The following is a 230,686-nucleotide window of genomic DNA, read 5'->3' on the forward strand; positions in this document are numbered from 1 at the left end:
TGCAGTTGCTCGAATACTTGGCCTTTCTTCGCTCGAAGAAGAAATAGCCATGCCAAGGCCGGACGACTCGACACTCACGCCTAGTGAACTGGCCAAGGTTCGCAAGGAAGCGGAGCGAGCACTGCAGCAAGCCGGAGCCTTGGGCGTGCTACCCACGCCGATTGACGAGATCATGCGGGTGGCCCAGATCAGGGAGATCGAGGAAGACGTTCTCAATCCCTCCTTTGTGGCTAAGATCGTCGCCAAGGCCGAAAAAGCAGGGCAGGCGATCCGGCACGCGCTCTCCAAGGTGATGGGGCTGTTTCACGCCTCTGAAGGACTGATCTTCATCGATCGCACCTTGATGAAGGTGAAGCAGCGTTTCGTGCGATTGCACGAGTCCGCACACGGTTTCCTGCCGTGGCAGCGCCCGATGTACTCATTGGTTCAGGACGGCGAGAGCGCGCTTGATCCAGATACCGCTGACTTGTTTGATCGTGAGGCCAACACCTTCGCGTCCGAGGTGCTTTTTCAGCTCGACACCTTCCGCGATGAAGCCGAAGCGATGTCGTTTGACATCTGGACCCCAGTACGGCTGGCCAAGAAGTTTAATGCATCGAACTATGCGGCGATTCGGCAGTACGTCTCGAAGAATCACCGCACTTGCGCCGTTGTCGTGCTCAACATGCCTGAGCTTGATCCCATCGTTGGGTTCCGCGCCACATTGCGGCGCGTAGTGGGCTCGGAAAGTTTCCTGCAGTTGTTTGCCGGGCAGATATGGCCAGAGGTCTATACGCCAGACGATGATATCGGCCGGTTTGTACCCTTACACGGTCGACGTGCGTCCGGCAAACGTCAACTGGGGCTGACCGACGTCAACGGCCAACTGCACGATTGCATCGCCGAGTCGTTCAGTACCGGGCATCAGGTATTCGTACTCATCCATGTCACCAAGGCGCTTACGGCGAAGCGGATTATTCTCGGATCGAGCGCGGCTCAGGGCAGTCGCCAGGCGGACTGACGGTGTAGAACAACGCGGAGGTTGGCGGGTGGCAACGATTCTGGCGTCGTACGATGTTCCGAGTCCCGAACTGGGGCGATCCGTGAAGATCGACATCATCGAGGGGCTCGACGCCGTCCACCTCGATCATATCGAGCAAGTCTGGGCTCCCTTGATGAAGCGGCAGCGCAACAAGGCCATGCTTGAGTTCTTCACGCAGCTTACGGTAGAGGAGCAAACCGCGGAGGCCTTCGCCGCAATGCTGTGCCGCCTGGGTGTCCCTGACTTCCATTGGGATTGGCGGCGCAAGTGCACCATCGCCCCGGGCACGCAGCGCCAAGCGTATGGGCTTGTGAATTGTGACCAAGTGGAGGCGGCCATGATGCTCGCTGATGGGCATCAGACGCGACTGCGTACACCAAGCGAACCGCTGGTCTACGTCGATTTCCTGGCAACGGCCCCTTGGAATCGCAATGTCATTCAGCGACCCGCGCGCTTTCATGGCTTGGGCACGATGCTTCTGGGTGCCGCGGTCGAAGTTAGTCGCTTGCAAGGCATGGATGGACGATGCGGCCTCCACGCGCTGCCATCGGCCGAAGGGTTCTATCAGCGGGCCGGCATGCAAGATCTGGGCGCCGATCCGACATACATGAACCTACATTATTTTGAAATGGACGCAGCCATAGCTCACGCGTTCCTTGCTTGAGGAGGGCACCATGACGGCATTTACCTTAAGTCAACAATGGGTCTCGAAAGTCACGATGTCCGAGGAACCGGACATCCCGGTAGTCGGTGCGGCGCCTGTTACGCCCCCCACCCGAGATGAACTCCAGGTCATGCTGGACGAGCTGTCGCGCACAGAAACCGTGCGCGAAATGTCACGCCGAAAATGGATCCATCCGGCCGCCACACCACTGAAGAATCACGTGGCCGAACGCAGTCACGCCCTGATGAGCTTCCTGATGGGCCAGCACGAGGCGGCGCCAGCCTACGCGATGTTCAAGGGGAGACGTCCCAGTGCGGAGCAAACGCTGCTGGATGACTTTGCGACACGCGTATGGGTAGGGCATCTCACCCAGAAGGCACGCGATTGCCCGATGACAAAAGCGTTTCATCCGTCGAGCATTGATCGTCGCTTCCTTGCCTCGCTCGTCCAGCTAAGTTCCCGCGTCGATGGGCCGGCGCGCGCACTCGATGCCGTGCGGGAGCTGGGGATTTGCGTGATCCTGGAAAGCGGTCTTCCAGGTATGTCGGTCGATGGGGCGTCGTTTCACGTCGCGGGTGCGCCTCCCGTCGTGGCGCTGACAGTTCGGCATGATCGACTGGACAATTTCTGGTTCACCCTGTTTCACGAACTCGGGCACATCGCGCTCCATCTCGGCGACCCCAGCGACGACATCTTCGTCGATGCTGAAGAAGATAATGAGAGCGACGCGGTCGAGGCAGAAGCGGAAGCCAACGCATTTGCCAAAGATTCTTTGATACCGCGAAACATCTGGTTGCGTAGTGAAGCCTATCGGCTAGGTAGCGAGGCAAGCGTGGTGGCGCTCGCCCGGCAATTGGGCATACATCCGGCGATTGTGGCGGGGCGCATCCGCTACGAACGGCGGGATTTTCGAATCTTCAACGACCTCATTGGTCGCGCGCTGGTTCGCGAAGTCATCTTTGGAGTTTGAGCCTACATGTACACGCCGATCCTACGAAATCGACTTAGTGAGATGCTGGCTTTTCGCGGACTAGCACCCGATGTGCGCGAGCAAATGGTGCCGCTCTTTGATGTCGCAGCACCGACGAAGAGTGCCGATCAAGCCGCTGCGGAAAAATATGTAGCCACCAACATGATCCGAACCGAGAAAGCCGCCAATGGCCTACAGTGGGCCTTCGTCGATTCCAGTGAGCTGAACCCCGATTTCCGCTTAAACGGCGGAGTGCATCCCCTGATGGCTATTGCTGCGGCCACGACGAGAGGCGGCGCCATAGCGGTGCCCGTGACGGGGCTGCATCGCGATCAAGCGCATCACGACGCCGCCAAAGCCATCTTGTCACCAGACGCTCCCTGGCTCTGCGTACGATTGGACGCAACAGACGTAAGCACGGCGACCATGTCTTTACGCACTATCAAGGAACTTCTGGCCGAGTTTGGGCTGGTCACGAACCGAACATTGTTGCTTCTGGATCTGCAGGGCTTGCATGGCCTCGACGTTCACGCGGCCGCCGCGCCCGTCATCCGCTTATTAACGTTGCTTCGCGCCGATGTCTGGGCCGCCGTTATCGTCGGCGGCTACGGTGTGCCGGAACAGCTGTCGACGGCGGTCACCCCCAACAGTCAAGGCTATCTGCCGCGTATCGAGCAGGATGTCTACTTACAAATCCGGGCGCAGGCGGCAGGGCTGACGTTCTGGTTTGCCGACTACACCATGTTGCCGCCGTCCGTCGTCGAGCTGGATTGGCGCTTGGTTAGTCGCGTGATGGCGCCCAAGGCGCTGTATGCGCTAGACAATGCGTGGCTGGTAGTGCGTGGAGGTGCCTTCGCCAGTCACCCATTAGGCTACGATCAATACCACACCATCGCTTCCGAAATCGTCGCGCTGGACGAATTCTCGGGCCCCGATTTCAGTCCCGGGGACCAATACATCGCCGACCGTGTAGCTAGCACGAGTAAACCCGGCAGTCCCTCAACTTGGATCACGGCGTGCGTTAGCCACCACTTGTCACTCACCGCGCGCGCTCATGCGACCGCGCGTTCGGTGTGAATGGGCACAGTGCGCCAGTCGCTGCGATCACGAAGCTTGTTCAAGCTAGCGTGTCGCAGTGCCTCGACGTCGATTTGCTTGCACAGTTCCGTCCGAATGGCGCGTTTTGTGGCACGCGGTTTGGTGGTCGTTCCCAATAGCTCCTGTGTCAGTGCGTCGATTTCTTCACGCCATAGCAGTGACAAGAGCGCCTCGATATCAAGGTCAGGGTTTGGGCGAGGTCGTCGTTCGAAGCGATATTCGAATCCCCCGTCACCATGCATCGCCACTACGAGGCCCCACCAGGTTGGGATCAGAGGGCGTGCTTTGTCTACCAATGACTCGTCCACCAGCAGGATTACACGGTCAAAGCATTTAGAATAGGCGAGGGCCTGATGGGGCAAGCGGGACACATCGTCCTTGGGGCCTTTGATTTCGATCCCGATCAGCCGATCGGCGATGACGGCCAGATCGACCCGTGCCTTACCTAGGCAAACCCCCATTTCTTCCACCAACATCGCAGGATTGCGACTCCGCACGAGGCGGTGAACTTCAGTCTTCGCGAAGTCGCGAAGAAACTGCTCAGTGATTTCCTCATGTTGCCCCTTCTGCTGAGGAGCATTGTGGCTAGCGGGATAGCAGGAATGAGAGGTCATCATCGCGTCGGAAGCAATCGATTTTGGCGAAGTCATGTATTACACCCTACGTGTTGGAACCGTGCGACATGGCCACAGTGCAAACTGCCAAGACTAGTCCTTCAGCAAGCGCGCGGCCGGGTTGTCTTCAGCTTGCCCAGATTGGAAGTACCCGATCACGCTCGCCACGGAGCGGTGTTCAGTCATCGCCATCACCGCCGGCAACGGCACGCCTTGCTTGCCCGCCTCGGTGACGAAGCCGGAGCGCAGGCTGTGCGCCCCAAAATCCCCCTCCAGCCCGGCCAGGACGGCCCGTCGCTTGACGATGGTCGCCACTGAGCCCGGGAGCAGGGCAGGGCCCACCCGATTCTTCCATATCCGCCGGAAGATTGCCCCCTCGCGGATTCCGGCCGCCTCCAGCCAGGCGGAGAGTGCCTCCGCACTGCGCCCCAGGATCGGCTTGTCCGGAGTGGAATCGGCCTTCACTCCCGCTTGCTGCGTCTTCGAATACTCCAGTCGATAGATGTAGCCGTCCTCTCCGCTCTTCCTCAGGTCGCGCATGTCCGCGGCTGCGATCTCACTGCGTCGGCGCCCGCCGCTGGCGAAGCCAAAGCAGAGCAGGGCGCGGTCGCGCAGACCTTCCAAGGAGTCGTCGCAGGTCTTAAGCATGGCCTCGAGTTCGCAGCGCGTGATGGCGGTCTTCTTGGCCGGACGTTCGCCACGTTTCACCGCCGATCGTCGCGCTCGGCTCAGCAGCGTGCGCACACTGGGCAATTCGCAAGGATTGTCGAGCCGCTTCAGCTTATGTGCCGTCGACAGCACGGCCACGCGCTGAGTCACCGTCGAGAGCTTGAACGCTCCGAGCTTGGCCTTGAGGCCCGAAGCGACGAGAGCCTGGTCGACGGCCGGCGGCAACTCGCTGACCAGACCTGCCTTGTTCTTGCGTTGAATGTGATCGACCAGGAACTGGATCACCACGGCCTCGCTGACCGGAAGTGTCATCTCGATGCCGAAGCGGGCTTGGTGCCAGCCGGCCCAGTAGCGCAGGGCAGCGGCGTAGCTGCGCGTGGTGTTGGCCGCAGCCGCCTCGGCCAGTAGTTCGCGCACCGCGTCGGCGGCCTGTTGCGCCAAGTGCTCCGGCAGCTCAAGCCCGGAGGCCGGCGTGGCGGAGACGGGGAGGGCTTTCATCTGCTTCATAATATGTAATGTATACTACGAAATAGGACGTTTACTAGCGATAATCATCACTTATCGCGAGTAGATATTGACCTAGGGCAGGGCGCCAATCAAGGAGACCAGATACATGCCTCGAGGCATCACACAAGACCAGGTCAACGATGCCGCGGACTCGATCCTAAGCAAAGGAGAGAATCCGACCGTAGAAAAGGTTCGTGCCGAACTCGGCACCGGCTCGCCGAATACGATCACACGCATGCTCAATACATGGCGACGCGTGCTGGGTGAGCGGTTGCAGCAGTTGACCACCCTGCCTGAATTGCCTGCGCCTGTGGGGCAGGCGATGATCGAACTTTGGCGGTTGGCCACCGAACATGCAGAACAAGCGATCGCGGAGCGCTTTGCGAACGAACGAACTCAACTTGAGAGCACCCAAGCGGAGCTGGCTCTGGAACGTGAGTCATGGCAAGAGCGATTGAAGACTGCAGAAGCAGATGTTGAGAAAGCTAAGACCGCCCAGTCCTCGGCTGAGCAAGCTCGCGCATCCCTCGAGAAGCAACTATCGGACAGCCATGCCGTACGAGCTGACCTGGTTCAGCAAAGGGACCGGCTTCAAGATCTTTGTGATCAGCAGGCGCAACAAATCAAGGAATTGCAGAAGCAACTCGATGAGCAGCAAAAGGAGCTTCGGGAAGACAGAGCGCAACAGGAGATACACCTCCGCAACATAGAGGATCGTGCGCACCAAGAGACAGATCGTGCTCGACAAGAAAGCAAACAGTGGCAGCGGCGCTTCGAGCTAGCAGAGCGCGCTCATCGTGATGCCATTGCGGATCTTCAAGAACAGCGTGATCAACTGCATGAACGGCTTCAGTCAGCCGAACATGAGCTAGCACGTTGTACGGGCCAAATCGCAGGACTGGAGAAAGCTCTCTCGAAGCGCCGGACTGCAGCAACGCGACGACCGAAAAGTAAGGCAGCGAGCAAGAAAGCTCCTGTGAAGGCGACTCGAAGCGATCAGAGGCCGCGTAGAAAGCCCGCGAAATGATTCCCAGGAGCTACCCGACGAGCTGCTTCTCCCAGTTCCCTTGATGTTGCTGTCATAACGGCGTCTGCCGCGCAGGTACTTGCGCCAGGAGCGGTGATCTTGGCCAATATTGCCGCAAGCTGTTTATGGAGCTGTTCTGGCTTCAGGTCGGGTAGATGTGGTCGGTGATCTGCCATATGCGCGCCTCAGCCGGTATGCTTGTCCTGATCGTATCAAGAGTCGCTACCACACCTGTGATGAAGAACTCCCGTCGCAGGCTGTTGTGTACATGAATGTACATTTGCGTGATGAAGAACTCCCGAACTCGCTCTCAAGCCGTTTTTGGGGCATTGCGACGGTGATGCAGAACTCCCGCTCATACCGCCTTGGCATGTCATTGCCCAACTTTGATGGGTGACACGATTAGTTGGGTGACACGTTTAACTGGCCGCTATCAAGCAAGAGTTTGTCGCGATTGTTGCTTTAAGAGACACGATCGCCCCGGGTAGCCCTCTATTGATCATGAGAAAGAGCTATTGCTGTCGATGAGTGACGCGATAAGGCGGAGTGACATCATTTAACGGGGTAGTGACACGATAAAGCGGGATGCGACATCATTGGCGCATATGTAACTTTCTACACGTCTCTACAGAATTTTACATAATATACATTATGCGCAATTAAATCCCAGGCTTCTGTGCCTGGTGGCGCGCAGTATGTTTTCCTTCGGTAGCCCAGCCACGGAGCTCGTTCGTCAGTCTTTCGATGAGAAGATCTCCATAGATAATTGATATGTCTAAATTAAGTGGAATTGAATGCATTCGCATGTGAAACGTACGACCACGTCCTTTTAAAACAGCCCTTGACATAGATGCGTCAAGAAGAGCAAGTTAATCCGCTGCTGCGACGGGCTCTTTTTAGTACAACCGGCCCGCATTCTGATACATGGTCGTCGTTTTCTTCATCGCTTGGACGACGCTGCGTATCGATCACTTGCATTGCTCATTCAGATGAGGCAGCGTAATTGGATGACATGACAGAAAGCTTCTGTTGCATGACTTTAAATTAAAAAAAAATCCGGAAAGGATTTGACTCGGAATCCAGAAAACACCATCACAAGCCGTATTTGAAGCGGCAGAAGGTGGGGATGGATAGAGTCCCGCTCGGGGGGAGCGAAGTTGGCACGACCGCTGAAACTTTTTTGTTTTCCGTTCGCTGGTGGCAGTGTGTGGACCTTTCGCGAACTCGCAGAGAAACTTGCGGGTCGTGTTGAAGTCCATCCCGTCGAGCTGCCCGGCCGCGGCCGCCGCCGCACCGAGCCCTGCATTAGCGCATGGCCGAGCTTGATCCAGAAACTTTCGGACGAACTCCGACCGCACACCACAGCCCCTTACGCCCTTTTGGGTTATAGCTTGGGTGCACTGATTGCGCTCGAGATTGCTCGTGAGCTCGTTGCGCGCCCTGAAGCTTCCCTACATGATCCGATCGCTTTTTTTGCTTGCGCCTCAAGGGGGCCGAGCATGCTTGAACACGCTGAACTCATGCATCGCATGGAAGACAAGGCGATGTTCGATGCCCTTCGAAAACTTGGGGGTATCCCGGACCAGGTTCTTGCGTCGCCGGAATTGATTGCACTATCGGCGCCCGCGATGCGCGCGGATTTGACGCTTTACGAAACCTACGTTCCGCGAAGTAAGCCATTGAACGGCATACCCTTGTATGCGTATTACGGCTGCAATGATACCAGTGTCGGGAACTCCTATCAGGCCTGGGCACATGAGACTGACGCCACCTTCGAATGTCGAGCATTCGAAGGTGGTCACATGTTCCTCGATAGCGAAGTAACCGAGTTGGCCAATGCGCTAGCCAGCGATCTGGCATGTCATATGAATCGACCCCTTATCGCGTAAGCGAAACAAGGTGCATGGATGAACGAAGGAATACAGATGACGGCTTCAAGAAACTCCGAAAGGGTGGCTTCCAGCAACTTTTCAAGCGTAGCCCGCAACGCCCTTTCCCCCTTCCCTGCGGCCACATCGATACCGCAAGCATTCAACAGTATTGTCGATCTTTTTCCAGACCGATGCGCATTGATCGACGGCGAACAATGCTGGACCTATGCGGAACTCGATGGTCTTGCCGATAGGGCTGCGGAAACACTTCAAGAAAGAGGTGTCTCACGTGGGCAAGGAGTCGGCCTTTACATGAACCGTTCCGTCGAAGCTGTGGTCGCGATGCTCGCGATTCTGAAGCTCGGCGCTGTTTATGTTCCCTTCGATCCCGCCGCACCGGATGAGCGCCTAGCAAGTCAGGCACGTAATGCGGGGATCGAAATCCTGACGTTTGCCCGTGAATGTGACTGTCCTTCATGGTTCGTAGGTGCGATGGTGCCGATCAGCGCCCGGTCAGATACCACTCCGGCACGCCTGCCTCGACTCGATATCCATCCGTCTGAATTGGCTTATGTCATTCATACGTCAGGTTCGACAAACGAGGCCAAGGGGGTATGTGTGACGCATCGCGCCATCATGGAACTAGTGACTGGCGCCGCGTACTGCAATTTCGTTTGCGACGATGTCGTCTATCACGGTATGTCCATCGCTTTTGACGGCTCAACGTTTGAGATATGGGGCGCCTTACTCAGCGGAGCCTGTCTCGTTGTCGCGCCGCATGGTATTTCGATTCAGGGCATCGTGGACCTCGTGGACAGACATGCCATCAGCGTCCTCTTGTTGAGTACTGGAATATTCAATGCATTGAGTCGGAATACTCTGCAGCGCCTGACTCGCGTGCGCGTGCTTCTGGCTGGCGGCGATGTGATGTCGCCCTACTCGGCCACTCAATTTCTGTCTGCCGGAGGGCGTGTGCTGGTGAACGGCTATGGCCCGACCGAAGTCACGACTTTCTCTCACTGCAAGACCATGATCCATGCACCTGATTCCGCGACGGCCATATCTATCGGCTCGCCCATTCATGGCACGGCTGCGTATGTACTCGATGAAAACGGCGAACCAGTTCCGGTGGGCGAAGAAGGCGAGCTCTTCATCGCCGGATCGGGGCTGGCGCGAGGATATCTTCGCGGTCCTTCGTTGACGGCGGAGCGGTTCCTTCCAGATCCCTTCGCCAAGGACGGTTCACGCATGTACCGCACAGGCGACCTTGTTCGACAGGCTGCGGATGGCTCGCTGGACTACATCGGTCGTATCGATACACAGGTAAAGATTCGCGGCTTCAGAGTGGAGTTGGGTGAAATCGAGGCATGCCTGTACAGCTTGGTCGAGCTTGAGGATGTCTGCGTCGTGCATCTCAGGAACGACGCCGGCACTTCCTCTCTCTATGCCTATGCGGTTCTCGAGCAAGGGCGCGAGCCGCTCGATGAGGAAGCGGTGCTTTCGCAATTGCGCAAGCAGCTTCCAGACTACATGCACCCCCGGCGGATTATCTTTGTCGACGAGCTTCCATTGACCATCAACGGCAAGGTCGACCGCCGTACATTGATCGAACGGGCCGTCGATCTTCGGGATTCCCCGCACTCGGAAGCCTGTTCAGCGGATGCGCTCGATGATCCGTTGGAGCATGCCCTCATGTGTGCGCTCGGCCAGCTTCTGGATCAGCCCTCGCTTGCTCGCACCGATAATTTCTTTGAAGCCGGCGGCGACTCGCTGTCGGCCATGCGCTTTTGTGCACAGGTCGCTGAAGAATATGGCGTCGACCTGCCTCTGGTGGTCCTTTTCGAGGCGGAATCGATTGAAGAGATTTTCGCACGCGTTCGGACTTTGAAAGACGAAAATCTCGTCGGCTCGAATGCCGAAAGAATCACAGCTTGACCTCAACAAAGCGGGACAACCCGGACTCGAATCGGCTTTCTGCTTGCGTCGGGTAACTACACGACTGCTTAAGCGCGTGGCGGAGGTACGGCTCATCCGCATGCGCAGGTCTGTCGCCCGAAAACGATCGGAGAGCGAATGCAATGGTTGAAGGAGTGATCCATGAAGGCTGTAACCAATGAACACTACCTCGTCGTTGTGAACGACGAACAGCAGTACTCGATATGGCGCAGTAACCGAGACGTTCCCCGTGGCTGGAAAAACGAGGGTTTCGAGGGCACGCGTGAAGCATGCCTGGCCCATATCGCTGAAGTGTGGACAGACATGCGTCCACTCAGTGTCCGTCGCCATATGGAGACCTGCCAATGAATGCTCTTCCCCAGCAATACCCGTGGTTCGAAAACATGTTCGATACGATCGACTCCGGTTCGTGGAAGGATCTGCCCCGCTTCTTCCATCCAAATGTGGTGTACGAACGCCCCGGATATCCGCCGATTGAAGGTCTAGATGCCCTGCTCGATTTCTATGGCCGCATTCGCATCATCGGCGAGGGCAAGCACACACTTGATGCCGCATTGCGAGAAACGGACCGTGCGATTTGCTGGGGCCACTTCAATGGTCGATCAAAAGACGGAAAGATCCTCGCCGAACGTTTTGCCGATGCCTATGAATTGAAGGACGGTCTGATCCGGAAGCGGACAACGTTTTTCTTCCGTGCGGCGATCTGAATGATGAACTGCTGCATTCACCGACGTGCGGTAAGACATACGCGTGATTGGGTTCGTCGTTAAACACATAATAAGGACAGGGGGCAATATGGATTCGGTATACGCAGACTCAATGTATTGGCACGACGGGGAGTGGTCAGCGGAACCTCGGGCCATACTGGGTTTGAGCAACAACAGTTTCTGGATGGGCAACAGCGTTTTTGATGGCGCGAGAGCTTATGAAGGTGTCATGCCGGATCTGGACAGGCACTGCGAAAGACTGTTGCGCTCGGCCAAGCACATGCTGATGCGTCCCACGATGGGCGCAAAGCATCTCAGCGCGATCTGCCGCGAAGGTGTCGCAAAGTTCGACCCGGAGGCAGAGCTCTACATCCGACCGATGTTTTATGCTCGAGGAGGCTTTCTCCTACCCGACCCCGACACCACCGAGTGCGCCGTGGTAATCCATCGCGTCGCGCTCCCGCGTGCCAGCTTCAGTGCGTGTTCCGCCCCATTTCGTCGCCCCTGTCCAGATATGGCACCTACGCAGGCCAAGGCCAGCTGTCTCTATCCGTTGAGTCAGCACGCTCTGCACTACGCGCATCAGAAAGGATTCGACAACGCTCTGTTGTGCAACGCCAACGGTGATGTTGTCGAATTCGCGACGTGCAACATCATGATCGTGAAAGGTTCGACGGTCTACACGCCTGAACCGGATGGCAGCTTTCTCGCAGGTATCACTCGGGCCCGCGTAATGGGCTTGCTCCGCGATGCCGGTATCGAGGTCATCGAATGTCGCATGCAGTGGCAGGACGTGCTGGATGCCGACGAGATCTTTAGCACCGGCAATTTTGGAAAGGTCCTGCCCGCGCATCGCGTCAATGATCGGCACTATGAGCACGGTCCAATAGCAAAACTCGCACATGAGTTGTACCGGACTTTTGCTCATGACATGTCACCTGCGGCCGCAACGGCCTGAGAATCGCTGAGCAGGCGTCATGTCTGCGATGCGATGGTCAACGAGAACCAAGGAGCAGTACGTTGATGGCTGAAAACGAAGCCCGTCTCGCCGATCGAAAAGACACGGCGGTCTCGACGGATCGACTCTCGTATGCACAAGAACGTCTGTGGATCATCGACAAGTTGGTTGATGACAAGACTTTGTACAACGCATCGATGCGCTTCTCGCTCGAGGGGCCACTCGATGTATCGGTCTTCGAAGAAGCTTTTCGGGAAATTGTGCGCCGGCACGAAATACTGCGCACGGGCTTTTCCACTAATGACGGTAGTCTTCGTAAAGTCACAGGGCCCACATTCGAGTGGTCGTTCCACGACATGAGGTCGCAGCCGAATGCGGTCGAGAACATGCGATGCGAACAACGAGCGGTGGCTGCGCGTCCTTTCGATCTAGAGCGCCCGCCCCTGCTCCGAGCCGCTCTGTACCGCCTTGCCGAGAACCATCACGAATTCCTGCTGACTGTTCACCATATTATTTTCGATGGCGCCTCCATCGATATCCTGCTTCAGGAACTGGAACGGCTATACCCGGCATTCCTCGCAAACTGCCCGTCCCCTCTTCCGAGCCTGACTCGACAATTCGCGGACGTTGCGCAAGCTGAACGAATGCGTATATCGGCCGACCGCAAGGAGCAGATGGCCACATATTGGCGCACAGCGCTCGGACACGAACTCCCTGTTCTGACGCTGCCGGCAGATCGACCGCGCCCGCCTGTGCAGAGCTTCCGCGGCAATACGCTCGAGCGTTCCCTAGACGGCAAGCTTGTCGCTGCACTCGAGGCCACTTGCAAGCGCGAGCGCGTGACTCCTTTCATGGTGATGCTAACGGCCTATTCGATCTGGTTGTGCCGATACGCAAATCAACATGAAGTCGTCATCGGCAGCCCATTCGCACTACGCGGTGATCAGGACACTCAAGGTCTCATTGGGTTCTTCGTCAATACGCTTGCTTTTCGCATGGAAGTGGATGGTCGCGCCACGTTCAAGGAGTTGTTGCATCAGGCCCGGGCATTGTGTTTGCGTGCATATCCACATGCTGAATTTCCATTCGGTGAGGTGGCCGGTGAACTTGATGCCGGCAAAGAGCTCTCTCATTCCCCGGTGTTTCAGGCCATGCTCGCGGTGCAGAACGCACGACCGAAAGTGGCGCTGTCCCCATCGCTGCGGATGAGCTACTGCGGTGAGTTGGCCCTGGACAAAGCACGCTTCGATGTCTCGATGGTGCTCGATTTTCTGCAGGATGAAACCGTTCTTTCGCTCGTATACAGCTGCGATCTTTTCGACCCGAAAACAGCCCAGCAAATGTTCGATCACTTCCTAGTGATGTTGGCTGGAGCACTCCAAGACCCGGATATCGCTGCGGATCGGTTGCCATTGATGAGCATGAGCGAGCGTCAAGAATGGCTCTCCTGGTCGATGCCACAGAATGCTCCGGATATTCCCGATGAATGCCTACATCGTCTGTTTGAGCAAACAGCTTTGGCGCAGCCAGATGCTGTCGCGCTGCGCCATCACCAGTGTTCTCTCACCTACAGCGATCTGAATGAGCGTGCAAATCGACTTGCTGGATTCTTGCAGTCAGAGGGGGTGCTGGCGGGTGAGATCATCGGCCTCTGTCTGCCGCGAACACCGGATTTCGTGGTATCCGTGCTCGCAGCATGGAAGGCGGGTGTTGCATATGTTCCGCTAGATCCGGAACAACCGGAAACACGGCACGGCTATATCGTCAACGATGCCAACATTCGTCATGTACTGACCGAATCATCGCGTGCTGCTCATTTCGCTGACATCGGTGCATGTGTGCTGTGCCTGGATGAACCGGACACAAGAGAACGCATCGCCTCCGCAGCGACACTCTCGGCAACGGCGTTCGATCCTCATGCTTTGGCCTACGCCATCTACACCTCGGGCTCAACGGGCGAGCCCAAGGGAGTGCTGGTAGAGCATCGCGCGGTGAGCCGCCTTCTCGGTTCCCCCGAGGCCATGGGGTATGACCATGAAACCGTCATGTTGCAAAGCATTAATGTCGCTTTCGACGCCTCGGTACTGGAGACATGGGGGCCATTGTGCTGTGGCGGCCAGCTGGTACTTCACCCCAGCCAGGCGCTTGATCTATCCACCTTGGGCGAACTCATCGTTGAGAAGGGCATCAACACGCTTTCGATGCCCGCTTCGCTGCTTGACCTCTGGAGCGAACAACTGCGGAGCAATACAGGCCTGAGGCGCATCGTGGTCGGTGGAGAAGCTCTCTCCGAAGCCACTGTCGAGCGTCTATATGCACTCGATGAGAAGGTCATCATCATCAACCATTATGGCCCGACCGAGAACGGCGTCCTGAGCAGCTATTATCCGATTCCCCGCTCTGTGCCCGCTCCCGTACCGATCGGACTCCCGGTTCCCGGAACTCAGCTTCTGGTACTGAATGATTCGGGCCAGCCCCAACCTCCTGGCGTCGTGGGCGAACTCTATGCCGCCGGCCAGGGGGTGGCTCGTGGCTATCTCGGACGTCCCGAGTTGACCGCCGAGAAATTCCCTGCGGCCGATCCGGAGCTTGCGATCTCGGCACACTGGTACCGAACCGGTGACCTCGCATGCTGGAAAGTTTCCGCGTCCAGTGGAACCGCTCTTCTGCATTTCATGGGACGCCGTGACCAGCAGGTGAAAATACGTGGCTTCCGCATCGAGTTGGGAGAAATCGAAAGCCAGCTTCGTGCTTGCCCGAACGTTCAAGACGCTCGTGTGCTTGTGCAGAAGGCCTCCAATAGAGACAAGCAGATTGTCGCTTATGTCATGGCAACGGAGGATTCACGAGGGGCGTGGCGAGATCGCCTGCAGGAGAACCTTCCCGCCTACATGGTGCCGGCAGCTTTCGTCATCGTGTCGCAGTGGCCATTGACGCAGAACGGCAAGCTCGACCTGAAAGCATTGCCGGTTCCTGATCGAAACGCATACACCGCGAGACCCTTCGCGGAAGCGACTTCCACCACCGAATTCTCCGTTCTGGCTGTTTGGCGAGACCTGCTTAGGCTTGACCGCATCAGTATCGACGATAACTTTTTCGATATCGGTGGAAACTCACTACTTGCCACCCGCCTTCAAAACCGGCTACGCGCTGAACTAGGCGGAAACCTATCACTGCGTGAGGTCTTCGAGGCTCCGACAGTGCGTCAGCTTGCGCAACGACTGAACGTCTCACCGACACATGATGACGATGCGGCAGCTCCCCCCGCACCGCATTCCGTTTTGCCGCCCATCGCGACATACGGGAAATGCGATCACGCGCCCCTGTCGCACGCGCAGCAGCGACTGTGGTTCATCCATCGTCTGGACAGCCAGAGCGCGCAGTATCACATCCCGCATCGATTCAGCATTGATGGAAAGCTGGATATCGACGTGTTGCACGCGGCGCTATCCAGACTCGTCGCTCGCCATGCAATATTGCGCACGGTATTCGATGAGATGGACGGCGAAGCACGGCAGATCATTCTGGAACCGTCGAGATTTGAGCTGCCAGTGCACGATCTTCGCGAACTCGACACGGTTGAGCGCAAGAGTGAAGCGGAGCGCCGCCTTCATGCTGAGGCCCTGCGTCCATTCGATCTGACCCGCGACGTTCCCTTCCGCGTCCAGCTTTTGTGCCTGGATACCCACCGACACTGGCTAGTCATGACGTTGCACCATATCGCAGCGGACGCATGGTCGATGGGCATTCTGCAACGTGAGCTGGCGTCTCTGTACAAGTCATTCGCGCGAGGAACGCCGGCGTCGCTGCCCACGCTGGCATTGCAATACACCGACTATGCCCAATGGCAGCGTAAATGGTTGGACGAGAATGCGCTGGAGGCACAGCTCGCATTCTGGCGGGAGCGGCTGCATGACCTTCCCCTGTTGCACGCTTTGCCTCTGGATCGACCCCGCCCGCTCATCCAGACTTATGAAGGCGCCGTATATGAACAGGTTCTTCCTGTCGATCTGATTTCACGTCTGAGGCAGTTCGCTCAGACGCATGACGCCACTTTGTTCATGGTGCTGAACAGCGCGTTCGCCCTGCTTCTGTCTCGCTACAGCGGGGAGAGCGATATCGTCATGGGGACCCCCGTCGCCAATCGCAGAGATGAAGCCCTGGTTCCGTTGGTGGGTCTATTCATCAACACCTTGGTCTTCCGGAGCGATCTGTCTGGAAATCCCACATTTCTGCAGCTTCTCGAGCGCACACGGGCTTTTGCGTTGGATGCGTACGAGCATCAGGATCTACCGTTTGAGTTGCTCGTAGAACGATTGAATCCCGCGCGTAACGCTTCTTATACCCCACTATTCCAGGTTCTATTCGCGCTGCAGAACACCGATGCTGGAGAAATGATCCTGCCGGGCCTGGATGTGAATCCTATTCCGTTCAGAGAGCGCTTTGCCAAGTTCGACCTCGCGCTCAATCTGCAGCCGAATGGCGAGAACATGCTGGCCGAGTGGGAATACAACGTCGACCTGTTTGATGCCGAAACCATAGATCAGATGGCCTCGTCGTATCGCGTACTTCTCGAAGCCATCCTCGACACGCCGGACAGACATGTGCAACAGCTGCCGTTGCTCGACGCGGCGGGTCGCGATCGTGTACTAGCTCTAGGCAACGAAACCGATCGACCCTATCCGACCGAAGATTGTCTGCATTCGCTGATCGAACGTCATGTCGAGCGGACTCCTGACGTAACGGCCGTCATTCATGGCGACACTACGCTTAGCTACGCTCAACTCAATCGCGAGGCCAATCGTCTTGCACATTACCTGCGCGGTCTGGGAGTCGGCCCGGACACGCCCGTGGCCATTGCCATGGAACGTGGCCCGGCTCTGGTCATTGGCCTGTTCGCCATCCTCAAGTCGGGTGGTGCCTATGTCCCGTTGGATGCCGAATATCCGGAAGTCCGTCTGGCAACCATGCTGGCCGACAGTGATCCCGTAGCTGTGCTGGTCGATCGAGCCACGCGACGACAAATTGAGGCCGCGCTTTCCGAGAGCGCCCATTTGTCTCATACACATGTGGTCGACCTGGACTCGGATCACGATGCATGGTCGGGTGAAAACGAGACGAATCTTCCATTGCGGGATATCGGCCTAGTCTCGTCACACATCGCCTACATCATCTATACCTCCGGATCTACAGGGAAGCCGAAGGGGGTGATGAACGAGCATCGCGCCATCGTCAATCGCCTCCTATGGTTGCAGGAGGCGCATGAACTGAATGCGCAGGATAAGTTTCTACAAACAGCCGCCATCGGATTCGGCGCATCGGTGTTCGAAATATTCTGGCCTCTTCTTGCTGGCTCGCAGCTTGTGCTCAGCGAGGGACAGGGGCACAGAGACCCGGGTTATCTGTGCGACTTGATCGCACGTGAAGGCGTAACCACCCTATTTTTCGTCCCCTCGATGCTCCAGGCATATCTGGATCACCCGAGTGCGCGGAATTGCACGTCTGTTCGTCATATTCTCTCCGGCGGCGAACCACTCCCAGGGGCGCTCGCACGCCGCTGTCGCGAACAACTTCCCAATGCAGATCTCACGCATCTGTATGGTTCCAGTGAGACGGCCGTACTCTCCACGAGCTGGGACTGCACCAACAATGTGATACCGGACAGGGTGCCGATCGGCACCCCGGGCGCCAACACACGTATTTACATCCTCGATGAACTCGGGCGTCCGGTTCCTCGCGGTGTGCGTGGCGAGATTCATGTCGGTGGATGTCAGGTTGCCAGGGGATATTGGCGTCGTCCCAACCTGGATGCAGAGCGCTTCGTTGAGGACCCTTTTCACCCGGAAACCGGTGCACGCATGTGCCGAACGGGCGATCTCGGACGACAGCTTCCGGATGGAAGCATCGAGCATCTCGGACGCAACGATTTCCAGATAAAGATCCGCGGGCAACGCGTGGAACTCGGAGATATCGAAGCACAGCTCCGGAAATTCAAAGGTGTCCGACAAGCGGTGGTGCTGGCACGGGGCAATGGAGATGATCTGCGCCTGGTGGCCTATCTCGTGCCCGAACAGTCTCCCGCATCGAGAGAGACGCTGCTCTCCTCGTTGCGGATGCACCTGACCTCCCAATTGCCTTCCCACATGCTTCCTTCTGCGTACGTGCTCTTGGACGAATTGCCGCAAAACGCCAACGGAAAGCTCGATCGAAGCGCCCTGCCGGCCCCCGGGGACGAGGAGGCCGAAAGCGTTGTGCAGGAAGCTGAGAATGATTTGCAGCGGCAACTGGTCGAACTCTGGGAGGAACTGCTCAAACAGCCGCATATCGGCATTACCTGCGACTTCTTCGCGAAAGGGGGGCACTCGCTGCTGGCATTGCGCTTGGCCAACAGTTTGCGAGAGAGATTCGATTACGAGCTTGAGCTCAAAGCGTTCTTCGCTGCTCCGACCATCCAAGCGCTTGCCGAGGCGATCCATCGACACGAAAAGGCGAAGCTTGCCGCGCAGCGTTTCACCGAATCGGATCTTTCTGACGTCATCGAATTTTGAATTCGGACAGGTGCACGAAGGTCATGGGGCACAAATGCAACGGCACGATGCTCCTTTGAGACAACAGACAGTCTGTGTCAGAGGAAGAAAGGTGTCGCGCATGATTTCGAATAGGACATGAGGTTTCTTCTGGATCAACCGTTACCAGCAAACATGAGGGGGAAATACGATGGCTGGCTTGCGTGATGTTGAATACGTTGAACTGTGGGTCGAGGATGCTTTCTCGGTTGCCAATCTTTATCAGGAAGCGTTCGGTTTCAGGCGAGCGGCGGAAGCCGGACCTGAGACCGGGCTCGATGGTCATCATTCCGTCGTTCTGACCCAGGGCGATGCGCACATGGTGGTAACTTCGGCGACGGGTTCAGAAGGCGCCGTCGCCGATTTTGTCGCGTTACATGGAGACGGTGTTCGCGACATCGCCTTTACCGTGGACGATGCACAGGCAATCCACGATCGTGCAGTGGCGCGTGGCGCTGCGTCAATCATGGAACCGTCGCGTCCGGCATCCAGCAGTGCGTCAGTGGTGCGCGCCACGATCAGCGGTTTCGACGACGTCGTTCATACATTGTTCCAATCGGATGCGGGTTTTCTGGATTCACTGCCGGACTGTTACCGCGCGGTGACGTCTTCCGGTGAGTCCGGACCGTTGATGTTCGATGCACTCGACCATGTCGCCATGTGCCTTCGTACGGGCACTCTCGACGAAGTCGCGGAATACTACAAACGTGTACTTGATTTCGAGGATGGACACCGTGAAGTCGTGTACAGCGAGCGCAGCGGCATGAATGCTCGAGTCGTTCAATGTGGCCCGATCAAATTCCCTCTTCAGGAACCGCTTGCGACAAATCAGACGGGGCCGATCGCAGAATTCCTTGAGCTCTACCGTGGTGCGGGTGTCTATCACCTCGCTTTCCTTACCGACGACATCGTGCATACCTTGCGCGAACTTCAACAGAATCGGGTCGAAGTGATGCCTACTCCGGGCAAGTACTACGACATGTTGCCCGATCGAGTAGGAGCGATCGACGAAAACGTCGACGATCTGCGCGACCTGAGCGTGCTGGTGGACCGCGACCAATGGGGATACCTATTACAGGTTTTCACTCGCTCGATGCACGAGCGACAGACGCTTTTCTTCGAGGTCATTCAGAGGAAGAACGCACGGGGCTTCGGTAGTGGAAATATCCGGGCACTGTTCGACGCGGTGGAAAACGACCGCCTTGCGATGGCCGGATCCGATTGAGCGCCTAGAGCACTTGCAGCGTCTACGCGAAAACATCGACCGCTTGATTCGTGCGCGAAGGTGTTGCGGATAGGCGCTTGATGTCCGAAGCCTGACCGTTCCCGATCCAACCGTTCGCCTCCTGATCCCGCCATGCCACATGGCGGGAGCCGGAACGTTTCGGCCGATGACCGGGCGCGACGCTAGGACGGGGTTATGTCGATGTTTCTCGCATAGCACAGACACCAAGGGGCGAGCCGGCGATTACTTGAAAAGCTGTATGCCGACGAAATCGCGATCTTGCCCTTCAACAAGGACTTCTCATGGGCTATGAACTTGTAGGCAGGAAGTTCGACGAGCAGATGCCGAAGATGTGGCCAATAGCGCCCGAGGCGCTCGTCGAAGCGAACCATCCCGCGCTGAATCAGATTAACGCTTGGGCAACGAGCTACCTTTGTTGCCCTCATGCTGAACTGGGACGCAGTGGACCGATGTGCCCGTTCGTTCCAGGTTCGCTTCAGAAGCAGCTTCTGTTCGGCGCGGTCCATGAACAGAGCGGGCTCGATATCGACGCGGTCAAAGCGATCATGTTGAGGGAAATGGAGCGATTTATCGCATTGCGACCGACTGCGGGAAACGAGGCGCAATTCAAGTCACTCCTGGTTCTCTTTCCCAATCTTTCAGAGAACCTGATCGAAAGAGCGCAGGCAGAACTCGCGCCGCACTTTGTGCCAAACGGCCTGATGGTGGGTGAGTTTCACGCAGGCCCACCCGACAAACGAGGCTTGTGGAACGAGGAGTTCCGCCCCTTGTACAGCCCGGTTCCATTGCTTGGTATCCGTCACATGGTGCCCACGGACATCCTGTTCCTGAAAGGCAACGCCGAATTGTTCGGTGAGTACGTGAAGATCTACGGCAACGCGGTACCGGAAAGATTTCGCGCGCAATTTGAAGAGGCCGCGCAGCAGTTCGGGCTGTCCAGTACGTCGGGAGCCGCATGTAAACAGGCTGCTCCGAGGGTCATGGAGACGTTGGACGCAGTCTCCATGACGTATCGAGTTCATCGCCATGATGATTGTCCTCACCGTATCCGCAAGCCTCGAGACTTTGCACGCTGGCTCGACTACGACATTGAACGCATCACAAAGACCTTGTTTGTGAAGTGCCGCGATGGCGAGCACTTTTATCTGCTGGTCTGCAGCATCAATAAACGTGTCGATTTGCAGGACCTGGCAAGACGCTTGGACACCAAACGATTAGAACTCGCTTCGCTTTCGGAGCTGAAGCGGCATGTCGGCTATCCACCGACTTCGGTCACCCCGATAGCCGTGAACGACATTCCAGTGCTCATGGATGAATCATTGATGAATCTTCCGACTGTGCTGACCGGAAGCGGTGTTCCACGCATCGAAATCGAAATAGCGCCGACCGAACTGCGATCGCTGTGCAACGCGCAACTCTTCGCCATGACGTGAACCCACGGACACTTTCAGTCTCATGCACATTGAACAGCTCACCGAAGAACTTGCCGCCGAAGGCATCTATCTCGCCGTACGTAATGGAAAGCTCGTATGTAAGACCAGTGAAGGTGCACTGACACCCGAACGACGCCGGCTCATATCCGAGCGCAAAGCGGACTTCATCGCATTTCTGAATCAAGGTGCCGGCGCCGCAAACAGCCCAGCGCCTGCGCTGAAGAAACGGGTATCAGGATCCTCGCGGCTATCACCGACTCAACAGCGTCTATGGTTCGTCGATCAGTTGACTGAATCGAGTGGCAACTACGCCATTCCCGTCATTCATCGACTAAACGGTGTGCTCGACGAAGGCGCGCTGGAACGCGCATTGCTTCGGGTCGTCATGCGTCACGATAGTCTGCGCACAGTGATTGCCATGCAAGAAGGCGAGCCCATCGCGCGGGTTGATGCCGCGGACAATCTGTCGTTGGTTGCGCAAAGTCTCGAAGCACTGAATGCCGATGAACAGGAGCGGGCTGTACTGTCTCGGTTGCGTCAGAGTCTGGTAAAGCCGTTTGATCTATCGAGCGAGATACCATTGCGCGCGGAACTTTTCAGGCTCGCTCCTGACGCGCACGTGTTGATGCTCGTCTTGCACCATATCGCCAGTGACGGTTGGTCAGTAGAGAACCTTCTGCAAGAACTTTCAACCTTGTATGCCGCGTTCCACGAAGGGCATGCCGATCCGCTCCCGCCTCTCCCGCTCCAATACGCGGATTATGCGGTATGGCAGCGAGAGTGGTTGCATGGCGAACGTCTGCAAAAGATGTTGGCCTACTGGCGCGAGCAATTGGCCGCAGCTCCCGCATCGCACAGTCTCCCGCTTGACCGGCCTCGACCGGCGCGCCCTCTGCGAGAGGGCCATTCATGGCGGCACCGCCTTTCCGCAACACTGCATAACGCATTGCGCGCAGTGAGCCGCGACTGTGGCACTACGCTGTTCATGACGATGCAAGCCGCTTTTGCTGTCTTGATTGCTCGCTGGAGCGCTTGCGATGACGTACTCATCGGGACTCCCGTTGCCAATCGGCCTCGTCCCGAATTGACCCCGCTGATCGGCTTTTTCGCCAATACGCTTGTGCTTCGTCTCAGGCTGGCGAATGACATGTCTTTCACAGATGTCTTGAAACAGGCAAAAGCCACGGCACTCGACGCATACGACCATCAGCATCTTCCGTTCGACATGCTGGTGGAGGAACTGAATCCGCCACGCAGCCTGAGTCTGCCTCCAGTGTTCCAGATCATGTTCTCTCTCCAGGATATCGACGAGAACCATGCACTGGATCTTCCAGGAATCCGTACTGAGGCAATCGTTCCGGATGCAATCAATGCCAAATTCGACATCAGTCTCAGCCTGCAAGAAGCTGCAGATGGCTTGGTTGTCTGCTGGGACCACAGCCGCGAACTCTTCGATGTCGAAACCATTGCGAGTCTCGGCAAATCGTTCGAGATTCTACTGGAGGCCGTGGCACAGGATCCCTCACAGCTCATCCAAGAGCTTCCATTGCTCGACCAGGTCGCAGAAGCTCAGGTTCTGGCCCTGACTGAGTCTGAAACCAGGCCGCTGGAGGAAACGTGTCTCCACACGCTCTTTGAGCGTCAGGTTGCACGACAACCGGATGCACCAGCTTTGATTCAGGCTGGCGAAGTCTGGAGTTATGCAGAACTCAATCGACGCGCCAACCGTCTGGCACACCACCTGAATCGATTAGGCGCCGGCCCCGAGATGCCCATTGCTGTGGTACTTGAGCGCAGCCCTGCTCTCCTGGTCGGTCTGTTGGCCATACTCAAGTCCGGCGGTACCTACGTACCACTGGAACCCGATCAGCCTCGCGAACGTTTACGTTTTTTGCTTGCGGACAGCGAGCCGAGGATCGTTCTGTGCTGCAACTCGACACGCGTGGCAATTCAGGAAGCCTGGCCCAATCCGGGGACGGGCCGTCCGGCAGCCACACTGCTGAACGTCGATACCGATGCATCGAACTGGGCGAACGAAAATGAGGATGCCCCCACTCTCGCGGAAAGTGGTACGACTCCGGATCATCTGGCATACGTCATCTATACGTCGGGTTCGACGGGGCATCCGAAAGGAGTGATGAACACGCACCGTGCGGTAGTCAATCGTCTTTTCAGACTCCAAGAAGACTATCCATATTCGTCCTCCGACCGCGTATTGCAGAAAACGCCTATCGGTTTCGACGTCTCCGTACGCGAAATTTTCTCGACCTTGCTGGCCGGAGCCTGCTTGGTGCAGGCGCGACCCGACGGGCATAAGGATCCGACCTATCTAATCGAAGTTATTGCCCGCGAGAAGATCACTGCAATCAGTTTCGTGCCGTCGATGTTGCAGGTCTTTCTCGATCATCCGGATTTATCTAAATGCCAAAGTCTTAGGCATATCTTCAGTGGCGGGGAAGCACTGTCTGGGAGTCTTGCGAAACGCTGCCGCGAGATGCTCCCCGATGCCTCGCTGTACAACTTCTACGGCCCTACCGAAGCGGCCATCAACGTGACAGCGTGGAGTTGTCCGGGAGTACCTTCACCCTCTTCGATCTCCCCGATCGGTTACCCCGGCGGGAATGTATGCATCTACATTCTCGACCCGATGGACCGCCCGGTCCCACGCGGCATGGGTGGAGAAATTCACATTGGAGGCGTTCAAGTTGCACGAGGATATCTCGGTCGTCCCGAGCTTACTGCCGAACGGTTTGTGCCCGATCCGTTCAGCAAACTGCCCGGTGCGCGCATGTATCGGACCGGCGACTTGGGCCGGTTACGTAGCGATGACACGATCGAATACCTTGGACGCAATGATTTTCAGGTCAAGATTCGTGGCCAGCGGATCGAACTGGGGGAAATCGAGGCTCAACTTCGCCAGACTCCCGGTGTGGAGAACGCAGTGGTTCGTTTGCATGTCGACGACCGTAGTTCGTCCCGGCTCGTGGCCTATCTTGTCCCGGATCGTTCGCGCACGAACGGTGATGCATGGATAGAAGAAGTACGTCGCCGACTTCAGAGTCAACTGCCATCGCACATGCTGCCCACGGCATATATGGAACTGGCGCAATTACCGGTGACCGCAAATGGCAAGCTGGATATCACCGCCCTGCCCCATCCTGACGATGCAATCCATCCCGCAACAGCCTATGAAGCGCCTGAAACACCGTTGGAACAAGAGCTGGCCGTTCAGTGGGAAGATTTACTGGGACACGGACCAGTCGGAGTTACAGCCAATTTCTTCGATTTGGGGGGACACTCACTGCTGCTGACCCGTCTGCACAACAGAGTGACCGCCGAATACGGCATCGACTTGGCGCTCAGACAGCTTTTCGAGGCACAAACCGTGCGCGACCAGGCTGCCATCATCGCCTCGCTGAGGAAGGGGAGCTCGTCGACAGTTGATGCCTTCCTGCAACCGCGCCCAACCGGCGTTCCCACTGTACTCTCGTTCGCCCAGCAGCGGCTGTGGTTCATCGACCAGATGGAGGAGGTCCGAGCGGTATACAACATCCCTTGCGCTTTGCGTCTGAAAGGTACTTTGCATGCCAATGCATTACATCGTGCATTGGAGGCCATCGTCCAACGTCACGAAGTGCTGCGCACCACATTCGTATCTGAGAAAGGTGAAGCGAGGCCGAAACTGATCGATGATTTCGACTTGTGTATGCCTGTGCATGACCTCCGAGAGCTGGACATCGCCGCACGCGAGGAAGCTATTCGTCGATGCTTGCGTACCGAGACGGAACAACCGTTCGACCTCCGCTCGGACCGGCCTTTCCGCGTCCAACTCCTGCATCTGGCCAACGAGGAGCATGTGCTACTGCTTACGTTGCATCATATCGCTGCAGACGGATGGTCCATGTCGGTGTTGCTGCGCGAGTTGGCCGAATTGTACGAGGCTGAAGTCGGCATGAAGACGAGCGCGCTTCCCGACTTGTCGCTGCAATATGCCGACTATGCATATTGGCAACGGCAGTGGCTGCGCGGAGAGCGTTTAGAAGCGCAACTGTCGTACTGGGAGCGGCAACTGGCCGAATTGCCGGCCGTTCACAACCTGCCGCTGGACTTCCCCAGGCCGGAGCTCCAGAGGCATCGGGGCGCCATTCACAAACAACGGATGCCTAGAGCGATCCAAGACGGCCTCAAGCAATTGGCCCGGTCGCATGGCGCGACGCTGTTCATGACGTTCCAGGCGGTCTTCGCCGTTTTGCTGGCACGTTGGAGTGGCGATACGGATATCGTGATGGGAACGCCAATCGCGAACCGGCGACATGAAGGACTGGCGCCCCTGATCGGTTTTTTCGTCAATTCGCTTGTGTTGCGCAACGATTTATCGGGCAATCCCCGTTTCACCGATGTGTTGAGTGCGGCCAAGGTGATGGCGCTTGATGCGTATCAGCATCAGGACCTGCCCTTTGAAATGCTGGTGGACCGTCTGCGGCCACAACGTTCACTCAGCCACAGCCCCCTCTTCCAGGTCATGTTGGCGCTTGAGAACAATGCCGACGCCATCGTTCCGTTTGGTGATCTCGAGGTCACGGACATGGCGGATGGCAGCGGTACGCATTACGCAAAGTTCGATCTCACGCTCAATTTGCGAGAGACGCCGAAAGGGCTGGAAGCGATCTGGGACTACAACTGTGACCTTTTCCGTTCCGAGACGATGGTACGCATCGCCGACTCATTCGTGGTGCTTCTGCAGAACATACTTGCCGCGCCGGAACAGCGTATCCAGGAACTGCCGCTGATTGAAAAAGGTACATGTTCTCAGCAACGAGTAAAGGGCCCGGTACGGCCTTTGCCCGAAGTCGTCGGTGTACATCAGCTCATTGCCTCCATGGCTCGCTCTGCCCCGAATGCATCGGCTGTATGCAGAGAGGGGCGATGTATCGATTACGACACGTTGAACCGTCGTGCGAATCAGATTGCACATGCGCTACGCGATCTTGGCGTGAGGCCGGATCGACGCGTCGCGATTCATACTGATCGCAGTATCGAGACCGTAGTCGGCATCCTTGCGGTGCTCAAGGCGGGAGGAGCATATGTCCCGCTGGATCCGGCACATCCGCCCGACCGACTCATGGGCATGCTTCGTGACTGCGATGCAGATGTGATTCTGACCCAGAGTCATCTGCAAGAACATCTGACCCACTGCGAAACGCCTCGACTGATGCTCGACAACGAGGCATGTTTTGCATCGTTCAGCGATGCCGATCCCGAAGTGGGCGAACTAGAGCGCGGTCACCTGGCCTACGTTATTTATACCTCTGGATCGACCGGAGTTCCCAAGGGGGTGATGATCGAGCACGGCTCACTGCTCAACATGGTGGAGTCCTGCCGGCCTCTCCTCGAAGACGATCAACCGATTGCCTCAGCCTGGTGGGCAAGCTTCGGTTTCGATGTTTCGGTATTCGAGATTCTTACGGCTCTTGCGATGGGGGGCGCAGTTCATGTGGTGCCGGAAGAGATCCGGATCGACGTCAAGGCCTACATTCAGTGGCTCTGTCATCACCAGATCACACAAGCGTTCCTCGCTCCCTTTATTGTTCGCCGTTTACGGGACTTCCCGGATCAGTGCATCGCAGATCTCTCTTTGCGTCGATTGTGGACAGGAGTGGAACCTTTGCAGGAAAGCGAGCTGCATCGCATCCAACGACTTCTCCCGGAAGCGCTCTTTGTCAATAGCTATGGTCCGACAGAGATCACGTTCTATTGCACGCACTACGACCAGATCAGAGATCTGAGGCGTACTGCGCCGATCGGTCGCCCGATGGCCAATACATCGATCGAGGTGCTGGACGAAGCCATGCAACCGGTGCCCGACGGGGTGGTCGGTGAGGTCTATGTCATTGGTGCATGTGTTGGTCGAGGTTATCTGAACCAGCCCGAACGAACCGCCGAGAGATTCCTCCGGACACCCTGTGGCACGCGCATGTACAAGACCGGAGATCGTGCTCGCTGGACAGCGGAAGGTCAACTGGAGTTCCGTGGGCGACAAGACTTTCAGATCAAGCTCAATGGCGTTCGCATCGAACTCGGCGAGATCGAAACCACTTTGGCGGAGCATCCTGGCGTGCGCGAAGTCGCCGTCTTGGTGCGCACCGATCAGGGGGAGGAGAATCGCAAGCTCGTGGCCTATGTCGTTCCGCGAGCAAACAATGATCTTTCCATCGATCAGTTACGGGAGTACATGGGTGAACACCTGCCTCCCTACATGCTGCCGTCAGCCTATGTCGTGATGGAAGCATTGCCATTGACGGTGAGCGGAAAGCTGGATGCCCGGGCTTTGCCTGCGCCGACTCTCGGCGCCTTTGCGAACTCAGCCTACATGCCCCCTGCGAACGATCTCGAACAACGTCTCGTGGATCTATGGAAAGAGGTGCTGCAACTGGAGCAAGTCAGCGTTACGGCCAATTTTTTCGATCTTGGGGGACACTCCCTGAAGGCCGTGCTGCTGATGTCTCGGCTGCGTGAAGAAATCGGAAAAGCTATTCCGATTGCCACGCTGTTCAAAGCACCAAGCATCCGCGCTCTCGCCGCGCATATCGAGGAAAACCGCCCTGAATCAGACGATACGCTCGTGCGACTTCGTCAAGGCGGAAGCCTGAAGCCCTTGTTCGTCTTTCACGCAGCGGGAGGCGATGTCCTTTGCTACCACCCGATGCTCCGTCATCTGGATCCGGACATCCCGATCTATGGTTTTCATCGGAAGGAGTTGGCTCAACAGCGTGTCCCGGCTATCCATTCGATCGAGCGATTGGCTGACGAATATGTCTCGCGCTTGCTCGAGGAGCAGTCGGAAGGTCCCTACTACCTTGCCGGATGGTCCAGCGGCGGGCTCCTCGCGCTCGAGGTCGCTGCCCGGTTGGAAGCTAGAGGGCTTGATGTCGCCGCGATCATGCTGATCGACAGCATGCTCGCAAAGGGAACCGAAGTCCCGGTGCATCTGAAAGTCCGCGGCCTCGAGGCATTTGCGCAGGCATCTCCACAGGCTGCGTGTGCATTGATGCGCGAATTCGATCCGAGCCTTCCCGATGTGACACCACGGGAGGATCTTCTGCCCATCTCTACCAGCGACTATTTCAACTACATGGTGGCAGCGAACCAGATCGGCATCGACTTCCATAGGCCGAATTTCCGACTCAAGGCATGCGTGCACTATTTCGGTTGCAGCGTGAATCTCGGCTCGACATCCCAGGAGCAGCGTGCCGATGAAATTCAGGTATTGGTACAAAAACCGATCATCAGGCAGTCGTTCGATGCCAATCATTTTTCGATCATGGAAGAACCGTGCGCCTTCGAACTGGGTCTCGCCATGACGGCAACCCTCCTGCGATACCACAAACGCACACAACAACCGTTCACCGACACGAAGGCGCCCGCGGACCGTTCACAAGGAACTCTCGCATGACCACCTCCGATACCACGCCAACCGTCGAAACATCTGAAGCCAAATCCAGTTCGAGACTGTTCCAGAACCGGAACTACCTCTGGCTATGGGCGAGCGCAGGCATTTCCTGCCTTGGTGACTATTTCACACTGGTCGCAATGCCTTGGCTGGTGCTGACCCTGACTCACGATTCGTTCGCATTGGGCACTGTCATGGCTCTCGAGAGTTTGCCTCGTGCGGCATTCATGCTGGTCAGCGGCGGTGTGACGGATCGTTATTCAGCACGCACGGTATTATTTGCAAGCCGGACCGGCTTCATGCTGACGCTCATCGCACTGGTCATTGTCATTCACACAGGACACTTGCAACTGCACCACTTGTACGGTTTTGCCATCGTGTTCGGACTGCTTACCGCTTTTGCGTTGCCAGCCAATCGAACGTTGTTGCCCCAGGTCGTCAACCGGTCACAGATACAGCAAGCCAATAGTGCGCTCATGGGGTCCCAACAACTTATCCAGCTCTTCGCACCGGTGCTGGCGGGACTTATGATCTGGGGCATGCCGACATTCGGAGCTCATGTTGGATCGGGTGATCTGGCAAGCATCGCGAATGCATTTGCCTTCAATGCTTGCGCCATCTTTTTTGCCCTATTCCTGTTGACCCGTATCAAAATAGAGTCGCCGTCCTCGGAAAGCGGAATACCGCAAGTCAGATTGACCGATGGGTTTCGATATCTCGGGCGTGATCGCGGCCTTCGAATCGCGACAATGTACATGGCATGCGTCGGATTTTTTGCGATCGGCCCATTGCTTACGGTGATTCCTCTGCTTGCCGAGCAGCGCTTGCATGATGGTGCGCTTTCCTACGGCATGCTCTATGCAGTCAACGGTCTCGGTTCCCTGCTCGGATTTGCCTGCGGCGGCATGTTGCCGAAGCCAGGCAAGCACTATCTGGGATTGACCATGTTCTCGGCCGACCTTCTGGCAGGTGTGGGTATATTTCTCCTCGGACACAGTACAAGTTTTTTGAGCGCTGCTCCCGCACTGGCATTGATCGGCCTTTGCGCCAGTTACGGTGGCGTACTGGGGTTGAGTTGGATTCAGGGACGCGTTCCGCAAAATCTTTGCGGTCGCGTCCTCGGTATCGTTACGTTCGCCGTTCTAGGAATGACTCCAGTGTCGATGGCTCTGGGAGGACTACTGATCTCCCAGTATTCGTTGACGGTGCTGCTGGATATTTCGGGATGCGTGATCGCGGGAATAGCAGTGATCGGACTGCTTACACCGGGCATCCACCGATTTGCTACCTATCCGAGTCCGGAGAGCGAGACAGAGAATCTCTCATCTGAAGGCATACGAGCGGAAGCCATGCCTTGATCAAAATTACCGGATTTGATGGAGCATCAGTGATGTCATGTCCATGGCGGTAAACGTAGCTCACTTCCAGGCAACGTCCGATCATCCAGCCCGCGCCCTACCATTCTTCCAGGCGCAAGACAAGTTGACTGTGATCTCCCAAGATCAGTCGAGTGGAAGAAAATCACGAAGTTCGATGTTCAATCGCTCCGTGAGTAACGTTCCCACCTACACCCTCTCATCTTCGACAGTATTCCGACCTAGCATCATTGATGCATCGGCCCTGTCATACGGCCTCTCAGGACAAACAAGCCACTGGACGGCACCGGTTTCGCCCGGCTCACTTGATCGACAAAAGCGTGATCGTTTCAACTGGACGAAATACTGTCCTCCATGGCTACAATTCTACCCGCCCGCGCAATCTCGGATGGAATGTGCGGCATAAATCATCCTGATTGGACTGCACGAAAGGGTGCATCGCGTGAATGAAAAGCTTTTCGAACGTTGTTTCGCGTCCAATCCGGCTGCGTTGATGCTCATTGACCTGACGACGCCTGGATATCCGATCGCTAGCATGAATGCATCGGCCGAACATCTTTATGGGCGAACGCGCGAAGCACTTGAAGGCATCGCCTGGGAGCAGGCCTTCAGCAAGGAATCACCCTTTGCTGAAATCCTTGAGGGACTTGAGTCAAAGCATGCCGTATCCGAAGTCGTCGGTCGATATGAGCGCCATCCAGACGAAATCATCTGGTGTCGAATGCATCTACGCATCGTCACCGATGCCGCGGGCAACGCGACGCATGCTGTATGTACCGCTTCGGATGTGAGTCGACAGATTGAAAGCGAGCATGCGAGTGAGTACCTAGCCACGCATGACACCGTATCAGGACTGCCTCGCATCTATGTTCTCGAAGAAAACCTATCTGCGGAACTGGCGCAGGCTATCCACTATTGCTACCGCATTCTGGTGTGCTACATCGATGTCGATCGCTTCGGCGTCATCAACGAGACCTATGGATTCGACTTTGGAGATCGATTGATAAAGAAGGTCGGAGAGCGTCTGGTGGCATGTACGGGTCGCAACGACCTGATCTGTCGCTTTGCCGGAGATGAATTCATTCTTGCGGTGATCGATCGCGAATCGGACACCGACCAGTGGGAACTGGCGCAGCGCCTTCTCGATTCACTCAGCGAACCCGTGCATATTGATGAGCTGAGCATGCGCTTGACCGCCAGCGTCGGCGTGGCGGGCTTTCCCGATACGGCAACTAGCGTGCAGGAATTGTTGCAGCAAGCATCGGTTGCGGCACGTGAAGCCAAAATGGAAACCGGTGGCGACAGCATTCGCGTGTTTAGCCCGGAGCAACGCGACATGCTGGATGAACGCCTGCGCATCGGCGCCCATTTGCGCGACGCCGTTCAGCGTGGAGAGTTGGAGTTGCACTATCAGCCCGTCATCGAAGCGGGCAAGCGTGAAATTGTGGGTATGGAAGCGCTGGTTCGATGGCAGAGTCCCGAGTTGGGTCTGGTCATGCCGGAACGTTTCATTTCCCTTGCCGAGGATTTCGGCATGATCACTGAAATAGGCAAGTGGGTCCTCAACCATGCCTGTATGCAGGCACGTGCCTGGCTGGACCAAGGCGTGGCCGACTTCACGCTTTCTGTCAATGTTTCGGGTTTGCAGATGCGAGGGCAACAGTTGATCGAGGATGTTAATCGAGCCTTGAATCGGTCACGCCTGCCCCCTCGATTGCTCGAACTCGAATTCACCGAAGACGTCATCATGACCAACGTCGAGCACGTCACGTCCGTGATGCGCGAGTTGCGCAAGATCGGCGTGAAGCTGGCCATGGACGATTTCGGCATCGGTCAGTCCAGCCTTGGTCACCTTCAGCGTCTGCCGGTGAATCGGCTGAAGATCGACCGCTCGTTCGTCGCGGCCGTGCCGGACGACGTCAGCGCCGCGCGCATCTCTCGTGCGGTGATCGGCCTGGCTCACGAATTCGGTTTCACGGTGGTCGCCGAGGGCGTGGAAAAGCCGGTGCAACTGGCTTTCCTGGAGCGCAACGGCTGCGAATTCGTGCAGGGCAATTTCTTCAGCAAGCCGGTAAAGGCGGAAGCCATGCTGGCCATGCTGCGTCGTCCGGAACTGGCGCCGCGCGAGGAAATGGGCGACGACCAGGGCGGCACGATCCTGCTGGTCGACGACGAACAGAACGTGCTGCGCGCCCTCGCCCGCCTGCTGCGCCGCGATGGCTACCGCATATTCACGGCGTCCACGTTCAAGGAAGCCTTCGAAATCCTCGGCACGCACCCCGTCCACGTCGTGGTCTCCGACCACCGCATGCCCGACGGCAAGGGCACGGAATTCCTCGGGCGCGTGAAGGAGACTCACCCGCACACTGTTCGCATGATCCTGAGTGGGTACGCGGACCTGGGCGTCGTCACCGAAGCAATCAACGGCGGCGCAGTCTATCGCTTCCTCACCAAGCCCTGGGACGACGACGAACTGCGCAAGACGCTTCATGAGGCGATGCGCATGGCGAGACAGGGAGCCGCCACGGAGACCGACTCCTAGCCCTGCTCACCGCTCGACGCACTCAATCGCTGTCGAATTCGTTCTCGTCGATGAAGATGGCGCCGGTTTCGTCGCGCTCGACATGCGTGATCCCCGGGCTGTCAGCCTCCAGATCGCGCAATGCCTCTTCCTGTCGCGAAATCGTGCTGCGCTGAACACGCACCACGTCGGCAAGGCGCTGATTCTCACGTAGCAGCATGCAGTTGCGCAGGGCTTGCGCCACACCCATCTGCAGCTCGGTATCGTTCCACGGCTTGTCGATGAAGCGGAACACCTGGGTATCGTTGACCGCCGACATCACGGTCGGCAGGTCGGCATGTCCGCTGATGACGATGCGCATGGCATCCGGCTGCAGTTCCCGTGCCTGCCGCAGGAAATCGAGGCCATTCATGATCGGCATGCGCAGGTCGGAAATGACCAGGTCATAGTTGCGCTCGCCAAGACTCGCCAGCGCCTCGTGCGGATCCGTGAAACCCTTCACAGCACACGGCGCATCGAGCCATTCCGAAGGCATCCGCGCCAGCACGCGGGTCATGGCCTTGACGATCTGCGGCTCGTCATCGAGCACCAGCAGGGAATACGCGGAGATTCGTTCGTTCATGAGGTCGCTTCCGTACCGTGGTTCGCCTGACGCAAAGGAAGGGTGATGACGAAAGTCGTGCCCTTCCCGATTTCCGACTCGACCGTGATGCGGCCGCCATGCTTCTGGATGATGCCGTAGCTGATGGAGAGGCCGAGGCCGGTCCCCTTCCCCACTTCCTTGGTCGTGAAGAAGGGTTCGAAAATATGCAACCGGGTCGCCTCGTCCATGCCGCAACCGTTGTCGCTGATGCGGATGCCAATGTGATCCCCGGAAAGTTCGGTATGAATCTCGATGGCTCCGTCGTCGTCGATCGCTTGCGTGGCGTTGACCAGAATGTTCATCAGGACCTGGTTCAGTTCGGTCGGATTGCATTCGATCAGCGGCAACTGCTGGAAGTAGGTTGCGAAACGGATGCGCCCACCTCCAAGGCTGCGCACGATGTCGAGCGTGGTCTCGATCGCGCGATGTACATCGAACAGACGGAAGGACTCGGTAGGATCCAGACGCGAGAAATCGCGGAGGTTCTGCACGATCTGGCGAATGCGCTCGACGCCTTCGCGTGACTCCTCCAGCAGCGCCGGAAGATCCTCGGCGATCATCTGGTAATCGGCCGCCTGCTTGCGCATGTCCAGCGCATCCAGACGCTGCTCGGGCGTCATCTCGCGATCGCGCACCAACTGATCGCTGAGTTCGAGAATGCCAAAGAGTTTGTTGAGGTAATCGCGCAGGGTGCCCAAGTTCGACTGCACGTAGCAGATGGGATTATTGATTTCGTGCGCCATGCCGGCAGCGAGCTGACCAACGGTGGCCAGCTTCTCGGCGTGAATCAGGCTTTGCTGCTCATTGGCGGACTTGCCGTCCAGCGTCGATGTAGGTGTCGACGCCTGCATGGCATCAGGCGCGGCTTCGTTGCGTGCGGGACGCACGGTCACGCTGACTTTTCCGTCGTCGCCCGACACACGCCATTGCCGAATCACCCCGAGTGCTCGCCCGCCCTCGGTGGCACAGTCGAAACGATCCTCGCAATCGCGCGGCGCATGCTCGGCATCGGCCACATCCGACTGCGGCGGATGGTCGACAAGTCGCTGCAGCCCCTGCCGGATATCACTGTGTATTACTCCGGCCAGACGCTGCGCGGATGCATTGGCGAAACACAACGCACCTCGATGATCGAGAACGATCACGGCAACCGGCAACGCCCCAAGCACCGCCGTTGCAGCGGCCAGGTCGAAATCATCGCCCTGCGCTGCATCACGGCATGCGTCCAGCCCCTTGCTGACGTTCATAGTCATCGGACCTTCCCGGTACTCAAGCGCGCGCTGAACCGAGGATCAGCGCATCCACATGCGCTGCGCCATGAACTTCGTACAACTTCAAGGCTATCAGAGACTTGCCGAATGTACAGCCCGGGATGGAAATCGTTGCGCGAACTTTCCGTGGGGCGCAGATAAACGACAGCGGCCATGATGCCGCTTGACTCCAGAACATGCGATCTTTCCCGTTCGAGGGTTTACCCGAGCGGACGCACGCCGCCGGCAAGCACAGACATCATCATTCCGACTCCAGGTCGCCCGCGACGCCGGAATTCAGTCGCATAATGCGCAGCGAAATCGTTTTCATGTGTGATGCTTGTCACGTATCCGCCGGATGCCTTGCACGACCACGGCACGCCCCTGAGGCGTCCTTCAGTGCGAAGAGGTGTCGGCGTCGTTCCAGCACTGCAACACTGCCGGCCAGGGACGGTACGATGTCTTTCCGGATGCGTCTTTCGTGACGTAATAGAGCCGCTGGCCGTAGCAGCGAATGCGATGCTGGCGGCGAGCGACACCCACTTCGCAACGCCAGCGGGCCTTGTCCGGGGAAACATTCACGCAGCTCGGAAAGGAACTGCTCGCGGGGGCGGGAGCATGTACGGGAGGAATTGCTTCGGCCGAATCGACACGGCTCGACTCGCGGGATCGGTAGACCACCATCCCCGCCAACACCAGCGCGACGACACCGGCCGCGGCAATCCATCCATCCACTGTCTTCATGTTCGCGCCGATACTCGCCACTGACTCGCTGAGTCGCGCATCATAAGGCGATGCAGCCTCAGACGATACGAGATGGATGCTGCAAGCCCGCCGGACAGGCAAAAAAAACCGCCCCACAAGGCAGGCGCTACAGCTACGAATCGGGGGGAGGAGGAGGACCGAAGCTGTGTTGGTTGCGCCGCTTGTGAGGCGGATACTCGCCGTCCAGGGGGGGAGGGGAACGGCGAGATGGGTGCATCTTAGGCTTGCACTTACCTGTTATCAAATATATTTTTCAGCTGTAACAAATATGGAAAACCTATATGTTTAACCTGCGCCAGTTGCGCTACTTCGTGGCCGTGGCCGAGACCCTGAGTTTCACACGCGCCGCGCAGAGCCTGCATATCTCGCAACCGCCGCTTTCGCAGCAGATACGCGCGCTGGAGGATGATCTGGGCGTGCGTCTGCTGGATCGGACCAAGCGCCGCGTGCGTCTGACTGAACCCGGTCGTCTGTTCCTGGAAGAAGCGCGCAAGCTGCTGGCACAAGCCGAAAGCGCTCGCGTCACGGTCATGCACGCGGCGGCAGGCTACGGCGGGCGTCTTCGGCTGGGCTACCCGGTCTCGGTCGCCTTTCACCCGGCCCTGCCCCGTACATTGCTCGAATACGCACAAGTGGCGCCGACCGTTCAGGTCGAACTGCGTGAGATGTACACCGGCGCGCAATACGAATCCCTGCTCGCCAACCAGATCGATGTCGGCTTCGTGCGCGCACACCCGGCGCAGAGCCTGCGGGGACGCGACCGCCTGCACATCCGGGTACTGGATCGCGAGCGCATGCTCCTGGCGATGCCGTCCGCGCATCCGCTGGCCAAACGGTCCCGAATCGCCCTGCGCGAACTGGCCGACACGCCGTTCGTGGCCCAACCCGGACGTTACGGAACCACGCTCTACGATGCGCTGATGACCCTTACGACCCGTGCTGGCTTCCATCCCGCCATTGTCCAGGAAGCACAGCAAGTGACAGGATTGCTGGCGTTGGTCTCGGCCGGCATCGGTGTGACCCTGGTGCCAGCGTCGCTGCGCGCGGTGAAACTGACGCATGTGCGCCTGCTGGAGCTGGAAGACCCGGATGCGTTTCTCATGCTGGGCCTGGCCACACGCAAGGAAGACAATGGCCCGGTCCTGCAGCGTTTCCTCGGCGTGGTCGACCGTCTGCAGGAACAGGCAGCCGAGAACGATGACGGATGATCTTCGCGTGCGAACAAGAACTTGCCATCACCAAGGCGCATCGCTACAATTGCGGGCTTGTCATCCGCGTTAAGCACATTTTCGGGAGTTTGCCGTGAAGGTTCTGTCCTCGCTCAAGTCTGCCAAGCAGCGCCACCGCGACTGCAAGGTCGTGCGTCGTCGCGGCAAGGTGTTCGTGATCTGCAAGAGCAATCCGCGTTTCAAGGCGCGTCAGCGCTGATCGCGGCACTGCTGCACAGGCACAGATGAAGGGTCGCCGTTGGCGGCCCTTTTTCGTATCCGCCACCCGCTGTGTGCGCCGTCATGAAAACCGCGTCGCACCATGGATAAGGCGAAGTACATCTGCTACAACATGAACGTTGGCGCCGTGGCGCATTCGTGCGGAGTTTCATCCATGTCCAAACATCTTGTTTCCCTGCCCGCTCTGGCCCTGGCGCTGGTGATCGGCGCGGCCGTCGGCGCCCCTGCGCATGCCGACAATCTGTTGGTCCATCGCGTGCAGAAAGAAAGCACCATGAACATGCCCACGCGCGGCATGACGATGGCGCAGGTCGAGCACAAGTTCGGCGCGCCGCAGCGCAAGCTGGATTCGCGGGGCGGCGACACCCCCAAGCACCCGGTCATTCATCGCTGGGAATATCCGGGCTACATCGTCTATTTCGAGCGCAGCCACGTGATCCACAGCGTGCTGAACACGCCGGCGGGCAACAACAAGCACCCGCAGAACACGCACTGACCGAAACATGACCCCGACTCGAACCGTACTGCCTGCGGAATGGGAACCGCAGGCAGCGATCCTGATCGCCTGGCCACATGCCGGCACCGACTGGGCGTCTCGTCTCAGCCAGGTGGAACGGACTTATGTCGCGCTGGTCGCGGCTATCGTCCGTTTCCAGCACGCCGTGATCTGCGTGCCCGATGCCGAGCTCGAGCATGAGGTGCGTCGCCACCTGGAAACTGCCGAGGTCGACCTGCAGCGCGTACGCTTCGTGCAGCGTTCGTACGACGACACCTGGCTGCGCGATTCCGGCCCCATCACGCTGCGCACGCCCGAGGGTTTCCGTCTACTGGACTTCCGTTTCACCGGCTGGGGCGGCAAGTTCGAGGCCAGCCGCGACGACGAGCTGGTGAGCGGCCTGGTCGAAGCCGGCGTCTTCGTGGAAGCCGAACACCGCCGCATCGACTGGGCACTGGAAGGCGGTGCCATCGAGAGCGACGGCGCGGGCAGCATCCTGACCACCTGGCGCTGCCTGCATCAGCGTCATCCGCAGCAAACGCGCGAAGCCATCACGGCCATGCTGACCGAGTCGCTCGCCGCCGACAGGGTCTTGTGGCTGGAGCACGGCTATCTGCAGGGCGACGACACCGATGCCCACATCGATACGCTGGCGCGGTTCGCACCCGGCGACGCCATTGTCTATCAGCACTGCGACGATGTCTCCGATCCGCATCATGCGGAACTGGAGCTCATGCGCCGCGAACTGGAGGCGCTACGCACTCGCGATGGCGCGCCCTATCGTCTGCATGCCCTGCCCTGGGCCGCGCCGGTGGTCGACGACGGGCGGCGCCTGGCGGCGTCGTACGCCAACTATCTGGTTCTGAACGATGCCGTGCTGGCCCCGGCCTACGACGACCCCTCCGATGAGGTTGCCGCGGCGGTGCTGGCCGCGGCTCATCCGGGGCGGCGCGTGGTGCAGATTCCCTGTCGACCCTTGATCTGGCAAAACGGCAGTCTGCACTGCGTGACCATGCAACTGCCCGCCGGCCTGCTGGCATCCGCCTGACGCACGGAACGAGGAAAACCCGAATGGAGGCGCGCATCATGATCCGGCTCGTTCTCGTTGTTCTCCTCCTGACTGTCGCCATCTCGGCGCAGGCCGGTTCCAGCTTTACCGTGACTGTCGACGCCGGCGACGGTCACGGTCATGTGCGACGGCATTTCGTGTATCCGGCCTGCGGGGGCGACAACGTCTCACCGCGCGTACATTGGACGCACGCCCCACACGGCGCCCGGGGATTCGCCCTGACCGTGTTCGATCCGGACGCCAATCACGGCAAGGGCTGGTGGCACTGGTTCGTGATCGACCTGCCTGCGACGGCGACCGCACTGCAGGAAGGCGCCTCGCCCCGGGCGCCCGCGCACAGTCTACGCAACGATTTCGGCACACGCGGCTGGGGCGGTCCATGCCCGCCGGTCGGCGACGGCCCGCATCACTATGTGTTCACGCTGTACGCGCTGGACACAGCCACGCTCGGACTGCCCGCCAACGTTACGCCGGCCGCCGCACTCGAGGCCGTTCACGCACACACGCTGCGTCGCGCCAGCACGACCTTCGTCTACGCACGCTGAACAATCGGCCTTCGGGGCATGCCTCGATGCCCCATCGCCGCTAGACTTGGCGACTGCCCTTCACCGTTCCAGGACATCGCATGGCCCGCATGCTGAAAACCGCACTGCTGCAGGAAACCGACCGAGGTAGCCGCGACGCCAACCTCGACGCCATTGAATCGGGGCTTCGCGAAGCCGCGGCGCAGGGCGTCCAGCTGGTGCTGCTGCAGGAACTGCACAACGGCCCGTATTTCTGCCAGAGCGAGAATGTCGACATCTTCGACCTGGCCGAATCCATTCCCGGTCCGAGCACGGAACGGCTGGCAGCGCTGGCCGCGGAACTCGGGCTCGTCGTGGTCGCCTCGCTGTTCGAGCGACGGGCGGCCGGTCTCTACCACAACACTGCCGTGGTGTTCGATCGCGACCGAGGGATGATCGGACGCTACCGCAAGATGCATATCCCCGACGATCCCGGATTCTATGAGAAGTTCTACTTCACACCGGGCGACCTGGGCTTCGACCCCATCGATACGTCGGTCGGTCGGCTCGGTGTGCTGGTGTGCTGGGATCAGTGGTATCCGGAAGCGGCGCGGCTGATGGCACTGGCCGGTGCGGAGCTGCTGCTCTACCCCACCGCGATCGGCTGGGATCCGGCCGACGACGCCGCCGAGAAGGAGCGCCAGCGCGAAGCCTGGATCACCGTGCAGCGCGGCCACGCCGTCGCCAACGGTCTGCCGCTGCTCGCCTGCAACCGTACCGGCTTCGAGGCGGACCCGAGCGGCCAGGGCCGTGGCATCCAGTTCTGGGGATCGAGTTTCGTTGCGGGTCCGCAGGGCGAGTTCCTGACCCAGGCCGGCCGTGATGCACGCGAGTTGCTGATCGCCGAGATCGACATGACCCGCAGCGAGGACGTCCGCCGCATCTGGCCGTTCCTGCGCGACCGTCGCATCGACGCCTACGCTGACCTGCTGAAGCGTTTCCGCGACTGATTCCACGCTCGCTGGAGCCGGCGTGGGTTGTCCTGCGCGCCGGACGCCCCCATGCTCGAACCGTTGCCCGCCCGATCCGAATTCATGAACGATACCGTCGCATCCCTTCCCTCTAGCGAAACGCCCGACGCCCTCGACGGCCAGCCGATCGAACGCGTCACGCGTGACGGCGTCGAATACGTGATCCTGGGTACCGCTCACGTTTCCCGCGCCAGCGTAGCGGCGGTCGAGGCGCTGTGCGAACGCGAAACCTTCGACGCCATTGCCGTGGAACTGTGCGACAGCCGCGCCCGCAGCATGCTCGACCCGGATGCATTCAAGCGCATGGACCTGTTCCAGGTCATCCGTCAGGGCAAGACCGGCATGGTCGCCGCCAGCCTGGTGCTGGGTTCGTTCCAGAAGCGACTGGCCGAACAGTACGGGATCGAGCCGGGCGCGGAGATGAAAGCCGCGATGCAGTGCGCTGACCGCGACGGACAACCGCTGTGGACTGTCGACCGCGACGTCGGCCTGACCCTGAAGCGCGCCTGGCGCTCGCTGGGCTTCCGCGAAAAGTTCGGTGTGCTGATGAGTCTGGTCGGCAGCCTGTTCGAACGCGAGGACATCGCCGAGCACGAGATCGAGAAGCTCAAGTCCGGTGACATGCTGGAAGGCGCGTTCAGCGAATTCGCAAAATCCTCGGAAGGGCTCTACAACGGATTGATTGCCGAGCGCGACGCGTTCATGGCGGCGCGTCTTCGCGAGCAGGCTGCGCAGGCGCCCGATGCACGCAAGGTATTGGTCGTCATCGGCGCGGGGCATCTGAAGGGTTTGTGCACGCACCTCGCCGAACAGAACGATGATCCAGGCACGCGCATCGCCGAACTCGAGCGCATGCCGCCGGCCGCGCGCTGGCCGCGCTATCTCGGTTTCGGCCTGGTGCTGGCCATCTTCATCGCCATCGGCTTCGCCTTCCACCGCAGCACGGCGCTGGGCACCGATGCCCTGCTGACCTGGGTGCTGTGCACCGGTCTGCTCGGCGCAACCGGCGCCATTATCGCCAGAGGCCATCCATTGTCCGTGCTCACTTCGTTCATCGCCGCACCGCTGAAGCCGATCCGCATGGCCATTCCGGCCGGGGCTATCGGCGCACTGACCGAGGTCTGGTTGCGCAAGCCGCAGGTCAGCGACTTCGAGGGCATGCGCGACGACATCGGCCACTGGCGCGGCTGGTGGCGCAACCGCGTGGTGCGGGTGTTCCTGCTATTCACGCTGGTCAATATCGGCACCGTGATCGGCGAATACATCGCGGGCGTGCACATCATCCACAGCCTGCTCTGAACCCGGAGCAATCTGGCGCAACCAGCCGCATTGAACAAAAAAAACCAGCACTGACATGGACATGGCGCGCTTGTCATCAGGCGTTCAGGACACGCTATACTTAACGCTTCGCCTATCTATCAACCGGCCCGCTGGGCCGCAGACAGCTGGATGACCTTGATGACGCGACTGCCTCTGCTCGCCCTCGTCGCCGCAGCGTCGGTGCTGGGCCTGAACACCGCTCACGCGGCCAATGCCACCCAGGGCGACGCAGCCCACGGCAAGACCTTGGTCTACACCTGCGCCGGCTGCCACGGCATCCCCGGTTACGAGAACGCGTACCCGAACTACCGCGTGCCGAAGATCGCCGGTCAGCATCAGCAATACATCATCGATGCCCTGCATGCCTATCGCGACGGTGACCGCAGTCACCCGACCATGCACGCCCAGGCCAGCAGCCTGAGCGAGCAGGACATCCACGACATTGCCGCCTACCTGTCGAGTCTGGCCAAGTAAGCCGCAACGGAGCGAGAACACAGCATGAAGAGCGTGATCACCCTATCCCTCCTCGTCGCCGTCCTGGCGCTGAGTGCTCCCGCCGCCCATGCCGACGGCAACGCCGCTGCAGGCATGAAGAAAGCCACCAGCTGCTTCGCGTGCCACGGCAAGGATGGCCAGTCCATCGCGCCGAACTATCCGCGCCTGGCCGGCCAGTACCAGAACTACATGGAACAGGCGTTGCACGAGTACAAGAGCGGTCAGCGCAAGAACGCCATCATGAAGGGCATGGCCGCGCAGCTGTCCGAGCAGGACATCAAGGATGTGACGGCCTACTTCTCATCGCTGCCGAGCAAACTCAGCACGCTGAAGTACCACATCCAGGGCGCCAAGGAGATGGGCGCGAGCAACTGACGCGTATCCCCTTTCACACATGAAAAAACCCGGCCTGCGCCGGGTTTTTTCATGTCTCCTGTGCGGGAGTCGCGCGACCCAGCATCAGGACACGGCCGACGCGCCCTTGCGACCCTCGTAATACGGATTCTCGCCGCTGCTGTGATCGGTTGCATCGCGCACGGCGGTGATCTCGGGCACCTGCTCACGCAGGGTCTTCTCGATACCGTTCTTCAGCGTCACGTCGACCATGCCGCATCCGTGGCAGCCACCGCCGAACTGCAGCACCACCACGCCGTCGGCGGTGACTTCGAGCAGTGAGACACGACCTCCATGCGAAGCGATCTGCGGATTGATCGTAGCCTCGATCACGTAACGCACACGCTCGACGATGCCGGCTTCCTCACTGGGTACCTCGCCCTTGATCCTGGGCGCACGGATGTTCAGCAGGCCGCCCGTGGCGTCGGGCTCGAAATCGATCGATGCACCCTCCAGCCAGGACACGCTGTCGCCGTCCACATGCACTTCGAAACCGTGGCACTCGACCGTCCACTCATCGCCGCGCAACTCGCTCGGCTCGCAGAATTCCAGTTCGCAGCTGGCTGCGGGCGTACCGCCCTTTTCCACGCGAAGACGGATGCCCAACCCCTCGATCTGCTGCTGGGCAATCAACTTGCGGAAGTGGTCCTGGGCGCGTTCGGAGATCTCGATCATCTTGCATCCACGCGGCGCGACGCCGCTCGTTCGAATCAGAACCATTTTAGTACGATTTGATGGATGCGTCTGCGCCTTTGACAATCACAAGCGCAGCCCCGACGCTTCACGCCTTTACCCTGTCCGAAGGAGAACCGGCATGAACTTCAACGAACTGGCCCTCGCGCACTGCGAACCGCAGAAAGGCCGACAAGCGCTGGACCACGACACCGTCGCGGCAATGCTCGCTGAAGTGCCTGGCTGGACGCGCACCGAGGATGGCAAGGCCATCGTCAAGGATTTCCCGTTTCCGGATTTCCGTCACACGCTGGGCTTCATCAACGCGGTCGGCTTCATGGCCAACCAGGAAGACCACCATCCCGACCTCGAAGCCGGTTATGGCCACTGCCAGATCCTGTGGTCCACGCACGACGTCGACGGCCTGTCCCTGAACGACTTCATCTGCGCAGCGCGCGTCGAAGCGCTGCTGCGTTGATTCAGCTTTTTCCGCGCTGGCGCTTGACGCCGACGCGTGCCGGCAAGGCATCCAGCACGGCGCGCAGATCGTCCGGCAACGGCGCGGAAAAACTGTAGGCGCGCTCATTCAGCTCGAACTCGAAGTGTGCGGCGTGCAGGAACAGGCGGTTCAGTCCCTTCGCCTTCAGGCGCTGGTTGGCTTCCCGATCACCGTATTTCGGATCGCCCGCGACCGGATGCCCGGCATGCGCGGCGTGCACGCGAATCTGGTGCGTCCGACCGGTATCGATCGTGACCTGCATCAGACTGGCGTCGGCATAGCGCTCGACCTCGCGGAAGAACGTCAGCGCCGGCTTGCCGTCGTCGGCCACGCGCACCATCCGCTCGCCCCCCTGCAGCGCGAACTTGCGAAGTGGCGCATTGACGTCGAATTTCGCCCGTCCCGGCCGGCCGGTGAGCAGCGCCAGGTACTGCTTGGTGGTCTGCCCCTCACGGATCAACGCCTGCAGCCCGGTCAGGCCGGCACGGCTTCGTGCCAGCACGAGAACACCACTGGTATCCCGGTCGAGCCGGTGAACGAGTTCGATCGACTCCTGTGGCCGCGCAGCACGCAGCAGTTCGATCACACCGAAATCGACGCCGCTTCCGCCATGGCTGGCCACTCCCGAAGGCTTGTCGATGACGAGGAAGTGCTTGTCCTCGAAGATCACCCGCTCGTTCAGTTCGCGCGCCCGCCCCTCCGGCGGCGCCCCCGCGCCGCGCTCGGCCGTGCGCACAGGGGGAACCCGGAGCGTATCACCTGCATTGAGACGCGTGTCCGGCTTGACCCGTTTGCCATTCACGCGCACCTGCCCTTTGCGAACCAGTCGATAGATCAGGCTCCGCGGCACCCCCTTGAGCAGGGCCGCCAGGGCGTTGTCGACGCGCTGACCGTCACGATCGGCGCCAATTTCAAGATTTTGCACGCCGTTGGAGCGCTCGGACGGGCTTGCCGTATGCATTGCTAAGTTCCAGATTCAAAAGCTATACTGCCGATGCGTTGGACCGGTCCGGAAGCCTTCATCTCCGGTTCCGGCGACCGTCCGTCACGGCGGTGAAATCTGCCCCGGTCGCGTCCATATCGGCGATCGAAGGCCTGTTCCCGTCATCGTAACGGTTCGGCTCGTGGTTTGTCCGCTGCTTTGACGGCGCTGGCAGCCCCTTCGCAAGGCCCCATGTATCACTTCGGAGCACCGGACACGCTTCGAACCCATCACGCACCTCGCAGAGGCGCGATCCCCGGCAGGCCGCCCCATGGCGCCGCCGCGGCGCGCGGCCCCGCGGGATGCCAAGGAACTACTACAAATGAAACGCATGTTGATCAACGCAACTCAGCGTGAAGAGTTGCGCGTGGCCATCGTCGATGGTCAGAACCTGTACGACCTCGACATCGAGATTCCCTCCCGCGAGCAGAAGAAGGCCAACATCTACAAGGGCCGCATCACTCGCGTCGAACCCTCCCTCGAAGCCTGCTTCATCGACTACGGCGCCGAACGCCACGGCTTCCTGCCGCTGAAGGAAGTATCCCGCGAGTACTTCCCCGACGGGGCCGACCCGCACAAGAGCGGCATCCGCAACCTGCTCAAGGAAGGCCAGGAACTGATCGTCCAGGTCGAGAAGGAAGAGCGCGGCAACAAGGGCGCGGCCCTGACCACCTACATCAGCCTGGCCGGCCGCTACATGGTGCTGATGCCGAACAATCCGAAGGCCGGCGGCGTCTCCCGACGCATCGAGGGCGAGGATCGCGCCGCGCTGAAGGAAGCTCTGGAACATCTGGAAGTGCCCGACTCCATGGGCCTGATCGTGCGCACGGCCGGCATGGGCCGCAGCGCCGAGGAACTGCAGTGGGATCTCGACTACCTGCTGCAGCTGTGGAAGTCCGTGTCCACCGCTGGCGCGTCGAAAAAGGCTCCGTTCCTGATCTATCAGGAATCGCGTCTGTTCATCCGCGCCCTGCGCGACTATCTGCGCGGCGACATCGGCGAGATCCTCATCGACGAACCGGCGATGTACGACGAAGCGCATGAGTTCATGCAGCAAGTCATGCCCAATTCGTTGCGCAAGCTGAAGCTGTACCAGGACACGACCCCGCTGTTCTCGCGCTTCCAGATCGAGACGCAGATCGAGAGCGCGTTCGATCGCACCGTACGCCTGCCGGCTGGCGGCTCCATCGTCATCGACCCGACCGAGGCGCTGACCTCGATCGACATCAACTCGGCGCGCGCCACCAAGGGCAGCGACATCGAGGAAACCGCGTTCAACACAAACTGCGAGGCGGCGGTCGAGATTGCCCGTCAGCTGCGCATCCGTGACGCCGGCGGCCTGATCGTGATCGATTTCATCGACATGGACAGCCCCAAGCATCAACGCGAGGTCGAGGAAACACTGAAGGATGCGCTGAAGCAGGACCGCGCCCGCGTGCAGGTCGGCCGCATCTCGCGCTTCGGCTTGCTGGAGATGTCGCGCCAGCGCCTGCGTCCGAGCCTGGGCGAATCGACCAAGATCGTCTGCCCGCGCTGCGACGGCCACGGCCATATCCGCAGCGTCGAATCGCTGTCGCTGTCGGCCCTGCGTCTGGTCGAAGAGCACGCCATGAAGGAGAACACCGGACAGGTGCTGATTCAGGCACCGACGCCGGTGGCCAACTTCCTGCTCAACGAGAAGCGCGCCAGCGTGGTCGAGATCGAGATGCGCCACAAGGTGCACGTGGTCATCGTCGCCGACGACAAGCTGCGCACCCCGCACCTGGAAATCACCCGCATCCGCGAAGTGGACATGGGCGAGCACACCAAGCCCAGCTACGCGCGCCTGACCGAGGTCGAGGCCGAGCCGCTGCGCAAGATGGGCCAGGCGCTGGGCAGCACCGAGGAACCTTTGGTCAGCCGCATCGCCCACGCAACGCCTGCACCGACCCCGGTCCAGGTCGAAGCCACCCGCGCCGAGGCTCCCGTCGCCGCACGCCCTGGACTGCTCAAGCGCCTGTTCGGTTTCCTCTCCGCAGGCGAGGCCGTCGAGGACAAGGCTGACGAGACGAGCAAGAAGAAGCCGCGTTCGAGCGAATCGCGCGACGAGCGTGGCCGCAATCGCGGCGAGCGCAAGAGCGGCTCCGATGCACGCCGCCAGAGCAACGACCGCCGAAGCGGTTCGTCTTCCCGCAACAACCGCTCGCAGCGTGGAGAAAGCGCTACACGTGGCGAAGGCACGCGCAGCGAGAAGAGTTCGCGTTCGAGCCGCGGTGGCAAGTCCGGTTCCGGGCGCGGCAATCGCAACAACGAACGCGGCAGCGATGCGAAGTCACCCGCGCGCACCAACGCCGAGCCGTCTTCGCGCATCAAGCGTGGCGGCGAAAAGCCGACGGATGGCGCACAATCGTCCGATGACGTCACCAAGCGTACGCAGCAAACGGCACCGCAAACGACCACGGTCGCTTCGGCCGCCGCGCCTGCCGCCGCACCGAAGCAGGACGGCTCCACCGGCACCACAGCTCCGGAGACGAATGCACCCGCCGATAGCGATGCCAAGAGCAGCAACCAGCGTCGTCGCCGCGGTCGTCGTGGCGGTCGTCGCCGCCGCCGCAATACCGGTGGTGAGGCTTCGGCGAACGCGCCGACGAACGCCACCGAGAAATCCGGCAACGATTCGGCACCGAACGCCGGTTCCGACTCGACGGCGAACAGCGGCCGTGATTCCCGCGCCGAATCCGCGGGCAAGAGTCGCGAAAAGGAGCCTTCACAGGCTACGTCGGGCAACGAAAAGCGGTCCACGAGCCCCGCTGCGCCAGCACCTTCCGTCTCGGACACGCCGCAGCGCAAGGAAGCCGCATCCAATCCGGCCTCCGAACCGAAGAAGCGGGTGGAATCTTCGGAATCCACTACTACAGCTGCGCAGCCGAACACCGAGAAGCGTGCCCCGGCGCCCTCGCCTTCGGCTCCGCGTAATCCGCCGGCTTCGGCTTCAACCGGGCAGTCACCGGTAAGCAACGCTTCGCCGTCGACCACACCGTCTTCGACCGAACACAAAGCGACGGCTCCGGCCAAACCGGAAACGCCGCCTTCTGCTCCGGCCAAGGCGATCGACAAGGGTACGCCAGCGCCGGCTCCTGCTGCAGCGGCCCCGAAGCCGGCACCGGCACCGGAACCCGCTTCCAGCGCGGCAGCTCCGGCATTGCACTCGTCGGCCCCGAACAAGCCGCAATCGCCTCGCCCGCCCGCTTCGACGCCTGCGTCGGCCGCTCCGGCACCGGCACCGGCAGCAGCATCCCAGATGCCGTCCGGCAAGGAAGAACGTGCGAGTGCACCGCGTCCGGCACAAAACCCGGCCCCGGTCTCGACGGCCTCTGCACCCGTTGCTCCATCGTCCCGCCCGACTGCCCAGGCACCGAAGCCGAGCCCGTCCGAGCCAGTCCGCAGCACGGCCTCGCCCAAGGAGTCGGTCGCCAAGCCTGCCGAGCCGAGCACCCCGGCGAAGGTTCCCGCACAGGAGCGCATGCCGTTCCCGCCTCCTGCACGGGAAAAGCCGACCTCGAGCGAGCCGAAGCAGGCACCCGCACCCGCTCCGAAACCCACGAGCGACGCTGCCGGCAAACCGGGTTCCGACGACACGCCCTGAGCGATCGTCACCGGCCCCGGCGAGACCGGTTCGAAAACCCGGCGCGCATTGGCGTGCCGGGTTTTTTCATGCCCGCATAACACTGCATGCCTCGACGAACGGCTGTTCGCAACGACCAAGCACTGACAAGAACGGAATCAGCCGCCGCAGCCATGCCGCGACAGCGCACCTGCGGATACGGCACAATCGATATCCCTACCCATTCTCGAGCCATGGCCACTCATCGCCCCATCCCCTCCCTGCACAGACCGGTTCGCGACTGGGTGCTGAAGGCCTTTCCCCGCAACCCGGAAAGCGGGATCGATTACAGCAACCCGCAAGGTGATCCCGGGCTGTTCGGCCCCGATTCGGTGACATGGCGCATCCACGCGGATTTCCCCGGCATGCTCTCCGGCGGCTTGTGTGCATTGATGCTGCAGACGTTGCACCCACGCGCGCTGGCCGCCATCTGGGACCATTCGAACTTCCGCCAGGATCTTGTCGGACGCCTTCGTCGCACCACGACCTTCGTCGGCGGCACCACGTACGCGCCGCGCGACCTCGCACAAGGCATGATCGACCGGGTACGCCACATTCATGACGCCATCGCGGGATACACCGCAGACGGAAAACCCTACGCGGCTTCCGAGCCCCACCTGCTGACCTGGGTGCATGTCACCGAGGCCTACGCCTTCCTGCAGGGATTTCGGCGTTACAGCCGACTGTCCGTGCCAACGCCGATCGCGGACAGGTACTACGACGAAGTGCGCCGCATCGCCGAGGCACTGGGCGCTTCGCAGGTACCCGCCAGCGAGCGGGACGTCCTTAACTACATGCAGGAGATCCAGCCGGAGCTGCGGTTCGATGAACGGTCGCGTGAAGTGCTGCGCGTACTCGCGAGCATCCGCCTTCCCGTACCCGCAGCCGGACTTTCGCGGGAACTGTTTCTGCATGCAGGCGCCGCGCTGCTGCCCGGCTGGGCCGTTTCGCTCATGCAGCGCACTCCGGTTCAACGCATGAAGGCACGTGTTGCGTCGCGCACGCTGTACGCGATGGCCCCGGTGTTCCGCAGCGCTCTGCGCGATGGCGTGGCCTCGCAATCATGCCTGCGCATGAACCGTACACCGGACATCCTGCGCGAATTCCCCCCTGGGAACGATGCTGTACGTCAGGAATCTTCCAGCGAGAACGTGCGCACGACGCGATAACCTGCAGCGTTCCCGAGCACGCCATGCATCAAGGAAAACCGATCCACGCGCCAGTGCACTGGTGACGTCAGCGTGCCTGTTCGCGGCGGGGCAGGACGACGGAGAATCGTCACATGCGGAACAAATGAAGTTGAGTCCGTCTTGAGTTTGAAACTATGGGTTTGAAGCCGTTCGCAAAGATGCGCATGCAGTTGTTGCAAGGGCTGCGGGCACGTCGTGCATCCGAGCCACAGGACTTCATCGCCGAAATGACCGACCCGGTCCAGATCCAGCACGAAGCCCGGCATACGGACCTGCTCGGCGGCAAGCACGGCCTGCCCGATCTCGTGCTCCGGCCTGTCGGCATATCGACCTAGATAGGCCAGCGTGAGGTGATAGCGAGTCGAAGCTATGCGCCGCTCGCCCTTCCGCTCGCGACCGCCCAGTACCCTCGAAGCGGCTCCGAACAGATCTGCGCGGATGTCCGGCTGCGGCCAGAGCGCGAAGAAGAGACTATGCGCCATACCGGTCATGGTCTCATAGGGCACCTGCAGCATGATTCATCGCACATACGAAAACGCCCCGGCCGCCATGCGGTCCGGGGCGTTCTCCAGACATTCAACGCGTCTTACGACGTCTGACTACCGGCGAAGTCGATCACCAGCGAGACACGACGGTTGTTGGAACCCGCGTCGTGCGTCTTGCCCGGCTCGACCTGACGGTTGGTCGCTTCGCCGTAGCTGACCGCACGCACCTGATCGGCGTTCATGCCTGCGTCGTTAACGAGGTAATTACGCACGGCTTCGGCGCGCTTCATGCCGAGCTTCTTGTTGTACGCGGCCGAACCGGCCGGATCGGTGAAGCCTTCGACCGTGACCACAGCATCGGAGTGATGCGCGTTCATGACCTTGGCGAACTGATCCAGCATCGCCTTGTCGCTGTCCTTGAGATCGGACTTGTTGAAGTCGAAGTGCGCGACGGTATCGACGCTGATGCGGCCTTCCATCGCGGTGATGCGGGTGTCGTACTGCGCAAGCTTCTGCTGCATATCCTGCGACAGCGAGGTGATCTGCTGCTGCAGGTCCTGATCCTTCGCCTGCAAGCGCTGGATCGCGGCGTCGAAGTCGGTCTTCTTCACGTAGTTCGTGCATCCGCCCAACGCGAGCGTAGCCACTGCGACAGCCATACACAGGCTCTTGTAGTTCTTGAACATCATGGAATCCTCGTTGGCCTCAAGAAAAGCACCAGCGCGCAACGGGCGCGACCGATGACGGGTTAACAAACTACTGCATATTCAGGTTCAGGGCCAAAGATTTCATGACATGAGATTTCAGCACCGTTCAGACAGCTTTTCACTGCCGCAGACCTTGTGTGACCTGGTCCGCGAAGACGCAACGTGAACACTTGCGGCGAAGCCAACTGGATGCTTGGGAGCGCACCTCGCTACACTGGAAAGATTGCGGGACGCATCCATCCGAATACGACGACGGGAGTCGCATCATGCTGCGCATCACCTTCTATGTTCTCTCGCTGCTGTCGCTGGCAGCGATCGGCCTGCTCGGCCCTTCCCATCCCGGCGCCTACTATTTCCTGATTCCGATCGTCCCCCTGATCGGAGTCGGCCTGCATGACATCTTCATCGCGCACCAGAACGTGCTCAGCAACTATCCGGTAATCGGGCACCTGCGCTACATCATGGAATTCATCAGTCCGGAAATCCGGCAGTATTTCCTGGAAAGCGACAAGAGCGGCCGCCCGTATACCCGCCAGCAGCGTGGACTCATCAAGGCGCGCGCGTACGGCGGCGAAGCCGTCCATCCTTTCGGCAGCGAATACGACGTGGACGAGAGCGGCTACAACCTGGCGCTGCATTCGCTGGCCGTGAAAACTGTCCCCGAGGCCGAGGCGCGCGTAACTATCGGCGGCCCGCAGTGCAGCAAGCCCTATCACAGCTCACGGCTGAACATTTCGGCGATGAGCTTCGGGGCCTTGAGCAGCCACGCTGTGCTGGCCATGAACAAAGGAGCCAAGCTCGGCGGCTTCGCCCAGGACACCGGCGAAGGCGGTCTGACGCCGTATCACCTGAAGCACGGTGCGGACGTGATCTGGGAAATCGGTTCCGGCTACTTCGGCTGCCGCACCCGGGACGGCCGCTTCGACGACGAGCAGTTCCGCAAGAAAGCCTGCCAGGATCCGATCAAGATGATCGAGATCAAGCTCTCGCAGGGCGCCAAGCCCAGCCATGGCGGCGTGTTGCCGGGACCGAAGGTGAATGCCGAGATCGCGGCAATCCGCGGCGTGCCGGAAGGCAAGGATTGCGTATCGCCCGCAGCGCATCCGGAGTTCGACTCGCCGCGTGGCCTGCTGGAGTTCGTCAAGCGTCTGCGTGAACTGAGCGACGGACGTCCCGTCGGATTCAAGCTCTGCCTGGGGCGGCGAAGCGAGTTCCTGAGCATCTGCAAGGCCATGGTGGAAACCGGCATCCTGCCGGACTTCATCACTGTCGATGGCGCCGAGGGCGGCACGGGTGCCGCGCCGGTCGAATACTCGGATCGTCTTGGGCTGGTGATCGACGAAGCACTCCCCTATGTACACAACGCCCTGGTCGGATGCGGCCTGCGCGACAAGATCCGCCTGATTGCCAGCGGCAAGATCGTGGACGGCTTCGACATGGCACAGAAGATCGCGATCGGTGCCGACCTGTGCAACGTGGCGCGCCCGATGATGTTCGCGGTCGGCTGCATCCAGGCACAGCGCTGCCATACCAACACCTGCCCGACCGGCGTCGCCACGCAGGACATGCGCCGCGCGCGCGCCATCAAGATCGATGCGCGAGCGGTGAACGTGCAGCGCTATCACGCCGCCACCATCCGCAGCTTCCTCGACATCACCGGCTCGCTGGGCGCCGCCACTCCCTCCGAACTCGGACCCGAGTATTTCATGCAGCGGCTGCCGAATCAGGAGCCCTACAGCTATGCCGAGATGTATCCTGCACTGGAAGAAAAGTCGCTGCTCGGCGACAACGTACCGGAGCGTTTTGCCCGCGACTGGGCCCTGGCCAGCGCCGACCGTTTCTGAGTCAGGAACTGCACGACAGCATCGAGCAGCCCGCGCGCTGCGCCGCCCAGTCGGGGCGACGCGCGGCATATTCGTCACGACCAGGCTGCTCGACATACGGCTGCCGCAGCACATCCAGCAGGTTCTCCAGCGTCTGAAGATCCCCCTGTTCGGCTCGCTCGATGGCCTGATGCGCAAGATAGTTGCGCGGGACGTAGCAGGGGTTGGCGGCCTGCATCCGCTGTCGCCTCGTGTCTGCGTCCAGCGCATCCGCATCGATGCGTTTGGCGTACCGGACCAGCCAATTGCGTAACGGCTCCTCGTATTCCGCACGCAGCGCGCTGTCGTAGAAGGCGCCCTCCAGCGATTCCATGGACGGCCTGCGCACATCGATGTCGATCAGGCTACGGAACGTCCGCGTCATGTCCATCTGCGCCTGCTGCATCAACGCATGAAGTTCCTGTAGCAGCGGCAGATCGTCGTCGCGGAACTGATCCAGTCCCAGTTTCCGGGCATGACTCGAACGGCTTTCACGCTCCAGCGTGTCGGCGTAATGCTGCAGTCCCTTCTGCAAGGCTTCGTCGTCACCGACCACTGGAGACAACGCTGCGGCCAGACAGCCAAGGTTCCAGTAGGCCACGTTCGGCTGCTGGCCGAACCGGTAGCGACGGCGCTGCGCATCCGTGGTGTTCGGTGTCCAGTCCGGGTCGTAGGGTTCGATCCAGCCGTAGGGGCCGTAGTCGATGGTCAGGCCGAGCACGGACATGTTGTCGGTGTTCATCACGCCATGGACGAAACCGACGCGCATCCATGCCGCGATCATGCGGGCGGTACGCGCACAGATCTCCGTGAACCACTCGGCCCGACGCGCCCGGCCGTGACCGGACAATTCCGGGAAGTCGCGATCAATGGTGAATTCGACCAGTTGTTCGAGCAAGCGCGTATCGCCACGCGAGGCCGGCAATTCGAAATGGCCGAAACGAAGCAGCGACGGCGCCATGCGGCAGACGATCGCGCCCGGTTCCGCCTGCGGATGACCGTCGTAGAACATGTCGCGCACGACCTGCTCGCCGGTGCCGACCAGGCACAGCGCCCGCGTGGTCGGTACACCCAGGTGATGCATCGCCTCGCTGCACAGATACTCGCGCAAGGACGAACGCAGCACCGCGCGCCCATCCGCGCCGCGCGAATACGGCGTGCGACCGGAGCCTTTCAGCTGCAGCTCCCAGCGCGCTCCCTGCGCATTCACGACCTCGCCCAGGGTGATGGCGCGACCGTCGCCCAGTTGTCCCGCCCAATGACCGAATTGATGGCCGCCGTAGTTGCCGGCGAACGGTTGTGCGCCCTCGACTGGCTCGCGGCCCGAGAACAAGTCGAGAAATGCCGCATCGATGTCACCGGCATCGAGATCGATCAGAGCGGCAGCTTCCGGCGACCAACTCAGCAACGTCGGTGCAGGCATGGGCACCGGATCGACCAGCGAGTAGACCGCATGCTCGACCGCACGCGGCACATCCCCGCCACCGGATTCCCCCGGCAGCTCACGAACGAAGCGATTGTCGAAATGCAGTTTGCGCATGCGGCTCTGGCGTTTCCGTATCGACCCCCTGCACCCGTTCAGGACGCGAGGCATCACGTCTTGAAGATGGTGTCGATCTCGGTGCGCTGCAAGACGCGCCAATCCCCCGGTGCCAGATCCTGCAGCCCGAGCCCGCCAATGCGCTCGCGATGCAGCGATTCCACATGATGGCCGCATGCGGCGAACATGCGCCGCACCTGGTGGTATCGACCCTCGGTCAGCACCACACGCGCCTGCCGCGCACCGAGCGCTTCGCAGACAGCGGGCGCCAAGGCCGTCGTCTCCCCCTTCAGCACCAGATCGCCGGCGGCGAAGCGCTCCGCCTCGTCGCCGCGCAAGGGGTCTGTGACCGTCGCCACATAGGTTTTCGGCACATGATGCTTCGGCGAGATGATCCGGTGCAGCAATGCGCCATCGTCGGTCAGCAACAGCAGACCACTGGTGTCGCGATCGAGACGGCCGACGCTGGAAAGCACCGGACGGCGCTGTAGGAAACGCGGCGGCAGCAGATCGTAGACCAACGGCCCGGCATCGTTGTGCGAGCAGGTCACGCCGACGGGCTTGTGCAAGGCGATCACCATGCCTTGCGGCGGATCCAGCGCCTCGCCGTCCACGCGCACCCGATTGTGTTCGACGACATCATCGGCGTACAGGACTTCGCCGTCGACATCGGTGATGCGGCCCGCGCGGAACATCGCCTTGACCTCCTTGCGGCTTCCGTACCCGAGATTGGCAATCATGCGCAGCAGCTTCATCCGCGTGCCCCGCGACGGCCGCGCACGGCCTCGATGACCTTGAAGCCGCCCTGCTCGGCGTGCGTGCGCACAGTCTCGAACTCATGCGCCAGCGTGGCTTCGTAGGGAAGGTGCCGATTGGCCACCAACCACAACGCGCCGCGCGGACGCAGCGCGGAAGCCGCGGTACGGATGAACGCCTGCCCCAGCTCGGGGCGATCTGCGCGTCCCTGATGAAACGGCGGGTTGCTGACGATGAAGTCGTACTCGGCAGGCAGGCCTTGCGTGACGTCGCGCCAATGCACATCCACCTGCGCGGCATGCGCGCTGTCACGGACGGCCCGCTCGATATTGCGACGCGCGGGCTCCAACGCCCGCGCATCGGCCTCGTAGAGGTCCAGCGCCTCGATTTCCTTGGCGCGCTCCAGCAGCATGACCGACAGAAAACCGTAGCCCGCACCGAGATCGGCCACGCGACCATGAATCGAGGCTGGCAGATGCGCAGCCAAAAGCGCCGAGGCCGCATCGATGCGATCCCAGGCGAACAGCCCGGGACGACTGAGAAAGCGTCCATCCAGAATCGGTCGCAACGCATCCAGCGCGCACCATTCCGAAAGCCGTTCCGGGTCGATGTGCGCCTGTGTCAGGTCGCTCCAGAACACGCGGCATTTGCGCCGCGACACGTGATGCACCGTACCGGTCAACTGCTGAAGATCGCGTTCGCCGCTGCGTGCACCACCGGTATTGGGCATGGCCGCCACCACGACACCATCCGGATGGGTGCATTGCACCGCCCGCGCCAGCCACGCGCGCGCCTCGTCGCGCTGCCGCGGCGGCAACAGTACCGTCAATGCGAAACGTTCGCCGTCCAACGTCTCGATGTCACTCGACACGGCGTGACCCTGCTGCTCCAGCTCGCGCGCCAGCGGTTTCAGGTTCTGCACACACTGCCAGTCGTGCGCATCCGGCAAGGTCTCCAGCATTTCCGCGCGCGCGCACAGAAACAGGGCTCGACCGCTCGCCGGCGCGCCGCTGACGCCTTCGCGCAGCGTTTCGGCCAGCGCCAGGGGCGCCGCGTTCTCATTCCGGGGCATGGCGGTCATAGGATGTCCGGGGTTCTGACGTTCCGATATTGAGGTGTGCATTCTAACGGTCCTTATGCACTATCCGATGTGGAATGTGGCAACGATGGCAAAAGCGTCTACCATGGTCACGAGCTTCACGGAGAGGCCCGCCGAATGAAGTACACGCTCTGTCTGATCGCCCTGGTGCTGACCGCGTGCATGACCGGGATCGGCATGCTGGGATCAGCACATGCCGAGAACACGCCGCCCTCCGGCTTCGTGGCGCAAATCGATCTGGATGGGCCGATTGGCCCGGCCGCGGCCGAATACGTCCACGACCGCTTTGCGGAAGCGCGCCGAGACGGTGCTCGGGCGATCATCCTGCGTCTGGATACGCCCGGCGGACTGTCGGCCTCCATGCGCAAGATCATCGCCGACATGCTGGCTTCGGACATTCCCGTGATCGGCTACGTCGCACCGGGTGGCGCGCGTGCCGCATCGGCCGGCACCTACATCCTCTACGCCAGTCATCTCGCCGCGATGGCGCCTGCCACCCATCTGGGCGCGGCCACTCCCGTTTCGCTGGGCGGAAAGACGCCCATGCCCAAACCGCTGCAACCCGGCAAGAAACCGGCTTCTTCCGGCAGTAGCTCCCCCCCGCCCGCCTCCGCCGGCGAGGACGCCGAGAACAACAAGGTGCTCAACGATGCCATCGCCTACATCCGTTCGCTGGCGCAATTGCGCGGCCGCAACGCCGCCTGGGCGGAAAAAGCCGTGCGCGGCGCCGCCACGTTGACCGCCGACGAAGCCGCCAAGCAGAACGTGATCGACTTCGTCGCGCCCGATGTCGCCTCGGTACTGCAGCAGGCCGACGGCCGTCGCGTGCGACTCGGCGAAAAGCAGGTGGTGCTGCATCTGGCCGGCCTGTCTGTGCGCAGCTACGAACCGGGCTGGCGCACCCGTTTTCTGGGCATCATCACCAATCCGACCATTGCCTATCTGCTGCTGATCGCCGGTCTGTACGGACTACTGCTGGAAGCATTCCATCCCGGCGCGCTGTTTCCGGGCATCGCCGGCGCCATCTGCCTGCTCATCGGCCTGTATGCGCTGCAATTGCTACCGGTAAACTATGCCGGACTGGCGCTGATGGCCCTGGGTGTCGGCCTGGTGATTGCCGAGGTGATCACGCCGACCATCGGCGCGTTGGGAGTCGGCGGAGTGATTGCGTTCACGGTGGGGTCGATCATGCTGTTCCACAACGACGTACCCGGTTTCGGCGTCAACATCGGCGTCATCGCCGGTCTGGCCATCTGCGCCATTGTCACGCTGGGCGGCGTGATGTGGCTGCTGCTGCGCTCGCGGAGCGCACGCTCGTTCAGCGGCGACGCGCAACTGGTCGATCACCAGGGCGAGCTGCTCGAACCGCTTCCCGCCGGCGGCGAAGCCTGGGCGCGCATCAACGGCGAACGCTGGCGCGTGCGCAGCGAAAGCGGCACCGAGCTTCCCGACGGCGCCCGTATTCGCGCACGGCGCCGCGACGGACTGATACTGTGGGTCGAGGCCGATTGACGGCACGACCGAGGCCAACCCGGCCAGGACAATCCTCATAAGGAGAATCACATGTTCGGACTAGGTGGAATCATCCTTCTCTTCGTGGTGGTGCTGCTGATCTCGGCGATCAAGGTGCTGCCCGAATACCAGCGCGGCGTGGTGCTGACGCTGGGCCGCTACACCGGCACCAAGGGCCCCGGTCTGGTGATCCTGATCCCGATCATCCAGAGCATGACCCGCGTCGATCTGCGTGTGGGCGTAATGGACGTGCCGCCGCAGGACGTCATTTCGCGCGACAACGTCTCGGTGCGCGTCAACGCGGTGGTCTACTACCGCATCATCGAATCGGACAAGGCCGTGCTGCAGGTGGCTGACTTCTATCAGGCCACCAGCCAGCTTGCGCAGACGCGCCTGCGTTCGGTGCTCGGCCAGCATGAGCTCGACGAAATCCTGTCCGAGCGCGAGTCGATCAACAAGACGCTGCAGAAGATTCTCGACGAGGCCACCGATCCCTGGGGCATCAAGATCACCGACGTCGAGATCAAGGACGTCGACCTCAACGAAACCATGGTCCGCGCCATCGCTCGCCAGGCCGAGGCCGAGCGTGAACGCCGCGCCAAGGTCATCCACGCCGAGGGCGAAATGCAGGCCGCCGAAAAACTGCGCGATGCCGCCACCATGCTGTCCCAGCAACCGCAGGCGCTGCAGCTTCGCTACCTGCAGACCCTGGCCGACATGGCCAGCAGCGGCAAGTCCACCACCATCGCCTTCCCGCTACCGCTGGACCTGATCAAACCGCTGATGTCGGCGCTGGAAAAGAGCCAGTGACAGTCAGAACTCAGGACGCCGCGGCGGGCATGCCTGCCGCGGCGTCGGCGATCCAGGGCAGGTCCGGCTGCCGTTCGGCGATCGAGGCGATGATGTCTTCGTAGTCGTGCAGGTCACGCGCGAGATGCGCCCGCCCACCCGGACCGAACATGTTTTCGAACTTCCTCTCCGGCGGACGCAGCACGCCATCCGTGGAACCGTCCTTCCACGGCTCGTCGTCCAAGTCGGCGATCGGCTTCAACCCTGTTCTCGGATCAGAGGACTTCTGCTCAGGAGGTCCGGGCAAGGCCTGCAAAAACTCACGCACGCGCTGCGTCGACGTGAACAGGCATTCATAGGGCAAAACGGTGTGTCGCGGCCGGCCGGCGAACCGGACATGCTCCTGCGAAGCGCGGTTCCAGCGCCGCACCCAGTACGGCAGACTTCCGGCGAACACATTGTGTCGGCTATAGCGCAGCTGTCCGTCGAGAACTGAAGCCATCACGTCCTCGCCCTTGCGCAGCACGTGCAGGAAATGCGCCTCGGGCACTTCTTTCTCCAGTACGTCCAGATACGCCAGATGATCGGGCGTCTTCTCCACCCAGCATGAGCATCCACGCTCCAAGGCCATCGCGTCGAGAATGCGGCAGAATTCGCGAATGTAGCCTCGGCCGCTGAGTTTTCTGCGGAGACCCGGCACGTCGTCGTAGGCCTTGAAGGCATTGTCCAGACAGCGGCGCATGTCGCCATGCGTCTTGCCCCGCGCAAGACGCAGGCGACGTCGCCACTTCTTCGCTGCACTCCGGTCGTCCTGCAGCCAACGATCGAAATGACCGAGCAGGCGCAGCATGTAGTTGGTCTCGCCGAACGAGAGTACGTCCGGGCGTTCCGCCAGCAACGCCTGAATCACGGTCGTTCCCGATCGAGGGCAGCCGACGACGAAGATCTTCCGGACGGGCGATGAAGCAGTCATGGTCATGAATATCCCGGTAAGACGATGGATTTCAAGGAAATACGTGGCGTTCCCGTTGCTTCCTGCGTCTTTTCCGCAACCATGCGGAAGGACTTCCGACATATGCCGATCGTTCAGGCTTAGGGTACCTTAATCAGTTGGTCCACCGAGAGAACCCACCATGCGTACACGTAGCTTCGCCTTTGCGTTGCTGACGGCATTGCTGTTCGCCCTGCTGTCGACACCGTCCCTGGCAGCCGATGCCGCCAAGAAGAAAGACGGCGACATGCAATTGCCGCCTTTCCCGGCCGATGCCCACACCACCCAGGTCACCCATGTGGCCGGCAAGACGGTCAAGTACACCGTAACGGTCGGCAGCCTTCCGATTCGCAACGACAAGGGCAAGAAGATCGCCGAGGTCATGTACACGGCGTACGTCGTGCCCGGCAAGAACCGACCGGTCACGTTCGCCTTCAACGGCGGTCCGGGCGCCTCTTCGGTGTACCTGAATTTCGGCGCCATCGGCCCGAAGAAGATCCGCTTCGGCGACGAAGGCGACAATCCCTCCGATGCGCCGACCCTGCACGACAATCCGGGCACCTGGCTGGATTTCACCGACCTGGTGTTCATCGACCCGGTCGGTACCGGCTTCAGCCGCTCGCTGGAGTCGCAGAAGCAGACGGTGAAGGATTTCTACAGCACCGATGCGGACATCCACTATCTTTCGCGCATCGTCTACGACTGGCTGATCAAGAACGGCCGCATGACCTCGCGCAAGTACCTGGTCGGCGAGAGCTACGGCGGCTTCCGTGGACCGCGCATCACCGAGTACCTGCAGACGCAGCTCGGCGTGGCGATGAACGGCGTGGTGCTGGTGTCGCCCTACCTCGATCCGAACAGCTACAAGAACGGCGAAGTCTCGCCGCTGCCGTGGATGCTGACCCTGCCCTCGATCACTGCGGCGCACCTCGAGCGCGAAGGCAAGCTGACGCCGCAGGCGATGCAGAAAGTCATCGCCTACACGCGTGGCGAATACGCGCATACGTTGATGCTCGGCCACACCGATCCGGCCGCTCGTGAACGCATGATCCAGCGCGTGACCCAGATGACCGGCCTGGACCCGACCTTCGTCAAGCGTTCCGGCGGCCGCCTGGACACCGGCGCCTATCTGCGCGAAGTGCATCGTAGCCAGGGCAAGCTGGGCAGCGTCTACGATTCCAACCTGACCGGCTGGGACCCGTTCCCGTATGCGCCGGAACAGGAAAGCAACGACCCGATGCTGAACGCGATCATCGCGCCAACCACCGAGGCTATGGTCAACTTCATCACGCGCACGGTCGGCTGGAAGTACGATGGCCGCTACTACGCGCTCAGCTACAAGGTGAACCGCCTGTGGCACAAGGACGACGACGCCGACAGCGGATCGGTCAAGCAATTGCGCGAAGCCGTCGCCAATGACGGCAAGCTGCGCGTGCTGATCGCGCATGGCTGGAACGACCTGTCCTGCCCGTTCATGGGCTCGATCCTGGTCGTCGACCAGATGCCGAAGATGGGCAGCGCCAAGCGCGTGCAAGTACGCGAATACCCGGGCGGACACATGTTCTACACCCGGCCGGACAGCCAGAAAGCGTTCCGCAAGGACGTCAAGGCCCTGTTCGAGGCGCGCTGAGCGCCCTTCCCTCGCGCCGGCCGCTTCAGGCCGGCGCGTTCTCTTCCAGCCAGACCTTCGGCGATTGCACGGCGAACAGGTCGAGCCGTCGCAGACGGCGCGCGAGTTTCAGCAACGCCTTGTCCTTGCTCAGCAGGACATCGGCTTTGGATTGCAGAGCCAGCTCCAGAAACTTCTGGTCGTCCGGGTCCCTGCAGCGCGGAAGCGCCTCCGTTCCCTCGTCCACCGGCACTTCCAGGCATCGATGCAAGGCATCGAATGCTTCGATGGCATGTACCCGTTGTGCGGGCGACAACTTGAACAGCGGATATTGCAGCACGTGCAGGAATTCGTCGCGGCAGGCCGGACTGGTCACCGCATCGCATGCGCCACTTTGCAGCAACTCCAGCAGGGGCCGCCAGTTCGGATCGCGGAACACGTAGAGATCGAGCAGCACGTTGGTGTCCAGCACCAGGCGTGGCCGCGGTGTCGTGCCCGCGCCGGACATCGGAGGATGCCGAAGCAACCAGGCTTCCAGTGCCAGATGGTAGTGCTCCAGCTCATCCTCGTAGGCATCGAGAATGCACGGATCACAACCGCTTCCGCAGCAATCGGACGGCAATGGTTTTTCGGGCGCCTGCGGACGCGGATCGTCATCAATCGACATACCGGACATTGTACGCAGGCGTGCGCGAACCGTCGTCCGGATCAGAGCTCGAATCGATAGGCCAGCTTGATCAGGAACTGCTCGCTGTCACGCAGGTTGAAGCTCTGTCGAAACTGGGTCCCGGTCGAAGTCAGCAACGGTTCCAGCGCGTAGCCGCCACGGCCATAGACGATGTACAGATTCGACAGAGGCGCGAGCTGATAGCGGTAGCGGATCTGGAAACCAAGATTGCGCAGGCTGAAATCCTCGACCGGCTGAGTAGTCGCATGCGCACGCATGTCAGCACCGACTTGGTAGGCCTGCCGCATGCGCGCATCCAGACCCAGCGCCTGCAGACGCACGCGCAATTCCTGGCGCTCGCTCACATTCCAGTTCAACGCCGCGTCCAGCTCCAGGGTGCGGCCATCGAAGCTGCCGACCAGGTTGTCGCGCTGCCAGATCAGCCAGTTCGGCTGGTAGGTGTACGACACGCCCGGCGTGATGCTGAGGCTGTCGGTGAAGAAATACGTCGGCAGAACTTCGACCTCGTAGCCGATCCGTCCCAGCCCAGTCAGGTCGTTGCCGCTCACGCTGGCGGACAGATCCCAGGCCCAGGCACCATGACGGGGCAGGCTTCTTTCCGCATAGAGATTCGCGTTGGCTCGTGTGCGCAAGACATGGTGTCCGCGCGTCAGCAGATCGTCGTGACCGGGCGCATCCAGATTCAGCTGCAGGAAATCGCTGCCTCCATCGCGCCGTTCGTTGTTGCTGATGATGCGGAACTGCCGCTGCAGGGTCAGCCCCTGGTCGTTGGTCATGTTGATGATGCGCCAGCGCCATTCGTGCGAGGCGTAGACCGACGAGGCGGGCAAGTCGGTGAAACGACGACGCACTTCCCAATGCACGTAGTTGAGATTGTTTCTTGGAAGGTATCCAAAATCATTGATATCCAATGATTTCCCAAAATGCATGACCAGCCACTGCTGCGTCCAACGAGGATTCATCTCGTACTGGATCACCGAGGTCGCACCGCTGCCGTGGGTCGTCGCGCCACGCTGGCGGATGGTGTCGCCCACCACGTTGCTGGTGACGGTCCAGGCCGCGTTCGGCTGCCAGACATGATCGACGCCAAGCACCGTGGCATCGCGATCCAGAAATGGATGGTCGACGCGTGTGAGCAACGCGCCCACGGTCTGGGTCTGGAAGTGATGACTGACACGCAGGGCGTCGAATGTGCGGCCGGCCGCTCCGCTCTCCTGTGCCGACAGCACACCGTAGTGCGTATCGCCGATGCTGCCGTTGAGCTTCAGGGCACCGGCGATATCGGCCGGTCCGCTGCCGTCGTCGGCCGGACCGCCGACGCGTCGCGTGTAGATCAGCTGGCTGTTGTCGATCAGCAGGCCGAAATCGAAGAGGCCCTGGTTCTCGGTGAAGAAGGGACGCTTATCGCTGAAGAAAGTCTCCTCGGCGCCGAAGTTGACCACCAGATCGTCGCTCTCGACCTGCCCGAAATCCGGATTGACCGTCGCCGTCAGCTGGGTCTGACCGTTGGGTTTCCAGAAGATATCAGCACCGGTCTTGAACTGGTTGCCGCCATGCACCTGGTCGTGCACAGCGGAAACGTAGGGCGTAACGGCCAGCAACGACTGCCTGTAGGACGGCAGCGTCACCTTGTGGAAGTCGGACAAAAACCGCGCGCGCGTGAAGCTGGCGGTCGGCCAGGCCATGCGCTCGCCGGTGGAACCGATCACGCGATCGAGATACAGCCCGATGGTGCGCTGCCCGTTCGTGGCCCGACGCATGGGAGCGATGTACCAGGGAATGAGCATCTCCACGGTCCAGCCTTGTGCATCCTCGCTGACCGCATGCTTCCAGTCGCCGTCCCAATCCTTGTTGAAGCTGGATTCGTTGGTGATGACTTCGTCGATGACGCTGCCCGACAACGCCACCGTGAAGTCATAGCCGGTGCGCCCGTCCCCGTCGAAGTCGATCATCACGTTGACACGATCCACCTGCGCCTCCTCGTCGCGACGCGTGCGCTGATGCGTACGCGTCACACCGGGCGGCTGCGTGACGCGAAAGGCCACTGCCAGCCCTTTCGGCGTGGACAGCACCCAGGCTTCGGTGGGCAGCGAACCGGGCTTGCCAGTGAGCGGCTGCACATCGCGGAACTGCGTGATATGACGCGCGCCAGCCCACTCGCCCGGCGCCATCCGGCCATCGATCTTCACTTTCGCCATCGCGGGCAGTGCCACCAGACACAGACACAACAGCGCATGACGCGTACACGTGCGCAGAACGGAATGTCGACTCGAAGGCATACCGGACACAATCGAAAAGGAAGTGCACGCAGTCTAGGCAGGCTACATGCCGGTGCCGACTGGCAGAGGTCATGCCAACCTTTTCCGTCTCACCGGCATCACCGTCTAGTTGGAAACTTTCTCGATGAACACGACCACTACCGCAGATTCAAACCTTCGGCTCCGCCTCGATGCGCTGCACGGCGCGCCGATAGGCCGGGCGCGCGTGGATCTGCTGCAGGAATCGCTCGATGCAAGGGATCGGTACCCCCACGTCATCCCGCACGGAAAGCGCTTCGAGGGGTGTGCTCATCTGGATATCCGCCGCCGTGAAGTCCTCGCCGGCGAACCAGGCGCGTTCGGCCAGGGAGCGCTCGACCCATTCCGCATTGCGCTCCAACCCGGGTTGGAGATAGCCACGGCGCACACGCCCGGAAATCGCCCGCGCCAGCGGACGCACCGGCCACGGCGCACGGTCGATGCGATCGAACACCAGCCCCATGACCAGAAAGGGCATCAGCGAACCTTCCGCATAGTGCATCCAGTACGTGTACTCGCGCCGCTCCTCCGTGCCCGGAGAGGGCTGCAGGCGTCCGTTCCCGTAGGTGTCCAGCACGTATTCGATGATCGCACCGGACTCGGCCAGCACGAGATCGCCATCGGAAAAAATCGGTGCTTTGCCCAGCGGATGCACCGCCCGCAGCGAAGCCGGCGCCAGACCCGCCGCATTGCGCGCATATCGCCGCAGCGTGTACTCGATACCCAGCTCTTCCAGCAACCAGACAATGCGCAGCGAGCGCGAGGTTTCCAGGTGATGCACCGTAATCATGAAAAGCGTCCTTCGAGACATGCGCAGACCCTGCGCCGTGCAGGGTTCGCGCCACGTTAGCAGGCTGAAGCATTCGCGCACATGCGCTACCGTATGCCTCCAACGACGAACCGGAACCCGCACCTCATGCAGTCCGAAAACGGCATTCACACCATCGACACGGGCTTTCATCGTCCACGATTCGATGCAGCCTACCTGCTGGTGGAAAACGACCGAGGCGCATTCATCGATTGCGGAACCAACCATTCCGTGCCGCGCATGCTCGATGCGCTCGACCGGGCCGGCCTGCAACCGGAACAGGTCGACTGGCTGATTCTCACCCACGTGCATCTCGATCACGCCGGCGGCGCGGGTGAACTGATGGCGAAGCTGCCGAATGCGAAGCTGGTCGTGCATCCTCGCGGCGCACGGCACATGATCGACCCGAGCAAACTCTGGGCCGGTGCCAGCGCTGTCTATGGTGAGGCCGTCATGGAGCGCGACTACGGGCGCCTGAGGCCGGTGCCCGCCGAACGCGTGGTCGAGGCCGAAGACGGATACGTGGTGGAATTCACTGGCCGTCCGTTGATGTGCCTGGATACGCCCGGTCATGCGCGTCACCACAACGCGGTCTGGGACCCGCACAGTCGCTGCTGTTTCACCGGCGATACGTTCGGCCTTTCCTACCGCGACCTGGATACCGAGGCCGGTCCTTTCATCCTGCCGACCACTTCGCCGGTGCAGTTCGACCCGGATGCACTGCACGCATCGATCGAACGCCTTCGCGCCCTGCAGCCGCAGGCGATGTATCCGACTCATTTCGGGCGCATCGAGGACGTCGAAAGGCTGGCACGCGACCTGCACGAACAGATCGATGCCATGGTCGTCATCGCGCTGGCTTGCGACGAACATCCGGACCGTCATCGGGCGCTGGTCGATGCCTTCGGTGAACTGTACGCACGCCGCGCAGCGCGGCATGGCTGGACCGGCGGCCGCGACCTGCTGCTGGAACTGCTCGACGTCGACATCGAGCTCAACGCCCAGGGACTGGAAGTCTGGCTGGACCGCCTCAAGCGCGATCGATAATGCGGTTCAGGACATCCGCGTACCGTTGGGTACCGGACGTTCCAGCGTGGTGATCACGACGCCAGCCTCGGTCTCGAAGCCGGTGAGCAGGAACTGCGAGCGGACCGGACCGATCTGCTTTTCGGGGAAATTGATAACCCCGACGATCTGCCGCCCGACCAGATCTTCGGGTGCGTACAGTGCCGTGACCTGGGCGCTGGTCTTCTTCTCGCCATACGGTCCAAAATCCACCCACAGACGGTATGCCGGCTTGCGTGCCTCGGGAAACGCCTCCACGCGCGTGACCGTGCCTGCGACCAGCAGCACACGCTGGAAATCCGACCATTCGATCGTCTCGACCTGCATCGTGCTCATCGTCGTTCCCGTGCATCCTTCCACGCATCGCGCAGCTGCAGCCACAAGTAGCTGGCCTGCGCAGCAAGATAGCCCAGCGGGCGCCAGGCCGACACCAGGCCATAACGGTGAAAAGTCTCCCAGTCCCGGTCATCCCCGGCAATGGCCGCGGCCAGCAATTCGCCGGCCACGCACGTCGGGGCAAGGCCATGGCCGCCGAAAGCCTGCGCCCACCACAATCCCTCTCCGTCACCGCCGACCTGCGGCATCTCGTGCCGCGCATAACTCATCAAGCCGGACCAGGCGTAGTCGATGCGTGCATGGGCGAGCTGCGGATAGACACGGGCCAGATCGCGACGGAGAAGTCTCTTGACGTCTTCCGGAGAGCGGTTGCGAATGGAGATGCGACCGCCCCAGAGCAGCCGATCGTCCCTCAGCTTGCGGTAGTAGTCGAAGGCGAAACGCGTGTCGTATACAGCGCTTTCCGTGGCGATGGTGTCGTGCAGTGCCGCGCCGAGCGGTTCGGTCACCATCACGTAGGTGGCGATAGGCAGCACGGCACGATCCACTTGCGGTTGCAGACCGGACAGATAGCCGCCGCAGGCCAGCACGACCTGGGGCGCACGGAGCTCACCTTCGTCGGTGCGCACGACCCAGGCCTCGCCCTCGCGCGTCAGCGAAACTGCCCGACTGTGTTCGTGGATGGTCACGCCCTGTTTTACCGCGGCGCGCGCGAGTCCCCGCGCGTATTTCAACGGGTGCAGATGCAATGCATTGCGCTCGAACAATGCGTCGGTATAGCGGCGCGTGCGCAACTGCTCACGCAACACGGCCTGAGGCACCCATGTCCACTCGGTATCGAAATGGCGAGCCAGCAGCCGCTGCCGGTCCAGCAGTCGCCGTGGATCGCTGAACCAGTTGGCCCAGAGCACGCCGGCATCGACCGTGTCGCAATCGATGTCGTATTCGGCTATCCGTCCTCGGATCCTTCGAACGGCCTCGACCGTGCGCAGAAAAAGTGCCTTTGCGGCTTGTGCACCGAGCTGATTCAGCAGGGCCTGCTCGCCAAGGGAGTAGCCGGCGAACACGAATCCGCCATTGCGCCCGGAGGCGCCGAAACCGATCCGCTCGCTTTCCAGCAGACAGACATCGCGGACGCCTCGCTCGGCCAGACCGAGCGCCGTATTGAGGCCGGCAAATCCGCCGCCGACCACGATCACACTGGCATCGCGGCACCCCTGCAGCGGTTCGTACACGGGAACGTCTGCCGCCGTGGCTTGATAATACGAAAGCGTGGCGTCTTCGTTCATGCGGACACCTCTGGCCTGATCCGCTCCGCGGCATAGCGGTTCACGGGAAAGATGCGCGGTGACGAACGCGCTCAGTGATCGGCGAGCACTTCGTGCACGGCCGACGCCAGCTCCGGATCGCGCAGCGCAAGATGCAGCGTCGCGCGCACCAGGCCGCGCTTGTTGCCACAATCGAAACGTTGTCCCTGGAAACGGTAGGCCAGCACGCTCTGCTGATGCAGCAGGCCCTCGATCGCATCGGTCAGCTGGATCTCGCCGCCGCTGCCGGGACGTGTCTGCTCGAGCAAATCGAAAATACGACTCGGCAGGACATAGCGTCCGACCACGCCGAGATTGCTCGGTGCATCCTCGGGATTCGGTTTCTCGACCATGTGGCGAATCTTGGCCGCACGTTCATCGACCTCGTCACCGGTCGCGACGATGCCGTACTTGTGGGTCTGGTCGTTCGGCACTTCCTCGACCGCGATCACGCCAGCGTCATGCGTCAGCGCGGCCTCGGCCATCTGGCCCAGCGCGCCCACGCCGTCATGCAGAATCAAATCGTCGGGCAGCATCACGCCGAACGGCTCGTCGCCCACTACCGGCTTGGCGCAGAGTACGGCATGCCCCAGCCCCAGGGCCTCCGGCTGCGTGACGAAGATCGCGCGGACATGCGAGGGAAGCGTGCTGCGCACCAGTGCCAAAAGCGCATCCTTGCCCTTTTCCTCGAGCTTGGCCTCCAGCTCGTAGGCCTTGTCGAAGTAGTCGGCGATGGCGTGCTTGTAGCGATTGGTGACGAAGATCAGCGTATCGGCACCGGCATCGACGGCTTCGTCCACGGCGTACTGGATCAGCGGACGGTCCAGTACCGGCAGCATTTCCTTGGCCACGACCTTGGTCGCGGGAAGGAAACGGGTGCCTAGACCGGCCACGGGAAAGACGACTTTGCGCAAACGCTTGCTCATGCGGCTCCTTCATTTTCTGCAGGGTGCAACGGCACGACGTTGTCGGATGCCGGTGTTTCATTCCAGCGGAACTCCGGAAGCAGATGCGAGATGAGATCCTGCATGGTGTCCTCGTCGCAGTCGCGCACGGACTTCTCGAGTTGGTCCAGCTGCGCACAGAGAAGCTCCCAGGCCATCTCGCGCGAGCGAGCCAGGAAGATCTTCGCATGCGTGGTCGCGCAATATTCCTCGCGCGCGTGGAACAACTCCTCGAACAGCTTTTCACCGGGGCGCAGGCCGGTGAACACGATCGGCACATCCTCTCCGGGTTCCTTGCCCGCCAACCGGATCATCTGCTCGGCCAGATCGCGAATGCGGATCGGTTCGCCCATGTCCAGCGCGAAGATCTCGCCCCCCTGCCCCAGCGCCGAGGCCTGCAGAATCAGCTGGCAAGCTTCGGGAATGGTCATGAAGTAACGCGAGATCTCCGGATGCGTCACCGTGACCGGTCCGCCCTTGCGGATCTGCTCGCGGAACAGCGGTACGACCGATCCGGCGGAATCCAGTACGTTGCCGAAACGTACCGTGACGAAATGCGTGCGCCGCGACTGCCGCGAGAAGTTCTGGCAGAAAATCTCGGCCACACGCTTGCAGGCGCCCATGACACTGGTCGGATTGACCGCCTTGTCAGTGGAGATCAGGACGAAATGATCGACACCGCAACGATCCGCCGCGCGGGCAACCACTCGTGTGGTCAGGACGTTGTTGCGCACAGCCTCGCGCATCTGCCTTTGCAGCATAGGCACGTGCTTGTAGGCAGCGGCATGGAACACGATCTTCGGACGATACTTGTCGAACAGGGCATCGACGGCCGGCTGATCGCCGGCGTCGACCAGCAGCGCATGCAGCACCAGCTCCGGATACTGCGCACCGAGTTCACGCTCGATTCGATAGAGGTTGTATTCGCAGCTTTCCACGATGACCAGTTCGCTGGCTCCGAGCCGAGCGACCTGGCGACACAGTTCCGAACCGATCGAACCGCCGCCGCCCGTCACCAGTACCGTGTGCCCACTGATACTGGTGCGGATCGCAGTCCAGTCCAGCTGCACGCTGTCGCGACCAAGCAGATCCTCGATGGCGACATCCTTGATCTGGTTGAACTGCGCGCGCCCCGCCACGACATCGTCCAGACGTGGAACCGTGCGGAACGGCACACCGGTCGCCTGACACAACTCGACCACCCGGCGCATCTGCGCCGTACTTGCTCCGGGCTGCGCGATGAGCAGCATCTCCGCGGCCACTTCGCCGGCCAGCGCCGGAAGCTGATCCAGTCGACCCAGTACGGGGATGCCGTGCACACGCGCACCGCGCAGCGCGGCGTCGTCGTCGACGAAGCCGACCAGCCGATAGCGGCTGTCGCGACGAAGGTCACGCGCCAGTGTCTCGCCGGCGCGACCGGCGCCGATCACCAGGACTCGACGGCTCTTCTGGCTGGCGAAGAGATCCAGGCGGCTGTCCTTCCAGAAACGGTAGGCCAGACGCGGCCCCCCCAGCAGAACCGAGAGCGTGACCGGGTAAAGGAACAACACCGACCGCGGCACACCGGCCAGACGACTGTAGAGAAACAGTGTCAGTCCGATGCCGAGCGTGCCCACGACGGCCGCGCGGGCGATGTTCCAGAGATCGGGCAGACTCGCAAAGCGCCAGAGTCCCTTGTATAGACCGGTCCAGGCGAACACGGCGCCCTGCACGGCCAGCACGATGGGGAATTCGAGAGGCAGGAAGTCCGCCTGCCCCGTGGTGTGCACCAGAACATAACGCAATGCCTTGGCGAGCCACCAGGCCAGCGCGACCATGGCCAGGTCGTGCAGCACGACAGCCAGTCTCGGATGGATCACGCCGATCAATCTACGCGTGCGCATGCCCGCCCCTCCTCGACACGCGCTGCAGACAATGTCGACGCACCAGCCACCAGATCAGCATGGTCACCGCATACGCGATCACGCAGATCCAGAATGCAAATCGCGGATCGCGCGCGGACAGCCACGCCAAGGGAGCGACAACCGCCAGGTTGTAGATCAGATAGAGCCATCCGGTTCGTCCGTGGGAAAAGCCGCTGCGTACCAACCATTGGTACAGATGCTCGCGGTGTGCAGTGTACCAACGACGGCCTCGCAGTATGCGACCGACCAGCGTCATGCCCGCATCGACCATGAAGACCGCATGCAAGATGAGAACCGTCCACAACGCCGCAATATCTTCCCGGCACCATAACGCGGCCAGCATGAACACCAACAAGCCGGCGCCGCCGCTGCCCACGTCGCCCATGAAAATGCGTGCCGGCGGCAGGTTATAGACCAGGAACCCCGTTGCCGCGGCGGAGAGCGCGAGATTCAGCATGGCCAGATGCGGCAGCCCCTGCCATGCGCACAACACCGCCGAGAACCACCCGACGAACACCAGTTGCATGCCGAGCATGCCGTCGCTGCCGTCCATGAAGTTGTGCAGATTCACGCTCCATGCGGCAACCAGCACCATCGGGGGCAACCACCAGAACGACCACCCGGCCGACACGACCAGACATGCGCAGAACAAGGCAGCCGCCAGCAGATGCACAACCAGTCGCGGCAAAGCCGGAAGGTTTCGGTGATCGTCCAGCCAGCCGACGCAAGCGACCAGCAGCGCAGCCAACAGAAAAGCCGCGCCAAGCATGGAGGGCAAGGTGAACCAAAGCACCGGCGCCATCCCGAGCAAAGCGCCGAGAATCAGTCCCAACCCCCCGCCACGCGGCGTCGGCAGCGTATGTGAACGGCGCTGTCCCGGGTGATCGAGCATGCCGCGCCGGCGTGCGTAATCGACCATGAATCCGGTGACCAGCACGGCGACGAGCATGGACACCAGAACGGACACGGTCGCCAGGACGAGCAGATGCAGGTTCATGGGCGACTCACTCGTTGGCCACGCCGAGAATCGGCAGCACCGTCGACCAGTTCTTGCAACTCGGACACTGCCAGTGGTGCGCCTTGGCACCGAACCCGCACTGGCTGCAGCGATACATCGCCTGCCCGGCCAACAGCTTGCGCGTCAGGTCGCGCAGGATGAGGAAGTTGGCATGCGCCTCGCCGGATACCTTGTCCATGGTCGCGTCGATGAGCGCCATAAGGCCGCGCACCGAAGGCCGCATGCGCAGTTGCGCAGTGAGGAACTCGACAGCGGCGCGCTCGCCATCGCGTTCGCGGTAGATCTGCGTCAACGCGAGCACGGGCGAGATGCCGTGATACTGCTCGATGACATCCTGCAGAAAATTTTCGGCACGCGTCATGTGCCCGGCTCGGGCATAGCTTTGCAGCAGAGGCGGGAGGATCTCGGGAACGAAGGCCAGATTGGAGCGTGCGGCACATTCATAGCTCTCAATAGCCGCCTCGTCGTCGCCAGCATGCGCATGCATGGCGCCATCGATCATGTGCGCACGCACGCATCCCGCCTCGTGCTCGAACGCCTGCTTCAAATAATTGGCGGCATCTTCCACGGCGCCGTGATGACGCGCCTGTTCGGCCAGTTCGCAATAGAACTGGGCGATGTCGTGCGATTGCGACTGACCTGTCATCTTCTCCAGGCGGCGGGCGTGCTCGATCGCCTGATGCCAGTCGCGTTCGTGCTGGTAGATGGCGATCAAATGACGCAGGGCCGAGGGGGCATGCGCGTTCATCGCGGCCAGATCGGCGAACAGCGTCTCGGCGCGATCGAGCAGACCGGCACGCATGTAGTCTTCGCCCAATTCGAGCAGCGCGACCGTCTTCATGTCGTCGCTGAGATTGGGGCGCGAGACCAGATGCTGATGGATGCGAATGGCGCGATCGACCTCGCCTCGGCGACGGAACAGATTGCCCAGCGCCAGATGCGTCTCGACGGTGTCGCGATTGTATTCGGCCAGACGCAGGAAGACCTCGATGGCCTTGTCCTGCTCCTCGTTGAGCAGATAATTCAGGCCCCGGAAGTAATCCGAGGACAGTGCGTTCACGCGTGCGCCGGAATGACGCGCACCGGCACGCCGCGCAATCCACCAGCCGCTCAGAAAGGCCAGCGGCAGTAGTGCGCTCAACAGATAGATCGGATTCATGCGTCGGCCACGTCCTTGCGAGCCTTGCGGGTTCGACGCCGGTCGCGCAGATGCCTCGCGCTGACGCCCCACCAGGCAGTGAATCCGCCCAGCAGCCAGCCCAGCACGAGCGCCGCGAGCAATGCGCCGCCCTTGGGAAGTTCCGCTTGCGCGAAACCGAAGTCATAGCCGACCAGGTCGGCATTCAGTGCGCCGAACACGACGCCGGCGGCAATACAGACGAGCAGCAGAATGAGAATCAGGATGCGCATGCGCAAAGACTACCCGATTGCCCCTTCGACGCACAGACACGCCGTGCGTGCTGCGACGATCAGTCGTCGCCGCCGTTGTTGACGCGTTCGCGCAGTTCTTTGCCCGGCTTGAAATGCGGCACGTGCTTGCCCGGAAGGGCCACGGCCTCGCCGGTCTTCGGGTTGCGACCCATGCGCGGCGGCCGATAGTGCAGCGAGAAGCTGCCGAAGCCACGCACCTCGATTCGGTCGCCTTCGGACAGTGCGCGACTCATCTGCTCGAGCAGACCCTTCACGGCCATCTCGACATCGCTGTAGGCCAGATGCGTCTGTCCGCGCGCCAGCGCTTCAATCAGTTCGGATTTGGTCATGGTACCCGCAGTTTCCCTGGTGCACAGACCGTACAGCTCCCCTGTCAAGCCGTGCCTTGTTTGCAATCTGCTCCCCCTGTGCATGACGCATGCGGATGCGCCACGCGAGCAGGAATACCCCATCTTTCACAACAAGACCGTGCGGGGCGGCACAAACCGCCCCGCACTCGTCCCTTCCTTACTCGGAGTCGGGCTTGTTCATCTGCTCCTGCAGCAACGCACCCAGCTTGGTGGTGCCGCCGGCAGTACCCTGGTACTCGGCCAGCGTTTCCTTCAGCTCGGCCTCGTCCTTGGCGCGGATCGAGATCTGCAGCATGCGACCACGACGATCCATGCCGGTGAAGCGGGCTTCGACTTCGTCACCGACCTTGAGATGATCGGTGGCGTCCTCGATGCGCTCCTTGGCAATGTCGTTGGCACGCAGGTAGGCCTCGACACCATCGCCCAGGTCGACCACGGCGCCCTTGGCGTCGACTTCCTTGACCGTGCCCTTGACGATCGTGCCGCGCGGATTCGCCGCCATGAACTGGCCGAACGGATCCTGCTCCATCTGCTTGATGCCCAGGCTGATGCGCTCGCGCTCGGGATCGACCGCCAGCACCACCGCCTCGACTTCCTCGCCCTTCTTGAAGTCGCGGATCAGGTCTTCACCACCCTGCCACGAGATGTCGGACAGATGCACCAGACCGTCGATGCCGCCTTCCAGACCCACGAAGATGCCGAAGTCGGTGATCGACTTGATCTGACCGGAGACCTTGTCGCCCTTGTTGTGCATGGCGGCGAAGGCTTCCCACGGGTTGGACTGGGTCTGCTTGATGCCCAGCGAGATGCGGCGACGCTCCTCGTCGACGTCCAGCACCATGATCTCGATCTCGTCGCTGACCTGGACGACCTTGGCCGGATTGACGTTCTTGTTGGTCCAGTCCATCTCGGACACGTGGACCAGACCCTCGACGCCCGGCTCGATCTCGACGAAGCAGCCGTAATCGGTGACGTTGGAGACCTTGCCGAACAGGCGGCTGCCGACCGGGTAGCGGCGGGAGATGTTGACCCACGGGTCGTCGCCCAGCTGCTTCAGACCCAGCGAAACGCGGTTGCGCTCGCGGTCGAACTTCAGCACGCGCACGTCCAGCTCGTCGCCGACGTTGACGACTTCGGACGGATGGCGCACGCGCTTCCAGGCCATGTCGGTGATGTGCAGCAGGCCGTCGATGCCGCCCAGGTCCACGAACGCGCCGTAGTCGGTGAGGTTCTTGACCACACCGTGCACGATCGCGCCTTCGGTCAGGCGCTCCAGCAGCTTCTCGCGCTCCTCGGAGTACTCGCTCTCGACCACCGCGCGGCGGCTGACGACGAGGTTGTTACGGCGGCGGTCCAGCTTGATGATCTTGAACTCGAGGTCCTTGCCCTCGAGGTAGCTCGGATCGCGCACGGGACGCACGTCGACCAGCGAACCGGGCAGGAAGGCGCGAACGTCGCGAATGTCGACGGTGAAGCCGCCCTTGACCTTGCCGGAGATCTTGCCGGTGACGATCTCGTCCTTGTCGAAGGTTTCTTCCAGGTCGTCCCACACCATGGAACGCTTGGCCTTCTCACGCGAGAGCTTGGTCTCGCCGAAGCCGTCTTCGAGGGCTTCCAGCGCAACCTTGACCTCGTCGCCGACCTCGACTTCGAGGTCGCCGTTCTCGTTCTTGAACTGCTCGATCGGAACGATGCCTTCGCTCTTCAGGCCGGCGTTGATGACGACAACGTCGGGGCGGACCTCGACCACGATGCCGGACACAATGGCGCCGGGCTTGAGTCGGGCGAGGGTCTGTTCACTCTGTTCGAACAGTTCAGCGAAACTTTCAGTCATGTGATTTCCGTAGGATGGTAAAGGCCGAGGCCCGCATGTCCCGTAGGTTGTTCGCAGCCGGACTTGCGCTGCGTTGGATGCGGAGAAAACGGCCCGCCTGTTGTGGGTGCATCGGCACCGTTGATGTCAGTCCGTGCCGCGGCTCGGACTCCGTAAATGAGGCATCGGAAGCAGGTCTGGGAAACTTGCAAACCAAGTCCACGACCGCCCTTTTGCCCCCTTCTCCCCTGGGACGCGGACCTTCAGTCCGGCTGTACCAGGGCAATGACCTTTGCAACCACCGCGTCGATGGGCATGCCGGTCGAATCGACGAGCAATGCGCCCTCGGCGGGTTTGAGTGGAGCCACGGGGCGACTGGCGTCGCGTTCATCCCGTGCCTCGATCTCACGTTGCAGACCAGAAATTGTAACGCTGAGACCCTTTTCCTTCAACTGCTTATAGCGTCTTTTTGCACGCTCGGCAGCACTGGCCGTCAAAAAGACCTTGAACGGCGCATCCGGAAAGATCACGGTGCCCATGTCGCGACCGTCGGCGACCAGTCCCGGACGCTTGCGAAACGCCAATTGCTTGTCCCGCAAGGCTTCTCGCACGGCAGGAATGGCCGCGACCGCGGACGCGGCCGCGCCGCAGGTCTCGGTGCGGATCTCGTCCGTGGCGTCATGCCCGTTCACGACCACCCGGGTGTCGCTGCCGTCCTCGCTCGGCCGAAAGCGGATTTTTGCCGCCAGCGCGCAGCGCGTGACCGCATCGGCATCCGTCAGGTCGATATCCGCCATTGAGGCAGCGTACCCGACCGCGCGGTACAACGCGCCGGAATCCAGCATGTGCCACCCCAGACGTTCGGCCACCAGTCGACTGACCGTCCCCTTTCCGGAACCGGATGGGCCGTCGATGGTCAGCACAGGGGCAAGGGGCTTGGAAGGCATGGCGACTCCGAATCAGGGCAATCCGGACCATTCTAGCCCGCGTTGACCCGTTTTCGGACGCATGCTACAAGCCGAGGGCATTCAGGGGGAATGCGGAAACGTGCCTGATTCATGACCGACCTACCGTCCCTGTTCGAACGCGCCGTGACTGCGGCCCGCCGTCTGCCGGAGCGACCCGGCAACGACACCCTGCTACGCCTCTACGCGCTCTACAAGCAAGCCACTGAAGGCGATGCAGACGGCCCGCAGCCGGGTTTCTTCGACTTCGTCGGCTGCGCCAAGCGAGAAGCGTGGGAGCAACTCGCCGGCATGACCGACGACGAGGCCATGCGCAACTACATCACGTTGGTGCGCGCACTCGGCGCCAAGGTCTGAGCCATCCCCGGACTGCACGCCGGACACGCATCCCGATCAGGGACCGAAACCGATCTCGTCGCCCTGATGTTTGCGATCCCAGGCCCGTAATTCATCGCGGATGTGCGCAATGCGCTGTCGTCCCAGCGCATTGTGCTCGTCGTCGAGCACCTGCCCGCCCAACAGCTCGGCCATGCGCTGAGCCGTCGGCAGCATTGCGTCCCAGGCGTCCAGCGCCGAGACCGGGCCCGGAAGCGTCATGAAGAAGCTCAGGCCGGTAGTCGTCAGATCGACAACTCGGCTCAGATCGAAACTGCCCGGCTGCAGCATGTTGGCCACGCTGAAGATCGGCCCCAGCTCTGGCTTGCCTTCGAGCAGTCGATGGAAAATGCCCTTGTGGCCGAAATCCAGCCCGGCCTTGTCGGCGGCCACCACGAGATCGGCCCCCTGAAACACCGCGTTGCCCGGTGCCACTACATTGACCGCAACGATGCGCTCCACCGGCAGATCGGCAGGCCGCTGTCCCAGAGTCGAACGATGCGGATCGTGCGCCGGAGCAGGTGGTGCGGGCGCGGTGCGCTGCGCGGGCTCGATCGGAGGCAGCTCGATTTCCTCGACGTCGGCTTCCGGCTCGCTCTTCTGGGTCTCCAGCAGCGAAGCCTGGAACGGTTCGACCTGCGTGGTGCGCAAGTCCTCGTCGGGCATCGCATCGTCCGCGTCGAGTCCGTCTTCCTCTTGCGCATCGACACCGAATGTCGGTTCGCGACGCTCACCGCGAGAACCGGAGGGCGGCACCGGTTGACGGCGCCCCTGTCCGGGCTTGCGTGGCTGACCAAACAGCCAGATCAGGCCCAACACGATGAGGCCGATGATCAACAACGGAATGCCGACGGCGGGGTTCCAGTGCATGCCCTACTCCAGAGTTCTTTCGCGAACGGTCTTGTGCGCGCCGACGCCGTTCACGTCGACCGATGCCGCCTATTCTTGCGCCTGTCGCAGCGCAAGCCAACCTTCCGAATGGCTACGGTTCAGGCCGCACCCGCCAGACGCGCGGCCTCGGCCAGGTCGACCTGCACCAGACGCGACACGCCCGGTTCGCGCATGGTCACGCCGCACATCTGCTCGGCGGCCTCCATGGTCGACTTGTTGTGGGTCACGAACAGGAACTGCACGCGGTCGCTCATTTCCTTGACGACGTTGGAAAAACGTCCGACGTTGGCCTCGTCCAGCGGCGCGTCGACCTCGTCGAGCAGACAGAACGGCGCGGGATTGAGCGCGAAGATCGAGAACACCAATGACACCGCGGTCATGGCCTTCTCGCCGCCGGACAGCAGCGTGATGTTGCTGACGCGCTTGCCCGGCGGGCGCGCCATGATGGTCACGCCGGTATTGAGCAAATCATCGCCGGTCAGCTCGAGGTAGCCGTGACCGCCGCCGAACAAACGCGGGAACAGTTCCTGCATGCCGGCGTTGACCTTGTCGAAGGTTTCCTTGAAACGCTGACGGGTCTCGCGATCGATCTTCTTGATCGCGTTCTCGAGCGTCTCGAGCGCGCTGCCGAGATCCTCCAGCTGCGCATCCAGGTATTTCTTTCGCTCAGCCTGTTCTTCGTATTCCTGAATCGCCGCGAGATTGACCGGCTCCAGTCGCTGGATGCGCTGCGCCAGGGTCTCCAGATCCTTCTTCCAGACCGAGGCGTCGGCGTCCTCGGCCAGCTCCTGCAGCAGCGCTTCCGGTTCCAGGCCGAGTTCGCCGATGGATTCTTCCAACTGCCGCGCGCGAAGTTCCAGCGCCTGCGCGGACATGCGCTTCTCGGACAGGGATTCGCGTTTGGCCTGCAGCGTCTGCTCGAGTTGCTGGCGATCCTGCTCCAGACGCCGCACCTGGGCGTCGCTCTCTTCGACGGCGCGACGCGCCTCGACCAGTTTCTTGTCGACCAGCAGCCGCTGATCCAGGCACGCCTGACGTTCGGCCTCCAGTTCGGCGATCGGACTGGAGCCTTCTTCCAGCTGCTGTTCGATAGCTTCACGGCGCGCCTGCAATTGCTGCAGCTGGGCCTCCATGCGTGACACGGACTGCTTCAGCGACTGCTGCGCGGAACGGCGCGATTCCAGACTGAGCGCCAGCTCATGCGCCTGATCGGAGGCGTCGCGTGCGTTCATGCGCGCTTCCTCGCGCGCTTCGAGCAGAGTGCGACGCTCGTTGTCCAGTTCGCGGCGACGGTCTTCCAGGTCGCCCATGCCGGAAACGGTCTGATCCAGACGCGAACGCGCCTCGCGGGTCTGCTCCTGCAACGCCGCGTGGTGTTCGTTCAGTTCCTTGAGCTCGCCCTCGATCTTCTCGGCACGCGCACGCGCCGTTTCGACCTTGCCGCGATGACTCTGCAATTGCCCGGCCAGTTCCGAAAGACGCCGGTGCGCGGTGTACAGCTCACGCTGGGCATCGTCACGCACACGCTCGGCTTCAGCCTTCTCGCTGCGCAGCGTCTCGAGTTGTTCCGTCAACATCTCCACGCGCGTTTCCAGTTGCTGCACCTGTTCGCGCAGCTGCTGGATCTCGCGCTCACGTGCCAGCACGCCCACCTGATTGTCACCGGCGCGGCGCACACGCGCCCACTGCGGCGAAAGCCACAGACCGTCGCGGGTGATGACGGATTGCTGCGGCGACAGATCCGCGACCCGCTGCTGCGCGGCCGAGGCGCTGTCGGCGGTATGCACTTGCGCCAGAAGAGCCATGGCCGCAGCCGGGCCCTGCACATGTCCGGCCAACGTTCCCGCCGTCGAAGCAGCGGATTCCTGTGCGACCACGGTGATACTGGCGTCGTCGAGTTGCTCGAGTTCGTCGATCAGCTTGTGCGGATCGTCGACCAGCACGCCATCGAGCATACCGGCAAGCACCGTTTCGACGGCGGTCTCCCAACCGGGCTCGACCTTCAGCGCTTCACCAAGACGACGCGCCTTGTCCAGGCCGAGCCGCGAAAGCCATTCACTCGCTGCGCCCTCGTCCTGGCCGAGCGCCGCATGCTGCAGCGCCTCGAGTGAGGACAGACGCCCGGAGGCAGTCTGCAACGCGTGGCGGGTCTGATTGAGCTCGGCCTGCGTCTCGCGTTCACGCTCGATCACGCCTTCGTGGGCCTGCTTGCGTTCTTCCAGTGCGGCACTGAGCGATTCGACCTGAACGCCCTGCCGCTCATGATCGCTGGCCAGCGTCTCGGCCGCGGCGGCCAACGCCTCGACGTCGCTGGCGCGTTGTTCGGTCTGCAGCGCTTCACGGCGGCGCGACAGATCCAATGCCTGCCGGTCCAAATAATCCAGGCGGGTACGCTCGACCTCCGCGGCACGCGACGCCTCGGAAGCCGTGCCCGTGTGCTTGTCCCAGCGCTCCTGCCAGTCGGACAACTTCGCCTCGGCGTCGCGCTGGGCTTCGGCGGTGGCCTGCTTGGCCTCGCGCAACGTCTCCAGCTTGGGCGTGCCCTCTTCCAGCGCGGTGTTCAACGTGGCCAGCTGTTCGCGATCGGCATCCAGATGGCTGACCAGTTCGCCATGCTCGCGCTCGGCGTCGGCCTTGGCGCGCTCGAGACGCTCGGCGGTCTCCTGGTTGTGCCGAACCTGCTGCTCGACACGGGCGATCTCCGCGCCGATGCGGTAGACCTCGCCCTGCACCTCGTTCATGTGCTCGTTGGCGGCGTGATGGTGCTCGCGCGTGGACTCGATGCGCGCCTGCAGTTCACTCTGCTCGGCGACGAACTTCTCGATCTCCAGCTCGGACTTGCGCAGTCCTTCGCCCTGACTCTCGTGCTTGCGGCGCACGCCCCGGTATTCCAGCGCCTGCAGCTCGGCCTGCTTGCGTTTTTGCTCTTCCTTGTAGCCCTTCCAGCGTTCGGCCGCGCGCGCCTGGCGATTGAGGTGCTCGAGCTGTTTCTCGACTTCCTCGCGCACGTCGGAAATGCGTTCGAGGTTCTCACGCGTATGACGGATACGGGTCTCGGTCTCCTTGCGCCGCTCCTTGTACTTGGAGATGCCCGCGGCCTCCTCCAGATGCCCACGCAACTCGTCCGGATGCGAGTCGATGATCTGGCTGATCATGCCCTGCTCGATGATCGAGTAGCTGCGCGGCCCCAGGCCGGTTCCGAGAAAGATGTCCGTGATGTCGCGACGACGGCAGCGGCTGCCGTTGAGGAAGTACTGCGACTGGCCGTCGCGGCTGACGGTGCGCTTGACCGAGATTTCCGCGTACTGCGCGAACTCGCCCTGCACCGTGCCGTCGCTGTTGTCGAAGATCAGTTCGACCATCGCCTGCCCGACCGGCTTGCGCGCGCTGGAACCGGAGAAGATCACATCGGTCAGCGAATCGCCGCGCAGGCGGCTGGCCGCACTTTCGCCCATCACCCAGCGAATGGCATCGATGATGTTGGACTTGCCGCAGCCATTGGGACCGACAACGCCGGTCATGTTGGTGGGCAGATGCAGGGTGGTCGGATCGACGAAGGACTTGAATCCGGCCAATTTGATGGTGGTCAGGCGCATGCGTGTCCGTATTCGCTGGAGTTCGCCCGGTCGTCAACGCCGGACTTCATCGGTTCGTGGAGCCATGTCAAGCCGCCACTGTGCCAAGGGTGTCATGCAGGCGCAATCTGCGAATTGAGCAGCCATTTAAATCAATGGCTTGCACAACACTCCTCAGGTTAAATCACCCGTCGGATCCGGCGTTACCGAGCCATTCTTGCGGGCGGACGCCCTACGGGGCCTCTCCCGGCGCGTGGGCCTCGATGGCCAACGCGTGAATACCGTCGCCCATCAACGCCCCCACGGCATCGTAGACCAAACGGTGCCGCTTCAGGGGGAGCAGACCCGCGAAGGCCTCGCTGGTGACGCGCACCCGGTAATGCCCCTGCCCCTCGCCGGCATGCCCGACATGCAGATGACCTTCATCGAGCACTTCCAGCGACACGGGCCGCAGCGCCTCGGCGACCCGCGTGCGAATCTGCTCGACCATCTCTGCGCTCATGGCATCACCTGGATGAACGGCTGCACGTCGACGCGCGCATAGACGCCGGTCTCGACATACGGGTCGGCATCGGCCCAGGCGCGAGCCGCGTCCAGGGATTCGAATTCCGCCACGATCAAGCTGCCGCGGAACCCGGCAGGTCCCGGCTCCGTCGAATCGATGGCCGGGAACGGTCCGGCCAGACGGATGCGGCCTTCGGACTGCAGCGCCTGCAGACGGGCCAGGTGTGCCGGACGCGCGGCTTTGCGCTTGTCCAGCGACTCGGGATGATCGAATCCCATGATGACGTACCACATGGCGGAACTCCGCAAGAACTCGGGCCGCAGAGTCTAGTGCATGCCTGCCCGCGATGGGTCGACACATCATCACGCCGCGCCGCGTCAGCCTCGCGCAACGGCGGCACGATTATCCCTTGAAGGTTTTGGCGCCATTGCGTTTGGCGAAGGGCGCGTACTTGTCGGCCTTGTCCACGAAGACCTTGCTGAAACTCTTCCCCGCATGATCCTTGCTGCCGACCACATGACCGAGAGCCGTATGTACACGACTGCCATCACCACCGCCGTGGAAGTCACGCCCCGCCTCGGCGAGCATCAGGTTGCTCATCTTGTGGGCCCATTTCTGACCGCGTGAAGTCAGGCCCGCCTGGCCGAAGGACGTCGCCGCCGCATCTCGGTCACCTGCAATCATGTGCTGCATCCCGGTGGCGACGTGCGACCGCCGCTCCTCGAGCGAGGCATCCGAGCGCCAGTAGACCTTGTCCCCGCTTCCGGCATTCGCCAGCCTCTTGTCGAGACGAACGGCAAGATCGGGGTAATCGTAGATCTTGCTCTTGTCCTTCACCCGGCTGTTCCAGACGGCGGCGATGTCGTTGCCGACGTGCAGCGAATGCACGCCCATCTGGCCCGGGGCGAACTCGACCTTGCGATTGACCGTCTTGACCTGCTTGCGAACCGACTTGATGTCCCCGTGCCCGCGCACGGCTTCCGACATGGACAGGATTGCCCCCGTCTGCTCGGGAATCTTCGCGAAATCGAGCGCCGCGTACTTTTGCACGTCCGCAAGCTTGCGCTTGCCGGGGATGCCCACTCCGCCGGCCATGTTCATGGTCGGCTGCTTGTTTCCCAGATCAAGCAGCGCCCGGTACTCCTCCTGGCTGATCGATTTTCGGCTCTGGCGCTTCGGCAACGACGATTTCGACACCGGAGAAGAACGCTTTTTGTTGATCGGGGAATTCCGTTTGTCGACGCCCAGATCGACCACTTTCTTGGGCGGTCCCTTTCCGCCTCGACCCCGACCAGACATGGCTCCGCTCCTTCGACGCATCGTCCTGATGATGCGTCGAAACTAGATCCGCAGCAGCGGCTCGGTCAAGCCAGGAATGCGCTCAGGCTTCGGGCCGCATGTACGGGAACAGCAGCACATCGCGGATCGATGCCGAATCGGTCAGCAGCATGACCAGACGGTCGATGCCGACGCCCAGCCCACCGGTCGGGGGCAGGCCGACTTCCAACGCGCGGATGTAGTCGGCGTCGAAGTGCATGGCTTCGTCGTCACCCGCATCCTTGGCCTCGACCTGGGCACGGAAGCGCGCGGCCTGATCCTCGGGATCGTTGAGCTCGGAGAAGCCGTTGGCGATTTCCTTGCCGCCGATGAACAGCTCGAAGCGGTCGGTCATGCCCTTGTCGGTGTCGTTCTCGCGCGCCAGCGGCGAGACCTCGACCGGGTGGTCGGTGATGAAGGTCGGCTGGATCAGGTCGCCCTCGACTGTCTTCTCGAAAATCTCCAGCAGAATCTTGCCCCAGCCATAGGACGGCTTGACCGGCACGCCCAGACGCTCGGCATGCGCGGCCATGGCTTCGCGGTCGCGGATGTCTTCCGGCTTGATCTCCGGGTTGGCCTCGAGCACGGCCTGGTCCATGCGCCAGCGGCGGAACGCCGGCCCCAGGTCAATGTCCTGACCGTCCCAGGTCACCTGTGTGGTGCCGAGCACATGTTGCGCGGCATCGCGGATCATGGCCTCGGTCAGGTCCATCACCTCGTGGTAGCTGGCGTAGGCCTGGTACAGCTCCAGCATGGTGAACTCGGGATTGTGCCGCGTGGACACGCCCTCGTTGCGGAAGTTGCGGTTGATCTCGTAGACGCGGTCGAAGCCGCCGACGACCAGACGCTTCAGATACAGCTCCGGCGCCACGCGCAGGTACAGCTGCATGTCCAGCGCGTTGTGGTGGGTGACGAACGGACGCGCCGTGGCGCCGCCGGGGATGACGTGCATCATCGGCGTCTCCACTTCCATGAAGCGGCGCGGCTCGTCCTCCAGCCACTGGCGGAGACGGCCGATGATGCGCGAGCGCTTGCGGAAGGTCTCGCGCGCCTCGGCGGTGACGATCAGGTCGGTGTAGCGCTGACGGTAGCGGCGCTCGACGTCGGCCAGACCGTGGAACTTGTCCGGCAGCGGACGCAGGTTCTTGGTCAGCAGCTTCAGCGCATCGACCCTGATCGACAGCTCGCCGGTCCGGGTGCGCATCAGCACACCCTCGGCGCCGATGATGTCGCCGGTGTCCCAGCCCTTGAAGGCGTCGTAGGTGTCGTCACCCAGCGTGCCCTTGTGGATGAACAGCTGAATGCGCGCGGTGAAGTCCTGCAACTGGACGAAGCTGACCTTGCCCTGCACGCGCTTGAGCATGATGCGGCCGGCCACCTTCACGCGGCGCGCCTGCGCCTCGATGGTCTCGGCGGGCCAGGCTTCGGCGTCGGCGTACTCGGCCTGCAGGTCGCCGGCAAAGGCATCCGGACGGAAATCATTGGGAAACGCCACGCCCTGCTCGCGCAAGGCACGCAGTTTCTCGCGACGCTCGGCGATCAACTTGTTGTCGCCGGCCTCGGCCTGCGCCGCTGCCAAGGATTCTGCCGGTGCTTCGCCGGAACCGTGTGTTGCCGTCATCGGGGGAGCCTGTACCAAGTGGAACTGCGCAGTGTATGCGAGCGGCCGCGCATCACAAAGCCTTGCGAGGTCATGATCACCCCTGAAAACGACCTATCGGTTGGATATAGACCGTTTACCGCATTGCGGCACGAGATACGTCGAGCAAGCCTAGAGCGATGGGGCCGCAGAACATCGACGCGACACCCGGTATCCCCTACCGAGGAGAAAGCACGATGAAATTCCGTTACCACACCACCCTGCTGACCGCGCTGCTGGCTCTTGTCGCCGCCTTCGCGTCAGCCTCCGCCTTCGCCGCCGACGAGAAGAAGGACGACGCGAGCCACCGCAACATCACCTCCGAATGGATTCTGTGGGTCAAGCGTGGCGATGAACAAGCGTTCGAAGCCGCCATCAAGAAATACGCCGCCTGGCGCAAGGATCAGGGCGAAAACACGCGTTGGGACATCTACCAGCCTGTCGTCGGTTCCGACCTGGATCACTATGTGATCCGTTCCGAGAACCACACCTGGGCCGACTTCGACGCCAACAGCAAGTGGGCCATGGAGCACAAGGCCGGACCGCAGTACATGGAAGACGTGGCGCCATACGTCAAACACGAGGAGCACTACTTTTCCGCCTATGACACCAAGCGCAGCCACTGGATGTCGGACGAGGGATACCGCTATTTCGCGGTCTACAGCTATCACTTCAAGCCCGGCAGCCGGGATACCGTCAAGAACGTGCTGAGCAAGATCCACAAGGCGGTGACCGACGAGAAGTGGCCGCACAGCTACGGTATCGAATACACCATCGGCGGCAAGGAGGGCATGAGCGTGGTCATGCCGATGAAAAACTATGCCGACATGGAAGAGCCGAACCCGAACCTGATGAAGGTCGTGGCCAAGTCGCTGGGATCGGAGACGGCCGCGAAAGCACTGTGGCACGATTTCGCCATGGCGATCCATAAACGCAGCATGGCGATCTATATGCACCGGCCCGATCTGTCGACGCCGAAGTAGGACTTCCGCGCGATACACGCGAACAGACAGCCGCTCCGGAAACGGAGCGGCTGTTTCATTTGGATCAGGCGTTGGCGTCGGCGCGTTTGGCGCCAGCTTCGAGACCGGACTTCAGCGCACCCTCGACGAATTCATCCAGATCGCCGTCCAGCACCTTCTGCGTGTCGCTGCGCTCGATACCGGTGCGCAGATCCTTGATACGCGACTGGTCCAGCACGTAGTTGCGGATCTGGCTGCCCCATCCGATGTCGGACTTGGTCGCTTCCAGCGCATCCTTCTCGGCATTGCGCTTCTGGATCTCCAGTTCGTACAGCTTCGCGGCCAGCATCTTCATCGCACGATCACGGTTGGCGTGCTGGCTGCGTTCGGTCTGACAGGCCACGACCACGCCGCTGGGTATGTGCGTGATACGCACGGCGGACTCGGTCTTGTTGACGTGCTGACCACCGGCACCGGAAGAACGGTACACGTCGGTCTTCAGGTCGGCCGGATTGATGTCGATGTCGATGCTGTCGTCGACCTCGGGCGAAACGAACACCGAGGTGAAGCTGGTGTGGCGACGATTGTCCGAGTCGAACGGACTCTTGCGCACCAGGCGATGCACGCCGATCTCGGTCTTCAGCCAACCGTAGGCGTAGTCGCCTTCGACCCGCAGCGTGGCCGATTTGATGCCCGCCACTTCGCCGCCGGAGACTTCCAGCAGCTCGGTCTTCCAGCCGCGGTGCTCGCACCAGCGCAGGTACATGCGCAGCAGCATCTCGGCCCAGTCCTGCGCCTCGGTGCCGCCGGCGCCGGCCTGGATATCGACGAACGCATTATTGGCGTCCATCTCGCCGGAGAACATGCGCTGGAACTCCAGTTTATCGACACGGCGCGCCAGCCCGTCGACATCCTTCTGCACGGAATTCACCGTGTCCTCGTCGCCATCGTCGGCGGCCAGTTCCAGCAATTCGCCGGCATCGGAAAGCCCGGCGGTCAGACTGTCGATACCGGTGACGATTTGTTCCAGGCGGGCGCGTTCGCGGCCCAGATCCTGCGCACGCGACGGATCGTCCCACACCGTGGGATCTTCCAGTTCGCGGGTGACTTCCTCTAGACGTTCACGCTTGCCCGGGTAGTCAAAGAAACCCCCTGAGCGCGTCGACGCGGCTCTTGAGGTCCGCGATCTGCGCAAGGATCGGATTGATCTCGATCATGATGATGTTCCGTACGAATGCATCGCCCGACGCCATGCCGGGCAAAGGCGCCGAGGATAGCAAATGCCGCTGCGGCTTTCAGTCGCCGGCGACGCCTTCGAGCAGCCATGCGCGCGCGGCCGGAAGCTCACTGCCCGGAAAACTGCGGAACTCGCCGGGAAACAGGGCGCTGATCGCCGGTACCGTCTGCGCGATCCAGCCAATATCGCCCACGATCGCAACCCGCTCGAAACCGCTGAAATGACGCAGCCCGAGCTTGGCGTCGTCCCACATCGCACGCGTTTCAAAGCCGGTGAAGTCGTCGGCGAAGTGGTAGAGCAGGCGCACCTTGTCGCGCAGTGCGAACATCGCCTCGAGGTCGGGCACAATGACGTTCTCGTAATCGTCCGCCGTCACTTCCCCGTGCGCGCTGAAGCCCACCACACCCGCGGGAAGACCAGTCATCTGCTTGATCATGCACACACACCTCCGTTTCTTCTATATGTCTACGTGGCTCAGGCCTTCAAGTAGCCACGCTCGATGGCCAGACGATACAGGTCCAGCTCTGAACCGGCGCCAAGCTTGCTCATCAGACTGGCCCGATGAATGTAGACGGTCTTCTGACCGATGCCCAATGCGGCAGCCGCCTGTTTCGGCGTCTTGCCTTCGGCCAGCAATAGAAACACCTCGCGTTCGCGCGCGGTCAGACGCACCAGCGGATCGGCCTCTTCTCGGGATTGCGTGGAACGACGCCGCGCCACGTCGGAACTGATGTACTGCTTGCCCTGCATCACCGCACGCAGGCCGGCGACCAGCTCTTCCGGCGCCGCCCCCTTGGTGACATATCCGCTGGCACCGCGGCGAAGCGCTTCGGACACATAGGGCTCACTGTCGTGCATGCTCAGAATCACCACACGCGTCTTCGGCGCGATGCTGAGCAGATGCTCGACCAGTGGTAGACCGCTCGCGTCGGGCAGCGACAGGTCCAGTGCGATAAGATCCGGCGCCGCGCGCGAGACGGCTTCGACCGCCTCGTCGGCATTGCAGCACTCGGCCGTGACTTCGAGATCCGGCTCGATTTCGATCAGGCTCTTGAAGCCTTCGCGAACAATGGCGTGGTCGTCGACCAGAACAATGCGATACATGCCGTGACTCTACCCTCTAATCCATGAGAGCGGGGAGCGTGGCGTAACACCTGCCCGCATGTAAACTGTTCGATTGATGCGTCTCTCCTCGCCAATCTGGAGCCGCGGACCACTGGTCGGCTTATTGTACTTCGCCGCCTGGCTCGTGCTGCTCAACTATGTCGCGCCGCAGTGGATGATTTCACCCGGCCTGCGTTTCGGTGCGCTGTTGCTGGCACGCCCGCGCTACTGGCCGTGGCTGATTGCCGGAGAATGGGCTGCCCACCTTCTTTTCCGCGTCGGGTCCGCTGAAGACGCGGCCTGGCTGCACGCATTCATCACCAACGATGCAGCCGCCGTGCTGGTTGTCGGCGTCTGCATCGCCATCCTGCGACGTTTCGGCCTGAAGGCCACCCTGCGCACCCCCGAGGATGTGGCCCGCATGCTGGCCGCGGCGCTGATCACCGCGTTCGTCAATACCCTGCTCTGCTGCACGCTCAGCAATGTCATCCATGCACAGATGGCCTTGCAGAGCCTGGGCAGCGTGATCGGCAGCGAATTGCTGCGCGAGTACCTGGGCAGCCTGCTCGTCGTGCCGATCATGATCATGGCGGTGCGAGAACCGCCCGAACGCCAGGAGATCGCCCGCACGTTGCTCGAAGCGCTGTTCGTGCTGCTGCCCACCATGATCCTGCTGCTGGTGATGCTGAAGAGCTCGCAACCCCTGCCCAGCTTCGCCCGCATTCTCGCGCTGGTCCCGGTACTGCTGTTCGCCTTCCGCAATGGCTGGCGCGGAGCCATCTTTGCCATGGTGCTCATCAATGGCGGCATGATGGCGTTCACCCGCGTCGACTTGAACCAGTTTCCGTCCACCGAGTCGTTGCTGTTCCTGGCCGTGGCCGGAACCGGCGCACTGGTGCTGGGTGCCGCCTCGGACGCCCTGCGCCGAAGCAGTCGCCGCCTGTCGATCCAGAATGCCCGCCTGGAGGGCGCCAATCGCCGGCTGGATCAACTGGCCCGGCAGCTCAGCGAGGTCGCGCGTCGCAATCTGCGCACCGAGGAACAGCAACGGCGTTATGTCGCCGCCGAGCTGCATGACGAACTCGGCCAGAACCTGACCGCGATCCAGACCCGCGTGAAACTGGCTCAGACCCGACTGCGCGAGGCCGGACTGTCGGACGTCGCCACCTCGATCAATGACATCCTCGCACACATGCGCGCCGCGGTGCGACGACTGCTGAACAGCCTGCGCCCGACGGTACTGGACGAATTCGGCCTGGCCCGCGCGCTGGAGGAAGGTCCCGTGCGCGACCTGCTGAAAACCGCCGGCGTGGACTACCAGCTGCACCTGCGCGGCAACCTGCAGGACCTGGACGAAGACACCCGCATCACGGTCTATCGCGTGGTCCAGGAAGCGGCCACCAACACCGTACGTCACGCCATGGCCAGCCGATTCGTCCTGCGCGTGCTGAGCGGCCGACGCAATGGACGCCGCATGGTCGCGCTGGATATGCGCGACGACGGCGTCGGACTCGGCGGCGACCACACCGGCAGCGGTCGCCGCAGCGGTCATGGATTGCAGAGCATGCGCGATCGTGTCGCGGCGCTGGGCGGAATCCTGCGCATCCACATCAGTGAAAACGGAACCCGCTTGCGCATCCTGCTTCCTGCGAGTGGCCGCGAGCATTGAAAGCCTGCGAAATCGCAAGGCAAGCATTTGCTTTTATTGGATTTTCCTCACCCTCTTAACGTGTAGGAAATTTTCCAATATTCATCCGTCGTTAACGTGGCTAAGCTTCATCCCAACGTTGTGGGGGAGTCGCCGCCTAGCGGCGATCCGAGCCAATCGTGGGGACGGTTGGTTCAACGGCCCGAAGGGAATCGGGTCTTCCGGAGATGGATCATCCGGAATGCGCAGTGACGCGCCGCCGGGTCGCTCCCGGCTCGAGCCGCGCGAAGAACAAGGAGTTCTTCCGCGGCCTTTTATTTTCCGGCATATCGAACCGCGCGAGCTCGCCTGCTCCGCGGCGCAACGCTGTCTCGATCTCGAGAACGGCAGGTTATTTCTTCTGGTCGGACTTCGGTCGCACGTAGAGCACCAGGCTGTGGTCCTGGATCTCGTAACCGTGACGCTCGGCAATCTCGTGCTGCAGCTTCTCGATCTCGTCACTGACGAACTCAATGACCTTGCCGCTGTCTACATCGATCATGTGGTCGTGATGCTGGCCGCGATCGAGCTCGAAGACGGCCTGCCCGCCCTCGAAGTTGTGCTTGATCAGAATACCGGCAGCCTCGAACTGCGTGAGTACGCGATACACCGTAGCCAGACCGATGTCTTCCTGGCTGTCGAGCAGGCGGCGATAGATGTCTTCGGCGGTCAGGTGGCGCTGCGGGGATTCCTCGAAAAGATGCAGGATGCGCATGCGCGGGTGAGTGACCTTCAGGCCGGCCTTGCGAAGTTCTTGCGTTTCCTGATCCATGCGGGGTTCCCGGGGCGCATTTGAACGCCTTGTCTATCTACGCGTAGTGTATCATCGACCCTTTGGACCAAACCGGATTTTCGCGACATGCGCAAGCTCTTTCTGCCACTGCTTCTCGCAGGCTTGGCCGTCCTCATGGCGGGCTGCGGCCTGGTCTACAAACCGACCATTCAGCAGGGGAACCTGATCGAGAAGAAGGTCATGGACCAGCTGAAACCCGGCATGACCAAGCGACAGGTCATGGTGCTGCTGGGCACCCCCGCGATCAGCTCGCCTTTCGACCATGATCGCTGGGATTACATCCAGACCACCAAGATGCGCGGCAAGAAGACCGTGGAGCACAAGCTCTCGCTCTACTTCGAATACGGCGTGCTCGCACGTACCGAAGGCACCTACTATGGCCAGAACGCCAGCAAGGAGCAGGAGCTGCTCGATCAGGCCAAGAAATACCACGTCGAAGTCTCGGGCAAGAGCGCCAAGGGCGACAAGAATCACGGCGACGATTCCGGCGAGTGACGCCCTAGCCTCCTCGATCGGCCCGGCGCCGCCGGGCCTGCATCGGATCCATCTGCAACGGACGATAGATTTCCACACGATCACCATCGCGCAAGCTGTGATCGCGACCGACCTTGCGACTGAAGATACCGACCGGCGCCATCGACACATCCAGATGCGGGCACGCCTGCGCCAGATCGCAGGCAGCAAGCGCTTCGGCCACCGTGGCGCCCTCGTGCAAGCAGAGTTCACGGAAATAGGTACCGCCCGGCCAAGCATGCACCACCTGCACGGTCATATCGTCAGCCATACGCGCGCTTAGCCTCCGCACAGAAATCGTCGACCATGCGGTTGGCCAGGCTCTGGAAGCCGATACGCAAGGCCGCAGCACCCAGCCGCGAGGAGAATTCGAAATCCAGCTCCAAAGCAACCTTGCAACCGGCGTCACCCATGGGCGTGAACGTCCAGACACCGTCCAGCTTGCGGAACGGACCATCGACGAGCTCCATGTCCAACCGCGCCGGACGATGACCGCGATTGCGCGTGGTGAAACCATGACGCAACCCGGCAAAGCGCAGATCCAGGCGCGCCACGAGAGTGTCGCCCTGGCGTTCGAGCAGGGTCGCCCCCACACACCAGGAAAAGCGCTTTGGGTATGCTTCGACATCATTGACCAGGTCGAACATCTGTTCAGGCGTGTAACGCACGATGGCGCTTCGGCGGATCTGGACCACGGATTCCTCAATTCATTTCGGACGCCGCACGCGGCGGCTGACAAGCACACAGTCTAGCGAACATGGCCAAGAACAAGGACAAGGCATCGTCGAAAGGCGGCAGCACCATCGCGCTGAACAAGCGCGCACGCCACGAATACCACATCGACCGCCGCTACGAAGCCGGCATCGCCCTGCAGGGCTGGGAAGTGAAGGCGCTGCGCGCGGGCCGCATCAACTTCGGCGACAGCTACGCCATCATCAAGGACCGCGAGATCTATCTGTTCGGCACCTCGATTCCCGCGCTGATATCGGCCTCGACCCACGTGATTGCCAACGACCGGCGCACACGCAAGCTGCTGCTGAACCGTCGCGAGATCGACGAACTCATCGGTGCGGTCGAGCGCAAGGGCTACACGCTGATTCCCACCGCGATGTACTGGAAGCAGAACAAGGTCAAGGTGGAGATCGGCCTGGCCAAGGGCAAGAAGGCGCACGACAAGCGCGAGACCGAGAAGGAACGTGACTGGAACCGCGAAAAGCAGCGCGTCATGAACGCGCGTAATCGCTGATTCCCGTCCACACCCGACGCAATAAAGACATCGGCCGATCATGGAGGATTCCATGATCGGCCGATCGGTTTTGGTGGAGGTGGCGGGAGTCGAACCCGCGTCCGAAGGCGTTTGACGCCCGGATCTACATGCTTAGCTCACCGTTGCGTCTCGTTCTGCGGCAGCACGGTGTGCAAAGCGCACCGCAGAACCAGCCTGCTTGATTTGACCTCGGACCGACAGGCAACAATCCGAAGGCGGTCCCGCGTGGATGACCCTACACCGGCCCGCACGGGCACAGACTGGTTCGGGGCTTACGCCTTAAGCGGCGAGAGCGTAATTGCTATCGTTGGCAATTATATGTTTTGCGGCTGGATTAACGAGGAAAGCTGCCCCCTCGGCATGCACCAAGCCATCGCACTACCCCCGTCGAAGCCATGACACCCCCGGGGAAAACTGCGTGCTGGCAGACTCAAGTATATAGGCGCTTCGACGCCATTCAAGAGATGCGCGAGATTCGGCTCGATCTTTTTTCGCCTGGCCCGCATCGCACGCGACGGCCCGGCCGAGCACAAATGAAGCCGGCCGCATGGAGCCGCGGCCGGCTTCATCGAAAATGTCCATGCGTAGATCGGCCGGCTCCCGTGTCACTGATTGGCGATGATGTTCAGAATCACGCCAGTCGTGATCGCAACCAGCAGGAAATCGCCATTGTCACTGCGCTGCCAACGATAGCCGGGCGGCGGCGCATGCAAGTGGTGCGCACGCCAGTCGGTAATGACGTAGCGCCTCGAACGATACATCTCCGGCACACGCCCCCCCTTGTGATACCAGCCTTCCTTGCGGCCGCGATCGTGATGCAGGCGCCCATAGCCGTGCTTGCCGGCATGCGGATTTCCGTGACCGCGACCATGGCCACGACCGGCATGTCCCGGAGGATCGGCCAGCGCGGCACCCGCGAACATCAGCGATGCGGCACACAGCGCAACCATCAGTTTCTTCATTTTCATGTGATCTCCCTCGTTCCGGTGAATGCGGGCAGGCAGCAAACCGCACCGGAAAGTGACGGTACAACCGCAATTTATGCCTGAGGCCAGCCTGTTGGACACCGGCAGAAGCCTGGCTGAACGGCCGACCCGCCACGCTCTTTGTGCGATAGAAATCGCATTTCAGAGCCGTTTTCGCCCGCTCAAGCGAGGCCTAGGCCACAGGTCATAGTTGACGATCTCGATCTTGGTGTTATAGTTCACTACAACACCAGTCACCTAGGCCACCAAGGAGGCCGTCATGAGCACTCGCAAGACCATCGCCGCCGTCGCGTCCGTCGCCATCCTGGTTTCCACGGTCACCGTCTTCCGCACCAGCGCGAATACGCCCGTCACGTACGCCAAGTCCGCGGCCGCCGCCGCACTGAACCATGCCGCCGCCACCGAACTGGCTCCGGTCGTCGTCTATGCCTCTGCCCTGCCGCGCGATACAGTCGGTTCGCTCGATGCATCGTTCGACCATGGCGTGAAGGCCGACGCCGGTCTGTCGTCGCTGGAAAGCAGCGCGCTGCGCATCGGTTCGCAACTGTCCATGCCCTACTACTCGTTTGCCTCGAATCTGCACACCCTGATCAAGGAATAAGGCATGACCATCACCTGGAACGACAACGTCCCGATCTATCGCCAGCTGCGCGCACGCGTAGTGGCGATGATCCTGGACGGTGCGCTGGCCGAGGGCGACGCCCTGCCCTCGGTGCGCCAAGTGGCCGCCGACTACCAGATCAATCCGTTGACGGTATCGAAGGCCTATCAGGAGCTGGTGGACGAGGATTTGGTCGAAAAACGTCGCGGACTGGGAATGTTCGTGACCGAGGGCGCACGCAAGGCACTGCTGGGCTCGGAGCGGGATCGTTTCCTGCGCGAGGAATGGCCCGCCATCCATGCCCGCATGCAGCGGCTGGGACTCACCCTGGAGCAGCTGATGAAGGCTGCCGACGACAACAAGGAGAATGCTTCATGAGCGCCGCAATCGAAGCCGTCAGGCTCACCAAGCGCTACAGCAGCACGCTTGCGCTGGACGAGGTCGATTTCAGCATTCAGTCCGGGCGCATCATCGGCCTGATCGGCCCCAACGGCGCCGGCAAGACCACAGCACTCAAGGCCATCCTCGGCCTGACCGACTTCGAAGGCTCGTTGACCGTGCTGGGCAAGGACCCGCGCAAGTCGCGTGAGGACCTGATGCGCGACGTGTGCTTCATCGCCGACGTCGCGGTACTGCCGCGCTGGATCCGTGTCGCCCAGGCCATCGATTTCGTCGAAGCGATCCATCCGCGCTTCGACCGCGCACGCTGCGAACATTTCCTCGCCCGCACCAAGCTGCAGCCGCAGCACAAGGTCAAGCAACTGTCCAAGGGCATGATCGTGCAGTTGCACCTGGCGCTCGTCATGGCCATCGACGCCAAGCTGCTGGTGCTCGACGAGCCGACGCTGGGCCTGGACATCCTGTACCGCAAGCAGTTCTACCAGAGCCTGCTGGAGGACTACTTCGACGAGGACAAGACCATTCTCGTGACCACGCACCAGGTCGAGGAGATCGAGCACATCCTCACCGACCTCATGTTCATCCGCGACGGCAAAGTCGTGTTGGATACCGACATGGATAGCATGGGCGAGCGCTTCATCGAAGTGATGGTCAATCCGGACAAGGCCGACGCCGCACGCCAGCTGCAGCCGCTGGACGAGCGCAACGTATTCGGCAAGAACATCTTCCTGTTCGACGGCATCGAACGCGCACAACTGGAAGCGCTCGGCGAAACCCGCCGGCCTTCGGTCAGCGACCTGTTCGTCGCCACCATGAAAGGAACCTACGCATGAAGACCTTCTACTGGCTCATCAAGCGCGAATTCTGGGAGAACCGAGGAAGTTTCTTCTGGGCGCCGGTGGTCACCACAGGGGTGTTCCTGATCCTGAACATCATGGGCATCATCACCTTCGAGGTGTTCGCGGCTCAGCGCGGCATCAGCATCAGCGGCATGAACATCAATCAGCTGGTGCAGAGCATGGATGCCAAGAACATGGCCAACATCGGCGTCGGCATCGACTTGGCAATGATGTCGTCCGGCTATCTGATCGGCATCGTGCTCGGCATCGTGGTGTTCTTCTACTGCCTCGGCGCGCTGTACGACGATCGTCGCGACCGCAGCATCCTGTTCTGGAAGTCGCTGCCGATTTCCGACCGTGACACCGTGCTGTCGAAAGTGATCAGCGCCACCGTGGTGGCACCGGTGATCGCGACCATTTGCGGCCTGCTCGGTGCGGTAGCCATGCTGCTCATCGTCATGCTCGTCGCGATGTTCCACGGCGTGCACCTCTGGACCCTGCTCGGCTACGCACATCCCTTCCGCACGCTGGCCACCATGGTCGCCCTCATCCCGGTCAACCTGATCTGGGCCCTGCCCGCGGTCGGCTGGCTGCTGCTCTGCTCGGCATGGGCCAAGAGCAAACCGTTCCTGTGGGCACTGGCCGTTCCCGTCGGCGCCGGCATCATCGTCAGCTGGTTCAACGCGATGGGACTGCTGAACGTCTCCAACGGCTGGTTCTGGAAGAACATCGTGGTGCGCTCGCTGTTCAGCGTGTTCCCCAACGGCTGGGTCGAAAGCCAGGAAATGACCCACGTGAACATGCAGGGCTTCAACCTCAGCGACCATTTCGACAAGTTCGTCGGCGTCGGCAATGCATGGAGCCAACTGGCTCGCGCGGACTTCATCATCGGCGCCGTGATCGGCGCGGCCATGATCGCGGCGGCCATCTGGTTCCGCGGACGCCGCGACGACTCCTGACGATCAACATGCTTGCGTCCGGACCGCAGGTCCGGGCGCCCTTGCACGGAGACTCAAGCCATGACCACGCCACGTATCTTCCTAGTCGCCTCCGCACTTGCGGCGACCTTCGCGCTGGCCGCCTGCGGGCGCAACCATCACACCTACATCAATGTTTCACACGGCAACATCGTGCTGCAGGACGACCAGGTCACGATCCACGCTGACGATGCCCCCGACGCCATCGTCACCGCCAACGGCGACCTTCGCATCGGCGGGCGGACCATCGCCGTCGACGCCAGTCAGCGGCGATTGCTGCGCACCTACTACCAGGATGCCGAACGGGTCGGCCACCAGGCCATCGAAGTCGGCAAAGCCGGCGCCGACATGGCCGGCGGCACGATCGGCGATGTGTTCAGCAATCTGGCCGACGGCCACCCGGACCGCATCGACGCCGCCGTGAAAAAACGCACCGATGCTCTTCTGGTCCACGCCTCGCGCATCTGCGACACCCTGCAGTCGATGCAGGTCACGCAGGAGGCCATTGCTGCCCAGCTCGACGCCTTCCGTCCCTACACCCGCCTGAAGGCCTCGGATGCGCAGGAATGCCGCGCAGACATTGCCAAGGAACGCAGCAAGCTCGCCAAGTCCGGCGATTGACGCAAACCTCGGTTCCGCGAACAAAAAAAGCGCCCGGCATGCAACCGGGCGCTTTTTTCGTACATCGAAGACGGCAAGACGCCGTCCATCCGCGCTTACTTGCCGTGGATGCCGCCCTTGGTCAGTTCGACCGGATCCAGCAGCTTCTTCAGTTCCTCGTCGGACAGGCCGGTGGTCTCACGCGCCACGTCCATGATCGGACGCTTTTCCTTGTAAGCCTGCTTGGCCGTGGCCGCGCCCTTCTCGTAGCCGATCACCGGGTTGAGCGCCGTGACCAGCACCGGGTTCTTGTCCAGTGCGCCGGCGATGTTGTCCTTGTTGACCTTGAAGGTCGCGATGGCCTTGTCCGCCATCAGGCGCGAGATGTTGGCCAGGATCTCGATCGACTGCAGCAGGTTGTAGCCGATCACCGGCAGCATCACATTGAGCTGGAAGTTGCCGGCCTGCCCGCCGACGGTGATGGTGGCGTCGTTGCCGATCACCTGCGCGGCGACCATCGCGGCGGCCTCGGGGATCACCGGATTGACCTTGCCCGGCATGATCGACGAGCCCGGCTGCAGCGCTTCCAGTTCGATCTCGCCCAGGCCAGCCAGCGGTCCGGAGTTCATCCAGCGCAGGTCGTTGGCGATCTTCATCAGCGACACGGCGTAGGTCTTCAGCGCGCCCGACAGCTCGACCGCGGCGTCCTGCGAGGAGATGCCCTCGAAGTAGTTCTCGGCCGACTCGAACTTCACCTTGGTCATCTTCTTCAGTTCGATCGCCACCGACGGACCGATCTTCGGATCGGCGTTGATGCCGGTGCCGACCGCACTGCCGCCCAGCGGCAGGCGACGCATGCGCTTGAGCGCGTCCTCGATGCGCTCGATGGCCGAACCGACCTGTGCGGACCAGCCCGACAGCTCCTGACCAAAGGTCACCGGCATCGCGTCCATCAGATGCGTGCGGCCCGTCTTGGCCACGTTCTTGAGCTGGCGCGCGCGCTTGTCGATGGCCTTCTTGAAATGCTTCAGCGCCGGCAGCAGCTGCTCGCTGGCGGTCAACGTGGCGCTGACGTGGATCGCCGTCGGGATCACGTCGTTGGAGCTCTGGCCGTAGTTGACGTCGTCGTTCGGATGCACCTTGCGATTGCTGGCACTGCTGGCCAGATGCGCGATGACCTCGTTGGCGTTCATGTTGGAGCTGGTGCCCGAACCGGTCTGGAAGATGTCGATCGGGAACTGGTCGTCGACCTCGCCGGCAATGACCTTGTCGGCCGCCTTGCGGATCGCCGCCGCCTGCACCTTAGGCATGTGACCCAGCTTGGCGTTGGCCTCGGCCGCGGCGGCCTTGATCAAGCCCAGTGCGCGGATGAACTCGCGCGGCATGCGCAGGCCGGAGACCGGAAAGTTGTCCACGGCGCGCTGCGTCTGCGCGCCCCACAGCGCGTCGGCGGGCACCTGCAGTTCGCCCATGCTGTCGTGTTCGGTTCGAAACGTGCTCATGCTGACTCCGGGTGAAGGCTCGATGAAAACGGGCATTATAGCGAGCCGCGGCGTCCATCCGGTGACTGCAGGCGGAACCTCTACCAGTCGTGCGCCGGCAGGCTGTCGAATACGCGGTGCAGGCCCTCGTCCCACTCCCGGTTGATGCGGGCCAGGTACGGGTCGTCCTCCATCAGTCTTTCACGAGTCTCCACACGAAGACTGTCGGCGCGATAGATCAGGAGATCGATCGGAGCGCCCACCGAAAGGTTCGAGCGGATGGTGGCATCGAAGGAGATCAGCGCGCACTTCACCCCCGCTTCCAGGGAGGAACCGCGTTGGATCATGCGGTCCAGGATCGGCTTTCCGTACTTGATCTCGCCGATCTGGAAATACGGGGTGTCATTCAGCGCTTCAATGAAATTGCCCTCGGAATAGACCAGAAAAAGACGCGGGGTCTCGCCCGCGATCTGGCCGCCGAGAATGAAGCTCGCCGAGACATCGATGTTCTGCTCGCGCAGGTACTTCTCGTCGTATTCGCGCACTTCGCGCATGGCATCGCCCAGCAAGCGGGCCGCCTCGAACATCGAACCCACATTCCACAGCGAGACCGCCTGCGGGTCCTTGCGGGCGCGCAGGTCGAGCAGGTTCAGCGCGTTCTGCGTGACCGAGAGATTGCCCGCCGAAAGCGCCACCATCACGCGCTCGCCGGGATTCTCGAACACGCGCATCTTCTCGAACCGGGCGATTTTGTCGATGCCGGCGTTGGTGCGCGAGTCGGATACGAAGACGAGCCCCTCGTCGAGGCCCATGCCGATGCAGTACGTCATTGAATGTGCCCGGGAACGCAACGGTGGAGAAGACCGTCAGCTTACCACCGCACCGGTGTTGCGACCGGGTTCGACGGAACCGGCATTGCCGGTCGCGGTCGAGGTCATGAAGGCGTCGACGATCGCCTGCGTGAGGCCATGGAGCTGCTGCATGAAGTCATCCAGGAACGCCTTGATGCCCTGGTCCTGCACCTCGCTCATGCAGCCGTAGCGAAGCCGCGCCGCGAGCGCGCCGGACTTGCGCACCACTTCGCTGCGCGGGTCTTGGGCCAACACCTCCAGGATTCGGTGGATCGACTGGGTGCACGCAGTCAGCGAGTGCGGCATGTCCGGCTGGAAGATCATCATCTCCGACACATGCAGCGGATCGACCGCATCGCGGTAGTTCTTGCGGTAGGTCTCGAAGGCCGACATGGACTGCAGCATCGCGCTCCACTGGTAATACTGGATGAAGTCCCGCGAGCTGCTCTCGTGTTCCTCGGACTGGGCGTACTTGATGTCCAGCAGGCGCACGGTGTTGTCGGCCCGTTCGACCGCCGTGCCCAGCGCCATGAAGTGATAGCCCTCGTCACGTCCCATGGTGCCGAAGGTGACGCCGCGGAACGCCGCCGAACGGGTCTTGACCCATTCCAGGAACGCGCTGACGCCGTCGCTGTCGGCAGCCCCCTCGCCCGCCTCGGCCAGATCCAGCCAGGAAGTGTTGAGCTCCTGATACATCTCGGCGGTGATCGCGCCGCGCTGGGCCCGGCCCAACTCGCGACCGTGGAACAGGCAGTTGTGGATCGACGACGGATTGTCCGCGTCCAGCATCAGCCACTGCCGCACCGTCTCGGGTTCGATCTCGCCGCGCGCCGCGCCGAACAGCTCCAGCTGCCCGAGGGCGTCCAGCCCACGCCGCCAGGCCGTGGTGGCCGACTTGCCCGGGTCCAGACGCTCGGGAAGCAGGGAGATACGCTGGGTCAGATCGACCAGCCGGGCGATGTTCTCGGCCCGCTCGACATAGCGCGACAGCCAGTACAGGTCGCTCGCGGTTCGACAAAGCATGCTCAGTCCTCCAGTACCCAGGTGTCTTTGGTTCCGCCGCCCTGCGAGGAATTGACCACCAGGGAGCCCTCGCGCAGCGCCACCCGCGTCAGTCCGCCCGGCACCACCATCGTTTCGCTACCGGACAGCACGTACGGGCGCAGATCCACGTGGCGCGGCGCGACGCCGGATTCGACGAAGGTCGGGCACGTCGACAGGGACAGCGTGGGCTGGGCGATGTAGCGCTCGGGTTCGGCCAGGATCCGCTGGCGGAAGGTCTCGATCTCGGCCTTGCTGGCCGTGGGACCGATCAGCATGCCGTAGCCGCCGGCGCCCTGGGCCTCCTTGACCACCAGTTCATCCAGGTGCTCGAGCACGTAGCGCCGGTCGTCGTCCTGACGCAGTCTGTAGGTCGGCACATTGAGCAGGATCGGATCCTCGCTCAGGTAGAAGCGGATCATCTCCGGCACGTAGGGATAGATCGACTTGTCGTCCGCCACGCCGGTGCCGAACGTGTTGGCCAGGGTCACGCGGCCGGCCGCCACGGCCGAGAACAGCCCCGGCACGCCCAGCACCGAATCAGTGCGAAACACCTGCGGATCGAGGAAATCGTCGTCAATGCGGCGATAGATCACGTGCACGCGGCGCGGCCCGCGCGTGGTGCGCATGTAGACCGTCTCGTCGTCGACGAACAGGTCCTGCCCCTCGACCAGCTCCACGCCCATCTGCTGGGCCAGGAAGGCATGCTCGAAATAGGCCGAGTTGTACGAACCCGGCGTGAGCACAGCCGCGACCGGCTCGTCCAGGCCCTCCGGTGCGACCGACTGCAGCGTCTCCAGCAGCAATTCCGGATAGTGCTCGACCGGAGCCACCGCCTGTGCGGCGAACAGCTCGGGAAACAGGCGCATCATCATCTTGCGGTTCTCGAGCATGTAGGACACGCCCGATGGCACGCGGAGATTGTCCTCCAGCACGTAGTACTCGCCTTCCCCAGCGCGCACGATGTCGATGCCGGCGATGTGCGCGTAGACCTCGTTGGGCAGGTCGATGCCCTGCATCTGCGGCCGGTACTGCGCGTTGCGGAGTACCAGCGACTCCGGCAGCACGCCGAATTCGAGGATACGGCGATCGTGGTAGATGTCGTGCAGGAACATGTTCAAGGCCCGCACGCGCTGGATCAGGCCGGCCTCCAGCACCTTCCACTCGCCGGAAGGAATGATCCGCGGCGCGATGTCGAACGGAATCAGGCGCTCCCCGCCGCTCTCCTCGCCGTAGACGGCGAAAGTGATGCCCACGCGGTGGAACGAGATTTCCGCCTGTCTTCGCTTCTGGGCGATGCGTGCGTCCTGCGTGCCGTTCATCCATTCGGCGAAGCGCGCATAGTGGGGCCGAATTGTGCCCTCGGCATCGTGCATTTCATCGTACGGCGGTCGTGCGCTCATCCAGAACTCCCCGCGCCAGCCGGACTCCAGCCGGCGCTTTTCACGACAAGTCCTCGACCATGCTCGCACAGGACGTGTGAAGATGCAGATAATCACGGCGCGTCGGACCGCGCAGCGGGACGGTCTGCGGGCATCTCCATTACAATGGTTCGCTGGTCCCCCTGGAAGCCTGTTTCATGTCCCTGACTCCGCTGACCGCACTCTCGCCGCTGGACGGCCGCTATGCCTCCAAGGTCGAGGCGCTGCGACCGATCTTCAGCGAATACGGCCTGATGCACCGTCGCGTGCGCGTCGAGATCGCCTGGCTGCTGGCGCTGGCCGCCGAACCCGGCATCGCCGAACTGGCGCCCTTCTCCGCCGCCGCAGCAGCACGCCTGCAGGCCATCGCCGACGACTTCTCGGTCGAAGACGGTCAGCGCATCAAGGACATCGAGGCGACCACCAACCACGACGTGAAAGCCGTCGAGTACTTCATCAAGGAACGCATCGGCGACGACCCCGAACTCGGTCCGGCGAAGGAATTCGTGCACTTCGCCTGCACCAGCGAGGACATCAACAACCTGTCCTACGCGCTGATGCTGCGCGATGCGCGCGAAGCCGTACTGCTGCCGCAGCTCGATGCCGTGATCGGTCGTCTGCGCGACATGGCACATGCGAATGCCGACCTGCCCATGTTGTCGCGCACGCACGGCCAGACCGCCTCGCCGACCACACTGGGCAAGGAACTGGCCAACGTCGTCGCGCGCCTGGCCCGCCAGCGCAGCCAGCTGGCGAACGTCGAGGTCCCAGGCAAGATCAACGGCGCGGTGGGCAACTACAACGCCCATGCCGTGACCTATCCCGAGGTCGACTGGCGTGCCTTCTCGCAGCGCTTCGTCGAGGGCCTGGGCCTGGACTGGAACCCGTACACCACGCAGATCGAGCCGCACGACGGCGTTGCCGAGTACTGCGACGCGGTGCGCCGCGCCAACGTCATCCTGATCGACCTGGCGCGCGACATCTGGGGTTACATCTCGCAGGGCTACTTCAAGCAGGCGCTGAAGGAAGGCGAAGTCGGCTCCTCGACCATGCCGCACAAGGTCAACCCGATCGACTTCGAGAACGCCGAGGGCAACTTCGGCGTCGCCGACGCCCTGCTCGGCCACTTCGCCGAGAAGCTGCCGATCAGCCGCTGGCAGCGCGACCTGACCGATTCCACTGTCCTACGCGGACTGGGCACAGCCTTCGGCCACACGCTGGTGGCGCTGGCCTCGCTGCAGAAGGGTCTGGGCAAGCTGGAGGTCAACCCCGAGCGCCTGGCCGCCGATCTCGACGCCAACTGGGAAGTGCTGGCCGAGGCCGTGCAGACGGTGATGCGCCGCTACGGCCTGCCCAATCCCTACGAGCAGCTGAAGGCGCTGACGCGCGGCCGCGGCATCACGCGCGACTCGATGCGCGAATTCATCGGCCAGCTCGACCTCCCCGAGGCCGACAAGCAGCGACTGCTGGACCTGACGCCTGCCGGCTACATCGGCCTGGCCGCGGACCTGGCGCGCAACGCATGACGCAGGACGGCGCGGTCGGCCAGGTCGACGAGCGCCGCGCACAGGGCGTCATCGAGCTGCAGGTGTCGCAGCTCGAGACGTCCCTGTCGTTCTACACCGCGATCGGATTCGCCATCGAGCGTCGCCACGGCGACTTCGTCGCACTAACCGGTCACGGCTGCCGCCTGTTCCTGGTCCGCGATGCCTCCGTGCCGGAGACCTGGCCGCGCGGGTGCAACCTGCGCATCGTCGTCGACGACGTGGACGCGATCCGCCGCCGGATCGAGGAAGCCGGTCTCCCGATCGCGTGCGAGCTGGCCGACCGCCGCTACGGCCTGCGCGATTTCAGCATCGCCGCACCCGACGGATTCCATCTCCGCTTCGCGCAACTCCTGCCCTGAACGCCGCTGCGACGCCTGGCGCGAACGCATTCCTGACACGACGAACCAACCGGTACAATACGCCGATGACCGCACGCACACGTTCCAGCACGCCCCTCCCGATCGAGGTCCGTGGTTCGTCCCGGCAACCGCTCGGCATGCCCGCCGCGCGTTTCCTCGAACTGTACTGGCAGAAGCATCCGCTGCTGATCCGCAACGCCTTCCCCAACTTCGAGCTGCCGCTGCAGGCCGAGGATCTGGGCGGCTTGGCCTGCGAAGAGGCCGCGCTATCGCGCATCGTCCTCCGCGACCGCGAGCAGGACACCTGGGAACTGCGTCAGGGACCGTTCGAGGAAGACGAGTTCGCCCAGCTTCCCGAGGAAGACTGGACCCTGCTGGTGCAGGACGTCGACAAGTGGGACGCCGATGTTGCACAGCTACTGAATCCGTTCCGCTTCCTGCCCTCCTGGCGCATCGACGATGTCATGGTCAGCTACGCCGAGAATGGCGGCGGCGTGGGCGCGCACGTCGACCAGTACGACGTGTTCCTGCTGCAGGGCATGGGACGCCGTCACTGGTCCATCGACAGCAATCCCGACGCGCCGCAGGATTTCCGCGACGACGTGGAACTGAAGCTGCTGCGCCAGTTCACGCCCGATCACAGCTGGGTGCTGGAACCGGGCGACATGCTGTACCTGCCGCCGGGCATCGCCCATGACGGCGTCGCCGAGGGCGCCTGCCTGACCTTCTCCATCGGCATGCGCGCACCGGCACAGTCCGAACTGCTGCTGGACCTGGTCGAGCATGTCGCCGAACAACTGCCCGAGAACGAACGCTACCGCGACCCGGATCTGCGCCCCGCGCCGACGCCGGGCGAAATCGACGAAGCCGCGCTGAACCGTCTCAGCGAGCGCCTGGGTCCGGCGGCCGAACTGCTATCCCGCGACGCGCTGGCCGAATGGTTCGGCTGCTTCATCACCCGCTACCGCAGCGCGCAGTTCGCCGCGCCACCGGCGCGTCGCCGCTCGCGCAAGCAACTGCTGAACGCACTGGCCGCCAGCGCCACCTTCGTGCGCCACCCGTGGACGCGATTCGCGTGGGTGCGTCGACGCGGCGGCGCGACGCTGTTCGCCGCCGGCAAGGCCTACCGCTGCACCCTGAGCATGGCGCGCTGGCTGTGCAGCGAACGCATTCAGTATCTCAAGGCACCGCCCGACGAAGCCGCGCAGGACGTGCTGCTGGAACTCATCAATGACGGGCATCTGGCGCTGAAGCGAGGCCGCGCCAAGTGACACTGTCCGCCGACTACCACGTCGAGCCTGCGGACTGGAAGGCTGATCGCGACGCCCTGCGCGCGATCCGTGACGTCGTATTCATCCAGGAACAGAACGTGCCCATCGAGGAAGAATGGGACGATCTGGACCCCGACTGCCAGCACGTGCTGGCCCGCGCCGCCGACGGCACGCCGATCGGCACCGGCCGCCTGACGCCACAGCGCACTATCGGCCGCATGGCGGTGCTCGCCGACTGGCGCGGTCGCAACGTCGGCGCAGCCATGCTGCAGGCCCTGATCGACCGCGCCCGCGCGCTCGGCTGGACGCGAGTGAGTCTGCATGCGCAGGTGCACGCCATCGGTTTCTACGAGCGCCACGGATTCCAGGCCGAGGGCGAACCATTCATGGAAGCCGGTATCGAGCACCGCACGATGCATCGCGACCTGGAACCGCTGGAGGCCGCCCCCGGTGAACGCGGTGCCACGGTCGAGCGCCCCGCCTATCGACTGTTGCAGACTGAAACCTGCAGCGATGTCGTTGAGTCCGTACTGCAACTTCTCGCCGACGCACGGCATGCATTCGTCGTCCACCATCGCGATCTCGCGCCCGGCGTGCTCGATCATGACGAAGTGCTGACCGCCGTGCGCAAACTGGCAACCTCCGGACGCGGCGCGGATGTGCGCATGCTGCTGGCCGACCCGGCGCAGGCGCTACGCGACGATCATCGCCTGATTCCCCTGGTCCAGCGCCTGCCCAGCACGCTGCACCTGCGCCAGCCACTCGAGGACGAGGATCGCGCCTACCCCTCGGCCTTCTTCGCCAACGACAACGGCGGCTACCTGATGCTGCCGCAGGTCGGACGCTTCGACGGACGCGGCGCGACGTTCAATCTCGGGACCAGTCATCAGCTGATCGCCTACTTCGACGAAGTCTGGCAGCGAGCGGCTCCGGCCACGGCGCTGCGCAGTCTGGAACTATGAACAAACCCGGGCATGCACACCCGTCATGTTCCGAAACCTTGTCCCAACACCGTAACGAGTGGCTATAATTAACGGGATTTTGAGTCTTGCGGACGAATAGGTCGCCCGCAACGACCCGAAACGACCCTCCGGCGTGCGCCAGCGCGCCCTTTTCGTTTTTGCCGGTGGTGACGTGAGCGCAAACCTGATCCGCGAATTCATGGAATCCTCGCAACTCGGCAGCAACGCCGACTACGTCGAGGAACTGTACGAAACCTGGCTTTCCGACCCGTCGGCGCTTCCCCAATCCTGGGCCGACTACTTCGCCAAGCTGCCCCAGAGCCAGAGCGGCGACGTGCCGCATTCGGCCATCATCGCCCGTATCGAGGCCGCGCAACGCCAGCGCGATCGCCACGGCAACGCCGGTGTGCCGATGAGCGACGAGCATGCCCGCAAACAAGCCGGCGTGCTGCGCATCATGACCGCCTACCGCTCGCGCGGGCACCTGGGCGCCGATCTCGATCCGCTGAAACTGGCCAACAAGCTGCCAGCGCCGGATCTGGGTCTGCCCTTCCACGGCTTGGCCGAATCCGACCTCGACACCGAGTTCGACACCGGCACTTACTGCGGCGGCGACGCTGGCCGCATGAAGCTGCGCGATCTGCTGGAGCGCCTGAAGAAGACCTATACGCGGTCGATCGGCGCCGAGTTCATGCACATCAGCGACCACGAGCAGCGCCGCTGGATCTACTCCCGTCTGGAGAAGGCCGCCGGCGAACCGGGCCTGAGCGATGAAGAGAAGCGCCGCGTGCTTGAGCGCCTGACCGCCGCCGACGGTCTGGAACGCTACCTGCACACCCGCTACGTCGGCCAGAAGCGCTTCTCGCTGGAAGGCGGAGACAGCCTGATCCCGATGCTCGACTCCCTAGTCCGCCGCTGCGGCGAGGATCAGGTCAACGAGCTGGTCATCGGCATGGCCCACCGCGGCCGCCTGAACATGCTGGTAAACATGCTGGGCAAGCCGCCGTCGGAATTGTTCGACGAATTCGAGGGCAAGTTCCAGCATCCAGACGACCCCGAATACAGCGGCGACGTGAAGTACCACATGGGCTTCTCGGCCGACGTGCAGACACCCAGCGGCAACGGCGTGCACCTGGCGATGGCCTTCAATCCGTCGCATCTGGAGATCGTCGACCCGGTGGTGATCGGCTCAGTGCGCGCACGCCAGACGCGCCGCGGCGAGGCCTGCCACGACAAGGTCCTGCCGCTGCTGATCCACGGCGATGCCGCCTTCGCCGGCCAGGGCGTGGTGATGGAGACCCTGCAAATGTCGCAGGCCCGCGGTTTCGCCGTCGGCGGCACCGTCCACGTGGTCATCAACAACCAGGTCGGCTTCACCATCTCCGATCCGCGCGATGCACGTTCGACCCTGTACTGCACCGACGTCGCGAAAATGGTCAACGCGCCGGTGTTCCACGTCAACGGCGACGACCCGGAAGCCGTGGTGCAGGTCGCCCAGCTGGCCTTCGAATTCCGCCGTCAGTTCAAGAAAGACGTGGTCATCGACCTGGTCTGCTACCGCCGCAACGGCCACAACGAAGCCGACGAGCCGGCCGCAACGCAGCCGCTCATGTACCAGGTCATCCGCAAGCACCCGGTGCCGCGCGCGATCTACGCCGAGCGCCTGGAAAAGGCCGGCGTCATCGACGACAAGCACGCCAAGGGGCTGGTCGACCGCTACCGCGAACTGCTGGAGAGCGGCGGCCCGGTCACCGACCTGAACACGGAACAGGGCGGCACCGCGTTCTCCTGGAGCCAGCACATCGGCGGCAAGCTGGACGAGGACCTCGACACCGGTCTGGACCGCAAGGCCATGTCCGAACTGCTCGATGTCATCCTGAAGACTCCGGAAGACTTCAAGCTGCAGTCGCGCGTCAACAAGATCTACGAGACACGTCGCGCCATGGCCGCGGGCGAGCAGCCCACCGACTGGGGCTTTGCCGAGAACCTGGCCTACGCCGGCCTCATCCAGGAAGGCTACGACCTGCGCCTGGTCGGCCAGGATTCGGGCCGCGGCACCTTCTTCCATCGTCACGCCGTGCTGCACGACCAGCAAAGCGGCAAGACCGCCCTGCCCCTGGCCGACATTGATGCCGAGCGCAACGTCGAGATCATCGACTCGTTGCTCAGTGAGGAAGCGGTGATGGCCTTCGAGTACGGCTACGCCACCGCCGACCCGAAGACGCTGGTGATCTGGGAAGCGCAGTTCGGCGACTTCGCCAACGGCGCCCAGGTGGTCATCGACCAGTTCATCAGCGCCGGCGAGTCGAAGTGGAATCGCCTGTGCGGCTTGGTGCTGTATCTCCCGCACGGCTATGAAGGCCAGGGTCCCGAGCATTCCTCGGCGCGCCTGGAGCGCTATCTGCAACTGTGCGCGCTCAACAACATGCAGGTGTGCGTGCCGACTACCCCGGCGCAGACCTTCCACATGATCCGTCGGCAGATGCTGCGCCGCGTGCGCAAGCCGTTGATCGTGATGACGCCGAAGTCGCTGCTGCGCCACAAGCTGGCCGTGTCCAGCCTGGATGAGCTGGCCTCGGGCCAGTTCCAGACTGTGATCGGTGACCAGCGCCTGAAGCAGGCCAAGAAGGCCAAGCGCGTCGTACTGTGCTCGGGCAAGGTCTACTACGACCTGTTCGAGGAAGCCGAGCAGCGCGAACTGACCGACGTCGCCGTCGTGCGCGTCGAGCAGCTGTATCCGTTCCCGCGTGAACGCGTGATCGAGGAACTGAACAAGCACGCCGGCGCCAAGGAAGTCATCTGGTGCCAGGAAGAGCCCATGAATCAGGGCGCGTGGTTCCAGATCCGTCATCATCTGCAGGCCTGCACGGACGGCAAGTACAAGCTGTCCTATGCCGGCCGCGCGCGCTCCGCCGCACCGGCCTGCGGTCACGCCAACACGCACGCCGCCGAACAGAAGGCGCTGGTCGAACAGGCGCTGGTCGACCCGATCAGCGACGGCCACACCGCCGAATAACCCGTCTCCTCCACACACGCATCACGCCATACTCAACAGGACAACCCCATGGCCATCGAAGTCAAAGTCCCGGTACTTCCCGAATCGGTTTCCGACGCCACCATCGCCGACTGGCACAAGAAGGCCGGCGACGCGGTCAGTCGCGACGAGAACCTGGTCGACCTGGAAACCGACAAGGTGGTCCTGGAAGTGCCCTCGCCCGTCGACGGCGTGCTGAAGGAGATCAAGTTCGAGTCCGGCGACACCGTCAACAGCGAGCAGGTCATCGCCCTGATCGAGGAAGGCGCGGCCGCGCCGGCGCCGTCCGGCGACGACAAGGCCGAGACCAAGTCCGAGGCACCCGCCCCGGCGCCCGCCAAGGCCGAAGCGCCGAAAGCGGCCAAGGGCAGCGAGGATCTGTCCCCGGCCGGCCGCCGCGTGGCCACCGAGGAAGGCATCGACGCCAGCAAGGTCGAAGGCACCGGTCGTGGCGGTCGCGTGACCAAGGAAGACCTGGTCAAGCACGGCAAGGGCGGCGGCGCAGCCGCTGCGGCACCGGCCACGCTGGGCGCGCGTCCGGAAGAGCGCGTGCCGATGACCCGCATCCGCAAGCGCATTGCCGAACGCCTGATGCAGTCCAAGGACTCCATCGCCATGCTGACCTCCTTCAACGAGGTCAACCTGGCCAAGGTCAAGCAGATGCGCAAGGACTTCGGCGAGCAGTTCCTGGCCGAGCACGGCGTCAAGCTCGGCTTCATGAGCTTCTTCGTCAAGGCCGTGTGCGAGGCGCTGAAGCGCCATCCGGTCATCAACGCCTCGGTCGACGAAGGCGACATCATCTATCACGGCTATCAGGACATCTCGATCGCCGTGTCCACCGACAAGGGCCTGGTCACGCCGGTGCTGCGCGACGCGCAGGACATGAGCTTCGCCGAGATCGAACAGGCCATCGGCGACTTCGCGGCCAAGGCGCGCAGCGGCAAGCTGAGTCTGGATGACCTGCAGGGCGGTACCTTCACCATCACCAATGGCGGCACCTTCGGCTCGTTGATGTCCACGCCGATCGTGAATCCGCCGCAGAGCGCGATCCTGGGCATGCACACCATCAAGGAGCGCCCGGTGGTCGAGAACGGCCAGGTCGTCGCCGCGCCGATGATGTACATCGCCATCAGCTACGACCACCGCATCATCGACGGCAAGGATGCAGTGCTGTTCCTGGTCGACATCAAGAACCAGCTGGAAAATCCGCACCGCATGCTGCTGGGACTCTGAGCCCCGCTTCTCGGGGCGCGGCCGCGCGCCGCGCCCCGAACGACCCACCCTCTTTCATTCCGCGAGCGAAGCAATGAGCGAACAGAAATTCGACGTCATCGTCATCGGCGGCGGCCCCGCCGGCTATGTGGCCGCGATCCGCGCCGGGCAGCTGGGCCTGAAGGCCGCCTGCATCGACGCCTTCGAGGGCAAGGACGGCAAGCAGGCGCTGGGCGGCACCTGCCTAAATGTCGGCTGCATCCCGTCCAAGGCGCTGCTCGATTCCTCGCGCCAGTTCGAGAACGTCACCAGCCATTTCGACGCCCACGGCATCAGCACCAAGGACGCCAAGATCGACGTCAAGACGATGGTTGGCCGCAAGGACAAGATCGTCAAGCAGTTCACTGGCGGTATCGGCATGCTGTTCAAGTCGAACAAGGTCACGTCCTTCTTCGGCACCGGCAAGCTGCTCGCGGGCAACAAGGTCGAAGTGACCGGCAAGGACGGCTCGACGCAGACGCTGGAAGCGGTCAACGTGATCCTCGCTACCGGATCGGTGCCGGTCGAGCTGCCGTTCGCCAAGTTCGACGGCAAGCTGATCGTCGACAACGCCGGCGCGCTGGACTTCGACAAGACGCCGAAGCGCCTGGGCGTGATCGGCGCCGGCGTGATCGGCCTGGAACTGGGCAGCGTGTGGCGCCGCCTCGGTGCTGAAGTCACCGTGATCGAGGCCATGCCGGATTTCCTCGCCGCCGCCGACCAGGACATCGCCAAGGTCGCCGCACGCGAGTTCAAGAAGCAGGGCCTGGACATTCACCTGGGCGCCAAGGTCAGCAAGGCCGAGGCCAAGAAAACCACGGTCGAAGTCACCTACGAGGACAAGAACGGCGAGCAGAAGCTGACTGTCGATAAGCTGCTGGTGGCCGTCGGCCGCCGCGCCTACACCGAAGGCCTGCTGGGCGACGGCACCGGCGTGAAGACCGACGAGCGTGGCCGCATCGAGGTCGACGAGCACTGCTGGACCGGCGTCGACGGCGTCTGGGCCATCGGTGACTGCGTGCGCGGCCCGATGCTGGCGCACAAGGGCTCCGAGGAAGGCGTCATGGTCGCCGAACTGATCGCCGGCAAGGCCGGTCACGTCGACTACGACACCATTCCGTGGGTCATCTACACCGAGCCGGAAGTGGCCTGGGCCGGCAAGACCGAGCAGCAGTGCAAGGACGAGGGCATCCCGTACAAGACCGGCAACTTCCCGTTCTCCGCCATCGGCCGTGCCGTGGCCATGAACGACACCGCCGGCCAGGTGAAGGTAATCGCTCACGCCGAGACCGATCGCCTGCTTGGCGTGCACATGGTCGGACCGTGCGTGTCCGAACTGATCGCCGAGGCCGTCGTGGCCATGGAGTTCAAGGGCTCCGCCGAGGACCTGGCGCGCATCGTCCACGCGCACCCGACGCTGTCCGAGGCCGTGCACGAGGCCGCGCTGTCGGTCGACAAGCGCGCGATCCACAAGGCCAACTGATCCACCCGGCCCGCGGCGCACTGCCGCGGGCCGTTTCCCCGCATGCCGTGTCCGCATCCCGCGTCGACGCCATGCCCTACACGGAGGTTCCACGCCATGCGCGACACCTTCCGCGCGTTCCGCATCCACAACGACGACGACGGCTATCGCGCCGGCGTCGAGTCCCTGCATCTGGATGACCTCTCGCCAGGCGAGGTCGTGATCCGCACCGCGTATTCGTCGGTGAACTACAAGGACGCCCTGGCCGGCACCGGCAAAGGCAAGATTCTGCGGACCTTTCCGCTGAATGGCGGCATCGACGTCGCCGGTCACGTGATCGCCTCGACCGACGCCGCGTTCAAGGAAGGCGACGCCGTACTGTGCACCGGCTGCGGCCTATCCGAAACGCGCGACGGTGGCTACAGCGAAGTCGTGCGCCTGCCCGCGCAGTGGACGATTCTCCTGCCCCCCGGACTGAGCCTGAAAGAATCCATGATTCTCGGCACGGCCGGATTCACCGCCGGTCTGGCGCTGCTGCACATGCAGGACAACCGGCAAAAGCCGGAGCTCGGTCCCATCGCCATCACCGGCGCCACCGGTGGCGTCGGCATGCTCGGCGTGGACATCTTCAGCCAGGCCGGCTACGAGGTGCACGCCATCAGCGGCAAGCGCGATCGATTCGACTTCCTGCACGAACTCGGGGCACGGGAATGCCTGGATCGCAAGGAGCTGAATTTCAGCGGCAAGCCGATGGAATCGGCCCGGTTCGGCGGTGCGTTCGACTGCGTCGGCGGCGACATGCTGGCAGGACTCCTGGCCACCACGGCGCCCTACGGCAACGTGGCCTGCTGCGGCCTGGCCGCCAGTCCGAAACTCGACACCACGGTCATGCCGTTCATCATCCGCGGCGTGAACCTGCTCGGCGTTGCCTCCGCGGGCACGGCGCGCGACCAGCGCGAACGCGTATGGCAGCACCTGGCCGACGACTGGAAACCCGCGCACCTCGACCGCATCCATACGCGCACGCTGACCATGGACGCTCTACCGGCGCTGTTCGAGGACATGCTGGCCGGTCGTTCATTCGGCCGAAGCGTGGTCCAGATCACACCCAAGGACTGATATTTCACTTCAACTTGGGCTCACAATCCATTCAATGCAAAACCCTTTTTCCGGACCATTTTTGGCTTGGCCGGAACACGCGGGGGACGTAGAATGGACCGTATTGTTTTTTTCACCACACACGCAGCATGGGGAATCCTACATGGCGCGCATTCTGATCGTTGACGACTCGCCGTCGCAGTTGCTGGGCATCAAGCGAATCGTCGAACAGCTCGGCCACGAGGCCATGACCGCCGAAGATGGCGCCGCCGGCGTCGAGGCCGCCAAGCGCGAAAAGCCGGACCTCATCCTGATGGACGTGGTCATGCCGAACCTCAACGGTTTCCAGGCCACGCGTACTATCAGCAAGGACGAGGAGACCTCGCACATTCCGATCGTGCTGGTCACCACCAAGAACCAGGACACGGACCGCGTCTGGGGCATGCGCCAGGGCGCCAAGGGCTACGTGACGAAGCCGATCAACGAAGGCGAGTTGTCCAAGACCATCCAGGAACTGCTGGCCGACTGAGTCCGCACGCTTCCCGATGGCACAAAAAAACGGAGCCAAGCGGCTCCGTTTTTTTGTGCGCGGGAATTACCCCACAACGAACCATCACCGCGGATCGTAATCCGGGAAGGCCTTGCTGAATGCCTCGTACGCGGCCTTGTTCTCGTCGCTGTCGGCCGGTGGCGCATGGATCTCCAGCGTGACCAACTGGTCGCCCGCGGTCTTGCCCGGCAAACCGCGCCCCTTCAGGCGCAGTTTGCGGCCACTCTGCGAACCCGCGGGAATCTGCAGATCGACCGTTCCACCCAGCGTCGGCACCGGAACCTTCGCGCCCAGCGCAGCTTCCCATGGCGTGATCGCCAGCGTGAACCCGACGTTCCGCCCATCGAGACGGAAGCGTGAATCGGGACGAATGCCGACCTCCAGCATCAGATCGCCGGACGGGCCACCCGCCATGCCCGGATGTCCCTGACCGCTGAGCCGGATCACCTTGCCGGATTCGATACCCGCGGGAATCTTCACTTCCAGCACGCGTTCATCGCCGGCGCCATCGTGCAGGCTGACACGCGTGCTGCCGCCCGCGTAGGCCGTATGCAGATCGATGTCGATGTGCGCCTTCACGTCGCGTCCGCGCATCGGGCGCTGCTGATGCGCCCCGGCATGACGCGCCGCGCCGCGACCGAACAGCGACTCGAAGAAATCGCTGAAATCGCCGCCGCCGAAGTCGAACTGCGCACCACCACCGCCCTGCCCCCAGCCCGGCGGGGGCTGGAACGAGTCGCCGCCTCGGTAACCGCCCGCGCGCAGTTGATCGTAGGACGCACGCTTCTGCTTGTCCTTCAGGACCTCATGGGCCTCGTTGATCGCCTTGAACTTCTCCTCGGCATCCGGCTCCTTGTTGCGATCCGGGTGGTACTTGCGCGCCAGCTTTCGGTACGCCGTGCGAATGTCGGACTCGCTGGCCGAACTATCGACGCCGAGGATGTCGTAGTAATCCTTGAACTCCATCGGGACTCCTCAAACAAAAACGGCACGGATGAACCGCGCCGCGACAAAGACCCTGCGCGCGCGAAGACGCGACGCGCAGGGCTGCGTGACACGGAACGTACGCAGTTTACTCGCCTGCGTCGATATTGATGCGACGAGGCGTGCTTTCGGGCTTCTTGGGAATGCGGATTTCCAGCACGCCGTGACGCCCCTTGGCGCTGACACCGTCGGCGTCGGCACTGTCGGGCAGCGCGAAACGGCGGTAGAACACGCCGTGCGAACGCTCCACGCGGGTGTACTTGTCGCTCTTCTCGCGACTCTCGTTGCGGCGCTCGCCGCGGATCGAGAGGATGCCCTTGTCCATGCTGATCTCGATGTCCTTCGGATCCACGCCGGGGATATCGGCGAAGATCACGAAACCGTCACTTTCCTCGCGGATATCGACGCGCGGTGTCCACTGACTCGTGACCACATCGGACTGATCGCCGGTGTCCTCGCCAAAGTAGCGCTCGAGCATCTGCTTGAAGTCCTTGTGCAGACCGCCCTGATTGTTCCAAGGATGGTAACGGGTGATACTCATGACGATGTCTCCTTGATGGGGTGCGGGACCGTACCCGCTTGTCTGGCAAGATGGGTGCCCGCGCGAGGCTTTCAAGTAGACGCCCTGCCACCGCAGCATTCCCCAAGGAGAACGAGACTCATGACCATCTGCGTCGGAGAACGCATCCCCCACGCCACCCTCACCCGCATCCGCGACGGTGTCGACGTCGTCACCAGCGAGGAAGTCTTCGACGACCGCAAGGTCGTCCTGTTCGCGGTACCCGGCGCCTTCACGCCGACCTGCTCCGAACAGCACCTTCCGGGCTACATCCAGCACATGCCGCAGTTCCGGGAACACGGCATCGAGGTCGCCTGCATGGCCGTTAACGACGCCTTCGTCATGGATGCCTGGGCACGCTCGCAGAACGTGCCGGACGACCTTGTCATGCTCGCCGACGGCAATGCCGAGCTGACCCGCGCACTGGGGCTGGAACTGGACGGCAGCGGATTCGGCATGGGCCTGCGCGCCCAGCGCTTCGCGCTCTACGCCGAGGATGCCGTGGTGAAGATCCTGCATGTGGAGGCGCCGGGCGAGTTCCGGGTCTCCAGCGCCGAAGCCATGCTGCAGGCCATCAAGGCCCGCTGACACGAAAAAGCCGGCGGGTTGCTACAACCCGCCGGCTCCGATTCCCCGCAAAGACGAACTACTCGCCCTGTGGCGCCGCCGGATCGCCTTCTGCATCGGCAGCCGGCGCGGCCGGATCGACCGTCACTTCATCCGAAGCGGTTTCACCACCGGCTTCGCCCTCGACGTCTTCGGCATCCTCTTCGACTTCCAGACGAACCACACCGACCAGATGCTCGTCCTTGGGCAGACGGATCAGCGTCACGCCCTGAGTATTGCGACCCAGCTGCGAGATCTCCGCCACGCGTGTGCGCACGAGCGTGCCCTGATTGGAGATCAGCATCAACTCATGGTCGTCGGTCACCTGCACCGCAGCCACCAACGGGCCATTGCGGTCCGAGCACTTGATGCCGAGTACGCCCTGGATGCCGCGTCCCTTGGTCGGGAAGTCCTCCAGCGGCGTGCGCTTGCCGTAGCCATGCTCGGTGGCAGTGAGGATGTCGCCCTCGCGCGCCACGATCATCGACACCACCTGCGCGCCGTCGGCCAGACGCATGCCACGCACGCCGCCAGCGGTACGGCCCATGGAACGAACCTCGCTCTCGGCAAAACGCACCGTCTTGCCGTTGGAGGCGAACAGCATCACGTCGCGGTCGCCGTTGGTCAGCTCGGCGCCGACCAGTGCGTCATCGTCGCCCAGCTTGATGGCGATCTTGCCCTTCTGCAGCTGGAAGGCGAACTCGGTCAGCGGCGTCTTCTTGACGGTGCCGTTGCGGGTCGCGAAGAACACGTAGCGACCTTCTTCGTATTCGCGCACCGGCAGCACGGCCTGGACATACTCGTCCTTGGCCAGCGGCAGCAGGTTCACGATCGGCTTGCCGCGTGCCTGGGGACCCGATTCGGGAATCTGGTAGACCTTGAGCCAGTAGACGCGACCGGTGCTGGTGAACGTCAGCAGGGTGTCGTGAGTGTTGACCACCCACAGCTGCTCGACGAAATCCTCGTCCTTCAGCGCCGATGCCGAACGCCCCTTGCCACCGCGCTTCTGCGCGCGGTAGGTGGTCGCCGGCTGGCGTTTCACGTAGCCGGTGTGCGACAGCGTGACCACCACGTCCTCGGGCGCGATCAGGTCGAGCACATTGAGATCTTCCTGCGAGTGCTGGATCTCGGTGCGGCGCGGATCGCCGTAGTCGTTCTTGATGGCTTCCAGCTCCTCGCGGATCACCGTGAGCAGCTTGTCCGGATCCTCGAGAATGGCGATCAGGCCGCGGATCACGTCCAGCAGCTGACGATACTCGTCGCTGAGCTTCTCCTGCTCCAGCCCGGTCAGGCGATGCAGACGCATAGCCAGGATTTCCTGCGCCTGTTTATCGGACAACTGGTAGCCGTCGTCCTTCAGGCCGTCGCGCGGGTCCATGTCCTCGGGACGAGAGGCTTCGGCACCTGCCGCCTGCAGCAGCGAACCGACCATGCCCGGCTCCCAGCGACGCGCCAGCATACGCTCGCGCGCCATCTGCGGCGAATCGGACGTCTTGATCAGCTCGATCATCTCGTCGATGTTGGCGAGCGCGACGGTCAAACCTTCCAGCAAGTGCGCACGCGCACGCGCCTTGCGCAGTTCGAAGATGGTGCGGCGGGTCACCACCTCGCGGCGATGGCGGATGAAGGCTTCCAGCGCCTGCTTGAGATCCAGCAGCTGCGGACGGCCGTCCAGCAGCGCGACCATGTTGATGCCGAAGGTCACCTGCAGCTGGGTCTGCTGGAACAGGTTGTTCAGCACCACGTCGGCCATGGCGTCCTTGCGCACCTCGATGACCACGCGCATGCCGTCCTTGTCGGACTCATCGCGCAGCTCGGAGATGCCCTCGATCTTCTTTTCCTTGACCAGCTCGGCGATCTTCTCGATCAGCCGCGCCTTGTTCACCTGGTACGGCAACTCGGTGACGATGATGGTCTCACGGCCGTTCGGCTCGGTCTCGACCTCGGCCTTGGCGCGCACCAGGATACGGCCGCGACCGGTGCGGTAAGCCTGCACGATGCCGGCCGCGCCGTTGATGATGCCGGCGGTCGGGAAATCCGGCCCCGGGATGTACTCCATCAGCTCGTCGATACCCAGCGTGGGCTCGTCGATCAATGCGATGGTCGCCGAGATTGTTTCGCTGAGATTGTGCGGCGGAATGTTGGTGGCCATGCCCACCGCGATACCGGCCGAGCCGTTGACCAGCAGCGCCGGCACCTTGGTCGGCAGCACCAGCGGCTCGCTTTCGGATTCGTCGTAGTTGGGTCCGAAGTCGACCGTTTCCTTGTCGATGTCCGCCAGCAGCTCATGAGTAAGCTTGGACATGCGCACTTCGGTGTAACGCATGGCTGCGGCATTATCGCCATCGACCGAACCGAAGTTGCCCTGGCCATCGACCAGCATGTAGCGCAACGAGAACGGCTGCGCCATGCGCACGATGGCGTCGTAGACCGAGGAATCGCCGTGCGGATGGTATTTACCGATAACGTCACCGACCACGCGGGCCGACTTTTTATAGGATTTGTTCCAGGCGTTGCCAAGCTCGTTCATCGCGTACAGCACGCGTCGATGCACCGGCTTGAGACCGTCGCGCGCATCGGGCAAGGCACGCCCGACGATCACGCTCATGGCGTAGTCGAGATAGCTCTGACGCATCTCGTCTTCGATGTTGACGCGAATCACTTCTTTGGCGAGTTCTGCCATTCCTGCTTCCCTGAAATCTGACCGACAAGGGCCCCGAACGCGGCTTGGAAACGCGCCTTTGCTCGCCTCGGGGAACAACCCGCCGAGTATACCACATCAGCCACTTTCTTTCCCGATAAAACCTCAATTATTTCAGTTGCTTGCAGAAACTATTCGACGCGTCGAAAGACCACCCTCCGCGCACCCGCGAAATTAGCCAGCGCGGCCACGCAAGAACCGGCCGCGACGCCGAGTGCGGGCCACGAACGCGCGGTCTGCGACAGGGCCAGCACCAGCGCGTAGGTCCCGTAGTTGATGACCGCGCCGACACCCATGACCGCCATCCATCGCAGCCACTCGCGATGCGCGTCGTCGCCGCGACGATGAGCGAAGCTGAAGTGTCGGTTCCACCACCAGGTCACGCTGGCGGCGACCAGAAACGAGGGAACTCGGGCCAGATACGGGTCCCACCCGCCCATCCGCACCAGCGTCTGCACGATGCCGGCATCGACGATGAAGCCGATGACGCCGCCGACGGCGAACAGCGAAGCTTCTCGTGCCAGCCTCACGGTGCGGGAAACATCGCGCGCATGCCTTCGGTATCCGGACGCTCGATCACGCCGCACTCGGTGACGATGGCATCGATCAACGACGCCGGCGTGACGTCGAATACCGGATTCCAGGCCGAGGCGCCATCGACCACCGTGCGCACGCCGGCAATGGCCAGCAACTCCTTGGGATCGCGCAACTCGATCTCGATGTCCTCGCCGCGTGCAGTCGCCATGTCTACTGTGGTCGACGGCGCCACCACCATGAATTTCACGCCGTGATGGCGCGCAGCGATGGCCAGTGCATAACTGCCGATCTTGTTGGCCACATCGCCGTTGGCGGCAATGCGATCCGCGCCAATGATGACCCATTGCACCTGACCGCCGCGCATCAAATGCGCCGCGGCCGAATCGGCAATCAGTTTCGCTGGAATACCGTCGCGCACCAGTTCCCACATGGTCAGACGCGCACCCTGCAGCCAGGGCCGCGTTTCGCCGGCGAAGACCCGCTCGATGCGCCCCGCCGCCACGCCGGCACGAATCACGCCTAGCGCCGTGCCGAAACCGGAGGTCGCCAGCGACCCCGTATTGCAATGCGTGAGCACACCTGAACTGCGGTCGATGAGCGCCGAGCCCAGTTTGCCCATGCGGTGATTGGCAGCCATATCCTCGTCCTGAATGGCTTGCGCCTCCCGCGTCAGCGCCTGGACATCCGCTCCCGCTTCGATGCAGGTGCCCATGCGGTCCAGCGCCCACATCAGGTTCACGGCCGTAGGGCGCGCCGCACGCAGATCCCGCAACACCGACGGCATATCCTCGCCAGCCTGCGCAGCCAGCACGACACCCCAGGCTGCGGCGATGCCGATGGCCGGGGCGCCGCGCACGACCAGGTCGGCGATGGCATCACGGACATGCTGCGCCGAACGACACTCGAGCCAGGATTCCTCGGCAGGCAGGCGGCGCTGGTCGAGCAGGCGCAGACAGTCCCCGCACCACTGCACGGCGCGGATGCTGTCATGATCGGCGATTGCGGTCATCATGAATTCCGAAAAGGACAAAGCGCGATTATCGCGCGGAGCGACACACGACGTCATGTCATCGGGCATCACCGGAAACAAAAAGCCCGGCATGCGCAAACATGCCGGGCTTTTGCGTTCTCGAAGAACCGGACGCGTTTTACGACGTGGACTTCTCGTCCTCGGTCACGGCCTTCATGGACAGGCGAATACGGCCCTGCTTGTCCACTTCCAGCACCTTGACCTTGACGATGTCGCCTTCGGAGAGCTTGTCGGAGACCTTCTCCACACGCTCCTCGGAGATCTGCGAGACATGGACCAGACCGTCCTTGCCCGGCAGGATCGTCACGAACGCGCCGAAGTCCATCAGCTTGGCGACCTTGCCCTCGTAGATGCGGCCCGGCTCGACGTCGGCCACGATCTGTTCGATGCGCTTCTTCGCGGCATCGGCGGCGGGACGGTTGACCGAGGCGATGACCACGGTGCCGTCGTCGCTGATGTCGATGGTCGCGCCGGTCTCTTCGGTGATCGAGCGGATGGTGGCGCCGCCCTTGCCGATGACCTCACGGATCTTGTCCGGATGGATCTTGATGGTCAGCAGACGCGGGGCGTACTCACTCATCTCGGCACGCGGGGTATCGAGCGCCTTGGCCATCTCGCCGAGGATGTGCAGACGACCCTGACGCGCCTGCGCCAGTGCGGTCTTCATGATCTCGTCGGTGATGCCGTCGATCTTGATGTCCATCTGCAGGGCGGAGATGCCCTCGGAGGTACCGGCGACCTTGAAGTCCATGTCGCCCAGGTGATCCTCGTCGCCGAGGATGTCGGACAGCACGACGAAATCGTCGCCTTCCTTCACCAGGCCCATGGCGATGCCCGCAACCGGCGCCTTCAGCGGCACGCCCGCGTCCATCATGGCCAGCGAGGAACCGCACACCGACGCCATGGACGAGGAGCCGTTGGACTCGGTGATCTCGGAGACCACGCGGACCACGTACGGGAACTCTTCCATGCTCGGCTTGACGGCCTGCACGCCGCGCTTGGCCAGACGGCCGTGGCCGATCTCGCGGCGCTTCGGACCCATCATGCGGCCGCACTCGCCCACCGAATACGGCGGGAAGTTGTAGTGGAACAGGAACGGATCCTTCGACTCGCCGGCCGGCGCGTCGATGATCTGCGCGTCGCGCGCGGTGCCCAGGGTGATGGCGACCAGCGCCTGGGTTTCGCCGCGAGTGAACAGCGCCGAACCGTGGGCACGCGGCAACACGCCTGCACGAACGGTGATCGGACGCACGTCGTCCAGATTGCGGCCGTCGATGCGCACCTTGGTCTTCAGCACGCTGCCGCGCATGGTCTGGTACTCGAGCTCGCCGAACTCGCCGGCCAGCGCTTCCGCGCTCCAGCCGTGGGTCTCGGCCTGCTCGGCCAGCGATTCCATGACGTCCGCCTTGATGGAGGCGATGGCGTCACGACGCTGCAGCTTGTCGTGCACCTGGAAGGCTTCGTCCAGACGGCTGCCGACGGCGTTCTTGACCGCGTCGACCAGCGCCTGATCGCGCGCCGGTGCGTCCCAGTCCCAGGACGGCTTGCCGGCCTCGGTGGCCAGCTCGGCGATCGCGTGGATCGCGGCCTGCATCTGCTTGTGACCGAACATCACCGCACCCAGCATCACTTCCTCGCTGAGCAGGTTGGCCTCGGACTCCACCATCAACACCGCATTGGCGGTACCGGCGACGACCAGGTCCAATTCGGAATCGGCCAGCTCGGACACGCTGGGGTTCAGCACGTACTCGCCATTGGTATAGCCGACACGAGCGGCGGCGATCGGGCCCTTGAAGGGCGCGCCGGACAGCGACAGCGCCGCGGAGGCACCGATCATGGCCGGGATGTCGCCGTCGATTTCCGGGTCCATGGAGACCACGGTGGCGACGATCTGCACTTCATTCTTGAAGCCGTCCGGGAACAGCGGGCGGATCGGGCGGTCGATCAGACGCGAGGTCAGCGTCTCTTTCTCAGTCAGACGACCTTCGCGCTTGAAGAAGCCACCCGGGATGCGACCCGCGGAGTAGAACTTCTCCATGTAATCGACGGTCAGCGGGAAGAAGCTCTGCCCTTCGCGCTGGGTCTTGGCGGCGACCGCCGCGACCAGCACCTCGGTGCCGCCCATCTTGACCAGAACCGCACCGGATGCCTGACGGGCGATTTCGCCCGTCTCCAGTGTGACTTCATGCTTACCGTACTGGAATGACTTGGTTACTTTCGCCACTTTATTCTCCTTGACCTGGGATCAACGGCGCAGGCCGAGGCGTTCGATCAGGCTCTGATAACGCGCCGTGTCGCGCTGCTTGAGGTAGCCGAGCAGGCGCTTGCGCTGATTGACCAGCTTCAGCAGGCCGCGGCGGGAGTGATGATCCTGCTTGTGCGACTTGAAGTGCTCGGTCAGGTGGCTGATTCGCGCCGACAGCAGGGCCACCTGGACCTCCGGCGAACCGGTGTCCTTCGCGTCGTGGCCGTACTCGGCAATGATCTTGCTGGTCTGTTCCGCAGTGAGCGACATGAACGTGTTCCTCAGAAAAAGCATGCGCGAGGCTTGCGAAGCACCACCGAAACGATGCGGCTGCGCAAACCCCGCGTGGTTGTTAAAAGCTACGGGTCAAGCGCCTATTGTAATGTCCAGACGGTTGCTGCAACAAGGCTTTAACACGGCTTATTCAGCAATTTGGGGCAAATTGAAGCCGCGCTTCACCTGCAAAGCGCCATTCTGCCCCATCTCCGCCAGTGCGAGGAGCCGCCCATCGGCGGCGTAGGCACGGTACAGACCGGGACCGACGGAGGCGAGGTGCACGGCCTGACCATGCCCCATTGCCGTGCCTTGCGATGCATCCAGATCCAGTCTGGGAAGGTGCTCGAGCCCTGCATCCAGAGGCAGCAGACAGGCATCCAGCGCCTGCTGGCCCTGTTCGGCCTTCTCGCGCAGGGCATCCAGTGTCCACATCTGCGGCTGGCGGAACGGATCGACCCAGGTCCGCCGCAGCCCGCACAGATACGCGCCACAACCGATCCGCTCGCCCAGATCGCGGGCCAAACTGCGAATGTAAGTGCCCGATCCGCATTCCACATACAACCGCAGACGATCGTCTTCCCGATGCAGCAGGTCGATCCGATGGATCTCCACCTCGCGAGCATCCAGTTCCACCGCCTCGCCGCGACGCGCACGCACGTACATCGGCACGCCATCGCGCTTCAGGGCCGAATAGGCCGGCGGCACCTGCGCGATGCGGCCGACGAAGGCATCCAGATGCTCGCGAAGCGCCACATCGTCCAGCGACGGCACCGCGTGCCGGGCGATGATCTCGCCTTCGCCATCGTCCGTATTGGTAGCCACACCGAGCTGGCATTCCGCCTCGTAGGCCTTGCGTGAACCGAGCAGCAAACCGGCGACCTTGGTCGCCTCGCCCAGGCAGATCGGCAGGAGTCCGGTCGCCAGCGGATCGAGGCTGCCGGTATGACCGGCTTTGGCCGCACCGAAAATGCCTCGCACCACCTGCAGCGCCTTGTTGGAACTCAGGCCCAGTGGCTTGTCCAGCAGCACGATGCCGTGGACGGCGCGTCGGGGACGGCGGCGGGTGTGGTTGACAGGCATGAAAAACGAAAAAGGCAGTACCCGGACGTCGCTTACAGGCGACCCTGGTCCTTTTCCTGCTGCAGCAGGGATTCGATGCGTTCGCCCTGCTCGACCGACTTGTCGTACTTGAAGCGCAGCTCGGGCACACGACGAATACGAAGCGTGCGCGACAGCTCGCGACGGAACTCGCCGGCCAACTCGTTGAGCGCCTTGACGGCCTCCGCGGCCCGCTCCGGCTGCAACACCGTCACCCAGACGGTGGCCACGTCCAGATCCTTGGTCGCTTCGACGTCGGACACGCTCGCCGACGGCAGACCGTGATCGCGCGCCGCCGCATGGACGAGCACACCGACCTCACGGCGCAACATCGCCGAGATACGGTCACTGCGTTTGAAATCGCGGGAAGGCATGACGAAGATCCGGAACAGGGGGGAAGGATCGGAAATACTGGCTCCGGTACGGCGAGGCGCATGAAAGCGCCCCGCCCCGGATACCGTGAACTTACAACGTGCGCGCGACTTCGATGCGCTCGAAGCACTCGATCTGGTCGCCCGGCTTGACGTCGTTGTACTGCTTGACGCCGATACCGCACTCGGTGCCGGACTTCACTTCCTCGACGTTCTCCTTGAAGCGTCGCAAGGATTCCAGCTCACCCTCGAAGATCACGGTGTTGTCACGCAGCACGCGGATCGGCTTGCTGCGCTTGACCGTGCCCTCGGACACCATGCAGCCGGCCACGGCGCCGAACTTCGAGCTGCGGAACACGTCGCGCACCTCGGCAGTGCCGATGATCTCCTCGCGGATCTCGTTGCCCAGCAGGCCGGTAGCCGCCTGGGTCACCTGGTCGATCACGTCATAGATGATCGAGAAGTAACGCACGTCCAGACCGGCCGTGTCGATCACCTTGCGCGCCGAGGCGTCGGCACGCACGTTGAAGCCGATCACCAGCGCCTTGGAGGCCGCGGCCAGCGTGGCGTCGGACTCGGTGATGCCGCCGACACCGGAGGACACCACGTTGACCTTCACCAGCTCGTTGCCGATCTGCGTCAGCGACTCGCGCAGCGCCTCGGCGGAACCCTGCACATCGGCCTTGATGAGGATGTTCAGCTGCTGCTGCTCCTCGCTCTGGCCCATCTGCGCCATGATGTCCTCGAGACGGTTGGACTTGCTGACCAGGCGCGTCTCGCGACGGCGCTGTTCGCGTTCCTGCGCGACTTCCTTGGCCAGGCGTTCGTCGGCCACGACCACGAAATCGTCACCCGCCTCCGGCACGCCGGAAAGGCCCAGCACCTGCACCGGAATGGACGGACCGGCTTCGGCGACCGACTTGCCGTTCTCGTCGATCAGGGCGCGCATGCGACCGTACTCGACGCCGCAGACGGCGTAGTCGCTCTTCTTCAGCGTGCCGCGCTGCACCAGCATCGTCGCCATCGGGCCGCGACCGCGATCCAGGCGCGATTCGATGACCACACCGGAGGCCGGACCGTCATGCACCGCGGTCAGCTCCATCAGCTCGGCCTGCAGAGAGATCGAGTCGAGCAGATCATCGATGCCCTGGCCGGTCTTGGCCGACACGGGCACGAATTGCACGTCACCGCCCCAGTCTTCCGGCACGACCTCTTCGGCGACCAGCCCCTGCTTGACGTTGTCGGGATTGGCGTCGGACTTGTCGATCTTGTTGACTGCGACGATCAGCGGCACATTCGCTGCGCGAGCATGCTTGATGGCCTCGACCGTCTGCGGCTTGACGCCGTCATCGGCCGCGACCACCAGCACCACGATATCCGTGGACTGGGCTCCGCGGGCGCGCATCGATGTGAACGCGGCATGGCCCGGGGTATCCAGGAACGTGATGACACCCTTGTCGGTGGTCACGTGGTAGGCACCGATGTGCTGCGTGATGCCGCCCGCCTCGCCCGTGGCGACCTTGGCGCGGCGGATGTAGTCCAGCAGCGAAGTCTTGCCGTGATCGACATGGCCCATGATGGTGACCACCGGCGGACGCGGCAGCTTCTCGCCCTGTTCCTCGCTCGTGGCCGCATGCTCCAGCAGCGCGGCCTCGGCGCCCTTGTCCTCTTCCTGCACGGGCTTGTGACCCAGTTCTTCGACCACCAGCACCGCGGTGTCGTGGTCGATGACCTGATTGATGGTGGCCATCATGCCCATGTTGAAGAGGGCCTTGACGACCTCCGAGCCTTTCACGGCCATCTTCTGCGCCAGTTCGCTGACGACATTGGCTTCGCCAACAGCCACTTCACGCACGACCGGCGCGGTCGGCTTGGAGAAGCCGTGCGGGCCGCTGCCACCGGCGGATGGACGCTCACTGCCGCGGCCACGACGACGACCACTGCTGCGGCGCGCACGATCGGCGTCGGACAGATGCAGCTTGCCGCTGCCGAATTTCTTGCCGCCCTTGCCGCCCTTTCCGCCCGTGGTGCGCTCTTCGCGCTCGTCCTTGGCCTTCTTCTCGGGAGCCGCCGCCTTCGCCGTCGGCTTGGGACGACCCATGGCCTCTTCGCGCGAGACTTCGCGCACGCGCTCGCGGCGCTTGGGCTGATCGTGCACGCGCGGCATGACCGGCATGGACCATGCGTCCTTCTTTTCCTTCGAAGCTTCGCTGTCCTTCGTATCCTTGACGGACACGGATTCAGACTCGGCTTCGACGGTCGTCTCCGACGTATCGACCGGTTCCTCGATGGTTTCGGGAACGCTGGAAGATTCGGCCTCAGCTTTGGCCTGCGCTTCGGCTTCAGCCTGGGCCTTCGCCTGCTCGTTTGCTTCGGCCTCGGCCTGAGCGGCAGCCGCCGCCTCTTCGGCCTGACGACGCGCGTCCTCTTCCTGCTGAAGCTTGCGCTCGGCTTCCTCGCGGCGCTGCTTCTGCTGCTCGGCGCGCTCCGTCTCTTCGCGCTGGCGCTGCTCCTGCGATTCCTGCAGCTTGCGCGCGGCCTCTTCGCGCTCGACATCGGCCGAGGCGTCTTCACTGATGGCGCTGCGCTTCACATAGGTGCGCTTGGAGCGCACCTCGACATTGACCGTCTTGGCACCGCCACGGGCACCCGCGCGTCCGCTGCCGGAGGCAACCTTGAGTTCGCTGACCTTGCGTCGACGCAGAGTCACCTGCTTCGGTCCGGCCGAAGCCGCTTCGCTTTCACCGCTTCCACCCTTGCCATGCTTGCGGCGCAGGAAGCCGTGCAGCTTCATTTTTTCGGTATTGCTGATGACCTGATCGGGGTCGGAGAACTCCATGCCCGCTTCGCCAAGCTGCGCGAGCAGCTTGTCCACAGGCAGGTCCAGGACCTTGGCCAATTGCTTGATGGTGACGTCCGACATCGTTCTCTTACTCCGCCTTTCCCGCGATCTTCTTGTGTGTCGCCGTGTTGCCCGACACAGCCGTTCCGTCCCTGGCGGGAAGCATCTCAGCTTCCCCAGATGCACGCCGTCCGGGCATGCATCCGTGCTCGATCAGCCTTCCTGCTCCAGACGTGCAATCATCGGCGCACGTGCGGCCATGATCAACGCTGCAGCGCGTTCCTCGTCCATGCCGTCCATGTCGATGAGATCATCGACCGCCTGGTCGGCCAGGTCATCCGCCGTGGTCACGCCGCGCTCGGCAAGAGCATAGGCCGTAGCCTCGTCCATGCCTTCCAGCGACAGCAGGTCTTCGGCGGGGGTGTGTTCTTCCAGGCCTTCCTCGACCGCCAGCGCCGCCGTCAACAGCGCGTCGCGGGCACGGGCGCGCAGTTCCTCGACGATGTCCTCGTCGAAGCCTTCCACGGCCAGCAGCTCGCCGGTCGGCACGTAGGCCACTTCCTCGATACTGGAGAAACCTTCCTGCACCAGGATATTGGCGATTTCCTCATCGACCTCGAGCTTGTCCATGAACAGCTGGCGCGATGCCTCCTGTTCGGCCTCGCTCTTCTCCTGCACCTGGTCCTGCGTCATCACGTTGAGCTGCCAGCCAGTCAGCTTGCTGGCCAGACGCACGTTCTGGCCGCCGCGACCGATGGCCTGGGACAGTTTGTCCTCCGCCACCGCGATGTCCATGGAGTGCTTGTCTTCATCCATGATGATCGACTGCACCTCGGCCGGCGCCATCGCGTTGATGACGAACTGCGCCTGATTCTCGTGCCACAGGATGATGTCCACGCGCTCGCCGTTGAGCTCGTTGGTCACCGCCTGCACGCGCGAACCACGCATGCCGATGCAGGCGCCGATGGGATCGGTACGCGCGTCATGCGCGAGCACCGCGATCTTGGCGCGGTCGCCAGCGTCACGGGCGCAGCCCATGATCTCGACCAGGCCCTGGCCCACTTCCGGCACCTCGAGCTTGAACAGCTCGATCATGAATTCCGGCGCGGTGCGCGACACGAACAGCTGCGGCCCGCGGATTTCCGAGCGCACTTCGTACAAGTAACCGCGCAAGCGGTCGCCGACGCGCACCGGTTCGCGCGGAATCGACTTGTCGCGCGGAATGAAGGCCTCGGCGTTGCCGCCCAGATCCAGGTAGATGTTGCCGCGCTCGACACGCTTGACGATGCCGGTGATGAGTTCGCCGACGCGATCCTCATAAGCCTCGACCACCAGGGCACGCTCGGCCTCGCGCACACGCTGCACGATGACCTGCTTGGCAGCCTGGGCAGCGATGCGCCCGAACTCGGCGTTCTCGATCTGTTCCTCGATGTACTCGCCGATCTCGGCATCGGCGCGCTCGTCCACGGCGTCCATCATGCGGATCTGGCGATACGGCGATTCCATCTCGATGTCGTCGGCCACGATCTCCCAACGACGGAAGGTCTCGTAGTCACCCGTTTCACGGTCGATCTCGACGCGGATGTCCGCATCCTCGTCCGGATAGCGCTTCTTGGCCGCCGAGGCCAGTGCCGCTTCCATCGCCTGGAAAATGATGTCGCGCGACACGCCCTTTTCATTGGCTACCGCGTCCACCACCAGCAACAGTTCTTTGCTCATTGCCGCCACTCCGCGAACGCCATCGTGGCGTCCGTATCAAAAAATCAGTGTTTCTTGCCCTTGCCGCCCGACTTCGGTGCGGGCGCATAGCCCAACGCCTGCCAGTCGGGTACCAACCGCGCACTCTCCACGTCGGCATGCGCGAACTCGAAGGGACCGACGCCATCGACTTCGACCACGATGCGTTCCGGCGCGGCCTCGACGATCCGGCCGCGCAGACGACGACGATTGTTGATCGGCGCCTTCAGCACCACCTTGACTTCGTCACCGACGAGCTGCGCGAAATGATCCGCCGTGAACAACGGCCGATCGATGCCCGGCGAGGACACCTCCAGCACATAATGCCCGGGAATCGGATCTTCGACATCCAGCGTCGCGGACAATTCGCGACTGGCCGACTCGCAATCGTCAATGCCGACCTCGCGGTCTTCGGCATCAATGTAGACGCGCAGCGTGCCCTGCCCACCCGAGGGGATCCACTCCACTCCGAGGCAGGTCAGTTCGAGATCGGCAATGATCTCGTCAAAGCGTTGGGCAAGGGCCTGCGTGTCCAAATCGATCGCGACTCCATAATTCAAAAACAAAAAATGGGCATGACGCCCATTTCCATAGCGTTGCCGTTGGCTCCGACACCGGCGTCGCGCATCCATGCGCTCGGGGCCATGGCCCCTAACAAAAAAGCCTCACGAGGAGGCTTTTTTGCCGAAAGTTCTGGTAGCGGGGGTAGGATTCGAACCTACGACCTTCGGGTTATGAGCCCGACGAGCTGCCAGACTGCTCCACCCCGCACCGGAGAAGGGAAACTATAGCGGCGCAGCGTTCACTTGGCAATACCAATCTACACGAAAAAAGGTTTTTTTCTGCAAATCGGACATGCCAGCTTCAGCCTGCGAACGCCTGCTGGCACCACGAGAACAACGGACCCCAGTACAAGCCCAGCGCCAGCAGCGCGAGCGCGTTCAGCGAGAGCATCCAGCGCATCGGCATATCGTTCTGCGGCTTGATCTCGACGCCTTCGACCGGCTTGTCGAAGTACATCACCTTGACCACGCGCAGGTAGTAGTACAGACCCACGATGGCGGCGACGATGGCAACGATGGCCAGCCACATCATGCCGGCGTCGATGGCTGCCTTCAGGATCAGCAGCTTGGCGAAGAAGCCGAACAGCGGCGGCACGCCGGCCAGCGAGAACATCGCCAGCATCATCAGGAAGGCCATCCAGCGCGAACGCTCGTTGAGCCCCTTGAAGTCATCGATCTCCTCGCACTCGAAGCCCGCGCGCGACATCGCCAGGATCACGCCGAACGCGACCGTCGACATCAGCGCGTAGCTGATCGCGTAGAACATCGCCGCGGCGTAGCCGGACGGTGAGGCATTGACCAGACCCAGCAGCAGATAGCCCATGTGCGCGATGGTCGAATAGGCGAGCAGACGCTTGATGTTGGTCTGCACGATGGCGACCAGATTACCGATCACCAGCGAGAGTACGGCCAGCACCGCCAGCATCAACTGCCACTGATGCAGCAGGTCGCCCGGACCGAACGCGCTCAGCAGACGGTAGGCCATACCAAAGGCGGCCAGCTTGGAAGCGGAGGCGACGAAGGTCACTGTCGCCGTCGGCGCGCCCTGGTAGACGTCCGGCAGCCACATGTGGAACGGCGCCGCGCCCAGCTTGAAGGCGATGCCCACGATCATGAAGATCAGACCGAAGCGCAGCAGATTCGGCATGTCCGTCTGCATCGCCGCAGCGTGCAGATGCGCCAGATCCAGCGTGCCCGTGGCGCCGTAGATCATCGACATGCCGTACAGCAGCGAACCGGAGGCCAGCGCGCCCAGCACGAAGTATTTGATCGCCGCTTCCGAAGACAGGCGCGAATCGCGATTGAACGCTACCAGCGCATACGAGGACAGCGTCAGCAGCTCCAGCCCCAGGTACACGGTGATCAGGCTGCCGGCGGAAACCAGCAGCATCACGCCCAGCACCGCGAACAGCGTCAGCACGTAGAACTCGCCGTGCCACAGCTTGCGGTCCTTGAGGTACGGGCGCGAGAACACGAACACCAGCAGCACCGAAATCAGCGCGAACAGGCTGAGAATCTCGCTGACGCGATCGCGGATGAACATCCCTCCGAAAGCGCTCAACGCGTGCGGCGGCTGACCGGTGACCACCAGAAACCCGGTGATCGCGGTGATCGCAATGGCCAACCAGTGGGTCGCGTTGCGCTGTTCCTCGCGGATGAACGCGTCCATCAGCAGCAGCACGCACACCGCCGCGACCAGGTAGATCTCCGGCAGGAGGATGAGTATGTCGTTCCAGCTCAGCATGCGGCAGTCCTCAGATCTTGCTGATGGCCAGTTGTTGCACCAGATGGTCGATCGAGCCGCCCATCAGATGCACCAGAGGCTGCGGCCACACGCCGATGGCGAGCACCACCACCGCGAACGCCGTCAGCACGAAAGCCTCTCGGCCATTGATGTCCTTCATCGCGGCAACCTTCTCGTTGGTCACCTTGCCCCACACCACGCGCTTGACCAGCCACAGGGTGTAGGCCGCGCCGATGATGAGCGTGAAGGCGGCGATCAGCGCGATCCACGGGTTGGCGCTGAAGCTGGCCAGAATCACCATGAATTCGCCGACGAAACCGCTGGTGCCCGGCAGGCCGCAGTTGGCCATGGCGAAGAACACCATGAAGAAGGTGAACCACGGCATCACGTTCACCAGACCGCCGTAGTCCTTGATCATGCGGGTGTGCAGGCGGTCGTACATCACGCCGATGCACGAGAACATGGCGCCCGACACGAAACCGTGCGACATCATCTGCACCATCGCGCCCTGCACGCCCAGGTTGGCCGCGTCCACGTTGCCCAGGTCACGCACCAGCATGAAGGCGATGAAGATGCCCAGGGTGACGAAGCCCATGTGCGCGATGGACGAATACGCCACCAGCTTCTTCATGTCCTCCTGCACCAGCGCCACGTAGCCGATGTAGACCACCGGAATCAGGCTCAGCACGATCACCAGCCAGGCGTAGTGCGCCGAGGCGTCCGGCACGATCGGCAGCGAGAAGCGCAGGAAACCGTAGCCACCCACCTTCAGCATCACCGCCGCCAGCACCACTGAACCGCCGGTCGGCGCCTCGACGTGGGCGTCGGGCAGCCAGGTGTGCACCGGCACCATCGGGATCTTGATGGCGAACGCAATCAGGAAGGCGAAGAACAGCCAGCTCTGCTCCTTCATGGTCAGCGGCAGATGCGCCAGTGTGGCCATGTCGAAGGTTCCGGCCTTGTGATACAGGTAAATCAGGCCGACCAGCATGAAGATCGAGCCGAGGAACGTGTAGATGAAGAACTTCAGCGTCGCGTACACGCGGCGCGGCCCGCCCCAGATGCCGATGAGGATGAACATCGGAATCAGCATGGCCTCGAAGAACACGTAGAACAGCAGCGCGTCGGTGGCGCAGAACACACCGATCAGCAGGCCTTCCAATACCAGCATGGCGGCCATGTACTGATGCGGCTTGTTGTCCTTGATGACGTCCCAGGCACCAACGATGACCAGCACGCCGACGAAGCTCGTCAGCAGGATCAACGCCACCGAGATGCCGTCCACGCCCAACGCGTAATTGACATGCAGCGAGGCGATCCACGGGGTGGATTCAACCAGCTGCATGACCGCGCCGTCCGTGTGGTAGGCCGGCAGCAGGAACAGGCTGGCCACAAACGTCGCGACCGCGACGGCCAGAGCGATCCAGCGACTGGCGCTGCCGCGCGCACCGGCGATCAGCACCGGCACGGCACCGGCCATGGGCAGCCAGATCAGCAGGCTAAGCAGATGATTCGACATAGGTCCTTGCTTCCCTGATTGCTCAAACGTGCCCGAACCACCAGAACCCGCCCAGAAGCAGGATCAGGCCGAGGATCATGGCGAACGCGTAGTGATAGAGGTAACCCGACTGCAGGCGACGCATGCCGGCGGCGATGCGCTGCACGAGGCTCGCCGAGCCGTCGATGGCGCCGTCGATGACGGCGGTGTCGCCGGCCTTCCAGAACAGACGGCCCAGCTTGACGCCACCGCGGGCGAAGATCGCGAGGTAGACCTCGTCGACCCAGAACTTGCGGTCGAGCACCACGTAGACCGGCTTGAAGATGCGCTGGATGCGCCCCGCCATGGCCGGATTGAAAATGTAGACGTAGGTGGTGATGGCGAAACCGGCCACGACCAGCCAGAACGGCGTCTGCGTGAAGCCGTGCAGTGCCATCGCCAGCGCGCCGTGGAACTCGGTACCCATCTCGGCCAGCACGTTGTGCGCTTCGGTCACGTGGATGGCCTTGCCGAACCAGTCGCCGAACAGCATCGGACCGACGGTGAAGAAGCCGATCAGCAGCGACGGGATCGCCAGCATCACCAGCGGCACCGTCACTACCCACGGGGATTCCTTCGGCGCATGCGCCAGGACGCCCGGTTCGTGGTGGTGATCGTCGTGGTCGTCATGACCGTGGCCATGCGACTCGACCACCTTGAAGCGCTCCTTGCCGTGGAAGGTCAGGTGCATCTGGCGGAAGGTGTACAACGCCGTGACCAGCGCGCCCATCAGCACGCAGAAGTAAGCGTAGTGCGCGCCCCAGCGATGCGACTCACCGGCCGCCTCGATGATGGCGTCCTTGGAGTAGAAGCCGGAGAAGAACGGCACGCCGCACAGCGCCAGCGAACCGACCCACATGGTGATGTAGGTGATCGGCATGTATTTGCGCAGGCCGCCCATATGGCGCATGTCCTGCTCGTGGTGCATGGCGATGATGACCGAGCCGGCGCCCAGGAACAGCAGCGCCTTGAAGAACGCGTGCGTCATCAGATGGTAGACCGCGCCGGCGTAGGCGGACACGCCCAGCGCCACGGTCATGTAGCCCAGCTGCGACAGCGTCGAGTACGCCACCACACGTTTGATGTCGTTCTGCACAATGCCGATCATGCCGGTGAACAGTGCGCCGGTGGCGCCGATCACCATGATGAAGCTCAGCGCCGTCGACGACAGCTCGAAGATCGGCGACATGCGCGCGACCATGAAGATGCCCGCCGTGACCATGGTCGCGGCATGGATCAGCGCGGAGATCGGCGTCGGGCCTTCCATCGAGTCCGGCAGCCACACGTGCAGCGGCACCTGTGCCGACTTGCCCATGGCGCCGATGAACAGCAGGATGCCGATCACCGTGGCCGCACTCCAAGCGTGGTTCTGGGTGATGTGCAGGGTCTGGCCGACCAGGGTCGGCGCGGCGTCGAACGCGGTCTGGTAGTCGAGTGTGCCGAGGAAATACAGCACCGCGCCGATGCCCAGCACGAAGCCGAAGTCGCCCACGCGGTTGACCAGGAACGCCTTCAGATTGGCGAAGGTCGCGCTCGGGCGCTTGAAGTAGAAACCGATCAGCAAGTACGAAACCAGGCCCACGCCTTCCCAGCCGAAGAACAGCTGCATGAAGTTGTTGCTCATCACCAGCATCAGCATGGCGAAGGTGAACAGCGCGATGTAGCTGAAGAAGCGCGTGTAACCGTCATCGTCGGCCATGTAGCCGATGGTGTAGATGTGCACCATCAGCGAAACGAAGGTGACAACGACCATCATCATCGCGCTGAGGCGATCGATCATGAAGCCGACGCTGGCGTTGAACTTGCCGACCTGGAACCAGGTGTAGAGGTCGTGGTTGTAGTTGGCTGCCCCGCCCCACACCAGCTGGTAGAGGACGTAGAAGGACAGCACGCAGGAAATCGCCACGCCGAGGATGGTGACCGTATGCGATCCGGCGCGTCCGATGGTGCGGCCCAGGAAGCCGGCCAGCACGGCACCGGCCAGCGGTGCCAGCGCGATGATCAACAGGATGGAGGTGGATAGCTCGTGCATGTGCCCTTAACCCTTCATCGAATCGATTTCGGCGATGTTGATCGTGCTGCGATTGCGGAACAGCAGCGTCAGGATCGCCAGGCCGATGGCCGTTTCGGCCGCCGCCACGGTGAGAATGAAGAACACGAACACCTGCCCTGCCACGTCGCCACTGAAGCGCGAGAAGGCGACAAAGTTGATGTTCACCGCCAGCAGCATCAACTCGATCGACATCAGCAGCACGATGACGTTCTTGCGGTTGATGAAGATGCCGGCCACGGCGATGCAGAACAGCACGGCGCCGAGCACGATGAAATGCGAAAGCGTGATCATGATTCGGACTCCTGCGGACGCTCGGCATCCATCTTCACGACGCGGACGCGGTCGCGATTGCTCACGCGCACCTGGTCGCCCGGGTTCTGTCGGCGGGTCAGCGGCTTGTGGCGCAGCGTCAGCACCACGGCTGCGATCAGGCCGACGGTAAGAATCAGCGCCGCGATCTCGAACGGAAGCAGGAAGCGCGTGTACAGCGCCTGCCCCAGCCAGGCGGTGTTCGACATGCCCGCGGCGGCGGCCGGATCCGGCCCCATCGTCATCACGTGCATGGCGCGCACGCCGATCAGCGCAAGCATCTCCACCAGCATCACGGCAGCCACGATGATGCCGACCGGCAGATACTTGATGAAGCCTTCGCGCATGCGTTCGAGGTTGATGTCCAGCATCATCACCACGAACAGGAACAGCACCATCACCGCACCGACGTAGACCACGATCAGCGCGATGGCCAGGAACTCGGCCTGCGCCAGCAGCCAGATGCTGGCGACACTGAAGAAGGTCAGCACCAGCGACAGCACCGCGTGCACGCTGTTGCGCAGGGTGATCACCATCAGCGCCGAAGCCACGGCCACGGCGCCAAAGGCGTAGAAACAGATCAATTGCAGTAGCTGTGCGCTCACTTCACTTCTCCAGCCAGCCGCGCGTATGTCGTTCGATTCATGTCGTCCATGCCCCTCAGCGGTAGGCCGCGTCCTGAGCGCGGTCGGCAGCGATTTCCTGCTCGTAGCGATCACCGATGGCCAGCAGCTGCTGCTTGGTCACGACGTTCTCGCCACGCTGTTCGAAGTGGTACTCATGTACCGAGGTCTCGACGATGGAGTCCACCGGGCAACTCTCTTCGCAGAAGCCGCAGTAGATGCACTTGAACAGGTCGATGTCGTAGCGCGTGGTGCGCCGCTGGCCATCGCTTTCGCGCGGCGCGGAATCGATGGTGATCGCCAGCGCCGGGCACACCGCCTCGCACAGCTTGCAGGCGATGCAACGCTCTTCGCCGTTGGCGTAGCGACGCAGCGCATGCAGCCCGCGGAAGCGGTTCGACTTCGGGATGTGCTCCATCGGGAAGCGCATCGTGTACTTGGGCTTGAACATGTAGCGCAGCGTCAGGCCCATGCCCTGGAACATCTCGATGAGCAGCAGGCTCTTGAAGTAGCTAGTGATTCGGGACATGTCTGATCAACCTCCGATCGTGACCCAGCCGAAGTACTTCATGCAGCCGGCTACGAGCACCCAGACGATCGTGATCGGAATGAACACCTTCCAGCCCAGACGCATGATCTGGTCATAGCGATAGCGCGGGAAGGTGGCGCGGAACCACAGGAAGAAGAACGAGAAGATGAAGGCCTTGGCGAACAGCCACAGGATGCTCCCGTGACCGATCCAGCCCCACGAGACCGGGAACGGACTCAGCCAGCCGCCCATGAACAGCACGGCTGCCAAGAAGCTGATCAGGATCATGTTGGCGTATTCGGCCAGGAAGAAGATCGCAAAGGCCGAACCCGAATACTCGACGTGGAAGCCGGCGACGATTTCCGACTCGCCTTCGGCGACGTCGAACGGCGCGCGGTTGGTCTCGGCCACGCCGGAGATCCAGTAGATCACGAACACCGGCAGCAGCGGAAGCCAGAACCAGTCGAAGATGCCCTTCGGACCGGCCTGCGCGTCGACGATGGCGGTCAGGTTCAGGCTGCCGGCCAGCACCAGCACGCAGACCAGCGCCATGCCCATGGCCAGTTCGTAAGAGATCACCTGCGCCGCCGAACGCATCGCACCGAGCAGCGCGTAGCGCGAGTTCGACGCCCAGCCCGCCAGGATAATGCCGTAGACGCCCACCGAACTCATCGCCAGCAGGTACAGCACGCCGGCGTTGACGTTGGCCAGCACCATGCCCTGATCGAACGGCACCACGGCCCAGGCCGCCAATGCCGGAATCAGCGCCAGCAGCGGCGCCAGGAAGAACAGGAACTTGTTGGCGTTGGTCGGGACAAGGACTTCCTTGATCAGCAGCTTGACCACGTCGGCGAAGGCCTGGAACAGGCCCAGCGGACCGATCTTGTTCGGCCCCATGCGCACGTGCATCCAGCCGATGACCTTGCGTTCCCAGTACACGAACATGGCCACCGTCAGAACCACCGGCAGCATGATCGCGAAGATCAGCAGGACCGGAACAAGCACCTCGTGAAACAGCAGGTCGGCCATGGGTTACGCCTTGCTAAGAGTGAGGGCTGCGCCATACGGCGGCAGCGAAGCGGTATCCGCATAGGCGGACTCGATCCAGGCGGCGCCGACCGGCACCGCGTCATCCACGACCACCGGCAACACGCGCGTTTCGCCAACACGTGCCCGGCCACCGTCGACAAGTCCCAGACGGGACGCGTCGTCGGCATGCAAGCGCAGGGCGGCGCCGCGGGTCAGCGGATGGTCGTTCAGCGCCTTCGCGCGACGCAACACGGCATCACTGCGGTAGATCGGCATGCTGGCGATGCGCGTCAGGCCGGAGGCCGCGGCACCGCGTTCGCACAGACCATCGACCACGGCCGGCTCGGATGTATGCATCTCGGCGCGAAGGCCGGCGAAATCGTCGAAACCGAAACCCTCGATCGCGAGTTCGCCGCCGATGGCGCGAAGAATCTTCCATCCGGCCCGAGCCTGACCCGGCGCGGTCGCGCCGGCGGGCTGCGATTGCTCGATGCCGTCCACGTTGGTCAACGTGGCGTCGATTTCCGGCAGCAGCGCCAGCGGCAGGATCACGTCGGCGACATCGCGCAGGCTGCGACCGGCGTAGGCGCTGAAGGCGACCACGGTGTTCGCACCCAACAGCGACTGCATCGCCGTGGCATCGTCAGCAAAGTCGTACGGCATGTCCACGCCGTACAGCACGTAGGCGTCACGCGGCTGCGCCAGCATGGCGCGAGCATCGAGACCGCCCTCGCCCGGCAGCACGTCGCCGCGCGCCAGGCCGACCGCATTCGCGCCCAACGGGATTTCGTTGAAACCGGCCTGCGCGGCTTCGGCGACATAGCGCGCGGCCGCGCGCAGCCAGGATGCCTGCGGATGCGTGGCGGCCATTTCGCCGAACACCACCACGGCCTGCGAAGCCTTGCTCAAGGCATCGAAGGCCGCCTCGGCCGCGGCATCGCTCTCGACGCTGCTCAGTACCTCGGCCAGCGCCGACGACGGCTTCAGCTCGCTCTTGGCCGCGGCGACCTTGGCGATCGCCAGTACCGCCTGAGGCAGATGCTGCGGGGCGACCGTGGTCTCGCCGGCCAGCGCATAGCCCTGATCGATCTTGAGGCTGCCGACCGCGTGGACGGCGGCGCCGTGACGCACGGCCTGACGCAGACGATGGCCGAGCAACGGCATCTCGTGACGCAGGTTGCTGCCGACCAGCAGCGCCGCGCCGACCTTGTCCATCTCGGCGACCGGCGTGCCGAACGTGCGCGCCACGGGTGCGTCGGCGAAATCGACCGTGCGCAGACGGTGATCGATGTGCGCGCTGCCCAGGCCCTTGGCCAGACGGCGCAGCAGATCGCCTTCTTCGTTGCTGGTGAAGGGGCTGACCAGGAAACCGATGTCCTGTCCCGCTTCGCGCAGCGCGTCGACGGCCGCCTTCAGGGCCACGTCCCACTGCACTTCGTGCCAGGTGCCGTCGCGCTTGACCATCGGCACGTGCAGACGATCGTCGGCGTACAGCCCCTGATGGCTGTAGCGATCACGATCGGACAGCCAGCATTCGTTGATCGATTCGTTGTCACGCGGCACCGTGCGCAGCACTTCGCCGCGGCGCGTATGCAGCCACAGGTTCGAGCCCAGCGCATCGTGGTAGCCGATGGACGGACGCGCCAGCAGTTCCCAGGCGCGGGCCTGGAACTGGAACGGCTTGTTGGTCAGCGCGCCGACCGGGCACACGTCGATGATGTTGCCGCCGATCTCGCTGTCGATGGACTTGCCGATGTAGGTGCCGATTTCCAGACGCTCGCCGCGGTTCATGCCACCCAGTTCGTAGGTGCCGGCGATCTCACCCATGAAGCGCACGCAGCGCGTGCACTGGATGCAGCGGGTCATCTCGGTGGCGATCAGCGGGCCGAGATTCTCGTCGGCGACCGTGCGCTTGCGCTCGGTGTAACGGCTGACGGAACGGCCGTAGCCCAGCGCCACGTCCTGCAGCTCGCACTCGCCGCCCTGATCGCAGATCGGGCAGTCCAGCGGATGATTGATGAGCAGGAACTCCATCACGTCACGCTGCCAGTGCAACGCCTTGTCCGAACGCGTGGAGACCTTCATGCCCTCGCCCACCGGCGTGGCGCAGGCCGGCTGCGGCTTGGGAATCGCGCGACCGCCCATCTCCACCTCGACCAGACACTGCCGGCAGTTGGCGGCGATGGCCAGTTTCGGGTGATAGCAGAAACGCGGAATCGTGATCCCGGCCTTGTCGGCGGCCTGGATGATCATCGAACCCTTGGGCACCTGCATGGCCTTGCCATCGATCTCGATGTTGACCATGTCCGGCGGAGTGTTATTGGCGGGCTGCGCACTCATTATGCGGCGACTCCCAGCTTGTCTTCGGTCATCGAACGGCCGTGCTCGACGAAATATTCGAACTCGTCCCAGAAGTGGTGCAGGAAGCCCTGCACCGGCCACGCGGCGGCTTCGCCGAAGGCACAGATGGTATGGCCCTCGATCTGACCCGCCACCGCCTTCAGGCGATGCAGATCTTCCTTGGTGCCCTTGCCCTCGACGATGCGCGACAGCACGCGGTACATCCAGCCGGTGCCCTCGCGGCATGGCGTGCACTGGCCGCAGGACTCCTTGAAGTAGAACTGCGAGATGCGGCGGCAGGCCTTGACCATGCAGGTGGTCTCGTCCATGACGATGACCGCGCCGGAACCGAGACCGGAACCCGCCTGCTGCAGGCTGTCGTAATCCATGGTGCAGTCAAGGATGACATCGGCCGGCAGCACCTTCATCGACGAACCGCCGGGAATCACGGCCTTGAGTTTGTTGCCGTTGCGCACGCCGCCGGCCATCTCCAGCAGCTCCTTGAAGGACGTGCCGAGACGGATTTCGAAGTTACCCGGATTATTGACGTGGCCGGACACCGAGAAGATCTTCGGACCGCCGTTGTTCGGCTTGCCCTGCTCCAGGAACCAGTCCGAGCCATTGCGCAGGATGGCCGGCACTGAAGCATAGGTCTCGGTGTTGTTGATGGTGGACGGCTTGCCGTACAGACCGAAGTTGGCCGGGAACGGCGGCTTGAAGCGCGGCTGGCCCTTCTTGCCTTCCAGCGACTCCATCAATGCGGTTTCCTCGCCGCAGATGTAGGCACCGGCGCCGAGCGCGTTATGAATGTCCACGTCGATGCCCGTGCCCTGGATGTTCTTGCCCAGCAGGCCGGCCTCGTAGGCTTCCTTCAGCGCCTCTTCGATATGCTCGAACGGTTCGTGGTGGAACTCGCCGCGCATGTAGTTGTAGGCGGCGGTCGAACCCGTCGCGTAGCACGCGATGGCCATGCCCTCGAGCACGGAATGCGGATTGAAGCGGAGGATGTCGCGGTCCTTGCAGGTACCCGGCTCGGACTCGTCCGAGTTGCACAGGATGTACTTCTGCATGTCGCCCTTCGGCATGAAGGACCACTTCAGCCCGGTCGGGAAGCCTGCGCCGCCGCGACCGCGCAGGCCGCTGGCCTTGACCGCGTCAATGATGGAAGCCGGATCCGGCTTCTCGGCCAGGATCTTCTCCCAGGCCTTCCAGCCGCCGCTCGCGCGGTAGCTTTCCAGGGACCACGGCTTGTCGTGGTGCAGCGTCGTGTAGACGACCTGGTGCTGTTTGGGTTCGGGACCGTATGCCATGACCTTTACCTTTGCGATCCCGCCGCGGCGAGGATCCAGTCGCGGCCGTTCAGGGCCGCAGAATGCGAAATTGCGTCAATCGAGCTTGTCGAGAATCTCGTCGACCTTCTCCGGCGTCAGCTTCTCGTGATAGTGGCCATCGACCACCATCATCGGCGCGCCACAGCAGGCCGCCAGGCACTCTTCCTCGCGCTTGAGGTAGATACGCCCGTCCGGCGAACTCTCGCCCAGCTTCACCCCGTACTTGTTCTCGCAGTGACGCACGAGGTCCTCGGCGCCATTGAGCCAGCACGAGATGTTGGTGCAGATCGCCACGTTGTGACGACCGACCGGCTCCAGCTCGAACATCGAGTAGAACGTGGCGACCTCGTAGGCCCATACCGGCGGCAGGTCCAGATACTTGGCCACCGCGGCAATCAACTCGTCAGTCAGGTAACCGCCGTTCTGTACCTGCGCGGCGAACAGACTCTGGATCAACGCCGAGCGCTTGCGATCCTCGGGGAACTTGGCCGCCCAGTGATCCATGTGCTTGCGCGTGTCCTCGCTGAGGACGGCCTGCGGATCGACGTCGCGAACCTTGTCAAAATTACCGGTGGCTCTCATCGGTCGACCTCCCCGAACACCACATCATAGGTACCGATCATGGCGACCACGTCCGGCAGCATGTGGCCGGCGGTGATGGCATCCATGGACGAAAGATGCACGAAGCTCGGCGCGCGAACCTTCACGCGGAACGGCTTGTTGGCGCCGTCGGAAATCATGTACACACCGAACTCGCCCTTGGGGGCCTCGACTGCGGCATAGGTTTCGCCAGCCGGCACGCCGTAGCCCTCGGTGAACAGCTTGAAGTGATGGATCAGGGCTTCCATGTCGTGCTTCATGGCTTCGCGCGACGGCGGCGAGACCTTGAAGTTGTTGAGCATGACCGGACCCGAATGTTCGCGCAGCCACTTCACGCACTGCTTGATGATGCGATTGGACTGGCGCATCTCCTCGACACGCACCAGATAGCGGTCGTAGCAGTCGCCGTGGACGCCGACCGGGATGTCGAAGTCCATGTCCGCATAGGCGGCGTACGGCTGCTTCTTGCGCAGATCCCATTCGATGCCGGAACCGCGCAACATCGGACCGGTCATGCCCCAGGCCTGCGCCTGTTCCGGACTGATGATGCCGATGTCGACGGTGCGCTGCTTCCAGATGCGGTTGTTGGTCAGCAGATTCTCGTACTCGTCCACCTTCGACGGGAAGTCGTCGGTGAAAGCGTCGAGGAAGTCCAGCATGGAACCTTCACGCCACTGATTCAGGCGCTTGAGATCCGCACCCTTGTGCCAGCGTGACTCGTTGTACTGCGGCATCTTCGCCGGCAGGTCGCGATAGACACCGCCCGGACGGTAGTACGTCGCGTGCATGCGCGCGCCGGAGACCGCCTCGTAGCAGTCCATCAGCTCTTCGCGCTCGCGGAAGGCGTACAGGAACACAGCCATGGCGCCGAGATCGAGCGCGTTCGAGCCGATCCACATCAGGTGGTTCAGGATGCGGGTGATCTCGTCGAACATCGTGCGGATATACTGCGCGCGGATCGGCGCCTCGATGCCCAGCAGATTCTCGATGGCGCGCACGTAGCCGTGCTCGTTGCACATCATCGACACGTAGTCGAGACGATCCATGTAGCCGATCGACTGATTGAACGGCTTGGACTCGGCCAGTTTCTCGGTCGCGCGATGCAGCAGACCGATGTGCGGATCGGCCTTGACCACGGTCTCACCGTCCATCTCCAGCACCAGGCGCAGCACGCCGTGGGCGGCCGGATGCTGCGGGCCGAAGTTCATCGTGTAATTGCGGATTTCCTGAGCCGACATCGCTCAATTCTCCTGCCAGTGATCGGCAGCCTCGGCCTTGGCCTGCTGCAGGTCGACGTCGTCGCGGATCACGCGCGGCACCAGCACGCGCGGCACGACGGACGTCACCGGTTCGTAGACCACGCGCTTCTTGTCGGGGTCGTAGCGCATCTCGACGTTGCCGATCAGCGGGAAGTCCTTGCGGAACGGACGACCGACGAAACCGTAGTCGGTGAGGATGCGACGCAGATCCGGATGACCGTCGTAGACGATGCCGTACAGATCGAAGGATTCGCGCTCGAACCAATTCGCGACCGGCCACAGACCGACCAGCGAAGGCACCAGCGGCAACGCATCGTCTTCGCAGAAGGTGCGAACGCGCAGGCGACGGTTGTGGCGAATCGAAAGCAGATGCACGACCGAGGCGAAGCGTCGCTCCATCTCGACATTGCGCGGCCGGCCTTCCCAGTCGAAACGACCGGTGGCTTCACCGTGCACGCCGCGCGAGAAACCGGCACCGGACACCGAGGTGGTCTCCCACTCGTTCTGCCCGTAGCCGAGATAGTCGACGCCGCAGACATCGATCAGTTCGCTGAAGTCGAAATCCGGCTCGTCGCGCAGCGCGGTCGCGACCTGCATCAGGTCGCTCGGAGCCACTTCGATGGTGGTCTCGCCACGCACCGTCTCGACCTTGCCCAGCACTTCGCCGAAACGCGCGACAAGGCGCTCGGCCAGCGAGTTCGTTTGCGTATCGCTCATGGCCCGACCTCAGCGCGCGATGGTGTGGGTGCGGCGGATCTTCTTCTGCAACTGCAGAATGCCGTGGATCAGGGCCTCGGCCGTGGGCGGACAGCCCGGCACGTAGATGTCCACCGGCACGATGCGGTCGCAACCGCGCACCACCGAATAGGAATAGTGGTAGTAGCCGCCGCCATTGGCACACGACCCCATGGAGATGACCCACTTCGGGTCGGGCATCTGGTCGTAGACCTTGCGCAGCGCCGGAGCCATCTTGTTGACCAACGTACCGGCGACGATCATCACGTCGGACTGACGCGGGCTCGGACGGAAGATCACGCCGTAGCGATCCAGATCCAGACGCGCGGCGCCGGCATGCATCATCTCGACGGCACAGCAAGCCAGACCGAAGGTCATCGGCCACATCGAACCCGTACGCGCCCAGTTCATTAGTGCGTCGACGCTGGTGGTTGCCCAGCCGCGCTGCACGATGGGGTTGTCGCCCGCCGGGCGCAGAATGTCATCGACGCGGTCCAGCGGCTGCGGGTTGTGCATCACCCGGTCAATGGAGGAGATCAATCCCATTCCAGCGCTCCTTTCTTCCAGACGTAGGCGAAACCGACCACCAGCAGCGCCAAGAACAATCCCATCTCGATGAGCGCGATGGCACCGATCTTGTCGAACACCACGGCCCACGGGAACAGGAACGCCACCTCCAGATCGAAGATGATGAACAGAATGGCGATCAGGTAGTAGCGCACGTCGAACTTCATGCGCGCATCCTCGAAAGCCTCGAAACCGCATTCGTACGGCGAGAGCTTTTCAGGGTCGGGATTGCGGGGCGCTACGAGAAGGCCGATCGCCAGCAGAACAATGCCGAGGCCACCGGCCACGACGAGGAACAACAGCACGGGCCAGTATTCGGCTAGCACGGGTCGGCAACCTCCACGCTTCGTTGCGCATCAGCGGCTGTCGCCCCGATGACGACAGCCTTCATTGTAATTGGTGCCCAAGGGGGGACTCGAACCCCCACGACTTTCGTCGCTACCACCTCAAGGTAGTGCGTCTACCAATTCCGCCACCTGGGCAAAAAACTCAAATCGTTACTTCTTCGCGGGAGCCGGCGTGACCGGCTTGCCGCTGCTGGCGCCGCCCGCTTCCTGCGGCAACGACGGCACATCCGAACCCGAAGGCATCGCAGCGCTGGATGACGGAGCTGTCTGAACCGGCGCTGCAGGTGCTGCCTTCGTCGTGGCGCTCGCGGCAGGTGTCTGCATCGCGGACATCACGCCGAGGTTCTTGGCCTGTTTCGGCGCACCCGAATGGCTGAAGTATATCGCCATACCGAGGCTGAGGAGAAAGAAAAGCGTCGCCAGCACGCCCGTCGCGCGCGTCATGAAGCTGGACGAGCCACGCGCACCGAACACGGTGCCCGACGCACCCGCACCGAAACCGGCGCCGGCGTCGGCGCCCTGGCCGCGCTGCATGAGGATCAGCACGATCATGGCCGCGGCGATCAGGATGTAGAAAACGCTGAAGATGATGAACATGTCTAGTTGGTCTCCGCCGCGCCACGCGCTTGATGCGCTGCCGCGCAGATGGCCAGAAAGTCGGTTGCTGTCAGGGAAGCCCCGCCGATCAAGCCGCCGTCCACGTCCGCCTGGGCGAACAGTTCGGCTGCATTCGAGGGTTTGACGCTGCCGCCGTAAAGCAGGCGCGTCAGACCGCTGATTTTAGCACTTCCTTTTGCCAGTTGGCTACGGATAAACGCATGCGCATCCTGTGCCTGTTGCGGGGTGGCCGTCTGCCCCGTGCCGATCGCCCAGACCGGCTCGTAGGCAATCACCGCCTGCTCGAACGCTTCGACGCCATTGTGCTCGAGCACGGCACCCAGCTGTTCGGACAGCACTTCTTCGGTGCGACCCTGCTCGCGTTGCTCCAGCGTTTCGCCAATGCAGAGCATCGGAGTGAGTCCAGCCTTCCGCGCCGCGGCGAACTTGCGTGCCACCAACTCGCTGCTCTCGCCGTGGTACTGGCGGCGCTCGGAGTGCCCGACCAGCGCCCAGACGCAACCTGCGTCGCGCAACATCGCAGCCGACACTTCGCCGGTGTACGCGCCTTCGGCGTGCTCGCTGACGTCCTGCCCGCCACATGGCAAGGCATCACCGTGCGTCGCACAGAGATCAAGATAGGGATACGGCGGAAACACCGCCACGTCGATGTCCCTCGGACGCTGCGCGGCGATATCCGCCGTCAACGCCGTCGCCATCGCCCGCGTGCCGTGCATTTTCCAGTTTCCCGCTACCAGCATCCTGCGCATGAGTGCGACCCCTTCGCCTCGATCAAGCCCGCAAGGATAGCGGCGACCACGCAAATCTGGCAATGCGGAAATACCTGAACCCGAATCGTCCAGAAGGCGGGTCGTGCGCCCTGCGCACGAAAACGTCGACCACAGCGTCCTCACAGACGTGCGGCTTTGCTTATGATGAAGAACCACATTGACCTGCAAGGGAAGGTCTCGCATGACCGCACACCCGCGACCCGTCGCCCTGATCACCGGCGCTTCGGCCGGCATCGGCGCTGCCTTTGCCCGCGAACTCGCCGCGCGCGGGCACCATCTCGTCCTGACTGCGCGCCGTGCCGCACGCCTGCAGGAACTGGCCGAAGAACTGTGCGCCCGGCATGGCGTCGAAGTGCAGGTCATGGTCGACGACCTGGCCGACCCGATGGCACCGCGCCGCATCGTCGACGCACTGGAACAGCGCAATCTGGGCATCGACGTGCTGATCAATAACGCCGGCTACGGCGTACCGGGCAGTTTCGACAGCCAGCCCTGGGTCCGGCACAGCGACTTCCTGCAGGTGCTGGTCCACGCTCCGACCGAACTCGCGCATCGCCTGCTACCCGGCATGATCGAACGCCGTCACGGGCGCATCATCAACGTCGCCTCGCTGGCTGGCCACCTGCCCGGTTCCACGGGGCACACGCTCTATGCCGCCTCCAAGGCCTACATGATTCGCTTCTCCGAATCGCTGGCGCTGGAGAACCGCGCGCGCGGCGTCCATGTCTGCGCGCTGTGCCCGGGCTTCACCTACAGCGAGTTCCACGACGTCACCGGCGCGCGCGAACTGGTCTCGAAGATGCCGAAGTGGATGTGGATGCAGGCCGACCAGGTCGCCGCGCAGGGACTCGACGCCGTCGAGCGCGGCGATGTGGTCTACGTCAACGGCCGCGTGAACCGCGCGATCAAGGCCTTCGCGAAATTGCTCCCGGACAGGCTGGCACTACGCCTCTCGTCCCGACACTCCAACCGCTACCGGGTCCTGGAAAGCGAATAGATTCCCGCGCGCCCGGCGCAACGGATGCCTGCGCTATGCTCGACCATCATCTTTCACGGAGCCGTGCCCGATGCCTGTCGCCGCCCGCCCGATGCGCAATCTTCCGTACCGCAAGCCCGCCGAGGGCCGCGACTACTGGATCGTGGATGACGCACTGCCTGATCCCATGGCAGTGCGCGAGCGTCAACTGGCGCGCCAAGACTGGAGCTACGGCCACCCGCACACCGCCGAAGTCTGGCCGGGCATGCGCGCCCTGCCCGCCCTCGATGACGACGAACTCGCGCATGTAGAGACCCATGTCATGCAGCGGACCGGCGCCCAGCGGCTTTGGGTCGAGCAGACGGATGACGGCTCGCGCCTGAATCACAACTGCGTGCAGGTCGTCGGCGCCATCGAGGGCGGCGTCAAACCGCACACCGATTCACTGCATCTGTGTCGATATGCCGCGGTGCTCTACCTGACACCCGATGCGCCGACGCGCTGCGGCACCGCCTTCTATCGGCAGCGGCTGGGCAACGGCCAGGCCGGCGGCAATACCGTCAACAAACCACACCGCAACCTGGTCGATGCATTGGGCACGCGTCACGTCCCGCCGAATTCCTTTGCCGAGGACGTGCGCGTCGACAACCGCTTCAACCGCCTGCTCGTCTATCGCGCCAACCTGATCCACAGCGCCACCGCCTACTGCGGTCTGACGCTGGAGGACAAGCGCATGACGGCGGTGTTCTTCTGGATGGCCTGACGCGGCGGCACTCCGTCGCAAAGAAGAACGCCGACCCGCAGAACGGATCGGCGTTCGTGCCATCAGCAGACTTCGTCGCGCTCAAATCAGACGAATTTCACGCAGGCGCTGCTGCAGATACTCGTGCGAAGTGATCGAGGTGTCGTAGCGGCTCGGATTGTCCTCGCTCACACACTGCGGCAGCGGATCCAGCACCACATCCGGATTCGGATGCAGGAAGAACGGCACCGAGTACCGCGGCTTGCTGGCATCCGCGCCCGGCGGGTTGACCACGCGGTGCGTGGTGGACGGGTACACGTGATTGGTCAGGCGCTGCAGCATGTCGCCGATGTTGACCACGATGGCGTCGCCGGTCGTCGTGATCGGCAGCCATTCACCCTCGCGCGTGAACACCTCCAGACCCGCTGCGCTGGCACCGACCAGCAGCGTGATGAAGTTGATGTCCTCGTGTGCGCCGGCACGCACATTAGGCACATCACCTTCGATCGGCGGATAGTGAATCGGGCGCAGGATCGAGTTGCCCTGATCGATCTTGTCCTCGAAATAGTTCTCCGGCAGATCGATGTGCAGCGCCAACGCACGCAGCACACGCGCGCCGAGTTGGTCCAGCGCCTCATACAGCGCATAGCCGTACTGCTTGAAGTCGGGCACTTCGGACGGCCACAGGTTCGGCGCCATGGTGTCGGCGAACTTCGAGCCGGGATCGATCTCGCGGCCGATGTGCCAGAATTCCTTGAGGTCCGGAAACTGACTATCCTTGGCCGTCTCGACCTTGAACGGGGTGTAACCGCGTGCGCCGCCGGTGCCGGGCACGTGGTACTTCATCTTCACGTCCTCGGGCAGCGCGAAGAAGCGCTGGAAGACGCCGTAGGCGTTCTCGATCAGCTCGTGGGTGACGCCGTGGCCGCTGATGCAGCAGAAACCGAATTCACGGTAGGCCGCGCCCAGTTCGGCGACGAAAGCATCGCGGTCGGTGTCGAAACGGCGGATGTCGAGCGTGGGTACGTTTTTCATCGTTCCATATGTCCAGGTTGGCGTGCGGTCATCTTGGGAATCCGCTACCGCAGGAGCGGTGCACGTCGGGCCAATCCTTGGCGACCTGGTTGGACGCGTCTGGCGTCCGGCAGGCTCACGAGCGTGAGTGAGCCGATTTTACGATGTCCGCCAACTCCTGCGCCATGCCCTGCACCTCGTCGGCGTCAGCGGCCTCGACCGTGACGCGCACCAGCGGCTCGGTGCCCGATGGGCGCAGGAATACGCGTCCGCGTCCGTCCAGACGCTTCTTCGCGGCCGCCACGGCCTCCTGCACGACCTTCGTCTCCAGCACTTCGCGCGCGCCGTGCGCCACCGGCACGTTCAGCATGACCTGCGGCAACTTGTGCAGACCGGCGCGCGCTGCCACCAGATCCTTGCCCTCGGCACGCAGCGCTTCGAGCACGCACAGCGCGGCGACGATGCCGTCGCCGGTGCTCGCCCGGTCCAGACAGAGAATGTGTCCGGACGTCTCGCCGCCCAGCACGCCACCGTTCGCCTTCAGCTGCTGCAGCACATAGCGATCGCCGACATGGGCGCGCACGAAGGCGACGCCCAGCGTTCCCAGCGCCTGCTCGAAACCGTAGTTGCTCATCAGGGTGCCGACCACGGGACCGCGCAGGCGGCCGCTGCGCTGCCAGGCGCGCGCCATGACGTAGAGCATGTCGTCGCCATCGACCAGCACGCCGTCGTGATCGATCATCTGCACGCGGTCGCCGTCGCCGTCGAACGCAATGCCCAGATCCGCGCCCTGCTCCAGCACGGTCTTGCGCAGGGCGTCGGGATGTGTTGAACCCACGCCCGCATTGATGTTGAAACCGTCCGGCTGAGCGCCGGTCAGATGCACGTCGGCGCCCAGCTCGGTGAAGACCTTCGGTGCGACCTGGTAGGTGGCGCCGTGGGCGCAGTCCAGCACGATGCGCAGGCCGTGCAGACTAAAATCGCGCGACATGGTGCTCTTGCAGAATTCGACATAGCGGGCCTCGGCGTCGTTGATACGACGCGCCTTGCCCAATCGCTCCGAAGGCACGGTGACGAAATCGGCATCGACCTCGCGCTCGATCGCCGCCTCGACCGCATCCTCGAGTTTCTCGCCCGCGGCGGAGAAGAACTTGATGCCATTGTCCTGGTGCGGGTTGTGCGACGCGCTGATGACGATGCCGGCATCCGCACGCAGGCTGCGCGTCAGGAACGCCACCGCCGGCGTCGGCATCGGCCCCAGGAGCCGCACGTCTGCGCCCGAAGCTACCAGTCCGGCCTCCAGCGCCGACTCGAACATGTAGCCCGAGATACGGGTGTCCTTGCCGATCAGCACCGTGGGACGTTCCTTGGCGCCGCCCAGCGCGACGCCCGCGGCGCGCCCCAGACGCAGCATGAACTCGGCCGTGATGGGCCACTCGCCCACCCGTCCGCGGATACCGTCGGTGCCGAAATATTTGCGTTCACTCATGATGTCGGGCTCTTTGCAGTCCGTTCCGGGCGCGTCGCGCGCCTCAGTCGTCGTCGGGCCAGCGTGGCGCGCGCTCGAGCGGCGCGACGGGCGGCGGATCGCCGGCATGCACGGCGCGCCACACGGCCAACGCATCGACGGTCGCCGCCACGTCGTGGGTGCGCACCAGCATGGCGCCACGCTGCACGGCGATCAGGGCCGCTGCGACCGAACCGGACACGCGTTCGGTCGGCACTTCACGGCCGGTGATGGCGCCGATCATGGTCTTGCGGGAAAGCCCCACGTACACGCCACCCGCCAGGTCGGCGAACCGTCCAGTCGCGCGCAGCAGCGCCAGGTTGTGCTCCAGCGTCTTGCCGAAACCGAAGCCCGGATCGACCAGCAGCTTGCGCTTGTCGAGACCGGCCATCTCGCAGGCGAACACGCGCTCGGCCAGAAAGCGATGCACTTCGCCGACCACGTCGTCGTATTCCGGCGCGGCCTGCATGCTACGCGGCGCACCCTGCATGTGCATCAGGCACACGGGCACATCCAGTTCCGCCGCGGTCCGCAGCGCGTCGTCCTCGCGCAGTGCGCGCACGTCGTTGATGAGACCCGCGCCGGCCTCGACGGCCGCGCGCATCACGGCGGGCTTGGAGGTATCCACGGACAACGGCGCATCGCACTGTTCGGCCAGGCCGCGCAGCACGGGAATCACGCGACGCATCTCTTCGTCCGTATCCACGTCCGCCGCTCCCGGACGAGTCGACTCGCCGCCGATGTCGAGCATGTCTGCGCCCTCGGCCAGCAGCGTCAGGCCATGCGCCACGGCCGCACCGGTATCGGCATGATCGCCGCCATCGGAGAACGAATCCGGGGTGACATTGACGATACCCACCACCCGCGGCCGATCCAGGCGCAAGGTGCGCCCGCCGCAATCGAGGCGGCGCACGCCGTCGTCTCCGAACAGCGTGCTCACGCCGCCGGCTCCGGCTGTCCGGACAGCGCGCCCATGAAACGACGGTAGTAGCGCAACTCGTCGATCGAGTCACGGATGTCGCTTAGCGCAGTGTGCGCGCTGGTCTTGCCGATGCCGCGCGCGATGGCCGGCGCCCAGCGCCGCGCCAGTTCCTTCAACGTGGACACGTCGAGATTGCGGTAGTGGAAATAGCGTTCGAGCGCCGGCATCTGCCGATGCAGGAAACGGCGATCCTGGCAGATCGAGTTGCCGCACATCGGCGACTTGCGCTCCGGCACCCACTCCTTCAAGAACGCCAACGTCTCGGCCTCGGCCTGAGCGTGATCGACGCCGGATGCGAGCACCCGATCCCACAGACCGGAGCTGCCGTGCTGATTACGGTTCCAGTCGTCCATGGCCTGCAGGCGCGACTCGGCATGCAGGATCGCGAACACCGGCCCTTCGGCCAGTACGTTGAGTTCGCGATCGGTGACGATGGTGGCGATTTCCAGGATCGAATCACGGTCCGTGTCCAGCCCGGTCATCTCCAGGTCGATCCAGATCAGGTTGTCGTCATGTTGCGGCATCGCCGGCCTCCTTGGGACTGGCAGCGAGTGTAGCAGGGGCGCGGCATGCAGCCGTGTTCAGACACGCGGAAGACATGCGAAGATGCCGGGCATGAGCGAGGCGAGTTTCTTCTGGCACGACTACGAGACCTTCGGCACGGACAGCCGCCGCGACCGTGCGGTGCAGTTCGCCGGCATCCGCACCAACCTGGACCTGGAGCCGATCGGCGAGCCCGTCTCGCTGTTCTGCCAGCCTCCGCGCGATGCACTCCCGCAGCCACAGGCCTGCCTGGTCACCGGCATCACACCGCAGCAGGCGCAGCGCGAGGGGCTGAGCGAAGCCGAATTCGCCGCGCGCGTGCACGAGGAGCTGGCCGCGCCGGGCACTTGCGGCGTGGGCTACAACTCGCTGCGCTTCGACGACGAATTCACGCGGCAGATGCTGTACCGCAATTTCTACGATCCGTATGCGCGCGAATGGCGGAACGGCAACTCGCGCTGGGACCTGATCGATCTGGCGCGCATGTGCCACGCACTGCGTCCGGACGGCATCGAGTGGCCCCGACGCGACGACGGCGCACCCAGTTTCAAGCTGGAACATCTGGCCGCCGCCAATGGCCTGGAACAGCGCCGCGCGCACGATGCGTTGTCGGACGTCGAGGCACTGATCGCCTTCGCCCGCCTGATACGCACCCGCCAGCCGCGTCTGTGGAAGTGGTACTTCGACCTCCGTCGCAAGCAGCGCGCCTTCGAGCTGCTCGATCTGGTGCGCAAGCCCGCGCTGCTCCACGTGTCGTCGCGCTACCCGGCCGCCAACGGCTGCATGACGATGATCGTGCCGCTAGCCCGTCACCCGACGCGCAGCAACGAAATCATCGTCTACGACCTGCACAGCAACCCAGTCGATCTGATCATGCTCGACCCCGAGGACATCGCCGACCGCGTATTCACGCCACGCGCGGACCTGCCCGAGGACGTCGAACGCATTCCGCTGCGCACCATCCACGCCAATCGCTCTCCCGCACTGGCACCACTGTCGGTGCTCGAAGGCGTGGACACGGCGCGCGTGGGCCTGGACACCGAGCGCTGCAACATCCATCGCAAGGAATTGCTGGCCGCACGCGGCATCGCCGACAAAGTGTGCAAGGTCTACGCGGGCGCCACCGACCTGCCCCCACCGGACGATCCCGAACTGGCGCTGTACGCCGGTTTCCTTCCCGACGCGGACCGCCCTCGCCTGGACGCCGTACGCGCCACGCCTCCCGAGGAGATGGCCCGCGACTTCGGATTCAGCGACGAACGCTACGGCGAACTACTGTTCCGCTACCGCGCGCGCAACTGGCCACAGACACTGAGCGCCGAGGAACGCGCACGCTGGGACGACTTCCGCCGCCAGCGCATCGCCGGCGGTCATGCCCTGTCGACTGTGTCGCTGCATGGCTACTTCGACGAACTGCAACGCCTGCGTGGCGAGCACACCGGCGACGCGCTCGGCTGGCTCGATCAACTGGAACAATGGGGCCGCGAACTCGCCACCGAACTCGATCTGGACATTCGCGCATGAGCCGCAGCTATTTCTCCGACGCCACGTTCCGTTTCCTGCGCCAGCTCCGACGCAACAACAACCGCGAATGGTTCCACGCGCACAAGGCGCAATACGAGGAACACCTGCGCGAGCCGTTTCTCGCGCTCATCGCCGACCTGCAGGAGCCGATCGCGGCCATCAGCCCGCACTACCGCGCCGACCCGCGCAAGGTCGGCGGATCGCTGTTCCGCATTCATCGCGACGTGCGTTTCTCCAACAACAAATTGCCGTACAAGACCTGGAGCGGCGCGCGCTTTTTCCACGAACGACGGCGCGAGGTCCATTCGCCCTCGTTCTACCTGCACATCGAACCCGGAAACTGCTTCGCGGGCGGCGGTATCTGGCATCCGGAATCGCCGACCTTACGGCGCATCCGCAATTTCATCGCCGACAACCCCGGCGCCTGGAAGCGCGCCACACGCAGCGCCGTCTTCCGCAAGCATTTCGAATTCCACGGCGAGCGACTGAAACGCCCGCCGCGCGGTTTCGATCCCGAGCACGAATTGATCGAGGATCTGAAACTCAAGAGCTTCGCCAGCGGCGCACCGCTGGACGACACCGTGGTCTGCTCACCCCGGTTGCTTCCCGAGATCGTCCAGACGTTCAAGCGGATCGCGCCCCTCGTCGACTACCTCTGCGCCTCGGTCGATCTCGAGTTCTGAACCCGAACGGGCGTAATGAATCAGCCACATAGCGTCTGATTTCACAAATTTACAAACGTTTGTTTGACGGCGGTCCCGAAGCGGGTCTAGGCTGCCGTCGCTGCATCGCGCACCTCTGGGGGAGGTCTGCGCCGTGCGGCACGGCTGGTTCGCGGACGCGAACCGATAACCGCTCATCACTCGACGTGGATGGATGCGATGCCCCGCAAGCGGGTGCATGGGCACACGCGACGCAAGGTCGCGTGACATGGAGGGAGGAACATCATGCAACGACGTGCAAGTCTTGCCTTTTTGCTGGCCCTGCTGCTGGCCTGCTTCACCGTACCGGCCTTCGCGGCCGTGACCGGTGTCGCACTGGTCCACGGCACCGGAAGCCAGACCGACGCCTACAACGACTACTGGCAATCTTCGATGGTCGAGTCGATCCGTCAGGGATTGAGCGACCCGAACAACCTGCTGGTGGTGAACTGCGACTTCGAGCAGTACATGTGGGACGACCGCGCTGCCGGCTGTCTGGCGACGCAGCTGACCAATTTCATCAACGCCCGCCACATCGACGACCTAGTCGTCATCACGCATTCCAACGGCGGCAACGTGATGCGCTGGATCCTGTCCAACCCGACCTGGGATAGCCGCTATCCGAACATCATCTCCAAGATCCGCTGGGTCGACGCCCTGGCGCCGTCCAGCGCCGGCACGCCACTGGCCGATGCGGTGATGAACGGCAACGTGTTCGAGGAATCGCTGGGCTGGCTGCTGGGCTACAAGAGCGACGCTGTGCGCCAGCAGCAGGTGAGCTGGATGGCCTACTACAACCAGAACTATCTGCTCGGCACATCGGGCCGCCCCGCTCTGCCCAAGGGCTTCTGGGACGTGGTCGGCACGGACGTGACGTCCTCGCCGTTCAATTCCGATTCCTACTGCGGCGGCTACACCCTGAACGTCGGACTGGAACTCACCCAGAACTGGCTCGACAGCTGCTCGGACGGTTTCCTGAACTGCACCAGTCAGTCCGCGGCCGGCACCCTGTGGTTCAAGGACAAGAACGTGCTGGGCAAGACGCTCTCGCACAACCAGAGCCGTCGCGCCTGCTTCGGCATCGACACCGTGCTGCGCAACGACCTGTAAGGAGGCCGCCATGAACAAGATCCGTATTCTTCCGATCGCCGCGGCCCTGACCATGATGGTGGCCGGCGCCGCGAACGCATCCGACCACTCGCTGCTGGCTGCGCAAAAGGGCGACTTGGTACCGCAGACGCTTCGCGCGGTGCCGACTGCACCGGTGAAATCGCTGTCCACCACCGCCGCGCCGGCAAAACCGACCGTCGATCACCGACCGGTCCACGTGAGCTGGAAACTCGATGCCTCGCGCAAGCTCGAAGCCGCACCCAAGCCCTTCGACCGCAGCAGCCGCGAGTACTGGCAGGACGTCTCCGCAGACGAACTGCACCGCGGCCTGGAACTGCGCACGACCACGCCCGGCGCGCTGATCCGTCTGAGCCCGGTGGGTGGCGACTTCGGTCGCCTGGACCCGCAGCGCATGCAGGTCACGCACGGCGGGCGCACGCTCACCGGCGCCGAGGCCATGAGCAACAGCGCCGACACCGCCCAGCTGCGCCAGGCCGGCATGATGGTCAGCGACGGCAGCATGGTGATGAAGCTGCGTCCGGACCTGGGCACCGGCCCGGTCACGCTGAAGGCCGCCGACGCCAAAGGTCGCTACGTGGTCCACGTGTTCGAGCCGAAGAGTCCGCTGGTGCTGCACGCGCAGACCACCCGCGACACCATCGCCTCGGGTCAGTCCGTGCGTCTGAACGTGCACCTGCGCGATGCCGGCGCCAATCAGGCCATGGATTCGGTGGGCGGCTTCCTCGTCGCTCCGGACGGGCACACGCGCGACCTGCGCTATCAGCGCAATGCCGACGGCAGCTATTCCGTCGACGTCACGCCGGACGCCGATCACGCCACCCGTCGCGGTCTGTGGGAACTGCATACGTTCACTAGCGCCACTGATGCCAGCGGCCACACCGTGCTGCGCGACGCCACCACCGCTTTCGCGGTCAGTGTCACCAATGCGCGCCTCGACGGCAGTGTGCAAGTGCAGGCTCGTGGCAAGAAGGGGATCGATCTGCAGATCGGGGTCGAAGCCGTTCAGGCCAGCCGCTACGCCGTGTCCGGCGTGCTCTACGGTCACGCCGCCGATGGCAGCCTGAAGCCGATGGCCTACGCCCAGTCCGCGAACTGGCTGCAGGCCGGCAAAGGGTCGATCGACCTGCGCTTCGATGCCGGTGCCCTGGCCGGCAGCGCACTGCGTCCGCCGTACGAGTTGCATGACCTGAAACTGGTCGACCAGGCCCACATGGGCATTCTGGAACGCCGCGCGGTCGCGTTGCGCTTCTCACCGTAAGACCCATCGCGGCGCGCCGGGGTACGGCGCGCCGCGATTCTGTGGCATAACGTCGCAAGACGGCGCACGTCGCATTTCGGCGACCTACGCTGCGGATACGGCATCTCAGCGGAGAAGGTCATGCCCAACGGCATCGAGCACACCCTGCGCGAACGCGGCTTCCGGCTGATCCGGCTACTCGAATACGCCGGCCTGCTGGTGGTGCTGATCGCCACCCTGACCGCGGCCGGACAGGAAGTCCTGCTCATGTACCGTCAGGGCCGCGTCACCGTCGCCGACCTGCTGATGCTGTTCATCTACCTGGAACTGCTGGCCATGAACGGCATCTACTGGCGTGCGGGACGCCTGCCGGTGCGCATGCCGCTGTACATCGCCATTGTCGCCATGGCTCGTCACCTGACGCTGGAAACCCCGGACATGAACGCCTGGACCACGCTGGCCGAAGGCGGCACGGTGCTGCTGCTGAGCCTGGCGGTGCTGGTGGTGCGCTACGGGCACATCCGCCTTCCCTACCGCGACGAGGATCCGGACAACATCGGCGGCAAGCGAAGCTGAGAAAGCGCCGCGACGATCAAGCCTTCCGGAACGGGAAAGCCAGCACGTCGGCGATGGCATCGGTGCCGAGCATGCACATCAGCAGTCGATCGACGCCGAGTGCGACACCGGCACAATCGGGCATGTTTCCGAGCGCATCCAGCAACGGCTCATCCAGCGGAACCTCCGCCAGACCTCGTTCGCGACGCACCGCATTGTCGCGTTCGTGCCGCATGCGTTGCTCGTCCGCGTCATTGAGTTCGTGATAGCCGTTGGCCAGCTCGTACGGCCCCAGGTAGACCTCGAAGCGTTCGGCCACGGCGGGCGAGCCTTGCCGCACCCGCGCCAGGGCGCACTGGCTGGCGGGATAATCGTGCACCACCGTGATGCGATCTGTAGGAAACGCCGGTTGCAGGAGGTGTGTCATCAGTAGATCGAGCCAGTCGTCGCGACCGAGTCCCTCCGGATCGATACCGAAATTACGCAACGGTGCGCGCAGCGATTCGATCTCCGCGACATGCGGGTCCAGCCCCAGTTGCTCACGGAACAGCTCGACATAGGTGGTGATCCGCGGTTCGGCAATGCGATCAACGGACGCCATTGCAACCCGCACCAGCGCCACGACCTCCTCGGCCAGACGACGCTCGTCCCAGCCGACCCGGTACCACTCCAGCATGGTGAACTCGGGGTTGTGCCGCCCACCAGCTTCGCCGTCGCGGAACACGCGACCAAGTTCATAGCAGTCGCCCAGCCCCTCGGCCAGCAGACGCTTGAGTGGAAACTCCGGCGACGTTCGCAGGTAGCGCACTGCTTCGCCTGCGTCGACATGACCGTGGAAGCGCGTGCGGAAACTCTCGATGTTGGGATCCGTGTTGCCGGCAGCGGAGAGTACCGGCGTCTCGACCTCCAGCACGCCGCGTTCGCGGAAGAAGTCGCGGATGCCTGCATACAGCTGCGCACGCAGGCGCAGACCGCGATGATGCTCCGTGCGTGCGCTCATGCGCCCGGTGTCCGCTTCGAGTGTGGCTGCACGCGGCGCAGACGCTCGACCAGATCGTGGATGAAGCGTTCCGGCAGATCGGCGCGTACCGGCACGCTGTACCAGTGCTTGCGCGCGAAGAAGATGCACTTGACCGCGTCCTTGCCAGTCATCAGCACCGGCAGGTGGTCGGCGAAATCCAGATCCCGAGCAGTGAAGGCGTGGTGATCGGGAAACGGATGCTCGATGACCTCGATCCGCTGCGCACGGAGACTCTCGAAGAAGCGTCGCGGATTGCCGATCGCCGCCACCGCATGCACGCGCCGGCCGACCAGCGATTCCAGCGGCAACGCGCGCTCCTCGCCCAGCAGCGGATAGGCGGTGTCGCCGATGAGGCGCATCGGCACCTCGCCCTCACGCGCAACGCCGCCGTTGCACACTCGGAAATCGACGTCCTCGAGACGTGACTCGGATTCACGCAGCGGCCCCGCAGGCAACAGCCAACCGTTTCCGAACCGACGCGTACCGTCGATGACGCAGATCTCGATGTCGCGGCGCAGCCGATAATGCTGCAGACCGTCATCGGCGAGCACCACGTCGACGCCCGCCTCCACCAGCAGACGCGCGGCAGCGGGACGATCGCGGCCGACGGCTACGGGCGCGCCGGTGCGTCCGCGGATCAGACACGGTTCGTCGCCCACCTCGGACGGGTCGGGGGCATCGCCGAGCAATTCCGGCACACGCCGCTGCCCGCCATAGCCTCGGCTGACCACACCAGGATGCCACCCGTGTGCACGAAGTGCCTCTACCAGGGCGATGGTGAGGGGCGTCTTGCCGGTGCCGCCGACAGAAATGTTGCCGATGACGATGACCGGGACCGGCAAGCCGACGCTCAACGAAGCATCGCACTCGAAACGCTCACGGCGCCGCTGCGCCAGCCAGCCGTAGAGGCGCGACAAGGCACGCAGCACCATCGAAGTGGGCCGCGAACGGTACCAGTTGCGTTGCACGGCATCGGAAAGTCCCATGCCTCGTCCACCTCGTCCTTGTCGTCGAATCGTCCCACCGCCCGCAACGGCGCGACCGAAGACGGGAAAATATCAGTCCGCGCCGGTAACGGCCACGTTGTCGTCGTGGAACTGCATGCGATGCAGCGCTGCGTACGTGCCGTCTCGTTCCAGCAATTGCGCATGCGTACCCAATTCCACCACGCGGCCCTGATCGAGCACGGCGATCTGGTCGGCATGCTCGACCGTAGACAACCGGTGTGCGATCACCAGCGTGGTGCGGTTGACCATCAGACGCGTCAGCGCCTGCTGAATCAGGCGCTCGGACTCGGTATCCAGCGCCGAAGTAGCCTCGTCCAGAATCAGGATCGGCGCGTCCTTCAGCACTGCGCGGGCAATGGCGATGCGCTGCCGCTGACCGCCGGACAGCGTGTTGCCGCCCTGCCCGATCCGCGTGTTCAGCCCGTCCGGCAACTCGCGGATGAATTCCATCGCATTGGCCGCTTCCGCAGCGGCGATGATCTCCGCCTCGCTGGCGCCGGTCAGCTCGCCATAGGCGATGTTATTGGCCACGGTATCGTCGAACAGCACCACGCTCTGCCCGACCCAGGCGATCTGGCGCCGCAGTGAAGCCAGCGCATAGTCGTTCAGCGGATGGCCGTCGAGTGTGATGCGTCCGGCACCCGGCTCGTAGAAGCGCGGCAGCAGACTCACCAGCGTGGACTTGCCGCTACCGGAACGACCGACTAGCGCCGTCACCTTGCCCGCCGGACAATCCAGGCGGATACCCTGCAGCGCCGCCACGGCGGCGCCCGGGTACTGCATCTGGACGTCCTCGAACGCCAGTTCACCGACACTGCGCTCGACTGTGCGCTGCCCGTGATCGCTCTCGGGCGGCGTGTCCATGACCGCGAACAGTTCCTCGGCCGCCGCCATGCCACGCTGAATGTCCGACTGCACGTTCGTCAGACGCTTCAATGAAGGAAGAATCGCGCCCATGGCGATGATGAGCGTGGTGAAGGAACCCGGCGTCAGGCTGTCGATGATGCCCGGACGCGTGGCCATGAACACGATCAGCGCCAGCGACATCGCCGCTACGGTCTGCACTGTCGCCGAGGACAACGCGCTGGTCGAGGCCACTTTCAAGTTCAGGCGTCGCGCGGCTTCGGTGACTTCCTCGAAGCGGTTGCGCTCGCGCTGCTGGCCGCCATAGATCTTGACCTCGCGCTGCCCGCTGACCACCTCGTCCACCGTGCCCGTCACGCCCCCCATCACGTTCTGCACGCGCCGGCCGATGCGGCGATAGCGGCGGCTGATGTAGGTCACCAGCAGCGCCACGAACGGCACCAGCACGAACAGAGCGAGCGTCAGATAGGCGCTGGTCCAGAGCATCAAGCCGACCATGCCGATCACGGTCAGACCGTCGGTCACGGCGACTTTCACCGCATTAGTGGTGGCGTTCGCAACCTGTTCGGAGGTGTAGGTGATGCGCGCGATCTGATGACCGGACGGTTCACGATTGAAGAACGCCGAAGTCATGCGCAGATACGTGTTGAAGATGTCCATGCGGATCTGCTGGACCACGTTGCGGCCGACCAGCGCGGTACCGTAGTTCTCCATGTATGCGCCCATGCCGCGCACCAGGAAGATGCCGACGATCCAGATCGGCATCCAGAAAATCGTGTCCGGGTCCTTCTTCATGAACAGACCATCCAGCATCGGCTTGATCTTGCTGGCGAAAACGGTCAGTCCAGCCGCATCCAGGGCCATGCCGATCACCGCCAGCAGGGCGATGATCCAGTACGGCCTGGCGTAGCCGAGCAATCGCTTGTAGGTCGTCCAGGTACTGACTTCGAACGACGTGCTTTCGCTGTTGCTCACGGTGAATCGGGCCCCTGGTCTGGCGTAGTGGCAATGGACAGGCGCGTGAAGCCGAGTTGGCCCAGCGCATCCATCGCGGTGACGACCGCCTGATGTGGGGTCATGGCGTCGGCACGCAAGGTCACCGGTTGATCGCGCTCCGATCCGGCAACGCTGGCAATCGAGCGTTTCAGCGCATCCACGCCGGAGCCCAGCACCTGATTGCTGCCGACGAAGAAGTGCCCCTGGCGGTCGATCACCACCACCAGCGGGTGCAGCGCGGCCGAGGAGGTGTCCGCGCTGGCCTTGGGCAAGGTGACCTGCATGCGCGAATGGCGCACGAAGGTCGTGGTCAGCACGAAGAACATCAACAGGGTCAGCAGCACATCGATCAGCGGTACCACACTGATCTCGAACTCGTCCCGTCTGCGGTCGTTACTGATACGCACGGCGATTCCTCAGCGGGTCGCGCGCGCCGGACGCGGCGCCGTAGCCGGCGCGGCGGCACGCGAAGCATTGGATGCCGGGCGCGGAGGCTGCGTCGAGAGCGAATCCAGCAACGCACTCGCCTCGCGCTCCATGTCCATGCAATAACCGGTCACGCGGCCACGGAAATAGCGATGCAGGATGTACGCCGGAATCGCGACGATCAGGCCCGATGCCGTGCAGATCAACGCCTCGCCGATACCTCCGGCCATCTTCATCGGGTCGCCGACGCCGCTGACCATGACCGCCAGAAACATGCGGATCAGACCAATCACGGTGCCAAGCAGACCCAGCAACGGTGCAATCAGGGCAATCGTGCCCAGGGAGTTGAGGAAACGCTCCATGCGGTGCGCCACGTGCCGGCCGGTATCCTCCAGACGCTCCTTGATCTCCTCGCGCGAACGATTGCGCACCGTCAGCGCGGCGGCCAGCAGTTCGCCCAACGGCGAGTTCTCGGCCAGCGTCCGCAGGTGGTTCGCGTCCAGCGAACGCGACTGCGCCCACTTGCGCACTTCGTCGCCAAGCCCAGACGGCATGACCGTGCTGCGGCGCAGACTCCAGAACCGTTCAAGGATGATCGCCAGAGCGATCGCCGAGCACACCAGGATGGGCACCATTCCCCAGCCGCCGGCCATTACAATCTCGAGCACGAGGTCGATCTCCAGACATGATGTCGTTGATCGCGCATCATAACAGCGACATCGCCCCCGCCTGTGAACCGGTTCGTCGCTTTCGCACGCCCCTACTCGCGCCAGTATGCGGAATGATTCCGCCGCCAGCGGGCGATCACACGAGGGGCCGCCGCCACGGGAAAGCGGATCGACACGGCGCCAGCCGTGGCCGTATCGAGCACCGGAACGCCCGCACGCCGGTACCGCGCCAGCACTTTCGGGCGTGGGTGACCGAACCGATTCAGCCAGCCTGCCGAGACCACGGCCAAGCGGGGCCGCAGCGCATCGATGAACGCCGCGGAGGACGACGTGTTGCTGCCATGGTGCGGCACCACCAGTATCAGCGGCGGGCCAGAACCGACCTGCCGCGCCACGCCCGGCTCCATGCGGCGGGTGATGTCACCGGTGAGCAGCAGTCGTCCACCGCGCCCGCGAATCAACAACACGCACGACAGGTCGTTACCGTGCAGCAACGGCCGCAAATGCGCAGGCGGACTCAGTACCCGCATGCGCACACCATCCCAGGACCAGTGCTGCCCCGCATGACAGGGTGGCATCGGCACAGGCATCCGTTTCGGCTCTCCGCTCAATCGACGTGCGTCGGGAAAGGCCTTCGCCACCGCTCGCGCACCGCCGGCATGATCGTTGTCGCCATGGCTGATCACAATGCGATCCGCCGGACCGGCGCCGCTGGCGCGAATCGCGGGAAGGACCGCCGCATCGCCGAAATTGAAGCCGGACGGATACCGGGCTCCGGTGTCATAGACCAGCAAGTGATGACGCGTTCGGACAATCACCGCCAGCCCCTGCCCCACATCCAGCACCGTCGCGCGAAACGCGCCCGGTGCAAGCGGCGGCAGTCGAGGCCACAACAGCGGAAACCAAAGCAGCAGCCCCAGCCAACGGCCCGGAATTCCGCGCGGCGCGAACAGCCACAAGGCGCCGATGCAGGCCAGAAGCAAAGCAAAACCGGATACGGCGGGCAGATACCAGTGCGCACCCGGCCATTTCGCCATCACTGCCAGCACGGCCCAGGTCTTTCGCATGATCCAACCCGCGATCCGCCACAAGACACCCGCCGCCGTCGCCGATATCGGCTGCAGCGCCATGCCGGCCAGCGTGAGCGGCACCACGGCCATGCTGACCACGGGAATCGCGAAAAGATTGGCCAGCAGGCCCCACGGCGCACCCTGACCGAAAAACCATGCCGTCACCGGCAACAAGGCCACGGTCATCAGCAACTGCGCCTGTCCGGTCCCGCGCAACCAGCCGCGCAAGCCGCTCACTCGTCGTCGATCGAGCACGGCGAGCAGCAATGCGACGGCGGCGAAGGAAAGCCAGAAGCCTGCGGACAGCACCGAAAGCGGATCGAACAGCAACACCGCCGACAAGGCCAGCGACAACGCCTGAAGAGGATGCACGGAACGGCGACTCACCCGCGCAGCCGCCAGCACCGCGATCATCAGCAACGCGCGCAGCGTCGGAAGTCCCAGACCAGCCAGACAGGCGTAGACACTCGCCACCAGCACAGCCGCGAGCGCCGCGGCGGCGGGACGGGGCCAGCGCTTGCCGAGAGATGGCCACAAACGCCAGATGCCCTGGATCAGCAGTGCGCCGAGCAGCGCCGCCACGCCAATGTGAAATCCGGAGATCGCCAGCAGGTGCGATACACCGTCGGCACGTGCAATGCGCCAATCTCCCTCGCGCAGGCCTCGCTTGTCGCCGACACCCAGCGCCCGCAGCAATCGCGCCCCCTTGCCGCCATCCAGGGCATGATTGATGGCCCGGGCCATGCGTGCGCGCACGCCGTCGATGCAGAATGCCCGACGACCAGCCGACCGATTCGGCCCCTGCTTGCGCACGTACCCGACGGCGGCAATGCGTTCCAACAGAGCCTGTCGTTCGCCATCGAAGGCTCCCGGATCCATGAATCCGCGGGGACGACGCAGCCGCACCCGCAGGCGCCACCGGAGACAGGGCCGTGCAGCAGCCTTCGGCGCACGGTACCAGGCCAGACGCAAACGACCGTGTAACGGGAACGGCTTACCGTCGAAACGGGCCTGCTCGACGCGCAGCACGAAGCGATCGGCGTCCGAACGCACCTGCGGAAGGCCCTCGACCACCCCCACGACGTCGAAGTCCTGTCGCTCGAGGCGGCGAGGCAATCGCTGCTGCATGACGGCCCCGGCGCGCACGACGCAGTAGACGAAAGCCAGCACCATCCAGCACAGGCTGCGTGCACGCGGACAACGCCAAGCCGTCAACGCAGCCACCAGCGCCAGCGGCAACAGCGCGTCCAGCGACGGCAAGACATCCAGGCACTGCACCGCCGTCACGCCGAACAGAAGGCTCAGCGCGAACGGCATCGCGGACAGCGCTTTCGCGCACGGCTTCAGTATGTCGCGTAGGACATGCATCGCCCCTCCCTGGGCGTTCGCGCTCGGCGCATCCTGCGCCGCTCAGCGGATGATGTGGGGACCGATCAGGCTGCCTTGTCGGACAACGGCTGCATGCGGCCACCGGACAGTTCCAGCACCCGATCCATGCGCGCCGCCAGACTGCGATCGTGCGTGACCAGCACGAAGCTGGTACCGATCTCGCGATTGAGCTCCAGCATCAGGTCGTACACCTGCGCGGCATTGTGTTCATCCAGATTGCCGGTCGGCTCGTCGCCGAGAATGCACGCCGGCCGCGTCACCAACGCGCGCGCCACGGCGCAACGTTGTCGCTCGCCGCCGGACAGCTCGCCGGGCTTGTGTTCGAGGCGCTTGGACAGACCAACCCGCTCCAGCAGATGCTTCGCACGCTCGCGCGCCTCATCGATAGGGGTGCCACGTATCAGCAGCGGCATGCAGACGTTTTCCAGCGCCGTAAATTCCGGCAGCAGATGATGGAACTGGTAGATGAAGCCCAGCGAGCGATTGCGCAGCACGCCGCGCTGCGCATCCGAAAGCCCGGACATGAGATGGCCGTCGATCTCGACCTCGCCGCCGGTCAGCGTGTCCAGACCGCCGACGATGTGCAGCAGCGTGCTCTTGCCCGCGCCCGAGGTGCCGACGATAGCCAGGGTTTCGCCACGCGCGACCTCGAAATTCACATCTTCCAGCACCTCGGCGCGCAGCTTGCCTTCCTGGAAGGTCTTGGACACGTGCCGGGCGGCGACCACGATCCGGTCGGCTTCGTTGTGCGTATTCATCGTCGTCTCCCGATCACTCATAACGCAGCGCCTGCGCCGGCTGCGTGCGCGAAGCACGACGCGCCGGATACAGCGTGGCCAGCAGCGAAAGTACAAAGGCGATGCCGCAGACCCAGCCCACGTCGGTCCACTGCAGGCGACTGGGCAGCTCGCTGATGTAGTAGACGTCCGGCGACAGGAACTGCACGTGGAATACGTGCTCGATCCATTCGGCGATGGCCTGCAGGTTCAGCGACAGCGTCACGCCGCAGATCGCGCCGGCGAGAATGCCGACGATGCCGACAAACAACCCCTGCACCATGAACACGCCCATCACCGTTCGCGGCGGCATGCCGAGCGTCCGCAGAATGGCGATGTCGGCCTGCTTGTCCGTGACCAGCATGACCAGCATCGAAACCAGATTGATGACCGCCACCAGCACGATGAGCGTCAGGATCAGGAACATCACCTTCTTTTCCATGGCGATGGCCTTGAACAGATTGGCGTTGGACTGCATCCAGGTCTGCACGCGATAGACCTGACCCAGCTCACCGCCCAGATGCCGCGCCACCGCGCCGGCATGGAACAGGTTGTCCAGCCGCAGACGGATGCCGTTCGGGCCATGGATGCCATACAGCTTCTCGGCATCCTGCATATTCATCAGCGCGAGACCGGAGTCGTACTGCTGCATGCCCAGCGCGAAAATGCCGCTGACACGGAATGCGCGCAGCATCGGCATCGCGCCCATCGGGCCGGCGCGGAAACGCGGTGCATAGACGATGACCTTGTCGCCCACCGTCACGCCCAGCATCGTCGCCAGCTCGTCGCCCAGCACGATGTTCCATTTGCCCGGCTTCAGCGAATCCAGCGAGCCGTCGCGCATGTGCTTGTTGAAATCCGACACATGCGGTTCCAGCGCAGGATCGATGCCGCGCACCAAGGCACCGCTGGAAGCCTCGCCGCGAATGAAGGCCTGCTGCTCGACGTAGGGCGCCGCGCCGAGAACGCGTGGATCGGCCTTGGCGATCTTCAATGCGCGCGGCCAGTCCTGAATGCTCTCGCCGACACCGGAGATGGTCGCGTGCGAGACCGCGCCGAGAATGCGCGCGCGCAGCTGATAGTCGAAGCCGTTCATCACCGACAGCACCGTGATCAGCGCCGTCACGCTCAACGCCAGGCCGATGATGGAGACGCCGGAGATGAAGGAGATGAAATGATTGCGGCGCTTGGCGCGGCTGTAGCGCAGGCCGATGAACAGGGAAAGCGGTCGGAACATGGGCTTCCAGAATGTATGCGCGGCGGGGGTGGATCAGACCGCGAAGATTCGGCAGAGTGCCCGAAAGCGGCCATCTGCGGCAAGCAGGGTCGACCTTCAGTCGTCGTCGGATTGGGACGACAGACGCATGCGCAGTCGCCGACGCGTGTCCGCGTCGAGATTGTCCGGGAGCATCAGCAGCGCCGCACTATCGCGTTTCGCCCACCCCAGCCGGAGCACCAGCGCGCCGGCCAACACACGCGCGCCAAGCAGATGCCCTTCCACGTCCTCGTCATTCGACAGCGAGAGATTCCAGCCACCGTCCGCGCGCCACTGCACACGGCGCACCACGCATCGAGCAGCATGCCGTGCGCAAGCGACGACGTAGAACACCGTCGACACGATCAGTAGCACTTGCGCATACCACGGCGCCGCACTGTCCAGCACGCCGGCGACGGCCAGACCGCCGAGCATGATCACCAGACGAGGCAGCCAACGGGACGGATGGAACTCAAAGCCGATGCTGGGCGCGGATGGCATCGATGATGTCCCGCCAGTCAGCGCGCGGCGCTTCGCCGCGGCCGATGGTCCAGTCCCACAGGTCCGGATCCTGTACGTCCAGCAGTTCCTCGAAGGCCTGCTGGGCGGCGGGATCGGCGTCGGGGTAGCGGTTCTCCAACCACCAGCCGTACAGCGCGTCCAACTCCTTGGTGCCGCGACGGCAGCGCCAGCGCAGGCGCGCCAGGGGCGTATTGCTCATGATGCTTCGCTTCCACAGAACAGGAATGCCGCCCATGGTAGCCGCGATGCCGACGGATGACGTAGTCGTCCGCGCCGCAGCGCCGTGTCGGATTTACGCGAACGCCGTGTCGGACAAGACGACTTTGCCGCATGCCGCGATGCGGACACGATGACAGATACCGTCCGGAAAGGACGGCATCGCGCCATGCGCACGGCAATCAATCCTTCGGGTACGGCGTCATCGAATACGGACGCACGGCGTCGGAGGTCGCCCACGTCGTGTTCGGCTCGGCCTGCATCTCGAAGGTCAGCGTGCCGCCGGCGAGAATCTCCCCGTGCTCGATGTAGCTGCGCTGGAGCGGCTTGCCGTTGAGCAGCACTTTGCCGACATAGGGGTGTGCGTCGTCGAGATGCTTGGCGACGATGGTGAAGCTCTTGCCGTTGGGCAGATGCAGCTCCGCCCAATCGACGAACGGCCGACCGATCACGTACTGGTTGCTGGCCGGCGCCACCGGATAGAAGCCCAGCGCAGTGAAGATGTACCAGGCCGACATCTGGCCCAGGTCGTCGTTGCCGGCCAGCCCCGTCGGGGTCGGCGCGTACTGGGTGTCCATGATCTGCTTCAGGCGCTGCTGCGTCTTCCACGGCGCGCCGGCGTAGTCGTACAGGTAGGCGATGTGATGGCTCGGCTCGTTGCCATGGGCGTAGTAGCCGATCAGCCCGGAGATGTCCTCGACGTGCGCGAACTCCTTGGGATCAACCTTGGCCTCGAACACGTGGTCGAGCTTGGCGATCAGCTTGTCGTCCCCGCCCAGCATGGCGATCAGACCGCCGATGTCCTGCGGCTCGTACCACGAGTACTGCCAGGCGTTGCCTTCGGTGTAGTCGCTACCATAGCCCGCGGCCGCCGGGTCGAACGGCATGCGGAACGTGCCGTCGCTCTTGCGGGCGCGCAGGAAGCCGGTCTTCGAGTCAAATGAGTTGCGCCAGTAGCCGGCTCGCTTGGCGAAACGCTTGGCCAGCGCCTTGTCGCCCATGGCCCCGGCCATGCGCGAGATGGTCCAGTCGTCGAAGGCGTACTCGACGGTCTTGGAGGCCGCCTCCGGCACCTTGTCGATGGGCACGTAGCCGAGCTTCATGTACCAGCCCAGACCGCCGTACGGCTTGTAGGTGGCGCTGGCAACCATGGCCTTGAGCGCGTCCTTCGCATCAAAGCCGCGGATGCCCTTCATGTAGGCGTCGGCGATCACCGGCACCGCGTGGTAGCCGATCATGCACCACGTCTCCAGCCCCTGATACGCCCACACCGGCAGGATGCCGAACGGACTCGACTGCTGTGCCGCGACCAGCGACTGCACGAAACTCGCGACGCGCCGATTCGGCTGGATCAGTGTCATCAGCGGCTGCTGCGCGCGGTACACGTCCCACAGCGACCAGGTCGAGTAGAAAGTGAATTCTCCGGCCTGATGGATGCCGTGGTCGGGACCGCGATACTGGCCGTTGACGTCCATCGCCAGATTCGGCGCGATCATCGCGTGGTACATCGCGGTGTAGAAGTTCGTGCGGGTGGCGGCCGGCGCGTCGACATCGATGGCCGATAGTGCCTGCTCCCATTCCGTGCGCGCCTCGGCGCGGCGGGCGTCGAAGTTCCAGCCCTTGCCGTCCTGGTCGAGGTTGGCGATGGCATTGGCTTCACTGACGGTGGAAATCGCCACTTTCACGACCAGCGGCTGGTCCAGCCTGCCGAAGTCGAACACACCCTCGAGCGCACGGCCGTCCACGGCGGCGGTGTCGGCCGGCGACTCGCCCGGACCCTTGAAACCCTTGTAGACGACATCCTGCTCGCGGTTCATCAGTTCGTGCGAAGCCATCGGATGCGAGAAGCGGATGGCGAAGAACAGCTGCCGCCCTGGCGCCCAGCCGCGCGTCTCGCGCATGCCGGTAACCGTGCCATCCTTGCGTACGCGCAACCGTGCCCAGGACACCTTGCCTTGGTAGTCGTAGATGCTCGGACGCAGATCCAGCAGCACGTGCGCCGGTTTGCCCTTTTCGAAGGTGTAGCGATGCCAGCCCACGCGCTTGCCGGCAGTCAGTTCCACGCGCACGTGGTTGTCCGGAAGTGTCACGGCGTAGTAGCCGGCCTGTGCCGTCTCGGTGTCGTGGCTGAAGCGCGAACGATAGCCACTGCCCGGCTGATCGGCCTCGCCCGCATCCAGCTTCACCTTGCCGCCGATCGGCATCAGCAGCACGTCGCCCAGGTCCGAATGCCCGCTACCGGAGAAATGCGTATGCGAGAAGCCGCGGATGGTCGGATCGTCATAGCGATAGCCAGCGGCCCATTTGTAGGCATGCTTGAAATCCGGCATGGCCGTATCGGGACTGAGCTGGATCATGCCGAACGGCACTGTGGCACCGGGAAAGGTGTGCCCGTCGCCGCCGGTGCCAATCATCGGATCGACCTGTTCCCACGCTGCGCTGCCCGGCACCGCGCTCATGCCGGGTGCCGCCAGCAGCAACCCGCCCAGCAAGACACCGATGTGCAAGATTCGAACACCCTGGAACAACCGGCGCTTGACGTGCATGGAAACGGCCCCTTTTGTATCGTTCTAAATGGAACGCAAACTAGCATGGCATTGCGTCTCCAACATGTTGCATTGCATGATGGTCAGCGGACCTGTAAACGATACCAGCCCCAGATCATTGAATCGTTCTAAATTCTTTGCCGACCCATCCATGCCACAGCTGCACGCTCCATCGACGGGCACCGCCATGCGTGACGGTGCCGCATGAACCCGCATCGCGTCACGCTGGCCGACATCGCGCGCGGCTGCGACGTATCGCGTGCGACGGTTTCCCTGGTGCTGCGCAACAGCCCGCTGGTGGCCGCTGGCACACGCAAGAAGGTCGAGGCTGAGCTCAAGCGCCAGGGCTATGTCTACAACCGCGCGGCGGCCAATCTGCGCCAGCGCACCTCCTCCAGCGTGGCGCTGGTGGTCAACGACCTGTCCAATCCGTTCTTCGCCGAATTCGCCGCCGGCGTCGATGAAACGCTGGGCGCCGCGGGCTTCGTCACACTGCTCGGCAGCACGGGGGAATCGACCGAACAGCAGCGCAGGGTGCTGTCCACCCTCAACGAACACGCGCCGGCCGGCATCATTCTCTCCCCGGCCGAGCACAGCGACGGAACGGAACTGCTCGGCATCGTCGGCGCGCATACGCCGGTACTGGTCTTCAATCGCCAGCTTTCCAGCGCGCACTGGGACTTCCTGGCACTGGACAATCGACGCGGCGCGCGGCGCGCGACAGAACACCTTCTGCAACTCGGCCACCGACGCATCGCCTTCTTCGGCGGTCATGCCGACTCCAGTTCCTGCCGCGAGCGCCGCCAAGGTCACGCCGACGCCCTGCAGGCCGCAGGAATCGCCATCGAACCGCAATGGCTGGTCGAAAGCGCCCCCACCCGCCTGCAGGCCGCAGCACAGACCGGAGCACTGTTCGTGCGCGATCCAGCACCGACTGCAGCAGTCTGCTACAACGATGCGGTGGCGCTGGGCCTGATGCTGGGACTCAACGCCCGTGGCTGCCGCCCCGGCCACGACTTTTCCGTCACCGGCTTCGACGACATTCCCGAAGCCGCCGTCAGCCTGCCCGCACTGACGACCGTCGCCACCGATCCACGCGCTCGTGGCCGCCAGGCCGCCGAACGCATCCTGGAACGCGTGCGCCACCCCGAACTTGTTCCCTGCGAAATGCACGCCTCGGCCGAACTCGTCGTGCGCGACAGCAGCTGCCCACCGCCCCATTACTGACCAGCAAGGTATCCACCGATGGCTTCCTTTTCGCCCGCCCCCGCCAGCACACCGCCCGAGCAAACTGGGGACAAGCGCTACACCTACTACCCGACGGCACTGACCGTGCTCACGCTGGTGTTCTTCATGTGGGGCTTCCTGACGGCGCTGAACGACAGCCTGATCCCGCATCTGAAAGCCGCCTTCGAGCTCAACTACACGCAGGTCATGCTGGTGCAGTTCACCTTCTTTGGCGCCTATTTCCTGATGTCGTTGCCGAGTGGCTGGCTGGTCGAGCGCATCGGCTTCAAGCTCGGGATTGTCGCCGGACTGAGCATTGCCGGCGTGGGCGCACTCGGTTTCCTGCCGGCCGCGCAATGGCACAACTACCCCGTGTTCCTCGGCGCCCTGTTCGTGCTGGCGACCGGCATCACGGTGCTGCAGGTGGCGGCCAACCCGTACGTCACCCTGCTCGGCCCTGCGCGTACCGGATCCAGCCGCCTGACACTCGCACAGACGATGAACTCGCTGGGCACCACGCTGGCGCCGATCTTCGGCGGCTATCTGATTCTTTCGCATGTCGTGAAGAAGGCCAGCGAGGTGGCGACCATGTCCGCCACCGACCAGTTGCTGTACCGGACCGAGCAGGCGCAGTCGGTGCAGATGCCCTACGTCGGGCTGGCAGCAGCGCTGTTCCTGCTAGCCGGATTCGTCTGGCTGTTCCATCTGCCGAAACTGGCCGAGAAGACCCACCCCGACGAAGCGAAGAACTACAGCCTGATGGACGCGCTGCGCATCCCGCATGTCGCCTTTGGCGTGCTGGCGATCTTCTTCTATGTCGGTGCCGAGGTCTCCATCGGCAGCCTGATGATCAACTACATCTCGCTGCCCAACATCGGCCACATCAGCGAACAGACCGCTTCGCACTACGTGGCGTACTACTGGGGCGGCGCGATGGTCGGACGCCTGCTCGGTTCGGGACTGCTGGCCATGCTCGATCCGCGCAAGCTGCTGGCGGTGTTCTCGGTCGTCGCCGGCGGCCTGCTCATCACCACCATGACCACGCATGGCAACACGGCGATGGTGAGCGTCATCGCCATCGGCCTGTTCAACTCGATCATGTTCCCGACCATCTTCGCACTCGGTATCGAGCGTCTGGGCCCGTTGACTGACAAGGCGTCGAGCCTGCTCATCATGGCCATCGTGGGCGGTGCGCTGGTGCCGTTGGCACAGGGTTTCCTGGCCGACCGCATCGGCTTGCAGCACTCCTTCGTGCTGCCGTTGCTATGCTACGTCTACATCCTGTTCTACGGCCTCAGTGGGTCGAAGATCCGCACGATGCCCGAGACCACGCCACCGGCCCCATGAATCAAGGACTGGGATGACCATGCGCCCGATACTCTGCTTTGGCGAAGCGTTGATCGACTTCCACCCGGAAGGCACGGACGATCATGGATTCGCACGCGCCTTCGTGCCGTTCGCCGGTGGCGGTCAGGCCAATGTCGCCGTCGGCGTGGCGCGATTGGGCGGTGAAGCACACTTCGTCGGCATGCTCGGCCAGGACCGCTTCGGCGACTTCCTCATCGATCGCCTGCAACGAGCCGGCGTCGACACGCATCATGTCGTGCGCACCGCCGATGCACCGACAGCACTGGCCTTCGTGCAACTCGATGCCGACGGCGAGCGCAGCTTCTCGTTCTATCGCCCGCCCTCGGCCGACATGCTGTTCCGCAGCGAACATTTCCGCGACGATGCCTTCGACGGCATCGCCCTGCTGCATGCATGCTCGCTGAGCATGAGCGAACCGGAACTGGCCGAAGCCACCCGCGAAGGCATGCGTCGCGCGCAGGCGGCCGACGCGCTGGTCAGCTTCGACCTGAACCTGCGCCCCGCACGCTGGAGCCACCATGACGACCCGCGCTCGGTCATGTGGAGCGGCCTGGAGCTCGCCGACCTGGTCAAGCTCAGCGACGATGAACTCGACTATCTCGCCGTCGATGGCGAGGACGCCTTCCTCGAACGCCTGTGGCGCGGACGCACGCGCCTGCTGGTGGTGACCGGAGGCAGTGCGCCGTTGCGCTGGTTCGTGCGTGATGCGGACGGCGAAATGCCGGTCTACGACAGCGCCGTGATCGACAGCACCGCTGCCGGCGATGCGTTCGTCGCCGGCTTGCTGCATCGACTGGTCGAACAGGACATCGACGCGCGGAATTTCGACGCATTCATCATGGAACTTCCGCGTCTTCATGCGACACTTCGCTTCGCCGCCGCGTGTGGCGCCATCACCGTCACTCGTCGAGGGTCTTTCGCAGCGATGCCCACGGCAAAGGAAGTCGAGACCTACATGGACGAGAGGCCATGACGCCCAAGTTGCCCGCGACGCCTGTGCCGGATTTTCGCTCACGCGAATTCCTGCGCCAACACATCGCCGACATCATGGATTTCTACTATCCGCGATGCATCGATCCCGTGGGCGGCTACTTCCAGTATTTCCACGACGACGGCTCCATCTACGACACCCGCCATCGGCACCTGGTCAGCAGCACGCGCTTCGTCTTCAACTTCGCCATGGCCGCGCGCCATTTCGGCAGCACGCGCTATGCCGAGGCCGCGCGTCACGGCTTGAACTACCTGCGCGAGATGCACCGCGACAGCACGACCGGCGGCTACGTATGGACGCTGTACGACGGTCTTGCCGAGGACCGCACCAACCACTGCTACGGCGTCGCCTTCGTGATGCTGGCCTATGCCACGGCGCACAAGGCCGGATCCGAACAGGCCGCCGAATGGATGGACGAAACCTGGCAACTGCTGGAAGAACGATTCTGGGACGCCGATGCCGGCCTCTATCGCGACGAGGCCGACGCCGACTGGCATTTCTCCGCCTACCGCGGCCAGAACGCGAACATGCACATATGCGAGGCGCTGCTGTGCGCCTATGAAGCCACCGGCAACGACGCCTATCTCGATCGCGCACTGCTTCTGGCCGACAACATGACACGGCGACAGGCCGACCAGACCAACGGCCTGATCTGGGAACACTACGACGAAAACTGGAACGTCGACTGGGATTACAACCGCGACAACCCGAAGCACCTGTTTCGTCCGTGGGGATTCCAGCCCGGTCACCAGACCGAGTGGGCCAAGCTCCTGCTGATCCTGGACCGTCACTGCCGCCGCCCGGCTTCCGAGCGCGGCCAGCCGGTCACCGTCCCCGGCTGGAACGAAACCCGGGTATCGCGCGCCAGCCCGCCACCGATCGCCTTCGGCGCAGCGCGCAGCCCGGTGCTGGACCCGGTGGCCGACCGCGAAGCCTCGCCTCAACCGTCCTGTCCCGAACTCGACTGGCTGCTTCCCACCGCGCGCCGACTGTTCGACACCGCCGTCGCCCTGGCCTGGGACAAGCAGTACGGCGGGCTGTGCTATGGCTTCGATCCGGACGGCAACATCTGCGACGACGACAAGTACTTCTGGGTCCAGGCCGAGACGCTGACCACCGCCGCGCTGCTCGCACACCGCACCGACATGGACGCCTACTGGCTCTGGTATGAGCGGATCTGGACCTATGCCTGGCAGCACATGGTCGACCACCAGCACGGCGGCTGGTACCGGATCCTGGACCGCATGAACCAGAAATACGACAACAAGAAGAGTCCGGCCGGCAAGACCGACTACCACACCATGGGTGCCTGCTACGAGGTCCTCAACGTGATCGGTCGCTCCGGCGCACAACGGCTCGCGTAGGTCGAAAGCCCTGTGGCCGTGTCCGGCTGCGCGGGTCCATACTGGGCGCATGATGCCCATGAATCGATCCCTCGCCCGTAATCTGGTGGCCGGCCTCGCGCTTGGCCTGATCCTCGCCGGAACCGCCCATGCCGACCGCGGTCAGCCCGCCGGCATCGACGTGCCGGCCTACATCACCAAGGCGTTGACCGATCCAGCGCGCGCGCACGACCGGGCCAACGACGCCAGACGTCGCCCCGGCCCCATCCTGGCGCTCGCCGGCGTCAAACCCGGCGACACCGTGATCGAACTGGTTCCTGCCAGCGGATACTGGACGCGCATCCTGAGCCGGATCGTCGGCCCGAAGGGACACGTCTACGCCGTGACGCCCGTCGAATTTCTCAAAGTATTCCCCAAGGCCGCCGACAAGGTGAAAGTACTCGCTGCCGACCCGCACTACAGCAACGTCACGGCGCTGGTACAGCCAGCCGCCGACCTGAAGATTCCGAAACCGGCCGACCTGGTGTTCACCGCCGAGAACATGCACGACTACAACAACGCCTCGTTCGGTAGCCTGCCGCCGAAAGCGCTGGCGACCGAGGTGCTCAAGGCGCTGAAGCCCGGCGGCATCTTCCTGGTCAACGATCATGTGGCACCGAAGGGATCGGGACTATCCGACACCGATACGCTGCACCGTATCGACCCGGCCACCGTGAAGGCCCAGGTCACGGCCGCCGGCTTCGTCTTTGTCGGCGCCAGCGACGTGCTGCGCAATCCCAAGGACCCGCACGACATCAAGGTCTTCGACCCGTCCATCCGCGGGCATACCGATCAGTTCGTGTACAAATTCCGCAAACCCTGACGCAATCTGAGCGACACGAAAAGGCCCGCGCATCGGCGGGCCTTTTTCATGTCGGCGAATCCTCGCGATCAGGTGCCTGCCCCCGCCTTCGGGTGCCGCTCGCTCCAAGCTTTGCGGGAACGAGTCAGCATCGCCTGCACATCATCGACCGGTACAAGCGAACGCTGTACGAAGCCATCCGGCACCTGACGCGTCATCGAGCCGGTCCCGCGGATGTGCATCACGCCGCCAGCGTCGGGCATGAAACGGAAATGCAGCGTGAGTTCGGGCGTGTGTGGCTCGACATCCGCATGTGCCGCCTCCACCCGATAGGACTTTGACGCGCCGTCGGCACGCTTGCGGCGTGCCAACAAAGAGAGCGCGTCGTGCACGATGCCGAAACGCTCCGCCTGCAGTAATGGCATGACTGCATACGATGCCTCTGCAGTTGCGACATGCCGCCGATGCTTTCACGTGCGATCAGCGTATGCGATCCGCCGCATGGCGACACTCGCACCAAACACAAACGCGACCAGCCTCGTCAGAGCCTCCTTCTTTCCGTTCATGCCACTTCCTCCATGAGGAGGAACTTCCCATGGTCGCAGCACCCGCCACGCGAATCGGAATGCATCCGTGTCACGAACAAACCATGTACCGACACAAAAAAGACGCCCGCCGGCCAAGCCGACGGACGTCGCATGCATCAGCCGTGGCTCGCAGTGTCAGGCGGAGCGACGCTCGACGATCAGCTTCTTGATCTCGGCGATGGCCTTGGCCGGATTCAGCCCCTTGGGGCAGGTCCGCGCACAGTTCATGATGGTGTGGCAACGGTACAGTTTGAACGGATCTTCCAGATCGTCCAGACGCTCACCCGTATCCTCGTCGCGCGAATCGGCGATCCAGCGATAGGCCTGCAGAAGAATGGCCGGGCCGAGATACTTGTCGCCGTTCCACCAGTAGCTGGGGCAGCTGGTCGAGCAACAGGCGCAGAGAATGCACTCGTACAGGCCGTCCAGCTTCTTGCGGTCTTCCGGCGACTGCAGGCGCTCGGCGTCCGACGGTGCCGGACTCTGCGTGCGCAGCCACGGTTTGATCGAGGCGAACTGCGCATAGAAGTGCGTCAGGTCGGGCACCAGATCCTTGACCACCGGCATGTGCGGCAGCGGGTAAATGCTGATCTCGCCGCCCTTGCAGTCGTCAATGGACTTGGTGCAGGCCAGTGTGTTGGTGCCGTCGATGTTCATTGCGCAACTGCCGCAGATGCCCTCGCGACAGGAACGGCGCAGCGTCAGCGTCGAATCGACTTCGTTCTTGATCTTCAGCAATGCGTCCAGAACCATCGGGCCGCAGCTGGACAGATCGATCTCGAACGTGTCCATGCGCGGATTCTGGCCATCATCCGGACTCCAGCGGTAGATCTTGAAGGTGCGCGGTTTCTTGGCGCCCTCGGCCGCATGATGCTTGCCGGGTTGAATCTTGGAATTCTTCGGTAGCGTGAACTCTGCCACGTGGCTTCTCCAGTCCTGGACTCAGTAGACGCGCTTTTTCGGCGGCACGGTCTCGACTTCGTCGGTGAGCGTGTTCGAATGCACGGGGCGGAAATCGAAGCGGCTCTTGCCCTTCTCGTCGATCCACACCAGGGTGTGCTTCATCCATTCGGCATCGTCGCGATCGGGGAAATCCTCGCGGGCATGCGCGCCGCGCGATTCCTTGCGCTGCTCGGCCGAGTGCATGGTGGCCACGGCCTGATCGAGCAGATTGGACAGCTCCAGCGTCTCGACCAGATCCGAATTCCACACCATGGAACGGTCGCTGACGCGCACGTTCTCGAACGAAGCGTGGACCTCGGAAATCTTCTCGCAGCCTTCGGCCAGGGTTTCCTGGGTACGATAGACCGCGGCATCGCTCTGCATGGTCTTCTGCATCTTCAGGCGGATGTCCGCCGTCGGCGTATCGCCATCTGCATGACGCAGCTTGTCGAAGCGCGCCAGAGCCTTGTCCAGCGCGCTCGCCGGAAGGTCCTTGTGTGGGCTGTCCGGCTTGATGATCTCGGCGCAGCGATGGGCGACCGCACGACCGAACACCACCAGATCGAGCAGCGAGTTCGAACCCAGGCGGTTGGCACCGTGCACGGACACGCAAGCTGCTTCGCCGATGGCGAACAAACCCGGCACAACCGCGTCGGGATCACCGTTCTTCAGCTGCACCACTTCGCCGTGGTAGTTGGTCGGAATGCCGCCCATGTTGTAGTGCACGGTCGGCAGCACCGGGATCGGCTCCTTGGTCACGTCGACACCGGCGAAGATGCGCGCGGTCTCGGCGATGCCCGGCAGACGCTCGTGAATGACCTCGGGACCCAGATGCATCAGGTTCAGATGCGTGTGATCGCCGTGCTCACCGACACCACGGCCCTCGCGGATCTCGATGGTCTCGGCGCGCGAGACCACGTCGCGCGAAGCCAGGTCCTTGGCGCTGGGCGCGTAGCGTTCCATGAAACGCTCGCCCTTCGCGTTGGTGAGGTAACCGCCCTCGCCACGCACGCCCTCGGTGATGAGACAGCCGGCGCCGTAGATGCCGGTCGGATGGAACTGCACGAACTCCAGATCCTGCAACGCCAGCCCCGCACGAAGCACCATGCCGCCACCGTCGCCGGTGCAGGTATGCGCCGAGGTGCACGAGAAGTAGGCACGGCCGTAACCGCCGGTCGCCAGCACAACCGCCTGGCCGCGGAACACGTGCAGCGTGCCCTCGTTGAGATCCAGCGCCAGCACGCCGCGGCACACGCCCTCGTCGTCGAAGATGAGGTCGGTGGCGAAGTATTCGATGAAGAACGTGGCGTCATGCGCCAGCGCCTGCTGGTACAGCGTGTGCAGAATGGCGTGACCGGTACGGTCCGCAGCAGCACAGGTGCGCTGCGCGGTGCCCTTGCCGTAATGCGTGGTCATGCCGCCGAACGGACGCTGGTAGATCTTGCCTTCCTCGGTACGCGAGAACGGTACACCGTAGTGCTCCAGCTCGATGACCGACGCTGGCGCGTTCTTGCACATGTACTCGATCGCATCCTGGTCGCCGAGCCAGTCGCCGCCCTTGATGGTGTCGTAGAAGTGGAAGCGCCAGTCGTCCTCGCCCATGTTGGCAAGCGCGGCGGCAATACCGCCCTGCGCAGCCACGGTGTGCGAGCGCGTCGGGAAGACCTTGGTGATGCACGCGGCCTTCAGACCCTTCTCGGCCAGGCCGAAGGTGGCGCGCAGACCGGCGCCGCCGGCACCGACCACGATCACGTCGAACTTGTGTTGCTGAACCTTGTAGCTTTCCATGAACCTTCCTTCAGGCGCCCAGGGCGACACGCAGGACCGCCAGCGCGCAGGCCAGCGCGAACAAGACGGCGAGAAGCTTGACCAGCACCATCAGGCTGACTTCGAGCCAGCGCGTGTGCACGTAATCCTCGATCACCACCTGCAGACCGAGCTGCGCGTGCCAGAACATGCTGGTGGTGAACGCGATCATCAGCACCGCATTCCACGGCTTGGCCAGCGTGGCGTGCGCGGTGGCGAAATCGGCATGCATCAGCGACAGCAGCGTGATGACGAACCAGATACCGAGCACGACCAGCGCGACGGCCGTCATGCGCTGCATCCACCAATGATTGGCGCCGGACTTGGCCGAACCCAGACCGCGCGCACGTTGCAGGGGGTTGCGCAGATCGCTCACAGAACACCTCCGGCCATCAGGTATGCCCAGATCGCGACGGTCAGCAGCAGACTGACGATGACCGCCAGCCAGCTCGAACGCACGAACTGCGGAATCTCGTAACCCATGCCGGTGTCCTGCAGCAGATGCCGGATGCCGTTGCACAGGTGGAACATCAACGCCCAGGTCCACCCGAGCAGCAGGATCAGCCCGAAGATGCTGCCGGCGAAGCCGGTGAAGCAGCTCCAGGCATCCGGCCCCGAGGCCAGGGCCGTCAGGCCCCACAGCACCATCAGGGTGCCGGCGGCCAAGGCGATGCCGGTCGCGCGATGCAGGATTGAAGTCACCATCTGCACCTGCCAGCGGTAGATGCCGAGGTGCGGTGAAAGTGGTCGCCCGCTCTGTGCCATCGTGGCTATCCTTGTATAGGGAATCGCTTGCGTGCCCGGAAACGACACGAGACTCACGCGGAGTCGGTCAGAAATCGATGCAACGGCCATTCTTCTCCCAATCGCCGTAGCGAACGGGGTCGAGGCGTGGCTTCTCGTTCTGGCGTACCGGTTCCGGACCGACCTTCGCCGCTCCAGACGGCTTCGGCGTGGAGTCGGGGGAATCGGGTGGCGTGGGAGTCGTGTCGGTCATGGGCTTGGAAATGATCTTTAAAATCCTAATACCTGGGTTGAACCAGCACAAGCTGAACCCACTCCAAGATCGTGCGCACCGCACGCCCCAACACACGGAAACGACGTTTTCATGACGCTTCAGGAACCCGCCGCGCTTCGCGCATCCATGCTTCGCATCGAAGGACCGGACGCGTTGCGCTTCGCCCACGTGCAGTTCACCAGCCATGTGCTGTCGCTGGAAATCGGCGCCTGGCAATGGAGCGCCTGGCTCGATGCACGCGGCCGCGTGCATCGCCTGTTCCACCTGCTTCGTCCGGACGAGCATCATCTGCTGCTGGCCCTGCGCGGCGGCGACGCCGAGATCATGGTCGAACGACTGCACCGCTTCGTGTTCCGCGACAAGGTCACGCTGCAGGCGCTGCCGCCCCTGGCCGTTCACGACGACGACGCGCTAGCCGAAGGCATCGTGCAGCAAGACAACGAAGATCTGCGTCTGGGCATGGGCGATCACGGCCTGCGCCTGTCACCCGAGGAGCGCCACGACACGGCATGGCGACGACGCGCCATCGAACGCGGCGAACCCTGGCTTCCGGATGCGTTCGCGGACACCTTTCTTCCCCCGGCGCTGGGGCTGCGCCGTTTGCGCGCCATGCAGCTCGACAAGGGCTGTTTCCCCGGTCAGGAGATCGCGGCGCGACTGCATTACCGCGGCGGTCACAAGCATGCACTGATGCATGTCCGACTGGCCGAAAACACACAACCCGGCAGCACGCTCGAAGTGCAGATCGACCACGGAGAACCCGTCTCGCTGGAGGTTCTCGACTGCATCGGCAACGAAGCGCTCGTGGTCGCCCACGAACGCGCACAGTCGGTGCTGCCGCGTGGCCTTGAAGCCGCAACGCAGCCCCCCTATATCGTGCGTGTATTCGCCCCCTGATCGGCGCGGGCCTACACGCGCTGCCGTTAACTCGACATGAATAAAACCGCCTTCGTGTTTGACTCGGTGCGAAACAGAAGCTAAATTTGCGTTATTCGATGTTCCTCCGGTGACGGTAAACGAGGAGTCGAAGTGAGCGCGACGAACCGGATGATTCCGGATTGGCGCGACCCGGTGGCACGTAGCCCCGGAATGTAGTGCTCGCATCGAAGCGGGTACCGATGCGCGGAGCCACCCATTCGCTTCCGCCATATGCCGCGCATCGGCGAAATGATTCCCACAACGTACGAATTCGGATCGGCGCTGCGCTGGAACGCGGCGTTCGTTTTGTGCCATGCGCGTTTGCACGGCATGAAATCGGTAACGACCGGCAGGCCGTACGAAACGGCTGCCGCTCATGCGCGAACACGGCCCTCATGGCGTGCCGCACCTCTGAGGAGAATGCAACGATGAAACTCGCCTGGTTGCTGTGGATGACCTCCATGCTTCCCCAACCGCTCGCGGACCAGACCTGTCTGGCCACGACCGTGTACCTGGAAGCCCGCAGCGAATCGACGATCGGACAATTCGCCGTCGCCGAGGTGGCCCTGCGCCGCCGCGAACGCGGCTACTACGGCAAGACCGTGTGCGATGTCGTGCGCGCGCCGCGCCAATTCGCCCTGTCCACCACCCCGACTAGCTTTCAGGTCACCAACCTGAAGGCCTTCACCAAGGCCTGGAAGATTGCCGGCGAAAGCATGGCGATCTGGAAACTGCCCAAGACCGAACGCGTCATGGTGGTTCCCGGTGCCGATCATTTCGCCACGACCAGCATCTCGCCGAAGTGGGCCACGCGGGCGCCACTTCGCACCATTGGCGAGCACGCCTTCTACGCAGCCAACTGACCGCAACCACCCTTCATGGGGAAAGAAAAAGCCCTCCCGTTGCCGGGAGGGCTTTTTTTATTGCAACATGCCGCGAAACGATCAGCGCATGTACACGCGACCGTTGCTGATCTGCACGTAGTCGCCGTTGCGCACGCGCGGATCCTCGCGCTGGGTCACGGTCGCGCGGCGACCGTCGTCCAGACGCACCACGACACGGTATGCCGGCACATCGCCACTGTTGCGCTTGGCCACTTCGTTGCCGACTGCACCACCGGCCACCGCACCGGCCACGGTCGCGGCCTTGCGGCCATCACCCTTGCCGACCTGATTGCCCAATGCAGCACCCGCCACGGCGCCGATGATGGTACCCAGCACGTGGGACCTGTTGCTGTCGGACACGTAGACCTGGCTCACGCTCTCGACCACGCCGCATTGATTGCTTGGACAGCTGCGACTAGCCGTACGCCCGCCTCCGCCGTATGTGGTGCCGTATCCGGGACCATTTCCGCCGGAGTTGTACGGCCCCGTTGCGCAACCGGCCAATGCCAGCATGGCGGTCGCCAGCGCAACCGGCACGATGCGTCGAATAGAGCTCATCTTGATGGACATGGAACCTCCTTGGTTGGGGATGACCTTGGTGGCGAGCGGACGAACCCGAAGCTACGGATTCGTCCGCGATCCTGCGATCAATTGGACGAAACGACCGTCGTGGCCTGCTTGATCTCGACCGTGTCACCCGGATTGTGGTCCATGCGAGTGGTGTGCACGGTGCCGTCCTTCAGCTGGTACTTCACGTTGTAGCCGACCACCGTGGTCTTGCGGTCGTTGACCGTCTGGCACTTCTGTTCCTGGGTCGTGTACGTGGCGTCCTCCTGATGCTTCTCCTGGATCTTCTTGCCAGCGTAGCCACCTGCCACGGCACCGGCGACCGTCGCCAACTTCTTGCCCTTGCCGCCGCCGACCTGGTTGCCGAGCAGACCGCCCGCCACGGCGCCGATGGCCGTACCCGCGATCTGATGCGAATCCTTGACCGGCTTGTGGTGCGTCACGGTCTCGTTGTGGCAAACCTGACGCGGATGATTCGTGGTCTTCTTGATCGGCGTCGCGCTAACTACCTTCGCGTACTGCGGACCTTCCGCGCTGGCGTTGCGGTTGCACGCCGTCAGACCACCTGCGGTCGCGACGGCGATGCTGGCGACGAGCGCCTTGGTAACGAACTTGTTCATCTCTAGCCTCCTGTTTCCACCCACGTCGTATGGATGTCCGTTTGTTATGTTTCCGCATTCAAGCACTGCGGAACTGAACAACTCATAAGGTCTGCGTTAAATCCGGTGCAGCATGCATCACCGTACCCGCAGATCACTCCAGAGCACTATCCTCCATGATGCCTGCTTTCACGTGGCGACGAGCAAATATGAACGGGATCGCAATCACCCTTTTCGACAGCCACACGCATCTGGACGATGCGGCCTTCGACGCCGACCGCGACGCTGTACTGCGGCGCGCCGCAGAGGCTGGCGTCACGGAGGCCTTGGTCGCTGCCGTCACCGCTGGGCGCTGGCCTACGCTGCAAGCGGTATGCGCGCGTCCTGGGAACGCCATTCGTCTGCACCCCGCCTACGGTCTGCACCCGATGTTCATGGACGCACACGATGATGCGGACCTCGACGCACTGGAAAACTGGCTACGCGACCGAGGCGACGATGCCGTCGCTGTCGGAGAATGCGGACTGGACTTCCAGGTCGGCATCGAACACGAGCGCCAGCGGCGCTTCTTCCGTCACCAGATCGGCCTGGCGCGCGAACTCGACCGGCCGCTCATCCTTCACGCACGCAAGGCTGTCGAGGAAGTCATCCTGACGCTGCGCCACGAAGGCCCCGTGCGCGGCGTCGTGCACAGCTACGGCGGCAGCGTCGAACAGGCTCGGCAGCTCTGGGACCTGGGCATCCACATCGGCTTGGGCGGTCCGGTCACGCACGAACGCGCGCACAAGCTGCATCGCCTGGCCGCGTCCATACCGCTGGAGCAGCTGCTGCTGGAGACCGACGCGCCCGATCAGCCCGGCGCCGCCCATCGGCACGAGCGCAACGAGCCGGCCTATCTGACCGAAGTGCTCGACGTCGTCGCGCGTCTGCGCGACACCGCCCGTGCAACCATCGCCGCCGCCACGCACACCAACGCCCGCCGCCTGTTTGGCCTGCCCCGAACCTGATTCGTCCGCACGTTCCCCGCGCACGGTCTTGTATACCCACCAGTTCAGTTGTTAAGCTTATAGTTCACTAATGAACTATTCATTGCGGGCATGGGCCGACTCCTCGACTCCACCGAATCCATGAAGGCAGCCGTGGCACGCGTCGCCGAACGCGTGCCTGACATGCCCGTGGACGACATCGTGCTGCTGCGTCTGCTGCATATCGTCAACGCCGGCCTCGACCAGTCCGAAGAGCGCTGGCTGAAGCCGTACAAGCTCGGCAACAGTGAATTCCGCACGCTGATGATGCTGTACAGCAGCGCCGAGCAGCAGGCGCATCCGTCCGATCTGTGCCAATGGGCGTCGCAGAAGCCGACCAACATGACACGGATCATCGACACCCTGCTCGAACGCGGCCTGGTGACCCGCCGCCCCAGCGATGCCGATCGCCGTCGCATCATTCTCGAAGTGACGCCGGAAGGGTCGCGACTGGTCCGCACGCTGCTGCCGGAAGTCCGGCCCAACGTGCAGGCCCTGTTCCACCACTTCTCCCGGAGCGAGTACCGCCAGCTGGCCGGTCTGCTGGAAAAGCTGCTCCGCAACCTCGACGCCATGGATCCCGTCCAGGAATGAACCCGATGACTCCCTCTCGCGTATTCGCCGTCGCCGTCGCGACCCTGCTGCTGGGCGCATGCGCCGGCGTGCCCGACAAGATCCGGCACGTCGACCTGCGCTCACAGGCGCCGCTGGCCGGCCTGCCCTCTTCCAGCCAGGGCTCCTGGCCCGCCGCCGCCTGGTGGAAGCGCTACCACGACCCGCAGCTGGATCGATTGATCGACCGCGCCCTGCACGACGCCACCAGCCTGGCCGCCGCGCGCAGCCGGGTGAACGCCGCCCGCGCGTCGGCCAAGCTGACCGCGTCGCAGGTCGGCCTGCGCATCAACGGCAACGTGCAGGTCGCCCGCCAGCGACTCAGCGAAAACGGCCTGATCCCGTCGCAGTTCCTCGGTTTCACCTGGTACAACCAGGGCGACATCGGCGTGCAGGGCAGCTACGACTTCGACCTGTGGGGCGGTCACCGCGCCGAAGTCGAGGCCGCCATCGGACAGGTGCACGCTGCCGCCGCCGAGCGCAGCGCCGCTGCCCTGGCCCTGCAGGTCGGCATTACCCGCACCTACTTCGGTTGGCAGGCCGACCGGCATCGCTTGCAGCTGGCCGAGCAACTGGTTCGCGACCAGGAACGCCTCGTCCACGTGTTCGATGTGCGCGTGAACGCCGGTCTGGAACCGAATGACCGGCTGCAGCAGGCGCGCGCCGGCGCCGCGGCCGCGCGGCAGCAGGTCGCGGCGCTGCGCGGAAGCGCCAAGATCCGCCGTGCCATCCTGGCCGCGCTGATCGGCATCGCACCGAAAGACCTGCCCGACCTGAAGATGCGCCCTCTGCCGAAGGCCAACGCCGCGCTGCCGGCCAACGCCGGCCTGGACCTGATCGCGCGCCGCCCCGACATCGCCGCGCGCCGCTGGCAGGTCGAATCCGCGCTGCGCCAGACCGATGCCGCGCGTGCCAAGTTCTTCCCCGACTTCAGCCTCAACGCGATGGCCGGCTTCTCCAGCATCGACCTGGGCAAGCTGCTGCATCCGGAAAGCCGGGTGTTCGCGCTGACGCCCGCCCTGCACCTGCCGATCTTCGAAGGCGGACTGCTCCGCGCCGGCTTCGGCGTATCCAAGGCGCAACTGCAGAGCGCGGTCGCGCAGTACAACGACGCCGTGGTCAACGCCGCGCGCGAAGTCTCCACCCAGGTGCTCGACCTGCAGCGCCTGCGCGCCCAGCGTCATGAACAACAGGCGCAGCTGCAGGCCGTGAGCGCGCTGCAGCGCAACGCCGAAGCGCGCCAGCATCAGGGCCTGACCGATATCCAGCCCGTGCTGCAGGCTCGCACCCAGGTGCTGCAGCAGCGTGACGCGCACCTGCAGCTGACGGCACAGATCCTCGACGCCGACGTCGGCCTGATCCAGGCGCTGGGCGGCGGCTACCAGCTTGAACACGCACCGGAGGCGACCGACAACACGGCTACCCCGGCCCCTGCAACCTCTTCCGCGCGGAAAACGACCCTATGAGCGCCCAAGACGAAAAGACCTCCGACGCCAAGAACCACGGCGGCGAGAACGCCAGCGGCAACGGCAAGCGCAAACGCATCCTGCTGACCATCGCCGGCGTGTTCGTGCTGGCCGGGCTGGCCTGGTTCCTGCTGTGGCTGTTCGTGCTCTCGCAGCGCGAAGTGACCGACGATGCCTACGTCAAGGGCAACCAGGTCACCGTCAGTTCGCAGATTCCCGGCACCGTGGTCGCGGTGATGGCCGACGACACCGATCTGGTCCACGCCGGCCAGACGCTGGTCAAGCTCGACCGTACCGATACCGACGTGAACCTGGCCAAGGCCCGCAGCGCGCTGGCGGAAACCGTGCGCAGGGTACGTCAGGCCTTCGCCAACGCCGCGAAAGCCGACGCCGCCGTCGATGCGCGCAAGGTCGAACTGAGTCTGGCCCGCGCCGACCTCAAGCGCCGCGAGCCACTGCTGAAGCAACAGGCCGTGTCGCCGGAGGAAATGTCCCATCTGCGGGACCGCGTGCGCACCGCGCAGAGCGCGCTCGAAGTCGCCCAGCGCAACGCCACCGCCGCGCACGCTGCCATCGACGGCACCGACATCGAGCACAACCCGGCGGTGATGCAGGCACGCGCCGCGTTCCGTTCCGCGTGGCTCGCCGTGCACCGCACCGCCATCGTCGCGCCGGTCGATGGCTACGTCGCCCAGCGCAGCGTGCAAGTCGGCCAGCAGGTGCAGCCGGGCGCGCCGCTGATGCAGGTGATTCCGCTGAACAACCTGTGGGTCGAGGCCAATTTCAAGGAAGTGCAACTGGCCCACATCCGCATCGGCCAGCCGGTGAAGATCGAGCCGGACATCTACGACGGCCTGGTCTTCCACGGCAAGGTGGTCGGCCTTGGCGCCGGCACGGGCAGCGCGTTCGCCCTGCTGCCGCCACAGAACGCCTCGGGTAACTGGATCAAGGTGGTGCAGCGCGTGCCGGTGCGCATCTCGATCGACCCGAAGGACCTGCGCAAGCATCCGCTGCGCATCGGCCTGTCCGCCGATGTCAACGTCGACACGCACAACCGTGACGGCCGTGTGCTGGCGCAGAAGCCGGTGACGCAGGCGGTCTCGAAGACGGGCGTCTACGACCGCGATCTGGCCGAGGCCGAGCGCGAGGCCGACGCCATCATCCAGGCCAACCTCGGCCGCAAGTAACCGTCCCCTCTCCTGCTGACTCACGGCGCGGCTGCGGCCGCGCCTGCCCACGGAAAACCCGAACGCGATGTCCTCCAACGCTCCGGCGCCGTACAAACCGTTGCATGGCACCCCGCTGGTGCTGCTCACGATCGCGATCTCCTTCGCCACCTTCATGGAGATCCTCGATCTGACCATCGTCAACGTGGCGGTGCCGCACATCGCCGGCGCGCTGGCGGTGAGTCCGCAGGAAGGCACCTGGGCGATCAGCTCCTACGCGCTGGCCAGCGCCATCATGCAGCCGCTGACCGGGTGGATCGCCAAGCGCTTCGGCGAGGTGCGCACCTTCGTCATCTCGCTGGTGCTGTTCGTGACGTTCTCCATGCTCTGCGGCATGGCGACCAGCATGCCGATGCTGGTGATCTTCCGCCTGCTGCAGGGCGCCGGCTCCGGCCCGATGGTGGCGCTGTCGCTGGCCCTGCTGCTGGCCGCCTACCCGGTCGAACGCAAGGGCATGGCGCTGGCGATGTGGGCCATGACCGTGGTCATCGCACCGATCTTCGGTCCCATCCTCGGCGGCTACATCACCGACAACCTGTCGTGGCCGTGGATCTTCTTCATCAACGTGCCGGTGGGCCTGCTGGCCGGCGCGGTGGTGTGGGGCATCATGCGCAAACGCGAGACCAAGACCATCAAAGTGCCCATCGACATCGTCGGCCTGGGCCTGCTGGTGGTCGGCGTGGGCTGCCTGCAGTTCATGCTCGACAACGGCAACGACAAGGACTGGTTCTCCTCGCCGCTGATCACCACCCTGGGCATCATCGCGCTGGTCTGCCTGACCTTCCTGGTCGCCTGGGAGCTGATGGCCAAGCATCCGGTCGTCGACCTCTCGCTGTTCCGCAAGCGCAATTTCACCGTCGGCGTGATCGCCCTGGCGCTGGGCATGATGGCCTTCTTCGGCATCAACGTGGTGTTCCCGCTGTGGCTGCAGATCAACCTGAACTACACCGCCACCTGGGCCGGTCTGGCGACAGCGCCGGTCGGCATCCTCGCCTTCCTGCTGTCACCGGTCATCGGTCGCAATATCGACAAACTGGAACTGCGCGCAGTGGTGACCTTCTCGTTCACCGTGTTCGCGATCACCTCGTACTGGTTCTCCACCTTCAACAACGACGCCTCGTTCGGCAGCCTCATCATGCCGCGCTTCGTCATGGGCCTGGCGATCCCCTGCTTCTTCATTCCGTTGAACCAGATCATCCTGTCGGGCCTCAAGGATCACGAAGTCGCCACCGCCTCGGGCCTGGCCAACTTCTTCCGCACCATGGCTTCGAGCGTGTCCACGGCCGTCACCGTGACCCTGTGGCAGCACCGCGCCGACTATCACCAGGCCATGCTCACCGAACACGTCAACCACGCCAACCCGGCCGTGGGAAGCTACCTGCAGACCCTGCACGCCGGCGGCATCACCGGCGAACGCGCCTGGGCCGTGGTCGAACGCGTCATCACCCGCGAAGCGCTGACGCTGTCCGTCAACGACGTGTTCTGGGGCTGTGCCGTGCTGTTCCTGTGCCTGATCCCGGTGCTGTGGTTCGCCAAGCCGCCGTTCGCCAGTGGTGGGCCGGAGACGATGCATTGAGTGGTGGCTTGCGCGACCTAGAACCTGATGGGCTTTCTTTGTCAGCCCAACCTGCGAACCTAGGACACCGAAGGTACGCCAGTTTCACCTAATGTCAGCATACTGGTGGCCACCTCCCGAAAAGGATCCACATGATGCGTCGAGACCAGCATGATCCGGTCGCGTTGATAATCTGCCAGCAGAGTCAGCAGCACATCGCGTGACGCGGCGTCGATCTCGTTGATCGGTTCGTCGAACAGCATGACCAACGGTGCCGCGATCAGGGTCGCCGCCAGCAGAATTTTCTTGGCCATGCCGGCCGAAAGCGTCCCGAGCGGTGCATCGACAGCGTGACTCAGGTGCAGTTGCTCCAGCACGTGAGTCCGATATTCGAGTGAACGGCGACTCGACGGATACAGCGAAGTCACGAAGTCGATCAGCATGCCCGCACGCAGCCAGGGAATGGCAGGAGGCGCGCCCGGAGCCAGCAATACGCGATCTGAATGCCGCTTCATGGGTACATCGCCCAGGCGAATCACCCCGGTCATTGGCGACAACGCTCCGGCAATGGCTCGCAACAGCGACGTCTTGCCAATTCCGTTGGGACCCACGACCAGATGCAGTCCTAAGCCGAACGTGCGTGTAAGCGCCCTCACCTGCCCGAACGGCAACGTCAGTTCATGCAAGCCAAGCGATTCGATGGAATTCATGAAAGCGCCACCGTCAGAAAAATCAGTGTGAGTACGACATGCGCTGTCGGCATCAGCCACCGCATCGTGTCGCGCGTCCAGTTCGCGCTGAATGCGCCCACTGCAAACAGTCCCGCATAGCCGAGCAGCGGATAACTAGGCAGAGCCGCATGAGACGTTCCAGGAGGCAACGCGTGGACCGCAGTCTGCCAGTACGCGCTCATGCAGAGCGAGAAAAGCACCACCGGCGGCAGTACGGCAAACCAAGTAACGCGCCTTCGGAATGCGCAGTGGCCCGCCAGGAAGTCCAGCCGCTCCAGCATCATGCCGCGCACAAGCACCGGCAATCGATACAACGCAGCCGACGCGATCGCCATCAAGCCGATCAGAAGTGCCGTGGCGAGACCGACGCTCGGCGCATGGCCTGCGAGCAGGGTCATCGCCAGCGCCCACGCACCAAGCAGATAGCCTCCTCGAACCACTAGCGACTCGCGTAAGGCATGCCAGGACGCAGGCACAACCAACGCGCTCGCCAGTGCGATACGCTCGAAGATCGCACGTGACCGGCCCGTTGATCGAAGCGCCTGAAACCGTGCCCGCCGTGGGCGAACAGCGAACGTCATGGCGACAGCCGCTGTAACAAGCATGGCGACAGCACCGAGCACACTTTGCGGCCGGAACACCATCAACACGAGCATGGGTAAAACCATCACGGCAGCGCGACGATAGGCGTTGCGCAACAACAACACGTTTAACACCATGCCTGCGCCGACCATCACCAAGTACGACACGCTCGCCGACACCGCCTGCAGGGACGGGCCCTGACTCCATAGCATGTAGAGCAGCCATATCAACGGCAGCCAAAGCACCGAATAACATTGCATGACGATGCGCAAATCGGCGCGCCAGACGGCAGCATCGGGAATGGGCAACGTCGCAAGGAACGGCTCCGCATCACGCATGAAGATTGCCCCGTGCAGCAACCACAACAACTCCAGTGTCACGCACTGCCAGCCAAGCAGAATGCCCAGCCGCTCGCTCAATCCCACATGTGTGTGCATCAGCGCCATCAGGCCATCGGCCAGAACGACCATCAAGCTAACGATGGCAAACACGCCCGCACTGCCGAAAAACCCCATGCCCACGACGGCGGTCTTTGCCATGCCACGGAAGCGCTCGGCAAGCGATCTGCGGAAATGCAACTGGCGCAGACGCGCATAACTCAGACTCACCCATGACTCCGGAGATGTAATGTCCTCTCAAGTGAGGACCGGAAAAACATGCGCAGGTTCACTCCCGCCGCGCCATCACACCATTTCTGGTCCACGACCACCGTGAAAATGCTCCCTGATACCATTTTCGTGCCTGATCCCGGTGCTGTGGTTCGCCAAGCCGCCGTTCGCTAGTGGTGGGCCGGAGACGATGCACTGAAGCACCGGCCTCGACGTGTGACTGGAGTTTCGTGATGAACCTTGCGGATAGCTTTTTTCGGCCAGAAACGGACCTTTAGTCTCTGATGGGGAGTCGGCCGTATCATTCGGTTATTGAGCCGAGGTCACTAAGGTATTTGACTGATTGCATTTTTGACACGTGGACACGCCGGTTGAGCACATTTGAGCCTTTCATTATCCGCACTTGTGAGGGGCCGTCCGGAGTACGGCCGCGCCTTCGCGGCTACGAACCGAAGCCGGGTCGGCCCTTCGCGCCCTTCGAGATATATGACCCGTTCGGACTGCGCAACGCGATCGTTCCGGTGTTTTGCCAGCACATGGATGGACGGATGTATGGCGTTGGAACAGCGTTCCATGTCGATGGTTTCGGCAACTTTCTCACCGCGTACCACGTCATCGACTTCGTCGAGAAGCAACTTGCCGGACGCCCGATTCTGTTCCTGAGCATGCACGCCATGGTGTTTGGAACGGTCAACATCCCATCGGACTGTTTCGTGTCGCCGCAGGAAGTGCTCGCATCGCTGATGGAGGTGGAAGATCCGATGGCCATGCTGCGCCGAAGGCCCGTCCGACGACCCGCCATCGATGTCGCGTCATTGAGGGTCGCAGAGATCGGTCCCGGTGTACGGCCGCCACAGACGTTGCCGATGCGGACGAAGGGGTGGGTGCCGCAGATCGGCGAGATCGTGCTCGCCGTCGGCTTCCCAGAACTGAACCTGTCGGAAGTCGATTCAGCCCGGCAGTCGGCCCTGCTAACCGAGGGCATGTACGGCGCTTACGGGCGGATTGTCGTTGTCCACGAGCAGGGCAGCAGCCGCTCGAACCCGACGCCTGTGTTCCAGGTGGAGAGTGATTGGCCGCCCGGCCTGAGCGGAGGCCCGGTGTTCAACAGGAACGGCGAAGTCGTCGGGATGGTAAGTCGGTCGCTGCGCGCGGAATCCGGTTATGCCGGTGCGGGGTACGCCGTGCATTTCGGCTTGGTCCATGACGTTGAGTTGCTGACGCCGAATGTGGATCGGTTGAATCCAGGTTGGCGTAGGTGCTGGGGAGTGTTTGCGTCGGCAGCGTCCGAACCAATCAGTATGCAAGCCACGAAGGAACAAGCAGAAGCCGTTGCATCAAGGCTTGAGGGGGCCGTCGAAATCCGACTAATCGCTCATCGGCTAGGTACGAATGATTTCATGGACCTAAGGGTCTGAATGACACGATGCGGCCGGTCGTCGCGTCGAACCGGACAGTGTCGTTCGATCAGAACGAGAGCTTGGGTGAAGACGCGTTCTTCAGACGAAAGACCTGCAGGACGTCCAACTGGTCGACACCAGACAGTCCGAGCCCACCTTCGACTCTTCCCACGCAGAATAGCTTTTTCTCGGACCCGACCTCGCAACCGAATCGCCATAGTTCCGGCAGAGAGACCTGCGCTTCTATCGGCAGCGACGCAGACACCGAGACCAAGCCCGGCATCGCGCCGTCTTGGTAGCGGGGATTCTCAAGCTCAATCCTGGCCGTTCCTCCGGGATTGATCAGCGTGTCTTCGTTGCCTGCGGGGGCGCGCGCATCCGAATAGACGACTCCCAGGCCGGACGAGAATGGAGCAAAGAGTAAGGCTCTGAAGCCCTCATACGTGACGACGCCGATCCCGCCCTGGCGCACGCCGACGAGATGATGAGCGATGTCGCGCCAGATTCGTATCAGCTGCGCATATGCGAGCACCAGCGCTTCAGGATCTGGCAGGGTCGGCGCCGCCATTCCTTCTTCTGGCTTGGCGTGGAACAAGTAACAACGCATGCGTTCGTACTGATCTGTCAGCATGTAGTCAGCCAGGCCTCGGCTGTCCGGAAGCAGTGGCCGCACGTCGATTCTGGCGCCGACCTCGGCGAGCACGCGACGCAGCCACTTGCGCTCACCCTCGTCCACCCGCTTCGCGCTAATGGTAGATAGCAGGGCTTCAAGGCCCAACCACAAGTTCCGGTAGGCCTCGTACAGATCGCCGCTCGCCTGCGAGAGCCGATAAAAGCGCAGAGCCGGTGTCCACACCGGGGGTGGCCCTGGTGGTGTTGGTTTCGGATTACCGTCGCGGTCGTAGACGACACCCGTCGCGGAAACGCCGAGGACCAAGTCGTCGGTAACCATGACCTCCACGACGCGGCGGTCACTATCGGTATAGAGCATGACGTGGCTATCGCCGATGCCAGCCAGCTCAGAGACCTTGAATCTCTCGTAGGAAAGCAGGTCGAGGTAGCGCTGGATGCATTCCGTTCCTGCCGTGATCACTTCCTGCCTGCCGATTGCCTGCGTCGACCGCGCCACGATGGTGGACTTGCCCGCGGCGCTTTCCACGATCCAGCCGTCGATCTCGTCGGAACGGCTCGCTTGGCACGGCGTGCGAAGGCTATACGCAATGGCTGCGCCGTAATCGGCACAACCTTCCGAGTCAGGACGTCCGCCGAACAAGAACCCATCTATCGTGGCCATGGCAACACCTATGTATTCAATGAAATCCCTGCTTCTGACGTCCTGTACTGCTTCGAATTTCGTAGCTACTGAGTGGCCGCTTCGGGTCGTAAGCCGTCTACCAATGTCGAGCCAGATGGTCTCCCCGGATTCATTTGTACACAAAAAAGGCGGCCTGCGGGCCGCCTTTTTTGTACTGACAAGTTCGCTTACTCAACTCTGCGGTGCGGGATCACCGACCGGCGTGGTGCTGGTACCGGTGTCGCCGCCGCGCGGTGCGTTCGGGCGCTTGTCGTTGTCGGTGCCGCCCCAGTCTGCGGGCGGGCCCGGACGACGGCCTTCCATGATCTCGTCGATCTGGTGGGCGTCGATGGTCTCGTACTGCAGCAGCGCCTCGGCCATCAGGTGCAGCTTGTCGAGGTTGTCGGTCAGCAGCTTGGTCGAGGTTTCGTAGGCGGTGTCGAGAATGTTGCGCACGACTTCGTCGATCTTGCGCGAGGTCTCGTCGGACACGCTCTTGTGCTGGGTGACGGAGCGGCCCAGGAACACCTCGTCCTCGTCCTCGGCGTAGGTCACCGGACCCAGCTCGTCGGACAGGCCCCACTTGGTGACCATATTGCGGGCCATCTTGGTGGCGCGCTCGATATCGTTGGAGGCGCCGGTGGTGACCTTGTCGTGACCGAAGATCAGCTCCTCGGCGACGCGGCCGCCGTAGAGCGAGCACAGCTGCGAGCGGATGGCGACCTTGTTGATGCTGTAGCGGTCGCCTTCCGGCAGGTACATGGTCACGCCCAGCGCACGGCCGCGCGGGATGATGGTGACCTTGTAGACCGGATCGTGCTCGGGTACCAGGCGACCGACGATGGCGTGACCGGCCTCGTGGTAGGCGGTGAGCTTCTTCTCGTCCTCGCTCATGGCCATGGAGCGGCGCTCGGCGCCCATCAGGATCTTGTCCTTGGCCTTCTCCATGTGGCTCATGCGCACTTCGCGCGCGTTCTCGCGCGCGGCGAACAGCGCTGCCTCGTTGACGAGATTGGCCAGGTCCGCGCCGGAGAAGCCCGGCGTGCCGCGCGCGATCAGCATCGCATCGACGTCGGTGTGCAGCGGCACCTTGCGCAGATGCACCTTGAGGATCTGCTCGCGGCCCTTCACGTCCGGCAGACCGACCACGACCTGACGGTCGAAGCGGCCCGGACGCAGCAGCGCGGGATCGAGCACGTCGGGGCGGTTGGTCGCAGCGATGACGATCACGCCCTCGCCGCCCTCGAAGCCGTCCATCTCGACCAGCAGCTGGTTGAGGGTCTGCTCGCGTTCGTCGTGACCGCCGCCCAGACCGGCGCCACGATGGCGGCCGACGGCGTCGATCTCGTCGATGAAGATGATGCACGGCGCGTGCTTCTTGGCCTGCTCGAACATGTCGCGCACGCGGCTGGCGCCGACGCCGACGAACATCTCGACGAAGTCGGAACCGGAAATGGAGAAGAACGGCACCTTGGCCTCGCCGGCGATGGCCTTGGCCAGCAGCGTCTTGCCGGTGCCGGGCTGGCCGACCATCAGCACGCCGCGCGGAATCTTGCCGCCCAGCTTCTGGAACTTGGACGGATCGCGCAGGAACTCGACCAGCTCGCCGACCTCTTCCTTGGCCTCCTCGCAGCCGGCCACATCGGCGAAGGTCACCTTGACCTGGTCCTCGCCCTGCAGCTTGGCGCGCGACTTGCCGAAGCTCATCGCACCGCGCGCGCCGCCGCCCGACTGCATCTGGCGCATGAACCAGATCATCAGGCCGACGAAGATGATGATGGGCAACCAGTTGAGCAGCAGCGAGAACAGCGAGAAGCCGTTGTCGGACGGCTGCTGCTTCACGCTGGCGCCGTTCTTGGTCAGGGTCTTGAGCAGATCGCTGCTGGTGATGCCGATCAGCGGCACCACCGTGTTGAACTGACTGCCATCCTTCAGCTTGCCCTTGACCACGGGCGGCGTATCCGAACTGATGGTGGCTTCGGAGATGTTGTTGCTGTCCACCTGCTGGATGAACGCCGAATAGCTCATCTGCTGGGTACGACCGGCGTTGTGGCTGAAGCTCTGGAACACGAGCACCAGCACCACGGCGATAATCAACCAGAACAGCAGGTTTTTGACCATTTCATTCATGCGCATGTCTCGTTCAGTGGCCGGCCCGGGCGCGATGTCCCGTGGCCAAGGCATAGACTTCGCGTGAGCGCGCACGCGAAGCCTTCGGCTTGCGCATCGTCACGCGGTCGAACTCACCGCGCAAGTCCCGCAAGTAATCGTCGAACCCGGCGCCCTGGAACAACTTGATCAGGAACGCGCCTCCGGGCTTCAGCCAATGCCGGCAGAAATCGAGCGCCAGCTCGGCAAGATCCATCGCCCGCATCTGATCGGCGACAGCTACACCACTCATATTGGGGGCCATATCCGACAGCACAAGGTCGACCGGATGGCCGTCGAGCCGACGCTCGAGTTCGGCCAGCACCTCGGCCTCGCGGAAGTCGCCCTCGATGAAGTCCACGCCGCCGATGCCCTGCATGGGCAGGATGTCCAGCGCGATGATGCGCCCGCTGTCGCCGAGCCGGCGCTGGACCAGCTGCGACCAGCCACCCGGCGCCGCGCCCAGATCGACCACGTGCATGCCCGGCTTCAGCAGCTGATCGCGGTCGATCAGCTCCTCCAGCTTGAAGGCCGCGCGCGAACGCCAGCCCTCGGCCTGCGCGCGCTTGACGTAGGCATCGTCGAAATGTTCCTTGAGCCAGCGGGAGCTGCTCTTGCTACGGGCCATGCGGACGTCCGGTCAGCCTTGCGTCGGGCAGGCCATGATACCCTTTGCACCCGCATTTCCGCGACCTTGAACCTGAACGACATGTCCGCTTCGACTTCCTCGCGCGACGGCGCCGCCGCCACGCTCAGCCCCAGCCAGCGCCGCTACCTGCGCGGTCTGTGTCACAGCCTGCACCCGGTCATCATGCTGGGCGCGAAAGGCCTGACGGACGCCGTCATCAAGGAACTGAAGCTGGCGCTGGATCGTCACGAGCTGGTCAAGATCAAGCTTTCCGGCGCCGACAAGGATGAACGCCGCGCACAGATCGCGGAACTGACTCAAGCCACCGGCGCCGAGCTGGTGCAGGAAATCGGCCACACTGCCAGCGTGTTCCTGCGCAACGAGGACGAACCGAAGCTCGCCCTCCCGCGCTGATGCGCACTGCGACGAAATAACGCGGAGGATTGCCATGGAGCTCTCGCTCGAACGTCCCGAGGACTTCCTGTACGTGCGTCGCATCGAAGACGACGCCGTGACCATCGTCGACCGCCGCTTCACGCGCAGCCTGGTGCTCGCGCGCGATCAGGTGATCGAGGACTGGCCAGTACGCGACGCTGGTCAGATGCAGCCAGAGGACGTGCAACTGATCCTGGAACTGAAGCCCGAAGTCGTGCTGCTGGGCACCGGCGCACGCCAGCAGTTCCCGAACGCGGCCACGTTGGGCGCCTTCACGCGCCGCGATGTGGGCGTGGAAGTGATGGACAACGCCGCCGCCGCGCGCACGCACTCCGTGCTGGCCGGCGAGGGTCGCGACGTGGTCGTCGCCTTCATCCTTCCGGAATAAACCTCAACCCTTCAATGAGTTGAAGGGATAACCTCAGCCGATTTCCGCCACAGAAGCCACGCCATCCAGGCCAGCCAGCCGAGGATGAACACGATCAGCAGCTTCTGCGACAGGCCGCGTGGCGCGCCACGCCACAGCACCTGCACCCACAGACCGACGAAGCTCACCGTCGCCCACGTCAACGCCCTTGCGGCGTACGGACGCCAACGCGCATCGTGACGCAGCCGCCCGGCCTGCAACAGCATCGCCACGGTCACGCACAGGAACGTCGTCTGCGCGGCAATGCCGTGAATCAGCCCGTGGAAGGTCGCCGGATGCGCGTAGGTGTTGGTGGTGGCGAAGGTGGTCACGCACAGGGCGATGCCCGCGACCGTGAATAGCAGCAAGGGCGCGGCGCTTCGCGCCGGGAGGGACAAGGCACGGTACGCACTCCACCCAAAGACCGGGAGCGCCAGGGCCAGCAGCACATAGGCCGCCCGCACCCAACCGCTTCCGGATCCGATCAGGTAGAAGCTCAACGGCACGCGCACCCAGTCCAGATCCGTGCGCAGGACCTGCGCCGCCGCACAGACTGCCGCGAAACTCGCCACTGCGGTCAGTACGAAACCGGCCGCCCAGCGCATGGATGCACACATCATGTCGCGTCCAAGGGAACGGCGACGAAGTGCTGCAACGGGCGCAGCGTCATGGCGCGACTCCTTCATCGTTTCAAGCGACCCATGGTATCCGAACCGGTCTCAGGCGCGACCCATGTTCCGGAGTTACTGCGTTCCAGGCGGCGGCTAGATCAGGACCAGCGCTGCACCATCCGCACCGTAATCAGCATTCCGATTCGTCCTGGCACGCGCGCAGCCACCTGCGCCATGTCGCCACCGGTGCCGCGCACAAGGGGCTGACCGTTCGGCGACTTCCGACCAAACCATCGCCAAGACCCCATGCCACCGACTCACTTGCGGCGGCGGTACTTCGCGATCGCCTCTTCCGGCGATCCCGGCCGCCGCAGCGCACGCATGCTGTCCGGACCGACCACGGCATAGTCCGTCATGTAACCGGCGCGCTGGATGGAACCCGCTGCCGCCGTGTCGAACAGGCCATCGCGCAGGAAGGCCATGTCGAGGTGCACGGCGACCACCTGACCGAACACCACATAGCTGTCGGTCACATCGCCGTGCAGATCCTTGAGCCGGATCACGTCGAGCACGCGGCACTCCAGCGCGGCCGGCGATTCGGCCACGCGGTCGACGTCCACGCAACGACAGGCAGCAGGCGTCAATCCCATCGCCCGAAGTTCGTCCTCGCCCGAGGCGAAATTCGCCGAGGAACCGTTCATGGCGTCGGCTAGCGCCTCGGTCGCCAAGTTATAGACGAAGGCGCCAGTCGTTTCCGCATTGCGCACGCTGTCCTTGTAACCGCTGCTGCCGAAGGCAAGCACCGGCGGCGTATCACTGATGGCGTTGAAGAAACTGTAGGGCGCGAGATTCCCGCGCCCCTCCGCATCGCGCGTGGAAATCCAGCCAATCGGGCGCGGCGCCACGATGGCCTTGAATGGGTCATGCGGCAGGCCATGGCCCTGCGCGACTTCGTAGGAATAGGTTTCGCTCACTGCGTGCTCTCGGTCGTGCTCGGATTCTGGGACGAATCATCCTGCCCGGCTTCGCGCTTGCGGATCAATGCTTCGCTCAGCCAGTTCACGTAACGCTGACGGCGCATGCGCTGAATCACGATCACGCTGCCAAACAGGTAGAGAAAGATCAGCAGCAAGGCAAGCGCCGCGTGCACGGGATCAGTACGGACCGGCCACCACGTGCGGACATCCTTGAATTGCAGATACAGCGCGACCAGCACGGGCAAGGGACCCAGACGGTCAATGGGACCAAACATCCAGCTCATGCTTTGGTTGAAGGTCGTAGTGCGATCACGAACGAACCGCAAGTGCCGCTCCAGTTCCTGAGCAGGAAAGCGGCACAACCATGCCAGCACGGGCATGCCTTGCTCGAATATCGTGTCCAACTCGCGCGCATCATTCCGCAACGGATGACGAATTTGGTGCCACTCGTAACGCAGAAACTGAAGAAACAGAGCGCAGGCACCCAGCATCTCGATGACAAGTCCGGTGATCGAGAGCACCAGAGCGGGCATGGAATGAAGAAAAGTCGCCGCGCCGTATCCGATCACCGAACCAACCAGGAGAAGCGAAGCGCCCCAGCGCGTCAGTAGCATGCTCTGCTTCGGTTCGTCACGCGCGCTGCCCAGCGTTTGAAACCGTTGGTCGAGGGCCTCAAACGTAAATCTCGCCGCATCCATGCTCATCCCTTTCACGCTTCAGCGGCCACTCACCATGAGTCCGCATACGGGAACGTATATTTGCACAACCTCACGCGCCTGGATCAGGGAGCTGAGGCATCCACAACGGCGGGCATGGCGCCTGCACATGATCCGCGAAGCACCTTGCATTGGCCTCGCGCCGCATCGTCCCCATGTGTGCCTCATGGCTTTTCCCGGACGTACCGCATGATCCCCTTCTCCATACTCGACCTGGCCCCGATCACCGAGGGCAGCGACGCCACGCAGGCCTTCCGCAACACCGTAGACCTAGCACGCCATGCCGAGGCGCTGGGCTACGAGCGCTATTGGCTGGCCGAACACCACAACATGCCGGGCATCGCCAGCGCGGCGACCTCGGTGCTGATCGGCCATGTGGCAGCGTCCACCTCGACCATCCGCGTAGGCGCCGGCGGCATCATGCTGCCCAACCATTCGCCGCTGCAAGTCGCCGAACAGTTCGGCACACTGGCCGCACTGCATCCGGACCGTATCGATCTTGGCCTTGGCCGTGCGCCCGGCACCGATCACGCCACGGCGCGCGCCCTGCGCCGCTATTTCGATCAGGCCGACGCGTTCCCCGACGACGTGCTCGAGCTGCTGGCCTACTTCGAACCAGCCGCCCCCGGGCAGTCGGTGCGCGCAGTCCCCGGTGCCGGTCTCGCAGTCCCGGTGTGGCTACTGGGATCGAGCCTGTTCAGCGCGCGTCTGGCCGCCCGACTGGGCCTGCCGTTCGCCTTCGCCTCGCACTTCGCGCCGGACGCGATGGATGAGGCGCTGGCCGTATACCGACGCGACTTCCGCCCCTCGAAGCACCTCGACAAACCCTACGCAATGCTCGGCATGAATGTGGTCGCCGCCGACACGGACGCCGCGGCGCGCCGACTGTTCACTACCCAGCAGCAGAGTTTCATCAAGCTTCGCCGCGGCATGCCGGGACTGATCCCGCCACCGATCGACGACATCGAATCGTTCTGCACGCCACAGGAATTGCACGGTCTCGAACGCACCCTCGCCTGCGCCGCCGTCGGCGCGCCGGCCACCGTGCGCGAGCATATCGCCGCCTTCATCGATAGGCACGCGCCGGACGAGCTGATCCTGGTCGCCAACATCTTCGACCATGCGGCGCGCAAGCATTCCTACGCCATCGCGGCCGAAGTGCGCAACGAACTCGCCGAGACCTGAGGACACATCGCGGACGCTCGCCGAGCGGGTGCCGCTCGAATATGGCCCATCCGGTTTCGCCTTTCCTCGGGCTGCTTGCATGCAGCCACGGGCGCGCGATACTGGACGTTCCCTCTGCCCAGGAACGTCCGCATGCTTCGACACGCCGCCCGATCTTCACGCCGCCTGATCGTCGGCGTAGTGCTGGGGATGGCCAGCCTCGCAACAGGCCTCGCCATCGCCGCCACGCCTCCGCACGCCACCGTGCAGACGGGTGTGCTCGAGGGCAGGAGGATGCAGGTCGACGGCGTGAACCTGAACGTGTTCCAGGGCATTCCCTACGCCGCGCCGCCGACCGGAACGCGCCGCTGGAAACCACCCCAACCGGCCGCACACTGGAACGGCGTGCGCCAGGCCACCGCCTTCGGCCCGCGCTGCATGCAGCGTTCGATCTTCAGCGACATGCGTTTCCGTTCCGACGGCATGAGCGAGGACTGTCTGTATCTGAACGTGTGGGCCCCCGCGAATGCCACGTCCCGGAAACTGCCCGTGCTGGTGTATTTCTTCGGCGGCGGCTTCATCGCCGGCGACGGCTCGGAGTACCGCTACGACGGCGCCAACCTGGCCGCGCGAGGCATCGTCACCGTGACCGTGAACTACCGCCTGGGCGTGTTCGGCTTCATGGCCCTGCCCGCGCTGACCGCCGAATCGCCGCACCACGCCAGCGGCAACTACGGTCTGCTCGACCAGAACGCTGCCCTGCGCTGGGTGCGCGCGAACATCGCGCAATTCGGCGGCGACCCGCATCACATCACCATCGGCGGCGAGTCGGCCGGTTCGATCTCGGTGCACGCGCAGATGGCCTCGTCGCTCTCGCGGAAACTGATCGCCGGCGCCATCGGCGAAAGCGGCGCGCTGATCGCCCCGATTTCGCCGCTGCCGCTGGCGGCAGCCGAGCAGCGTGGCACGCAGTTCATGCAGCAGGTCGGCGCCGAGTCGCTGAAAGCATTGCGCAGCATGCCTGCGGACGCGTTGCTGCAAGCTACCGGCGCCAAGGACGCCGTACACTTCGGACCCGATATCGACGGCTATTTCCTCACCGAACGCCCGGTCGACACCTTCCGCAAGGGCAAGCAAGCGCATGTCCCACTGCTGGTTGGCTCCAACTCCCAGGAAGGCTTCTACACGGCGATTCTGAAGGACGCCACGCCAACACCCGCGCATTACAAGGCGGCGCTGCAGAAGATGTTCGGCGATGAAGCGTCCACGGCGCTCAAGCTCTATCCGGGCAAGAACGTGGCCCAGGTCAAGCGCTCCGCCACAGCCCTGGCCGGCGATCTGTTCATCGCCCACAGCACCTGGCGCTGGATGAACCAGCAGCGCGAAACGGGCAAGGCACCGGTGTACTACTACTATTTCGATCAGGCGCGCCCACTGAAGCGCAACGCCAGACCCGGCGACACGCCGGACCCAGGCGCGGTGCACAGCGGCGAGATCGAATACGCGCTGGGCAACCTGGACACGAACCGCGTCTATGCCTGGACGACGGCGGACCACAACGTCTCGCGCATCATGGAAGGCTACTTCGCGCAGTTCATCAAGCACGGCAACCCGAACGGTCGCGGCTTGCCCTATTGGTCACCAGCCCGCAAGGCACGCGGCGGTCTGCTGCGTCAGCACATCGGCACGCCGACTCGCAACTATCCCGATCAGAATGCGGCGCGGCAACGATTCCTGACCCGATATTTCGCGCACCGTCCGAGTGCTTTCTGAGGCACGCCGACGCGACAAAAGCACGCAGTGCACGGCCCGGAGCGCGAACGCATTTCCGCTTTGCCTCGACCGTGCGCTGCGCTAGTCTTGGGGAGACGACCACGGGGGTGGGTGTTCCCAGCCATGCACGAATGAACGCCTCGTCGCAGGAATTCAAGATCAGCGTGAAAGGCTTGCAGGTGGGCATGTACGTGTCCCGGCTCGACAGGCCTTGGCTGTCTACGCCCTACGCTCTCGAAGGCTTCCTGATCAAATCCGAAGACGATGCGCACGAAATTGGCAAATTGTGCGCGTATGTCTTCGTCGATGCCTCGCGGGGCATCTCGCCCGACCCGCGATTCATCCTGATCGATCCACCGCAACGGTCCTCGCGGGAGCGCGCCCGGCAGGAGCTGAAGGCCCTGCGCAAACAGACCTGGACTGACACGCACACATTCGCCGAGGAGATCCCGCACGCCGAGCAGGTGCACGACGAGCTGCGCGACAGCATCGACGAAGTCATGCAGGACCTATATCGCGGCCGCAACCTGCAGCTGGACCGGCTTCGCGAGAGCGTGGATGCGATGGTCGAATCGATCACCCGCAATCCCACCGCATTCAGTTGGCTCAAGGAAATCAAGCGCAAGGACGACTATGCCTATCACCATGCCCTGGCCTGCTCGGTCTGGGCCGCGAGCTTCGGTCGCCACCTGGGGTTGAACCGGCAGGAACTGTCCGAGCTGACCCTGGCCGGCCTGCTGTTCGACGTCGGCAAGACGCGCATCGACAATCAGATCATGGTCTCGCGCGAAACCTACGACGACCGGCAACACCAGACCATGCGCAAGCATGTACAACACAGTCTGGACATCCTCAATGAAGCCTCCGGCGTGCAAGTGTCCCAGCGCATCATGGATGCCGTGGCCACCCACCATGAGCGTCACGACGGCAGCGGCTATCCGGCCGGACTGAAGAATGGTTCGATACCGATGTTCGGACGCATCCTCGGCCTGATCGACAGCTACGATGCGATGACCAACATCCGCCCGCACATGGGCAGCCGGTCCCCGCACCAGGCGGTAATGCAGCTTTACGAATCGCGCGACCGACTGTTCCAGGCCGAGCTGGTCGAGCAGTTCATCCAGACCAGCGGCATCTACCCCACCGGCTCGCTGGTGGAACTGACCGACGGGCGCGTCGGCGTGGTCACCGCCGTGCACAGCCTGAAGAGACTCCGTCCGACCGTGATGCTGCTGCTGGACGCGGACAAGAAGCCGCTGGCCGAATTCGAATCGCTCGACCTGGGCACGGTGCCCGACGAGGAGGACGGCCGCGCGGCACTGGCCATCCGTTCCGGCCTGCCGCAGGGGGCGCATGGCATCGACCCCGCCGAACTCTTTCTCGACTGAGCCGACGTGATGGAAGAAAAAGACCTTCTGACCGACCTTCCGTCACGACGCAGTTTCCTGAGACGTCTCGCACAGCACATCGTCCACGCCTGCGAGACCGGCCACAAGATGGCGTTGATCGTGGTCGATGTCGCCGGTTTCACACAGATCAACATCGCTCACGGCTACGAAGCCGGCGACCGTGTCCTGCGCCACCTCGCCAGACAGATGCAACACGCGGCCCGCGAGCGGGATTTCACTGCCCGCATCGGCGACAACCGCTTCGCACTGGTGCTGTCGGACGTACTCAATCACGGCCACGTCGAACTGGCCATCCACAAGCTGCTGCGCCTGCTGGATACGCCGGTGGAAGTCGGCGAGCGGCAGGTCTCGCTGCGCATCAAGGCCGGCGCGGCCCTCTGCCCGGAACACGCCAGCCACGCGGAACATCTGTTGCGCCGAGCGGAAACCGCCTTGCTCACCGCGCGGCGCGAACACGCCGACTATCATGTGCTTGACCCCGAAGCCACGTCCGGGATCGAGCTGTCCGAGCAATGGCAGCTGGAGATGGAGTTCGAGTCCGCCATCGAGCGCGGTGAACTGCACATGCACTACCAGCCGCAGGTACATCTGCGCAGCGGACGCACGGTCGGTGCGGAAGCACTGATGCGCTGGGATCGACGTGACGGACAGGACGTTTCGCCCGAACTGTTCATTCCGATCGCCGAGCGCGCGGGGAAGATCAAGAAATTGACCATCTGGGCGCTCAACACCGCACTGCGCCAGGCCGGCGAATGGCCCGTCGAGCACGGCCCGCTGTCGATCGCGCTGAATCTGCCCAGCGAACTGGCCATCCAGCCCGACCTGCCCGAACTGGTGCAGAACGCCCTGCAACTGTGGGGCAAGCCGCACATCCAGCTGGTGCTGGAGATTTCCGAACATTCCCTGATGGATCGCCATCGCGGCCGCGACATCCTGCTGCAACTGCGCGAACTCGGCGTGCGCATCTCCATCGACGATTTCGGCACCGGCTATTCCTGCCTGGCCTATTTCAAGAGCATTCCCGCCGACGAATTGAAGATCGACAAGTCCTTCATCGGCGAACTGCTCAGCGATGCCGCCAGTCTGGACATCACCGTGCTGATCATCGAACTGGCGCACCGCTTCGGCCTCAACGTGGTGGCCGAAGGCGTCGAAAACACCCGCACCCTGCATGTGCTGCGCAACCATGGTTGTGAAATCGGCCAGGGCTACCTGTTCGGCCGTTCGATGTCCGCAGAGGCGCTGGTCGCGTGGATGCGCGAACGAGCGCAATCGGGAACGAACGAGAAACGCTCCCGTTCTACCGCGCATTCCTGAGCGAGATATCCCCCGCCGGATGTGTCCGGGGCGGCAGGCGTCGGGTAACTTCGAACGGACCGTCGTACTACCGACTCCAGGAAGACGTGCCGCACGTCACGTTTACACGCCCCGCTCCGCCGCTCCCCCCGCTCGTCATCCTGGCATCACAAATCTGCAAACCACGCTGCCTAGCTTGAGCGCTGCAGCCATCCAAGCAAGTACGTCATGAAAGGGATTCGTTTGATCGCAACGCTCGGCCTGCCGACGCCCTGAGAGCGGCAGGCGCGAATCATGGAGGAGCGCGGAACGGCGGCCAGGGATCGGCCGCCACCTTGCGCCCCCTCTCTTGCATGGATCAACGCGGCTGCGCGTCGACCAGCTCGATGTTGAACACCAGCGACGCATTCGGTGGAATCACGCCGCCGCCCGCCCCGCGCGCGCCATAGGCCAGCGACGCCGGAATCAGCAGCGTGCGCTTGCCACCCACGCGCATGCCGGCCACGCCCTGGTCCCAGCCCGGAATCACCTGCCCTTCGCCGAGCACGAACGAGAACGGCGCGCTGCGGGTGCGCGAGGTATCGAACTGGGTACCGTGCTTGTCCGCCTTGCGGTCGTCGTACAGCCAGCCGGTGTACTGCACCAGCACGTCCATGCCGGGCCTGGCTTCCTTGCCTGTGCCGACGCTTCGATCGATCACGGTGAGCTTGTCGACCTGGCCGTGCATCGCGGGTTTCGGCGGCGCCTTGCAGGCGGCAACGGACAGGAGGAGGCCCAGCAGGCCGGCACGCAGGATCATCTTCGATGAAGTCATGGAATCACTCGTCTAGAAAACGTTCGGCATCGCCCGCATCGGGCACGAAGCAGGTCGCGCGGCGTCCGAACCAGCGGTAGCGGTTCCGCGCCAACCAGCGATACAGCGGATCGCGGATCGGCGCGGGCACGACCCACGCCATCCAGGCCAGCCGCCAGGGCCAGCCCAACTGATGCAGCACGCGAAAGATGGCGGAAGTGTAGCGATAAGCACCGTGCTCGGTCACCAGCAGCAGGGTCTCCAGGCGATCGACCTCGAGTCCGGCTTCGGCCAGCAATCGCCGCCCCGCCGCCTGCTGCATCGAGGCGAAACGGAACACCCGGCGCTTGTCGTGGCGCAGCAGGAACTGCACCCAGGCGCTGCACAGGAGGCACTCGGCATCGAACACGACGATCATGAAAGGCGCTCCGCGCTGTTCAGGTCCAGATGCCCCGAGTAGGCAACGACATGGCCAATCCAGGGCATGGACGTCGCCACGTCGAAATGAAATTGTCGGTCGCGCCCATGCTCGCGCGCGTGCACCGTCGGCGAGAGAAAACGCGGCCACGGCACGCCGAACACGCGCACGCCCAGCAACTGCATGTCCAGGCGACCCTCGATCCGGCGCAGACGGAAATACAGCCGCGCCGGCCCCAGTCGCTCGACCAGTCTGTCGCCGTCCGCGCACAACACCGAGCGCATGCAGCAAGACGGGAAATGACGGATCCAGGATTCCCTTCTCGCCTCGGCGATCAATTCGAAAGTCAGCGCGCTTTCACCGCTGCGTCCGGGCAACCGCATGACCCGGGCCAACAGGCGTGCGAGCGGGTTGCGCGGCCCACGCGTAAGGCATCGTCCCTGCAGACGCACGTGGCCGCGCAGCGCATGGAACTGCCGCACCTCGGGCTCCAGCGCCTCGAAGTCGCGCTGCATGAGATGTTGATAGAGACTCGTTTCGTTCATCGCTTCGCGCATTCCGTGCGTATCGCAAGATCTTCGGCTTCGGCAAGAATTTCGTCCAGCTCCAGCATGTTCACACAAGGGCCCGCGCCGACACGATCGATGCCACCCGTAGCCAGTTTCCGTATCAGCGCCGTACTCGCCAGTGTGGGCACGTACGGCCCGTCCCCCTGCTCGGCCACCAGCAGCCAGCGACGGCGCAGACGCCGGCCGTGCGCATCGATACCTTCGACCTCGACATGCATGCATCCGTCCTCGGAACCAAGGTGTCGAAAGCGGTCGCCGATCCATTTCAGCCAGCGTGCATGACGGGACCAGTCGCGCACCAGACCGAGCCGGCGCAGAGCGGCCATCGCCACCATCCCGAAATGCAGTACGCGCAGCTCGAGCCCTGCACGAAAACGCACGTCCTTCACATCCGGGAAACGCGTCGGCAGCAATTCGAGATCCGGCACATCGCAATCGGACAACCAGCGCGCCCCGATCGGCGCCGGATACCGGAACCGACGCGGCCGCAGCCAGCCCGTGACCGGCTGCGCACGCGCATCTGTCCATGCATCGAAACGCACCCCGCAGTAACCGAGAATGGCCTCGACCGTGGCCAGCCCGCGCTCCGTGCGATTGCCCGGACTGATGCCGATGTCGATGCACTCGACGGCGACCATGTCCGCACTGCATGCGCGAACGGCGGCCTCGGACAACGACGGCACCGAACTCGCCCCGCTGACGGCCAGCACGCCCGCGCTTCGGGCGAGGTCGTCCAGCTCGCCGAAGCCGCACACGAATGCGCGGCCGTCCGCCAGATCCACGTAATGGATGCCGGCCTCGATGCAGGCTTTCGCCACACGATAGTCCTGCCCCTGGAATGGACCGCAGGTATGCACCACCGCCTGCGCTCCAGTACCGCGCAGCGCGCGCGTCAGGTCCTCAGCCCGCACGTCCAGCGCCAGCGGCTCGAAGCGCGTGGCGGGAAACGCCGCGCGCAGGTGCTCGCACAACTCGGCGGCCCGCATCTTGCGACGCCCGGCCACAAGAATGCGCAACCCTTCGATACGCGCCAGACGTTGCGCGAGCCGGCGACCGAAGAAGCCGTAGCCGCCGAGTAGCAGCACGGTGTACGACATATTCCCCATTCCCTGGCGTTTCTCCCGCCGAGCATAGCCAATGCTGGGCGAACGCGCGCGGGCAGTCGCGCCCCGAGGCCGCATCAGGCAATCTAGACCGCGAGAGGAGACGACTGGGGAACCATCTGCATGCAAGCCGTGATCGACACGTTGAACGACTGGATCTGGAGCCTGGCGTTGATCGCCCTGTGCCTGGGTGCCGGACTGTACTTTTCCATCCGCACGCGTTTCATGCAGGTGCGCAGCGTCGGCGAGATGGTGCGGCTGCTGTTCACCGGTAGCTCATCGAAAGCCGGCATTTCCTCGTTCCAGGCACTGGCGATGTCGCTATCCGGACGCGTCGGCGTGGGCAACATCGCCGGCGTCGCCACGGCGATCTTCTCCGGTGGTCCCGGCGCGGTGTTCTGGATGTGGGTGATGGCCCTGCTGGGCGCGTCGACTGCATACGTCGAATCGACACTGGCGCAGATCTACAAGGAAAAGGACGACGAGGGACGCTACCGCGGCGGACCGGCCTACTTCATCGAGAAAGGCATGGGGCAGAAGTGGTACGCATGGATCTTCGCCGTCGCGACCATCGTCTCCTGCGGCTTCCTGCTGCCGGGCGTTCAGGCCAGCGAGATCGCCGGTGGCCTGCAGAATGCCTGGGGCGTCGAGCCATGGATCACTGCACTGGCGCTGATGGGGCTGCTGGCCTTCATCATCTTCGGCGGCGTCACCCGCATCGCACATTTCGCGGAGGTGGTGGTGCCGTTCATGGCGGGGGCCTACCTGCTGATCGCACTGGTGATCCTGGGCCTGAATGCACACGCGCTGCCCGACATGTTCAAGCTGATCGTGAGCAGTGCGTTCGGCGCCAACGCCGTCTTCGGCGGCATGCTCGGCACGGCCATCGAATGGGGCGTCAAGCGCGGCATCTACTCCAACGAGGCCGGTCAGGGCACCGCACCGCACGCCGCCGCCGCCGCCGAGGTCTCGCACCCGGCCAAGCAGGGTTATGTGCAGGCGTTCTCGGTCTACATCGACACCCTTCTGGTGTGCTCGGCGACCGCGTTCATGATTCTTTCGACCGGCATGTACAACGTGCAGGCGCCGGATGGACGCATGCTGTACGACGGTCTGCCCGGCGCCGAGGCCGGCGCGGGCTATGCACAGTCGGCGGTGGAGACGCTGGTACCAGGCTTCGGCGCGGGCTTCGTCGCGCTGGCGCTGCTGTTCTTCGCCTTCACCACGATCATGGCCTACTACTACATGGCCGAGACCAACATCGCCTACATCAACCGCAAGGTGCATCGACCGTGGCTGACGCTGGCGCTGCGCCTGGCGATCCTGGCCGCGGTCGCCGTCGGCATCTTGCGCGCGGGCGGCTCGGCGTGGACCCTGGGCGATGTCGGCGTCGGGGTCATGGCGTGGCTGAACATCGTCGCGATCCTGATCCTGCAGCGCCCTGCTCTGCGTGCGCTGCGCGACTACGAGTCACAGAAGAAGCAGGGCCGCGATCCCACGTTCGATCCCGTCGCGCTGGGCATCCGCAACGCGAACCTGTGGCATGGACAATCCACGCCGGAACCCGACGACGAGACCTGACTGCACCACGTATCTGCGCATACACTTCGGGCAACTCGACGGAGACTGCATCCCATGGATGAAGAAGAAGGGCTGATCTACGCCGGTATCCTCGACGGCAAGGGGGGCGCGCGCCGCATCGGCTGGAACGAGATCGCCGAATGGCGCGAGCAGGATGGTCCGATCTGGATCCATCTCGATTACAGCCAGCCCACTGCACGCCGCTGGGTGCTCGAACAGAGCGGTATCGACGAGTTCGCCGCGCAGGCACTGCTCAGCGAAGAAACCCGCCCGCGCGCCACGAACATTGGCGACGCCACGTTGGTGTTCCTGCGCGGCGTGAACCTGAATCCGGGATCGCAGCCCGAGGACATGGTGTCGATCCGCATCTGGGTCGACAAGCACCGCATCGTCACCGCGCGGCGGCGCACGCTGCTGTCGGTGACCGACGTGCTGCAGACGTTCGAAAGCCATGCCGGCCCGAAGAATGCCGGCAGTTGCCTGGCCCGCCTGATCGGCAGTCTGATCGCGCGCATGGAGAACGTCATCGACGACCTGCAGGATCGCGCCGCACAGGCCGAGGAAAACGTTCTCGAAGGTGAGAGTGGCGCCGAGTTGCGCAACGTGTTGGCGTCGATCCGCCGCGAGACCATCACCTTGCGCCGCTACCTGTCTCCGCAGCGCGAAGCCATGACCCGTCTGTACACGGACGAACACGCCACGATCGGAGCACGCGAACGCAGCCGGCTACGCGAGAGCGCGGATCAGTTGCAACGCTACCTGGAGGATCTCGATTCTGTGCGCGAACGCGCGATGGTCACGCACGAGGAGCTGGCCAACCGACTGTCCGAACAGATGAATGCGCGCATCTACCTGCTGTCGCTGGTGGCGGCGCTGTTCCTGCCGTTGAGCTTCTTCACCGGGTTGCTCGGCATCAACGTCGGTGGCATTCCGGGCACGGACAACAAGGCGGCCTTCGCCATCGTGGTCGGTTTCCTGGTTCTGGTGATTGGTCTGCAGCTGGCCTACTTCAAACTGCGCAAGTGGTTCTGAAACCCGCAGATGCGCACGCACCGTGATCCGGGGACCACGGTGCGTGCTTCAAGAACTCATATCTCCGGTGGCATCAGCACCGTATCGACCACATGGATCACGCCGTTGCCGGCGACGACATCGGCGCCGGTGACCTCGGCGTCGGCCACGTAGAGTTTCCCTGCACGCGCGCTGAGCGGAAGGCTGGTTCCGTTCAACGTGCTGGCGGTGTCCATGTTCATGGCCTGCGTGGACATGACCTTCCCGGCGACCACGTGATGCAGAAGCAGCGCGCGCAGCTTGTCGCGATTCTCCGGTTTGAGCAGATCATCGACCGCGCCCGGCGGCAGCCGTTCGAAGGCGGCATCCGTCGGCGCGAAGACCGTGTACGGTCCCGCTCCGCGCAGCGTATCGGCCAATTGCGCGGTCTCGATGGCGGTCACCAGCGTGGCGTGCTGGCCGGTGCTCATCGCCGTGGAAACGATGTCTGGCTTCTCGTGATGCCCGCCTCCAGCCAGTGCGGGAACGGCCAGCGCGGACAGCAAGAGAAGCGTGATCGACACAAGCTTGCGTAGATGGGCATTCATGATGAAAGAACTCCGGATCGTGCATGGATGGGCACGTGCGCGAACCACGCCGCACGTTCACCCAGACTGCCCCGAAAACGCTTCCCGATAGGTTAAAAATCTTTTCAATATCAATAAAATGGAAACATCATTCGGTCTACGCGTTTTGGCCGATAGCGTCCCGAATCCACCACGTGCAGAAACATGACTGCAATCGCAGCGCCATCGGAACGTTACCTTCGACCTCGATACTGAGACCCCGGTAGCCAGCCACCGGTGAATGCGCCATGTCCCGCACGACGTTCCGGTCCGTCTTTCTCTCCGACGTGCATCTGGGCACGCCCGACTGCAAGGCGGCCTATCTGCTCGATTTCCTGCGCACGGTGCGCTGCGAGCACCTGTACCTGGTTGGCGACATCATCGACCTGGAGGCGCTGGGTCGGCGGCGCTGGTGGCACAGCGACCACAGCGAAGTACTGCTGACCCTGCTCGACATCGCCCGCAGCGGCACCCGTGTCACCTACATTCCCGGCAACCACGATGCCATGCTGCGCGGACTGGCCGGCGAATCCTTCGGCGGCATCCGCATCGAACTGGAGGCGGAACATGTCGGCGCGGACGGCCGCCGATACCGCGTCAGTCACGGCGACGAATTCGATCCCGAGCACGTCGGCCGACGCTGGATGTTGTGGCTGGGCGAGGCCCTGCACCGCGCGATCTGCTGGACCAACCGCCGACTGCACGCCTGGCGACGGCGGCGCGCCAAGCCTTATCTGCCGTTGTCGATCATCATCAAGTCGCACATCGGCCGCGCACTGGCCTACATCCGCGCCTACGAGGCCCGCGTCGCGCAACGCGCACGCGAGGAAGGTTTCGACGGGCACATCTGCGGACACATCCATTTCGGCCATGTGCGCCGCATGGACGGTGTGCTGTACCTCAACGACGGCGACTGGGTCGAACACTGCACGGCGCTGGTCGAGGATCAGACCGGCGCCATGGAATTGCTGCACTGGAGCGAACAGGCCACGGCCCTCGGGCGCGCCAGCAGCGAGATCGTGCTGCCCTCGCCCGCCGCCGCGCTGGCGCTGGCGCCCCTAACGGCCATGCAGCGCAACCTGTCGCAGTTGCATCGCGCTGCCTGAGCGTCATCGACCGACGCCTGCGACCTCAAGGCACGAGGAGCACCTTGGCCAACATGCCGAGCACCACCACAACGGTGATGAGAATCGCCTCGATGAACTGCCAGGTCATCCAGAATCGCGCCATGGGCCGCATGGCCTGTCCGCGATGCAGATTCTGACGCTTGTAGAGCACGCTGATGTAGGTGCCGAGCACCACCGCCACGCCCACGGTAGCGGCCATCATTCCGGCAAGGTGGTACAGGCTTCCGCCCACCAGGAATGCGCCGCCCAGCGCAAGAACACGTCCGACCGCACCGTACTGCCATAACGTCGCGCTAAGCTCGGGAAGCCGCTGTGCGGCGATCTCGCTACGCCGGGCCGCGACCGCGTCCAACTCGTCCGACCCGACACCCGCGTCGAGCAATGCATCGCGCAACGCGCTCTCCGCCCAATCCGTGCGGCCGTCCCGCGCCCACTGCTCGCGCAACCCGCTGACGCTCATCTCCATGTACCGCTGGTACGCCTGCCGGCGTCGCTCAGCATCATTCATTCCGGCATCACTCATTCCTCCCCCTATTTATCCTGATGTTCGACCGTCAGCCGCCGTATTCGCTCGGAATCGGAAGGTCCGCGCGCTCGGGCTGCCAGTAGATGGTCACCACCCACCAGCGATGTCCGTCGTAGTACAGCTGGAAACTGTTGATACCGCGCTGGAACGGCTTGGGGTCGGATTTCGCATAGCGCGAGGCATAGGTGCTGAACACCTGCGCGACGGCGCCGTAGCGCTCGACACTGCGATGCGTTTCACGCTCGAAGAAGCCGTGCTCGCGCATGTACGGCCCGGCTTTTTCTGCGAAGGTTTCCGGCGTCAACGTCAATGCATGGTCGGCTCCCTGCTTGTCGCGCTGTACCGCGATCAGCCGCGCACCGGGCAGGAACAGCGACTGGAAGCGCTTCCAGTCCCGCGCCTGACCGGCCGGCCCGGAAATGACGTCGTAGACCGCGTGCATGATCGCATCCATCGACTTCACATCGGACGGCCGCGCCGCCGGCACGGCGGATGCGGCATGCGCCGGCGATGTCGCGGATTGCTGTGCCTCGGTCGGATGCGACCATGTCATGGCCAGCGCCAGTGCGCCGGTGACCATCAGTGTTCGAATCGATGCTGCCTGCATGAAAGACTCTCCCCGAAAACGGTCCCGCCACGGAACCCGCTCCCTGTGTACGCCATGACGGCGACAAAGTCCCGTGTCATTGGGCATGGGCATCGAGCAGCACACGCAGACCGCGGGTGACGCCCGCCGGGAAAACGCTGTTGTGGGTTTCCCGATCGAGCACGCGCACCGCGCCCTCGAAATGCGCGTAACCGTGCGACTGGATGCGCTTCAGCAGCGCGCGTGCGTCGTCGATCATGGCATGGCTCGGCGGCGCCTGATTTTCATAGGCGCCGATCACCATGTACACCCGCGCCGGCAGATCCTTGTGCTTCTTCGCGTACGCCGATTCGAGACGGAAGATGGTCTTGTCGTCGTACCACAACGAAGGACTGACCAGCACGTAGTTGCGGAACGCGCTGGGCTGCGTCAGCAGCACGTAGGCGCCGAACAACCCGCCAAACGAATGTCCGACGAAGGTGCGGTCGGCAGGATCGGCGCGCCAGTGTTTCTGCACGTAGGGAAACAATTCGGAGGTGATGAAACGTCGGAACGCGTGGCCGCCGCCGGAAAGTTTCTGGACCTCCGGACCGTATCCGCCCTTCAGCGTGTGCGTCGGGGTGTAGTCGCGCGTGCGGTTACGGTGATAGGCATCCATGTCCGAAATGCCGCCCGGATACGCGATGCTGACCACGATCACCGGGGGCATGTTGCCGCGATCGGCGAAGTGGGTCGTCACCGAACTCACGATCGGAAAGGCATAGTCGGCATCCAGCGTGTAGACCACGGGATAGCGCCTTTCCGGGTGCCGCACGTAACCACGCGGCAATGACACATACAACGTGTAGGTCTGGCCGTTGACGTGGCTCTTCAACGTGACGACGCGGGTGTTCGGCAACGAGAACGGCTTCGCACCGGCGTCGTGGAAGGCGAACAGCGCAACGAGGCAGAAAAGGACGACACGGATGCGGTACGGCATGGAAACTCCGAAGCAACGGCGAAAAGAAGACACCGGCCGATGCTGCGGGCGGGCCGCACAGACTAGGCAGCGGAATCCGTCTCCAGTTCGCGCAGGTAGAACAGGTTGCAGCCGAAATGACCGGTCGCGCCCATGCGGGAAGGGATGCGCCGGAAACCCGATTTCAGATACAACGCCTGCGCCCCGTCCATGCCGGTCAGCGTCTCGATGTAGCACTGACGATACCCGAGCTCACGCGCTGCCTGCAGACAGCGTTGCATCAGCGCACGCCCGGCGCCCCGGCCGCGCAGCTCCGGCAGAAAGTACATCTTGCGCAGTTCGCAGACCGCACCTTTCTCGCCCTCGAGCGCGCCGATGCCACCGCCTCCCATGACCCGGCCATCGGACTCGACCACGAAATAAGCCGACCCGGCGACCGCATACGCGGCATGCATGGCGTCCACTTCGGGATCATGGATGGCGAAGCCGGCGCCGCCGGCGCCGAACTCGGGCATCACGGTACGAATGACGTGTGCCATAGCGCGATCGTCGGCGGCGGCGATGGGGCGAATGCGGTAGGACGGGTGCATGGGGACCTGCGTGCAGCGGTACGAGTGGCGGCCGCTCGCGTTCCGCGCGCGCCGGATCCGAAGACTAACGGATTCGCGCAGTGCCTGTCCGCGTGCGCGCCGAGGACGTCGGCTGAGCCCTTGCCGGAGTCGGCACCCATGGCGTCCCGACGCGGCGGTAGATCGGACGCGAACGGAAATGCTCTCTACCGCGCGGCCCGAACGAACCTGCGTCCTGCTGCACGAGCACCAGCCGATGCCCGTCCACATGACGCCAGAACCACTGCCCCGAGGGCACCGGCTTGCTGGACACGTAGACGAACCGGGCGTCGTAGCGACCATCCGCGCGCGGCGTCGCTTCCATGCCCAGGTTGATCACGAACTGGGATGCCACGGCGCGCCCCTTGTAGTAGGCCGGCTTGGCGATCATCTCGTCGAGCGTGCTGCGCAGCAGACGGTCCATCGCCGGACGCAACGTGAACGAAGGCGCGACATCCGTCACCTTGCCCTGACTGTTCACATGCACCAGCACGGGCAGCACCCGTTGGTTGAAGTGATTGGCGGAAAAAGAGTCGGCCAGCGCGGCGCGGGAAAGCAACGCGGCGGTTACGGCCATACCTAGAAGGAGCATGCGTTTCATGGAACACCTCGCATCGTTTCGGTGGATCATGGCGAAACGACAGCACTTCGACACCTCCAAAGATAGCACAGCCCGCACGTGCTAAAACGTGCCGAGACAAGGATTTACCGGCTCACCGAATGCGATGCGCAAGGGAACTTCGGCACAACTGGCCACTCCAAGTCCCGTGTCCCCACGTTCCCGCTTTCGCCCGGAGTCGGCATGAATCTCGAACGCACGTTGCTGGCCGGCCTGGCCTGCCTGATCGCCGCTTCCGCATGGGCCCAGACGCCACCGTCGAAACCGCTCAACCTGGAACTTCCGCCGCAGGACCTGCTTCCATCCGGCGGCCGCACTGCCGCGGCCCCAGCGCATGCAACCAGCGCTGCGCACGCATCCACCTCTACCGACACCATACGCACTGGCGCGCAAGAACACACCGCGTCACAACCGGGCGTCTACTACGGCGACACCAGCGGCCAGGTCGGGCCATCGACCGCGTCCGACGACTCGCCGCACTGCGACGACGCCTCCTACAACCAACCGCAGGTCCACGGCAGCGTCGGCGCAGGCGTGATGGCCGGAAACCATGTCGACGGCTCGTATCAGAGCGGCCGCGTGAACATCACGCGCGCCTTCGGAAGCTGCGACCACCCCACCGGCGGTGTGAGCATTTCCATCGGCGTCAGCCAGGGGCATTTCGACGGACCGCACGGCCATCGTTGAGTATCAAGCGTGCAGCACCTGGCCGCATGCATGAACCGAACAACAGAGCGCGATGCAAAGGCGGTACTGCCGAGCCTGTATGCGATCATCGGGCACCCACGCGCCCGACGACACACCTCTGTCCACAAGAACCCGCCATGACGTCACCCATTCCCTCCTACCGCCCGCGAGCCGCCACGCCGCGCCTCTGCGCCGCAGTGCTTCTGTTGCTCGCGCTGCTCCTGTCAATGCCGGCGTCGGCGGCATCGCCGCAGCGCATCCTGTTCATCGGCAACAGCTTCACCTACGGCGCGCATTCGCCGGTCTGGCACTATCGCGCCGGCACCGTGCACGATCTCAACGGCGACGGTGTCGGCGGCGTGCCGGCGCTGTTCAAGCTGTTCACCCAGGAAGCGGGTCTGCACTACGACGTCAGTCTGGAAACCGATGCGGGCCAGACGCTGAAATTCCACTTCACGCACCGCGCCAACCGTTTCGACCGCGCCTGGGACCACGTGGTCATGCAGGAATACAGCACGCTCAGCCCGACCCACCCGGGTGACCCGCGTGACTTCCGCCGCTATGCCGGACGTCTTGCCGCCCTGTTCCACCGGCGCAATCCCGAGGTCGACATCCGCCTCCTGGCGACCTGGTCGCGACCGGATCAGACCTATCTCAAGCGTGGGCACTGGTACGGGCAGCCGATCCAGTCGATGGCGCGCGATCTGTACCGCGCCTACCGCAAGGTCGCCGACGGGAACCCGCAGATCGACGGCGTGATTCCGCTGGGTCTGGCGTTCAACCGCGCCATCGCCGAGCATGTCGCCGACCCCGATCCCTACGACGGCATCGCCTTCGGTCAGGTCGACCTGTGGGCCTACGATCACTACCACGCCAGCACCTACGGCTATTACCTCGAGGCGTTGATGGATTTCGGTGCCATCACCGGCAAGGACCCGCGTTCGCTGGGGCGCGGCGAGAAGGCCGCGCAGGAACTGGGCATCTCGCCCGAGCAGGCGCAGGCTCTGCAGACGGTCGCCTACCGACAGTTACAAGCGACACCGGCCCGCGACGCCCACCGCTGATTCCCACCCGCGGGCAAAGAAAACCCGGCGCATCGCTGCGCCGGGTTTTCATCTTCGAGAACGAAGACTCGGTCAGCGTGGCAAGCCGCCCGGACCGTTGCGCGTGCCGTTGACCGACGCTTCGACCGCCGCCTCGGCATCGACGATGCCCGCACCGATCGAATGATCGTAGTCACGCAGCGACATCGACGGACGCATGGCCGTCTTGCGCAGGATCGCCAACACCTGCAACGGCTTCAGCGGACGCAGACCGAGCGCCTTGCGCGCGCTCTGCATCAGCGCCACCGTGCCCGCCACATGCGGCGCCGCCTGCGACGTGCCGGCATAGCCGGAATAGCTGGTGCCCGGCGAGACCGGCGTGGTGTCGCCGTTGTTCAGTGCCTGCCAGACAAAGCCGTCGTAGGAAATCACCCCCGTGGACGGATCATCGTCCTGGAACACACCGCCACCCGGTGCGGCGATCTCCACCGCCATGCCGTAGTTGGAGTAGTACGCACGCTTACCAGTGATACCGGTGGACGCCACGGTGATGACACCCGGACAGCTGGCCGGCGAGTAGTTGCGCGCATCGTCGTTGCTGTTGCCGGCCGAGACCACCACGACTGCACCCAACTGATTGGCCACGTGCACGGCCCAACCCGTCTGGTCGTAGGTGCGGCAGGTACCGCTGCCGCCCAGACTCAGGTTGATGACGTCGGCCGGATGCTGATTGTCCGGCACCCCGTCGACATGACCGCCGGCGGCCCACACGATGGCATCGGCGATGTCGCTGCTGTAGCCGCCGCAGTGGCCCAGCACGCGCACCGGAAGAATCTTCGCGTTGTAGGCGATGCCGGCCATGCCGCGCGCGTTGTCGGTCAGTTCCGCGCCCGCCGTGCTGGCCACATGCGTGCCGTGCCACGAGCTGTCCTCGGGCGGATTGCTCGCGCTGGTACAGGCCGACAACCAGGGTTCGGTCGTGGTCCAGTCGCCCAGATCCCAGCCGCCCGGCACGCGGTCGTCGGTCGGACGTCCGGAGACGAAGGCGTCGGAAATGAAATCGTAGCCGGCGTCGGCCAGCGAGGTATCGACATCGACGTGCTCGGTGATGCCGGTATCCAGCACCGCGATCACGACGTTGGAGCCGTCGGCAATGTCCCACGCGCCGCTGACGTTGGCACCGCCATGATTGGCGTCACCGAAGTAGGTGATCGCGCCGTCCGGTGCCTTCAGGTGCCACTGATAGAACGGATAGTAGGTGTCGTTCGGCGTGAAGGTCGTCGGCTGGAACAGCGCCGGCGCCTTGATCAGCGGGTCGCGATACATCATCACGTCCGGCGTCACGTCGAGCACGGTCGGGTCGGCGGCGATCTGGTTCATCAGTGCCGCGGCCTCGTCGCGATTGAGCGCGCGCGACGTGCGTACCAGATCCGAGCCGGTTGCCAGCTTGCGCTGGAACGAAGCCGTGACCTTCGTCTTGTCCAGTCCCGCGCGGCGTACGGCACCGTTGATGCCCTGCATCATCACCGTGCGGTCGCTGCGCTGAAGGCTGCCGTTGCTGTAGGTGACGATGAAACGATGATAGGTCCCGGTATCCTTCAGCGCACTCAGGTTCACGCGCGAATTGGATACGGTCGGTGTGGCCGCATGCGCGCTGAATGCGCCTGCCACGGCAAGTGATACGAACAGGAGCGTCCTGGTCGCCAAACGCGTTCTCATGATGAATCCCCTCTCGATGCAAGGGACGGGAGCCGTGACCGGCCCCCGTCGTAGGCGGCAAACTCGTGCAACAAACCCAACGGCAAAAAAGCGCGTCGAGGCCCCCTCCCCGACGGGTCCGCAGCGGTCGTCCAGACAACTGCGCAACCGGATCTTTCACCGCCCTCGACACTAGAGAACTGGTTCACGAATTCAAGTGTGCCGCTCGCGCTACTTCAGTCGGCCGAAAACGTCACCCTCTTCATTTACCCTGCAAAAACAATTCCCTGCAGGACAAACGTCGAGACTCTATATCGTATGGCCTAGCGCGCATGGACGATGCCGTGGCATTCGGTCAGGCCATATCCGGTAGCGCCTCGGCATCCGGTTCACCCATTTCCAGCCAATCACATGGCTGCAGGGGCCGAAGACCGTGCGCCTGCCGTGCACGATCGCATTGCGAGATCGATTCACCCTGCGACCAGGAAGGCATCAGCTCGCGACAGACGGAAGGACGCTGCACGTAGATCGCACACGATGCGCTGCGGCCAACCTCCCCCTGCAATGCCACGCATCGCGGCTTGCGAAGATCGGTACCGCACATCGCCAGACGATGCGGATCGAGTTTCACGGTCAGTGCGGGCGGCACCTCGCCGCCCAGAAAGGACTCGGCCTCCGACCAGTGGAATGCAACACGATAGAACGCACAGCAGGCGCCGCAGCGCAGGCACGGGTGGCTCATTTTCAGGCATGTCGACCGCACCCCACGGCGCGGAGCGCGGCGGATTCTAGGCGCTTCGCATCGATTTGAACATCCTGCCAGGCAAACCAATTCGAAACCGCTTCGTGAACCGCAAACGACGACCCCGAATCACGGTAGACTTTTCACGGCCCCGAACGGGATTTCCGGTTTGAACACATTTTCGCGCCTGCTGACGGCGTGCATCATGCTGCTCGCATCCAGTGCGGTGTCGCTGACGTACGCCAGGCCGCCGATGCCGCCGCCTCCGCCAGGGATGCCGCCCCCGCCGGGCGCACCGCGATTCCGGCCGCCTCCGCCTCCGCCGCACATCCCGCCGGCTCCTTTGCTCGCCGCGCCGACAAGGCCCGCAGAGCACGAACCCCCGTTGCCCAGCATCGACCGTTTCATGGTCGCGCCGCCGCAGCAAACAGAGCCGCCGGTGTCATCGCCGGCACCGACGCCGAACGGCCATACCAGCGCCCGGACACTCGGCGTAATTGCGGTCCCGGCGCAATCACCCGCCACGGCGACGCCAGCGAACCTGTCCGCTGCCCATTCAACCGCGAATCGCACACCCGCATGGCTGCTGCTGGCCCTGCTGGTTCTTGCCGGAACCGGTTGGCTGCTGTGGCGGCGCAGCCACAGACTGGCGCGCGAGACCGATCGACTCGCACGCCAGCACCGGGCATTGCAGAGTATCCACAAACGCCTGCGCAACGAGTCCGAACAACTGCGTCAGCAGGCCACCAACGACCCGTTGACGGGTGTGCTGAATCGCCAGGCCTTCGCCAGCGGTCTGCGCGAGATGCTGGAGCATCTGTCGCACTACGACCAATCCGTCCATTTGATCGTACTGGACCTCGATCACTTCAAGGCCATCAACGATCGCATGGGCCACCTCGTCGGCGATCAGGCGCTGACGCTGGTCACCGGCGTCGCACACGAGCATCTGGACAGCGCGGATCTGCTGGGCCGTTTCGGCGGCGACGAATTCCTGATCGCCTGCACCGACCACGATCCCGCTTCGGCCGCCGCGCTGGCCGAAGCCATACGCGGCGCCGTCGAGACGGAAGCGGCACGGCATGAACCTCCGCTGCCCGAACTGACGTTGAGCATGGGGCTGGCGCACGCCGGACCGGACACGGGCTATTCAGCGGATGCGCTCTTTGCGCGCGCCGACGCAGCGCTGTACGAAGCCAAGCGGCAGGGACGCAATCGCGTCGTCACGGCCAGCGACGATCCTCCCGCCACTACCTCCAGGGGCATCGAGCGCCACCTTTGACTCGGCCTCGATCTCCCTCTCAATCGCCGTCGAACGCCAATATCGCCACCACCGGGAAATGGTCGGAGGGATACGCTGTCTTTTCGTGCGTGGTGACGGTATGCACTTCGCGCGGCGTGAAACCGCGCGTGAGAATCCAGTCGATCCGGCGAGCGGGCCGCCCAGTAAACCCATGGAAAGTGCCCGCCGGTCCTGTGCGGCGCTTCGCATGCATCCAAGCATCGTCCAGAGCGCGCGCGAGTCTTGCGTGCAACGCGCTGCTCGCCGCGCTGTTGAAATCTCCAGTCAGCACCACACGCGCCGTCGCCGGCAACCCGGCGATGCGCCCGAGGACCTCGTCGGCGCTGCGTCTCCGCGCCTCGACGTCCTGCTGGCGATATGGGAAATGAGTGTTGAAGTAATAGAAAACCGATCCCTCGCCACGCAGGCGGAATCGCGCCCAGGTCACCATGCGCGGATACGGTTGCCCCCATGTCCGGCTCCCCGGCACCCGCGGCGTATCGGAAAGCCAGAAGTCGCCGGACGCCAGCACTTTCAGACGGTCAATGCGGTAGAACACCCCCATGTGCTCGCCCTTGACGCCTCCTTCCCGCCCCTGGCCGAACCAGGCATAGCCCGGCAGGTGCGCGGCCATGTAGCGGCCCTGCGCCTCGGTCAGCTCCTGTGTCCCGAGCACATCCGGCCGCTGTGCCCGGATGACGCGCAATAACAGGTCGCGCCGCTTGGGCCAGACATGGACGCCGTCGCGGGCGACCGGCACACGCACATTGAACGTCATGACCCGCAGGACATGAGCCGGCGAAGCTTCGACAGAAACGGATGCCGCGAGGCTGAAAACCGCGATCAGGACAGGACCAAGAAGACGACAAGGCACACGTGGGCACTCCGAGCTGAAAAAAAGACTTCGCAACAACGACATGGATCCGCAGATCAGGCTGGAAAGCGCTTCTCCACCGGCGTGAAAAGCACATCCGGGACTGGATTTCGAAACACGGTGGCTGTCATACGGACACGGCTCCGCTACACTATGTAATCGTTTCCATAACCGATGCAAGAGCGGTTCGGGGATGCCCGAACCCGGTGGAAACGACTGTCGCCTCGCTCGGCGACTTGATGTCGGTACATGCGCACTGCTGGAGAAATGATGAAGACCCCTTCCCCATCCGCACAACGCCGCAAGGCGCCCCTGTTGAGCGCCGCGTTCGGCTGCGCGTTGACGCTATCCGCTGGCGCGCTCGCCCAGGCTCAGCCCGATGCGCCGTCGACGATCGCCACCCGGCCTTCCAACGCTCAGCTGGCCTCGCCGGCCATTGAGCGCAAGGTCGACGCACTGCTGAAGAAGATGACGCTGCGGGAGAAGATCGGCCAGTTGATGCAGTACAACGACGCCGGCTGCTCTGCCCCCACCACGGCCGACGGTGACAATCCGGCCATGGCGGCCAACCCAACGGCACAGTGCGTCGACGCCATGAAGCTGGCGGCGGACGGCGGCATGGGCTCGATGCTCAACGTGGTCGGCGCCGCGCGCACCGACAAGTTCCAGCGTGCCGCCGTGGAGAAGAGCCGTCTGCACATCCCGCTGCTGTTCGGCGCAGACGTGATCCACGGCTATCGCACCATCTATCCGGTGCCGCTGGGTCTGGCCGCATCATGGAATCCGAAGCTGGTCACGGACCTTTCGCGCATGGCGGCCAGCGAAGCCACCACCGGCGGCGTGCGCTGGTTCTACTCGCCGATGGTCGACATCTCGCGCGATGCGCGCTGGGGGCGCTCGGTCGAAGGCGCCGGCGAAGATCCCTATCTCGGCTCGGCCATGGCGCGCGCCTACATCCATGGCTACCAGGGCGACGACCTGTCCAAACCCGATCACGTAGCTGCCTCGGTGAAGCACTTTGCCGCCTACGGCGCGGCCGAGGCCGGACGCGAGTACAACACCACGGACATGTCCGACATCCGTCTGCGCCAGGTCTACCTGCCGCCCTACAAGGCGGCCATCGAGGCCGGTTCGGCCACGGTCATGAGCGCCTTCAACGCACTCAACGGCGTGCCGGCCACGGCCAACCCATACTTGCTCACCGACATCCTGCGCAAGGAATGGGGCTTCGACGGCTTCGTGGTCAGCGACTACACCTCGATCATGGAACTGACCCATCACGGCATCGCTCTGACGCCGGCCGAAGCCACGATGAAGGCCATCGAGGCCGGCACCGACGTCGACATGATGTCGCATTACTACGACACCCAGCTGCCGAAGCTGCTCAAGGAGCACAAGGTGTCGATGGCCACCATCGACGAAGCCGTGCGCCGCGTGTTGCGCGTGAAGTTCGCGCTGGGCCTGTTCCAGCATCCCTACGCACGCGGCACCGAGGTGACCCACGCCGTGCCCGCACACCGCCCGCTGGTGCGCAAGGCCGCCGAGGAATCCTTCGTCCTGCTGAAGAACGACAAGGTCGGCGCGAAACCGGTCCTGCCGCTTTCTTCCGACGTCCGGACCATCGCCCTGATCGGCCCGCTGGCCGACGACGCCAACCAGATGACCGGCGCCTGGGGCGGCGCGTACCGCAAGTCCGACGTGATCACCGTGCGCCAGGCGCTGGCCGCACGCATGAAGAAGAACGGCGGCACGCTGCTGTACGCCAAGGGCACCGACATCAAGGGCGACTCCACCGCCGGCTTCGCCGCCGCGCGCCAGGCCGCCGAAAAGGCCGACGTGGTGGTGATGGCGCTCGGCGAGTCCGGCGACATGAGCGGCGAAGCCGGTTCGCGCGCCCACCTCGACCTGCCGGGCAAGCAGCAGCAGTTGCTGGAAAGCATGGTCGCCACCGGCAAGCCGGTCGTCTTGCTGGTGTTCTCCGGCCGACCGCTGGTGCTGGACTGGGCCGCCCGGCACGTGCCCGCGATCATGGAGACCTGGTTCCCGGGCGTAGAAGCCGGCCACGCCATCGCCAACGTGCTGTTCGGCGATGTTTCGCCCAGCGGCAAGCTGCCGATGAGCTTCCCCCGCGCCGTCGGCCAGGAGCCGCTGTACTACAACCAGTTCCCCACCGGCCGCCCGCCGGGCAAGGCCGATCTCAGCAAACCGCCGCAGGGTGACACGCGCTTCATCTCGCGCTACATCGACGTACCCAACTCTGCGCTGTTCCCGTTCGGCTGGGGCCTGACCTACAGCCACTTCGCCTACTCCGGCGTGCACGTCTCACGCAGCAAGCTGCCGCTGGCGCAAGCCAACCGTCCGGGCGCAAAGAACTTGGTCACAGTGACCGCGACAGTTAAGAACACTGGCTCGCGCACCGCCACCGATGTCGCGCAATTGTACGTACGCAACCTCGGCGCCAGCGTCGAGCAGCCGGTGCGCAGTCTGAAGGGCTTCCGCCGCGTGACGCTGAAGCCGGGCGAGTCGCGCACGATCACCTTCGAACTGGGCTTCCCGGAACTGTCGTTCTGGAACATCCACAGCAAGCAGGTCGTCGAGGCGACCCACTACACCGTATGGGTAGGCGACAGCTCGCTGGCGAACAAAGAGGCCAGCTTCATCATCACGCCCTGAGGAGATGCCCGCCCTCGGAACAACGCGTTGAAGCGCTGCGTTCCGGGGGCTGCTTCTTGCGCGCCAACTGCGCTAGGGTGAGAGGCCATCGGCCCGACGGAATCCCCTCGCATGAATGGACGCACACGGCTCTACGCGCTCGCTGCCACGCTGACCTTCCTGCTGATGGGCGGATGCACAGCCGGCGGCGATATCACCCGCCCGATTCCGACCGCCTACTATCCGGCCCCGCATGCGACGCAACGCGTGGTGGTCATGCTTCCCGGTCGCGGCGACGATCTGGCATCGCTCGAGAAACGCCATGCGGCCGCGCTGATTCAGGCCCAATGGCCGGACGCCGACGTGATCCTGACCGGCCTGACCATGCCGTTCTATCGCCAGGGTCACGCACCACAGCGACTCCATGACGAAGTGATCGAACCGCTGCTCGAGGCCCATCCGAAGCGACCGGTCTGGCTGCTGGGAATCTCGCTCGGCGGCATGGGCGCGCTGCTGTACGATCGCCGCTATCCGGAGCAGGCCGCCGGACTGCTGCTGCTTTCGCCGTACCTCGGCGACCGCCCGATCCATCGCGAGATCCGCGCCGCCGGCGGACTCGAATCCTGGCGGCCCGGCCCAGCCGAGCCGATGACGGAAGCGACCTTCCAGCGCGAACTGTGGCGATACCTGCACGGCTGGGCCGACACGCCGCATCGAACGCGCACCGTCTGGATCACCTACGGCGCCAACGAACGATTCCGCAAGCCGATCACGCTGCTGAAACCCGTGCTGCCGCAGGGACATCTGCTGGAACGCCCCGGGTACCACAACTGGAATCTGTGGAAACCCGCCATCGCTCCCCTGCTTCAGCGCGCCAACAAGGACTAGCGATTCGCCGGTCTCACGCATGAAGCCGATGCCGCACGGTCTTCGACCGGGAAGATTGTGCGGTCCGGGTCAGCGAACGCGGTGATAGTAGACGCGATTGCTGCTATCGCCGACCTGGGCAGTCATGAACCCTTCCGACGTGCGCGTAAGACGGAACCGGGCATCGCTCACGTGCAGATGATCGCCACGGATCCAACCGTCGACATCCTGCCCTTCCGCCGTGGCGCGTACGCGTCCGTCCGGCTCCACCCGCAACACCACGTCGGCGTTGTAGCGATGGTTGTGTCCCAGAAACGTCCCGATTGTCCAATTGGGCACTTCCCTCGCCTCGCCGCCGCGATCATACGAGACCGACGCTTCATTCTGCTGCTGCCGATTCTTGATTACTGCACCGAGAATGGCCGCACCGATCAACGCGCCTGCGGCCACCTTGGCCGTATCGTTGCCGTGATGCTTGTCGTGGTGATGCCCGCGATAGTCATATCCGTGATGTCCACCGTACCAACTGACGCGGAACCGGCCCCGGCAACCGTTATCGACCCAAACATGGTGTCGCGTGTAGCCCCAGTCGCGACCTTGCCGACATTGTGCGCGCGATTGCCGATCGTCCAGTTGCACGCGTCCTGCGTGAGGCAGCCTGCAGGTGGTGTGCCGTCCCTTGTTGCTGGAACAAGTCACGAAGTCGTCCGCATGGGCCGTCTGTGGCACGCCGAGTGCCACAACACCAAGGCATGTAATGATCGAGGCCGAAACGAGTATGCGCATGAGTCTCTCCTGCAATGGTGGAGTGCGCCCGTTCTACTTGTCGTGCCGCTCCGCCGCCATAGGCAATCGGGGACACGTCGAAAGGCCTAGCGATGCGTTGCGACCCGCCGCAGCCCTCTCCAGACGGGCCGGCATACTCCGATTCGCGTCATCGCTCGCTGGCGGCATCTCGCCCTCGCGAAAGTCCATCCTTCACCGCAATCGGGTACGCTCGGCCTCGCACCCGATCGAATCGAACCGTAAAGGAGAACGCACCATGTGGAGAGCCCGCCTGTGCAGCGTGATGCTGCTTGCCGCGAACCTGGCGTTCGCCGGGTCCGCTGCATCGCCCTCGATCAGGAATCTGAGCCATCCGGCACCGCACCGAATGGCCTCCGGCGCCCTCGACGCAGCCGATATGCCCACGCTGCGTCAAGCCGGCGTCAAAGAAATCATCAGTCTGCGCACGCCCGAGGAAACCCCCGGATTCGACGAAGCAAAGGTCGTACGGTCCGCCGGCATGACGTACCGCAATCTGCCGATTCATGGTGCCAAGGGCCTGACGCGCGCCAATGTGGAACGCTTTGACGCATTGCTTCGCCAGGCCGGCGACAAGATCACGCTGGTGCACTGTGCATCCAGCAACCGTGTCGGCGCCATGATCGCGCTGCGTGCGGCCTGGCTGCAGCACAAGAGCCCGGCCGAAGCGCTGGCCGAAGGACAGCGCTGGGGCCTGAAGAGCCTGGCGTCGGCGGTACGCGCCAGGCTGAACGCGCCGACCACGACAGAAAACTAGCGCCATGCCATGAACGCGGATCTGTACGGACACGATCCACGTTCATGACGATCATGCGTATCTATCAGACGCCCTGCTCCAAGGCGAAGTCGATGGCCGCGCATGCTGCTGCCACCTGCGCATCGTTGCACTGTTCCGGCGTGGCGTTCGGACTGTCCGGGTACACCTCGGTCGTGGTGCGGTAGCGGGCGTCCGTGATCCCTGCACAAAGACCCAGCTTCTTCAGCGGATAGTTGATGACGCCTGGAGCGGCCACGGGCGAGCCGATGATCTCGCCGTTGGCGTCGGCCGGCGCGATGTGCGTGACCTGCGCCACCGCCTCGATGATGGCCTGCTGGAAAGCGGATTGCGGATCTTCGCTATCGCCGACCAGATAGAAGCCGTCGGGAATCTCGCCCGGCTCGTAGGCCACGCCGTCGCGCGCGGCGAGCGCCGGGCGGAATTCGGATTCATCCGTGTCCGTGGTCTCGTGCAGGTCGATATGCAGCACGAAGCGGTCTCGGTACGGCGCCACCAGGTCCAGCAGCGCGGCCGATTCCGGCGCGGGACTGTTCGCGTGGAAGGACCGATTCGGGTCCAGCGCGTAGGCGTTCCAGCGATGGATGCGCTCGTACGCCCACGGGCTGACGCACGGCACCACCAGCAGATTGATGCGATCCGCATAGGCTTCCGCACGCTGCTCCAGAAACTGCAACGCGCCATGGACGCCGCTGGTCTCGTAGCCATGCACGCCTCCCGTCACCAGCACATGCGGCCGTCCATCGCGCCAGTCACGATTGCGGACGGCGTATAGCGGATAACGGTCCGGCGCGTAGTCCAGACATCCGTACTCGGTGACGTCGAACGCGGCACGCAACGACTCGATGCGCTGCAACACGTCCTCTTCGTAGCTGCGCTGGCGGCGCTGCCGCGACAGCCACTGGGCCTTTTCCTCCGCGCCCCAAGGGCGTCCGGGCGTGCCGATCGGATACGGTGCGGGATGCGTCATGGACGACTCGTTCTCGATGGAAACCAGAGCGCGCCACTGTACCACCGCCGTCGGACGGAGGCCGCGCAAACGCGGCCCCGCCCTTCCCGCTTCCGTCTTTTCAGAGCCGACCGGTGGGATATGCGCTCGGATACGGCGACAGCAGGGTCGCCTCTTGTCGCATCAGCTCGGCATGCAGGGTCCGGGCAACCTCGACGACACGGTCCTGTGTCAGCCCCCTGGGCAGATCCTGGTCCGGAATCGGCGTCGGGAAGGTCCCGTTGTAAACGACCAGATTCACGTATTCGGTCGGGTCGACGGCCAGGTTGTACAGCTCCCACTGATCCGGGACCGGATCGGGACTCCACGGGTCGCAATACCGCACCAGCTTCCAGTCGCCCGAACGCAGCGCGCGGACATGTGCCGGCTGACACACCGGACCCGGCGTGAGGTCGGGCACAGCGCGCGGCGCCTTGCCACTACGCAGCGCTTCCACCGCAGCGGTGAACACCGCGTACTGCCGCTGCGAGTTGATGTTATGCGGATCATCGTCGCGCGGCAGCGGCTCGGTGATCATGTCGTCGGTGGCGAACAGCACGCCGAGGCGCTCACGGCCGTCGGGACCGCGGACCGGACCGCCGCCCGCATCAATCACGGCAGTCAGATCCGCGCCCGGCAGCGGCGCCGCGGGATGCGTCTTGGACAGATTGCGCCGTGCGCGTTCAATCTGCTTGTCGTCCGCACCGGCGATGCCCAGCAGCGTCGGAAGGATGTCGATGTGGCTACTCTGCGCATCGATACTCACCGGCTCGACGGCGCCGTTGTAGTGCTTCGAACTGATCACGAACGGCACGTGCACGCTTTCCTGATAGGCCCCGTGCCATTTCTCCATCATCATGCCGTGGGCGCCGCCGTACTCGCCGTGGTCGGAGGCGAACACCACCACGGTGTCGTCACGCAATCCGGTCTCCTCGAGCGTCTCCAGCACCTTCAGGATGTGCCGGTCCACCATCGAGATCATGTAGCCGTAGTACTGCAGGAAACCGGTGGCGGCGGCATCCGCGCGTTCCTGCAACTGGAAGGGAATGGGCACCGCCAGCGTCGCCTTGACCGCTTCCTCGAGTTGCTCGCCCGGATCGCCGCCCAGTTGCTCCGCCACCTGCAGTCCGGTCTTCGCGGCCAGTCCCAGCGCGACCTTGTAGGAATAATCGAACTGCGCGCGCGGCTTGTTGTTGGTCCACAGATCCTCGCCCTGTGTCGCGGACGCGGTCGCGCAGTCCTGTCGGAAACCGGCCGGATTCAGCGGAATATGGAACGTACCGTTGAGCGGCTTGGCGCTGTAGGTACCCTGCTCGGGGACCGGCACCGACAGGCCCGGCCCGTACGGTTCCTGCTCCTGCGGCGGCTCATTCGGTTGCTGCGGCGGAAACTGCGGCTTGAGCATGCGCGGCAGCGTCGGATAGGTGGCGATGTCGTGCGGATTGGTAAACGAACAGACGGCGAAGAACGGTTTCGGCGGCGGCACGGTCGAGACCTCCGGCGCCTTGGCACTGACCGTTCCGGTACTGCGCGCATAGGGCACACCCAGCGCACGGGCGCGCAGGAATGTGCAGGCCAGGTCCGCGAACTGATAGTCGCGATAGGCGCCCATGTTGTTGGTCAGCGAACCATGCGGTTCCGGCCAGGACAGCTCCCAGTCGCCGAAACCGAACCCCTGCAGTGTGTGCTCCGGCGGATCGCTCACATGCCACTTGCCGAAGTAATGCGTGGTGTAGTCGAGTTCGCGGAAGTAGTCGCCGATGGTGGGCGCGCCGTCGGCCTTCAGCCACGGAAAATTCTGCGCGTCGCCGCTCTTGAACAACCCGTCGGTCTGCGTGACACCGGTGCGCGGACCGTACTGTCCGGTCATGATGCTGGCGCGGCTGGGAATGCATGCAGACTCGGCAATGGTGTGGTCGGTGAACACCACGCCGTGCTCGCGCAGCTTGCAGAAACCGGGAAAATACTGCGCCCACTCGTTGTTGTCGGGATCGATGTCGCCGACGAAATCGAGCACCTGCTTGATGCCCTCCGCGAACCCGCCCTCGGCGCCATCCGTGCCCGGATAGCGCAGCTGGTCGACCATGATCATGAGAATGTTCGGGCGCGATCGGCGTGCATTCACGACCGCTTTCGCCTTCGATGCACCCGAGTCATCGTCGTCCGATGCGACGACCGTCTTGTCGTCCTGCATGTCATCCCCTCCGTGGTGTGAATCATCCATTGGTTCCATGCCGCACTGCGCGGACATGACGCCGACGGTACCTGTCGCGCCAGCGTCCGTCCATGACTTTCGCCGGAGTGCGCATCGCGGCACACGAACGCATGAAGCCGGCATGGCGGGATGCGCCATGCCGACGCATCCTGCTGCGTATCAGAGCGAATCCGCATCCAACAGTCGCGGGCCGCTTCCGTCCGCACCCAGTTCATCGCTGGGATTGCGCAATGGGCATTTCTTCAGCGACAGGCAACCGCAGCCGATGCATCCGGTCAACTGATCGCGCAACTGAGTCAGACGCCCGATACGTTCATCCAGCTCCTTGCGCCAATGCCGGGACAGACGCCGCCAGTCCTCCACCGTCGGTGTGCGCGCCTGCGGCAGCGTGTCCAGCGCTTCGCCGATGGATGCAAGCGGCAGACCGGTCCGTTGCGCGATGCGGATCACGGCCAGCCTGCGCAGCACATCGCGCCGGTAGCGTCGCTGATTCCCGGCATTGCGGCGACTGTGGATCAACCCCTTGCTCTCGTAGAAATGGATCGCGGACACGCTCAACCCGCTGCGTGCGGCCACCTCGCCCACGCTGAGCAGGGCGGATTTCGGCGTTGGCTTCACATGCTTGACCTCAAGCTAACTTGAGGTCTTATCGTGCTTCGACCGCGCATGGCAATCAAGTCCGTGCACATGAACCATCGACGCAACGAGGACTCCGACATGCCCCACCCATCCCCACTGCACGTCCTGTTTCGAAACGTCATGCAAAACGTGCTGCGCGCCTACCTGCCATTGCGCAAACACGGCGAACTGCTGGATCCGGCATCGCATCTTCCCTTCGCAGAAGCATCATCGGACCGCTTGGCTGACACCCTTCATGCACGCGCCCCGCTACGCGCACAGGACATACCGATTACGCCGTTTCTGGTTCGACTGCACGCATTGCAGAATGCCAAAGACGAGTCTGCACGACGCCGAAGCGAACAAGCGCTGCTGACACTCGCCGCATCGCTGAAGAACGCTGGCGTATTCGAGTTGATCCACATCGCACATCCGGCCATCGCGGCGATGGTGCGGGACCATCTCGACGATCTCGGAAAATCCGGGGTGACCCGCCGCGATGAACATGACGCGCCCTCGGCGAATACAGCGTTCCGTTCCAGCGAATCTTCGGTCGGCACATCGCCGGCACGCTCCACGGAACGGACGCGTTCGAACAATCAGACTGCACCGGATGCCGCGGCATATGGATGCAGCTAGCTCAACCCATCCCATCCACGTCAGCATGAACGGAAGCCGCAAGCGAGGCTGGCGGCACCCGTGCAGCCAGCGCATCCAGGAACGGATCGCTCAAGGGCATACGGCCCCACCAGCCGCGCCGCGTGCCCGTCAGCACACGCAGCATCTGCCCACGCCCGCCCGGCCAGCGCGAGAGCGGATGGAACAGTGCGTCGCGCAGCGCCGGCCCCCAGCGTCGATCGGACTGGAACAGCGGTGTGAGCCAGCGACTCCAGAAGTGGTAGATACGCAGATGCGCGCGGCGCTCGTGTTGATACGCCGCCAGCGCATCGCCGACGGAGGAGTGCTCGCGCAGCGCATCACGCAGCGCGAGCGCATCCAGCAACGCCATGTTGACGCCCTGTCCGAGTTGCGGACTCATCGCATGCGCGGCGTCGCCGAGCAGGACAGCGCGATCGCGGAACCAGCGGCGCTGCACCGTATCGCGATAACGCGCCGGTGCCAGCGCACCCGGCACGGCTATGTCCGCCAACTGCATCGCGGCCTCCGGCCATACCGACTGCAGCGCTTGCCGCCACGACGGCGCATCGATGTCGTCCGTCAGCACCGCCCCCGGCAGACTCCAGAAGAAGCTCAGACGTTTGGCCGGATCGCTCGGTCGCGTGCCGACCGGCAACATGCCGGCCATGGTGCGGGCCGCCACGTAGCGCTGCTGCAGTTCGTCCGGCCACGACCACACCCCCTGCTCGACCAGACACCACTGCGCACCCCAGGGATAGGCACGATCGAACCGCGCCGGAGCCACCTGGCCTCGCAGCTGCGAGGCCGAGCCATCGGCGACGACGATGAGATCGAAGCCTTCATGACGATCCCCCTGCGCATCCGTGAGCGCGCCCTTCTGCGCATCCAGCTGCGTGATCGCACAACCGTGGTGCAGGCAGCGTCGCTCGCTCCATGCGGCGTCGAACAGCTCGAACAATGCGCCGCGCTGCAGACCCAGACCGAACAGCCGTGTGTCCAGGTCGCCATAGCGCATGTCCATCACCGCCCGACCGTGCACGGTACTTCCGAACAACCGCCGGATCGGTGCGCCGTACGCAAGCACGGCATCCAGCAACCCCATCTCCCACAGCACCTGCAGGCCGACCGGCTGCAGCAGGAACCCCGCACCGACCGGACCGGGCTGCGCCACCCGCTCGAACACCTCGACACGATGGCCGTCGCGCGAAAGCAGGATCGCAGCTGCCTGGCCGCCGCTGCCGTAACCAATCACTGCAATCCGCCGTTGCCGGTTCAAGCGCGCCCCCCTTCCCTTGCGTGCGATATGTGCAGCCGACATGCGCATCTAGCACCAGGCCTTCCGCAGCATGCCGGGAGGCCTTGCACGAGATCTTCGAGACTACTTGCGCGGCGCGATGATCCGACTCAAATAGTCCGGCGTGCCCTTGATGCGCACCAGATGCGGATACTTCAGCCCCTCGTGGTAATCCACGTCCACCGTGCGGATGCCGCCCTGATACTTGAAAGTGAGACGGATCGGCGCCGTGGCGTGCTTGGCCGCGGCAATGGCGTCCCTCAGCGCGGCATCGGAATAGTCGTGCCCGTTCACCGCGATCAGCGTCGCGCCTGTGCTG

The 230,686-nt window shown here is 63.3% G+C and carries 211 protein-coding genes, 2 tRNA genes and 1 other RNA gene (2 of these 214 only partly in view); 90 read left to right on the top strand and 124 right to left on the bottom strand.

Features of this window, described 5'->3' with window-relative positions:
- The 5 genes from HF690_RS00195 to HF690_RS00215 form a co-directional block, all read left to right on the top strand.
- Positions 1-47 carry the 3' portion of a helix-turn-helix domain-containing protein gene (locus HF690_RS00195; protein WP_168608049.1) on the top strand. It extends 349 nt beyond the left edge of the window, so 47 of the gene's 396 nt are visible here — the last part of the coding sequence; the start codon falls outside the window, past its left edge; it ends in the stop codon at positions 45-47.
- 2 nt (positions 48-49) lie between these two features.
- Positions 50-1,000 carry an ImmA/IrrE family metallo-endopeptidase gene (locus tag HF690_RS00200; protein WP_168608050.1) on the top strand — a complete coding sequence of 317 codons (951 nt, stop codon included), beginning with the start codon at positions 50-52 and terminating at the stop codon, positions 998-1,000.
- Positions 1,001-1,082: 82 nt separating this feature from the next.
- Positions 1,083-1,685, top strand: coding sequence for an N-acetyltransferase (locus tag HF690_RS00205; protein WP_168608051.1), 603 nt, complete (start codon positions 1,083-1,085; stop codon positions 1,683-1,685).
- Between the two features lie 10 nt (positions 1,686-1,695).
- Positions 1,696-2,655 carry an ImmA/IrrE family metallo-endopeptidase gene (locus HF690_RS00210; protein ID WP_168608052.1) on the top strand — a complete coding sequence of 320 codons (960 nt, stop codon included), beginning with the start codon at positions 1,696-1,698 and terminating at the stop codon, positions 2,653-2,655.
- A gap of 6 nt (positions 2,656-2,661) precedes the next feature.
- Positions 2,662-3,732: a beta family protein gene (locus tag HF690_RS00215; RefSeq protein ID WP_168608053.1), complete on the top strand. Its 1,071-nt coding sequence runs from the start codon at positions 2,662-2,664 to the stop codon at positions 3,730-3,732.
- Here the strand turns inward: HF690_RS00215 and HF690_RS00220 are convergent.
- Both HF690_RS00220 and HF690_RS00225 read right to left on the bottom strand, forming a co-directional pair.
- Positions 3,708-4,403, bottom strand: coding sequence for a sce7726 family protein (locus tag HF690_RS00220; RefSeq protein WP_168608054.1), 696 nt, complete (start codon positions 4,401-4,403; stop codon positions 3,708-3,710). The genes HF690_RS00215 and HF690_RS00220 overlap by 25 nt on opposite strands.
- A gap of 57 nt (positions 4,404-4,460) precedes the next feature.
- Positions 4,461-5,543, bottom strand: a complete 1,083-nt coding sequence (locus tag HF690_RS00225) for a site-specific integrase (protein WP_168608055.1) — start codon at positions 5,541-5,543, stop codon at positions 4,461-4,463.
- A gap of 106 nt (positions 5,544-5,649) precedes the next feature.
- On the opposite strand from HF690_RS00225, the gene HF690_RS00230 reads away from it, so the two are divergent.
- From HF690_RS00230 to HF690_RS00285, 12 genes are all read left to right on the top strand, one after another.
- Positions 5,650-6,570: a DNA-binding protein gene (locus HF690_RS00230; RefSeq protein WP_168608056.1), complete on the top strand. Its 921-nt coding sequence runs from the start codon at positions 5,650-5,652 to the stop codon at positions 6,568-6,570.
- Between the two features lie 1,157 nt (positions 6,571-7,727).
- On the top strand, positions 7,728-8,459 hold the full coding sequence (locus HF690_RS00235) for a thioesterase II family protein (RefSeq protein WP_168608057.1): 732 nt from the start codon (positions 7,728-7,730) through the stop codon (positions 8,457-8,459).
- Between the two features lie 18 nt (positions 8,460-8,477).
- Positions 8,478-10,376 carry a non-ribosomal peptide synthetase gene (locus tag HF690_RS00240; protein WP_168608058.1) on the top strand — a complete coding sequence of 633 codons (1,899 nt, stop codon included), beginning with the start codon at positions 8,478-8,480 and terminating at the stop codon, positions 10,374-10,376.
- A gap of 162 nt (positions 10,377-10,538) precedes the next feature.
- Positions 10,539-10,745, top strand: coding sequence for an MbtH family protein (locus tag HF690_RS00245; RefSeq protein ID WP_168608059.1), 207 nt, complete (start codon positions 10,539-10,541; stop codon positions 10,743-10,745).
- Entirely contained in the window at positions 10,742-11,104 is a 363-nt protein-coding gene (locus HF690_RS00250) for a nuclear transport factor 2 family protein (protein WP_168608060.1), read from the top strand. Before HF690_RS00245 ends, HF690_RS00250 begins: the two co-directional genes overlap by 4 nt.
- 112 nt (positions 11,105-11,216) lie before the next feature.
- Positions 11,217-12,062 carry a branched-chain amino acid aminotransferase gene (locus tag HF690_RS00255; RefSeq protein WP_168608499.1) on the top strand — a complete coding sequence of 282 codons (846 nt, stop codon included), beginning with the start codon at positions 11,217-11,219 and terminating at the stop codon, positions 12,060-12,062.
- Between the two features lie 65 nt (positions 12,063-12,127).
- Positions 12,128-18,610 carry a non-ribosomal peptide synthetase gene (locus HF690_RS00260; protein WP_168608061.1) on the top strand — a complete coding sequence of 2,161 codons (6,483 nt, stop codon included), beginning with the start codon at positions 12,128-12,130 and terminating at the stop codon, positions 18,608-18,610.
- A 169-nt stretch (positions 18,611-18,779) separates the two neighbouring features.
- Positions 18,780-19,853 (top strand): 4-hydroxyphenylpyruvate dioxygenase, encoded by a 1,074-nt coding sequence (hppD, locus tag HF690_RS00265; RefSeq protein ID WP_168608062.1) that lies wholly within the window; start codon positions 18,780-18,782, stop codon positions 19,851-19,853.
- Positions 19,854-20,155: 302 nt separating this feature from the next.
- Positions 20,156-21,307: an aminoacyl-tRNA deacylase gene (locus tag HF690_RS00270; protein ID WP_168608063.1), complete on the top strand. Its 1,152-nt coding sequence runs from the start codon at positions 20,156-20,158 to the stop codon at positions 21,305-21,307.
- Between the two features lie 22 nt (positions 21,308-21,329).
- Positions 21,330-28,760, top strand: a complete 7,431-nt coding sequence (locus HF690_RS00275) for a non-ribosomal peptide synthetase (protein ID WP_168608064.1) — start codon at positions 21,330-21,332, stop codon at positions 28,758-28,760.
- A complete protein-coding gene (locus tag HF690_RS00280) occupies positions 28,757-30,115 on the top strand; it encodes an MFS transporter (RefSeq protein ID WP_168608065.1) in 1,359 nt (452 codons plus the stop codon). Before HF690_RS00275 ends, HF690_RS00280 begins: the two co-directional genes overlap by 4 nt.
- A gap of 460 nt (positions 30,116-30,575) precedes the next feature.
- Positions 30,576-32,675 (top strand): EAL domain-containing protein, encoded by a 2,100-nt coding sequence (locus tag HF690_RS00285; RefSeq protein ID WP_168608066.1) that lies wholly within the window; start codon positions 30,576-30,578, stop codon positions 32,673-32,675.
- Between the two features lie 22 nt (positions 32,676-32,697).
- Here HF690_RS00285 and HF690_RS00290 read toward each other — a convergent pair whose 3' ends face one another.
- The 3 genes from HF690_RS00290 to HF690_RS00300 all read right to left on the bottom strand — a co-directional run bounded on the left by HF690_RS00290 (position 32,698) and on the right by HF690_RS00300 (position 35,291).
- Positions 32,698-33,276 (bottom strand): response regulator, encoded by a 579-nt coding sequence (locus HF690_RS00290; RefSeq protein WP_113064939.1) that lies wholly within the window; start codon positions 33,274-33,276, stop codon positions 32,698-32,700.
- On the bottom strand, positions 33,273-34,550 hold the full coding sequence (locus HF690_RS00295) for a sensor histidine kinase (RefSeq protein ID WP_168608067.1): 1,278 nt from the start codon (positions 34,548-34,550) through the stop codon (positions 33,273-33,275). The genes HF690_RS00290 and HF690_RS00295 overlap by 4 nt, the downstream gene beginning before the upstream one ends.
- Before the next feature lie 393 nt (positions 34,551-34,943).
- Positions 34,944-35,291: a hypothetical protein gene (locus HF690_RS00300; protein ID WP_146742310.1), complete on the bottom strand. Its 348-nt coding sequence runs from the start codon at positions 35,289-35,291 to the stop codon at positions 34,944-34,946.
- 302 nt (positions 35,292-35,593) lie between these two features.
- On the opposite strand from HF690_RS00300, the gene HF690_RS00305 reads away from it, so the two are divergent.
- From HF690_RS00305 to HF690_RS00345, 9 genes are all read left to right on the top strand, one after another.
- Entirely contained in the window at positions 35,594-36,520 is a 927-nt protein-coding gene (locus HF690_RS00305; RefSeq protein WP_113064941.1) for a LysR substrate-binding domain-containing protein, read from the top strand.
- Between the two features lie 94 nt (positions 36,521-36,614).
- A complete protein-coding gene (ykgO, locus tag HF690_RS00310) occupies positions 36,615-36,740 on the top strand; it encodes a type B 50S ribosomal protein L36 (RefSeq protein WP_008215056.1) in 126 nt (41 codons plus the stop codon).
- Between the two features lie 174 nt (positions 36,741-36,914).
- Positions 36,915-37,256 (top strand): hypothetical protein, encoded by a 342-nt coding sequence (locus HF690_RS00315; protein ID WP_113064942.1) that lies wholly within the window; start codon positions 36,915-36,917, stop codon positions 37,254-37,256.
- 7 nt (positions 37,257-37,263) lie between these two features.
- Complete coding sequence (locus HF690_RS00320) at positions 37,264-38,304, top strand: agmatine deiminase family protein (RefSeq protein WP_168608068.1); 1,041 nt, start codon at positions 37,264-37,266, stop codon at positions 38,302-38,304.
- Positions 38,305-38,342: 38 nt separating this feature from the next.
- The gene (locus HF690_RS00325; protein ID WP_168608069.1) at positions 38,343-38,870 is read left to right on the top strand and encodes a YbhB/YbcL family Raf kinase inhibitor-like protein; all 528 of its coding nucleotides are present in this window, start codon (positions 38,343-38,345) and stop codon (positions 38,868-38,870) included.
- A gap of 80 nt (positions 38,871-38,950) precedes the next feature.
- Positions 38,951-39,838 carry a carbon-nitrogen hydrolase gene (locus tag HF690_RS00330; RefSeq protein ID WP_113064944.1) on the top strand — a complete coding sequence of 296 codons (888 nt, stop codon included), beginning with the start codon at positions 38,951-38,953 and terminating at the stop codon, positions 39,836-39,838.
- 84 nt (positions 39,839-39,922) lie between these two features.
- Positions 39,923-41,158, top strand: a complete 1,236-nt coding sequence (locus tag HF690_RS00335; protein ID WP_113064945.1) for a TraB/GumN family protein — start codon at positions 39,923-39,925, stop codon at positions 41,156-41,158.
- A 159-nt stretch (positions 41,159-41,317) separates the two neighbouring features.
- Positions 41,318-41,653, top strand: coding sequence for a c-type cytochrome (locus tag HF690_RS00340; RefSeq protein WP_113065107.1), 336 nt, complete (start codon positions 41,318-41,320; stop codon positions 41,651-41,653).
- 24 nt (positions 41,654-41,677) lie between these two features.
- Positions 41,678-42,049 (top strand): c-type cytochrome, encoded by a 372-nt coding sequence (locus HF690_RS00345; protein ID WP_113064946.1) that lies wholly within the window; start codon positions 41,678-41,680, stop codon positions 42,047-42,049.
- An 84-nt stretch (positions 42,050-42,133) separates the two neighbouring features.
- On the opposite strand, the gene HF690_RS00350 is transcribed toward HF690_RS00345, so the two are convergent.
- Positions 42,134-42,742: an NfuA family Fe-S biogenesis protein gene (locus tag HF690_RS00350; protein WP_168608070.1), complete on the bottom strand. Its 609-nt coding sequence runs from the start codon at positions 42,740-42,742 to the stop codon at positions 42,134-42,136.
- A gap of 139 nt (positions 42,743-42,881) precedes the next feature.
- Here HF690_RS00350 and HF690_RS00355 point away from each other — a divergent pair, with 139 nt between their 5' ends.
- Positions 42,882-43,217: a 4a-hydroxytetrahydrobiopterin dehydratase gene (locus tag HF690_RS00355; protein ID WP_113064947.1), complete on the top strand. Its 336-nt coding sequence runs from the start codon at positions 42,882-42,884 to the stop codon at positions 43,215-43,217.
- Position 43,218: 1 nt separating this feature from the next.
- On the opposite strand, the gene HF690_RS00360 is transcribed toward HF690_RS00355, so the two are convergent.
- Positions 43,219-44,199, bottom strand: a complete 981-nt coding sequence (locus HF690_RS00360; protein ID WP_113064948.1) for an RluA family pseudouridine synthase — start codon at positions 44,197-44,199, stop codon at positions 43,219-43,221.
- A gap of 343 nt (positions 44,200-44,542) precedes the next feature.
- On the opposite strand from HF690_RS00360, the gene HF690_RS00365 reads away from it, so the two are divergent.
- On the top strand, positions 44,543-47,845 hold the full coding sequence (locus HF690_RS00365; protein ID WP_168608071.1) for an Rne/Rng family ribonuclease: 3,303 nt from the start codon (positions 44,543-44,545) through the stop codon (positions 47,843-47,845).
- A gap of 212 nt (positions 47,846-48,057) precedes the next feature.
- Complete coding sequence (locus HF690_RS00370; RefSeq protein WP_193568344.1) at positions 48,058-49,032, top strand: oxygenase MpaB family protein; 975 nt, start codon at positions 48,058-48,060, stop codon at positions 49,030-49,032.
- Here the strand turns inward: HF690_RS00370 and thpR are convergent.
- Both thpR and HF690_RS00380 read right to left on the bottom strand, forming a co-directional pair.
- Positions 48,993-49,568: an RNA 2',3'-cyclic phosphodiesterase gene (thpR, locus tag HF690_RS00375; protein WP_168608072.1), complete on the bottom strand. Its 576-nt coding sequence runs from the start codon at positions 49,566-49,568 to the stop codon at positions 48,993-48,995. The genes HF690_RS00370 and thpR overlap by 40 nt on opposite strands.
- 71 nt (positions 49,569-49,639) lie before the next feature.
- Positions 49,640-50,227 (bottom strand): OmpA family protein, encoded by a 588-nt coding sequence (locus tag HF690_RS00380; RefSeq protein ID WP_113064951.1) that lies wholly within the window; start codon positions 50,225-50,227, stop codon positions 49,640-49,642.
- Positions 50,228-50,511: 284 nt separating this feature from the next.
- Between HF690_RS00380 and HF690_RS00385 the strand changes: the two genes are divergently transcribed.
- Positions 50,512-52,089 carry an FMN-binding glutamate synthase family protein gene (locus HF690_RS00385; RefSeq protein WP_193568345.1) on the top strand — a complete coding sequence of 526 codons (1,578 nt, stop codon included), beginning with the start codon at positions 50,512-50,514 and terminating at the stop codon, positions 52,087-52,089.
- Position 52,090: 1 nt separating this feature from the next.
- On the opposite strand, the gene HF690_RS00390 is transcribed toward HF690_RS00385, so the two are convergent.
- The 3 genes from HF690_RS00390 to HF690_RS00400 are packed head-to-tail and all read right to left on the bottom strand — an operon-like array spanning position 52,091 to position 55,475.
- Entirely contained in the window at positions 52,091-53,647 is a 1,557-nt protein-coding gene (locus HF690_RS00390; RefSeq protein ID WP_168608073.1) for a protein adenylyltransferase SelO, read from the bottom strand.
- Positions 53,648-53,700: 53 nt separating this feature from the next.
- The gene (locus HF690_RS00395) at positions 53,701-54,402 is read right to left on the bottom strand and encodes a pseudouridine synthase (RefSeq protein WP_168608074.1); all 702 of its coding nucleotides are present in this window, start codon (positions 54,400-54,402) and stop codon (positions 53,701-53,703) included.
- Entirely contained in the window at positions 54,399-55,475 is a 1,077-nt protein-coding gene (locus tag HF690_RS00400) for a class I SAM-dependent methyltransferase (RefSeq protein ID WP_168608502.1), read from the bottom strand. Before HF690_RS00400 ends, HF690_RS00395 begins: the two co-directional genes overlap by 4 nt.
- Before the next feature lie 144 nt (positions 55,476-55,619).
- Between HF690_RS00400 and HF690_RS00405 the strand changes: the two genes are divergently transcribed.
- Positions 55,620-57,014: an NfeD family protein gene (locus tag HF690_RS00405; RefSeq protein WP_168608075.1), complete on the top strand. Its 1,395-nt coding sequence runs from the start codon at positions 55,620-55,622 to the stop codon at positions 57,012-57,014.
- Between the two features lie 51 nt (positions 57,015-57,065).
- Positions 57,066-57,824: a slipin family protein gene (locus HF690_RS00410; RefSeq protein WP_113064956.1), complete on the top strand. Its 759-nt coding sequence runs from the start codon at positions 57,066-57,068 to the stop codon at positions 57,822-57,824.
- A gap of 10 nt (positions 57,825-57,834) precedes the next feature.
- On the opposite strand, the gene HF690_RS00415 is transcribed toward HF690_RS00410, so the two are convergent.
- Positions 57,835-58,878, bottom strand: a complete 1,044-nt coding sequence (locus HF690_RS00415; RefSeq protein ID WP_338042860.1) for a sulfotransferase family protein — start codon at positions 58,876-58,878, stop codon at positions 57,835-57,837.
- A gap of 58 nt (positions 58,879-58,936) precedes the next feature.
- On the opposite strand from HF690_RS00415, the gene HF690_RS00420 reads away from it, so the two are divergent.
- The gene (locus HF690_RS00420; RefSeq protein WP_168608077.1) at positions 58,937-60,424 is read left to right on the top strand and encodes a S10 family peptidase; all 1,488 of its coding nucleotides are present in this window, start codon (positions 58,937-58,939) and stop codon (positions 60,422-60,424) included.
- A 25-nt stretch (positions 60,425-60,449) separates the two neighbouring features.
- On the opposite strand, the gene HF690_RS00425 is transcribed toward HF690_RS00420, so the two are convergent.
- From HF690_RS00425 to HF690_RS00440, 3 genes are all read right to left on the bottom strand, one after another.
- Positions 60,450-61,070 carry a putative toxin-antitoxin system toxin component, PIN family gene (locus HF690_RS00425; RefSeq protein WP_193568346.1) on the bottom strand — a complete coding sequence of 207 codons (621 nt, stop codon included), beginning with the start codon at positions 61,068-61,070 and terminating at the stop codon, positions 60,450-60,452.
- A gap of 41 nt (positions 61,071-61,111) precedes the next feature.
- Positions 61,112-63,289 (bottom strand): DUF5916 domain-containing protein, encoded by a 2,178-nt coding sequence (locus HF690_RS00435; protein ID WP_168608078.1) that lies wholly within the window; start codon positions 63,287-63,289, stop codon positions 61,112-61,114.
- Positions 63,290-63,518: 229 nt separating this feature from the next.
- Complete coding sequence (locus tag HF690_RS00440) at positions 63,519-64,178, bottom strand: glutathione S-transferase family protein (protein ID WP_168608079.1); 660 nt, start codon at positions 64,176-64,178, stop codon at positions 63,519-63,521.
- Between the two features lie 126 nt (positions 64,179-64,304).
- Here HF690_RS00440 and HF690_RS00445 point away from each other — a divergent pair, with 126 nt between their 5' ends.
- Entirely contained in the window at positions 64,305-65,243 is a 939-nt protein-coding gene (locus HF690_RS00445; protein WP_113064962.1) for an MBL fold metallo-hydrolase, read from the top strand.
- 6 nt (positions 65,244-65,249) lie between these two features.
- Here HF690_RS00445 and HF690_RS00450 read toward each other — a convergent pair whose 3' ends face one another.
- From HF690_RS00450 to cmk, 10 genes are all read right to left on the bottom strand, one after another.
- Positions 65,250-65,597 (bottom strand): tRNA-binding protein, encoded by a 348-nt coding sequence (locus tag HF690_RS00450; protein WP_168608080.1) that lies wholly within the window; start codon positions 65,595-65,597, stop codon positions 65,250-65,252.
- On the bottom strand, positions 65,594-66,886 hold the full coding sequence (locus tag HF690_RS00455) for an NAD(P)/FAD-dependent oxidoreductase (RefSeq protein WP_168608081.1): 1,293 nt from the start codon (positions 66,884-66,886) through the stop codon (positions 65,594-65,596). Before HF690_RS00455 ends, HF690_RS00450 begins: the two co-directional genes overlap by 4 nt.
- 71 nt (positions 66,887-66,957) lie before the next feature.
- A complete protein-coding gene (gene galU / locus HF690_RS00460; protein ID WP_113064965.1) occupies positions 66,958-67,830 on the bottom strand; it encodes a UTP--glucose-1-phosphate uridylyltransferase GalU in 873 nt (290 codons plus the stop codon).
- Positions 67,827-69,731, bottom strand: coding sequence for a nucleoside-diphosphate sugar epimerase/dehydratase (locus tag HF690_RS00465; RefSeq protein ID WP_168608082.1), 1,905 nt, complete (start codon positions 69,729-69,731; stop codon positions 67,827-67,829). Before HF690_RS00465 ends, galU begins: the two co-directional genes overlap by 4 nt.
- The gene (locus HF690_RS00470) at positions 69,718-70,749 is read right to left on the bottom strand and encodes an MraY family glycosyltransferase (protein ID WP_168608083.1); all 1,032 of its coding nucleotides are present in this window, start codon (positions 70,747-70,749) and stop codon (positions 69,718-69,720) included. Before HF690_RS00470 ends, HF690_RS00465 begins: the two co-directional genes overlap by 14 nt.
- A gap of 7 nt (positions 70,750-70,756) precedes the next feature.
- Positions 70,757-71,929, bottom strand: coding sequence for a lipopolysaccharide assembly protein LapB (gene lapB / locus HF690_RS00475; protein ID WP_168608084.1), 1,173 nt, complete (start codon positions 71,927-71,929; stop codon positions 70,757-70,759).
- On the bottom strand, positions 71,926-72,180 hold the full coding sequence (locus tag HF690_RS00480) for a lipopolysaccharide assembly protein LapA domain-containing protein (RefSeq protein WP_113064969.1): 255 nt from the start codon (positions 72,178-72,180) through the stop codon (positions 71,926-71,928). Before HF690_RS00480 ends, lapB begins: the two co-directional genes overlap by 4 nt.
- Positions 72,181-72,239: 59 nt before the next feature.
- A complete protein-coding gene (locus HF690_RS00485) occupies positions 72,240-72,530 on the bottom strand; it encodes an integration host factor subunit beta (protein WP_113064970.1) in 291 nt (96 codons plus the stop codon).
- A gap of 178 nt (positions 72,531-72,708) precedes the next feature.
- On the bottom strand, positions 72,709-74,385 hold the full coding sequence (gene rpsA / locus HF690_RS00490; protein ID WP_113064971.1) for a 30S ribosomal protein S1: 1,677 nt from the start codon (positions 74,383-74,385) through the stop codon (positions 72,709-72,711).
- A 242-nt stretch (positions 74,386-74,627) separates the two neighbouring features.
- A complete protein-coding gene (cmk, locus tag HF690_RS00495) occupies positions 74,628-75,311 on the bottom strand; it encodes a (d)CMP kinase (RefSeq protein ID WP_113064972.1) in 684 nt (227 codons plus the stop codon).
- A 111-nt stretch (positions 75,312-75,422) separates the two neighbouring features.
- Between cmk and HF690_RS00500 the strand changes: the two genes are divergently transcribed.
- Positions 75,423-75,686, top strand: a complete 264-nt coding sequence (locus tag HF690_RS00500) for an acyl-CoA-binding protein (RefSeq protein WP_168608085.1) — start codon at positions 75,423-75,425, stop codon at positions 75,684-75,686.
- A 36-nt stretch (positions 75,687-75,722) separates the two neighbouring features.
- Here the strand turns inward: HF690_RS00500 and zipA are convergent, their stop codons facing one another.
- The 6 genes from zipA to lysS all read right to left on the bottom strand — a co-directional run bounded on the left by zipA (position 75,723) and on the right by lysS (position 83,613).
- Complete coding sequence (gene zipA, locus HF690_RS00505) at positions 75,723-76,574, bottom strand: cell division protein ZipA (RefSeq protein WP_113064974.1); 852 nt, start codon at positions 76,572-76,574, stop codon at positions 75,723-75,725.
- Between the two features lie 119 nt (positions 76,575-76,693).
- Positions 76,694-80,191: a chromosome segregation protein SMC gene (gene smc, locus HF690_RS00510; protein ID WP_168608086.1), complete on the bottom strand. Its 3,498-nt coding sequence runs from the start codon at positions 80,189-80,191 to the stop codon at positions 76,694-76,696.
- Positions 80,192-80,402: 211 nt separating this feature from the next.
- A complete protein-coding gene (locus tag HF690_RS00515; protein ID WP_168184703.1) occupies positions 80,403-80,672 on the bottom strand; it encodes a BolA family protein in 270 nt (89 codons plus the stop codon).
- The gene (locus tag HF690_RS00520) at positions 80,669-80,968 is read right to left on the bottom strand and encodes a YciI family protein (protein ID WP_168608087.1); all 300 of its coding nucleotides are present in this window, start codon (positions 80,966-80,968) and stop codon (positions 80,669-80,671) included. The genes HF690_RS00515 and HF690_RS00520 overlap by 4 nt, the downstream gene beginning before the upstream one ends.
- A 109-nt stretch (positions 80,969-81,077) precedes the next feature.
- On the bottom strand, positions 81,078-81,974 hold the full coding sequence (locus HF690_RS00525; protein ID WP_168608088.1) for a hypothetical protein: 897 nt from the start codon (positions 81,972-81,974) through the stop codon (positions 81,078-81,080).
- 82 nt (positions 81,975-82,056) lie between these two features.
- Complete coding sequence (gene lysS, locus HF690_RS00530) at positions 82,057-83,613, bottom strand: lysine--tRNA ligase (RefSeq protein WP_168608089.1); 1,557 nt, start codon at positions 83,611-83,613, stop codon at positions 82,057-82,059.
- Positions 83,614-83,828: 215 nt separating this feature from the next.
- Here lysS and HF690_RS00535 point away from each other — a divergent pair, with 215 nt between their 5' ends.
- Positions 83,829-84,614, top strand: coding sequence for a hypothetical protein (locus tag HF690_RS00535; protein WP_168608090.1), 786 nt, complete (start codon positions 83,829-83,831; stop codon positions 84,612-84,614).
- A gap of 64 nt (positions 84,615-84,678) precedes the next feature.
- Here HF690_RS00535 and prfB read toward each other — a convergent pair.
- From prfB to HF690_RS00550, 3 genes are all read right to left on the bottom strand, one after another.
- Positions 84,679-85,810, bottom strand: a protein-coding gene (gene prfB / locus HF690_RS00540; protein WP_168608091.1) for a peptide chain release factor 2 whose coding sequence is annotated in 2 segments (ribosomal slippage) — positions 84,679-85,734 and positions 85,736-85,810 — 1,131 coding nt in all. Because the reading frame shifts where the segments join, the coding sequence is not laid out codon by codon here.
- Between the two features lie 78 nt (positions 85,811-85,888).
- Entirely contained in the window at positions 85,889-86,266 is a 378-nt protein-coding gene (locus HF690_RS00545; protein WP_168608092.1) for a SpoIIAA family protein, read from the bottom strand.
- 38 nt (positions 86,267-86,304) lie between these two features.
- Positions 86,305-86,934, bottom strand: a complete 630-nt coding sequence (locus tag HF690_RS00550) for a response regulator transcription factor (protein WP_168608093.1) — start codon at positions 86,932-86,934, stop codon at positions 86,305-86,307.
- A 76-nt stretch (positions 86,935-87,010) separates the two neighbouring features.
- Between HF690_RS00550 and HF690_RS00555 the strand changes: the two genes are divergently transcribed.
- The gene (locus HF690_RS00555; RefSeq protein ID WP_113064982.1) at positions 87,011-88,603 is read left to right on the top strand and encodes an MASE1 domain-containing sensor histidine kinase; all 1,593 of its coding nucleotides are present in this window, start codon (positions 87,011-87,013) and stop codon (positions 88,601-88,603) included.
- A gap of 370 nt (positions 88,604-88,973) precedes the next feature.
- Here the strand turns inward: HF690_RS00555 and fur are convergent, their stop codons facing one another.
- The gene (gene fur / locus HF690_RS00560) at positions 88,974-89,393 is read right to left on the bottom strand and encodes a ferric iron uptake transcriptional regulator (RefSeq protein ID WP_113064983.1); all 420 of its coding nucleotides are present in this window, start codon (positions 89,391-89,393) and stop codon (positions 88,974-88,976) included.
- 87 nt (positions 89,394-89,480) lie between these two features.
- On the opposite strand from fur, the gene HF690_RS00565 reads away from it, so the two are divergent.
- Positions 89,481-89,909: an outer membrane protein assembly factor BamE gene (locus tag HF690_RS00565; protein WP_113064984.1), complete on the top strand. Its 429-nt coding sequence runs from the start codon at positions 89,481-89,483 to the stop codon at positions 89,907-89,909.
- 4 nt (positions 89,910-89,913) lie between these two features.
- On the opposite strand, the gene HF690_RS00570 is transcribed toward HF690_RS00565, so the two are convergent.
- Positions 89,914-90,198, bottom strand: a complete 285-nt coding sequence (locus HF690_RS00570; RefSeq protein WP_113064985.1) for an RnfH family protein — start codon at positions 90,196-90,198, stop codon at positions 89,914-89,916.
- Positions 90,191-90,622 carry a type II toxin-antitoxin system RatA family toxin gene (locus HF690_RS00575; protein ID WP_113064986.1) on the bottom strand — a complete coding sequence of 144 codons (432 nt, stop codon included), beginning with the start codon at positions 90,620-90,622 and terminating at the stop codon, positions 90,191-90,193. The genes HF690_RS00570 and HF690_RS00575 overlap by 8 nt, the downstream gene beginning before the upstream one ends.
- A 62-nt stretch (positions 90,623-90,684) precedes the next feature.
- Here HF690_RS00575 and smpB point away from each other — a divergent pair, with 62 nt between their 5' ends.
- Complete coding sequence (gene smpB, locus HF690_RS00580) at positions 90,685-91,173, top strand: SsrA-binding protein SmpB (RefSeq protein WP_113064987.1); 489 nt, start codon at positions 90,685-90,687, stop codon at positions 91,171-91,173.
- A gap of 71 nt (positions 91,174-91,244) precedes the next feature.
- Here the strand turns inward: smpB and ssrA are convergent.
- Both ssrA and HF690_RS00590 read right to left on the bottom strand, forming a co-directional pair.
- Positions 91,245-91,600: a transfer-messenger RNA gene (ssrA, locus tag HF690_RS00585) on the bottom strand.
- A gap of 199 nt (positions 91,601-91,799) precedes the next feature.
- Positions 91,800-92,162 carry an RcnB family protein gene (locus HF690_RS00590; RefSeq protein ID WP_240151513.1) on the bottom strand — a complete coding sequence of 121 codons (363 nt, stop codon included), beginning with the start codon at positions 92,160-92,162 and terminating at the stop codon, positions 91,800-91,802.
- Positions 92,163-92,439: 277 nt separating this feature from the next.
- On the opposite strand from HF690_RS00590, the gene HF690_RS00595 reads away from it, so the two are divergent.
- Genes HF690_RS00595 through HF690_RS00615 form a run of 5 tightly spaced genes read left to right on the top strand, consistent with a single transcriptional unit; the run spans position 92,440 to position 95,617 of the window.
- Positions 92,440-92,781, top strand: coding sequence for a hypothetical protein (locus tag HF690_RS00595; protein WP_113064989.1), 342 nt, complete (start codon positions 92,440-92,442; stop codon positions 92,779-92,781).
- A 3-nt stretch (positions 92,782-92,784) separates the two neighbouring features.
- Positions 92,785-93,159 carry a GntR family transcriptional regulator gene (locus tag HF690_RS00600; RefSeq protein ID WP_113064990.1) on the top strand — a complete coding sequence of 125 codons (375 nt, stop codon included), beginning with the start codon at positions 92,785-92,787 and terminating at the stop codon, positions 93,157-93,159.
- Positions 93,156-94,013, top strand: a complete 858-nt coding sequence (locus HF690_RS00605) for an ABC transporter ATP-binding protein (protein WP_168608094.1) — start codon at positions 93,156-93,158, stop codon at positions 94,011-94,013. Before HF690_RS00600 ends, HF690_RS00605 begins: the two co-directional genes overlap by 4 nt.
- Positions 94,010-94,978, top strand: coding sequence for an ABC-2 transporter permease (locus tag HF690_RS00610; RefSeq protein WP_168608095.1), 969 nt, complete (start codon positions 94,010-94,012; stop codon positions 94,976-94,978). The genes HF690_RS00605 and HF690_RS00610 overlap by 4 nt, the downstream gene beginning before the upstream one ends.
- 60 nt (positions 94,979-95,038) lie before the next feature.
- Positions 95,039-95,617 (top strand): DUF2884 family protein, encoded by a 579-nt coding sequence (locus HF690_RS00615; protein WP_168608096.1) that lies wholly within the window; start codon positions 95,039-95,041, stop codon positions 95,615-95,617.
- Positions 95,618-95,712: 95 nt separating this feature from the next.
- Here HF690_RS00615 and HF690_RS00620 read toward each other — a convergent pair whose 3' ends face one another.
- The 4 genes from HF690_RS00620 to HF690_RS00635 form a co-directional block, all read right to left on the bottom strand.
- Positions 95,713-97,098: a class II fumarate hydratase gene (locus tag HF690_RS00620; RefSeq protein WP_168608097.1), complete on the bottom strand. Its 1,386-nt coding sequence runs from the start codon at positions 97,096-97,098 to the stop codon at positions 95,713-95,715.
- Positions 97,099-97,178: 80 nt separating this feature from the next.
- Positions 97,179-97,907 (bottom strand): proteasome-type protease, encoded by a 729-nt coding sequence (locus tag HF690_RS00625; protein ID WP_168608098.1) that lies wholly within the window; start codon positions 97,905-97,907, stop codon positions 97,179-97,181.
- 36 nt (positions 97,908-97,943) lie between these two features.
- Positions 97,944-98,951 (bottom strand): alpha-E domain-containing protein, encoded by a 1,008-nt coding sequence (locus HF690_RS00630; RefSeq protein ID WP_168608099.1) that lies wholly within the window; start codon positions 98,949-98,951, stop codon positions 97,944-97,946.
- 2 nt (positions 98,952-98,953) lie between these two features.
- On the bottom strand, positions 98,954-100,372 hold the full coding sequence (locus HF690_RS00635) for a circularly permuted type 2 ATP-grasp protein (RefSeq protein WP_113064997.1): 1,419 nt from the start codon (positions 100,370-100,372) through the stop codon (positions 98,954-98,956).
- A 176-nt stretch (positions 100,373-100,548) separates the two neighbouring features.
- Here HF690_RS00635 and purB point away from each other — a divergent pair, with 176 nt between their 5' ends.
- From purB to pilH, 9 genes are all read left to right on the top strand, one after another.
- Entirely contained in the window at positions 100,549-101,916 is a 1,368-nt protein-coding gene (gene purB, locus HF690_RS00640) for an adenylosuccinate lyase (protein WP_168608100.1), read from the top strand.
- Positions 101,913-102,296 carry a VOC family protein gene (locus HF690_RS00645; protein ID WP_168608101.1) on the top strand — a complete coding sequence of 128 codons (384 nt, stop codon included), beginning with the start codon at positions 101,913-101,915 and terminating at the stop codon, positions 102,294-102,296. Before purB ends, HF690_RS00645 begins: the two co-directional genes overlap by 4 nt.
- 65 nt (positions 102,297-102,361) lie before the next feature.
- Entirely contained in the window at positions 102,362-103,567 is a 1,206-nt protein-coding gene (locus tag HF690_RS00650) for a cupin domain-containing protein (RefSeq protein ID WP_113065000.1), read from the top strand.
- On the top strand, positions 103,564-104,529 hold the full coding sequence (locus HF690_RS00655; RefSeq protein WP_240601786.1) for a GNAT family N-acetyltransferase: 966 nt from the start codon (positions 103,564-103,566) through the stop codon (positions 104,527-104,529). The genes HF690_RS00650 and HF690_RS00655 overlap by 4 nt, the downstream gene beginning before the upstream one ends.
- 172 nt (positions 104,530-104,701) lie before the next feature.
- Positions 104,702-107,545, top strand: a complete 2,844-nt coding sequence (locus HF690_RS00660) for a 2-oxoglutarate dehydrogenase E1 component (RefSeq protein ID WP_113065001.1) — start codon at positions 104,702-104,704, stop codon at positions 107,543-107,545.
- A 48-nt stretch (positions 107,546-107,593) separates the two neighbouring features.
- A complete protein-coding gene (odhB, locus tag HF690_RS00665) occupies positions 107,594-108,796 on the top strand; it encodes a dihydrolipoyllysine-residue succinyltransferase (RefSeq protein WP_168608102.1) in 1,203 nt (400 codons plus the stop codon).
- Between the two features lie 73 nt (positions 108,797-108,869).
- Complete coding sequence (gene lpdA, locus HF690_RS00670; protein WP_168608103.1) at positions 108,870-110,297, top strand: dihydrolipoyl dehydrogenase; 1,428 nt, start codon at positions 108,870-108,872, stop codon at positions 110,295-110,297.
- Between the two features lie 96 nt (positions 110,298-110,393).
- Positions 110,394-111,395 (top strand): YhdH/YhfP family quinone oxidoreductase, encoded by a 1,002-nt coding sequence (locus tag HF690_RS00675; RefSeq protein ID WP_168608104.1) that lies wholly within the window; start codon positions 110,394-110,396, stop codon positions 111,393-111,395.
- A gap of 142 nt (positions 111,396-111,537) precedes the next feature.
- The gene (pilH, locus tag HF690_RS00680; RefSeq protein ID WP_113065005.1) at positions 111,538-111,903 is read left to right on the top strand and encodes a twitching motility response regulator PilH; all 366 of its coding nucleotides are present in this window, start codon (positions 111,538-111,540) and stop codon (positions 111,901-111,903) included.
- An 84-nt stretch (positions 111,904-111,987) separates the two neighbouring features.
- On the opposite strand, the gene HF690_RS00685 is transcribed toward pilH, so the two are convergent.
- Complete coding sequence (locus HF690_RS00685; protein WP_168608105.1) at positions 111,988-112,890, bottom strand: DnaJ C-terminal domain-containing protein; 903 nt, start codon at positions 112,888-112,890, stop codon at positions 111,988-111,990.
- Positions 112,891-112,996: 106 nt separating this feature from the next.
- A complete protein-coding gene (locus HF690_RS00690) occupies positions 112,997-113,449 on the bottom strand; it encodes an Hsp20/alpha crystallin family protein (protein WP_168608106.1) in 453 nt (150 codons plus the stop codon).
- 120 nt (positions 113,450-113,569) lie between these two features.
- On the opposite strand from HF690_RS00690, the gene HF690_RS00695 reads away from it, so the two are divergent.
- On the top strand, positions 113,570-114,055 hold the full coding sequence (locus tag HF690_RS00695; protein ID WP_168608107.1) for a peroxiredoxin: 486 nt from the start codon (positions 113,570-113,572) through the stop codon (positions 114,053-114,055).
- A 58-nt stretch (positions 114,056-114,113) separates the two neighbouring features.
- Here the strand turns inward: HF690_RS00695 and gyrA are convergent, their stop codons facing one another.
- The 28 genes from gyrA to tpiA all read right to left on the bottom strand — a co-directional run bounded on the left by gyrA (position 114,114) and on the right by tpiA (position 143,843).
- Positions 114,114-116,756: a DNA gyrase subunit A gene (gene gyrA, locus HF690_RS00700; RefSeq protein WP_168608108.1), complete on the bottom strand. Its 2,643-nt coding sequence runs from the start codon at positions 116,754-116,756 to the stop codon at positions 114,114-114,116.
- A 149-nt stretch (positions 116,757-116,905) separates the two neighbouring features.
- Positions 116,906-117,304 (bottom strand): GtrA family protein, encoded by a 399-nt coding sequence (locus tag HF690_RS00705; RefSeq protein WP_113065010.1) that lies wholly within the window; start codon positions 117,302-117,304, stop codon positions 116,906-116,908.
- Positions 117,301-118,323 (bottom strand): S-methyl-5-thioribose-1-phosphate isomerase, encoded by a 1,023-nt coding sequence (mtnA, locus tag HF690_RS00710; protein WP_168608109.1) that lies wholly within the window; start codon positions 118,321-118,323, stop codon positions 117,301-117,303. Before mtnA ends, HF690_RS00705 begins: the two co-directional genes overlap by 4 nt.
- A 136-nt stretch (positions 118,324-118,459) precedes the next feature.
- Entirely contained in the window at positions 118,460-120,565 is a 2,106-nt protein-coding gene (gene pnp, locus HF690_RS00715; RefSeq protein WP_113065011.1) for a polyribonucleotide nucleotidyltransferase, read from the bottom strand.
- Positions 120,566-120,586: 21 nt separating this feature from the next.
- Positions 120,587-120,856, bottom strand: a complete 270-nt coding sequence (gene rpsO, locus HF690_RS00720) for a 30S ribosomal protein S15 (RefSeq protein WP_043100733.1) — start codon at positions 120,854-120,856, stop codon at positions 120,587-120,589.
- Between the two features lie 150 nt (positions 120,857-121,006).
- Positions 121,007-121,942 (bottom strand): tRNA pseudouridine(55) synthase TruB, encoded by a 936-nt coding sequence (gene truB / locus HF690_RS00725; RefSeq protein ID WP_168608110.1) that lies wholly within the window; start codon positions 121,940-121,942, stop codon positions 121,007-121,009.
- 32 nt (positions 121,943-121,974) lie between these two features.
- Positions 121,975-122,334, bottom strand: a complete 360-nt coding sequence (gene rbfA, locus HF690_RS00730) for a 30S ribosome-binding factor RbfA (RefSeq protein WP_168608111.1) — start codon at positions 122,332-122,334, stop codon at positions 121,975-121,977.
- A 91-nt stretch (positions 122,335-122,425) separates the two neighbouring features.
- Positions 122,426-125,254 (bottom strand): translation initiation factor IF-2, encoded by a 2,829-nt coding sequence (gene infB, locus HF690_RS00735; RefSeq protein WP_113065014.1) that lies wholly within the window; start codon positions 125,252-125,254, stop codon positions 122,426-122,428.
- A gap of 132 nt (positions 125,255-125,386) precedes the next feature.
- Positions 125,387-126,892: a transcription termination factor NusA gene (gene nusA, locus HF690_RS00740; RefSeq protein ID WP_113065015.1), complete on the bottom strand. Its 1,506-nt coding sequence runs from the start codon at positions 126,890-126,892 to the stop codon at positions 125,387-125,389.
- A 44-nt stretch (positions 126,893-126,936) separates the two neighbouring features.
- Complete coding sequence (locus HF690_RS00745) at positions 126,937-127,446, bottom strand: ribosome maturation factor RimP (protein ID WP_168608112.1); 510 nt, start codon at positions 127,444-127,446, stop codon at positions 126,937-126,939.
- A gap of 158 nt (positions 127,447-127,604) precedes the next feature.
- Positions 127,605-127,681: transfer RNA gene (locus tag HF690_RS00750), tRNA-Met, on the bottom strand.
- A 93-nt stretch (positions 127,682-127,774) separates the two neighbouring features.
- On the bottom strand, positions 127,775-129,217 hold the full coding sequence (nuoN, locus tag HF690_RS00755; protein WP_168608113.1) for an NADH-quinone oxidoreductase subunit NuoN: 1,443 nt from the start codon (positions 129,215-129,217) through the stop codon (positions 127,775-127,777).
- Positions 129,218-129,227: 10 nt separating this feature from the next.
- Positions 129,228-130,736, bottom strand: a complete 1,509-nt coding sequence (locus HF690_RS00760) for an NADH-quinone oxidoreductase subunit M (protein ID WP_168608114.1) — start codon at positions 130,734-130,736, stop codon at positions 129,228-129,230.
- Positions 130,737-130,758: 22 nt separating this feature from the next.
- Positions 130,759-132,786 carry an NADH-quinone oxidoreductase subunit L gene (gene nuoL / locus HF690_RS00765; RefSeq protein ID WP_168608115.1) on the bottom strand — a complete coding sequence of 676 codons (2,028 nt, stop codon included), beginning with the start codon at positions 132,784-132,786 and terminating at the stop codon, positions 130,759-130,761.
- Positions 132,787-132,792: 6 nt separating this feature from the next.
- Entirely contained in the window at positions 132,793-133,098 is a 306-nt protein-coding gene (gene nuoK, locus HF690_RS00770; RefSeq protein WP_043100717.1) for an NADH-quinone oxidoreductase subunit NuoK, read from the bottom strand.
- A complete protein-coding gene (locus HF690_RS00775; RefSeq protein ID WP_113065019.1) occupies positions 133,095-133,721 on the bottom strand; it encodes an NADH-quinone oxidoreductase subunit J in 627 nt (208 codons plus the stop codon). Before HF690_RS00775 ends, nuoK begins: the two co-directional genes overlap by 4 nt.
- A gap of 55 nt (positions 133,722-133,776) precedes the next feature.
- Positions 133,777-134,268: an NADH-quinone oxidoreductase subunit NuoI gene (gene nuoI, locus HF690_RS00780; protein WP_113065020.1), complete on the bottom strand. Its 492-nt coding sequence runs from the start codon at positions 134,266-134,268 to the stop codon at positions 133,777-133,779.
- Positions 134,269-134,274: 6 nt separating this feature from the next.
- On the bottom strand, positions 134,275-135,297 hold the full coding sequence (gene nuoH, locus HF690_RS00785; protein ID WP_113065021.1) for an NADH-quinone oxidoreductase subunit NuoH: 1,023 nt from the start codon (positions 135,295-135,297) through the stop codon (positions 134,275-134,277).
- Between the two features lie 3 nt (positions 135,298-135,300).
- Complete coding sequence (nuoG, locus tag HF690_RS00790) at positions 135,301-137,637, bottom strand: NADH-quinone oxidoreductase subunit NuoG (RefSeq protein WP_168608116.1); 2,337 nt, start codon at positions 137,635-137,637, stop codon at positions 135,301-135,303.
- On the bottom strand, positions 137,637-138,947 hold the full coding sequence (nuoF, locus tag HF690_RS00795; RefSeq protein WP_168608117.1) for an NADH-quinone oxidoreductase subunit NuoF: 1,311 nt from the start codon (positions 138,945-138,947) through the stop codon (positions 137,637-137,639). The genes nuoG and nuoF overlap by 1 nt, the downstream gene beginning before the upstream one ends.
- Before the next feature lie 75 nt (positions 138,948-139,022).
- Positions 139,023-139,550 (bottom strand): NADH-quinone oxidoreductase subunit NuoE, encoded by a 528-nt coding sequence (gene nuoE / locus HF690_RS00800; RefSeq protein ID WP_113065024.1) that lies wholly within the window; start codon positions 139,548-139,550, stop codon positions 139,023-139,025.
- Positions 139,547-140,806, bottom strand: coding sequence for an NADH-quinone oxidoreductase subunit D (locus HF690_RS00805; protein WP_113065025.1), 1,260 nt, complete (start codon positions 140,804-140,806; stop codon positions 139,547-139,549). The genes nuoE and HF690_RS00805 overlap by 4 nt, the downstream gene beginning before the upstream one ends.
- Before the next feature lie 3 nt (positions 140,807-140,809).
- Complete coding sequence (locus tag HF690_RS00810) at positions 140,810-141,544, bottom strand: NADH-quinone oxidoreductase subunit C (protein WP_113065026.1); 735 nt, start codon at positions 141,542-141,544, stop codon at positions 140,810-140,812.
- 9 nt (positions 141,545-141,553) lie between these two features.
- Positions 141,554-142,108, bottom strand: a complete 555-nt coding sequence (locus HF690_RS00815) for a NuoB/complex I 20 kDa subunit family protein (RefSeq protein ID WP_043100702.1) — start codon at positions 142,106-142,108, stop codon at positions 141,554-141,556.
- A complete protein-coding gene (locus tag HF690_RS00820; RefSeq protein ID WP_113065027.1) occupies positions 142,099-142,455 on the bottom strand; it encodes an NADH-quinone oxidoreductase subunit A in 357 nt (118 codons plus the stop codon). The genes HF690_RS00815 and HF690_RS00820 overlap by 10 nt, the downstream gene beginning before the upstream one ends.
- Before the next feature lie 71 nt (positions 142,456-142,526).
- A tRNA-Leu gene (locus tag HF690_RS00825) sits at positions 142,527-142,611 on the bottom strand.
- Between the two features lie 15 nt (positions 142,612-142,626).
- Complete coding sequence (secG, locus tag HF690_RS00830; protein WP_113065028.1) at positions 142,627-143,073, bottom strand: preprotein translocase subunit SecG; 447 nt, start codon at positions 143,071-143,073, stop codon at positions 142,627-142,629.
- A gap of 2 nt (positions 143,074-143,075) precedes the next feature.
- Complete coding sequence (tpiA, locus tag HF690_RS00835) at positions 143,076-143,843, bottom strand: triose-phosphate isomerase (RefSeq protein ID WP_168608118.1); 768 nt, start codon at positions 143,841-143,843, stop codon at positions 143,076-143,078.
- 202 nt (positions 143,844-144,045) lie between these two features.
- Here tpiA and HF690_RS00840 point away from each other — a divergent pair, with 202 nt between their 5' ends.
- Positions 144,046-144,861 carry an SDR family NAD(P)-dependent oxidoreductase gene (locus HF690_RS00840; protein WP_168608119.1) on the top strand — a complete coding sequence of 272 codons (816 nt, stop codon included), beginning with the start codon at positions 144,046-144,048 and terminating at the stop codon, positions 144,859-144,861.
- A 70-nt stretch (positions 144,862-144,931) separates the two neighbouring features.
- Complete coding sequence (locus HF690_RS00845) at positions 144,932-145,603, top strand: DUF6445 family protein (RefSeq protein ID WP_168608120.1); 672 nt, start codon at positions 144,932-144,934, stop codon at positions 145,601-145,603.
- A gap of 81 nt (positions 145,604-145,684) precedes the next feature.
- Here HF690_RS00845 and HF690_RS00850 read toward each other — a convergent pair whose 3' ends face one another.
- The 4 genes from HF690_RS00850 to orn all read right to left on the bottom strand — a co-directional run bounded on the left by HF690_RS00850 (position 145,685) and on the right by orn (position 149,609).
- Entirely contained in the window at positions 145,685-146,617 is a 933-nt protein-coding gene (locus tag HF690_RS00850) for an isopenicillin N synthase family dioxygenase (RefSeq protein WP_168608121.1), read from the bottom strand.
- Positions 146,618-146,732: 115 nt separating this feature from the next.
- Positions 146,733-148,085, bottom strand: a complete 1,353-nt coding sequence (glmM, locus tag HF690_RS00855) for a phosphoglucosamine mutase (protein WP_168608122.1) — start codon at positions 148,083-148,085, stop codon at positions 146,733-146,735.
- A 43-nt stretch (positions 148,086-148,128) separates the two neighbouring features.
- Entirely contained in the window at positions 148,129-149,034 is a 906-nt protein-coding gene (gene folP, locus HF690_RS00860; protein ID WP_113065118.1) for a dihydropteroate synthase, read from the bottom strand.
- A gap of 5 nt (positions 149,035-149,039) precedes the next feature.
- Positions 149,040-149,609, bottom strand: a complete 570-nt coding sequence (orn, locus tag HF690_RS00865; protein WP_168608123.1) for an oligoribonuclease — start codon at positions 149,607-149,609, stop codon at positions 149,040-149,042.
- Between the two features lie 91 nt (positions 149,610-149,700).
- Between orn and sbcB the strand changes: the two genes are divergently transcribed.
- The 5 genes from sbcB (at position 149,701) to HF690_RS00890 (ending at position 154,797) form a co-directional block, all read left to right on the top strand.
- Positions 149,701-151,152, top strand: a complete 1,452-nt coding sequence (sbcB, locus tag HF690_RS00870; RefSeq protein ID WP_168608124.1) for an exodeoxyribonuclease I — start codon at positions 149,701-149,703, stop codon at positions 151,150-151,152.
- Positions 151,149-151,835, top strand: coding sequence for a DUF2461 domain-containing protein (locus HF690_RS00875; RefSeq protein WP_168608125.1), 687 nt, complete (start codon positions 151,149-151,151; stop codon positions 151,833-151,835). Before sbcB ends, HF690_RS00875 begins: the two co-directional genes overlap by 4 nt.
- Positions 151,836-152,099: 264 nt before the next feature.
- Positions 152,100-152,963, top strand: a complete 864-nt coding sequence (locus tag HF690_RS00880) for a hypothetical protein (protein ID WP_113065037.1) — start codon at positions 152,100-152,102, stop codon at positions 152,961-152,963.
- A gap of 10 nt (positions 152,964-152,973) precedes the next feature.
- Positions 152,974-154,242, top strand: a complete 1,269-nt coding sequence (locus HF690_RS00885; RefSeq protein ID WP_168608126.1) for a DUF4785 domain-containing protein — start codon at positions 152,974-152,976, stop codon at positions 154,240-154,242.
- 120 nt (positions 154,243-154,362) lie between these two features.
- Positions 154,363-154,797, top strand: coding sequence for a phosphate-starvation-inducible protein PsiE (locus HF690_RS00890; RefSeq protein ID WP_113065039.1), 435 nt, complete (start codon positions 154,363-154,365; stop codon positions 154,795-154,797).
- 16 nt (positions 154,798-154,813) lie between these two features.
- Here HF690_RS00890 and epmA read toward each other — a convergent pair whose 3' ends face one another.
- The 11 genes from epmA to HF690_RS00945 all read right to left on the bottom strand — a co-directional run bounded on the left by epmA (position 154,814) and on the right by HF690_RS00945 (position 167,532).
- The gene (gene epmA / locus HF690_RS00895; protein WP_168608127.1) at positions 154,814-155,776 is read right to left on the bottom strand and encodes an EF-P lysine aminoacylase EpmA; all 963 of its coding nucleotides are present in this window, start codon (positions 155,774-155,776) and stop codon (positions 154,814-154,816) included.
- On the bottom strand, positions 155,773-156,783 hold the full coding sequence (gene lpxK, locus HF690_RS00900; protein WP_168608128.1) for a tetraacyldisaccharide 4'-kinase: 1,011 nt from the start codon (positions 156,781-156,783) through the stop codon (positions 155,773-155,775). Before lpxK ends, epmA begins: the two co-directional genes overlap by 4 nt.
- 72 nt (positions 156,784-156,855) lie before the next feature.
- A complete protein-coding gene (gene msbA / locus HF690_RS00905; RefSeq protein ID WP_168608129.1) occupies positions 156,856-158,643 on the bottom strand; it encodes a lipid A export permease/ATP-binding protein MsbA in 1,788 nt (595 codons plus the stop codon).
- Positions 158,640-159,071 carry a biopolymer transporter ExbD gene (locus tag HF690_RS00910; RefSeq protein WP_168608130.1) on the bottom strand — a complete coding sequence of 144 codons (432 nt, stop codon included), beginning with the start codon at positions 159,069-159,071 and terminating at the stop codon, positions 158,640-158,642. Before HF690_RS00910 ends, msbA begins: the two co-directional genes overlap by 4 nt.
- Positions 159,072-159,080: 9 nt before the next feature.
- A complete protein-coding gene (locus HF690_RS00915) occupies positions 159,081-159,758 on the bottom strand; it encodes a MotA/TolQ/ExbB proton channel family protein (protein ID WP_206098385.1) in 678 nt (225 codons plus the stop codon).
- A 92-nt stretch (positions 159,759-159,850) separates the two neighbouring features.
- Positions 159,851-162,196 (bottom strand): DNA internalization-related competence protein ComEC/Rec2, encoded by a 2,346-nt coding sequence (locus HF690_RS00920; RefSeq protein ID WP_168608131.1) that lies wholly within the window; start codon positions 162,194-162,196, stop codon positions 159,851-159,853.
- Positions 162,197-162,261: 65 nt separating this feature from the next.
- Positions 162,262-162,975: a lipoprotein-releasing ABC transporter ATP-binding protein LolD gene (gene lolD, locus HF690_RS00925; protein ID WP_168608132.1), complete on the bottom strand. Its 714-nt coding sequence runs from the start codon at positions 162,973-162,975 to the stop codon at positions 162,262-162,264.
- Positions 162,976-162,988: 13 nt separating this feature from the next.
- Positions 162,989-164,230 carry a lipoprotein-releasing ABC transporter permease subunit gene (locus HF690_RS00930; protein WP_168608133.1) on the bottom strand — a complete coding sequence of 414 codons (1,242 nt, stop codon included), beginning with the start codon at positions 164,228-164,230 and terminating at the stop codon, positions 162,989-162,991.
- A gap of 96 nt (positions 164,231-164,326) precedes the next feature.
- Positions 164,327-164,749, bottom strand: coding sequence for a protein YgfX (locus HF690_RS00935; protein WP_168608134.1), 423 nt, complete (start codon positions 164,747-164,749; stop codon positions 164,327-164,329).
- The gene (locus tag HF690_RS00940) at positions 164,721-164,969 is read right to left on the bottom strand and encodes an FAD assembly factor SdhE (protein WP_113065120.1); all 249 of its coding nucleotides are present in this window, start codon (positions 164,967-164,969) and stop codon (positions 164,721-164,723) included. The genes HF690_RS00935 and HF690_RS00940 overlap by 29 nt, the downstream gene beginning before the upstream one ends.
- A gap of 199 nt (positions 164,970-165,168) precedes the next feature.
- A complete protein-coding gene (locus HF690_RS00945) occupies positions 165,169-167,532 on the bottom strand; it encodes a GH92 family glycosyl hydrolase (RefSeq protein ID WP_168608135.1) in 2,364 nt (787 codons plus the stop codon).
- Positions 167,533-167,736: 204 nt separating this feature from the next.
- Between HF690_RS00945 and HF690_RS00950 the strand changes: the two genes are divergently transcribed.
- The 5 genes from HF690_RS00950 to HF690_RS00970 are packed head-to-tail and all read left to right on the top strand — an operon-like array spanning position 167,737 to position 173,323.
- Positions 167,737-168,759, top strand: a complete 1,023-nt coding sequence (locus tag HF690_RS00950) for a LacI family DNA-binding transcriptional regulator (RefSeq protein WP_168608136.1) — start codon at positions 167,737-167,739, stop codon at positions 168,757-168,759.
- Positions 168,760-168,777: 18 nt separating this feature from the next.
- Complete coding sequence (locus HF690_RS00955) at positions 168,778-170,106, top strand: sugar MFS transporter (RefSeq protein WP_113065050.1); 1,329 nt, start codon at positions 168,778-168,780, stop codon at positions 170,104-170,106.
- 13 nt (positions 170,107-170,119) lie between these two features.
- Entirely contained in the window at positions 170,120-171,100 is a 981-nt protein-coding gene (locus tag HF690_RS00960) for a carbohydrate kinase family protein (RefSeq protein ID WP_168608137.1), read from the top strand.
- Positions 171,097-172,482 (top strand): AGE family epimerase/isomerase, encoded by a 1,386-nt coding sequence (locus tag HF690_RS15035; protein ID WP_240151514.1) that lies wholly within the window; start codon positions 171,097-171,099, stop codon positions 172,480-172,482. Before HF690_RS00960 ends, HF690_RS15035 begins: the two co-directional genes overlap by 4 nt.
- Before the next feature lie 58 nt (positions 172,483-172,540).
- The gene (locus HF690_RS00970; RefSeq protein ID WP_168608138.1) at positions 172,541-173,323 is read left to right on the top strand and encodes a class I SAM-dependent methyltransferase; all 783 of its coding nucleotides are present in this window, start codon (positions 172,541-172,543) and stop codon (positions 173,321-173,323) included.
- A 68-nt stretch (positions 173,324-173,391) separates the two neighbouring features.
- Here the strand turns inward: HF690_RS00970 and HF690_RS00975 are convergent, their stop codons facing one another.
- The 6 genes from HF690_RS00975 to HF690_RS01000 all read right to left on the bottom strand — a co-directional run bounded on the left by HF690_RS00975 (position 173,392) and on the right by HF690_RS01000 (position 177,634).
- A complete protein-coding gene (locus tag HF690_RS00975; protein ID WP_168608139.1) occupies positions 173,392-173,727 on the bottom strand; it encodes a hypothetical protein in 336 nt (111 codons plus the stop codon).
- Positions 173,728-174,024: 297 nt separating this feature from the next.
- A complete protein-coding gene (locus HF690_RS00980) occupies positions 174,025-174,810 on the bottom strand; it encodes a succinate dehydrogenase iron-sulfur subunit (protein ID WP_113065053.1) in 786 nt (261 codons plus the stop codon).
- A gap of 21 nt (positions 174,811-174,831) precedes the next feature.
- Positions 174,832-176,619, bottom strand: coding sequence for a succinate dehydrogenase flavoprotein subunit (gene sdhA, locus HF690_RS00985; RefSeq protein WP_113065054.1), 1,788 nt, complete (start codon positions 176,617-176,619; stop codon positions 174,832-174,834).
- A 10-nt stretch (positions 176,620-176,629) separates the two neighbouring features.
- The gene (gene sdhD / locus HF690_RS00990) at positions 176,630-177,013 is read right to left on the bottom strand and encodes a succinate dehydrogenase, hydrophobic membrane anchor protein (RefSeq protein ID WP_113065055.1); all 384 of its coding nucleotides are present in this window, start codon (positions 177,011-177,013) and stop codon (positions 176,630-176,632) included.
- Entirely contained in the window at positions 177,010-177,402 is a 393-nt protein-coding gene (gene sdhC / locus HF690_RS00995) for a succinate dehydrogenase, cytochrome b556 subunit (protein ID WP_113065056.1), read from the bottom strand. The genes sdhD and sdhC overlap by 4 nt, the downstream gene beginning before the upstream one ends.
- Positions 177,403-177,469: 67 nt before the next feature.
- On the bottom strand, positions 177,470-177,634 hold the full coding sequence (locus HF690_RS01000) for a DUF1674 domain-containing protein (protein ID WP_113065057.1): 165 nt from the start codon (positions 177,632-177,634) through the stop codon (positions 177,470-177,472).
- A gap of 111 nt (positions 177,635-177,745) precedes the next feature.
- Here HF690_RS01000 and ygfZ point away from each other — a divergent pair, with 111 nt between their 5' ends.
- On the top strand, positions 177,746-178,552 hold the full coding sequence (gene ygfZ, locus HF690_RS01005) for a CAF17-like 4Fe-4S cluster assembly/insertion protein YgfZ (protein ID WP_168608140.1): 807 nt from the start codon (positions 177,746-177,748) through the stop codon (positions 178,550-178,552).
- 449 nt (positions 178,553-179,001) lie between these two features.
- Positions 179,002-179,436, top strand: a complete 435-nt coding sequence (locus HF690_RS01010; RefSeq protein ID WP_113065059.1) for a cell wall hydrolase — start codon at positions 179,002-179,004, stop codon at positions 179,434-179,436.
- An 81-nt stretch (positions 179,437-179,517) separates the two neighbouring features.
- On the opposite strand, the gene HF690_RS01015 is transcribed toward HF690_RS01010, so the two are convergent.
- Together HF690_RS01015 and HF690_RS01020 are read right to left on the bottom strand one after the other, a co-directional pair.
- A complete protein-coding gene (locus HF690_RS01015) occupies positions 179,518-180,027 on the bottom strand; it encodes an outer membrane lipoprotein (protein WP_240151515.1) in 510 nt (169 codons plus the stop codon).
- Positions 180,028-180,104: 77 nt separating this feature from the next.
- Positions 180,105-180,644 carry a glycine zipper 2TM domain-containing protein gene (locus tag HF690_RS01020; protein ID WP_113065060.1) on the bottom strand — a complete coding sequence of 180 codons (540 nt, stop codon included), beginning with the start codon at positions 180,642-180,644 and terminating at the stop codon, positions 180,105-180,107.
- 188 nt (positions 180,645-180,832) lie between these two features.
- On the opposite strand from HF690_RS01020, the gene HF690_RS01025 reads away from it, so the two are divergent.
- The 5 genes from HF690_RS01025 to HF690_RS01045 all read left to right on the top strand — a co-directional run bounded on the left by HF690_RS01025 (position 180,833) and on the right by HF690_RS01045 (position 186,528).
- The gene (locus HF690_RS01025) at positions 180,833-181,630 is read left to right on the top strand and encodes a TatD family hydrolase (RefSeq protein ID WP_168608141.1); all 798 of its coding nucleotides are present in this window, start codon (positions 180,833-180,835) and stop codon (positions 181,628-181,630) included.
- 132 nt (positions 181,631-181,762) lie between these two features.
- Complete coding sequence (locus HF690_RS01030; RefSeq protein ID WP_205300767.1) at positions 181,763-182,242, top strand: MarR family transcriptional regulator; 480 nt, start codon at positions 181,763-181,765, stop codon at positions 182,240-182,242.
- Positions 182,243-182,247: 5 nt separating this feature from the next.
- Entirely contained in the window at positions 182,248-183,726 is a 1,479-nt protein-coding gene (locus tag HF690_RS01035; protein WP_240151516.1) for an efflux transporter outer membrane subunit, read from the top strand.
- Positions 183,723-184,913, top strand: a complete 1,191-nt coding sequence (locus tag HF690_RS01040; RefSeq protein WP_168608143.1) for an HlyD/EmrA/EmrK family protein — start codon at positions 183,723-183,725, stop codon at positions 184,911-184,913. The genes HF690_RS01035 and HF690_RS01040 overlap by 4 nt, the downstream gene beginning before the upstream one ends.
- 67 nt (positions 184,914-184,980) lie before the next feature.
- Entirely contained in the window at positions 184,981-186,528 is a 1,548-nt protein-coding gene (locus HF690_RS01045; protein ID WP_113065064.1) for a DHA2 family efflux MFS transporter permease subunit, read from the top strand.
- A gap of 59 nt (positions 186,529-186,587) precedes the next feature.
- Here the strand turns inward: HF690_RS01045 and HF690_RS01050 are convergent, their stop codons facing one another.
- Both HF690_RS01050 and HF690_RS01055 read right to left on the bottom strand, forming a co-directional pair.
- Positions 186,588-187,217: an ABC transporter ATP-binding protein gene (locus tag HF690_RS01050; protein WP_168608144.1), complete on the bottom strand. Its 630-nt coding sequence runs from the start codon at positions 187,215-187,217 to the stop codon at positions 186,588-186,590.
- Positions 187,214-188,428 (bottom strand): DUF6136 family protein, encoded by a 1,215-nt coding sequence (locus tag HF690_RS01055; protein WP_168608145.1) that lies wholly within the window; start codon positions 188,426-188,428, stop codon positions 187,214-187,216. The genes HF690_RS01050 and HF690_RS01055 overlap by 4 nt, the downstream gene beginning before the upstream one ends.
- A 371-nt stretch (positions 188,429-188,799) precedes the next feature.
- Between HF690_RS01055 and HF690_RS01060 the strand changes: the two genes are divergently transcribed.
- A complete protein-coding gene (locus HF690_RS01060) occupies positions 188,800-189,846 on the top strand; it encodes a S1 family peptidase (RefSeq protein WP_168608146.1) in 1,047 nt (348 codons plus the stop codon).
- A gap of 49 nt (positions 189,847-189,895) precedes the next feature.
- Here the strand turns inward: HF690_RS01060 and HF690_RS01065 are convergent, their stop codons facing one another.
- The 3 genes from HF690_RS01065 to rlmE form a co-directional block, all read right to left on the bottom strand.
- A complete protein-coding gene (locus HF690_RS01065; RefSeq protein WP_168608147.1) occupies positions 189,896-191,122 on the bottom strand; it encodes a hypothetical protein in 1,227 nt (408 codons plus the stop codon).
- A 192-nt stretch (positions 191,123-191,314) separates the two neighbouring features.
- Positions 191,315-193,252: an ATP-dependent zinc metalloprotease FtsH gene (gene ftsH / locus HF690_RS01070; protein WP_193568348.1), complete on the bottom strand. Its 1,938-nt coding sequence runs from the start codon at positions 193,250-193,252 to the stop codon at positions 191,315-191,317.
- Positions 193,253-193,265: 13 nt separating this feature from the next.
- Entirely contained in the window at positions 193,266-193,898 is a 633-nt protein-coding gene (gene rlmE / locus HF690_RS01075; RefSeq protein ID WP_113066111.1) for a 23S rRNA (uridine(2552)-2'-O)-methyltransferase RlmE, read from the bottom strand.
- A gap of 81 nt (positions 193,899-193,979) precedes the next feature.
- Between rlmE and HF690_RS01080 the strand changes: the two genes are divergently transcribed.
- Positions 193,980-194,312 carry a YhbY family RNA-binding protein gene (locus tag HF690_RS01080; RefSeq protein WP_113066172.1) on the top strand — a complete coding sequence of 111 codons (333 nt, stop codon included), beginning with the start codon at positions 193,980-193,982 and terminating at the stop codon, positions 194,310-194,312.
- 34 nt (positions 194,313-194,346) lie between these two features.
- Entirely contained in the window at positions 194,347-194,721 is a 375-nt protein-coding gene (locus HF690_RS01085; protein WP_168608148.1) for an Mth938-like domain-containing protein, read from the top strand.
- 11 nt (positions 194,722-194,732) lie between these two features.
- Here HF690_RS01085 and HF690_RS01090 read toward each other — a convergent pair whose 3' ends face one another.
- From HF690_RS01090 to HF690_RS01100, 3 genes are all read right to left on the bottom strand, one after another.
- Positions 194,733-195,359, bottom strand: a complete 627-nt coding sequence (locus tag HF690_RS01090) for a DUF998 domain-containing protein (RefSeq protein ID WP_240151517.1) — start codon at positions 195,357-195,359, stop codon at positions 194,733-194,735.
- A gap of 308 nt (positions 195,360-195,667) precedes the next feature.
- Positions 195,668-196,324 carry a flavin reductase gene (locus tag HF690_RS01095; RefSeq protein ID WP_168608149.1) on the bottom strand — a complete coding sequence of 219 codons (657 nt, stop codon included), beginning with the start codon at positions 196,322-196,324 and terminating at the stop codon, positions 195,668-195,670.
- Positions 196,321-197,031, bottom strand: a complete 711-nt coding sequence (locus HF690_RS01100) for a hypothetical protein (protein ID WP_168608150.1) — start codon at positions 197,029-197,031, stop codon at positions 196,321-196,323. The genes HF690_RS01095 and HF690_RS01100 overlap by 4 nt, the downstream gene beginning before the upstream one ends.
- 201 nt (positions 197,032-197,232) lie before the next feature.
- Between HF690_RS01100 and HF690_RS01105 the strand changes: the two genes are divergently transcribed.
- From HF690_RS01105 to HF690_RS01120, 4 genes are all read left to right on the top strand, one after another.
- A complete protein-coding gene (locus tag HF690_RS01105; RefSeq protein WP_168608151.1) occupies positions 197,233-198,228 on the top strand; it encodes an LLM class flavin-dependent oxidoreductase in 996 nt (331 codons plus the stop codon).
- A 132-nt stretch (positions 198,229-198,360) separates the two neighbouring features.
- The gene (locus HF690_RS01110; protein ID WP_168608152.1) at positions 198,361-199,980 is read left to right on the top strand and encodes a carboxylesterase/lipase family protein; all 1,620 of its coding nucleotides are present in this window, start codon (positions 198,361-198,363) and stop codon (positions 199,978-199,980) included.
- A 131-nt stretch (positions 199,981-200,111) separates the two neighbouring features.
- The gene (locus tag HF690_RS01115) at positions 200,112-201,368 is read left to right on the top strand and encodes a cyclic di-GMP phosphodiesterase (protein ID WP_113066117.1); all 1,257 of its coding nucleotides are present in this window, start codon (positions 200,112-200,114) and stop codon (positions 201,366-201,368) included.
- 9 nt (positions 201,369-201,377) lie between these two features.
- Positions 201,378-202,706, top strand: a complete 1,329-nt coding sequence (locus HF690_RS01120) for a putative bifunctional diguanylate cyclase/phosphodiesterase (RefSeq protein WP_240151548.1) — start codon at positions 201,378-201,380, stop codon at positions 202,704-202,706.
- A 337-nt stretch (positions 202,707-203,043) separates the two neighbouring features.
- Here the strand turns inward: HF690_RS01120 and HF690_RS01125 are convergent, their stop codons facing one another.
- From HF690_RS01125 to HF690_RS01140, 4 genes are read right to left on the bottom strand one after another with little or no spacing between them, the layout of a single operon-like run.
- Positions 203,044-203,499, bottom strand: coding sequence for an FKBP-type peptidyl-prolyl cis-trans isomerase (locus tag HF690_RS01125; RefSeq protein WP_240151518.1), 456 nt, complete (start codon positions 203,497-203,499; stop codon positions 203,044-203,046).
- Positions 203,500-203,503: 4 nt separating this feature from the next.
- Positions 203,504-203,896 (bottom strand): thiol-disulfide oxidoreductase DCC family protein, encoded by a 393-nt coding sequence (locus HF690_RS01130; RefSeq protein ID WP_168608154.1) that lies wholly within the window; start codon positions 203,894-203,896, stop codon positions 203,504-203,506.
- The gene (locus HF690_RS01135) at positions 203,893-204,441 is read right to left on the bottom strand and encodes a DUF4166 domain-containing protein (RefSeq protein ID WP_168184762.1); all 549 of its coding nucleotides are present in this window, start codon (positions 204,439-204,441) and stop codon (positions 203,893-203,895) included. Before HF690_RS01135 ends, HF690_RS01130 begins: the two co-directional genes overlap by 4 nt.
- A complete protein-coding gene (locus HF690_RS01140) occupies positions 204,438-205,562 on the bottom strand; it encodes a saccharopine dehydrogenase family protein (RefSeq protein WP_168608155.1) in 1,125 nt (374 codons plus the stop codon). The genes HF690_RS01135 and HF690_RS01140 overlap by 4 nt, the downstream gene beginning before the upstream one ends.
- Positions 205,563-205,691: 129 nt before the next feature.
- Between HF690_RS01140 and HF690_RS01145 the strand changes: the two genes are divergently transcribed.
- Positions 205,692-207,149, top strand: coding sequence for an alanine/glycine:cation symporter family protein (locus HF690_RS01145; RefSeq protein ID WP_113066123.1), 1,458 nt, complete (start codon positions 205,692-205,694; stop codon positions 207,147-207,149).
- A 54-nt stretch (positions 207,150-207,203) separates the two neighbouring features.
- Positions 207,204-208,181, top strand: a complete 978-nt coding sequence (locus HF690_RS01150; protein ID WP_168608156.1) for a zinc transporter ZntB — start codon at positions 207,204-207,206, stop codon at positions 208,179-208,181.
- Positions 208,182-208,237: 56 nt separating this feature from the next.
- Here the strand turns inward: HF690_RS01150 and HF690_RS01155 are convergent, their stop codons facing one another.
- Complete coding sequence (locus HF690_RS01155) at positions 208,238-208,747, bottom strand: fasciclin domain-containing protein (protein ID WP_113066125.1); 510 nt, start codon at positions 208,745-208,747, stop codon at positions 208,238-208,240.
- A 266-nt stretch (positions 208,748-209,013) separates the two neighbouring features.
- Between HF690_RS01155 and HF690_RS01160 the strand changes: the two genes are divergently transcribed.
- Positions 209,014-209,871 carry a UDP-2,3-diacylglucosamine diphosphatase gene (locus tag HF690_RS01160; protein WP_113066126.1) on the top strand — a complete coding sequence of 286 codons (858 nt, stop codon included), beginning with the start codon at positions 209,014-209,016 and terminating at the stop codon, positions 209,869-209,871.
- Between the two features lie 25 nt (positions 209,872-209,896).
- Here the strand turns inward: HF690_RS01160 and HF690_RS01165 are convergent, their stop codons facing one another.
- The 5 genes from HF690_RS01165 to HF690_RS01185 all read right to left on the bottom strand — a co-directional run bounded on the left by HF690_RS01165 (position 209,897) and on the right by HF690_RS01185 (position 213,171).
- Positions 209,897-210,358, bottom strand: a complete 462-nt coding sequence (locus tag HF690_RS01165) for a hypothetical protein (protein WP_205300768.1) — start codon at positions 210,356-210,358, stop codon at positions 209,897-209,899.
- A gap of 88 nt (positions 210,359-210,446) precedes the next feature.
- Positions 210,447-211,025 (bottom strand): hypothetical protein, encoded by a 579-nt coding sequence (locus tag HF690_RS01170; protein WP_146742361.1) that lies wholly within the window; start codon positions 211,023-211,025, stop codon positions 210,447-210,449.
- A 76-nt stretch (positions 211,026-211,101) separates the two neighbouring features.
- Entirely contained in the window at positions 211,102-211,983 is an 882-nt protein-coding gene (locus HF690_RS01175) for an alpha/beta hydrolase (protein ID WP_113066129.1), read from the bottom strand.
- A gap of 62 nt (positions 211,984-212,045) precedes the next feature.
- Positions 212,046-212,552: a GNAT family N-acetyltransferase gene (locus tag HF690_RS01180; RefSeq protein WP_168608158.1), complete on the bottom strand. Its 507-nt coding sequence runs from the start codon at positions 212,550-212,552 to the stop codon at positions 212,046-212,048.
- A 64-nt stretch (positions 212,553-212,616) separates the two neighbouring features.
- Complete coding sequence (locus HF690_RS01185; protein ID WP_168608159.1) at positions 212,617-213,171, bottom strand: hypothetical protein; 555 nt, start codon at positions 213,169-213,171, stop codon at positions 212,617-212,619.
- A 201-nt stretch (positions 213,172-213,372) separates the two neighbouring features.
- Between HF690_RS01185 and HF690_RS01190 the strand changes: the two genes are divergently transcribed.
- On the top strand, positions 213,373-213,876 hold the full coding sequence (locus tag HF690_RS01190) for a hypothetical protein (protein WP_168608160.1): 504 nt from the start codon (positions 213,373-213,375) through the stop codon (positions 213,874-213,876).
- Positions 213,877-214,013: 137 nt separating this feature from the next.
- Positions 214,014-214,940: an SGNH/GDSL hydrolase family protein gene (locus HF690_RS01195; RefSeq protein WP_205300769.1), complete on the top strand. Its 927-nt coding sequence runs from the start codon at positions 214,014-214,016 to the stop codon at positions 214,938-214,940.
- A gap of 72 nt (positions 214,941-215,012) precedes the next feature.
- On the opposite strand, the gene HF690_RS01200 is transcribed toward HF690_RS01195, so the two are convergent.
- Positions 215,013-216,638, bottom strand: coding sequence for a S8 family peptidase (locus HF690_RS01200; protein WP_168608161.1), 1,626 nt, complete (start codon positions 216,636-216,638; stop codon positions 215,013-215,015).
- A 334-nt stretch (positions 216,639-216,972) separates the two neighbouring features.
- Entirely contained in the window at positions 216,973-217,359 is a 387-nt protein-coding gene (locus HF690_RS01205; protein WP_113066135.1) for a YkgJ family cysteine cluster protein, read from the bottom strand.
- Between the two features lie 385 nt (positions 217,360-217,744).
- Between HF690_RS01205 and HF690_RS01210 the strand changes: the two genes are divergently transcribed.
- Positions 217,745-218,641, top strand: coding sequence for a GGDEF domain-containing protein (locus HF690_RS01210; protein WP_168608162.1), 897 nt, complete (start codon positions 217,745-217,747; stop codon positions 218,639-218,641).
- A 19-nt stretch (positions 218,642-218,660) separates the two neighbouring features.
- On the opposite strand, the gene HF690_RS01215 is transcribed toward HF690_RS01210, so the two are convergent.
- Positions 218,661-219,695: an endonuclease/exonuclease/phosphatase family protein gene (locus HF690_RS01215; protein ID WP_338042861.1), complete on the bottom strand. Its 1,035-nt coding sequence runs from the start codon at positions 219,693-219,695 to the stop codon at positions 218,661-218,663.
- 90 nt (positions 219,696-219,785) lie between these two features.
- Between HF690_RS01215 and HF690_RS01220 the strand changes: the two genes are divergently transcribed.
- A complete protein-coding gene (locus HF690_RS01220; protein WP_168608163.1) occupies positions 219,786-222,188 on the top strand; it encodes a glycoside hydrolase family 3 N-terminal domain-containing protein in 2,403 nt (800 codons plus the stop codon).
- Positions 222,189-222,299: 111 nt separating this feature from the next.
- Complete coding sequence (locus HF690_RS01225; RefSeq protein WP_168608164.1) at positions 222,300-223,055, top strand: alpha/beta fold hydrolase; 756 nt, start codon at positions 222,300-222,302, stop codon at positions 223,053-223,055.
- Positions 223,056-223,124: 69 nt separating this feature from the next.
- On the opposite strand, the gene HF690_RS01230 is transcribed toward HF690_RS01225, so the two are convergent.
- Complete coding sequence (locus HF690_RS01230; RefSeq protein WP_168608165.1) at positions 223,125-223,820, bottom strand: DUF3011 domain-containing protein; 696 nt, start codon at positions 223,818-223,820, stop codon at positions 223,125-223,127.
- Here HF690_RS01230 and HF690_RS01235 point away from each other — a divergent pair.
- On the top strand, positions 223,819-224,595 hold the full coding sequence (locus HF690_RS01235) for a protein tyrosine phosphatase family protein (RefSeq protein ID WP_240151519.1): 777 nt from the start codon (positions 223,819-223,821) through the stop codon (positions 224,593-224,595). The two genes, HF690_RS01230 and HF690_RS01235, sit on opposite strands and share 2 nt — an antisense overlap.
- Before the next feature lie 64 nt (positions 224,596-224,659).
- Here the strand turns inward: HF690_RS01235 and HF690_RS01240 are convergent, their stop codons facing one another.
- From HF690_RS01240 to soxR, 3 genes are all read right to left on the bottom strand, one after another.
- Positions 224,660-225,583, bottom strand: coding sequence for a M14 family metallopeptidase (locus HF690_RS01240; protein WP_168608166.1), 924 nt, complete (start codon positions 225,581-225,583; stop codon positions 224,660-224,662).
- A gap of 100 nt (positions 225,584-225,683) precedes the next feature.
- Positions 225,684-227,726 carry a sulfatase-like hydrolase/transferase gene (locus HF690_RS01245; RefSeq protein WP_205300770.1) on the bottom strand — a complete coding sequence of 681 codons (2,043 nt, stop codon included), beginning with the start codon at positions 227,724-227,726 and terminating at the stop codon, positions 225,684-225,686.
- A 249-nt stretch (positions 227,727-227,975) separates the two neighbouring features.
- The gene (gene soxR, locus HF690_RS01250; protein ID WP_168608168.1) at positions 227,976-228,434 is read right to left on the bottom strand and encodes a redox-sensitive transcriptional activator SoxR; all 459 of its coding nucleotides are present in this window, start codon (positions 228,432-228,434) and stop codon (positions 227,976-227,978) included.
- Between the two features lie 141 nt (positions 228,435-228,575).
- Here soxR and HF690_RS01255 point away from each other — a divergent pair, with 141 nt between their 5' ends.
- On the top strand, positions 228,576-229,073 hold the full coding sequence (locus HF690_RS01255; RefSeq protein ID WP_168608169.1) for a hypothetical protein: 498 nt from the start codon (positions 228,576-228,578) through the stop codon (positions 229,071-229,073).
- A 1-nt stretch (position 229,074) separates the two neighbouring features.
- Here HF690_RS01255 and HF690_RS01260 read toward each other — a convergent pair whose 3' ends face one another.
- Together HF690_RS01260 and HF690_RS01265 are read right to left on the bottom strand one after the other, a co-directional pair.
- Positions 229,075-230,349, bottom strand: coding sequence for an FAD-dependent oxidoreductase (locus tag HF690_RS01260; protein WP_168608170.1), 1,275 nt, complete (start codon positions 230,347-230,349; stop codon positions 229,075-229,077).
- 102 nt (positions 230,350-230,451) lie between these two features.
- Positions 230,452-230,686, bottom strand: the final stretch of a protein-coding gene (locus tag HF690_RS01265; protein WP_168608171.1) for a M61 family metallopeptidase. 1,715 nt of this gene lie beyond the right edge of the window; only the last 235 of its 1,950 coding nucleotides appear in the window; the start codon falls outside the window, past its right edge; the stop codon is at positions 230,452-230,454.

The sequence above is a fragment of the Oleiagrimonas citrea genome, from assembly GCF_012395255.1.
GTDB classification, from domain to species: Bacteria; Pseudomonadota; Gammaproteobacteria; order Xanthomonadales; family Rhodanobacteraceae; genus Oleiagrimonas; species Oleiagrimonas citrea.

Bases quoted from the DNA above. Each gene is read 5' to 3' on its own strand.
- HF690_RS00440 (WP_168608079.1), bottom strand. From the start codon at position 64,178: ATGATTACGGTGCATCACCTGGAAACCTCGCGCTCGCTGCGCATTGTC.
- HF690_RS00420 (WP_168608077.1), top strand. From the start codon at position 58,937: ATGCGTACACGTAGCTTCGCCTTTGCGTTGCTGACGGCATTGCTGTTC.
- HF690_RS00840 (WP_168608119.1), top strand. From the start codon at position 144,046: ATGACCGCACACCCGCGACCCGTCGCCCTGATCACCGGCGCTTCGGCC.
- HF690_RS01010 (WP_113065059.1), top strand. From the start codon at position 179,002: ATGAAACTCGCCTGGTTGCTGTGGATGACCTCCATGCTTCCCCAACCG.
- HF690_RS01195 (WP_205300769.1), top strand. From the start codon at position 214,014: ATGACGTCACCCATTCCCTCCTACCGCCCGCGAGCCGCCACGCCGCGC.
- HF690_RS00225 (WP_168608055.1), bottom strand. From the start codon at position 5,543: ATGAAGCAGATGAAAGCCCTCCCCGTCTCCGCCACGCCGGCCTCCGGG.
- orn (WP_168608123.1), bottom strand. From the start codon at position 149,609: ATGCCGCAACATGACGACAACCTGATCTGGATCGACCTGGAGATGACC.
- HF690_RS00400 (WP_168608502.1), bottom strand. From the start codon at position 55,475: ATGCCCCGGAATGAGAACGCGGCGCCCCTGGCGCTGGCCGAAACGCTG.
- HF690_RS00275 (WP_168608064.1), top strand. From the start codon at position 21,330: ATGCACATTGAACAGCTCACCGAAGAACTTGCCGCCGAAGGCATCTAT.
- HF690_RS00325 (WP_168608069.1), top strand. From the start codon at position 38,343: ATGATCCGGCTCGTTCTCGTTGTTCTCCTCCTGACTGTCGCCATCTCG.
- HF690_RS00385 (WP_193568345.1), top strand. From the start codon at position 50,512: ATGCTGCGCATCACCTTCTATGTTCTCTCGCTGCTGTCGCTGGCAGCG.
- HF690_RS00960 (WP_168608137.1), top strand. From the start codon at position 170,120: ATGACCATGCGCCCGATACTCTGCTTTGGCGAAGCGTTGATCGACTTC.
- nuoN (WP_168608113.1), bottom strand. From the start codon at position 129,217: ATGCTGAGCTGGAACGACATACTCATCCTCCTGCCGGAGATCTACCTG.
- HF690_RS01230 (WP_168608165.1), bottom strand. From the start codon at position 223,820: ATGCGCATACTCGTTTCGGCCTCGATCATTACATGCCTTGGTGTTGTG.
- nuoG (WP_168608116.1), bottom strand. From the start codon at position 137,637: ATGAGTGCGCAGCCCGCCAATAACACTCCGCCGGACATGGTCAACATC.
- HF690_RS01025 (WP_168608141.1), top strand. From the start codon at position 180,833: ATGAACGGGATCGCAATCACCCTTTTCGACAGCCACACGCATCTGGAC.
- HF690_RS00445 (WP_113064962.1), top strand. From the start codon at position 64,305: ATGCAGTCCGAAAACGGCATTCACACCATCGACACGGGCTTTCATCGT.
- hppD (WP_168608062.1), top strand. From the start codon at position 18,780: ATGGCTGGCTTGCGTGATGTTGAATACGTTGAACTGTGGGTCGAGGAT.
- HF690_RS00485 (WP_113064970.1), bottom strand. From the start codon at position 72,530: ATGACCAAATCCGAACTGATTGAAGCGCTGGCGCGCGGACAGACGCAT.
- HF690_RS01135 (WP_168184762.1), bottom strand. From the start codon at position 204,441: ATGAACGAAACGAGTCTCTATCAACATCTCATGCAGCGCGACTTCGAG.
- infB (WP_113065014.1), bottom strand. From the start codon at position 125,254: ATGTCGGACGTCACCATCAAGCAATTGGCCAAGGTCCTGGACCTGCCT.
- HF690_RS01240 (WP_168608166.1), bottom strand. From the start codon at position 225,583: ATGACGCATCCCGCACCGTATCCGATCGGCACGCCCGGACGCCCTTGG.
- pilH (WP_113065005.1), top strand. From the start codon at position 111,538: ATGGCGCGCATTCTGATCGTTGACGACTCGCCGTCGCAGTTGCTGGGC.
- HF690_RS00605 (WP_168608094.1), top strand. From the start codon at position 93,156: ATGAGCGCCGCAATCGAAGCCGTCAGGCTCACCAAGCGCTACAGCAGC.
- ygfZ (WP_168608140.1), top strand. From the start codon at position 177,746: ATGACGCTTCAGGAACCCGCCGCGCTTCGCGCATCCATGCTTCGCATC.
- HF690_RS00635 (WP_113064997.1), bottom strand. From the start codon at position 100,372: ATGAGCGCACGACCGCCGTACGATGAAATGCACGATGCCGAGGGCACA.
- mtnA (WP_168608109.1), bottom strand. From the start codon at position 118,323: ATGATGACCGCAATCGCCGATCATGACAGCATCCGCGCCGTGCAGTGG.
- HF690_RS00435 (WP_168608078.1), bottom strand. From the start codon at position 63,289: ATGGCGAAAGTGAAGATCGATGGCCGGATGGCGCCGGGCGAGTGGGCT.
- HF690_RS00455 (WP_168608081.1), bottom strand. From the start codon at position 66,886: ATGAACGAAGACGCCACGCTTTCGTATTATCAAGCCACGGCGGCAGAC.
- HF690_RS00975 (WP_168608139.1), bottom strand. From the start codon at position 173,727: ATGCCATTACTGCAGGCGGAGCGTTTCGGCATCGTGCACGACGCGCTC.
- HF690_RS00815 (WP_043100702.1), bottom strand. From the start codon at position 142,108: ATGGGATTGATCTCCTCCATTGACCGGGTGATGCACAACCCGCAGCCG.
- HF690_RS00565 (WP_113064984.1), top strand. From the start codon at position 89,481: ATGCGCAAGCTCTTTCTGCCACTGCTTCTCGCAGGCTTGGCCGTCCTC.
- HF690_RS00405 (WP_168608075.1), top strand. From the start codon at position 55,620: ATGAAGTACACGCTCTGTCTGATCGCCCTGGTGCTGACCGCGTGCATG.
- HF690_RS01015 (WP_240151515.1), bottom strand. From the start codon at position 180,027: ATGTCCATCAAGATGAGCTCTATTCGACGCATCGTGCCGGTTGCGCTG.
- fur (WP_113064983.1), bottom strand. From the start codon at position 89,393: ATGGATCAGGAAACGCAAGAACTTCGCAAGGCCGGCCTGAAGGTCACT.
- lpxK (WP_168608128.1), bottom strand. From the start codon at position 156,783: ATGGGACTTTCCGATGCCGTGCAACGCAACTGGTACCGTTCGCGGCCC.
- HF690_RS00920 (WP_168608131.1), bottom strand. From the start codon at position 162,196: ATGCATGTCCTACGCGACATACTGAAGCCGTGCGCGAAAGCGCTGTCC.
- HF690_RS00545 (WP_168608092.1), bottom strand. From the start codon at position 86,266: ATGATCAAGCAGATGACTGGTCTTCCCGCGGGTGTGGTGGGCTTCAGC.
- HF690_RS00535 (WP_168608090.1), top strand. From the start codon at position 83,829: ATGAAATTCCGTTACCACACCACCCTGCTGACCGCGCTGCTGGCTCTT.
- HF690_RS00355 (WP_113064947.1), top strand. From the start codon at position 42,882: ATGAACTTCAACGAACTGGCCCTCGCGCACTGCGAACCGCAGAAAGGC.
- HF690_RS00695 (WP_168608107.1), top strand. From the start codon at position 113,570: ATGACCATCTGCGTCGGAGAACGCATCCCCCACGCCACCCTCACCCGC.
- glmM (WP_168608122.1), bottom strand. From the start codon at position 148,085: ATGAGTGAACGCAAATATTTCGGCACCGACGGTATCCGCGGACGGGTG.
- HF690_RS00370 (WP_193568344.1), top strand. From the start codon at position 48,058: ATGGCCACTCATCGCCCCATCCCCTCCCTGCACAGACCGGTTCGCGAC.
- HF690_RS00330 (WP_113064944.1), top strand. From the start codon at position 38,951: ATGGCCCGCATGCTGAAAACCGCACTGCTGCAGGAAACCGACCGAGGT.
- gyrA (WP_168608108.1), bottom strand. From the start codon at position 116,756: ATGGCAGAACTCGCCAAAGAAGTGATTCGCGTCAACATCGAAGACGAG.
- odhB (WP_168608102.1), top strand. From the start codon at position 107,594: ATGGCCATCGAAGTCAAAGTCCCGGTACTTCCCGAATCGGTTTCCGAC.
- HF690_RS01140 (WP_168608155.1), bottom strand. From the start codon at position 205,562: ATGTCGTACACCGTGCTGCTACTCGGCGGCTACGGCTTCTTCGGTCGC.
- HF690_RS15035 (WP_240151514.1), top strand. From the start codon at position 171,097: ATGACGCCCAAGTTGCCCGCGACGCCTGTGCCGGATTTTCGCTCACGC.
- HF690_RS01165 (WP_205300768.1), bottom strand. From the start codon at position 210,358: ATGGAGATGAGCGTCAGCGGGTTGCGCGAGCAGTGGGCGCGGGACGGC.
- HF690_RS01100 (WP_168608150.1), bottom strand. From the start codon at position 197,031: ATGAGCATGGATGCGGCGAGATTTACGTTTGAGGCCCTCGACCAACGG.
- HF690_RS00590 (WP_240151513.1), bottom strand. From the start codon at position 92,162: ATGAAAATGAAGAAACTGATGGTTGCGCTGTGTGCCGCATCGCTGATG.
- HF690_RS00520 (WP_168608087.1), bottom strand. From the start codon at position 80,968: ATGTGGTACGTCATCATGGGATTCGATCATCCCGAGTCGCTGGACAAG.
- HF690_RS00970 (WP_168608138.1), top strand. From the start codon at position 172,541: ATGAATCGATCCCTCGCCCGTAATCTGGTGGCCGGCCTCGCGCTTGGC.
- HF690_RS00525 (WP_168608088.1), bottom strand. From the start codon at position 81,974: ATGTCTGGTCGGGGTCGAGGCGGAAAGGGACCGCCCAAGAAAGTGGTC.
- HF690_RS00890 (WP_113065039.1), top strand. From the start codon at position 154,363: ATGCCCAACGGCATCGAGCACACCCTGCGCGAACGCGGCTTCCGGCTG.
- HF690_RS00610 (WP_168608095.1), top strand. From the start codon at position 94,010: ATGAAGACCTTCTACTGGCTCATCAAGCGCGAATTCTGGGAGAACCGA.
- HF690_RS00850 (WP_168608121.1), bottom strand. From the start codon at position 146,617: ATGAAAAACGTACCCACGCTCGACATCCGCCGTTTCGACACCGACCGC.
- HF690_RS00215 (WP_168608053.1), top strand. From the start codon at position 2,662: ATGTACACGCCGATCCTACGAAATCGACTTAGTGAGATGCTGGCTTTT.
- HF690_RS00810 (WP_113065026.1), bottom strand. From the start codon at position 141,544: ATGAGCGATACGCAAACGAACTCGCTGGCCGAGCGCCTTGTCGCGCGT.
- HF690_RS00350 (WP_168608070.1), bottom strand. From the start codon at position 42,742: ATGATCGAGATCTCCGAACGCGCCCAGGACCACTTCCGCAAGTTGATT.
- galU (WP_113064965.1), bottom strand. From the start codon at position 67,830: ATGAGCAAGCGTTTGCGCAAAGTCGTCTTTCCCGTGGCCGGTCTAGGC.
- HF690_RS00875 (WP_168608125.1), top strand. From the start codon at position 151,149: ATGAGCCGCAGCTATTTCTCCGACGCCACGTTCCGTTTCCTGCGCCAG.
- HF690_RS01150 (WP_168608156.1), top strand. From the start codon at position 207,204: ATGGATGAAGAAGAAGGGCTGATCTACGCCGGTATCCTCGACGGCAAG.
- HF690_RS00450 (WP_168608080.1), bottom strand. From the start codon at position 65,597: ATGAGCACGATGCAGGTCGAGACGATCGAATGGTCGGATTTCCAGCGT.
- HF690_RS01190 (WP_168608160.1), top strand. From the start codon at position 213,373: ATGAATCTCGAACGCACGTTGCTGGCCGGCCTGGCCTGCCTGATCGCC.
- HF690_RS00280 (WP_168608065.1), top strand. From the start codon at position 28,757: ATGACCACCTCCGATACCACGCCAACCGTCGAAACATCTGAAGCCAAA.
- HF690_RS00930 (WP_168608133.1), bottom strand. From the start codon at position 164,230: ATGTTCCGACCGCTTTCCCTGTTCATCGGCCTGCGCTACAGCCGCGCC.
- HF690_RS00300 (WP_146742310.1), bottom strand. From the start codon at position 35,291: ATGAAGACAGTGGATGGATGGATTGCCGCGGCCGGTGTCGTCGCGCTG.
- nuoH (WP_113065021.1), bottom strand. From the start codon at position 135,297: ATGGCCGACCTGCTGTTTCACGAGGTGCTTGTTCCGGTCCTGCTGATC.
- sbcB (WP_168608124.1), top strand. From the start codon at position 149,701: ATGAGCGAGGCGAGTTTCTTCTGGCACGACTACGAGACCTTCGGCACG.
- lpdA (WP_168608103.1), top strand. From the start codon at position 108,870: ATGAGCGAACAGAAATTCGACGTCATCGTCATCGGCGGCGGCCCCGCC.
- HF690_RS00805 (WP_113065025.1), bottom strand. From the start codon at position 140,806: ATGTCGGCTCAGGAAATCCGCAATTACACGATGAACTTCGGCCCGCAG.
- HF690_RS01090 (WP_240151517.1), bottom strand. From the start codon at position 195,359: ATGATGTGTGCATCCATGCGCTGGGCGGCCGGTTTCGTACTGACCGCA.
- HF690_RS00360 (WP_113064948.1), bottom strand. From the start codon at position 44,199: ATGCATACGGCAAGCCCGTCCGAGCGCTCCAACGGCGTGCAAAATCTT.
- zipA (WP_113064974.1), bottom strand. From the start codon at position 76,574: ATGCACTGGAACCCCGCCGTCGGCATTCCGTTGTTGATCATCGGCCTC.
- HF690_RS00945 (WP_168608135.1), bottom strand. From the start codon at position 167,532: ATGCACGTCAAGCGCCGGTTGTTCCAGGGTGTTCGAATCTTGCACATC.
- HF690_RS00625 (WP_168608098.1), bottom strand. From the start codon at position 97,907: ATGACGTACTGCATCGGCATGGGCCTCGACGAGGGGCTCGTCTTCGTA.
- HF690_RS01160 (WP_113066126.1), top strand. From the start codon at position 209,014: ATGTCCCGCACGACGTTCCGGTCCGTCTTTCTCTCCGACGTGCATCTG.
- HF690_RS00270 (WP_168608063.1), top strand. From the start codon at position 20,156: ATGGGCTATGAACTTGTAGGCAGGAAGTTCGACGAGCAGATGCCGAAG.
- lapB (WP_168608084.1), bottom strand. From the start codon at position 71,929: ATGAATCCGATCTATCTGTTGAGCGCACTACTGCCGCTGGCCTTTCTG.
- HF690_RS01065 (WP_168608147.1), bottom strand. From the start codon at position 191,122: ATGGCCACGATAGATGGGTTCTTGTTCGGCGGACGTCCTGACTCGGAA.
- HF690_RS01125 (WP_240151518.1), bottom strand. From the start codon at position 203,499: ATGACTTCATCGAAGATGATCCTGCGTGCCGGCCTGCTGGGCCTCCTC.
- HF690_RS00760 (WP_168608114.1), bottom strand. From the start codon at position 130,736: ATGTCGAATCATCTGCTTAGCCTGCTGATCTGGCTGCCCATGGCCGGT.
- HF690_RS01220 (WP_168608163.1), top strand. From the start codon at position 219,786: ATGAAGACCCCTTCCCCATCCGCACAACGCCGCAAGGCGCCCCTGTTG.
- HF690_RS00880 (WP_113065037.1), top strand. From the start codon at position 152,100: ATGCAACGACGTGCAAGTCTTGCCTTTTTGCTGGCCCTGCTGCTGGCC.
- HF690_RS01255 (WP_168608169.1), top strand. From the start codon at position 228,576: ATGCAAAACGTGCTGCGCGCCTACCTGCCATTGCGCAAACACGGCGAA.
- HF690_RS00220 (WP_168608054.1), bottom strand. From the start codon at position 4,403: ATGACTTCGCCAAAATCGATTGCTTCCGACGCGATGATGACCTCTCAT.
- HF690_RS01050 (WP_168608144.1), bottom strand. From the start codon at position 187,217: ATGAATTCCATCGAATCGCTTGGCTTGCATGAACTGACGTTGCCGTTC.
- rpsO (WP_043100733.1), bottom strand. From the start codon at position 120,856: ATGTCGCTCACTGCGGAACAGACCAGCAAGATCATTGCCGAGTACGGC.
- HF690_RS00210 (WP_168608052.1), top strand. From the start codon at position 1,696: ATGACGGCATTTACCTTAAGTCAACAATGGGTCTCGAAAGTCACGATG.
- HF690_RS00500 (WP_168608085.1), top strand. From the start codon at position 75,423: ATGACCGACCTACCGTCCCTGTTCGAACGCGCCGTGACTGCGGCCCGC.
- HF690_RS01200 (WP_168608161.1), bottom strand. From the start codon at position 216,638: ATGAGAACGCGTTTGGCGACCAGGACGCTCCTGTTCGTATCACTTGCC.
- HF690_RS00255 (WP_168608499.1), top strand. From the start codon at position 11,217: ATGTATTGGCACGACGGGGAGTGGTCAGCGGAACCTCGGGCCATACTG.
- HF690_RS00335 (WP_113064945.1), top strand. From the start codon at position 39,923: ATGAACGATACCGTCGCATCCCTTCCCTCTAGCGAAACGCCCGACGCC.
- HF690_RS01185 (WP_168608159.1), bottom strand. From the start codon at position 213,171: ATGAAACGCATGCTCCTTCTAGGTATGGCCGTAACCGCCGCGTTGCTT.
- HF690_RS00320 (WP_168608068.1), top strand. From the start codon at position 37,264: ATGACCCCGACTCGAACCGTACTGCCTGCGGAATGGGAACCGCAGGCA.
- thpR (WP_168608072.1), bottom strand. From the start codon at position 49,568: ATGCTGCAGGTGCCCTATGAGACCATGACCGGTATGGCGCATAGTCTC.
- HF690_RS00600 (WP_113064990.1), top strand. From the start codon at position 92,785: ATGACCATCACCTGGAACGACAACGTCCCGATCTATCGCCAGCTGCGC.
- HF690_RS00465 (WP_168608082.1), bottom strand. From the start codon at position 69,731: ATGCGCACGCGTAGATTGATCGGCGTGATCCATCCGAGACTGGCTGTC.
- HF690_RS01020 (WP_113065060.1), bottom strand. From the start codon at position 180,644: ATGAACAAGTTCGTTACCAAGGCGCTCGTCGCCAGCATCGCCGTCGCG.
- HF690_RS01045 (WP_113065064.1), top strand. From the start codon at position 184,981: ATGTCCTCCAACGCTCCGGCGCCGTACAAACCGTTGCATGGCACCCCG.
- HF690_RS00650 (WP_113065000.1), top strand. From the start codon at position 102,362: ATGACCGCACGCACACGTTCCAGCACGCCCCTCCCGATCGAGGTCCGT.
- nuoI (WP_113065020.1), bottom strand. From the start codon at position 134,268: ATGTCCCGAATCACTAGCTACTTCAAGAGCCTGCTGCTCATCGAGATG.
- HF690_RS00415 (WP_338042860.1), bottom strand. From the start codon at position 58,878: ATGTCGGAAGTCCTTCCGCATGGTTGCGGAAAAGACGCAGGAAGCAAC.
- nuoF (WP_168608117.1), bottom strand. From the start codon at position 138,947: ATGGCATACGGTCCCGAACCCAAACAGCACCAGGTCGTCTACACGACG.
- HF690_RS00595 (WP_113064989.1), top strand. From the start codon at position 92,440: ATGAGCACTCGCAAGACCATCGCCGCCGTCGCGTCCGTCGCCATCCTG.
- rpsA (WP_113064971.1), bottom strand. From the start codon at position 74,385: ATGACTGAAAGTTTCGCTGAACTGTTCGAACAGAGTGAACAGACCCTC.
- HF690_RS00395 (WP_168608074.1), bottom strand. From the start codon at position 54,402: ATGAAGCTGCTGCGCATGATTGCCAATCTCGGGTACGGAAGCCGCAAG.
- smc (WP_168608086.1), bottom strand. From the start codon at position 80,191: ATGCGCCTGACCACCATCAAATTGGCCGGATTCAAGTCCTTCGTCGAT.
- HF690_RS00690 (WP_168608106.1), bottom strand. From the start codon at position 113,449: ATGAGTATCACCCGTTACCATCCTTGGAACAATCAGGGCGGTCTGCAC.
- sdhA (WP_113065054.1), bottom strand. From the start codon at position 176,619: ATGGAAAGCTACAAGGTTCAGCAACACAAGTTCGACGTGATCGTGGTC.
- nuoE (WP_113065024.1), bottom strand. From the start codon at position 139,550: ATGAGAGCCACCGGTAATTTTGACAAGGTTCGCGACGTCGATCCGCAG.
- secG (WP_113065028.1), bottom strand. From the start codon at position 143,073: ATGTTCATCATCTTCAGCGTTTTCTACATCCTGATCGCCGCGGCCATG.
- HF690_RS01085 (WP_168608148.1), top strand. From the start codon at position 194,347: ATGGAGCTCTCGCTCGAACGTCCCGAGGACTTCCTGTACGTGCGTCGC.
- HF690_RS00260 (WP_168608061.1), top strand. From the start codon at position 12,128: ATGGCTGAAAACGAAGCCCGTCTCGCCGATCGAAAAGACACGGCGGTC.
- nuoK (WP_043100717.1), bottom strand. From the start codon at position 133,098: ATGATCACGCTTTCGCATTTCATCGTGCTCGGCGCCGTGCTGTTCTGC.
- HF690_RS00345 (WP_113064946.1), top strand. From the start codon at position 41,678: ATGAAGAGCGTGATCACCCTATCCCTCCTCGTCGCCGTCCTGGCGCTG.
- HF690_RS01180 (WP_168608158.1), bottom strand. From the start codon at position 212,552: ATGCACCCGTCCTACCGCATTCGCCCCATCGCCGCCGCCGACGATCGC.
- HF690_RS00935 (WP_168608134.1), bottom strand. From the start codon at position 164,749: ATGCCATCCGCGCCCAGCATCGGCTTTGAGTTCCATCCGTCCCGTTGG.
- HF690_RS00940 (WP_113065120.1), bottom strand. From the start codon at position 164,969: ATGAGCAATACGCCCCTGGCGCGCCTGCGCTGGCGCTGCCGTCGCGGC.
- nusA (WP_113065015.1), bottom strand. From the start codon at position 126,892: ATGAGCAAAGAACTGTTGCTGGTGGTGGACGCGGTAGCCAATGAAAAG.
- HF690_RS00515 (WP_168184703.1), bottom strand. From the start codon at position 80,672: ATGAGCGCAGAGATGGTCGAGCAGATTCGCACGCGGGTCGCCGAGGCG.
- HF690_RS01110 (WP_168608152.1), top strand. From the start codon at position 198,361: ATGCTTCGACACGCCGCCCGATCTTCACGCCGCCTGATCGTCGGCGTA.
- lolD (WP_168608132.1), bottom strand. From the start codon at position 162,975: ATGAATACGCACAACGAAGCCGACCGGATCGTGGTCGCCGCCCGGCAC.
- HF690_RS00365 (WP_168608071.1), top strand. From the start codon at position 44,543: ATGAAACGCATGTTGATCAACGCAACTCAGCGTGAAGAGTTGCGCGTG.
- rbfA (WP_168608111.1), bottom strand. From the start codon at position 122,334: ATGCCTTCCCGCGATTTCAAACGCAGTGACCGTATCTCGGCGATGTTG.
- HF690_RS01235 (WP_240151519.1), top strand. From the start codon at position 223,819: ATGAGTCTCTCCTGCAATGGTGGAGTGCGCCCGTTCTACTTGTCGTGC.
- sdhC (WP_113065056.1), bottom strand. From the start codon at position 177,402: ATGGCACAGAGCGGGCGACCACTTTCACCGCACCTCGGCATCTACCGC.
- HF690_RS00230 (WP_168608056.1), top strand. From the start codon at position 5,650: ATGCCTCGAGGCATCACACAAGACCAGGTCAACGATGCCGCGGACTCG.
- HF690_RS01000 (WP_113065057.1), bottom strand. From the start codon at position 177,634: ATGACCGACACGACTCCCACGCCACCCGATTCCCCCGACTCCACGCCG.
- HF690_RS00380 (WP_113064951.1), bottom strand. From the start codon at position 50,227: ATGATGTTCAAGAACTACAAGAGCCTGTGTATGGCTGTCGCAGTGGCT.
- HF690_RS01145 (WP_113066123.1), top strand. From the start codon at position 205,692: ATGCAAGCCGTGATCGACACGTTGAACGACTGGATCTGGAGCCTGGCG.
- HF690_RS00645 (WP_168608101.1), top strand. From the start codon at position 101,913: ATGACGCAGGACGGCGCGGTCGGCCAGGTCGACGAGCGCCGCGCACAG.
- epmA (WP_168608127.1), bottom strand. From the start codon at position 155,776: ATGAGCGCACGCACGGAGCATCATCGCGGTCTGCGCCTGCGTGCGCAG.
- HF690_RS01155 (WP_113066125.1), bottom strand. From the start codon at position 208,747: ATGAATGCCCATCTACGCAAGCTTGTGTCGATCACGCTTCTCTTGCTG.
- HF690_RS00675 (WP_168608104.1), top strand. From the start codon at position 110,394: ATGCGCGACACCTTCCGCGCGTTCCGCATCCACAACGACGACGACGGC.
- HF690_RS00955 (WP_113065050.1), top strand. From the start codon at position 168,778: ATGGCTTCCTTTTCGCCCGCCCCCGCCAGCACACCGCCCGAGCAAACT.
- HF690_RS01040 (WP_168608143.1), top strand. From the start codon at position 183,723: ATGAGCGCCCAAGACGAAAAGACCTCCGACGCCAAGAACCACGGCGGC.
- HF690_RS00390 (WP_168608073.1), bottom strand. From the start codon at position 53,647: ATGCGCAAACTGCATTTCGACAATCGCTTCGTTCGTGAGCTGCCGGGG.
- tpiA (WP_168608118.1), bottom strand. From the start codon at position 143,843: ATGCGCAGGATGCTGGTAGCGGGAAACTGGAAAATGCACGGCACGCGG.
- HF690_RS01130 (WP_168608154.1), bottom strand. From the start codon at position 203,896: ATGATCGTCGTGTTCGATGCCGAGTGCCTCCTGTGCAGCGCCTGGGTG.
- HF690_RS00340 (WP_113065107.1), top strand. From the start codon at position 41,318: ATGACGCGACTGCCTCTGCTCGCCCTCGTCGCCGCAGCGTCGGTGCTG.
- HF690_RS01035 (WP_240151516.1), top strand. From the start codon at position 182,248: ATGACTCCCTCTCGCGTATTCGCCGTCGCCGTCGCGACCCTGCTGCTG.
- HF690_RS00630 (WP_168608099.1), bottom strand. From the start codon at position 98,951: ATGCTTTGTCGAACCGCGAGCGACCTGTACTGGCTGTCGCGCTATGTC.
- HF690_RS00305 (WP_113064941.1), top strand. From the start codon at position 35,594: ATGTTTAACCTGCGCCAGTTGCGCTACTTCGTGGCCGTGGCCGAGACC.
- HF690_RS00295 (WP_168608067.1), bottom strand. From the start codon at position 34,550: ATGACTATGAACGTCAGCAAGGGGCTGGACGCATGCCGTGATGCAGCG.
- smpB (WP_113064987.1), top strand. From the start codon at position 90,685: ATGGCCAAGAACAAGGACAAGGCATCGTCGAAAGGCGGCAGCACCATC.
- HF690_RS00845 (WP_168608120.1), top strand. From the start codon at position 144,932: ATGCCTGTCGCCGCCCGCCCGATGCGCAATCTTCCGTACCGCAAGCCC.
- HF690_RS00315 (WP_113064942.1), top strand. From the start codon at position 36,915: ATGTCCAAACATCTTGTTTCCCTGCCCGCTCTGGCCCTGGCGCTGGTG.
- purB (WP_168608100.1), top strand. From the start codon at position 100,549: ATGTCCCTGACTCCGCTGACCGCACTCTCGCCGCTGGACGGCCGCTAT.
- HF690_RS01170 (WP_146742361.1), bottom strand. From the start codon at position 211,025: ATGCAGGCAGCATCGATTCGAACACTGATGGTCACCGGCGCACTGGCG.
- HF690_RS01225 (WP_168608164.1), top strand. From the start codon at position 222,300: ATGAATGGACGCACACGGCTCTACGCGCTCGCTGCCACGCTGACCTTC.
- HF690_RS00245 (WP_168608059.1), top strand. From the start codon at position 10,539: ATGAAGGCTGTAACCAATGAACACTACCTCGTCGTTGTGAACGACGAA.
- HF690_RS01175 (WP_113066129.1), bottom strand. From the start codon at position 211,983: ATGCCGTACCGCATCCGTGTCGTCCTTTTCTGCCTCGTTGCGCTGTTC.
- HF690_RS00240 (WP_168608058.1), top strand. From the start codon at position 8,478: ATGAACGAAGGAATACAGATGACGGCTTCAAGAAACTCCGAAAGGGTG.
- HF690_RS00555 (WP_113064982.1), top strand. From the start codon at position 87,011: ATGCGTCTCTCCTCGCCAATCTGGAGCCGCGGACCACTGGTCGGCTTA.
- HF690_RS01115 (WP_113066117.1), top strand. From the start codon at position 200,112: ATGAACGCCTCGTCGCAGGAATTCAAGATCAGCGTGAAAGGCTTGCAG.
- HF690_RS00480 (WP_113064969.1), bottom strand. From the start codon at position 72,180: ATGCGCATCCTGATTCTCATTCTGCTGCTCGTCTGTATTGCCGCCGGC.
- HF690_RS01120 (WP_240151548.1), top strand. From the start codon at position 201,378: ATGGAAGAAAAAGACCTTCTGACCGACCTTCCGTCACGACGCAGTTTC.
- ftsH (WP_193568348.1), bottom strand. From the start codon at position 193,252: ATGAATGAAATGGTCAAAAACCTGCTGTTCTGGTTGATTATCGCCGTG.
- HF690_RS01205 (WP_113066135.1), bottom strand. From the start codon at position 217,359: ATGAGCCACCCGTGCCTGCGCTGCGGCGCCTGCTGTGCGTTCTATCGT.
- HF690_RS00200 (WP_168608050.1), top strand. From the start codon at position 50: ATGCCAAGGCCGGACGACTCGACACTCACGCCTAGTGAACTGGCCAAG.
- HF690_RS01105 (WP_168608151.1), top strand. From the start codon at position 197,233: ATGATCCCCTTCTCCATACTCGACCTGGCCCCGATCACCGAGGGCAGC.
- lysS (WP_168608089.1), bottom strand. From the start codon at position 83,613: ATGACGGCAACACACGGTTCCGGCGAAGCACCGGCAGAATCCTTGGCA.
- HF690_RS00885 (WP_168608126.1), top strand. From the start codon at position 152,974: ATGAACAAGATCCGTATTCTTCCGATCGCCGCGGCCCTGACCATGATG.
- HF690_RS00550 (WP_168608093.1), bottom strand. From the start codon at position 86,934: ATGTATCGCATTGTTCTGGTCGACGACCACGCCATTGTTCGCGAAGGC.
- HF690_RS00290 (WP_113064939.1), bottom strand. From the start codon at position 33,276: ATGAACGAACGAATCTCCGCGTATTCCCTGCTGGTGCTCGATGACGAG.
- HF690_RS00410 (WP_113064956.1), top strand. From the start codon at position 57,066: ATGTTCGGACTAGGTGGAATCATCCTTCTCTTCGTGGTGGTGCTGCTG.
- HF690_RS01080 (WP_113066172.1), top strand. From the start codon at position 193,980: ATGTCCGCTTCGACTTCCTCGCGCGACGGCGCCGCCGCCACGCTCAGC.
- HF690_RS00950 (WP_168608136.1), top strand. From the start codon at position 167,737: ATGAACCCGCATCGCGTCACGCTGGCCGACATCGCGCGCGGCTGCGAC.
- HF690_RS00620 (WP_168608097.1), bottom strand. From the start codon at position 97,098: ATGAGCACGTTTCGAACCGAACACGACAGCATGGGCGAACTGCAGGTG.
- nuoL (WP_168608115.1), bottom strand. From the start codon at position 132,786: ATGCACGAGCTATCCACCTCCATCCTGTTGATCATCGCGCTGGCACCG.
- HF690_RS00615 (WP_168608096.1), top strand. From the start codon at position 95,039: ATGACCACGCCACGTATCTTCCTAGTCGCCTCCGCACTTGCGGCGACC.
- HF690_RS00250 (WP_168608060.1), top strand. From the start codon at position 10,742: ATGAATGCTCTTCCCCAGCAATACCCGTGGTTCGAAAACATGTTCGAT.
- HF690_RS00685 (WP_168608105.1), bottom strand. From the start codon at position 112,890: ATGGAGTTCAAGGATTACTACGACATCCTCGGCGTCGATAGTTCGGCC.
- rlmE (WP_113066111.1), bottom strand. From the start codon at position 193,898: ATGGCCCGTAGCAAGAGCAGCTCCCGCTGGCTCAAGGAACATTTCGAC.
- HF690_RS00470 (WP_168608083.1), bottom strand. From the start codon at position 70,749: ATGAACCTGCATCTGCTCGTCCTGGCGACCGTGTCCGTTCTGGTGTCC.
- truB (WP_168608110.1), bottom strand. From the start codon at position 121,942: ATGCCTGTCAACCACACCCGCCGCCGTCCCCGACGCGCCGTCCACGGC.
- cmk (WP_113064972.1), bottom strand. From the start codon at position 75,311: ATGCCTTCCAAGCCCCTTGCCCCTGTGCTGACCATCGACGGCCCATCC.
- HF690_RS00570 (WP_113064985.1), bottom strand. From the start codon at position 90,198: ATGGCTGACGATATGACCGTGCAGGTGGTGCATGCTTGGCCGGGCGGT.
- HF690_RS00425 (WP_193568346.1), bottom strand. From the start codon at position 61,070: ATGTCGATTGATGACGATCCGCGTCCGCAGGCGCCCGAAAAACCATTG.